Source organism: Enterobacter sp. JUb54 (assembly GCF_014298075.1).
Classification (GTDB): Bacteria; Pseudomonadota; Gammaproteobacteria; order Enterobacterales; family Enterobacteriaceae; genus Klebsiella; species Klebsiella lignicola.
This window is the reverse complement of the sequence record NZ_CP060418.1, coordinates 919,193-1,148,854: the sequence shown is the minus strand read 5'-3', so window position 1 is coordinate 1,148,854 and position 229,662 is coordinate 919,193. Positions and strand designations below refer to the sequence as shown.

229 protein-coding genes, 3 tRNA genes and 3 pseudogenes (2 of these 235 only partly in view) are annotated in these 229,662 nt (G+C 56.2%); 107 read left to right on the top strand and 128 right to left on the bottom strand.

Annotated features, from left to right (window positions below):
• Positions 1–74 carry the final stretch of a p-aminobenzoyl-glutamate transporter gene (abgT, locus tag HF679_RS05255; RefSeq protein ID WP_123754545.1) on the top strand. Its footprint begins 1,453 nt before the window's first position, so 74 of the gene's 1,527 nt are visible here — the last part of the coding sequence; its start codon lies off the left edge, out of view; the stop codon is at positions 72–74.
• Between the two features lie 230 nt (positions 75–304).
• Here the strand turns inward: abgT and HF679_RS05250 are convergent, their stop codons facing one another.
• Entirely contained in the window at positions 305–571 is a 267-nt protein-coding gene (locus HF679_RS05250; RefSeq protein WP_123754546.1) for a hypothetical protein, read from the bottom strand.
• Between the two features lie 136 nt (positions 572–707).
• On the opposite strand from HF679_RS05250, the gene ogt reads away from it, so the two are divergent.
• From ogt to uspE, 3 genes are all read left to right on the top strand, one after another.
• Complete coding sequence (gene ogt, locus HF679_RS05245; RefSeq protein ID WP_154143902.1) at positions 708–1,223, top strand: methylated-DNA--[protein]-cysteine S-methyltransferase; 516 nt, start codon at positions 708–710, stop codon at positions 1,221–1,223.
• Positions 1,224–1,418: 195 nt separating this feature from the next.
• A complete protein-coding gene (fnr, locus tag HF679_RS05240) occupies positions 1,419–2,171 on the top strand; it encodes a fumarate/nitrate reduction transcriptional regulator Fnr (RefSeq protein ID WP_004862555.1) in 753 nt (250 codons plus the stop codon).
• Between the two features lie 138 nt (positions 2,172–2,309).
• Positions 2,310–3,260: a universal stress protein UspE gene (gene uspE / locus HF679_RS05235; RefSeq protein WP_123754548.1), complete on the top strand. Its 951-nt coding sequence runs from the start codon at positions 2,310–2,312 to the stop codon at positions 3,258–3,260.
• 138 nt (positions 3,261–3,398) lie between these two features.
• Here uspE and HF679_RS05230 read toward each other — a convergent pair whose 3' ends face one another.
• From HF679_RS05230 to pntA, 3 genes are all read right to left on the bottom strand, one after another.
• The gene (locus HF679_RS05230; RefSeq protein ID WP_123754549.1) at positions 3,399–3,587 is read right to left on the bottom strand and encodes a YdiH family protein; all 189 of its coding nucleotides are present in this window, start codon (positions 3,585–3,587) and stop codon (positions 3,399–3,401) included.
• A gap of 148 nt (positions 3,588–3,735) precedes the next feature.
• Positions 3,736–5,124, bottom strand: coding sequence for a Re/Si-specific NAD(P)(+) transhydrogenase subunit beta (pntB, locus tag HF679_RS05225; protein ID WP_123754550.1), 1,389 nt, complete (start codon positions 5,122–5,124; stop codon positions 3,736–3,738).
• Positions 5,125–5,134: 10 nt separating this feature from the next.
• Positions 5,135–6,664, bottom strand: a complete 1,530-nt coding sequence (gene pntA, locus HF679_RS05220) for a Re/Si-specific NAD(P)(+) transhydrogenase subunit alpha (protein WP_123754551.1) — start codon at positions 6,662–6,664, stop codon at positions 5,135–5,137.
• 519 nt (positions 6,665–7,183) lie between these two features.
• Between pntA and ydgH the strand changes: the two genes are divergently transcribed.
• The 3 genes from ydgH to folM all read left to right on the top strand — a co-directional run bounded on the left by ydgH (position 7,184) and on the right by folM (position 10,457).
• On the top strand, positions 7,184–8,134 hold the full coding sequence (ydgH, locus tag HF679_RS05215; RefSeq protein WP_123754553.1) for a DUF1471 family protein YdgH: 951 nt from the start codon (positions 7,184–7,186) through the stop codon (positions 8,132–8,134).
• Between the two features lie 178 nt (positions 8,135–8,312).
• Positions 8,313–9,695 (top strand): amino acid permease, encoded by a 1,383-nt coding sequence (locus HF679_RS05210; RefSeq protein WP_123754554.1) that lies wholly within the window; start codon positions 8,313–8,315, stop codon positions 9,693–9,695.
• A gap of 36 nt (positions 9,696–9,731) precedes the next feature.
• Complete coding sequence (gene folM, locus HF679_RS05205; RefSeq protein ID WP_123754555.1) at positions 9,732–10,457, top strand: dihydromonapterin reductase; 726 nt, start codon at positions 9,732–9,734, stop codon at positions 10,455–10,457.
• Here folM and HF679_RS05200 read toward each other — a convergent pair.
• Positions 10,454–10,789 carry a GlpM family protein gene (locus tag HF679_RS05200; protein WP_123754556.1) on the bottom strand — a complete coding sequence of 112 codons (336 nt, stop codon included), beginning with the start codon at positions 10,787–10,789 and terminating at the stop codon, positions 10,454–10,456. The genes folM and HF679_RS05200 overlap by 4 nt on opposite strands.
• 173 nt (positions 10,790–10,962) lie before the next feature.
• On the opposite strand from HF679_RS05200, the gene rstA reads away from it, so the two are divergent.
• The 3 genes from rstA to tus all read left to right on the top strand — a co-directional run bounded on the left by rstA (position 10,963) and on the right by tus (position 14,045).
• Complete coding sequence (rstA, locus tag HF679_RS05195; RefSeq protein ID WP_123754557.1) at positions 10,963–11,679, top strand: two-component system response regulator RstA; 717 nt, start codon at positions 10,963–10,965, stop codon at positions 11,677–11,679.
• Between the two features lie 59 nt (positions 11,680–11,738).
• Positions 11,739–13,040, top strand: a complete 1,302-nt coding sequence (gene rstB / locus HF679_RS05190; protein ID WP_123754558.1) for a two-component system sensor histidine kinase RstB — start codon at positions 11,739–11,741, stop codon at positions 13,038–13,040.
• A 72-nt stretch (positions 13,041–13,112) separates the two neighbouring features.
• A complete protein-coding gene (tus, locus tag HF679_RS05185; RefSeq protein WP_123754559.1) occupies positions 13,113–14,045 on the top strand; it encodes a DNA replication terminus site-binding protein in 933 nt (310 codons plus the stop codon).
• On the opposite strand, the gene fumC is transcribed toward tus, so the two are convergent.
• Both fumC and fumA read right to left on the bottom strand, forming a co-directional pair.
• Positions 14,035–15,435 carry a class II fumarate hydratase gene (gene fumC / locus HF679_RS05180; protein ID WP_187042679.1) on the bottom strand — a complete coding sequence of 467 codons (1,401 nt, stop codon included), beginning with the start codon at positions 15,433–15,435 and terminating at the stop codon, positions 14,035–14,037. The two genes, tus and fumC, sit on opposite strands and share 11 nt — an antisense overlap.
• A gap of 144 nt (positions 15,436–15,579) precedes the next feature.
• Positions 15,580–17,226: a class I fumarate hydratase FumA gene (fumA, locus tag HF679_RS05175; protein ID WP_174509346.1), complete on the bottom strand. Its 1,647-nt coding sequence runs from the start codon at positions 17,224–17,226 to the stop codon at positions 15,580–15,582.
• 196 nt (positions 17,227–17,422) lie between these two features.
• Here fumA and manA point away from each other — a divergent pair, with 196 nt between their 5' ends.
• Both manA and HF679_RS05165 read left to right on the top strand, forming a co-directional pair.
• Positions 17,423–18,601, top strand: a complete 1,179-nt coding sequence (gene manA / locus HF679_RS05170; protein WP_154143906.1) for a mannose-6-phosphate isomerase — start codon at positions 17,423–17,425, stop codon at positions 18,599–18,601.
• A 98-nt stretch (positions 18,602–18,699) separates the two neighbouring features.
• On the top strand, positions 18,700–20,253 hold the full coding sequence (locus HF679_RS05165) for a YdgA family protein (RefSeq protein ID WP_187042678.1): 1,554 nt from the start codon (positions 18,700–18,702) through the stop codon (positions 20,251–20,253).
• Between the two features lie 26 nt (positions 20,254–20,279).
• On the opposite strand, the gene HF679_RS05160 is transcribed toward HF679_RS05165, so the two are convergent.
• Positions 20,280–21,308: a Mal regulon transcriptional regulator MalI gene (locus HF679_RS05160; protein ID WP_123755489.1), complete on the bottom strand. Its 1,029-nt coding sequence runs from the start codon at positions 21,306–21,308 to the stop codon at positions 20,280–20,282.
• 176 nt (positions 21,309–21,484) lie between these two features.
• Between HF679_RS05160 and malX the strand changes: the two genes are divergently transcribed.
• Together malX and HF679_RS05150 are read left to right on the top strand one after the other, a co-directional pair.
• Positions 21,485–23,077 carry a maltose/glucose-specific PTS transporter subunit IIBC gene (gene malX, locus HF679_RS05155; protein WP_123754564.1) on the top strand — a complete coding sequence of 531 codons (1,593 nt, stop codon included), beginning with the start codon at positions 21,485–21,487 and terminating at the stop codon, positions 23,075–23,077.
• A 49-nt stretch (positions 23,078–23,126) separates the two neighbouring features.
• On the top strand, positions 23,127–24,299 hold the full coding sequence (locus tag HF679_RS05150) for a MalY/PatB family protein (protein WP_154143908.1): 1,173 nt from the start codon (positions 23,127–23,129) through the stop codon (positions 24,297–24,299).
• A gap of 52 nt (positions 24,300–24,351) precedes the next feature.
• On the opposite strand, the gene HF679_RS05145 is transcribed toward HF679_RS05150, so the two are convergent.
• A complete protein-coding gene (locus HF679_RS05145; protein WP_123754566.1) occupies positions 24,352–25,380 on the bottom strand; it encodes a CorA family divalent cation transporter in 1,029 nt (342 codons plus the stop codon).
• Between the two features lie 395 nt (positions 25,381–25,775).
• On the opposite strand from HF679_RS05145, the gene yedE reads away from it, so the two are divergent.
• From yedE to add, 4 genes are all read left to right on the top strand, one after another.
• On the top strand, positions 25,776–26,987 hold the full coding sequence (gene yedE / locus HF679_RS05140; RefSeq protein WP_123754567.1) for a selenium metabolism membrane protein YedE/FdhT: 1,212 nt from the start codon (positions 25,776–25,778) through the stop codon (positions 26,985–26,987).
• Positions 26,984–27,217: a sulfurtransferase-like selenium metabolism protein YedF gene (yedF, locus tag HF679_RS05135; protein ID WP_123754568.1), complete on the top strand. Its 234-nt coding sequence runs from the start codon at positions 26,984–26,986 to the stop codon at positions 27,215–27,217. Before yedE ends, yedF begins: the two co-directional genes overlap by 4 nt.
• A gap of 355 nt (positions 27,218–27,572) precedes the next feature.
• Positions 27,573–29,093: a diguanylate cyclase DgcJ gene (gene dgcJ, locus HF679_RS05130; RefSeq protein ID WP_187042677.1), complete on the top strand. Its 1,521-nt coding sequence runs from the start codon at positions 27,573–27,575 to the stop codon at positions 29,091–29,093.
• Positions 29,094–29,279: 186 nt separating this feature from the next.
• A complete protein-coding gene (gene add / locus HF679_RS05125; protein ID WP_123754570.1) occupies positions 29,280–30,281 on the top strand; it encodes an adenosine deaminase in 1,002 nt (333 codons plus the stop codon).
• A gap of 28 nt (positions 30,282–30,309) precedes the next feature.
• Here add and HF679_RS05120 read toward each other — a convergent pair whose 3' ends face one another.
• Positions 30,310–31,350 carry an oxidoreductase gene (locus tag HF679_RS05120; RefSeq protein ID WP_123754571.1) on the bottom strand — a complete coding sequence of 347 codons (1,041 nt, stop codon included), beginning with the start codon at positions 31,348–31,350 and terminating at the stop codon, positions 30,310–30,312.
• A gap of 191 nt (positions 31,351–31,541) precedes the next feature.
• Between HF679_RS05120 and blr the strand changes: the two genes are divergently transcribed.
• The 13 genes from blr to gstA all read left to right on the top strand — a co-directional run bounded on the left by blr (position 31,542) and on the right by gstA (position 43,624).
• Positions 31,542–31,691, top strand: coding sequence for a division septum protein Blr (blr, locus tag HF679_RS05115; protein ID WP_123754572.1), 150 nt, complete (start codon positions 31,542–31,544; stop codon positions 31,689–31,691).
• Between the two features lie 125 nt (positions 31,692–31,816).
• Positions 31,817–33,187 (top strand): GH1 family beta-glucosidase, encoded by a 1,371-nt coding sequence (locus HF679_RS05110; RefSeq protein ID WP_187042676.1) that lies wholly within the window; start codon positions 31,817–31,819, stop codon positions 33,185–33,187.
• A 342-nt stretch (positions 33,188–33,529) separates the two neighbouring features.
• Positions 33,530–33,745, top strand: coding sequence for a transcription modulator YdgT (gene ydgT / locus HF679_RS05105; RefSeq protein ID WP_123754574.1), 216 nt, complete (start codon positions 33,530–33,532; stop codon positions 33,743–33,745).
• Positions 33,746–33,812: 67 nt separating this feature from the next.
• Positions 33,813–34,253 (top strand): DUF2569 domain-containing protein, encoded by a 441-nt coding sequence (locus HF679_RS05100; protein ID WP_123754575.1) that lies wholly within the window; start codon positions 33,813–33,815, stop codon positions 34,251–34,253.
• 79 nt (positions 34,254–34,332) lie between these two features.
• Positions 34,333–34,914, top strand: coding sequence for an electron transport complex subunit RsxA (gene rsxA / locus HF679_RS05095; protein WP_123754576.1), 582 nt, complete (start codon positions 34,333–34,335; stop codon positions 34,912–34,914).
• Position 34,915: 1 nt separating this feature from the next.
• Positions 34,916–35,494: an electron transport complex subunit RsxB gene (rsxB, locus tag HF679_RS05090; RefSeq protein WP_123754577.1), complete on the top strand. Its 579-nt coding sequence runs from the start codon at positions 34,916–34,918 to the stop codon at positions 35,492–35,494.
• The gene (gene rsxC, locus HF679_RS05085; protein WP_187042675.1) at positions 35,487–37,784 is read left to right on the top strand and encodes an electron transport complex subunit RsxC; all 2,298 of its coding nucleotides are present in this window, start codon (positions 35,487–35,489) and stop codon (positions 37,782–37,784) included. Before rsxB ends, rsxC begins: the two co-directional genes overlap by 8 nt.
• Positions 37,785–38,837, top strand: a complete 1,053-nt coding sequence (gene rsxD / locus HF679_RS05080; protein ID WP_187042674.1) for an electron transport complex subunit RsxD — start codon at positions 37,785–37,787, stop codon at positions 38,835–38,837.
• 9 nt (positions 38,838–38,846) lie between these two features.
• Positions 38,847–39,467 carry an electron transport complex subunit RsxG gene (rsxG, locus tag HF679_RS05075; protein WP_123754580.1) on the top strand — a complete coding sequence of 207 codons (621 nt, stop codon included), beginning with the start codon at positions 38,847–38,849 and terminating at the stop codon, positions 39,465–39,467.
• A 3-nt stretch (positions 39,468–39,470) separates the two neighbouring features.
• Positions 39,471–40,175 (top strand): electron transport complex subunit E, encoded by a 705-nt coding sequence (locus HF679_RS05070; RefSeq protein WP_154145294.1) that lies wholly within the window; start codon positions 39,471–39,473, stop codon positions 40,173–40,175.
• The gene (gene nth, locus HF679_RS05065) at positions 40,172–40,807 is read left to right on the top strand and encodes an endonuclease III (RefSeq protein WP_123754582.1); all 636 of its coding nucleotides are present in this window, start codon (positions 40,172–40,174) and stop codon (positions 40,805–40,807) included. The genes HF679_RS05070 and nth overlap by 4 nt, the downstream gene beginning before the upstream one ends.
• 600 nt (positions 40,808–41,407) lie before the next feature.
• The gene (dtpA, locus tag HF679_RS05060; protein WP_123754583.1) at positions 41,408–42,913 is read left to right on the top strand and encodes a dipeptide/tripeptide permease DtpA; all 1,506 of its coding nucleotides are present in this window, start codon (positions 41,408–41,410) and stop codon (positions 42,911–42,913) included.
• 105 nt (positions 42,914–43,018) lie between these two features.
• Positions 43,019–43,624, top strand: a complete 606-nt coding sequence (gene gstA / locus HF679_RS05055; protein ID WP_123754584.1) for a glutathione transferase GstA — start codon at positions 43,019–43,021, stop codon at positions 43,622–43,624.
• A gap of 44 nt (positions 43,625–43,668) precedes the next feature.
• Here gstA and pdxY read toward each other — a convergent pair whose 3' ends face one another.
• The 5 genes from pdxY to anmK all read right to left on the bottom strand — a co-directional run bounded on the left by pdxY (position 43,669) and on the right by anmK (position 48,358).
• Positions 43,669–44,529 carry a pyridoxal kinase PdxY gene (pdxY, locus tag HF679_RS05050; RefSeq protein ID WP_154145297.1) on the bottom strand — a complete coding sequence of 287 codons (861 nt, stop codon included), beginning with the start codon at positions 44,527–44,529 and terminating at the stop codon, positions 43,669–43,671.
• A gap of 61 nt (positions 44,530–44,590) precedes the next feature.
• Positions 44,591–45,865 carry a tyrosine--tRNA ligase gene (tyrS, locus tag HF679_RS05045; protein WP_123754586.1) on the bottom strand — a complete coding sequence of 425 codons (1,275 nt, stop codon included), beginning with the start codon at positions 45,863–45,865 and terminating at the stop codon, positions 44,591–44,593.
• A gap of 239 nt (positions 45,866–46,104) precedes the next feature.
• Complete coding sequence (gene pdxH / locus HF679_RS05040) at positions 46,105–46,761, bottom strand: pyridoxamine 5'-phosphate oxidase (RefSeq protein WP_123754587.1); 657 nt, start codon at positions 46,759–46,761, stop codon at positions 46,105–46,107.
• Between the two features lie 57 nt (positions 46,762–46,818).
• Positions 46,819–47,142 carry a C-type lysozyme inhibitor gene (mliC, locus tag HF679_RS05035; protein ID WP_123754588.1) on the bottom strand — a complete coding sequence of 108 codons (324 nt, stop codon included), beginning with the start codon at positions 47,140–47,142 and terminating at the stop codon, positions 46,819–46,821.
• Positions 47,143–47,233: 91 nt separating this feature from the next.
• Positions 47,234–48,358 carry an anhydro-N-acetylmuramic acid kinase gene (gene anmK, locus HF679_RS05030; protein ID WP_123754589.1) on the bottom strand — a complete coding sequence of 375 codons (1,125 nt, stop codon included), beginning with the start codon at positions 48,356–48,358 and terminating at the stop codon, positions 47,234–47,236.
• 262 nt (positions 48,359–48,620) lie between these two features.
• Here anmK and slyB point away from each other — a divergent pair, with 262 nt between their 5' ends.
• Complete coding sequence (gene slyB / locus HF679_RS05025; protein WP_004862684.1) at positions 48,621–49,088, top strand: outer membrane lipoprotein SlyB; 468 nt, start codon at positions 48,621–48,623, stop codon at positions 49,086–49,088.
• Positions 49,089–49,324: 236 nt separating this feature from the next.
• Entirely contained in the window at positions 49,325–50,677 is a 1,353-nt protein-coding gene (locus HF679_RS05020) for a GGDEF domain-containing protein (RefSeq protein ID WP_123754590.1), read from the top strand.
• A 38-nt stretch (positions 50,678–50,715) separates the two neighbouring features.
• On the opposite strand, the gene slyA is transcribed toward HF679_RS05020, so the two are convergent.
• Positions 50,716–51,156, bottom strand: a complete 441-nt coding sequence (gene slyA, locus HF679_RS05015) for a transcriptional regulator SlyA (RefSeq protein WP_123754591.1) — start codon at positions 51,154–51,156, stop codon at positions 50,716–50,718.
• Between the two features lie 172 nt (positions 51,157–51,328).
• Here slyA and HF679_RS05010 point away from each other — a divergent pair, with 172 nt between their 5' ends.
• The 3 genes from HF679_RS05010 to HF679_RS05000 are packed head-to-tail and all read left to right on the top strand — an operon-like array spanning position 51,329 to position 54,514.
• Entirely contained in the window at positions 51,329–51,565 is a 237-nt protein-coding gene (locus tag HF679_RS05010) for a DUF1656 domain-containing protein (protein ID WP_123754592.1), read from the top strand.
• 10 nt (positions 51,566–51,575) lie between these two features.
• On the top strand, positions 51,576–52,472 hold the full coding sequence (locus HF679_RS05005; RefSeq protein ID WP_123754593.1) for an HlyD family secretion protein: 897 nt from the start codon (positions 51,576–51,578) through the stop codon (positions 52,470–52,472).
• Entirely contained in the window at positions 52,472–54,514 is a 2,043-nt protein-coding gene (locus HF679_RS05000; RefSeq protein WP_123755490.1) for an FUSC family protein, read from the top strand. The genes HF679_RS05005 and HF679_RS05000 overlap by 1 nt, the downstream gene beginning before the upstream one ends.
• A 32-nt stretch (positions 54,515–54,546) precedes the next feature.
• Here the strand turns inward: HF679_RS05000 and HF679_RS04995 are convergent, their stop codons facing one another.
• The gene (locus HF679_RS04995; protein WP_123754594.1) at positions 54,547–55,443 is read right to left on the bottom strand and encodes an aldo/keto reductase family oxidoreductase; all 897 of its coding nucleotides are present in this window, start codon (positions 55,441–55,443) and stop codon (positions 54,547–54,549) included.
• Positions 55,444–55,491: 48 nt separating this feature from the next.
• Positions 55,492–55,734: a DUF1289 domain-containing protein gene (locus tag HF679_RS04990; RefSeq protein ID WP_174509365.1), complete on the bottom strand. Its 243-nt coding sequence runs from the start codon at positions 55,732–55,734 to the stop codon at positions 55,492–55,494.
• Positions 55,735–55,874: 140 nt separating this feature from the next.
• On the opposite strand from HF679_RS04990, the gene HF679_RS04985 reads away from it, so the two are divergent.
• From HF679_RS04985 to rnt, 4 genes are all read left to right on the top strand, one after another.
• A complete protein-coding gene (locus HF679_RS04985; protein ID WP_123754595.1) occupies positions 55,875–56,474 on the top strand; it encodes a TetR/AcrR family transcriptional regulator in 600 nt (199 codons plus the stop codon).
• Between the two features lie 53 nt (positions 56,475–56,527).
• Complete coding sequence (locus HF679_RS04980) at positions 56,528–57,625, top strand: alkene reductase (RefSeq protein WP_174509366.1); 1,098 nt, start codon at positions 56,528–56,530, stop codon at positions 57,623–57,625.
• Between the two features lie 226 nt (positions 57,626–57,851).
• Entirely contained in the window at positions 57,852–58,259 is a 408-nt protein-coding gene (gene gloA, locus HF679_RS04975; protein WP_123754597.1) for a lactoylglutathione lyase, read from the top strand.
• A 106-nt stretch (positions 58,260–58,365) separates the two neighbouring features.
• Entirely contained in the window at positions 58,366–59,013 is a 648-nt protein-coding gene (gene rnt, locus HF679_RS04970; RefSeq protein ID WP_123754598.1) for a ribonuclease T, read from the top strand.
• A gap of 51 nt (positions 59,014–59,064) precedes the next feature.
• On the opposite strand, the gene HF679_RS04965 is transcribed toward rnt, so the two are convergent.
• Complete coding sequence (locus tag HF679_RS04965; RefSeq protein ID WP_123754599.1) at positions 59,065–59,412, bottom strand: Grx4 family monothiol glutaredoxin; 348 nt, start codon at positions 59,410–59,412, stop codon at positions 59,065–59,067.
• 709 nt (positions 59,413–60,121) lie between these two features.
• On the opposite strand from HF679_RS04965, the gene HF679_RS04960 reads away from it, so the two are divergent.
• Positions 60,122–60,799, top strand: coding sequence for an SOS response-associated peptidase (locus tag HF679_RS04960; RefSeq protein ID WP_076946782.1), 678 nt, complete (start codon positions 60,122–60,124; stop codon positions 60,797–60,799).
• 51 nt (positions 60,800–60,850) lie between these two features.
• Here the strand turns inward: HF679_RS04960 and HF679_RS04955 are convergent, their stop codons facing one another.
• On the bottom strand, positions 60,851–61,561 hold the full coding sequence (locus HF679_RS04955; RefSeq protein WP_187042673.1) for a class I SAM-dependent methyltransferase: 711 nt from the start codon (positions 61,559–61,561) through the stop codon (positions 60,851–60,853).
• 89 nt (positions 61,562–61,650) lie between these two features.
• On the opposite strand from HF679_RS04955, the gene HF679_RS04950 reads away from it, so the two are divergent.
• Positions 61,651–62,424, top strand: a complete 774-nt coding sequence (locus tag HF679_RS04950) for an AraC family transcriptional regulator (protein WP_154145303.1) — start codon at positions 61,651–61,653, stop codon at positions 62,422–62,424.
• 138 nt (positions 62,425–62,562) lie between these two features.
• Here the strand turns inward: HF679_RS04950 and HF679_RS04945 are convergent, their stop codons facing one another.
• Positions 62,563–63,786 (bottom strand): MFS transporter, encoded by a 1,224-nt coding sequence (locus tag HF679_RS04945; protein ID WP_154145304.1) that lies wholly within the window; start codon positions 63,784–63,786, stop codon positions 62,563–62,565.
• Between the two features lie 233 nt (positions 63,787–64,019).
• Here HF679_RS04945 and HF679_RS04940 point away from each other — a divergent pair, with 233 nt between their 5' ends.
• Positions 64,020–65,180 (top strand): IS30 family transposase, encoded by a 1,161-nt coding sequence (locus HF679_RS04940; protein ID WP_187042672.1) that lies wholly within the window; start codon positions 64,020–64,022, stop codon positions 65,178–65,180.
• Positions 65,181–65,237: 57 nt separating this feature from the next.
• Here the strand turns inward: HF679_RS04940 and HF679_RS04935 are convergent, their stop codons facing one another.
• Both HF679_RS04935 and HF679_RS04930 read right to left on the bottom strand, forming a co-directional pair.
• Positions 65,238–66,503, bottom strand: coding sequence for a Y-family DNA polymerase (locus HF679_RS04935; protein WP_154145305.1), 1,266 nt, complete (start codon positions 66,501–66,503; stop codon positions 65,238–65,240).
• Positions 66,504–66,505: 2 nt separating this feature from the next.
• Positions 66,506–66,925, bottom strand: a complete 420-nt coding sequence (locus HF679_RS04930) for a translesion error-prone DNA polymerase V autoproteolytic subunit (protein ID WP_154145306.1) — start codon at positions 66,923–66,925, stop codon at positions 66,506–66,508.
• Between the two features lie 78 nt (positions 66,926–67,003).
• Between HF679_RS04930 and HF679_RS04925 the strand changes: the two genes are divergently transcribed.
• The 3 genes from HF679_RS04925 to HF679_RS04915 all read left to right on the top strand — a co-directional run bounded on the left by HF679_RS04925 (position 67,004) and on the right by HF679_RS04915 (position 68,321).
• A complete protein-coding gene (locus HF679_RS04925; RefSeq protein ID WP_154145307.1) occupies positions 67,004–67,246 on the top strand; it encodes a DinI family protein in 243 nt (80 codons plus the stop codon).
• On the top strand, positions 67,246–67,488 hold the full coding sequence (locus HF679_RS04920) for a hypothetical protein (RefSeq protein WP_154145308.1): 243 nt from the start codon (positions 67,246–67,248) through the stop codon (positions 67,486–67,488). The genes HF679_RS04925 and HF679_RS04920 overlap by 1 nt, the downstream gene beginning before the upstream one ends.
• Before the next feature lie 200 nt (positions 67,489–67,688).
• A complete protein-coding gene (locus tag HF679_RS04915; protein WP_154145309.1) occupies positions 67,689–68,321 on the top strand; it encodes a Vat family streptogramin A O-acetyltransferase in 633 nt (210 codons plus the stop codon).
• A gap of 151 nt (positions 68,322–68,472) precedes the next feature.
• Here HF679_RS04915 and HF679_RS04910 read toward each other — a convergent pair whose 3' ends face one another.
• Both HF679_RS04910 and HF679_RS04905 read right to left on the bottom strand, forming a co-directional pair.
• On the bottom strand, positions 68,473–69,021 hold the full coding sequence (locus tag HF679_RS04910; protein WP_056780964.1) for an AAA family ATPase: 549 nt from the start codon (positions 69,019–69,021) through the stop codon (positions 68,473–68,475).
• Positions 69,022–69,301: 280 nt separating this feature from the next.
• Complete coding sequence (locus HF679_RS04905; RefSeq protein WP_154145312.1) at positions 69,302–69,850, bottom strand: recombinase family protein; 549 nt, start codon at positions 69,848–69,850, stop codon at positions 69,302–69,304.
• A gap of 91 nt (positions 69,851–69,941) precedes the next feature.
• Between HF679_RS04905 and HF679_RS04900 the strand changes: the two genes are divergently transcribed.
• Positions 69,942–73,097 (top strand): SGNH/GDSL hydrolase family protein, encoded by a 3,156-nt coding sequence (locus tag HF679_RS04900; protein ID WP_261802979.1) that lies wholly within the window; start codon positions 69,942–69,944, stop codon positions 73,095–73,097.
• 37 nt (positions 73,098–73,134) lie between these two features.
• On the opposite strand, the gene HF679_RS04895 is transcribed toward HF679_RS04900, so the two are convergent.
• The 26 genes from HF679_RS04895 to HF679_RS04770 form a co-directional block, all read right to left on the bottom strand.
• The gene (locus HF679_RS04895) at positions 73,135–73,887 is read right to left on the bottom strand and encodes a hypothetical protein (protein ID WP_261802978.1); all 753 of its coding nucleotides are present in this window, start codon (positions 73,885–73,887) and stop codon (positions 73,135–73,137) included.
• A gap of 11 nt (positions 73,888–73,898) precedes the next feature.
• Positions 73,899–76,085 (bottom strand): hypothetical protein, encoded by a 2,187-nt coding sequence (locus HF679_RS04890; RefSeq protein ID WP_187042671.1) that lies wholly within the window; start codon positions 76,083–76,085, stop codon positions 73,899–73,901.
• Positions 76,086–76,161: 76 nt separating this feature from the next.
• The gene (locus HF679_RS04885; protein ID WP_187042670.1) at positions 76,162–79,221 is read right to left on the bottom strand and encodes a host specificity factor TipJ family phage tail protein; all 3,060 of its coding nucleotides are present in this window, start codon (positions 79,219–79,221) and stop codon (positions 76,162–76,164) included.
• Positions 79,218–79,598 (bottom strand): nitrite transporter, encoded by a 381-nt coding sequence (locus HF679_RS04880; protein ID WP_187042669.1) that lies wholly within the window; start codon positions 79,596–79,598, stop codon positions 79,218–79,220. The genes HF679_RS04885 and HF679_RS04880 overlap by 4 nt, the downstream gene beginning before the upstream one ends.
• 9 nt (positions 79,599–79,607) lie before the next feature.
• Positions 79,608–80,090, bottom strand: a complete 483-nt coding sequence (locus HF679_RS04875) for a DUF1833 family protein (protein WP_154145370.1) — start codon at positions 80,088–80,090, stop codon at positions 79,608–79,610.
• Entirely contained in the window at positions 80,077–80,550 is a 474-nt protein-coding gene (locus tag HF679_RS04870) for a hypothetical protein (protein WP_154145369.1), read from the bottom strand. The genes HF679_RS04875 and HF679_RS04870 overlap by 14 nt, the downstream gene beginning before the upstream one ends.
• A 1-nt stretch (position 80,551) precedes the next feature.
• Entirely contained in the window at positions 80,552–83,953 is a 3,402-nt protein-coding gene (locus HF679_RS04865; RefSeq protein WP_227550047.1) for a phage tail length tape measure family protein, read from the bottom strand.
• Between the two features lie 93 nt (positions 83,954–84,046).
• Positions 84,047–84,403, bottom strand: a complete 357-nt coding sequence (locus HF679_RS04860) for a hypothetical protein (protein WP_154145368.1) — start codon at positions 84,401–84,403, stop codon at positions 84,047–84,049.
• A gap of 85 nt (positions 84,404–84,488) precedes the next feature.
• Entirely contained in the window at positions 84,489–84,656 is a 168-nt protein-coding gene (locus HF679_RS04855; protein ID WP_227550046.1) for a hypothetical protein, read from the bottom strand.
• Between the two features lie 149 nt (positions 84,657–84,805).
• Positions 84,806–85,306, bottom strand: a complete 501-nt coding sequence (locus HF679_RS04850) for a hypothetical protein (protein WP_154145366.1) — start codon at positions 85,304–85,306, stop codon at positions 84,806–84,808.
• A 54-nt stretch (positions 85,307–85,360) separates the two neighbouring features.
• Positions 85,361–86,533: a phage tail tube protein gene (locus HF679_RS04845; protein WP_187042668.1), complete on the bottom strand. Its 1,173-nt coding sequence runs from the start codon at positions 86,531–86,533 to the stop codon at positions 85,361–85,363.
• 24 nt (positions 86,534–86,557) lie between these two features.
• Positions 86,558–86,950, bottom strand: coding sequence for a phage tail terminator-like protein (locus tag HF679_RS04840; protein WP_154145365.1), 393 nt, complete (start codon positions 86,948–86,950; stop codon positions 86,558–86,560).
• Positions 86,947–87,498 carry a hypothetical protein gene (locus HF679_RS04835; protein WP_154145364.1) on the bottom strand — a complete coding sequence of 184 codons (552 nt, stop codon included), beginning with the start codon at positions 87,496–87,498 and terminating at the stop codon, positions 86,947–86,949. Before HF679_RS04835 ends, HF679_RS04840 begins: the two co-directional genes overlap by 4 nt.
• 1 nt (position 87,499) lies before the next feature.
• Complete coding sequence (locus HF679_RS04830; protein ID WP_076946756.1) at positions 87,500–87,883, bottom strand: glutamate 5-kinase; 384 nt, start codon at positions 87,881–87,883, stop codon at positions 87,500–87,502.
• Positions 87,870–88,103, bottom strand: a complete 234-nt coding sequence (locus HF679_RS04825) for a hypothetical protein (RefSeq protein ID WP_076946755.1) — start codon at positions 88,101–88,103, stop codon at positions 87,870–87,872. Before HF679_RS04825 ends, HF679_RS04830 begins: the two co-directional genes overlap by 14 nt.
• A 1-nt stretch (position 88,104) precedes the next feature.
• A complete protein-coding gene (locus tag HF679_RS04820; RefSeq protein WP_154145363.1) occupies positions 88,105–88,515 on the bottom strand; it encodes a protein singed in 411 nt (136 codons plus the stop codon).
• 3 nt (positions 88,516–88,518) lie between these two features.
• Positions 88,519–88,731 carry a hypothetical protein gene (locus tag HF679_RS04815; protein ID WP_187042667.1) on the bottom strand — a complete coding sequence of 71 codons (213 nt, stop codon included), beginning with the start codon at positions 88,729–88,731 and terminating at the stop codon, positions 88,519–88,521.
• A 43-nt stretch (positions 88,732–88,774) separates the two neighbouring features.
• Positions 88,775–89,911: a P22 phage major capsid protein family protein gene (locus HF679_RS04810; RefSeq protein WP_132509900.1), complete on the bottom strand. Its 1,137-nt coding sequence runs from the start codon at positions 89,909–89,911 to the stop codon at positions 88,775–88,777.
• An 87-nt stretch (positions 89,912–89,998) separates the two neighbouring features.
• Entirely contained in the window at positions 89,999–90,763 is a 765-nt protein-coding gene (locus HF679_RS04805) for a DUF6651 domain-containing protein (protein WP_154145322.1), read from the bottom strand.
• Between the two features lie 118 nt (positions 90,764–90,881).
• Positions 90,882–91,121 (bottom strand): hypothetical protein, encoded by a 240-nt coding sequence (locus tag HF679_RS04800; protein ID WP_154145323.1) that lies wholly within the window; start codon positions 91,119–91,121, stop codon positions 90,882–90,884.
• 175 nt (positions 91,122–91,296) lie between these two features.
• Complete coding sequence (locus HF679_RS04795) at positions 91,297–92,409, bottom strand: phage minor head protein (protein ID WP_187042666.1); 1,113 nt, start codon at positions 92,407–92,409, stop codon at positions 91,297–91,299.
• Position 92,410: 1 nt separating this feature from the next.
• Positions 92,411–93,817 carry a DUF4055 domain-containing protein gene (locus HF679_RS04790; protein WP_143716470.1) on the bottom strand — a complete coding sequence of 469 codons (1,407 nt, stop codon included), beginning with the start codon at positions 93,815–93,817 and terminating at the stop codon, positions 92,411–92,413.
• A gap of 4 nt (positions 93,818–93,821) precedes the next feature.
• Positions 93,822–95,126 (bottom strand): terminase large subunit domain-containing protein, encoded by a 1,305-nt coding sequence (locus tag HF679_RS04785; protein ID WP_123552188.1) that lies wholly within the window; start codon positions 95,124–95,126, stop codon positions 93,822–93,824.
• A complete protein-coding gene (locus HF679_RS04780) occupies positions 95,104–96,108 on the bottom strand; it encodes a terminase small subunit (protein ID WP_135184457.1) in 1,005 nt (334 codons plus the stop codon). Before HF679_RS04780 ends, HF679_RS04785 begins: the two co-directional genes overlap by 23 nt.
• A gap of 77 nt (positions 96,109–96,185) precedes the next feature.
• Complete coding sequence (locus HF679_RS04775; RefSeq protein WP_076946746.1) at positions 96,186–96,422, bottom strand: DUF2560 family protein; 237 nt, start codon at positions 96,420–96,422, stop codon at positions 96,186–96,188.
• Positions 96,423–96,563: 141 nt separating this feature from the next.
• Positions 96,564–97,085 carry an anti-virulence regulator CigR family protein gene (locus HF679_RS04770; RefSeq protein ID WP_115192532.1) on the bottom strand — a complete coding sequence of 174 codons (522 nt, stop codon included), beginning with the start codon at positions 97,083–97,085 and terminating at the stop codon, positions 96,564–96,566.
• A gap of 632 nt (positions 97,086–97,717) precedes the next feature.
• Between HF679_RS04770 and HF679_RS25000 the strand changes: the two genes are divergently transcribed.
• On the top strand, positions 97,718–97,921 hold the full coding sequence (locus tag HF679_RS25000; protein ID WP_404680224.1) for a YnfU family zinc-binding protein: 204 nt from the start codon (positions 97,718–97,720) through the stop codon (positions 97,919–97,921).
• 150 nt (positions 97,922–98,071) lie between these two features.
• On the opposite strand, the gene HF679_RS04765 is transcribed toward HF679_RS25000, so the two are convergent.
• The 23 genes and pseudogenes from HF679_RS04765 to HF679_RS04665 form a co-directional block, all read right to left on the bottom strand.
• A complete protein-coding gene (locus HF679_RS04765; RefSeq protein WP_041145885.1) occupies positions 98,072–98,296 on the bottom strand; it encodes a hypothetical protein in 225 nt (74 codons plus the stop codon).
• A gap of 203 nt (positions 98,297–98,499) precedes the next feature.
• Positions 98,500–98,961: a lysis protein gene (locus HF679_RS04760; protein WP_143716468.1), complete on the bottom strand. Its 462-nt coding sequence runs from the start codon at positions 98,959–98,961 to the stop codon at positions 98,500–98,502.
• On the bottom strand, positions 98,958–99,260 hold the full coding sequence (locus tag HF679_RS04755; protein ID WP_143716466.1) for a hypothetical protein: 303 nt from the start codon (positions 99,258–99,260) through the stop codon (positions 98,958–98,960). Before HF679_RS04755 ends, HF679_RS04760 begins: the two co-directional genes overlap by 4 nt.
• On the bottom strand, positions 99,257–99,751 hold the full coding sequence (locus HF679_RS04750) for a lysozyme (RefSeq protein ID WP_187042665.1): 495 nt from the start codon (positions 99,749–99,751) through the stop codon (positions 99,257–99,259). Before HF679_RS04750 ends, HF679_RS04755 begins: the two co-directional genes overlap by 4 nt.
• The gene (locus tag HF679_RS04745) at positions 99,729–99,953 is read right to left on the bottom strand and encodes a class II holin family protein (protein ID WP_064367594.1); all 225 of its coding nucleotides are present in this window, start codon (positions 99,951–99,953) and stop codon (positions 99,729–99,731) included. Before HF679_RS04745 ends, HF679_RS04750 begins: the two co-directional genes overlap by 23 nt.
• 154 nt (positions 99,954–100,107) lie before the next feature.
• The gene (locus tag HF679_RS04740) at positions 100,108–100,344 is read right to left on the bottom strand and encodes a hypothetical protein (RefSeq protein ID WP_134935979.1); all 237 of its coding nucleotides are present in this window, start codon (positions 100,342–100,344) and stop codon (positions 100,108–100,110) included.
• Between the two features lie 281 nt (positions 100,345–100,625).
• Positions 100,626–101,447, bottom strand: coding sequence for an antitermination protein (locus HF679_RS04735; RefSeq protein WP_134935981.1), 822 nt, complete (start codon positions 101,445–101,447; stop codon positions 100,626–100,628).
• Complete coding sequence (locus HF679_RS24825) at positions 101,444–101,566, bottom strand: hypothetical protein (RefSeq protein WP_224262311.1); 123 nt, start codon at positions 101,564–101,566, stop codon at positions 101,444–101,446. Before HF679_RS24825 ends, HF679_RS04735 begins: the two co-directional genes overlap by 4 nt.
• Positions 101,563–101,922 carry a RusA family crossover junction endodeoxyribonuclease gene (locus tag HF679_RS04730; protein ID WP_134935983.1) on the bottom strand — a complete coding sequence of 120 codons (360 nt, stop codon included), beginning with the start codon at positions 101,920–101,922 and terminating at the stop codon, positions 101,563–101,565. The genes HF679_RS24825 and HF679_RS04730 overlap by 4 nt, the downstream gene beginning before the upstream one ends.
• Complete coding sequence (locus tag HF679_RS04725; protein ID WP_187042664.1) at positions 101,919–102,215, bottom strand: DUF1364 domain-containing protein; 297 nt, start codon at positions 102,213–102,215, stop codon at positions 101,919–101,921. Before HF679_RS04725 ends, HF679_RS04730 begins: the two co-directional genes overlap by 4 nt.
• A gap of 2 nt (positions 102,216–102,217) precedes the next feature.
• The gene (locus HF679_RS24820) at positions 102,218–102,424 is read right to left on the bottom strand and encodes a hypothetical protein (RefSeq protein WP_224262309.1); all 207 of its coding nucleotides are present in this window, start codon (positions 102,422–102,424) and stop codon (positions 102,218–102,220) included.
• On the bottom strand, positions 102,424–103,023 hold the full coding sequence (locus HF679_RS04720) for a DUF1367 family protein (protein ID WP_187042663.1): 600 nt from the start codon (positions 103,021–103,023) through the stop codon (positions 102,424–102,426). The genes HF679_RS24820 and HF679_RS04720 overlap by 1 nt, the downstream gene beginning before the upstream one ends.
• A 35-nt stretch (positions 103,024–103,058) precedes the next feature.
• A complete protein-coding gene (locus tag HF679_RS04715) occupies positions 103,059–103,307 on the bottom strand; it encodes a hypothetical protein (RefSeq protein WP_104897250.1) in 249 nt (82 codons plus the stop codon).
• 108 nt (positions 103,308–103,415) lie between these two features.
• Positions 103,416–103,649, bottom strand: a complete 234-nt coding sequence (locus HF679_RS04710) for a DinI family protein (RefSeq protein WP_104897251.1) — start codon at positions 103,647–103,649, stop codon at positions 103,416–103,418.
• A gap of 1,208 nt (positions 103,650–104,857) precedes the next feature.
• Positions 104,858–106,835, bottom strand: a pseudogene (locus tag HF679_RS04705) (DNA cytosine methyltransferase).
• On the bottom strand, positions 106,832–107,089 hold the full coding sequence (locus tag HF679_RS04700) for a hypothetical protein (protein WP_040198816.1): 258 nt from the start codon (positions 107,087–107,089) through the stop codon (positions 106,832–106,834). Before HF679_RS04700 ends, HF679_RS04705 begins: the two are co-directional and overlap by 4 nt.
• Before the next feature lie 8 nt (positions 107,090–107,097).
• Positions 107,098–107,349, bottom strand: coding sequence for a hypothetical protein (locus HF679_RS04695; protein WP_015958290.1), 252 nt, complete (start codon positions 107,347–107,349; stop codon positions 107,098–107,100).
• Positions 107,346–107,546 (bottom strand): hypothetical protein, encoded by a 201-nt coding sequence (locus HF679_RS04690; protein WP_015958289.1) that lies wholly within the window; start codon positions 107,544–107,546, stop codon positions 107,346–107,348. Before HF679_RS04690 ends, HF679_RS04695 begins: the two co-directional genes overlap by 4 nt.
• Positions 107,543–107,911: a DUF977 family protein gene (locus HF679_RS04685; protein WP_154145336.1), complete on the bottom strand. Its 369-nt coding sequence runs from the start codon at positions 107,909–107,911 to the stop codon at positions 107,543–107,545. Before HF679_RS04685 ends, HF679_RS04690 begins: the two co-directional genes overlap by 4 nt.
• On the bottom strand, positions 107,904–108,617 hold the full coding sequence (locus HF679_RS04680) for a replication protein P (protein WP_046852412.1): 714 nt from the start codon (positions 108,615–108,617) through the stop codon (positions 107,904–107,906). Before HF679_RS04680 ends, HF679_RS04685 begins: the two co-directional genes overlap by 8 nt.
• Positions 108,614–109,531 (bottom strand): replication protein, encoded by a 918-nt coding sequence (locus HF679_RS04675; RefSeq protein WP_046852411.1) that lies wholly within the window; start codon positions 109,529–109,531, stop codon positions 108,614–108,616. The genes HF679_RS04680 and HF679_RS04675 overlap by 4 nt, the downstream gene beginning before the upstream one ends.
• A gap of 344 nt (positions 109,532–109,875) precedes the next feature.
• Complete coding sequence (locus tag HF679_RS04670) at positions 109,876–110,412, bottom strand: toxin YdaT domain-containing protein (RefSeq protein ID WP_187042662.1); 537 nt, start codon at positions 110,410–110,412, stop codon at positions 109,876–109,878.
• A 2-nt stretch (positions 110,413–110,414) separates the two neighbouring features.
• Entirely contained in the window at positions 110,415–110,633 is a 219-nt protein-coding gene (locus tag HF679_RS04665) for a transcriptional regulator (RefSeq protein ID WP_041937615.1), read from the bottom strand.
• 13 nt (positions 110,634–110,646) lie between these two features.
• Here HF679_RS04665 and HF679_RS04660 point away from each other — a divergent pair, with 13 nt between their 5' ends.
• Both HF679_RS04660 and HF679_RS04655 read left to right on the top strand, forming a co-directional pair.
• Positions 110,647–111,114: a helix-turn-helix domain-containing protein gene (locus tag HF679_RS04660; protein ID WP_187042661.1), complete on the top strand. Its 468-nt coding sequence runs from the start codon at positions 110,647–110,649 to the stop codon at positions 111,112–111,114.
• A 173-nt stretch (positions 111,115–111,287) separates the two neighbouring features.
• Entirely contained in the window at positions 111,288–112,364 is a 1,077-nt protein-coding gene (locus HF679_RS04655; protein ID WP_187042660.1) for a ParA family protein, read from the top strand.
• Between the two features lie 74 nt (positions 112,365–112,438).
• Here the strand turns inward: HF679_RS04655 and fumD are convergent, their stop codons facing one another.
• Entirely contained in the window at positions 112,439–112,648 is a 210-nt protein-coding gene (fumD, locus tag HF679_RS04650; protein ID WP_150341207.1) for a fumarate hydratase FumD, read from the bottom strand.
• 376 nt (positions 112,649–113,024) lie between these two features.
• Here fumD and HF679_RS24815 point away from each other — a divergent pair.
• From HF679_RS24815 to sodB, 12 genes and pseudogenes are all read left to right on the top strand, one after another.
• Positions 113,025–113,138, top strand: a pseudogene (locus HF679_RS24815) (hypothetical protein); the annotation flags it as partial.
• Positions 113,135–113,326 (top strand): DUF1482 family protein, encoded by a 192-nt coding sequence (locus HF679_RS04645; protein ID WP_064360249.1) that lies wholly within the window; start codon positions 113,135–113,137, stop codon positions 113,324–113,326. The pseudogene HF679_RS24815 and the gene HF679_RS04645, both read left to right, overlap by 4 nt.
• Before the next feature lie 8 nt (positions 113,327–113,334).
• Positions 113,335–113,493: a YdaE family protein gene (locus HF679_RS24810; RefSeq protein ID WP_064360248.1), complete on the top strand. Its 159-nt coding sequence runs from the start codon at positions 113,335–113,337 to the stop codon at positions 113,491–113,493.
• A gap of 137 nt (positions 113,494–113,630) precedes the next feature.
• On the top strand, positions 113,631–116,567 hold the full coding sequence (locus tag HF679_RS04640; RefSeq protein WP_187042659.1) for a RecE family exodeoxyribonuclease: 2,937 nt from the start codon (positions 113,631–113,633) through the stop codon (positions 116,565–116,567).
• A 12-nt stretch (positions 116,568–116,579) separates the two neighbouring features.
• On the top strand, positions 116,580–117,668 hold the full coding sequence (locus HF679_RS04635; RefSeq protein ID WP_187042658.1) for a RecT family recombinase: 1,089 nt from the start codon (positions 116,580–116,582) through the stop codon (positions 117,666–117,668).
• 34 nt (positions 117,669–117,702) lie between these two features.
• On the top strand, positions 117,703–118,185 hold the full coding sequence (locus HF679_RS04630; protein ID WP_187042657.1) for a hypothetical protein: 483 nt from the start codon (positions 117,703–117,705) through the stop codon (positions 118,183–118,185).
• A complete protein-coding gene (locus HF679_RS04625) occupies positions 118,185–118,493 on the top strand; it encodes a hypothetical protein (RefSeq protein WP_187042656.1) in 309 nt (102 codons plus the stop codon). The genes HF679_RS04630 and HF679_RS04625 overlap by 1 nt, the downstream gene beginning before the upstream one ends.
• A 7-nt stretch (positions 118,494–118,500) precedes the next feature.
• Positions 118,501–118,740, top strand: a complete 240-nt coding sequence (locus HF679_RS04620; protein ID WP_187042655.1) for a DUF4060 family protein — start codon at positions 118,501–118,503, stop codon at positions 118,738–118,740.
• A 62-nt stretch (positions 118,741–118,802) separates the two neighbouring features.
• Entirely contained in the window at positions 118,803–119,024 is a 222-nt protein-coding gene (locus HF679_RS04615) for an excisionase (RefSeq protein WP_154145280.1), read from the top strand.
• Positions 119,002–120,069 carry a tyrosine-type recombinase/integrase gene (locus HF679_RS04610; protein ID WP_187042654.1) on the top strand — a complete coding sequence of 356 codons (1,068 nt, stop codon included), beginning with the start codon at positions 119,002–119,004 and terminating at the stop codon, positions 120,067–120,069. The genes HF679_RS04615 and HF679_RS04610 overlap by 23 nt, the downstream gene beginning before the upstream one ends.
• 187 nt (positions 120,070–120,256) lie before the next feature.
• Positions 120,257–121,138, top strand: a complete 882-nt coding sequence (locus HF679_RS04605) for a C40 family peptidase (protein ID WP_187042653.1) — start codon at positions 120,257–120,259, stop codon at positions 121,136–121,138.
• Positions 121,139–121,439: 301 nt separating this feature from the next.
• Positions 121,440–122,021, top strand: a complete 582-nt coding sequence (sodB, locus tag HF679_RS04600) for a superoxide dismutase [Fe] (protein ID WP_123754601.1) — start codon at positions 121,440–121,442, stop codon at positions 122,019–122,021.
• Between the two features lie 38 nt (positions 122,022–122,059).
• On the opposite strand, the gene HF679_RS04595 is transcribed toward sodB, so the two are convergent.
• Both HF679_RS04595 and HF679_RS04590 read right to left on the bottom strand, forming a co-directional pair.
• Positions 122,060–123,226, bottom strand: coding sequence for an MFS transporter (locus HF679_RS04595; protein WP_123754602.1), 1,167 nt, complete (start codon positions 123,224–123,226; stop codon positions 122,060–122,062).
• Positions 123,227–123,388: 162 nt separating this feature from the next.
• Positions 123,389–123,478 (bottom strand): YnhF family membrane protein, encoded by a 90-nt coding sequence (locus HF679_RS04590; protein WP_004862736.1) that lies wholly within the window; start codon positions 123,476–123,478, stop codon positions 123,389–123,391.
• A gap of 295 nt (positions 123,479–123,773) precedes the next feature.
• On the opposite strand from HF679_RS04590, the gene purR reads away from it, so the two are divergent.
• Positions 123,774–124,799, top strand: a complete 1,026-nt coding sequence (gene purR, locus HF679_RS04585; protein ID WP_123754604.1) for an HTH-type transcriptional repressor PurR — start codon at positions 123,774–123,776, stop codon at positions 124,797–124,799.
• Positions 124,800–124,817: 18 nt separating this feature from the next.
• Here the strand turns inward: purR and punR are convergent, their stop codons facing one another.
• Positions 124,818–125,729, bottom strand: coding sequence for a DNA-binding transcriptional activator PunR (punR, locus tag HF679_RS04580; RefSeq protein WP_123754605.1), 912 nt, complete (start codon positions 125,727–125,729; stop codon positions 124,818–124,820).
• 111 nt (positions 125,730–125,840) lie between these two features.
• Between punR and punC the strand changes: the two genes are divergently transcribed.
• Complete coding sequence (gene punC / locus HF679_RS04575; protein ID WP_154145281.1) at positions 125,841–127,025, top strand: purine nucleoside transporter PunC; 1,185 nt, start codon at positions 125,841–125,843, stop codon at positions 127,023–127,025.
• A 295-nt stretch (positions 127,026–127,320) separates the two neighbouring features.
• Positions 127,321–128,469 (top strand): cyclopropane fatty acyl phospholipid synthase, encoded by a 1,149-nt coding sequence (gene cfa, locus HF679_RS04570; protein WP_123754607.1) that lies wholly within the window; start codon positions 127,321–127,323, stop codon positions 128,467–128,469.
• A 109-nt stretch (positions 128,470–128,578) separates the two neighbouring features.
• Here cfa and HF679_RS04565 read toward each other — a convergent pair whose 3' ends face one another.
• Positions 128,579–129,214 (bottom strand): riboflavin synthase subunit alpha, encoded by a 636-nt coding sequence (locus HF679_RS04565; RefSeq protein ID WP_123754608.1) that lies wholly within the window; start codon positions 129,212–129,214, stop codon positions 128,579–128,581.
• Between the two features lie 228 nt (positions 129,215–129,442).
• Between HF679_RS04565 and mdtK the strand changes: the two genes are divergently transcribed.
• The 6 genes from mdtK to HF679_RS04535 all read left to right on the top strand — a co-directional run bounded on the left by mdtK (position 129,443) and on the right by HF679_RS04535 (position 132,724).
• Positions 129,443–130,816, top strand: a complete 1,374-nt coding sequence (mdtK, locus tag HF679_RS04560; protein WP_123754609.1) for an MdtK family multidrug efflux MATE transporter — start codon at positions 129,443–129,445, stop codon at positions 130,814–130,816.
• 194 nt (positions 130,817–131,010) lie between these two features.
• Complete coding sequence (gene asr, locus HF679_RS04555) at positions 131,011–131,376, top strand: acid resistance repetitive basic protein Asr (RefSeq protein ID WP_123754610.1); 366 nt, start codon at positions 131,011–131,013, stop codon at positions 131,374–131,376.
• Positions 131,377–131,759: 383 nt separating this feature from the next.
• Positions 131,760–131,836, top strand: a tRNA-Val gene (locus HF679_RS04550).
• Positions 131,837–131,840: 4 nt separating this feature from the next.
• A tRNA-Val gene (locus tag HF679_RS04545) sits at positions 131,841–131,917 on the top strand.
• A 4-nt stretch (positions 131,918–131,921) separates the two neighbouring features.
• A tRNA-Val gene (locus tag HF679_RS04540) sits at positions 131,922–131,998 on the top strand.
• Positions 131,999–132,157: 159 nt separating this feature from the next.
• Positions 132,158–132,724, top strand: a complete 567-nt coding sequence (locus HF679_RS04535; protein ID WP_123754611.1) for a DJ-1/PfpI family protein — start codon at positions 132,158–132,160, stop codon at positions 132,722–132,724.
• Between the two features lie 174 nt (positions 132,725–132,898).
• Here the strand turns inward: HF679_RS04535 and HF679_RS04530 are convergent, their stop codons facing one another.
• Together HF679_RS04530 and HF679_RS04525 are read right to left on the bottom strand one after the other, a co-directional pair.
• Complete coding sequence (locus HF679_RS04530) at positions 132,899–133,534, bottom strand: carbonic anhydrase (protein ID WP_123754612.1); 636 nt, start codon at positions 133,532–133,534, stop codon at positions 132,899–132,901.
• A gap of 196 nt (positions 133,535–133,730) precedes the next feature.
• Complete coding sequence (locus HF679_RS04525; protein WP_123754613.1) at positions 133,731–135,509, bottom strand: sigma-54 interaction domain-containing protein; 1,779 nt, start codon at positions 135,507–135,509, stop codon at positions 133,731–133,733.
• Positions 135,510–135,956: 447 nt separating this feature from the next.
• Here HF679_RS04525 and ygeW point away from each other — a divergent pair, with 447 nt between their 5' ends.
• From ygeW to arcC, 5 genes are all read left to right on the top strand, one after another.
• Positions 135,957–137,144, top strand: coding sequence for a knotted carbamoyltransferase YgeW (gene ygeW, locus HF679_RS04520; RefSeq protein WP_123754614.1), 1,188 nt, complete (start codon positions 135,957–135,959; stop codon positions 137,142–137,144).
• A gap of 61 nt (positions 137,145–137,205) precedes the next feature.
• On the top strand, positions 137,206–138,414 hold the full coding sequence (gene dpaL, locus HF679_RS04515) for a diaminopropionate ammonia-lyase (protein ID WP_123754615.1): 1,209 nt from the start codon (positions 137,206–137,208) through the stop codon (positions 138,412–138,414).
• Positions 138,415–138,466: 52 nt separating this feature from the next.
• Positions 138,467–139,678 (top strand): YgeY family selenium metabolism-linked hydrolase, encoded by a 1,212-nt coding sequence (locus HF679_RS04510; protein WP_123754616.1) that lies wholly within the window; start codon positions 138,467–138,469, stop codon positions 139,676–139,678.
• A gap of 50 nt (positions 139,679–139,728) precedes the next feature.
• On the top strand, positions 139,729–141,135 hold the full coding sequence (gene hydA / locus HF679_RS04505; RefSeq protein WP_123754617.1) for a dihydropyrimidinase: 1,407 nt from the start codon (positions 139,729–139,731) through the stop codon (positions 141,133–141,135).
• Positions 141,136–141,147: 12 nt separating this feature from the next.
• Positions 141,148–142,080: a carbamate kinase gene (arcC, locus tag HF679_RS04500; RefSeq protein WP_187042652.1), complete on the top strand. Its 933-nt coding sequence runs from the start codon at positions 141,148–141,150 to the stop codon at positions 142,078–142,080.
• Between the two features lie 70 nt (positions 142,081–142,150).
• On the opposite strand, the gene yqeB is transcribed toward arcC, so the two are convergent.
• Together yqeB and yqeC are read right to left on the bottom strand one after the other, a co-directional pair.
• On the bottom strand, positions 142,151–143,776 hold the full coding sequence (gene yqeB / locus HF679_RS04495; protein WP_123755492.1) for a selenium-dependent molybdenum cofactor biosynthesis protein YqeB: 1,626 nt from the start codon (positions 143,774–143,776) through the stop codon (positions 142,151–142,153).
• Between the two features lie 23 nt (positions 143,777–143,799).
• Positions 143,800–144,567 carry a selenium cofactor biosynthesis protein YqeC gene (yqeC, locus tag HF679_RS04490; protein ID WP_187042651.1) on the bottom strand — a complete coding sequence of 256 codons (768 nt, stop codon included), beginning with the start codon at positions 144,565–144,567 and terminating at the stop codon, positions 143,800–143,802.
• A gap of 34 nt (positions 144,568–144,601) precedes the next feature.
• Between yqeC and HF679_RS04485 the strand changes: the two genes are divergently transcribed.
• The 3 genes from HF679_RS04485 to ssnA all read left to right on the top strand — a co-directional run bounded on the left by HF679_RS04485 (position 144,602) and on the right by ssnA (position 149,903).
• Positions 144,602–145,183, top strand: a complete 582-nt coding sequence (locus tag HF679_RS04485; protein ID WP_187042650.1) for an NTP transferase domain-containing protein — start codon at positions 144,602–144,604, stop codon at positions 145,181–145,183.
• Positions 145,184–145,467: 284 nt separating this feature from the next.
• Positions 145,468–148,572, top strand: a complete 3,105-nt coding sequence (gene ygfK, locus HF679_RS04480) for a putative selenate reductase subunit YgfK (protein WP_187042649.1) — start codon at positions 145,468–145,470, stop codon at positions 148,570–148,572.
• Positions 148,569–149,903, top strand: coding sequence for a putative aminohydrolase SsnA (gene ssnA, locus HF679_RS04475; protein ID WP_187042648.1), 1,335 nt, complete (start codon positions 148,569–148,571; stop codon positions 149,901–149,903). The genes ygfK and ssnA overlap by 4 nt, the downstream gene beginning before the upstream one ends.
• Positions 149,904–149,972: 69 nt before the next feature.
• On the opposite strand, the gene HF679_RS04470 is transcribed toward ssnA, so the two are convergent.
• Entirely contained in the window at positions 149,973–150,449 is a 477-nt protein-coding gene (locus HF679_RS04470; protein WP_123754623.1) for a 4Fe-4S dicluster domain-containing protein, read from the bottom strand.
• The gene (gene ygfT / locus HF679_RS04465; protein WP_123754624.1) at positions 150,446–152,386 is read right to left on the bottom strand and encodes a formate-dependent uric acid utilization protein YgfT; all 1,941 of its coding nucleotides are present in this window, start codon (positions 152,384–152,386) and stop codon (positions 150,446–150,448) included. Before ygfT ends, HF679_RS04470 begins: the two co-directional genes overlap by 4 nt.
• Positions 152,387–152,804: 418 nt before the next feature.
• Between ygfT and HF679_RS04460 the strand changes: the two genes are divergently transcribed.
• The 3 genes from HF679_RS04460 (at position 152,805) to HF679_RS04450 (ending at position 157,668) form a co-directional block, all read left to right on the top strand.
• Positions 152,805–154,250, top strand: a complete 1,446-nt coding sequence (locus HF679_RS04460) for a nucleobase:cation symporter-2 family protein (RefSeq protein WP_123754625.1) — start codon at positions 152,805–152,807, stop codon at positions 154,248–154,250.
• A gap of 242 nt (positions 154,251–154,492) precedes the next feature.
• Positions 154,493–156,640 (top strand): formate dehydrogenase subunit alpha, encoded by a 2,148-nt coding sequence (gene fdhF, locus HF679_RS04455; RefSeq protein ID WP_123754626.1) that lies wholly within the window; start codon positions 154,493–154,495, stop codon positions 156,638–156,640.
• An 878-nt stretch (positions 156,641–157,518) separates the two neighbouring features.
• A complete protein-coding gene (locus tag HF679_RS04450) occupies positions 157,519–157,668 on the top strand; it encodes a hypothetical protein (RefSeq protein ID WP_187042647.1) in 150 nt (49 codons plus the stop codon).
• 106 nt (positions 157,669–157,774) lie between these two features.
• Here the strand turns inward: HF679_RS04450 and HF679_RS04445 are convergent, their stop codons facing one another.
• The 3 genes from HF679_RS04445 to HF679_RS04435 all read right to left on the bottom strand — a co-directional run bounded on the left by HF679_RS04445 (position 157,775) and on the right by HF679_RS04435 (position 162,569).
• On the bottom strand, positions 157,775–158,233 hold the full coding sequence (locus tag HF679_RS04445) for a (2Fe-2S)-binding protein (protein ID WP_123754627.1): 459 nt from the start codon (positions 158,231–158,233) through the stop codon (positions 157,775–157,777).
• 44 nt (positions 158,234–158,277) lie between these two features.
• Positions 158,278–161,493: a molybdopterin cofactor-binding domain-containing protein gene (locus tag HF679_RS04440; protein ID WP_154145126.1), complete on the bottom strand. Its 3,216-nt coding sequence runs from the start codon at positions 161,491–161,493 to the stop codon at positions 158,278–158,280.
• A gap of 305 nt (positions 161,494–161,798) precedes the next feature.
• A complete protein-coding gene (locus tag HF679_RS04435) occupies positions 161,799–162,569 on the bottom strand; it encodes a DeoR/GlpR family DNA-binding transcription regulator (RefSeq protein ID WP_174510005.1) in 771 nt (256 codons plus the stop codon).
• Positions 162,570–162,661: 92 nt separating this feature from the next.
• Between HF679_RS04435 and HF679_RS04430 the strand changes: the two genes are divergently transcribed.
• The gene (locus HF679_RS04430) at positions 162,662–163,045 is read left to right on the top strand and encodes a VOC family protein (protein ID WP_123754630.1); all 384 of its coding nucleotides are present in this window, start codon (positions 162,662–162,664) and stop codon (positions 163,043–163,045) included.
• Positions 163,046–163,105: 60 nt separating this feature from the next.
• On the opposite strand, the gene HF679_RS04425 is transcribed toward HF679_RS04430, so the two are convergent.
• Positions 163,106–164,014, bottom strand: a complete 909-nt coding sequence (locus HF679_RS04425; protein ID WP_123754631.1) for a DUF535 family protein — start codon at positions 164,012–164,014, stop codon at positions 163,106–163,108.
• A gap of 304 nt (positions 164,015–164,318) precedes the next feature.
• On the opposite strand from HF679_RS04425, the gene HF679_RS04420 reads away from it, so the two are divergent.
• Entirely contained in the window at positions 164,319–164,459 is a 141-nt protein-coding gene (locus tag HF679_RS04420) for a hypothetical protein (RefSeq protein WP_004102786.1), read from the top strand.
• 46 nt (positions 164,460–164,505) lie between these two features.
• Here HF679_RS04420 and HF679_RS04415 read toward each other — a convergent pair whose 3' ends face one another.
• Entirely contained in the window at positions 164,506–165,399 is an 894-nt protein-coding gene (locus HF679_RS04415) for a LysR family transcriptional regulator (RefSeq protein WP_187042646.1), read from the bottom strand.
• 142 nt (positions 165,400–165,541) lie between these two features.
• Between HF679_RS04415 and HF679_RS04410 the strand changes: the two genes are divergently transcribed.
• The 8 genes from HF679_RS04410 to cspF all read left to right on the top strand — a co-directional run bounded on the left by HF679_RS04410 (position 165,542) and on the right by cspF (position 172,026).
• Positions 165,542–166,249 carry a CoA transferase subunit A gene (locus HF679_RS04410; protein ID WP_123754633.1) on the top strand — a complete coding sequence of 236 codons (708 nt, stop codon included), beginning with the start codon at positions 165,542–165,544 and terminating at the stop codon, positions 166,247–166,249.
• A gap of 2 nt (positions 166,250–166,251) precedes the next feature.
• Positions 166,252–166,908 carry a CoA transferase subunit B gene (locus tag HF679_RS04405; RefSeq protein WP_123754634.1) on the top strand — a complete coding sequence of 219 codons (657 nt, stop codon included), beginning with the start codon at positions 166,252–166,254 and terminating at the stop codon, positions 166,906–166,908.
• Positions 166,909–166,917: 9 nt separating this feature from the next.
• The gene (locus HF679_RS04400; RefSeq protein WP_123754635.1) at positions 166,918–168,099 is read left to right on the top strand and encodes an acetyl-CoA C-acetyltransferase; all 1,182 of its coding nucleotides are present in this window, start codon (positions 166,918–166,920) and stop codon (positions 168,097–168,099) included.
• A gap of 11 nt (positions 168,100–168,110) precedes the next feature.
• Positions 168,111–169,034 carry a 3-hydroxyacyl-CoA dehydrogenase family protein gene (locus tag HF679_RS04395; RefSeq protein WP_123754636.1) on the top strand — a complete coding sequence of 308 codons (924 nt, stop codon included), beginning with the start codon at positions 168,111–168,113 and terminating at the stop codon, positions 169,032–169,034.
• 43 nt (positions 169,035–169,077) lie between these two features.
• Positions 169,078–170,472 carry a GntP family permease gene (locus tag HF679_RS04390; protein WP_217426891.1) on the top strand — a complete coding sequence of 465 codons (1,395 nt, stop codon included), beginning with the start codon at positions 169,078–169,080 and terminating at the stop codon, positions 170,470–170,472.
• A 36-nt stretch (positions 170,473–170,508) separates the two neighbouring features.
• Positions 170,509–171,279 (top strand): 3-hydroxybutyrate dehydrogenase, encoded by a 771-nt coding sequence (locus tag HF679_RS04385; protein ID WP_187043026.1) that lies wholly within the window; start codon positions 170,509–170,511, stop codon positions 171,277–171,279.
• Between the two features lie 125 nt (positions 171,280–171,404).
• Entirely contained in the window at positions 171,405–171,617 is a 213-nt protein-coding gene (locus HF679_RS24735; RefSeq protein WP_315970246.1) for a YnfU family zinc-binding protein, read from the top strand.
• Between the two features lie 196 nt (positions 171,618–171,813).
• A complete protein-coding gene (gene cspF, locus HF679_RS04380) occupies positions 171,814–172,026 on the top strand; it encodes a cold shock-like protein CspF (protein ID WP_123754639.1) in 213 nt (70 codons plus the stop codon).
• Between the two features lie 74 nt (positions 172,027–172,100).
• Here cspF and HF679_RS04375 read toward each other — a convergent pair whose 3' ends face one another.
• From HF679_RS04375 to HF679_RS04355, 5 genes are all read right to left on the bottom strand, one after another.
• Complete coding sequence (locus HF679_RS04375) at positions 172,101–173,171, bottom strand: ABC transporter ATP-binding protein (protein WP_187042645.1); 1,071 nt, start codon at positions 173,169–173,171, stop codon at positions 172,101–172,103.
• A complete protein-coding gene (locus HF679_RS04370; RefSeq protein ID WP_187042644.1) occupies positions 173,164–174,933 on the bottom strand; it encodes an ABC transporter permease in 1,770 nt (589 codons plus the stop codon). The genes HF679_RS04375 and HF679_RS04370 overlap by 8 nt, the downstream gene beginning before the upstream one ends.
• Before the next feature lie 95 nt (positions 174,934–175,028).
• Positions 175,029–176,117, bottom strand: a complete 1,089-nt coding sequence (locus tag HF679_RS04365; RefSeq protein ID WP_187042643.1) for an ABC transporter substrate-binding protein — start codon at positions 176,115–176,117, stop codon at positions 175,029–175,031.
• A 367-nt stretch (positions 176,118–176,484) separates the two neighbouring features.
• Positions 176,485–177,309, bottom strand: coding sequence for a phytanoyl-CoA dioxygenase family protein (locus tag HF679_RS04360; RefSeq protein WP_123754642.1), 825 nt, complete (start codon positions 177,307–177,309; stop codon positions 176,485–176,487).
• A 201-nt stretch (positions 177,310–177,510) separates the two neighbouring features.
• The gene (locus tag HF679_RS04355) at positions 177,511–178,425 is read right to left on the bottom strand and encodes a LysR substrate-binding domain-containing protein (protein WP_123754643.1); all 915 of its coding nucleotides are present in this window, start codon (positions 178,423–178,425) and stop codon (positions 177,511–177,513) included.
• 499 nt (positions 178,426–178,924) lie between these two features.
• Between HF679_RS04355 and HF679_RS04350 the strand changes: the two genes are divergently transcribed.
• Genes HF679_RS04350 through HF679_RS04335 form a run of 4 tightly spaced genes read left to right on the top strand, consistent with a single transcriptional unit; the run spans position 178,925 to position 182,914 of the window.
• Positions 178,925–180,445 carry an amino acid ABC transporter permease/ATP-binding protein gene (locus HF679_RS04350; protein ID WP_154145122.1) on the top strand — a complete coding sequence of 507 codons (1,521 nt, stop codon included), beginning with the start codon at positions 178,925–178,927 and terminating at the stop codon, positions 180,443–180,445.
• A 24-nt stretch (positions 180,446–180,469) separates the two neighbouring features.
• Positions 180,470–181,342, top strand: coding sequence for a phytanoyl-CoA dioxygenase family protein (locus tag HF679_RS04345; protein WP_123754645.1), 873 nt, complete (start codon positions 180,470–180,472; stop codon positions 181,340–181,342).
• 20 nt (positions 181,343–181,362) lie between these two features.
• On the top strand, positions 181,363–182,178 hold the full coding sequence (locus HF679_RS04340; RefSeq protein ID WP_123754646.1) for a transporter substrate-binding domain-containing protein: 816 nt from the start codon (positions 181,363–181,365) through the stop codon (positions 182,176–182,178).
• Between the two features lie 4 nt (positions 182,179–182,182).
• A complete protein-coding gene (locus tag HF679_RS04335; RefSeq protein WP_123754647.1) occupies positions 182,183–182,914 on the top strand; it encodes a class II aldolase and adducin N-terminal domain-containing protein in 732 nt (243 codons plus the stop codon).
• 44 nt (positions 182,915–182,958) lie between these two features.
• On the opposite strand, the gene HF679_RS04330 is transcribed toward HF679_RS04335, so the two are convergent.
• The 8 genes from HF679_RS04330 to nqrC all read right to left on the bottom strand — a co-directional run bounded on the left by HF679_RS04330 (position 182,959) and on the right by nqrC (position 191,567).
• On the bottom strand, positions 182,959–183,450 hold the full coding sequence (locus HF679_RS04330; protein WP_123754648.1) for a TlpA family protein disulfide reductase: 492 nt from the start codon (positions 183,448–183,450) through the stop codon (positions 182,959–182,961).
• Entirely contained in the window at positions 183,437–184,132 is a 696-nt protein-coding gene (locus HF679_RS04325) for an ABC transporter ATP-binding protein (RefSeq protein ID WP_123754649.1), read from the bottom strand. Before HF679_RS04325 ends, HF679_RS04330 begins: the two co-directional genes overlap by 14 nt.
• Before the next feature lie 4 nt (positions 184,133–184,136).
• Positions 184,137–185,267, bottom strand: coding sequence for an ABC transporter permease (locus tag HF679_RS04320; protein WP_123754650.1), 1,131 nt, complete (start codon positions 185,265–185,267; stop codon positions 184,137–184,139).
• Positions 185,257–186,540, bottom strand: coding sequence for an ABC transporter permease (locus HF679_RS04315; protein ID WP_187042642.1), 1,284 nt, complete (start codon positions 186,538–186,540; stop codon positions 185,257–185,259). The genes HF679_RS04320 and HF679_RS04315 overlap by 11 nt, the downstream gene beginning before the upstream one ends.
• Before the next feature lie 2 nt (positions 186,541–186,542).
• Positions 186,543–187,922, bottom strand: coding sequence for a Fe-S-containing protein (locus HF679_RS04310; RefSeq protein ID WP_123754652.1), 1,380 nt, complete (start codon positions 187,920–187,922; stop codon positions 186,543–186,545).
• A 236-nt stretch (positions 187,923–188,158) separates the two neighbouring features.
• Positions 188,159–188,686: an iron transporter gene (locus HF679_RS04305; RefSeq protein WP_123754653.1), complete on the bottom strand. Its 528-nt coding sequence runs from the start codon at positions 188,684–188,686 to the stop codon at positions 188,159–188,161.
• A 30-nt stretch (positions 188,687–188,716) separates the two neighbouring features.
• A complete protein-coding gene (locus tag HF679_RS04300) occupies positions 188,717–190,657 on the bottom strand; it encodes an FTR1 family protein (protein WP_187042641.1) in 1,941 nt (646 codons plus the stop codon).
• 151 nt (positions 190,658–190,808) lie between these two features.
• On the bottom strand, positions 190,809–191,567 hold the full coding sequence (nqrC, locus tag HF679_RS04295) for an NADH:ubiquinone reductase (Na(+)-transporting) subunit C (RefSeq protein ID WP_123754655.1): 759 nt from the start codon (positions 191,565–191,567) through the stop codon (positions 190,809–190,811).
• 362 nt (positions 191,568–191,929) lie between these two features.
• Between nqrC and HF679_RS04290 the strand changes: the two genes are divergently transcribed.
• Positions 191,930–192,889, top strand: a complete 960-nt coding sequence (locus HF679_RS04290) for a helix-turn-helix domain-containing protein (protein WP_123754656.1) — start codon at positions 191,930–191,932, stop codon at positions 192,887–192,889.
• Positions 192,890–192,917: 28 nt separating this feature from the next.
• Here HF679_RS04290 and HF679_RS04285 read toward each other — a convergent pair whose 3' ends face one another.
• Complete coding sequence (locus HF679_RS04285) at positions 192,918–193,037, bottom strand: small membrane protein (protein ID WP_148060390.1); 120 nt, start codon at positions 193,035–193,037, stop codon at positions 192,918–192,920.
• 235 nt (positions 193,038–193,272) lie between these two features.
• On the opposite strand from HF679_RS04285, the gene HF679_RS04280 reads away from it, so the two are divergent.
• Both HF679_RS04280 and fdhF (HF679_RS04275) read left to right on the top strand, forming a co-directional pair.
• Entirely contained in the window at positions 193,273–194,355 is a 1,083-nt protein-coding gene (locus tag HF679_RS04280) for a malate/lactate/ureidoglycolate dehydrogenase (RefSeq protein WP_187042640.1), read from the top strand.
• A 242-nt stretch (positions 194,356–194,597) separates the two neighbouring features.
• The gene (fdhF, locus tag HF679_RS04275) at positions 194,598–196,748 is read left to right on the top strand and encodes a formate dehydrogenase subunit alpha (protein WP_154145115.1); all 2,151 of its coding nucleotides are present in this window, start codon (positions 194,598–194,600) and stop codon (positions 196,746–196,748) included.
• A 65-nt stretch (positions 196,749–196,813) separates the two neighbouring features.
• On the opposite strand, the gene HF679_RS04270 is transcribed toward fdhF (HF679_RS04275), so the two are convergent.
• Both HF679_RS04270 and HF679_RS04265 read right to left on the bottom strand, forming a co-directional pair.
• Positions 196,814–197,971 carry a M20 aminoacylase family protein gene (locus tag HF679_RS04270; RefSeq protein ID WP_123754659.1) on the bottom strand — a complete coding sequence of 386 codons (1,158 nt, stop codon included), beginning with the start codon at positions 197,969–197,971 and terminating at the stop codon, positions 196,814–196,816.
• Positions 197,943–198,305: a hypothetical protein gene (locus tag HF679_RS04265; RefSeq protein ID WP_158613264.1), complete on the bottom strand. Its 363-nt coding sequence runs from the start codon at positions 198,303–198,305 to the stop codon at positions 197,943–197,945. Before HF679_RS04265 ends, HF679_RS04270 begins: the two co-directional genes overlap by 29 nt.
• On the opposite strand from HF679_RS04265, the gene HF679_RS04260 reads away from it, so the two are divergent.
• Positions 198,294–199,502: an MFS transporter gene (locus HF679_RS04260; protein ID WP_187042639.1), complete on the top strand. Its 1,209-nt coding sequence runs from the start codon at positions 198,294–198,296 to the stop codon at positions 199,500–199,502. The genes HF679_RS04265 and HF679_RS04260 overlap by 12 nt on opposite strands.
• Before the next feature lie 27 nt (positions 199,503–199,529).
• Here the strand turns inward: HF679_RS04260 and HF679_RS04255 are convergent, their stop codons facing one another.
• From HF679_RS04255 to HF679_RS04235, 5 genes are read right to left on the bottom strand one after another with little or no spacing between them, the layout of a single operon-like run.
• A complete protein-coding gene (locus HF679_RS04255) occupies positions 199,530–200,429 on the bottom strand; it encodes a MurR/RpiR family transcriptional regulator (protein ID WP_123754661.1) in 900 nt (299 codons plus the stop codon).
• Complete coding sequence (locus tag HF679_RS04250) at positions 200,426–201,379, bottom strand: iron-siderophore ABC transporter substrate-binding protein (protein ID WP_123754662.1); 954 nt, start codon at positions 201,377–201,379, stop codon at positions 200,426–200,428. The genes HF679_RS04255 and HF679_RS04250 overlap by 4 nt, the downstream gene beginning before the upstream one ends.
• Positions 201,380–201,394: 15 nt before the next feature.
• A complete protein-coding gene (locus HF679_RS04245) occupies positions 201,395–202,447 on the bottom strand; it encodes a FecCD family ABC transporter permease (protein WP_123754663.1) in 1,053 nt (350 codons plus the stop codon).
• Positions 202,444–203,466 carry a FecCD family ABC transporter permease gene (locus HF679_RS04240; protein ID WP_187042638.1) on the bottom strand — a complete coding sequence of 341 codons (1,023 nt, stop codon included), beginning with the start codon at positions 203,464–203,466 and terminating at the stop codon, positions 202,444–202,446. The genes HF679_RS04245 and HF679_RS04240 overlap by 4 nt, the downstream gene beginning before the upstream one ends.
• Positions 203,463–204,284 carry an ABC transporter ATP-binding protein gene (locus tag HF679_RS04235; protein ID WP_123754665.1) on the bottom strand — a complete coding sequence of 274 codons (822 nt, stop codon included), beginning with the start codon at positions 204,282–204,284 and terminating at the stop codon, positions 203,463–203,465. The genes HF679_RS04240 and HF679_RS04235 overlap by 4 nt, the downstream gene beginning before the upstream one ends.
• 424 nt (positions 204,285–204,708) lie before the next feature.
• On the opposite strand from HF679_RS04235, the gene HF679_RS04230 reads away from it, so the two are divergent.
• On the top strand, positions 204,709–206,871 hold the full coding sequence (locus HF679_RS04230; RefSeq protein ID WP_261802976.1) for a TonB-dependent siderophore receptor: 2,163 nt from the start codon (positions 204,709–204,711) through the stop codon (positions 206,869–206,871).
• Positions 206,872–206,953: 82 nt separating this feature from the next.
• On the opposite strand, the gene HF679_RS04225 is transcribed toward HF679_RS04230, so the two are convergent.
• The 7 genes and pseudogenes from HF679_RS04225 to HF679_RS04195 all read right to left on the bottom strand — a co-directional run bounded on the left by HF679_RS04225 (position 206,954) and on the right by HF679_RS04195 (position 214,015).
• The gene (locus HF679_RS04225; protein ID WP_123754666.1) at positions 206,954–207,742 is read right to left on the bottom strand and encodes an ABC transporter ATP-binding protein; all 789 of its coding nucleotides are present in this window, start codon (positions 207,740–207,742) and stop codon (positions 206,954–206,956) included.
• Complete coding sequence (locus tag HF679_RS04220; RefSeq protein WP_187042637.1) at positions 207,736–208,731, bottom strand: ABC transporter permease; 996 nt, start codon at positions 208,729–208,731, stop codon at positions 207,736–207,738. The genes HF679_RS04225 and HF679_RS04220 overlap by 7 nt, the downstream gene beginning before the upstream one ends.
• A complete protein-coding gene (locus HF679_RS04215) occupies positions 208,712–209,749 on the bottom strand; it encodes an ABC transporter substrate-binding protein (RefSeq protein ID WP_123754668.1) in 1,038 nt (345 codons plus the stop codon). The genes HF679_RS04220 and HF679_RS04215 overlap by 20 nt, the downstream gene beginning before the upstream one ends.
• Positions 209,746–210,720: an ABC transporter substrate-binding protein gene (locus tag HF679_RS04210; protein WP_187042636.1), complete on the bottom strand. Its 975-nt coding sequence runs from the start codon at positions 210,718–210,720 to the stop codon at positions 209,746–209,748. Before HF679_RS04210 ends, HF679_RS04215 begins: the two co-directional genes overlap by 4 nt.
• Before the next feature lie 11 nt (positions 210,721–210,731).
• Positions 210,732–211,895, bottom strand: coding sequence for an acyl-CoA dehydrogenase family protein (locus HF679_RS04205; RefSeq protein ID WP_123754670.1), 1,164 nt, complete (start codon positions 211,893–211,895; stop codon positions 210,732–210,734).
• Positions 211,888–212,977 (bottom strand): annotated as a pseudogene (locus HF679_RS04200) (LLM class flavin-dependent oxidoreductase); the annotation flags it as partial. The gene HF679_RS04205 and the pseudogene HF679_RS04200, both read right to left, overlap by 8 nt.
• Positions 212,978–213,121: 144 nt before the next feature.
• Entirely contained in the window at positions 213,122–214,015 is an 894-nt protein-coding gene (locus HF679_RS04195) for a LysR family transcriptional regulator (RefSeq protein WP_123754672.1), read from the bottom strand.
• A 107-nt stretch (positions 214,016–214,122) separates the two neighbouring features.
• Here HF679_RS04195 and HF679_RS04190 point away from each other — a divergent pair, with 107 nt between their 5' ends.
• Both HF679_RS04190 and HF679_RS04185 read left to right on the top strand, forming a co-directional pair.
• Complete coding sequence (locus HF679_RS04190; RefSeq protein ID WP_123754673.1) at positions 214,123–214,719, top strand: cysteine dioxygenase; 597 nt, start codon at positions 214,123–214,125, stop codon at positions 214,717–214,719.
• A gap of 1 nt (position 214,720) precedes the next feature.
• Entirely contained in the window at positions 214,721–216,301 is a 1,581-nt protein-coding gene (locus HF679_RS04185) for a rhodanese homology domain-containing protein (protein ID WP_123754674.1), read from the top strand.
• A 16-nt stretch (positions 216,302–216,317) separates the two neighbouring features.
• Here HF679_RS04185 and HF679_RS04180 read toward each other — a convergent pair whose 3' ends face one another.
• The 8 genes from HF679_RS04180 to HF679_RS04145 form a co-directional block, all read right to left on the bottom strand.
• Complete coding sequence (locus HF679_RS04180; RefSeq protein WP_187042635.1) at positions 216,318–217,043, bottom strand: polyphenol oxidase family protein; 726 nt, start codon at positions 217,041–217,043, stop codon at positions 216,318–216,320.
• Between the two features lie 114 nt (positions 217,044–217,157).
• Positions 217,158–218,354 (bottom strand): 3-(3-hydroxy-phenyl)propionate transporter MhpT, encoded by a 1,197-nt coding sequence (gene mhpT / locus HF679_RS04175; RefSeq protein WP_154145105.1) that lies wholly within the window; start codon positions 218,352–218,354, stop codon positions 217,158–217,160.
• A gap of 71 nt (positions 218,355–218,425) precedes the next feature.
• Positions 218,426–219,442, bottom strand: a complete 1,017-nt coding sequence (gene mhpE, locus HF679_RS04170; RefSeq protein ID WP_123754677.1) for a 4-hydroxy-2-oxovalerate aldolase — start codon at positions 219,440–219,442, stop codon at positions 218,426–218,428.
• Positions 219,439–220,389, bottom strand: a complete 951-nt coding sequence (mhpF, locus tag HF679_RS04165) for an acetaldehyde dehydrogenase (RefSeq protein ID WP_123754678.1) — start codon at positions 220,387–220,389, stop codon at positions 219,439–219,441. The genes mhpE and mhpF overlap by 4 nt, the downstream gene beginning before the upstream one ends.
• The gene (gene mhpD, locus HF679_RS04160) at positions 220,386–221,201 is read right to left on the bottom strand and encodes a 2-keto-4-pentenoate hydratase (RefSeq protein WP_123754679.1); all 816 of its coding nucleotides are present in this window, start codon (positions 221,199–221,201) and stop codon (positions 220,386–220,388) included. The genes mhpF and mhpD overlap by 4 nt, the downstream gene beginning before the upstream one ends.
• Before the next feature lie 9 nt (positions 221,202–221,210).
• Positions 221,211–222,077, bottom strand: coding sequence for a 2-hydroxy-6-oxonona-2,4-dienedioate hydrolase (gene mhpC, locus HF679_RS04155; protein WP_123754680.1), 867 nt, complete (start codon positions 222,075–222,077; stop codon positions 221,211–221,213).
• Positions 222,078–222,094: 17 nt separating this feature from the next.
• Positions 222,095–223,039, bottom strand: coding sequence for a 2,3-dihydroxyphenylpropionate/2,3-dihydroxicinnamic acid 1,2-dioxygenase (gene mhpB / locus HF679_RS04150; protein ID WP_123754681.1), 945 nt, complete (start codon positions 223,037–223,039; stop codon positions 222,095–222,097).
• A gap of 1 nt (position 223,040) precedes the next feature.
• Complete coding sequence (locus tag HF679_RS04145) at positions 223,041–224,705, bottom strand: bifunctional 3-(3-hydroxy-phenyl)propionate/3-hydroxycinnamic acid hydroxylase (protein WP_187042634.1); 1,665 nt, start codon at positions 224,703–224,705, stop codon at positions 223,041–223,043.
• Between the two features lie 190 nt (positions 224,706–224,895).
• Between HF679_RS04145 and HF679_RS04140 the strand changes: the two genes are divergently transcribed.
• From HF679_RS04140 to HF679_RS04125, 4 genes are all read left to right on the top strand, one after another.
• Complete coding sequence (locus HF679_RS04140) at positions 224,896–225,702, top strand: DNA-binding transcriptional regulator (protein ID WP_123755495.1); 807 nt, start codon at positions 224,896–224,898, stop codon at positions 225,700–225,702.
• Positions 225,703–225,801: 99 nt separating this feature from the next.
• On the top strand, positions 225,802–226,863 hold the full coding sequence (locus HF679_RS04135; RefSeq protein ID WP_154145102.1) for an ABC transporter substrate-binding protein: 1,062 nt from the start codon (positions 225,802–225,804) through the stop codon (positions 226,861–226,863).
• Positions 226,853–227,857, top strand: coding sequence for a FecCD family ABC transporter permease (locus HF679_RS04130; RefSeq protein WP_154145101.1), 1,005 nt, complete (start codon positions 226,853–226,855; stop codon positions 227,855–227,857). The genes HF679_RS04135 and HF679_RS04130 overlap by 11 nt, the downstream gene beginning before the upstream one ends.
• A complete protein-coding gene (locus HF679_RS04125) occupies positions 227,857–228,606 on the top strand; it encodes an ABC transporter ATP-binding protein (RefSeq protein WP_187042633.1) in 750 nt (249 codons plus the stop codon). Before HF679_RS04130 ends, HF679_RS04125 begins: the two co-directional genes overlap by 1 nt.
• On the opposite strand, the gene HF679_RS04120 is transcribed toward HF679_RS04125, so the two are convergent.
• Together HF679_RS04120 and HF679_RS04115 are read right to left on the bottom strand one after the other, a co-directional pair.
• Positions 228,590–229,330: a substrate-binding domain-containing protein gene (locus HF679_RS04120; protein ID WP_187042632.1), complete on the bottom strand. Its 741-nt coding sequence runs from the start codon at positions 229,328–229,330 to the stop codon at positions 228,590–228,592. The two genes, HF679_RS04125 and HF679_RS04120, sit on opposite strands and share 17 nt — an antisense overlap.
• Before the next feature lie 57 nt (positions 229,331–229,387).
• Positions 229,388–229,662 carry the 3' portion of a shikimate dehydrogenase family protein gene (locus HF679_RS04115; RefSeq protein ID WP_123754687.1) on the bottom strand. 562 nt of this gene lie beyond the right edge of the window, so only the last 275 of its 837 coding nucleotides appear in the window; its start codon lies off the right edge, out of view; its stop codon occupies positions 229,388–229,390.

Here is a 229,662-nt window from a genome sequence, read left to right as displayed (position 1 = left end):
GGCTGCTGATGCTGGTGGCGTGGTACTGGCTTGGTTTACCGATTGGTCCGGGCATTTACCCGCGTCTGCACTAACGGAAAGAACGAGGTGGCCAGCGTCTGGCCACCATCAGTATCAAAAATGCTTCTTCTTAAACTGCATCCCTTTCAGCGTCTTATAAACAGACTCGACCATCATAGAGGCAGCGTTAATCAACAACGCACTGATAATTAAGATTACAATCCCAGTCAGAATGTATTGCATATCGTTACCTTTTAGGTTGGCAAAAAAATGCCAACACCGGGGTGTTGGCAAAATAATTGACTCAAGGAATGCCTGTATATTTATTGGCGGCGCCGGGTGCCTCCCGGTGAATTAGCCCGTTCTCACTAATTCGCGTGCGTATGACAAACTGCAGAGAAAAATGAACAGGACGCTCCTCCGCACAGGGGAATTCGCCGCGAAGCAAAAGTAACAAAAACCCTTTGCCTACGCGCGGCGTAATTAATACAAAAATAAACATCACTGGCGTGAATATATGGTGCCAGTAATCGGTTTTCGAAGACGACTCAAGATTGAAAAATAGCGCCATTTTCTCCCCCAGGTACCGCCCTTCATCACCGTGCTGGTGATTCTCTTTCAGGAGTATAGTTGCCGGTAAAGACGACGTGATATCTTGTTGTGATACTACCGCGATTATTTCGCGGCACAGACGATAGGGAGAAACGATGCTGGTACTGCTTCAGGACAAAATTGATACCCCGCTGGGGCCATTATGGATTATCTGTGACGAGCAGTTCCGCCTGCGCGCCGTTGAATGGGAAGAGCATAGTGAGCGTATGGAGCAGCTGCTGGATCTGCACTATCGCGGCGAAGGCTACCAACGTGTTTCAACCCGTGACCCTGGTGGCTTAAGCCGTAAGCTCGACGCCTACTTTGTCGGCGACCTCGATGTCATTGCCACCTTACCCACGGCCACGGCGGGCACACCGTTTCAGCGTGAAGTCTGGCAAACCCTGCGCACCATCCCCTGCGGACACGTCATGCATTATGGTCAGCTGGCTGAAACATTAGGCCGCCCTGGTGCTGCCCGCGCGGTGGGTGCCGCCAATGGCTCCAATCCGATCAGTATCGTCGTGCCCTGTCATCGGGTGATTGGCCGTAACGGCACCATGACCGGTTATGCCGGTGGCGTGCAGCGTAAAGAGTGGTTATTGCGCCATGAAGGGTATTTGCTGCTTTAGCGCTCTGTGCCTTTTATCGGAATCATCAGGCAACTTTACAATCAATTTCGGGTAAACATATTGCCTATTATCAATAAGATAAAAGTAATATTGCATTTACCCTTTTAATATTACGTGTTTCACCGGTTCGAGGCTTACCTGCTCACCAAAAAGATGTTAAAATTGACCAATATCAATTAAGGCTTGAGCAGACTTATGATCCCAGAAAAGAGAATTATTCGACGCATTCAGTCTGGCGGTTGCGCAATCCATTGTCAGGATTGCAGCATTAGCCAGCTTTGCATCCCTTTTACTCTGAACGAGCACGAGCTTGATCAGCTGGATAATATCATCGAGCGTAAAAAGCCTATCCAGAAAGGACAGACCCTGTTCAAAGCTGGTGATGAGCTGAAATCTCTGTATGCGATCCGTTCTGGTACCATCAAGAGCTACACGATCACCGAACAAGGTGACGAACAGATTACCGGTTTCCATCTGGCGGGCGATTTAGTCGGTTTTGATGCTATCGGCACCGCGCTGCACCCGAGCTTTGCGCAAGCGCTGGAAACCTCAATGGTCTGCGAAATTCCTTTCGAAACGCTGGACGATCTTTCCGGAAAAATGCCGAACCTGCGTCAGCAGATGATGCGTCTGATGAGCGGCGAGATTAAGGGCGATCAGGATATGATTCTGCTGCTTTCCAAAAAGAATGCAGAAGAGCGCCTGGCGGCCTTTATCTACAATCTGTCCCGTCGTTTCGCGCAGCGCGGCTTCTCACCTCGTGAGTTCCGTCTGACGATGACCCGCGGCGATATCGGTAACTACCTGGGTCTGACGGTAGAGACCATCAGCCGCCTGCTGGGCCGTTTCCAGAAAAGCGGTATGCTGGCAGTAAAAGGCAAATACATCACCATCGAGAACAGCGACCTGCTTGCGCAACTCGCCGGCCAGGCCCGCAACGTCGCCTGACCCTTCGCTTTTCCCTTGCCAGATCGCTAATTTTTTCCTGATTTGTTGATCTGGCCAGGGTCATCCCCTGTTTCATTTCATCCATATAGGTTATCTTTTTAATTACAGACTGTGGTTACAGTTGTAAGGAGACCCTGTATGGCGAAGTATCAGAACATGCTGGTAGTAATCGACCCCAATCAGGACGACCAGCCTGCATTGCGGCGTGCGGTGTATCTACACCAACGGATTGGTGGACGCATCAAAGCCTTTTTGCCGATCTATGATTTTTCCTATGAGATGACCACGCTGCTATCGCCCGATGAGCGTACGGCGATGCGTCAGGGTGTCATCAGTCAACGTAGTGCCTGGATCAAAGAGCAGGCGCGGTTTTATATCGAGTCCGGTATTCCGATCGACATTAAAGTGGTGTGGCACAACCGACCCTTCGAAGCCATTATCCAGGAGATCCTCACCGACAAACACGATTTACTGCTGAAGATGGCGCACCAGCATGACAAGCTGGAGGCGGTGATTTTCACCCCTACCGACTGGCATCTGCTGCGCAAATGTCCCTGCCCGGTGTGGATGGTCAAAGACCAGCCGTGGCCGGAAGGCGGCAAAGCGCTGGTGGCGGTGAACCTTGCCAGTGAAGAGAACTATCACGACGCGTTAAACGAGAAGTTAGTCAAAGAAACGCTGGAGCTGGCGGACCAGGTCAACCATACCGAAGTCCATCTGGTCGGTGCCTATCCGGTCACTCCGATCAACATCGCTATTGAGCTTCCCGATTTTGACCCGAGTATCTACAACGACGCGATTCGCGGCCAGCATCTGCTGGCGATGAAAGCGCTGCGACAAAAATTTGGCATTGACGAAAACCGCACCCACGTAGAGAAAGGGCTACCTGAAGAGGTGATCCCTGACCTCTCTGAGCATCTGCAGGCGGGGATTGTCGTGCTGGGTACCGTCGGGCGTACCGGGATATCGGCGGCGTTTCTCGGCAATACCGCCGAGCAGGTAATCGACCATCTACGCTGCGATCTGCTGGTACTCAAGCCGGAACAATACAAAACCCCGGTTGAAATGGACGACGAAGACGACGATTAATATCGCCGCTGAATTACCGGCGTACGTCACTGTATCCCCTGCTCCGGCGGGGGATATTTTTTTCCGTCATCTCACCCTGCAGGCATAAAAAAAGGGCCTTCCGGCCCCGTTCATCGCGATACGACAGCCACGCTGCTGTTAATGAATACCTAAACGCCACGCGTGATCGATCTCTTCTTTCAGTTCAAGTGCGGAGAGAGACATCAGATCGGCAAATTCCAGCTCGAGTAGTTTGAATTTTTTCAGGTACTGCGCGGGGGTTAAAGCCGTTGGGTCACGACGCAGGAACTCGATGGCCATTTGTGCGGGGGTTAATTCGGTATCCATAATATCCTCAGTATGATGAAAAAACAGGCTTAGTATAGCACTCCGGGGTGATGGTTTTATGAGCAATTAATGGCCTTGCTGTATATATAAAAAAGCCGTCTCAGCAGAGACGGCTTCATAATTAAAGAGTATTTAGGACGATGATGGATTACAGCGCTTTGAGGATAGCGTCCACGCTGGCTTTCGCATCACCGAACAGCATATGGGTATTGTCTTTGAAGAACAGCGGGTTCTGTACACCAGCATAGCCGGTATTCATTGAACGCTTAAAGACCACCACATTCTGCGCTTTCCACACTTCCAGTACCGGCATACCGGCAATCGGGCTCTTCGGATCGTCCTGCGCCGCCGGGTTAACGGTGTCGTTCGCGCCGATAACCAGTACGGTGTCAGTGTCGGTGAAATCATCGTTGATCTCATCCATCTCCAGCACCACGTCGTACGGCACTTTCGCTTCCGCCAGCAGCACGTTCATATGTCCAGGTAAACGACCGGCAACCGGGTGAATACCAAAACGAACTTTAATGCCACGAGCGCGCAGTCGTTCGGTGATCTCAGCCACCGGATACTGCGCCTGCGCTACCGCCATGCCGTAGCCTGGGGTGATGATCACCGAGTGCGAGTTTTTCAGCATTTCAGCGGTGTCTTCAGCGCTGATTTCGCGGTGTTCACCCACTTCCTCATCGCTACCGGTTGAGGAACCATCGGTACCAAAACCACCGGCAATAACGCTGAAGAACGAACGGTTCATCGCCTTACACATGATGTAGGAGAGAATCGCCCCTGACGACCCCACCAGCGCACCGGTGACGATCAGCAGGTCGTTGCTCAGCATAAAGCCCGCCGCCGCCGCCGCCCAGCCAGAGTAGGAGTTCAGCATCGACACTACCACCGGCATATCTGCGCCACCGATGGAAGCCACCAGGTGCCAGCCAAAGGCCAGAGCGATAACGGTCATCACCAGCAGCGCCAGCACCTGAGTCGCGGTGCTGTCGGTGCGAACAAAGGCCACCAGCAGCAGGAAGGAAACCACCAGTGCCGCCAGGTTCAGCTTATGGCGATTCGGCAACATCAGCGGTTTAGAAGACATCTTGCCGCACAGCTTGCCAAACGCCACAATCGAACCGGTGAAGGTCACCGCACCGATGAAGATACCGAGGAACACTTCGGTCAGATGAATATTGACCAGAATCTGTTCCATGCCGGTTTCATGCTGCAGGTAGCTGTTAAAGCCCACCAGCACCGCCGCCAGACCAACGAAGCTGTGGAGAACCGCTACCAGCTCCGGCATCTCGGTCATTTCGACTTTCTTCGCCAGACGGATACCGATCGCGCCACCGATAACCATCGCCAGCAGGATCCACCCGACGTTGCTGCTGTCCGGCCCAAAAATAGTGGCGATCAGCGCAATGGCCATCCCGGCAACACCGAAGTAGTTACCCTGCTGAGATGACTCGTGTTTGGACAGCCCTGCCAGGCTAAAAATAAAGAGGATCGCGGCAACAATGTATGCAGCTGTAACTAATCCACCAGACATGTGTTACCCCTTATCCTTTGCGGAACATTTTCAGCATGCGCTGAGTAACGGTGAAACCACCAAAAATATTAATGCTGGCGATCAGCACCGCGATAAAACTCAGGAAGCTGACCCAGCCACCGTGGCCGATCTGCAACAATGCCCCGACAACAATAATCCCTGAAATGGCGTTCGTAACCGACATCAGCGGCGTATGCAGCGCATGGGAAACGTTCCACACCACGTAATAGCCAACCACGCAGGAGAGCGCAAACACGGTGAAGTGTCCGAGGAACTCTTTCGGGGCGACGTTAGCCAGCCAGCCGAACAGAATAATCGCCAGCGCCATCAGCGCGTATTTGCGCCACGGAGAAGCCGGCTTTTCTGGCTCTTTCGGCGCCTCGACGGTCTTCGCGGCAGCCTGCGGCTGAGCGGAAACCTGAATCGGCGGTGCCGGCCAGGTCACTTCGCCTTCACGCACAACGGTCACGCCACGAACGACGACGTCGTCAAAGTCGATGGTGATGTTGCCGTCTTTCTCTTTGCAGAGCAGTTTCAGCAGGTTGACCAGGTTGGTGCCGTACAGCTGGGAGGACTGCGTCGGCAGACGGCCCGGCAGGTCGGTGTAACCGATGATCTTCACGCCGTTGGCGGTGGTGACCACTTCGCCAGGGACGGTGTATTCACAGTTACCGCCATTCTGCGAGGCCAGGTCGACCACGACGCTACCGGCGGTCATGGAGTCGACCATTTCGCGGGTAATCAGCTTCGGCGCCGGTTTGCCTGGGATTAACGCGGTGGTGACGATAATGTCGACTTCTTTTGCCTGGGCGGCAAACAGCGCCATTTCCGCTTTGATAAAGGCTTCAGACATGACTTTGGCATAGCCATCGCCACTGCCGGCCTCTTCCTTAAAGTCCAGCTCGAGGAACTCGGCGCCCATACTCTGCACCTGTTCTTTCACTTCCGGACGGGTATCGAAGGCACGGACGATCGCCCCGAGGCTATTCGCCGCACCGATAGCTGCCAGTCCGGCCACGCCGGCGCCGATCACCATCACTTTGGCCGGCGGCACTTTGCCCGCGGCGGTGATCTGACCGGTAAAGAAACGACCAAATTCATGGGCCGCTTCCACAATCGCACGGTAGCCGGCGATGTTAGCCATTGAACTTAACGCATCCAGCGACTGGGCGCGCGAAATACGCGGCACCGAATCCATCGCCATGACGTTAATATTGCGCTCTGCCAGCTTCGCCATTAATTCAGGGTTTTGTGCTGGCCAGATAAAGCTCACCAGCGTCGTGCCTGGATTCAGCAACGCAATTTCATGTTCTTCAGGTGCATTCACCTTAAGAATAATGGGCGACTGCCAGACCTCGGCACCCGCCACCACTTCAGCCCCCGCCTGAATAAAGGCGTCGTCATCGAAACTTGCCAGCTGGCCCGCGCCGCTTTCAACAGCGACGGTAAACCCGAGTTTCAGTAGCTGCTCCACCGTTTTCGGCGTGGCGGCTACGCGGGTTTCATTGGCAAACCGTTCTTTTGGTACCCCGATACGCATAGTTTTCCCTTCCATCGGTTTTTGATGATGGTTTTCTTCTTCTCACCGATAAGGGGTCATGACAACAACGCCATGGCGACCTCATCGATAGATAAATGAAACAGTAACAAACTTTTTATAACCTACTGAAAATACCGATTGTGATCTACAGCGATAAAACAGAAATTTTGATTTTATTGGTAAAACTCACCGTGAACCGTGTCAGGCAGCAATATTTACCTTAATTTTATAGCCAGGCCTGATAATTCGCTTAACTGGAGCGTTTACACACCATTAACCGCCGACCTAAACAAGGAATTAACATTACATTAACTTATAAAAGTGGTATCGATTATCAATTTTGCTGGTCAAGCGGCTGTTTTTTCAACATATCACAATTTGTTATGTTTCTGTGACGCACCTTTCGGGCGGTCAACAAAAAATGACGCAGACAGTCGCTCCTTTTAAATGCAATAATCGAGCGTTATCAGTCAACAACAATACCAATACATGGTTTGCGCAAGGCAAAGGATTATTTTTATGAAGCTTAAGAACTCACTCCTGGCGTCTGCTCTTCTGGCTACGACGGCATTGTCAGCCCATGCAGCGACCGAGCTGACTCCGGAGCAGGCAGCGGCGTTAAAACCCTACGATCGGGTGGTGATCACAGGTCGTTTTACGGCGATTGGCGATGCAGTGAAAGCAATGTCCCGCAAAGCGGACAAAGAAGGCGCGGCCTCGTTTTATGTTGTCGACACTTCTGATTATGGCAACAGCGGTAACTGGCGCGTCACGGCCGATTTCTACAAAGACAACGCCCCGCAGGCCGATGCGCCTAAAAACCGCGTTATCAACGGCGTGATGGAGCTGCCGAAAGACCAGGCGGTTGAGCTGGAACCTTTCGATACCGTCACCGTGCAGGGCTTCTATCGCAGCCAGCCAGAAGTGAATGATGCGATCACCAAAGCGGCAAAAGCCAAGGGTGCAGCATCCTTCTTTATCGTCCGTCAGGTTGATGCCAACCAGGGCGGCAACCAGCGTATCACCGCCTATATCTATAAAGCCGACGCCAAAAAACGCGTGCTGCAGAGCCCGGATGCTATTCCGGCAGATTCTGAAGCCGGGCGTGCAGCGCTGGCTGAAGGCGGTAGCGCTGCGAAAAACGTTGAGATCCCGGGCGTTGCTACCACCGCAGCGGTCGGTGCGGGTACCGGTGTCGGTCGCTTCTTCGAAACCCAGTCGTCAAAAGGCGGACGTTACACTGTCACCCTGCCGGACGGTACTAAAGTCGAGGAAGTGAACAAGATCACCGCGGCGCAGATGGCGCCATTCGACAGCATTAAGTTCACCGGGAACTACGGCAACATGACCGAAATTTCCTACCAGACCGCGAAACGTGCCGCGAAGAAAGGTGCTAAGTACTACCACATCACCCGCCAGTGGCAGGAACGTGGTGGCAACATCACCATCAGCGCAGATCTGTATAAGTAATCGCATCTGTTCTGGCTAAAAAGGCGGCATCCTGCCGCCTTTTTGTTTTTTTTCACCCGTCACCATTGCATGCGCACAAGACACTCCGTAAAATCCCGCGCCTTAGCGCAATCCTCCATTTTTATGCGATTTCGCCAAATAAATATTCTTGATTCACTGCTGTCACCTCGGGAATACAATGGAAAAGAAACTGGGCCTCAGCGCCTTGACTGCCCTGGTACTGAGCTCCATGCTGGGCGCTGGCGTGTTCAGCCTGCCGCAAAATATGGCGGCCGTCGCCAGCCCCTCGGCCCTGCTCATCGGCTGGGCGATTACCGGCGTGGGCATTTTATTCCTCGCCTTCGCGATGCTGCTGCTGACCCGCATTCGCCCCGAGCTGGACGGCGGTATTTTCACCTATGCCCGCGAAGGTTTTGGTGAACTGATCGGTTTCTGTTCCGCGTGGGGATACTGGCTGTGTGCGGTGATCGCCAATGTCTCTTATCTGGTGATTGTCTTTGCCGCGCTCAGCTTCTTCACCGATACCCCTGACCACATCATTTTTGGTAACGGCAATACCTGGCAGGCGATCGTCGGCGCTTCGCTGCTGCTGTGGGTGGTGCACTTCCTGGTGCTGCGCGGCGTACAAACCGCGGCGGGAATTAACCTGATTGCCACGCTTGCCAAACTGATCCCGCTCGGTGCTTTTGTCGTTCTGGCTATCATGGCTTTTCGCCTCGAGACCTTTAAGCTTGATTTCAGCGGCGTGGCGCTTGGCGTACCGGTCTGGGAGCAGGTCAAAAACACCATGCTCATCACCCTGTGGGTGTTTATCGGCGTCGAGGGCGCGGTGGTGGTTTCCGCCCGAGCCCGCAACAAGCAGGATGTCGGCCGGGCTACGCTGCTGGCGGTGCTCTCCGCGCTGGCGGTATACCTGTTGGTCACGCTGCTGTCGCTGGGCGTGGTCGCCCGACCTGAACTGGCCGAAATGCGCAACCCGTCGATGGCCGGACTGATGGTGAAAATGATGGGCTCCTGGGGCGAAGTGGTGATTGCCGCCGGGCTGATTGTTTCCGTCTGCGGCGCCTACCTGAGCTGGACCATTATGGCCGCGGAAGTCCCGTGGCTGGCCGCCACGCATAAAGCGTTTCCAAGGATGTTTGCCCGGCAGAACAAAAATAATGCCCCGTCGTCATCCCTGTGGCTGACCAATATCAGCGTCCAGTTGTCGCTGGTGCTGATCTGGCTGACTAAGTCAGATTACAATACGCTGCTGACCATCGCCTCCGAGATGATTCTGGTCCCCTATTTCCTGGTTGGCGCCTTCCTGCTGAAGATTGCCGTACGCCCGGTACATAAGGTGGTGGGTGTCGGCGCCTGCATTTATGGCTTATGGTTATTATATGCATCCGGCCCTGTGCATTTATTATTGTCAGTGATACTTTACGCTCCGGGTCTTCTGGTTTTCCTGTACGCGCGCCGTACGCACCAGCACGATCGCATGCTTAAACGCCGTGAATTAGCCTTAATTGCTTTTTTACTGGTTGCCGCCGTACCGGCAACGTGGATGCTGGTGGGGTAAGCGGTTGCCCTGCCGCTTAACTCAATGGAGATACCCATGGATACCCGACAGCCTCGCCCGATATTAATTACCGGAGGGGGCCGCCGTATTGGCCTCGCACTGGCGCACCATTTTCTGAGTCAACAGCAGCCGGTTATCATCAGTTATCGCACCCACTATCCAGCCATTGACGCGCTGCGCGATGCCGGGGCCATTTGCCTCGCCGCCGATTTCAACAGCGACGACGCGATTATGACCTTCGCCGAAGCGGTGAAGCAGCATGCCGGCAACGGCCTGCGCGCCATTGTCCATAATGCCAGCGACTGGATGGCGGAAAAGCCGGGCGTCCCGTTGAGCACCGTACTGTCCAGCATGATGCAGATCCACGTCCATGTCCCCTATCTCCTGAACCATGCGCTGGAAGGCCTGCTCCGCGGTCACGGCCATGCCGCCAGCGATATTATTCATATCACGGACTATGTAGTGGAACGCGGCAGCGATAAACATATCGCCTATGCCGCCAGCAAGGCCGCGCTGGATAACATGACCCGCTCCTTTGCCCGCAAGCTGGCGCCGGAAATCAAAGTCAATGCGGTCGCCCCGTCGCTGATCATGTTTAATGAAGGCGATGATGCCGAATATCGTCGGCAGGCGCTGGATAAATCACTGATGAAAAGCGTGGCGGGCGAGCAGGAAATTATCGACCTGCTCGAATACCTGTTTGCCAGTCATTTCGTGACCGGGCGTTCTTTCGCCGTGGATGGCGGCAGACACCTGCGTTAGTGGAACCGGCTCCAGCCGAGAATCAGGAGCCAGGCGCACAGGCTCCAGCATCCCACAGCGCCCGCCAGCGCGTAAGGCAGGCGCATCATTGCGGTGAAGTACCACAGCGACAGCAAATAAATGAAATAGGGAATAATCGACCACATGCCAAAAACAATGGTCGTGCGCAGTGCTTCAATACCGCGCTCGCTGGCCACAATATAATGCGCGATCAGAGCAAAGGTCGGAAACAGCGGAATTAACCCGGCAATATAATAGTTTTTGGTTTTAGACAGCACCCCAATCAAAACCACCACCAGCGCCCCTAGCAACGCTTTTATCAACAACGCCATACCCAAAACCTTAACCTTTTAACAACAAGATGAAGCAGCATAGCGGAAGTAGACAGATACACAATATCCTTCGCGACAATAGGCCTGCAGGGTGACATCCATTTTTATAAAAGAGTAATGGCGGGTACTGTAGTGCCGGTGTATGTTAATTCTTTTTCTTGAATACCAATTATATGAATAAGATCGTTTTTGTTGAGGATGATCCGGAAGTGGGCGCGCTGATTGCGGCCTATCTCGGAAAGCACGATATGGACGTGGTTGTGGAACCACGCGGCGACCGGGCGGAAGCGGTCATCGCCGCGGAAAAACCCGACCTGGTGTTGCTGGACATCATGCTGCCCGGCAAAGATGGCATGACGCTGTGCCGCGATCTCCGCGGTCAGTGGCAGGGGCCAATTGTGCTGCTCACCTCGCTCGACAGCGATATGAACCATATCTTGTCCCTGGAAATGGGCGCCAGTGATTATATTCTGAAAACCACGCCGCCTGCCGTGCTGCTGGCCCGTCTGCGCCTGCATTTGCGCCAGCACGTCAGCGTGGCGGTGAATGCTACCCCGACGGCGCTCACCCAACATAAAACCATCACCTTCGGCTCGCTGCTGATCGACCCGGTCAATCGCCAGGTGCTCCTCGGCGGCGAGAGCGTCGCCCTGTCCACCGCCGATTTTGAGCTGCTGTGGGAGTTGGCAACCCACGCCGGGCAGATTATGGATCGCGATGCCCTGCTGAAAAACCTGCGCGGCGTGAGCTACGACGGAATGGACCGCAGCGTCGATGTGGCGATTTCTCGCCTGCGTAAGAAACTGCTCGATAGCGCAACGGAACCCTATCGCATCAAGACGGTGCGCAATAAAGGCTATCTGTTCGCCCCGCACGCCTGGGATAACTGACGGCTCAGCCACTAACATCAACACAGTAGCGTTCAGCGTGACTATTGCGGTGAGATTTTATGAAAAAGCTGTTTGTGCAGTTCTACCTTCTGCTGTTCGTCTGCTTCCTGGTGATGACGATGCTCGTGGGGCTGGTGTATAAATTCACCGCCGAACGCGCTGGCCGACAGTCGCTGGATGACCTGATGAAAAGTTCGCTGTATTTAATGCGCAGCGAACTGCGGGAGATCCCGCCGCGGGACTGGAGCAAAACGCTGAAAGAGCTGGACCTTAATCTGTCATTTGACCTGCATATCGAACCGCTGAGCAAATTTAAGCTCTCAGAAAACTCGATGCAACACCTGCGCGCCGGCGATATTGTCGCCCTTGATGACGAATACACCTTTATCCAGCGGATCCCACGCAGCCACTATGTTTTATCGGTGGGCCCGGTGCCTTATCTCTATTTTCTGCATGAAATGCGCCTGCTGGATGTGGCGTTGATGGCTTTCATCGCTATCTCCCTGGCCTTTCCGGTGTTTATCTGGATGCGCCCCCACTGGCAGGATATGTTGCGCCTCGAGACCGCCGCCCAGCGTTTCGGTGAAGGGCATTTTACCGAACGCATTCATTTTGACAGCATGTCCAGCTTCGAGCGGCTGGGGGTGGCCTTTAATCAGATGGCTGACAACATCAATGCGCTGATCGCCAGTAAGAAACAGCTGATTGACGGGATTGCGCATGAGTTACGCACCCCGCTGGTACGCCTGCGCTATCGCCTGGAGATGAGTGAAAACCTGACCGAGGCGGAATCGCAGGCGCTGAACCGTGATATCGGTCAGCTGGAAGCGTTAATTGAAGAGCTGCTGACCTACGCCCGGCTGGACCGACCGCAAAATGAGCTGAACCTGACTACGCCTGATTTCCCGGAGTGGATCGAAACCCACATCGATGAGATCCAGTTGGTCAACCCGCAGCGCGACGTGACGCTGCATAATATCGTCGCCGGCAGCTACGGCGCGCTGGATATGCGCCTGATGGCGCGCGTGCTGGATAACCTGGTGAACAACGCCCTGCGCTACAGCAGTCAGCGTATTCAGGTAAGCCTGACGCTGCAGGGCTCCCGGGCGACGCTGCAGGTGGAAGATGACGGGCCGGGTATCGCGCCCGAAGAGCGTGAGCGGGTGTTTGAGCCGTTTGTACGTCTCGACCCAAGCCGCGATCGCGCCACCGGCGGCTGCGGGCTGGGACTGGCGATCGTGCACAGTATCGCCCAGGCGATGTCCGGCGACGTCAGCTGCGACGCCAGTTCGCTCGGCGGCGCCCGTTTTAGTTTTAGCTGGCCCATCTACCACCAGTTGCCCGATTTAAGCGCTGCCTGACGGTTCTTGCACCGAAGCCGCGGCCTGCTATAGTTATAAATCAAATAGTATGTTGTAACTAAGGTGAATGTAATGGCTGACTATGACCTCGTTGAACGTCTGAGTGACACCTTTCGCCAACTGGAACGCGAACTACAACAGCTCCAGCAGCGCCTGCGCGACTGCCGTCTTCTGGCCGCCCGGGTCTTTGAGCTGCCCGCCGTCAGCAAAGAGACGGAACACCTGCCGCTGGAGACGATCCAGGTGGTTCAGCACCTCGGCCAAACCGCCCTCGAGATGAGCCTGCGCCATTACAGCCATCTGTTTATTCAGCAGCAATCGGAACGTCGGAGCAGCAAGGCCGCGGTGCGCCTGCCCGGCGCAATCTGCCTGCAGGTTGATGGTGAGCAACAGACGGTGCTGCAACAAAGTATCGTCCGTATCAACGCCCTGAAAGCAACGTTCGAAAAGATCGTCACCGTTGAATCCGGCCTGCCGGCCACCGCCCGCTTTGAGTGGGTTCACCGCCATCTGCCGGGGCTCATCACCCTCAGCGCCTACCGCACCCTGACGGTTTTAAACGATCCCAGCACCATTCGATTTGGTTGGGCCAATAAACACGTGATTAAAAATCTCACCCGCGACGACGTACTGATGCAGCTGGAAAAAAGCCTGCAATCACCGCGGGCGGTTCCGCCATGGACGCGCGAGCAGTGGCAAAGCAAGCTGGAGCGGGAGTATCAGGATATCGCCGCCCTGCCGCTGCGGGCGAAACTCAAGATTAAACGGCCGGTGAAAGTGCAGCCCATTGCCCGGGTGTGGTACGCGGATGCGCAAAAACAGGTGCAGCACGCCTGCCCTGGCCCGCTGATTGCGTTGATATCCGGCACGCGCGGGGTGAGCGTCCCGGATCTCGGAGAACTGCTGAATTATGACAGTGACAATGTGCAATACCGTTATAAACCCCAGGCACAGTCGCTGAAATTACTGATCCCACGACTGCACCTGTGGTTGGCTAACGAGTAGCCATGCTGCCGACCATATCCTGCGGGCGCACCCAGCTGTCGAATTCAGCTTCCGTCAGGTAGCCCAGCGCCAGCGCGGCGGCCTTCAGCGTGAGCCCCTCTTTATGGGCCTTTTTCGCGATTTCAGCCGCTTTGTCGTAGCCGATATGGGTATTCAGCGCGGTCACCAGCATCAGGGACTCGTTGAGCAGCTGGTTGATGCGCTCCCGGTTGGGTTCAATCCCGATGGCACAGTGCTCGTTGAAGCTCTCCATGCCGTCAGCCAGCAGCCTGACCGACTGCAGGAAATTATGGATAACCATCGGGCGATAGACGTTCAGCTCGAAGTTACCGGAAGCCCCGCCAATATTCACCGCCACATCGTTCCCCAGCACCTGACAGCAGAGCATCGTCAGCGCTTCACACTGCGTCGGGTTGACCTTGCCGGGCATAATCGACGAGCCGGGCTCATTTTCCGGAATCGCAATCTCACCGATGCCGCAGCGCGGGCCGGAGGCCAGCCAGCGCACATCGTTGGCGATTTTCATCAACGAGGCCGCCAGCCCTTTCAACGCGCCGTGGGCGTGCACCAGCGCATCGCAGGTGGCGAGGGCTTCAAACTTGTTCGGCGCGGTCACAAACGGCTGGCCGCTGAGGGCCGCCAGTTCTGCGGCAACGCGAACGGCATATTCCGGATGAGTGTTCAGCCCGGTCCCCACCGCCGTGCCTCCCAGCGCCAGCTCGCTGAGGTGCGGCAGGCTCAGCTCCAGATGACGGAGATTATGTTCCAGCATCGCCACCCAGCCGGAGAACTCCTGTCCGAGCGTCAGCGGTGTGGCGTCCTGCAGATGGGTGCGGCCGATTTTGACGATGTCGTTGAACGCGGTGGATTTATCGTTGAGGGTCTGGGTCAGCGTCCGTAGCTGAGGAATAAGCTTTTCACGCAGAGCGATAATTGCCGCTACGTGCATCGCGGTCGGGAAAACGTCGTTGGAGCTTTGGCTCTTATTCACGTCATCGTTTGGATGCACTTTACGCTCCATCCCCCGCACGCCGCCCAGCAGTTCGCTGGCGCGGTTTGCCAGCACCTCATTCATGTTCATGTTGCTCTGGGTACCGGAGCCGGTCTGCCAGATAGCCAACGGAAATTCATCCGGATGGCGCCCCGCCAGCACTTCATCGGCGGCGCTCATGATAGCTTCCGCTTTCTCCGCCCCCAGCAGGCCCAGATCCTGGTTAACCCGCGCCGCTGCCCGTTTGGTCAGCGCCAGCGCAAAGATCAGTTCGCCCGGCATTTTTTCCGTCGAGATGCGGAAATGTTCCAGCGAACGTTGGGTCTGCGCGCCCCAGAGTTTGTCGTCAGGCACGTCAATCGCGCCCATAGAGTCTTTTTCACTGCGATGCGTTGTCATTACTTTCTCCTTGAATACAAAGTCAGTCATTGTGACAAGGCTCACCTGCTTTAAAACCTACAGTATTGGTCAGATTTTTAATTATGGATTGGTGGTTCGTGCCGCTAAGCGACATAAAAAAACCGCCCCGAAGGGCGGCCAGGATTATTTCACACAGCGTGTGCATTGCGAGGTCTGAATCTGCTGGAAGAAGTCGTTACCTTTGTCATCCACCAGGATGAACGCCGGGAAGTCTTCCACTTCGATTTTCCAGATAGCTTCCATTCCCAGCTCCGGATAAGCCACGCACTCCAGGCTGCGAATGCTCTGCTGCGCCAGCACCGCCGCCGGGCCACCGATACTGCCGAGGTAGAAACCGCCATGCTGATGGCAGGCATCGGTCACCTGCTTGCTGCGGTTGCCTTTCGCCAGCATGATTTTACTGGCGCCGTGAGACTGCAGCAGGTCGACGTAGGAGTCCATTCGCCCTGCCGTGGTCGGACCGAGCGACCCGGAAGCATACCCGTCCGGTGTTTTAGCCGGACCGGCGTAGTAGATCGGGTGGTCTTTCACGTACTGCGGCAGCGTTTCGCCGTTATCCAGCAGCTCTTTCAGCTTGGCGTGGGCAATATCGCGCGCCACGATGATGGTGCCGCTCAGGGAGAGTCGCGTCGAGACCGGGTACTGCGACAGCAGCGCCAGGATTTCGCTCATCGGCTGGTTGAGGTTGACCTTCACCGCTTCGCCTTCACCGGCCTGGCGCAGCGCTTCCGGGATATACTTCCCAGGATTGCTTTCCAGTTTTTCCAGCCAGATACCATCGCGGTTGATCTTGCCTTTGATATTGCGGTCCGCAGAGCACGATACCCCCATCCCCACCGGGCAGGAGGCGCCGTGGCGCGGCAGACGCACCACGCGGATATCGTGAGCAAAGTATTTGCCACCAAACTGCGCGCCGAGGCCGAGGTTCTGCGCTTCCAGCAGCAGCTCCTGCTCCAGCTGCACGTCGCGGAAGGCCTGACCGTGCTCATTCCCTTCGGTCGGCAGGCCGTCGTAATAGTGGGTCGAGGCCAGCTTGACGGTTTTCAGAGTCGATTCCGCCGAGGTCCCGCCAATCACGAAGGCGATATGGTACGGCGGGCAGGCCGCAGTACCGAGGGTGCGCATCTTCTCAACCAGGTAGTTTTTCAGCTTCGCCGGGGTGATCAGCGCTTTGGTTTCCTGGTACAGATAGGTCTTGTTGGCAGAGCCGCCGCCTTTGGCGATGCACAGGAATTTGTACTCGTCGCCATCGGTGGCGTAGAGGTCGATCTGCGCCGGCAGGTTGGTGCCGGTATTGACCTCGTTATACATATCCAGCGGGGCATTCTGCGAATAGCGCAGGTTATCCTGGATATAGGTGTTATAGACCCCCTGCGCCAGCGCCGCTTCGTCACCGCCGCCGGTCCACACGCGCTGACCTTTTTTGCCGGTGATGATCGCCGTCCCGGTATCCTGGCAGGTCGGTAAAATACCTTTAGCCGCGATATCGGAGTTGCGCAGGAACTGCAGGGCGACGTATTTGTCGTTTTCGCTGGCTTCCGGGTCGCTAAGGATATCAGCAACCTGCTGCTGATGCGCCGGGCGTAACATAAAGGAGGCGTCGTGGAAGGCGTGTTGTGCCAGAAGGGTCAGTGCCTGGGGTTCTACCTTGAGGATTTCCTGGCCGGCGAACTCGGCGACAGAGACGTAATCACGACTGAGGAGATAATACTCGGTGTCATCCTTTTTGAGGGGAAAAGGATCCTGATAAACAAACGGTTTATTCGACATTGTGCTCTCACTTACTGCTTGGCTGATTATATTTCAGGCAGACACTCCATTTGCCTGTAGAAAAGCGAGTCGATCAATTTTACACAAATTTTTAACAAAAACTGAGACAAGGACGACTTTTTCTTTCAGCAGTTGCTTATCAGCAGTTTACTGGTTTAATAGAACGATTATCATCAAGTGGAAACAGGGATTGAGAATGCAAAAGCTCATTAACTCAGTGCAGAACTATGCCTGGGGAAGTCATACCGCCTTAACCGAACTGTACAGCATCGCGAATCCGGACAACCTGCCGATGGCGGAGCTGTGGATGGGCGCGCATCCGAAGAGCAGCTCAAAAATTGTCGATGCTAACGGCACCACGCGCTCGCTGCGTGAGGTCATTGACGGCGACAAGTCGGCGCTGCTCGGTGACAAGGTCGCACAGCGTTTCGGCGAGCTGCCGTTCCTGTTTAAAGTGCTGTGCGCCGCCCAGCCGCTGTCTATTCAGGTCCACCCGAACAAGCAGGCCTCCGAGATTGGCTTTGCTAAAGAGAATGCCGCCGGTATTCCACTTGATGCCGCAGAACGTAACTATAAAGATCCGAACCACAAGCCAGAGCTGGTCTTTGCGCTGACGCCGTTCCTGGCGATGAACGCCTTCCGTGAGTTTGCCGAGATTGCCGCCCTGCTCCAGCCGGTAGCCAACGCCCACCCGGCCATTGGCGAGTTCCTGAGCCATCCGGATGCGCAACATTTAAGCCAGCTGTTCGCCGGCCTGCTGAATATGCAGGGCGAAGAGAAAGCCCAGGCCCTGCGTATCCTGCAAACGGCGCTGGACAGCCAGCAAGGTGAACCGTGGCAGACCATCAAGCTTATCGCCGAGTTCTATCCGGACGACAGCGGCCTGTTCTCTCCTTTACTGCTCAATGTTGTCAAGCTGAACCCCGGTGACGCAATGTTCCTGTTCGCCGAAACCCCGCATGCGTATCTGCAAGGGGTGGCGCTGGAGGTCATGGCTAACTCCGATAACGTGCTGCGCGCAGGCCTGACGCCGAAATATATCGATATTCCGGAACTGGTCGCCAACGTGCAATTCGTGGCGAAGCCGGCGGGTGAACTACTGACTCAGCCGGTCAAACAGGCGACAGCGCTGGACTTCCCGATTCCGGTTGATGATTTCGCCTTCTCCCTGCATGACCTGTCAGCGCAGGCGGCCCCTCTTGCGCAGGAGAGCGCGGCGATCGTCTTCTGTGTGGAAGGCGAAGCGGTGTTGAGCAAAGGCGACCAGCGCCTGACCCTGAAACCTGGCGAGTCGGCATTTATTGCCTGCAACGAGTCGCCGGTAGAGGTCAGCGGCAGCGGCCGCGTGGCGCGCGTCTTCAATAAGCTCAAGTAAGTTACTGAACTTTTTAGCCGCGCTTGCTAGACTTTCCCACATCATGACAACATGACCAGGCGGCCCGACCCGCCTGGTTTTATTTATGGACAAATGCTATGAAGAAAACGCTGGTCGCAGCAGGAATTATCGTGGCTCTGGGTGTTATCTGGACAGGTGGCGCCTGGTACACAGGGAAACAGCTGGAAAATCATCTCGCCGAAGTCGTGAAACAGGCGAATGCACAGCTTCAGAACAGCGCCCCGGAAGCCGGCGTTGAACTCGCCTCGCAGAACTATCAGCGCGGCCTGTTCAGCAGCCGCCTGCAGCTGGTGGTGAAACCGATTGCCGGTAAAGAACACAGCTGGCTCGCCGCCGGGCAGAGCCTGGTCTTTGATGAAGTGGTCGATCACGGTCCCTTCCCGCTGGCCGCGCTGAAATCCGGTCAGCTGGCGCCCGCGATGGCCTCCGTTAACACCACTCTGGTGAATAACGACACCAGCAAAGCGTTGTTTGAGATTGCCAAAGGCGAAACCCCGTTCATTATCGATACCCGCATCGCCTACAGCGGCGATAGCCGCTCGGCTATTACGCTGAAACCACTGGACTATGACAAAGGCGATGAAAAAGTCACCTTCAGCGGCGGTCAGTTCCAGCTGAATGCCGATGCAGAAGGCAAAACCGTCAGCCTCACCGGCGACGCGAGCGGCGGCCAGATCAACGCGCTGAATGAGTACAATCAGAAGGTGCAGCTGAGCTTCAGCAACCTGAAGGCCGACGGTGCAACCGAAATGACCAGCTTCAACGAGCGCATCGGTAAGCAAAAAATCGCGCTGGAAAAGCTGTCGATCGGCGTTGAAGGGAAAGAGCTGGCCCTGCTGGAAGGCATGAACATTGACGGCCAGTCTTCACTGACCGACGATGGCAAAGGGATCAACAGCCAGCTGGATTACACCCTCAACAGCCTGAAACTGCAAAACCAGGATATCGGCAGCGGTAAACTGACCGTGAAGCTGGCAAACCTTGATGGCCAGGCCTGGCATCAGTTCAGCCAGCAGTACAACACCGAAGCCCAGGCGCTGATGGCCAATCCTGAGCTGACGCAGAACCCGGAGCTGTACCAGCAGGCGCTGACCGAGACCTTCTTTAAGGCGCTGCCGATCCTGCTGAAAGGCAACCCTTCCGTGACGATCGCCCCGCTGAGCTGGCGCAATGCCAAGGGCGAAAGCACCTTTAACATGTCAATCCTGCTGAAAGATCCTGCGCAAACCACCACCGAGCCGCAAACCCTGGCGGATGAAGTGGACCGCAGCGTGAAATCGCTCGATAGCAAACTGGTGATCCCGGTCGATATGGCAACCGCCTTTATGACCCAGATTGCCGGTCTTGAAGGCTATCAGCCGGCAGACGCCGCGAAGCTGGCTGACCAGCAGGTGAAAGGGATGGCGGCAATGGGCCAGATGTTCCGCATCACCGCCATGGAAGACAACGCGATTACCTCCAGCCTGCAGTACGCTGACGGACAGGTTACCCTGAACGGCCAGAAGATGCCGCTGGATGAGTTTGCCAGCATGTTTGGCTATGCGCTGCCGACAGCACCTGGCGGCGCGCCGCAGGACGCTCAGCCACAAGAGCTTGTGCCGCCGGTGACGCCGGCAGTCCCGCAGCAGTAATCCTCCGGATAGCCCCTGCTCAGGGGCTATTTTCGGGTGACCAGTCGCGGGGGCATAATCTGATTTCGCGTACCGAGTTGCCCGTTATCAATCCGCCGAAGAATGCTCTCCGCCAGGCTTTGCCCCATCTCTCTTGCCGGGGTTGTCACCCAGGTTAACGGCACATCATCCAGCGCGCTTTCGGGCACCTCAGCAAAGGCGGCCAGCGCCACCCGCTGTTCAAAATAGCTTTCGACGCTGTCCTCGCCGCTCTGCCGTCCGGCACGCATCAGACCAAACCACGCTCCGGTGGCAATCACGCTGTTGTAACACAGGACGGCGGTCAGGGTCGGATTCTGGCGCAGCAGGGTAATCATGGCTTCCGCCGCCAGTTTCTGGCTGGAGTCGCACTCCACCACCCATTCGCTATGAAACGGCAGGCCGTACTTCAGCAGGGTCGCGCAGTAGCCGCCCACCCGCTCCGCGCGGGTCAGTGAGGCGCTTTGCCCCCCTAGCCAGGCGATACGCTGATGACCGCGGCGAATCAGATGCTCGGTCACCAGTTGCGCCGCCTGCATATTATCCGGGCGGATAAGGTCGATATCATCGAGATAGCTGGCGCGAGAAGCGAACACCAGCGGCATCCCGACCTGCGCCGCACGATCGCGTAGTTCGCCGCCTTTATCGATCGCTCCGGCAATAATGACCCCATCGACCCCCTGCGAAATCAGAGTTTCAAAGCGCTGCAGCATTTTCTCGCCACGGTGGCCGCCCTGGGTCAGAAACACCATTTTCCCGTCGGACTCGAGGGCGTCCGTCAGCCCGGCGGTCAGTTCGGCGTAGAAGGGTTTTGACAGGTCGCTGACGATCAACCCAATCACCCCACTCTGTCCGCCGCGCAGCGAGGACGCCTGGCGGTTACGCACGAAGCCGAGTTGTTCAATCGCCTGATTGACGCGCTCGCCGGTGGCCGATGAAATTCGGCCTTTGCCGGTCAAAACCAGCGACACCGTGCTGACCGACACCCCGGCGGCTAGTGCGACGTCATTGATGGTGATCTTTTTTGCGATAGCCATATTCTGCAACCGTCTCCCTTCGGCGGTCGATAAAACGTTTTATCAATGGGTTATCTTTATAAACGTTATCATCGCTTGATTATGTGATTTTTATCGCACTAAAAAATGATAAAACGTTTTATCTTTCCGTCACGTTACACCTTACCCATAACTTAAAATAAACAGGATTCGTGTTAATGACGGCAAAAACGACACCAAAAATTACTTTGTGGGAGTTTTTCCAGCAGCTGGGAAAAACGTTTATGTTGCCCGTGGCCTTGCTTTCATTCTGCGGGATCATGCTGGGGATCGGCAGCTCCTTAAGCAGCCATGATGTGCTCACCCTGCTGCCGTGGCTCGATATTCCCCTGCTGCAGGCGGTGTTTATCTGGATGAGCAAAGTCGGCTCTTTCGCCTTTAGCTTCCTGCCGGTGATGTTCTGTATCGCCATCCCGCTGGGCCTGGCGCGCGAAAATAAAGGCGTCGCCGCCTTCGCCGGCTTTGTCGGCTACGCGGTGATGAATCTGGCGGTTAACTTCTGGCTCACCGCCAAAGGCATTCTGCCGACCACCGATGCCGCCGTGCTGAAAGCCAACAATATCCAGAATATTATCGGTATTCAGTCCATCGACACCGGGATCCTCGGCGCCGTGATCGCCGGGATCGTCGTCTGGATGCTGCACGAGCGTTTTCATAATATCCGCCTGCCGGATGCGCTGGCCTTCTTTGGCGGCACCCGTTTTGTGCCGATTATCACCACCGTGGTGCTGGGGCTGGTTGGCCTGGCGATCCCGCTGGTGTGGCCGGTGTTTGCCATGGGGATCAACGCCCTGGGCCATATGATTAACAGCGCCGGTGACTTCGGCCCAATGATCTTCGGTACCGGTGAACGCTTGCTGCTGCCGTTCGGCCTGCACCATATTCTGGTTGCGCTGATCCGCTTTACCGAGGCGGGCGGCACCATGGACGTCTGCGGTCATAGCGTCAGCGGCGCATTGACTATCTTCCAGGCGCAGCTGAGCTGCCCGGAAACCCACGGTTTCTCTGAAAGCGCGACTCGTTTCTTGTCGCAAGGTAAAATGCCGGCCTTCCTCGGCGGCCTGCCGGGTGCGGCACTGGCGATGTACCACTGCGCCCGTCCGGAGAATCGTCATAAGATCAAAGGTCTGCTGATTTCCGGGGTCATTGCCTGCGTGGTCGGCGGAACCACCGAGCCGCTGGAGTTCCTGTTCCTGTTCGTGGCCCCGGTGCTGTACGTTATTCACGCGCTGCTGACCGGCCTCGGCTTCACCATCATGGCGGTGCTCGGCGTCACCATCGGCAATACCGACGGTAACGTGATCGACTTCGTGGTGTTCGGTATTCTGCACGGCCTGTCGACCAAGTGGTATCTGGTGCCGGTAGTGGCGGCCATCTGGTTCGCGGTCTATTACGGCATCTTCCGTTTCGCCATCACCCGCTTTAACCTCAAAACGCCGGGTCGCGATATCGAAACCAATGCCGCCTTTGAGAAAGCCGTCTCCGGCGTGACCGGCAAGTCAGGTTACAACGTCCCGGCGATTCTGGCCGCCCTCGGCGGAGCAGATAACATCGTCTCTCTCGATAACTGCATTACCCGTCTGCGCCTGTCGGTGCATGATATGAGTAAAGTGGACAGTGCAGCGCTGAAAGCCAACCGCGCCATCGGCGTTGTGCAGCTAAACCAGCATAATTTGCAGGTCGTCATTGGCCCGCAGGTTCAGTCGGTGAAAGATGAAATGGCCGTACTGATGAATACCGTCCAGGCATAAATGCCAGCCCCCTCTGAGTCTGGAGGGGGCGTTGATTAAGGAAGTTCAGATGTTTGATTTTGCCACGCCTGTCGACCGCCACGGTACCTGGTGTACGCAATGGGATTACGTTGCCGACCGCTTCGGCGCAGCCGACCTGCTCCCCTTTACGATCTCCGATATGGATTTCGCCACCGCTCCCTGCATTCTTGACGCCGTCAGCAAACGCCTTGCTCACGGCGTCTTCGGCTATAGCCGCTGGAAAAACGATGAGTTTCTCGGCGCGGTGACCCACTGGTACGCCAGCCGCTTTCACTCCCCGATAGATCGCGACGCCATCGTATATGGCCCGTCGGTTATCTATATGGTGGCGGAGATGATTCGCCAGTGGTCCAGCCCAGGCGATGGCGTGGTGGTGCACACGCCCGCCTATGATGCCTTCTATAAAACCATTGAGGGCAATCAGCGTCAGGTCGCGCCGGTCCCGCTGACGCTGCAGGATAATCAGTGGCAGTGCGATATGGCCCTGCTCGAACAGACGCTGGCGCAACCGCGCAACACCGTGCTGCTGCTATGCAGCCCGCATAACCCCACCGGTAAAGTCTGGCAGCGCGAAGAGCTTGAGACGATGTCGCAGTTGTGCGAAAAACACGGGGTGAAGGTGATCAGCGATGAGATCCATATGGATATGGTCTGGGGCGAACACCGGCATACGCCGTGGTGCGACGTAGCTCGTGGCCCGTGGGCGCTGTTCACCTCCGGTTCCAAAAGCTTCAATATTCCGGCCTTTACCGGCGCTTACGGCCTGATCGACGATCCCCGCGCCCGCGAGCAGTATCTCACCGCCCTGAAGAGTCGCGACGGATTATCCTCGCCGTCGGTGCCGGCGCTGGTTGCCCATGTTGCCGCCTACCGGGAAGGAGCCCCGTGGCTGGATGCGCTGCGGGCCTACCTGCAGGACAATATGCGCTACATCGCCGGGGCGCTCAATCAGGCGTTCCCGCAGCTAAACTGGCAGCCGCCGCAGGCAACCTATCTTGCGTGGATCGATCTGCGCCCGCTGGGTATCGACGATCGCGCCCTGCAGAAAGTGCTGATCGAGGAACAAAAGGTGGCCATTATGCCGGGCTATACCTATGGCGAAGAGGGTGTCGGGTTCCTCCGTCTCAACGCCGGTTGCCCTCGCGAAAAGCTGGAGAAAGGCGTTAACGGGCTAATTGCCGCCCTGCGCGCGTTATCGTAGTCGCCCTGTCGCGCAGTTTCGGCTGCGCGACTGCTGTTTTCCCTGCCGTCCCCTATAAATCATCCCGCCGCCGGAAAGCCAGATACCCGGCCCCGAGGGTAAACACCCCGACAATCACCACCAGCAGAATAAAGCCGTGATGGTTACTCGAAAGCGGTATTCCGCCGACGTTCATGCCAAAAAAACCGGCCACGATATTGATGGGTAACGCCAGCACGGTGATCACCGTCAGGGTATACAGCGTGCGGTTGCTTTGCTCCATCTGCCGGGCGCTTATCTCCTCCTGCAGCAGGCTGATCCGCTCGGTCAGCCCGGAGAGATCGTTCAGCACCACGGTAAACTCCTCGGTGAACTGGCGGAACTCCTGCACCACGGCGCGATCGATCCACGCCGGCGGGCGGTTGAGCAGACGGAACATCGCCGCCGGTTCAGGTGCCAGCAGGCGCTGAAAGCGCAGCAGCATACGCCGCAGGCGCGCGAGGTCGGCCCGGTTGCGCTGCACATGGTTGCTGAGCAGGCGCTCTTCAATAGCATCGACGCGGCGACTGGCCTGCCTGACCACCTGCTCCAGCACCTCTTCCTGCTCTTCCAGCAAGAACGCCAGCAGCCCGGTTGACGCGTTCACCTTTAAGGTCGCCAGGCGCGGCAGCATCCATTCAATAAAACGCAGCGGTTTATAGCGGGCCGTCACCACCAGCGTCTGGCTGCAGTAAAGCCACAGGGTTGAGGTTTCCGCCGTCGCCTCTTTGGGGTGGAAAATGACATCGTTGAGCACGGCAAACAGGATCTCATCCTGACGTTCAATCCGCGTGGTATGGGAACCGTCGCGGATCTCTTCAAAGAAAAAGTCGTCAACGGGAAAATGACTGGTCAGCCATTTCTCAGCGGTGGCGTGATTGAGGTTCAGGTGGAGCCAGACAAAGTCATTCTCGCCGTCCAGTTGCTGATATCGGGCGCAGACCTCATGGGAGTTGATTTGCTGTGGAACCTGGCCTTCACGAAACAGGAACCCATGCACCAGTCCGGAGACTTCCAGATCAAAATCGGGTTTTAACATCTTTCCGGCGACATCTTGACTCATATATCCCTCAGGATTTCATCTGGCACTGTCAGAGCGAATAAAAGCATGTACACACCATCATCCAAGATGCGTCAGGCAGCAGAGGAACAAATCCCCAGCAGCATAGATAGCGATGTGACTGGGGTTGCTAAGTGCAGCCAACACAGAGGCAGCTTGAAGGATGACGGGTATATTTCGCCATTTTTCAGAGCCAGGCAAGGGTAATAATTTGTTCACAAAACGGACACCTGACTGACATCTCAGAGGCACCGGATGGCACATTAGCCCACCTGACGTCGTCACCGATACCGTTCCTCTTGATCCCGTCGAGCGTTTTAACGTCCTGAGCGGCGTATGATCGCCGTTCTTCAACCCCGTCCGGGGTGATTTACCTTCTGAGTTCAGAGGCATCTTTTATGACATGGCAACAATTCAAACAAGCCTACCTGGTGAAGTTCTGGGCGCCAGCGCCCGCGGTGATCGCCGCCGGTATTCTCTCCACCTACTATTTCGGCATTACCGGCACGTTCTGGGCCGTTACCGGTGAATTTACCCGTTGGGGCGGGCAATTACTGCAGCTTGTCGGCGTCCATACCGAACAGTGGGGCTATTACCAGCTGATCCACCTTGAAGGCACGCCGCTGACCCGCATCGACGGCATGATGATCCTCGGCATGTTCGGCGGCTGTTTTGCCGCCGCGCTATGGGCCAATAACGTCAAACTGCGCCTGCCGCGCAGCCGCATCCGCATTTTTCAGGCGGTGGCCGGCGGGATCATCGCCGGGTTTGGCGCGCGCCTGGCGATGGGCTGTAATCTCGCGGCCTTTTTTACCGGTATCCCTCAGTTTTCCCTGCACGCCTGGTTTTTTGCCATCGCCACGGCGATCGGTACCTGGTTTGGCGCCCGCTTTACCCTGCTGCCCATTTTCCGCATTCCGGTCAGGATGCAGAAAGTCAGCGCGGCGTCACCGTTAACGCAAAAACCCGCCCAGGCGCGACGCCGTTTCCGCGCCGGAATGCTGGTGTTCTTCGCGATGATCGCCTGGGGCCTGCTGACCGCCATCGACCGGCCAAAGCTGGGCCTCGCGATGCTGTTTGGCGTCGGGTTCGGTTTGCTGATTGAGCGCGCGCAGATCTGCTTTACCTCGGCGTTCCGCGATATGTGGATCACCGGGCGCACCTATATGGCGAAAGCGATCATCTTCGGAATGGCCGCCAGTGCGATTGGGATTTTCAGCTACGTCCAGTTGGGCATGGAGCCTAAAATCATGTGGGCTGGCCCTAATGCGGTTATCGGCGGCCTGCTGTTTGGGTTCGGCATCGTGTTGGCCGGCGGTTGCGAAACCGGCTGGATGTATCGCGCCGTTGAAGGCCAGGTCCACTACTGGTGGGTGGGGCTGGGCAACGTGATTGGCTCAACGATTCTGGCCTATTTCTGGGATGACCTGTCGCCTGCGCTGGCGACAAACTGGGATAAGGTCAACCTGCTGACCACCTTTGGTCCGTTCGGCGGCCTGCTGGTCACCTACCTGCTGCTGTTTATCGCCCTGATGCTGGTCATCGCCTGGGAGAAACACTTTTTCCGCCAGAAGTCGCTTGCTACCGTTAACGCTAAGGATGCCGCATGAAAAATATCGTGCCCGATTACCGCCTCGACATGGTGGGTGAACCCTGCCCCTATCCGGCCGTGGCAACCCTTGAGGCGATGCCTTCGCTCAAAAAGGGAGAGATACTGGAAGTGGTCAGCGACTGCCCGCAGTCGATCAACAACATTCCCCAGGATGCCCGGAACTACGGCTATACGGTTCTGGATATCCAGCAGGACGGGCCAACTATCCGTTATTTGATCCAAAAATAAGCCCTGACTCAGGCCGGGCCGGGCGCTGTCCGCAACCGGCCTGCCCCTCTCCGCCTCACAATCATGATATTCTGCAATAAAAGTAAAATACTGGTTTAATTAACTGGAAATATACATCATGGAAGCCTAAAATTTCACTCTCGGGATAATACACAGGCATTATCATTAGGAGTAATACTTCTATACTGATATTGACAACCGCCCGATACGCCTTAAGGATGAGGAACAGAAGCCACCATGCCGTATACTTTTCGCTCCGTTATTAACCTGTTGATGGGGGAAGTCATGCAGGGAAATGTCGCATTATCTGCCTTCCGGCGCCTGCTGAGCCACTTTAGCGGACAGGTCATCTAATATGGACCACACCACGGTTTCCCTGCGCTCTCGCTATATCAATATGCTCACCATCATTCTGACGACGGCGATATTCATTGGATTCATCATGCGTGAATATCGCGATCTGCAAAGATACATGGGCTATGTGGCGGAAAGCGGCGAGTCCGCGCTTTCCCATGCCGAATACATCAACCAGCATATGGCGCTGCAGCTCTCGAGGGCCTTTTCTACCGCCCCGTTAATGTCCGACGGGCAAAATGACAAAACCCGTGCGGTTTGCGAGGATCTCGAATCGGTAAACGGGGTTTCCGGCCTCAATCTGACCCACCAGACCTTCAAGGGGTTAAGCGGTACCTTACAAACCCGCAATCCCGATTGTCATATCTGGGGGCGCGACGTTTCCGCCCTCTCCATCATCCAGAGCGACTATAATCAGTCGGCGTCAAAATATGCTTTTTCTAATTACCGGGGGTATGTTTTTCATAACACCAAATATTATATCGATCTGGCCAATAACTATATTTACATTAACAAAATCATTGATACCAACCAGTATCGCTTTGATAACTGGTTAGTTCGCGATGATAACCTGATCGATATCACCCGCAGCGCCCATATTATTAATATCGACCCCAGCGCGCTCAATGATTTACTGCACGGCGAAAATATCACCTCACATATTTATCGCGATGGTTATACTAAGAAAAATATTATCAGCATGTTAACCCCGGTGTTTCAGAATGGCATGATCAAAGGGGTTATCGTGACCGATGTTAATATTGACGATCTTGCCACTTCGTTTTATACCGCTGACCGACCGGTGCTCTGGCGTTTTTTATCACTGTACGTCACCGACCGTTCCACCGGCGACGACATTTACTTCCATCACTCGACAATAAAAACCTTCAATATTATAAAACATAAAGAGAACCTGACTCCGTTCTATGTTTTAAATATTAAAATGGATTTGCTGTATTTTGCCCTCAATAACCTGTGGCTGGCGGTCCTTTACATCCTCAGTACCTGGCTGCTGTGCCGCTACACCAAAACACAAATGGCCCGCCACGCCATGCTGTCAAAAGATAACGTCACCGACACCCTGACCGGCCTGTACAACAGAAAAGTGCTCAACGATGCGCTGGACCGCAAGATAGGGACCGCACTCGGTAAAAACATCCCGGTAACCGTGGTATCCATTGACAGCGACGGTCTGAAAAAAATCAATGACACCCGCGGGCATGATGTGGGTGACAAGGTCATTCAGCTATTAGGCCAGGCCATCGAACAATCTATTCGTAAAAGTGATTACGGCATCCGCCTCGGTGGCGATGAGTTTATCCTGATCCTTATCGATACGCCGTACCTTAAAAGTCTGGAAATCATCGCCAGAATTAAGGCGCATTTAGAGCATACCGATACAGACAAACTGGTGGCGTTTTCACACGGCAATCATCAGATGGATCCCGACGATTCACTGGAAACGGCGATAAAAAAATCCGACAAGCTGCTGTATGTACAAAAAAGAGACAAGTACCGCTAAGATTCGCCAGCAAGAATTAGCAGGACGGCACAGGCGATGATGATATATATCATTATCGCCGCTAATCCCCATTTGCGCGCCGCTGTGAGCATCAAACGAATAGTCGCTGCCGATTCTTTGATACTTTTAAATGATTAAACAGATGTTGTATAATGATGTGCACTTTACCTAAAAATGAGTGCGACCATGATTGATTCGACTTTGCCATTAACCGACATTCATCGCCACCTTGACGGCAATATCCGTGCCCAAACTATTCTCGATCTTGGCCGCCAGTTCAATATCGCGCTTCCGGCAACCTCACTTGATACCCTGATCCCCCACGTCCAGGTCACCAGCAATGAACCTGACCTCGTGAGTTTCCTCGCTAAACTGGACTGGGGCGTAAAAGTCCTCGCCTCGCTGGAAGCCTGCCGCCGTGTGGCCTATGAAAACGTCGAAGATGCCGCGCGCAACGGCCTGCACTACGTTGAATTGCGTTTTTCCCCGCGCTACATGGCGATGACCCACCAGCTGCCGGTCGACGGCGTGGTCGAGGCGGTGATTGCCGGCGTCCGCGAAGGCTGCCGCGACTTTAACGTCGATGCCCGTCTGATCGGTATTCTGAGCCGCACCTTCGGCGAAGCGGCCTGCCAGCAAGAGCTGGACGCCCTGCTGGCCCATCGCGATGGCATTACCGCACTCGACCTGGCCGGGGATGAACTCGGTTTTCCCGGCGAGCGTTTCACCGATCACTTCACCCTCGCACGCGACGCCGGCTGGCGCATTACGGTCCACGCGGGTGAAGCTGCGGGTCCCGAGAGCATCTGGCAGGCCATTCGTGAGCTGGGCGCGGAACGTATCGGTCATGGTGTGAAAGCCGTTCAGGATCCGGCGCTGATGGACTACCTCGCCGAGAAACGCATTGGCATCGAGTCCTGCCTGACCTCCAACATTCAGACCAGCACCGTGGCGTCCCTGGCGCAGCATCCGCTGAAAACCTTCCTCGAGCACGACGTTTTGGCGTCGATCAATACCGACGATCCTGCGGTTCAGGGCATCGATATTATTCACGAATATACCGTCGCGGCGCCGGCTGCGGGCCTGAGCCGTGAGCAGATTCGCCAGGCGCAGATCAATGGTCTGGAACAGGCGTTTCTGAGCCCTCAGGAAAAAATCGCGCTGATTGAGCGTGTTAAAGTGGCTTGACCGATTGCCCGGCAGACCATCTGCCGGGCTAAATCAGCGACAATGTGGCGCGGTGTTTTGCCGATTCCAGCCCCAGCTCAATTAATTCCATTATCTGAATCGCCTGACTGGCGGGAACCGGATTCTCACCATTGCCGTTCAGCGCATCACGAATCGCCGCATAATAGGCCGGATAGTTGCCCGGTACAGTCAGCCAGCTCTCTTCATGGCGTTCTTCCCCCTCCGCGCGGGTCAAAATGCCGTCACGCATATCGTAGCCCCAATCCTCCTGGGGTAGACGTTCGCCGTTTTTCAACCGCGCTTCCTGCGGATCCAGGCCGTATTTCACATAGCTCGCCCGGGAACCGTGGACGATATAGCGTGCAGTTTCTGCTGCCGCCAGCAGCGTACCGTGCAATACCACGCGGCGCTGGGGATAGACCAGCGTCGCATGAAAATAGTCGGTCGCCTGCGCGCCAGGGCGCAGCTGTGCTAAATCAACGTGGATGCTGACCGGCAGACCAAACAGATTGACTACCTGATCGAGAAGATGCGGCCCAAGATCGTACCAGATCCCGCTGCCGGGGCCTCCCTGTTCACGCCAGCGCTGGCGAACCTGCGGGCGGTAGCGGTCAAAATGCGATTCGAAATAGCACACCTCGCCCAGCTGTCCTTCATTAATCAGCGACTTCACCGTCAAAAAGTCGCTGTCCCAGCGGCGGTTATGAAATACCGACAGCAGTCTGCCGTCGCTTTTAGCCATCGCCTCTAATGCCCGAGCTTGTGACAGTGTCACCGTAAACGGTTTATCGACGACAACATGCTTACCCGCCGCCAGCGCGGCCTGAGCCAGCGGGAAATGGCTATCGTTGGGGGTTGGGATCACGATCAGATCAAGATGAGGGTCGCTCAGTAAACTGGCGGCATCGGCGACGACGCGCAGCGCGGGCCAGTCGGCATGCACTTTCGTTGCATCACTGCTGGAGACCGCGGCCAGGGTCATTCCCGGCGTGCCGCTGATTAATGGCGCATGAAAGGTTTTACTGGCATACCCGTACCCTATGATACCGACCTGAATATTGTCACTCATCGTCTCACCCCCGTTCAGCGGTAGATTTCGCCCTGCCTGTTAACTATAAGATGCATTTTATTTATTAGCTTTCCTAATGTATTATCGCTGTTCATCTTTACGACAATCGTGACAATTCTTCCAGGTAGTTCTTGCGTTGCTGTCGTCGTTTAGTAACATTTAGCTCTGCTTTAACTTTTAATTTTAGAATTATGTCGAACGTTTTAAACAGAATTGTAGAACTTATCGGATGGGTTGTTTTCGGGGTTTCCGCCCTGCTTCTGGTTATCGCGCACCACATTGATAACTACCAGTCACCGCCTCCGGCTAATGTTGTGACCACCAACGTTCAGCCTCACTAGTGCGTCATCCCTGCTGACGGGAAACAGTGACCCACTTCGCAGTTGTGCAACCGGTTTCTGAAACCGGTTGCACAACTGCGAACACATTCATACACTCTCTTTATCATTTGATAAGGAGTTTTATCATGTCCGCATTTCCACAACAGTTCCTTTGGGGCGCTGCCACCGCAGCCTATCAGGTTGAAGGCGGTCACGACGCTGACGGCAAAGGCCCGTCAATCTGGGATATTTACGCCCATCAGCCGGGAGCGACGTTTGAAAACACCAACGGTGACGTCGCCGTGGATCACTACCACCGCTTTCGCGAAGACGTTGCGCTGATGGCGGAGATGGGCCTGCAAAGCTACCGCTTCTCTATCTCCTGGCCGCGCTTGCTCCCTCAGGGACGTGGCGAAATCAATGAAGCGGGGGTTCAGTTTTATAGCGATCTGATCGATGAGCTGCTGGCCCACAATATCGAACCCATGATCACCCTCTATCACTGGGATCTCCCGCAGGCGCTGCAGGATGAAGGGGGCTGGGAAGCACGCAGTACCGCCGAAGCATTCGCTGAGTATGCCCGCCTGTGTTACGCCCGCTACGGCTCCCGGGTAAAACTGTGGGCAACCTTTAACGAGACCATTGTCTTTATTGGACATGGTTATATTAATGGTTGCCATCCGCCGGCCGTTCGCGACCCGGCCCGCGCCATTCAGGCATGCCACCACGTGTTCATCGCCCACGCCCTGGCGGTAAAATCATTCCGTGAATCCGGTATTAACGGCGAGATTGGTTTCGTTAACGTGCTCCAGCCGCACACTCCGCTCACCGATAGCGAAGCCGATCGCCAGGCTACCGCCATGGCCGACGCAGTGCATACCCACTGGTTATATGACCCGGTATTAAAAGGCCACTATCCCGAGGAGCTGCTGCAACAGACCCAGGCGCTGTGGGGCGTGCCGCGCTTCGCGCCGGAGGATGACGCCCTGCTGCGTGAAAGCCGCTGCGACTTTATCGGGCTCAATTACTATCGCCGTGAAACCGTCTCGGCCGAGCCACAGGAAGGCCTGAGCGGCGGTGAACCTGGCGTGGATGGACTGTTTCATTTCGTGCGTAACCCGCAGAGCACCTATACCGAATGGGGCTGGGAGATCTGGCCGCAGGGGTTAACTGATGGGATTATGATGATTAAGGAACGCTACGGCGATATTCCGATTTATATCACCGAAAATGGTTTAGGGGCCAAAGACCCGATTATTGATGGCGAGATTGTCGATGATCCGCGCATTGACTATCTGAGCAGCCACATTACTGCGCTGGAAAAAGCCATCGAGGCCGGTGCCGACGTCCGCGGTTATTATCCGTGGTCCTTTATTGATCTGCTGAGCTGGCTTAACGGTTATCAAAAACAATATGGCTTTGTGTACGTTGACCATCAACAGAACCTTGCCCGCAAACGTAAGAAGAGCTTCTTTTGGTACCAAAACCTGATTGCCACCCGAGGCGAACAGCGTTAATCTTCCCCACCAGGCGCCGTCCGGCGCCTGTTCCGTCTCTGGAAAACTCTTAATTATCTTTTTGCTACCTCCGGAACGAAATCAGTTCTTGTTTTTCGTCATGGCAACCGAAATAATTCGGCGCAGCCCCATCAAGAAGGCTCGGTGGTTGGACGCTGATTTATTAAGCGCAGAAATTATTCGTCTTATTTATACCCAAAATAATTCGAATTGCTTGTCGGTGGCAAAGCTGTAAATCCCCAGAAGCTCACTCAGGTAAGTGACTGGAGTGCACGGATGCAGCCAGCACCCAGGCAACTTGAAAGATGAAAGGTATATTCCGATTATAAAATGGAAACGCAAATGACCGTTCAGGATTACTTATTAAAATTTCGAAAAATCAGTTCGCTTGAAAGCCTTGAAAAACTTTTTGACCACCTTAACTATTCCCTGACCGACACCGTGGAGATCGTCAATATGTATCGCGCCGCCGATCACCGCCGGGCGGAGCTGGTTTCTGGTGGGAAATTGTTCGACATCGGCCAGGTGCCGAAATCCGTTTGGCGTTACGTGCAATAAATCCTGTTCTCAACCATGCCAGTTGCTTATACTCCCGCCCTTCATTTCATCGAAACCGGGAGAAATAATGTCTTCTCAATCTGCTGAACGTATCGGCGGGTGGCTGCTGGCCCCACTGGCATGGCTACTGGTGGCATTGCTGAGCACGTCGTTGTCGCTGCTGATATTTGCTAACGCGCTGATGTCCTCCCGGACCTTTGCCCTGTTGTCGGAAATGAGCACAGGCCACCTCCTGCTGTGGGTCGGCTCGCTGCTGTTTGCCATCGGCATGTGGTACTACACCCTGTGGCTAACCTTTGCCTTTTTCAAACGACGGGCGCTGGTGCCGAAGCATTACATTATCTGGCTGCTGGTTTCTTTGCTGCTGGCGATAAAAGCGTTTGCCTTTTCACCGATCACCGATGCGATGGCCCTGCGCCAGCTGGTGTTCCCGCTGCTTGCCGCGGCGCTGTTGGTGCCTTACTTCAAACGTTCCAAACGGGTTAAGCGAACTTTCGTGAATTCGTAATACCCACACAGTTAACCTGTTGTCGCCGGTATCGATTTATTCGATAATAGGCGGCTTTTTCTGTTTTCAGGTCGAGTTGATGGCTGATTATTTACTGCTCTTTATTGGTACTGTCCTCGTTAACAACTTCGTTCTGGTGAAGTTTCTTGGATTATGCCCCTTTATGGGGGTCTCCAAAAAACTGGAAACCGCGATGGGGATGGGGCTGGCCACCACGTTTGTGATGACCCTGGCCTCCATCAGTGCCTGGTTGATTGATACCTGGATCCTGATCCCGCTCAATCTGATTTACCTGCGCACGCTGGCCTTTATTCTGGTCATCGCCGTGGTCGTGCAATTTACCGAAATGGTGGTTCGCAAAACCAGCCCGGCGCTGTATCGCCTGTTAGGCATTTTCCTGCCGCTGATTACCACCAACTGTGCGGTGCTCGGCGTGGCGCTGTTGAACATAAACCTCGGCCATAACTTCCTGCAGTCCGCACTGTACGGCTTTGCCGCCGCGGTCGGCTTCTCATTGGTCATGGTGTTGTTTGCGGCAATCCGCGAGCGACTGGTGGTGGCGGATGTCCCCGCACCGTTTCGTGGTAATGCGATTGCCCTGGTGACAGCGGGCCTGATGTCGCTGGCATTTATGGGCTTTAGTGGTTTGGTGAAGTTGTAATATGAGTGCTGTCTGGATAGCGGTGATCGCCATCAGCCTGCTGGGGCTGATTTTCGGCTTGATTCTGGGATACGCCTCCCGCCGCTTCAAAGTAGAAGATGACCCGGTGGTTGAAAAAGTCGATGAACTGCTCCCGCAAAGTCAGTGCGGTCAGTGCGGCTACCCGGGCTGCCGCCCCTATGCCGAAGCCGTCGGTACCCAGGGCGAGAAAATTAACCGTTGCGCCCCTGGCGGCGAAGCGGTGATGCTGAAAATCGCGGCCTTGTTAAACGTCGATCCGCAACCCATTGATGGCGATGAGCAGGCGCAGGAACCGGTGCGTATGCTGGCGATTATCGACGAGAACAACTGTATCGGCTGTACCAAATGCATCCAGGCCTGCCCTGTCGATGCGATCCTTGGCGCCACCCGCGCCATGCATACCGTGATGAGCGATCTGTGTACTGGCTGTAACCTCTGCGTCGCGCCGTGTCCGACGCAATGTATAGAAATGGTGCCGGTCGCGACGACCACTGAAACCTGGAAATGGGATCTTCACACTATTCCGGTACGCAATATTCCTGTGGAACAACATGTTTAAGTTATTCTCCGCATTCAGAAAAGACAAAATCTGGGATTTCAATGGCGGCATTCATCCGCCTGAAATGAAAAGCCAGTCTAACGCGACGCCACTGCGCCAGGTTCCCCTGCCACAGCAATTTGTCATCCCGCTTAAGCAGCACATTGGTGCCGAGGGTGAGCTGTGCGTAAAACCGGGCGATCGGGTATTGCGTGGCCAGCCGCTGACCCGCGGCTGGGGTCGAATGCTGCCGGTGCATGCGCCGACCTCCGGCGTGGTGAGCGCCATTGCCCCGCACTCAACTGCCCACCCCTCCGCGCTGGCTGAAATGAGCGTGATTATCGATGCCGATGGCGAAGACCGCTGGATCGAGCGCGACGGCTGGAGTGATTATCAGAATAAGAGCCGTGAAGCGCTGATTGAGCGCATCCATCAGTTCGGCGTTGCCGGTCTTGGCGGTGCAGGCTTCCCGACGGGTATCAAATTACGCGGCGGCGGCGACAATATTGAAACCTTGATTATTAACGCTGCCGAATGCGAGCCGTACATTACCGCCGACGATCGCCTGATGCAGGACTGCGCGGCACAAATTATTGACGGCATCCGCATCCTGGCCCACATATTACAGCCCCGTCAGGTCCTGATCGGCATTGAAGATAATAAACCGCAGGCCATTTCGATGCTGCGAGCCGTGTTATGCGACGCCCACGGCATTGAGCTGCGGGTCATTCCGACCAAATATCCGTCAGGCGGTGCCAAGCAGCTGACGCAGATCCTCACCGGCAAACAGGTTCCCCACGGCGGGCGCTCCTCCGACATCGGCATTTTGATGCAAAACGTCGGAACAGCCTACGCGGTGAAACGCGCGGTGATCGACGGCGAGCCGCTCACCGAACGTGTTGTCACCCTGACCGGCGAATCAGTTACCCGTCCTGGCAACGTCTGGGCGCGACTGGGTACGCCGGTGCGCCACCTGCTGGAAAATGCCGGTTTTTGCCCGAGCGCAGAGCAGATGGTAATCATGGGCGGCCCGTTGATGGGGTTCACCCTGCCGTGGCTGGACGTTCCGGTAGTGAAAATCACCAACTGTCTGCTGGCGCCCTCCGTCGATGAAATGGGCCAGGCCGAAGAAGAGAAAGGCTGCATTCGCTGTAGCGCCTGCGCCGACGCCTGCCCCGCTGACCTGCTGCCTCAGCAGCTTTACTGGTTCAGCAAAGGACAACAGCACGACAAGGCAACGAGCCATAACCTGGCCGACTGTATTGAGTGCGGCGCCTGCGCCTGGGTCTGTCCGAGTAATATTCCGCTGGTGCAATACTTCCGCCAGGAAAAAGCGGAGATTACCGCCATCCGTCAGGAAGAGAAACGCGCGGCGGAAGCCAAAGCCCGATTTGAAGCACGCCAGGCACGACTGGAGCGTGATAAAGCCGCACGCCAGGAACGACACAAGCAGTCCGCGGTACAGCCGGCAGCCAAAGATCAGGATGCCATTAACGCCGCGCTGGCCCGGGTACGCGACAAACAGCGCGATGCCGCGCAACCGATTATCATCCAGGCCGGCACAAAACCAGACAACAGTGACGCCATCGCTGCACGCGAGGCACGGAAAGCCGAGGCCCGCGCTCGCAAGGCCGAGCAGCAGAACGCACCGCAGGCTGACGCTCAACCGGTGACCGAAGCCGCCGTTGACCCGCGTAAATCCGCCGTCGAAGCGGCAATTGCCCGCGCTAAAGCCCGCAAGGCCGAGCAGCAAAACGCGCCGCAGGCTGACGCTCAACCGGTGGCTGAAACCGCCGTTGACCCGCGTAAATCCGCCGTCGAAGCGGCAATTGCCCGCGCTAAAGCCCGCAAGGCCGAACAGCAGAACGCGCCGCAGGCTGAGGCTCAACCGGTGACCGAAGCCGCCGTTGACCCGCGCAAAGCCGCGGTCGAAGCGGCAATTGCCCGCGCTAAAGCCCGCAAGGCCGAGCAGCAGAGCGCACCGCAGGCTGAAGCTCAGCCGGTGGCTGAAATCGCCGTTGACCCGCGCAAAGCCGCCGTCGAAGCAGCAATTGCCCGCGCTAAAGCCCGCAAGGCCGAACAGCAGAGCGCACCGCAGGCTGAAGCTCAGCCGGTGGCTGAAATCGCCGTTGACCCGCGCAAAGCCGCCGTCGAAGCCGCTATCGCCCGCGCTAAAGCCCGCAAGGCCGAACAGCAGCAAGAGCAACATCCGCCAGCCGCCAACGACGATCCGCGCAAAGCTGCGGTCGCCGAAGCAATCGCCCGTGTTCAGGCCAGGAAAACATCCAGGCAGGCAGTTAACGAGGAATAAATGGTTTTCAGAATCGCAAGCTCCCCTTATACCCATAACCAGCGTCAGACCTCACGGATAATGCTGCTGGTGTTGCTCGCGACCGTTCCCGGTCTGGTGGTCCAGACCTGGTTCTTTGGTTGGGGTACCGCTATACAGCTTATTCTGGCAGCCCTGACGGCCTGGGGGACGGAAGCCGGGATCCTCAAATTGCGCAAACAGAATATTGCCACCACCCTCGCCGATAACTCCGCGCTGCTGACCGGCTTGCTGTTAGCCATCAGTATTCCGCCGCTGGCCCCCTGGTGGATGGTGGTATTAGGCACCGCCTTTGCCATTATCATCGCCAAGCAGTTGTACGGCGGGCTGGGCCACAACCCGTTTAACCCGGCGATGATTGGTTACGTGGTCCTGCTGATTTCATTCCCGGTGCAGATGACCTCGTGGCTCCCGCCCCATGATATTGCCGCCACCATTCCGGGCTTCACCGACGCCCTGCAAGTGATCTTTACCGGCCATACCGCCAGCGGTGGCGACATCAATACCCTGCGAATGGGCATTGACGGGATAAGCCAGGCCACGCCGCTCGACACCTTTAAAACCTCGCTGCGTGCCGGACATGAAGTCAAAGAGATCATGCAGTACCCTATTTTCGGCGGAGTACTGGTGGGGCCGGGCTGGCAGTGGGTCAATCTCGCCTATCTGGCCGGCGGCCTGTTCCTGCTGTGGCAGAAAACCATCCGCTGGCATATTCCGCTCAGCTTCCTGCTCAGTTTGACCCTGTGCGCCACTCTCGGCTGGCTGTTTTCCCCGCAAAGCCTCGCCGCGCCGCAGATTCACCTGCTGTCTGGCGCCACCATGCTGGGGGCATTCTTTATTCTGACGGATCCGGTCACCGCCTCCACGACCAACCGTGGTCGCCTGATTTTCGGCGCCCTCGCCGGCCTGCTGGTGTGGCTGATCCGCAGTTTTGGTGGGTATCCGGACGGCGTGGCATTCGCCGTACTGCTGGCAAACATCACCGTTCCGTTGATTGATTACTACACGCGCCCGCGCGTTTATGGCCACCGCTGAGGATTGATGATGTTAAATAGCATGCGCAAACACGGGATCACGCTGGCGCTGTTTGCCGCCGGTACCACCGGGTTGACCGCAGCCATCAATGCGCTGACGAAATCGACCATTGATGAGCAGGCGGCCACGCAACAAAAAGCGTTATTCAATCAGGTTCTGCCTGCCGAGCGCTACACTAACGATCTGCTGCAAAGCTGTTTTCTGGTGGCGGAGCCGTCGCTCGGCAAAGGCCAGCATAAGATCTGGATTGCCAAAAACCAGGATGCTCCGGTCGGGGTCGTCATGGAAGCCACCGCGCCGGATGGTTACTCCGGCGCCATTCAGCTGCTGGTCGCGGCCGATTTTAAAGGTACTATCCTCGGCACCCGCGTGACCGAGCATCATGAGACCCCAGGCCTGGGGGATAAAATTGAGTTACGCCTGTCGGACTGGATCACCCACTTTGCTGGTAAAGTGATCCACGGCGCGAGCGACAGCCATTTTGCGGTCAAAAAAGACGGCGGCGATTTTGATCAGTTCACCGGCGCCACCATCACCCCACGTGCGGTGGTCAACGCCGTGAAGCGCGCCGGTTTGTATGCCCAGACGCTGCCGGCACAGATTCCCGAACTTACCCCCTGCGGAGAGTAGACCATGAGCGAAGTCAAAGAGGTCATTGTTCAGGGGTTGTGGAAAAACAACTCCGCCCTGGTGCAGCTGCTCGGCATGTGCCCCCTGCTCGCGGTGACGTCAACCGCCACCAATGCGCTCGGGCTGGGTCTGGCGACGACGCTGGTATTGACGCTGACCAACCTGGCTATCTCCAGCCTGCGCCGCTGGACACCGGCCGAGATCCGTATCCCCATTTACGTGATGATCATTGCCTCGGTGGTGAGCGTGGTGCAGATGCTGATTAACGCCTACGCCTTTGGCCTGTATCAGTCTCTGGGGATTTTTATCCCGCTGATCGTCACCAACTGTATCGTGGTCGGCCGGGCGGAAGCCTTTGCCGCCAAAAAAGGGCCAGCCCTGTCGGCGCTGGATGGTTTCTCCATTGGAATGGGGGCCACCTGCGCGATGTTTGTGCTGGGGTCGCTGCGCGAGATTATCGGCAACGGTACCCTGTTCGACGGGGCAGACAGCCTGCTGGGCAGTTGGGCTAAAGTGCTGCGCATTGAGGTGTTCCACACCGATACGCCGTTCCTGCTGGCGATGCTGCCACCGGGGGCGTTTATTGGTCTGGGAATGATGCTGGCGGTAAAATACCTTATTGATGAGCGCACTAAGCAGCGTAAAGCCAAAGCGGTTGCGGCAACACCTGCCGCGCCTGCGGATGCACACACGGAAAGTCTGGGATGAACAAGAGCAAGCGTCTGGAAATCCTCACCCGGCTGCGGGATAACGACCCGCACCCGACCACAGAACTCAATTTCACCAGCCCGTTTGAGCTCCTGATTGCGGTGCTGCTGTCCGCCCAGGCCACCGACGTCAGCGTGAACAAGGCCACGGCAAAGCTCTACCCGGTGGCGAACACTCCGGCGGCGATGCTGGAGCTGGGCGTCGATGGCGTCAAATCGTATATCAAGACCATCGGCCTGTTTAACAGCAAAGCGGAAAATGTCATTAAGACCTGCCGGATCCTGCTCGAACAGCATCATGGCGAGGTTCCTGAAGACAGAGCGGCGCTGGAAGCCCTTCCCGGCGTGGGCAGGAAAACCGCCAACGTGGTGCTGAACACCGCGTTTGGCTGGCCGACGATTGCGGTCGACACGCATATCTTCCGCGTTTGCAATCGGACACAATTTGCCCCCGGCAAGAACGTTGAACAGGTTGAGGAAAAACTGCTAAAGGTGGTTCCTGCCGAGTTTAAAGTCGACTGCCATCACTGGCTGATTCTGCACGGCCGCTATACCTGCATTGCCCGCAAACCGCGCTGTGGCTCCTGCCTGATCGAAGATTTATGCGAGTTTAAAGAGAAAGTCTATTCCTGAGCGCCAGTGCAGAATCATGACCATGAAATAATAGTGGTTCTGCGCTTAACGCCTCCGCCCTGCCTTTAACACCAATAATTATCTACTTTGCAGAAGAATTAACCGGCTATATAACGCACAGCCAGGTTAATCATTTTTTATGTAGCAAAAATTTCTATACATTTGTGATCCAGATCACCTTAGCAACCTGATGTTAAATTTTTGTTTCTTTGATGATAATGAAATCCAGCATTTGCAATACCAGAGCCGCAGTCGTCAGGACAATACCCCATCTATTTTTAGGATTATGGGCTATATCACTAGATTCAAGGCTTATCAGCAGAACATATCGCCGTTATCCAATGTTTTTCGTAAGACGACAGATAAAAATGTCACCAATACCTAAAAGATGAAATTTAACTCTGCATAACATTTAAATGACTGGCGTATTATAACGCCTGAGATATATGTAACAGAGTATTACAAACCCCTTGCCTGAATGGTCAGGATAGTGAACATTACTTCCCGTTTTCCCTCCAGAATAACTATAAAGGCGGCGGTCTTCTCAGATTGCGCCCCGAACACCCCCCGTTAATATGGGATGTAAAAAAAGAGGTATATGTGTCAACTGCAAACAATAAACCAGCAGAAAGCGTGAGTTTGAACGCTTTCAAACAACCGAAATCGTTCTATCTGATCTTCTCGATCGAATTATGGGAGCGTTTTGGTTATTACGGCCTGCAAGGGATCATGGCCGTTTACCTGGTAAAACAGCTGGGTATGTCAGAAGCGGATTCTATTACACTCTTCTCCTCCTTCAGTGCACTGGTTTATGGCCTTGTCGCTATCGGCGGCTGGCTGGGTGACAAAGTCCTCGGCACCAAACGTGTCATCATGCTCGGCACCATCGTGCTGGCAATTGGTTACGCGCTGGTCGCGTACTCCGGTCATGATGCTGCAATCGTGTATATGGGTATGGCGACTATCGCCGTCGGTAACGGCCTGTTTAAGGCTAACCCGTCCTCCCTGCTTTCGACCTGTTATGAGAAAGACGACCCGCGTCTCGATGGCGCATTTACGATGTACTATATGTCCATCAACATCGGTTCGTTCTTCTCGATGCTGGCTACTCCGTGGCTGGCGGCGAAGTTTGGCTGGAGCATCGCCTTCTCTCTGAGCTTCGTCGGGATGCTGATCACCCTCGTGAACTTTATGTTCTGCAAAAAATGGGTGAAAAACTACGGTTCTAAACCTGACTTTGCACCGGTTCACTACGGCAAACTGCTGGCAACCATCGTCGGTGTAGTCATCCTTGTGGTGATTGCTACCTGGCTGCTGCACAACCAGGGTATTGCCCGTATGGTGCTGGGCGTGGTTGCGCTGGGTATCGTGATTATCTTTGCTAAAGAAGCCATGGGCATGCAAGGCGCCGCACGACGTAAAATGATTGTGGCCTTTATTCTGATGCTCCAGGCGATCGTCTTCTTCGTGCTGTACAGCCAGATGCCGACCTCCCTGAACTTCTTCGCAATCCGTAACGTTGAGCACGCTATTCTGGGTATCAGCTTCCAGCCGGAGCAGTTCCAGGCGCTGAACCCGTTCTGGATTATGATCGGCAGCCCGATTCTGGCCGCTATCTATAACAAGATGGGCGACCGTCTGCCGATGCCGCACAAATTTGCTATCGGTATGGTGCTGTGCTCGCTGGCGTTCCTCGTGCTGCCGCTGGGCGCGAAATTCGCGACCGACGCCGGTATCGTCTCCGTTAACTGGCTGATTCTGAGCTACGCGCTGCAGAGTATCGGTGAGCTGATGATCTCTGGTCTCGGCCTGGCCATGGTGGCTCAGCTGGTTCCTCAGCGTCTGATGGGCTTCATCATGGGTAGCTGGTTCCTGACCACCGCTGGCGCGGCAATCATCGCCGGTAAAGTAGCAAACCTGATGGCGGTACCGGAAAACGTAACCGACCCGCTGCAGTCCCTGGCGGTCTATGGTCACGTGTTCCTGCAGATCGGTATCACGACCGCCGTTATCTCTGTGCTGATGTTTGCCTTCGCACCGAAGCTGAACCGCATGACTCAGGATGACGACACCGTCGCTAAAGCTCGCGATACGGCTACCGTCTAAGCGCTTCGGGAAAACCAATAAATTTAGGCCGCTAACGTTTTGTTAGCGGCTTTTTTTTTACCCCTGGGCTAACATACAGAAAACTGCAGCCACGAGGAGTTACTGATGAAACTGTTCTACAAACCCGGTGCGTGTTCCCTTGCCTCACATATCGCCCTGCGCGAAAGTGGACTGGATTTCACTTTGCAAGGCGTTGATCTGATGCATAAACGCCTGGAAAACGGTGATGATTATCTGCAGATCAACCCCAAAGGCCAGGTACCGGCGCTGCTGCTTGACGACGATATCCTGCTCACCGAAGGCGTTGCTATCATGCAGTACATTGCAGACCAGGTCCCGGACCGCCAGCTGCTGGCACCGGTTGGCTCCGTTGCCCGTTACCAGACGCTGGAGTGGCTCAACTACGTCGCAACCGAGCTGCACAAAGGCTTCACGCCGCTGTTTCGCCCGGACACCCCAGAAGACTACAAATCGACAGCACGTGCTCAGCTGGAGAAGAAGCTGCAGTATATTGATGGCTCGCTTGCCGATAAGCAGTGGCTGAACGGTCACCGTTTCACCATCGCCGACGGCTATCTGTTTACGGTGCTGCGCTGGGCGTATGCGCTGAAGTTAGATATGACAGGCTACCCGCATATTGCGGTCTGGATGCAGCACATGGCGGCGCGTCCATCGGTTGCCGCGGCACTGGCGGCAGAAGGGCTTCAGTAAGGCGAGAAGAACTGCCCGGCGCAATACCGGGCAGTTAACGAGGTTTACAGCGGTGTCGCGCTGAAGTGCTGCTCCGGCAGCGCAATACGATCCTGCGCGGCAACGACCTGCAGTTCATACTCCTGCATATTTTTGGTCGTCAGCATGATTTCATAGACCGCGGCGGTCACATGTTCCAGCGCTTCACGCAGCGTTGCCCCCTGCAGCAGCTTAACCAGCAGCAGTCCGCTGGTCACATCCCCCACGCCTACCGGCTGACGCAGGCCAAAATCCACCAGCGGGCGGCTGATATGCCATGCTTCGTCGTGCGTCACCAGCAGCATTTCAAAACGATCCATGCTGCGACCCGCGCGAGCGAGATGTTTCACTAACACCACCTGCGGCCCCTGGGCGATCAGTTCGCGTGCGGCGGCCACGGCTTGCGCAACGTTCGCTACCGGATGACCGCACAGGATCTCCAGTTCAATCAGGTTTGGCGCAATGATATCACTTGCCGGCAGCGCATGACGGACATGAAACTCCGCCACGCCAGGCGCCACGATACAGCCTTTCTCCGGATGACCCATCACCGGATCGCAGAAGTATTTCGCCGCCGGATTGGCCGCCTTCACCTGACGCACAATCCCGAGAATATGCTCGCCCTGTTCGGCAGAGCCCAGATAGCCGCTGAGGACCGCATCACAACGCTGCAGCTGATCAATATCCGCAATCCCCTGGACTATCTCGGTGAGATGCGCAGGCGGCATCACACACCCGGTCCATTTCCCGTACTGGGTATGATTGGAAAATTGTACGGTATTAAGGGGCCAGACGTTCGCGCCCAGGCGGCGCATCGGAAATTCTGCGGCACTATTGCCGGCGTGGCCAAACACAACGTGGGACTGGATGGCGAGGATGTTCTTCATCTTGGGTACCTGACAGCAAAAAATAAGGGGCGTGGTTTCCCACGCCCCTGCCTTTACGCAATTACTTCCAGCAGACCAGACAGTAATTTTTCTTACCGCGACGCAGTAAGGTATAGCGGCCAAACAGGCGGTCGCTATCGGTGAAGACATATTCCGGGTCGGACTGTTTTTCACCGTTGATGGTGACCGCATTGGAGGCGATGGTTTTACGCGCCTGGCCACGAGATGGCTGCAGCTCGGAATCCACCAGCGCCTGCATGAGATCGGCACCGCTGTCCATTTCAATCATCGGTACGCCATCCTGCGCCAGCTGTTCGAAGTCAGCTTCGCTCAGGTCGCTCAGGTTGCCGTTGAACAGGCTTTCAGTAATGCGTTTGGCGGCGATCAGGCCTTCTTCGCCATGCACCAGGCGGGTCACCAGCTCGGCCAGCACGTACTGGGCACGTGGTGCCTTACCGCTGTTCTTGTCTTCTTCTTCCAGGGCATTGATCTCAGCCATGTCCATAAAGGTGAAGAACTTGAGAAAGCGATAAACATCGGCATCCGCGGTGTTAATCCAGAACTGGTAGAATTTGTACGGGCTGGTTTTCTTCGGATCCAGCCAGACTGCGCCACCTTCCGTTTTACCGAACTTGGTACCATCTGCTTTGGTGATCAGCGGCACGGTCAGACCAAAGACCTGGTTCTGGTGCAGACGACGGGTCAAATCGATACCCGAAGTGATGTTGCCCCACTGGTCGGAACCGCCAATCTGCAGCGCCACGCCGTGCAGTTTGTTCAGGCACGCGAAGTCATAACCCTGCAACAGGTTATAGGAGAATTCGGTAAACGAGATGCCCTGATCGTCACGGTTCAGACGCTGCTTAACCGCTTCTTTGTTGATCATCTGGTTGACGGAGAAGTGTTTGCCGATATCACGCAGGAAGGTCAGCACGTTCATGCCGCCAAACCAGTCGTAGTTATTCGCGGCAATCGCGGCGTTATCACCGCAATCAAAGTCGAGGAACGGTGCGACCTGCTTACGGATTTTATCTACCCACTCCTGCACGGTATCTTCGGTGTTGAGTTTACGCTCGGCGGCTTTGAAGCTCGGGTCACCGATCAGACCGGTTGCGCCTCCCACCAATGCCACGGGTTTATGGCCTGCCTGCTGGAAGCGTTTCAGGCATAACAATGGAACAAGATGCCCCAAATGCAAGCTGTCAGCGGTAGGATCGAAGCCGCAATAGAGCGCGATCGGGCCTTGCGCCAGTCGCTCTGCTAACGCTTCCTCGTCCGTCACCTGGGCTACCAGCCCCCGCTCTTGCAATTGTTTAATCAAGTTACTGCTTGCCATCAAATTCTCCATGTATAAAACGACTGCACCTTTGCCGGTACACGACTTTTCGCCAGACGCGAAAAAAGACATCTCTTCTGCAAAATCATTCACGATACGCCAGGGCGACAAGCAGCGCAGGCCAGAAAATCACCGGATTAGCGGGTGCGGCCCACCACGACGCAGCATGAAAAATGAAGGCTATAGAATAAAGCGCCAGCCCATCGAGCACCAGCGCTTAACACAACAAATTTCCGGGATTACGGAGCCAGGCGGTCGATTTTCCACGCGTCATGGTCGCGCTGGTATAAAAAACGATCGTGCAGACGGTGTTCACCGCCCTGCCAGAACTCCATCTGATCGATAGAGATGCGGAATCCCCCCCAGAAGCTCGGCAACGGCACTTCGCCCTGCTGGAATTTCTGCTTCAGTTCGAGGAATTTGCTTTCAAGAATACCGCGGGCCGAAATGCGGCTTGATTGCTGGGAAACCCAGGCGCCGATCTGGCTGTCGCGCGGGCGACTGTGGAAATATTTCACCACTTCGAGGGTCGACAGGCGTTCGGCTTTGCCGACCACCATCACCTGACGCTCCAGCATATGCCACGGGAACAGCAGGCTGACATGCGGATTTTTTTCAATCTGGTGCGCTTTGCGGCTGCCGAGGTTGGTGTAGAACACCAACCCTTTTTCGTCATAGTGCTTAAGCAGCACGATTCGCTGCCAGGGTTGGCCGTTTTCATCAACGGTGGCGACAACCATTGCCGTTGGATCCGCCAGTCGGGCGTCACAGGCCTGGCGAAGCCAACGCTCAAACAATGCTAGCGGTTCAGCGGGAAGATCGTGGCGACGCAGGCCACCACGGGTGTACTCTCGGCGCAGATGCGCGATTTGCTGCAGATCATCGTTATCAGACATGGCACTGAAGAAAGTTGTCATCGGGTGGCGTCATTGTGCGCCCCCGGGACAGAAATCTCAACGTTTGGCCGTCTGCAGCTGGCAGTTGTCCAGCACGACATGATCGCGTTTGTAGATGGTGGCGCTGTCGCCTTTCGACCAGAACACATAAACACCATCGGTATAACGCGCGCCGGAGGCTGAAATACCCTGCTGCAGGTTCAGTTGCTGATTGTCATAAATGAAGCTGGCAACCTGACGCGTGTTGTTGATATGCACCGTCAGCGGTTTCTGATCGCACTGGTATTCCAGCGTATTAGTCTGCATCCGGTCCACAAACTGGTTGTAGTAGCTACAGCCTGCAAGCATAAAAGGGAGAACAACAATAAGGATTTTTTTCATTCGTTTGCCTTCGACTTTCCCGGTCCAGAGGGGCCTGTCGCCCCCCGTTAATTCAGCCAGTTTACCGGTTAATCCATAAGAGGGATTTCAGTTAACTCTGATTTTGCCGCGGGCCGGCAGGGAAAATGGCCCCGAGTATCGACGCCTCGGAGGCACCGGTGACCGACGGTAAATTGCCCGGCAGCCCGGACATGGTACGCCATGCCAGCCAGGCAAACGCCAGCGCTTCCATATCATCGCCGCTGATGCCCGCCGCGTCGGTAGTCGAGACCTCGGTTCCCGGCAGCAGCGCCGCCAGCCGAGCCATCAACAGCGGGTTACGCGCGCCGCCGCCGCATACCAGCAGGCGTTCACAGCCGCCGCTCAGCATGACCTGCTCGGCGATGGTCACCGCCGTTAACTCAACCAGGGTCGCCTGGACATCCTGGGCACGCAGCCCGGAGAAACGCGCCAGATGCTGTTCCAGCCAGCCATAGTTAAAATATTCGCGTCCGGTGCTTTTCGGCGCCGGCAGCGCAAACCACGGGTCGCTGAGCATATTCTGCAGCAGCGGCAGCAGGACTTTGCCTTCGCTGGCCCATTGCGCATCTTTATCGTACGGTTTCCCACATTGACGCCAGATCCAGGCATCCATCAGCATATTGCCCGGCCCCGTATCATACCCGCGCACCGGCACACCCGGCGCTAACAGTGACAGATTGGCAATCCCCCCGATATTGAGCACGATCCGCCGCTCGACCGGATGCGCCAGCAGCGCGTGGTGGAAAGCCGGTACCAGCGGCGCGCCCTGCCCGCCGAGGGCAATATCGCGGCGACGAAAATCGCCGACGACGGTCACGCCGGTCTTTGCCACAATCTGATTGTTATCGCCGATTTGCAGAGTGTGCGGCGCCTCGCCGGTAGGCTCATGCCACACCGTTTGCCCATGGCAGCCGATGGCAACGATATCCGCCGCCTGCAGTTTCTCCTGGCGCATCAGCGCCAGCACCGCATCGGCAAACAGCCGTCCCAGACGCGTATCCAGACGGCCAAACTGCGACAGCGTCAGCTGCTGTCCCTGGCAGATGGCGAGGATCTCTTCTTTTAAGGCAATGGGAATGGGGTATGACAGGCTCGCCTGCTGTGCCACCACGTTTTCATTGATTGCCGCCAGAACAACATCGATACCATCAAGGCTGGTACCGGACATGACGCCAATAAAGTGACCTGATTTCATACACCTTCCTCATTCCATGATTCGTTTACGCCACACTCAATCATAAAGCGCGGGGCATTGCTATGGCGTAATAATGTTTATTAACACTAAAACGACAAGGTTGCGCATAGCGTAAAGCACCTGTGTTTATGTTAGGTTGAGAAGCGTCTGATTATTATTTTTGCATACTCCATGCTGCAGGTATGCCCGTCGTCGATGAAATACCATATAATTGAGCGCATGGACGTTCAACAGAACACTATTTAGTGAAGGAGATTCATCAATGATTTTACGTGTTTTGGCTGTCTCGATGATTGGTTTATCACTTGCCGGCTGCGTCAGCAGCAGTGGCCTCTCCGGAGACGTTTACTCCGCATCAGAAGCCAAACAAGTGCAGAGCGTCACCTACGGGACCATCGTGCATACTCGCGCCGTACAGATTCAGAGCGGTGACGACAGCAATGCGATCGGTGCTATCGGTGGTGCGGTTCTTGGTGGTTTTCTGGGTAACACCATCGGTGGTGGTACCGGTCGTTCACTGGCAACTGCCGCGGGTGCCGTCGCAGGTGGCGTAGCAGGCCAGGGCGTGCAAGGCGCGATGAACAAAACCCAGGGTGTTGAGCTGGAAATCCGTAAAGATGACGGTAACACCATTCTGGTGGTTCAGAAACAGGGCACAACCCCGTTCTCCGTCGGTCAGCGTGTTGCCATTGCTGGCAGCGGCAGCCAGGTTACGGTGTCCCCACGTTAATCTTTTCAATAATGCGGCCTGTTCGGGTCGCATTACTTTTTCATACACCAGGTTAATCTCCGCACGGTCTCTTACTATTCAGGCACGACCTTCCCTCGCCGCCCTTCACTTTCTCATCCAACATTTGCGTTTGCTCAATATTCCGCTGTCACAGCTCTGTATATTATTAAGAAAATTCGCATTCCAAACATAATAAATCTGAGCCAGCAACCCAACCTATCACATGGATGTAACTAATGTTTATTGAGCGTCATCACTTAGTAAAAAGAACATTAATCTTTCTGGCTATCGGCATTATTGCCATTGGTCTGATACATTTGTTCTCCGAGTCATTAATTAGTCGTATGCCGACATTTAATCCACTGCTCTTTCCCGTACTGACGGTTTTTTTATTAATACTTCATGTGACCATTTCCTGTTTTATGGTCATGAAGTACTGGTGTAACCGCAAACGTCTGTACCTGATCGCGATTGCCTGCGCCTTTGCGGGCTCGTCACTGCTGATGTTCGGTACGCTAAGCAGCTATCCGGCGTGGTTCCTGTGTGACTCGGGGCTGCTAACCAACGCTAATGATGCGCTGATTTTTTACAGCTTCCGCAATATGATGATGATGGTGTTGTTCATTCTCAGCATCTCCTTATTCCACTTCCGTCATAGCGAGAAACTCACGCGCAAAGCGCACACCTTCATATTAATGTTTTGCCTCTTATTTACGGGGTTCATCTGTGTGTTATCGTGGATGTATTCAAGCCACAATTCATTACTTTATATCACACTAATTGACAATATCACCTTAACGCACTCAGCGCTGTGGCATAATATTCTGGGTTGTCTGATGGCGATCGGGTGGTTTATCACTCTGTTATTTCTGGTTTCTATTACCCAGCTTCGCAATGTATTTTGGTACAGCGGTGCTTTTTTCTGCAGCGCCTATATATTTACACTGGCTTTTCTTTTATTGACCAGCGGCAACACCGAATACGCCTGGTATTACGCCAGAATATTTGAAGTTATCAGTACCTTATTTATGTTTTTTATCCTGTTATGCGATGTATTCAGCCTGTACCGCAAATCCGAGCAGAAATATATGACCTCATATCAAAACTCGATTCGCGACTCGTTGACCCGACTGTACAACCGTAGCCATTTTTACGACACCCTGACCAGGCAGTTATCGACGGTGTCCACCTGTCAGCCGTTGTCGGTGATCGTCTGCGACCTCGACTTCTTCAAACGCATTAACGATAACTATGGCCACGTGCAGGGAGACAAAGTCATCCAGTACGCCGCCAGCGTCCTGCAGAAGAATGTCCGCACCCAGGACGCCGCCGCCCGTATCGGCGGGGAAGAATTTGCCCTGCTGCTGGTCGGCACCGGACCGCAAGATGCTCTGGCGGTGGCGGAACGCATTCGTCTGGCCGTCAACGAGAAACAAGAGGACCTGCCGGAGCAAATGACCATCAGCGCCGGCATTTTCACCGTTTATGATAGCGCCCTGAGTCCGGAAGAGTGCGTGAAGCGAGCCGATGCGGCCATGTATCAGGCCAAAAATAGCGGCAGAAATCGCGTGGTGGTGTGGGAGGAATAAGCAAAAAAGGGCCTTGAGAAATCAATGCCCTGAATAGATTAGTCTTTTGCCTGCAAATCGAGGATATTGTGTTCCAGTTTACGCACCAAATGGAGCAGCGTTTCCACCTCTTCTGGTGAAATGCCGGACAGAATTTCATCGCGTGTCTTACCGATCACCTCTTCCATTTCGTTGATCAGTGGTTCCGCTTTTTCCGTCAACCTGATGCGTTTCGCACGCCTGTCGTTGGCACAGGTCTGGCGAGAAATAAGGCCTTTCTCCTCCAGCTGATCCAGGGTGCGCACCAAAGAAGGTTGCTCAATACCAATCGCTTTCGCCAGTTGAATTTGCGACTGCTCAGGCGGCAGCTGATGAATATTGTGCAGCGTAACCCAGTGCGTCTGCGTTAACTCCAGAGGTTTCAGGCGATGGTCGATCAGCGCGCGCCAGACGCGGACTAAACGTGCCAGATCAGAACCTAGTGGCGATTCCAATTTCATCTCCTTATAATTAGCTTGCTAAGTTATTATACTGATTTTAGAATAGTTTGCAGTATTTAAATTAGCAAAACAAATGAATTACCTGATTCACCAACATCAAAACAATGATTTACACTGTGTAATAGTAGCATGCCCTGAACTTACTCCCTGCAATAGCAAAGGATTTTTGCTTGTGAAACTGAGTCTTAACACGTCAGGATTGTCGCTCCAGGACCTGATTTTTGGCGCGTCCATCTACTTTCCTCCCCTGTTTAAAGCCGTTCTGCTGGGATTTTTTGTCTGGCTGGTGATCCATCGTCAGCTGCGCGACTGGATGTATGCCGGTGATATCTGGCATCCCCTGCTAATGGACCTGTCCTTATTCGCGCTTTCCGTTTGTCTGGCTCTGGTTTTACTGACTGCCTGGTAATGTTCACGACATGAAAAAACTAAAATATCTCTCGACCCTGTTTGTTGCCGCCCTCGCCCTCATTGCCGCCTGGCTGGTGTGGAACTACTACACCCAGTCCCCCTGGACCCGGGATGGCAAAGTGCGCGCAGAGCAGGTCAGTATTACGCCCCAGGTTTCCGGCAGCATCCTTCAGCTTAACGTTCGCGATAATCAGCTCGTGAAAGCCGGCGACGTGCTGTTTCGCATCGATGATACCCCTTACCGCATCGCCCTCCTGAACGCCCAGGCGCAGCTCGCGAAGGCTCAGGCGGAGATGGCAAAAGCCAAAGCAGAACAGAGCAAAGCGGCGAACGATGCCCAGCGCCGCCGTCACCTGACGAAAGATGCGATTTCCGCCGAAGATCTGGAGAACGTCAATACCGCACTGAATACCGCCAATACTGGCCTTGAGGCGGCCAAAGCGGTCGTTGGCGTGGCGCAGGCCAGCCTGGAACACGCCCGCTGGCAGCTCGGTCAGACCGAGGTGAAATCCCCGGTCGACGGCTGGGTCACTAATCTGAGCACCCGGGTCGGGGACTATGCCGCCGTCGGTCATCCGGTCTTTGCCCTGGTCGACAGCCATTCGTTCTATGTCATCGGTTACTTTGAAGAGACCAAGCTGCGCCATATCCGCGCCGGCGATAGCGCGCAGATCGTCCTCTACAGCAGCAAACAGACGTTACAGGGTCACGTAGGCAGTATCGGCCGTGCCATCGTCGACCAAAGCGTCGAGGGGGGAAACAGCCTGGTGGCAAACATCAAGCCCAATATCCCGTGGGTGCGTCTGGCCCAACGCGTGCCGGTGCGCATCGAGTTTGATGCCCTGCCGCCAGAGACCACCTTGGTTTCCGGTACCACCTGCACCGTCTCGATTGGCGCGCCATGATGAAACTGCAGGCCCTGTTGTGGCGTGCGCTGCCGTGGGTTAAGGCCAGCCGGCCGCAGTGGCGATACGCGCTGCGCAACGGCATCGCCATGTGCCTGGCGCTGAGCATCGCCTACTGGCTGAACCTCGATGAGCCCTACTGGGCGATGACCTCCGCCGCCGTCGTCAGCTTCCCGACCGTCGGCGGGGTGATCAGCAAAAGCTTTGGCCGCATCGCCGGCAGCCTGCTCGGGGCCTGCGCCGCGCTGTTGCTCGCCGGGCATACCCTCAACGACCCGTGGCTGTTCCTGCTCAGCATCTCGGCGTGGATCGCCTTCTGTACCTGGGCCTGCGCGATGTATACCAACAACGTGGCCTATGCCTTCCAGCTCGCCGGCTATACCTGCGCGATAATCGCCTTCCCGGTGATTAACATTACCGATGCCAATGAGCTGTGGACCATCGCGCAGTCGCGAGTGTGCGAGGTTATCGTCGGGATCCTCTGCGGCGGGCTGATGATGATGATCATGCCCAGCACCTCCGACGGCACCACGCTGCTGACGGCGTTGAAAAACATGCACGCGCGCCTGCTTGAACACGCCAGTCTGCTGTGGGTGCCGGAAACCACCGATGCGATTCGTAGCGCCCACGAAAGCGTGATCGGGCAAATTCTGACCATGAACCTGCTGCGTATTCAGGCCTTCTGGAGCCACTACCGTTTTCGTCGGCAGAATCCGCTGCTCAATTATTTACTCCACCAGCAGCTGCGCCTCACCAGCGTCATCTCCAGCCTGCGCCGGATGTTGATCAACTGGCCGGCAGCCCCGGCAGAGACCCGCCAGGTGCTGGAGACGCTGCTCGTCGCTCTCGCCAGTCCGCAGGCCGATTTTTACAGCGTCGCGCGGATTATCGCCCCGCTGGCGCCTCCCGCCGGGGCCGACTACCGCCACCTCGCCGTGTGGAAGCGCCTGCGCTACTTTTGTCGTTTGTATCTCGACAGCAGCCGCTGGATCCGCCGGGTGGAAAATGCCTCGGCGATCGCCGAATTTAACGTCCCGTCCGCCCCGGCGTTAGCGCGCCATACCGATCAGGCTGAAGCGCTGTGGAACGGTATCAGGACCTTTTGTGCCCTGGTGGCGGTGGGCGCCTGGGGCATCAGCACCCAGTGGCAGGCCAGCGCCGCTGCGCTGACCCTGGCGGCTATCTGCTGCGTGCTTTACTCCGTCTCGCCATCGCCGTTCAAATCATTAACGTTACTGATGCGTACGCTGGTTTTGCTGTCGGTGTTCAGCTTTGCAGTGAAGTTCGGCCTGATGGTACAGATAACCGATCTGTGGCAGTTTTTGTTATTCCTGTTCCCGCTGCTAACCACCATGCAATTGCTCAAGCTGCAGATGCCCAGGCTGGCCGGTCTGTGGGGACAGCTGATTGTTTTTATGGGCTCGTTTATTTCGGTGACCAACCCGCCGGTGTATGACTTCGCCGCTTTCCTCAACGACAATCTCGGCAAAATCATCGGCGTCGGCTTTGCCTGGCTGGCGTTTGCGGTGATTAGCCCGGGTTCCGATGCGCGCAAGAGCCGGCGTCATATCAAAACGTTACGCCGTCACTTTGTCGATCAGCTAAGTCGTCACCCGCAGCACAGCGAGCATGAGTTTGAATCGCTGGTGTATCACCATATCAGCCAGTTAAGCCACAGCCAGGATGCCCTGGCCCGCCGCTGGCTGCTGCGCTGGGGAGTGGTGCTGCTCAACTGTTCGCATGTGGTCTGGCAGCTGCGAGAATGGGAAACCCGTTCGGATCCGCTGTCGCAGGTTCGTGATTTGTGTATTAGTCTGCTGCGCGATGTGATGAGCGAACGTGGCGTTCAGCAACGCCCGCTGGCCTCTACGCTGCGTGAGCTGCAGCATATTTGCGACACCCTGAGCCATCACCATCAACCGGCGGCGAAAGAGCTGGCAGCGGTGATCTGGCGGCTGTATTGCGCCCTGTCTCAGCTTGAGCAGGCGCCCGCTATCGGGACGATAACGGAAAGCGCGATGGTGGAGAACAAAACGCAGTGAACGCCTCCGCCGTCGCGGAGGCGGGATAACGCTTACGGGACGTCGTAACCTAACGCCGCTTTACGGATGCGGAACCACTGCTGGCGAGACATGTTCAGTTTCTCTGCCACCACCGCCGAGCGCACGCGCTCTATTTTTCCGGAGCCGATAATCGGCAGCGGCTGGGACGGCAGGCGCAGGATCCACGCATACACCACCTGTTCAATGCTCTCGGCGTTCAGCTCATGAGCGACCTGCGCCAGTTCATCGCGCAGCGGCTGGAAGCGCTCGTCATTGAACAGGCTGCCACCGCCAAGGCACGACCAGGCCATCGGCCGGATGCGCAGCTGCTGGAGCTGGTCCAGGGTGCCATCCAGCAACAGCGGCTGATGCACCGGAGAGATTTCCACCTGGTTAGTGGCCAGGGTAAACGGCAGGCGCGATTGCAGCAGGGTAAACTGCGCCGGCGTAAAGTTGGATACGCCGAAGTGACGGACTTTACCGCTGTGATGCAGCGCGAGGAAGGCTTCCGCCACCTCGTCCGCGTTCATCAACGGGTCCGGGCGGTGAATCAGCAGCAGATCCAGATGATCGGTCGCCAGATTACGCAGGGACTGTTCCGCGCTTAAAACGATGTGGTCACGGTCGGTAATATAGTGGCCGATGGTGTTTTCGGCGCGGGCTTTGGTGGCAATCCCGCACTTGCTGACAATCTCCATCCGGCTACGCAGGTGCGGTGCCAGCTTGAGGGCTTCACCAAACGCCGCTTCACACTGATAATCACCGTAAATATCCGCATGGTCGATGGTCGTAATGCCCAGATCCAGGTGCTGCTCGATAAAACTCACCAGCGCGCTGGGGGACATGTTCCAGTCCATCAACCGCCAGTAGCCCATAACAAAACGCGAGAATTCCGGCCCCTGTGGAGCCATAGCAATACGCTGAACCATAACGACATCCTCAACAAATAAGTGGGTTGAGTATACGCAATTTTGTCATTAAAACAGTGAGGGTTGCTGCGGTTCTTCCGCGGCCTGGGGTTTATTCGCGCGTAATTTGCGCAGCAATCGCTGGCGGCACAGGCGCAGGACATCCTGTTTTTGCACATCACTCATGGTTTGCCATTGAAAACGCTCCTCGCGACTGCGAAAGCAGCCCCGGCAAAAGCCGCGCTCATCTGACTGACAAATTCCCCGGCACGGACTTTGTACCGGGAAAAACTCCAGCTGCTCTGCCACCACACTGCCCCCGTCGCTGATCTGTATCGTTTATTGAAGACGTTTCAACCGGACTACGCAACTTTTGTTCTTCAGGCTCTGCGCCAGGCGGCACTTTACTTTTTTTCTTGCATTAGACCAATCGGTCTATTACAGTGAGCCCCATGAACAAACATAGCGAATGCGATACCCGCGAACACATCCTTGCCACCGGTGAACAGCTGTGCATGCACCGCGGTTTTACCGGCATGGGACTGAGCGAACTGTTAAAAATAGCAGAAGTGCCGAAAGGCTCTTTCTACCACTATTTTCGCTCAAAGGAAGCTTACGGCGTTGCGCTGCTGGAATATCACTACGCCGGCTATCTTCAGCGACTGGTGGAGCACTTTTCCCACGGCGAAGGCAACTATCGCGATCGTCTGCTGGCGTACTACCAGCACACCCTGACGCAGTTTTGCCAGCAGGGCATTATCAGCGGCTGTCTGACGGTGAAACTTTCCGCAGAAGTGTGCGACCTGTCTGAATCGATGCGTGAAGAAATGAACAAAGGCGCCAGCCAGATTATTCATCTGCTGGGTGACGCGCTGGAGCACGGACGCCAGGAAGGCAGCCTGCAGTTTAGTGGCGATGCATTCACCCTCTCCCAGGTGCTGTACTCCCTGTGGCTGGGTGCCAATTTGCAGGCCAAGATTACCCATAGTGCGATGCCTCTGGAAAGTGCCCTCGCCCATGCGAAACACATTATTGCTGCGCCTGACGTTTAACAGGCGTTTTTATTTACCGAATTTCTAGACGACCGGTCTACTCAGGAGTCATCATGTCCGAATCAAAACTGTTTTCACCCTTGAAAGTCGGTGCGGTAACCGTACCTAACCGCGTATTTATGGCTCCATTGACGCGTCTGCGCAGCATCGAGCCGGGCGATATCCCGACCCCGCTGATGGCAGAGTACTATCGTCAACGCGCCAGCTCCGGTCTGATTATCACCGAAGCCACGCAGATTTCGGCCCAGGCGAAAGGCTACGCCGGTGCACCGGGTCTGCACAGCCCGGAACAAATTGCCGCATGGCAGAAAATTACCGCTGGCGTTCACGCTGAAGAGGGGCATATCGCCGTTCAGCTGTGGCACACCGGCCGTATCTCCCACAACTCCCTGCAGCCTGGCGGCGAAGCGCCGGTAGCGCCTTCCGCTCTCAGCGCAGGCACCCGAACTTCCCTGCGCGATGAAAACGGCCATGCGATCCGCGTCGATACCTCAATGCCGCGCGCGCTGGAAACCGCTGAAATCCCGGGTATCGTTGACGATTTCCGCCAGGCGGTAGGTAACGCCCGCGACGCCGGCTTTGATCTTGTTGAACTGCACTCGGCCCACGGCTACCTGCTGCACCAGTTCCTCTCCCCGTCCTCCAACCACCGTACTGACCAGTATGGCGGCAGCGTCGAAAACCGCGCGCGCCTGGTGCTGGAAGTGGTTGATGCGGTCAGCAAAGAGTGGAGCGCCGATCGTATCGGCATCCGCGTCTCGCCGATTGGCAGTTTCCAGAATGTCGATAACGGTCCGAATGAAGAAGAAGATGCGCTGTATCTGATTGAAGAGCTGGCCAAACGCGGGATCGCCTACCTGCACATGTCCGAGCCGGACTGGGCCGGTGGTCAGCCGTATAGCGACGCGTTCCGTCAGAAAGTTCGCGCCCGTTTCCCAGGGGCGATTATCGGTGCCGGTGCCTACACCGTGGAAAAAGCCAACGATCTGATCGGCAAAGGGTTAATCGACGCGGTGGCCTTTGGTCGCGACTATATCGCCAACCCGGATCTGGTGGCTCGTTTGCAGCATAAAGCACCGCTGAACCCGCAGCGCCCGGAAAGCTTCTACGGCGGTGGCGCAGAAGGTTATACCGATTATCCGACGCTGTAATTTCCCGGATTAGCGCGGCGGTATCCCGCCACCATGTTCCCCTTTGCCCGCTCAGCGTGCGCATCGGGGCGCTAATCGGGATGAGATTGTCAGGGCCGCCTGAAATGGCGGCTTTTTTGCGTTATAGTGCCTCTGTGTTAGAAACGTCCTGGCCGTTTTCTGACACTATTCTGACCATCGTATATACGGCTTCTGTCTGGAGGCTGTAATAAAGGAGTATAAAATCATGCGCTTACTTCACACCATGCTGCGCGTTGGCGATCTGCAGCGTTCTATCGAGTTTTACACCAACGTGCTGGGCATGAAGCTGCTGCGCACCAGCGAAAACACCGAGTATAAATACTCGCTGGCCTTCGTCGGTTACGGTGAAGAAACCGATACCGCCGTCATCGAGCTGACCTACAACTGGGGCGTCGACAAGTATGACCTCGGTAACGCCTACGGCCATATCGCGCTGAGCGTAGAGAACGCAGCCGAGGCCTGTGAGCTGATTCGCCAGAACGGCGGCAACGTCACTCGCGAAGCCGGCCCGGTCAAAGGCGGCACGACGGTTATCGCTTTCGTTGAAGATCCTGATGGTTACAAAATCGAACTGATTGAAGAGAAAGACGCTGGCAAAGGTCTCGGTCACTAACCGGCTTCGGGCGCACCGGCGCCCGCTGTTTTCTCCCCCTTCCTGCTGCAAGGCACGGCAAAATTTGCCATAATGCGCGCTACTTTTTTCCAGTGAAGAGAATCTGATGTCCGAGAACGTTCAACTTAATGGTCTGTGCGACCGTTTTCGTGGTTTCTACCCCGTGGTTATTGATGTAGAAACCGCCGGATTTAATGCGAAAACCGATGCCCTGCTTGAGATCGCCGCCATTACCTTAAAAATGGATGAGCAAGGCTGGTTGATGCCGGACGAAACGTTGCATTTTCATGTTGAACCTTTCGAAGGCGCCAATCTTCAGCCTGAAGCGCTGGCCTTTAACGGCATCAATCCGAACGACCCCGAGCGCGGAGCAGTGAGCGAGTACGACGCCCTGCACGCCATTTTCAAAATGGTGCGTAAAGGGATTAAGGATAACGATTGTAATCGTGCCATCATGGTGGCGCACAACGCCACCTTCGATCTCACCTTTACGATGGCTGCCGCCGAACGCGCCGGGCTTAAACGTAATCCGTTTCACCCTTTTGTGACCTTTGATACCGCCGCGCTGAGCGGGCTGGCTCTGGGTCAGACGGTGTTGTCCAAAGCGTGTCTGGCCGCCGGAATGGCGTTTGATGGTAGCAAGGCGCACTCGGCGCTGTACGATACCGATCAGACCGCCCAGCTGTTTTGCGAAATCGTCAATCGCTGGAAACGCCTTGGCGGCTGGCCGTTGCCACTCGCCGAACAACAATAAAAGACAAAAAAAAGCGACTTCCACGGAAGTCGCTTTTTACTTTTCGCAGGTTTATTCTGCTTTCGGCGCTTCGCTGTTGTACTTAGCCGCCGTTTCTTTGATCAGCTGCTGCAGTTCGCCGCGCTGATACATTTCAATCACGATGTCGCAACCACCAACCAGCTCGCCATCCACCCACAGCTGCGGGAAGGTCGGCCAGTTCGCGTATTTCGGCATTTCCGCGCGAATATCCGGGTTCTGCAGGATATCAACGTAAGCAAAACGTTCGCCACATGCAGAGAGTGCCTGCACTGCCTGGGCGGAAAAACCGCAGCTTGGCAGTTTCGGGGACCCTTTCATGTACAGCAGGATCGGGTTTTCAGCGATTTGACGTTGGATTTTTTCTACAGTCGTGGTCATTGTCATGCTTCCTTAACTTCTATACGGCAGTAATTTTCATTGTAGCGTCCTGGACGCAGGACGGATAATAACATTTTTTTCACTCCCGACAGTTTATCTTCTGTGCCCAGAAGTTGCTTTAGAAATATCACTTTGGCACCGCAAATGCTGCACCACTGTACATTTTCCGTACAATGTGGTTAATGTCTGAGATAATTTTTTGCAATTGTTAATCAAACGACACTTTAGATACAAAAGTGAAAGAAAAACACACAATACATATATAGATCATAAAGTTATACGCAGGATAGATTAAAAAATACACTGCAATTCACTACATTAAACCACAAATCCAGTCACTATTTATCAATCACTTAAGATCCGTTTGTGACCTGCCTGCAGCCGCATTTTCCCTGCCGTGCCTCTTAGTTACGCCACAAAGCCATCAGCATCAAATCGGGTAGTCGTCCCGACGCAGATCGTTAACGGGAACAGTAACGACGCCGAACACCTCCACATCCTCACTCTCGATCGCTTCGCCGTCTCTGGTAATAAACGACTGACCCATTAACCGACCAAAATCCGTCATCCCGTCATGGGGTGTTAGGGGGCGGAGGTTAAAATCCTCTAGTCCCGACCAAAAATCCCTGAGAAACCTGCCTTTTAAGGCTGGTTTTTTTATGCATAATTTCTGTCTTCTATACTTTCATTTTGACTACTGGAGGTAACCATGTGCGGCCGATTTGCTCAATCACAAACCCGTGAAGAATACCTGGCTTATCTTGCAGAAGAGGCCGAGCGGGATATCGCCTTTGACCCCGAACCGATCGGTCGCTACAACGTGGCCCCCGGTACCAAAGTTCTTTTGCTGAGCGAACGCAATGAAGAGCTACACCTCGATCCGGTTCACTGGGGATACGCCCCCGGGTGGTGGGATAAACCTGCGCTCATCAATGCTCGTGTAGAAACTGCGGCAACCAGCCGAATGTTTAAGCCCCTCTGGCAGCATGGCCGGGCGATCTGTTTTGCGGATGGCTGGTTTGAGTGGAAGCGTGAAGGTGACAAGAAGCAACCCTATTTCATCCATCGCAAGGATGGTCAGCCGATTTTTATGGCGGCTATCGGCAGCGTTCCTTTCGAGCGCGGGGATGAAGCGGAAGGATTTTTGATTGTGACCGCTGCAGCCGATAAGGGTCTGGTCGATATCCACGACCGCCGGCCGCTCGTTCTGGTTCCTGAAGCCGCTCGCGAATGGATGAGACAGGATATCGGAGGTAAAGAAGCTGGGGAAATTGCCGCTGATGGAACTGTATCAGCTGACCATTTTATCTGGCATCCGGTATCTCGCGCTGTAGGTAACGTTAAGAATCAGGGGCCGGAATTGATCGAGGCTATCAAAAGCCTATAGTTTTGATAATGTCCGGAATGTGCCAGAAGCGGACATTGTCGCCTTTACCGGTCAGTAGAGGTTCCGTCTGGCCAACCATGCTCCCCAAAACAGACTGGAAAAAAAACGTATGGGCTCTTTAAAACCCGCACCCGTTAGCAATTCAAAGACAGCCTCTTCCGATTGTGGTGGTTCTGCCCCCTGTAAAATTTTGTTCATTTTGGCCTGAACCTCTTCGGCATCTGCACCGTTCATGCGCCAGCGATTTGCCCACCCAGCCATAAGTAAAGGTTGCGAAGCGTAAGCGCGGTAATTTCCTGCAACAATCAGGGGAGAACCAGGCTTAAGACGCATGGCTGTTTCAGCCAGAATTTCGTGCTTTGCCTTTTCACCGGGAAGGTGATGCAAGACACCTATCATGACAGCTGCGTCAAATAATGGGTCGGTATCTAAATCGGATACAGAACCAGAAACTATTTTCACCCGATCTGCAATTCCTGCCTCGTCAATATTCGTGCGTGCAAGTTCCAGCATTGGCTGGGAAGGATCGACGGCAACGAATGACCATAGTGGCTCCAGTGTCGCGGCAGCAATGATTTCTCCTGCCGTTCCTCCAGCTCCTACGACCAAAATATGTTCCGGTTTTCCTTCACCCAAAGAGGCAGAGAGCATACAGGCAGAAAGCTCATGGCACGCATCGTATCCGGCAAGGGCAATTCGGCTTTGTCGGGCATACTCCCCTGCACGGGAAGCGTCAAATTTAGCGGCGGAATTAAGTGTCATTCAGTCTCCGGTCAATTATCTAAGGTATGGGTAATCGATTCACTTAGAAGTATGATAAAAGATTAATAGTAATTACTTCTGGTAATGATATGACTCAAAGTCTGATTTCCATGCTAAATCATGACCGACTGACGGCCTTTCTGAAAGCCTTTCCGTTGGTTGCAATGCATTGTGATGTAGCAGAATGTGCAAATCTTTTAATCATCGACGTCGGTAGTTCAGGTGAGCCAACACATTTACTTTATCGTGCCCGCACATCCGGTAAATTACCTGCAGAGGTAAAGTTATGCGCTGCAGCCAGGATAGATTTTGGCGGTACCGATAATCCACTGGTCGGCGCATTACCAGACGAGATCTGCTTTTCAATGGCTGATATGCCGCAATTATTTGGGCTGTCCCAACTCCTCGTCACCGAGAGCGACACGGTCCGGTGTGGCGGAGGGACAGTTCGAGCTCATCTGTGTGGAATTGTTGTTGTGCTGGTCATCCGCCAGGCAATAGCTACTGGGACTGTTGATGGCGGACTGTTAGCGGGACTGGCGCACCCTAAACTTTATCTGAGTCTTGTTGCCATGCATGACAACCCAGAACAGAACTGGAAGATCTCCGACCTGTCAGCCATCACGGGACTGTCCAGAGCACAATATATTGAAGTCTTCAGAAAAATTGTGGGACAAACACCCGGCGTATATTTAACCAGCTGGCGCTTGTCCCTGGGCCGGGCCAAACTGCGAGAGGGGCATAGCGTAAAAACTGTCGCCTCTATGGTTGGTTTCGGAAGCGCCGCAGCATTTTCGCGTGCATTTACGCGTAAATTCGGCCACTCGCCTGGCACATGCAAATCTCAAAGAGAGCGAATTTAAGCAGCTATTTTGGGCAACTCTTTGCTGTAGCCGCCACTGGTCGTAACAGTGGGCAGCTTTGTGCCAGAAGCGGACATTATATTAGTGGGGAGAAACCTGCTCCCCACTTTTGTTGATGATGCTACGCACAACCCCGTGTTAATTTGTTCTGGGTGTCCTGTTTAACCAGAGCAAAACTCCGACGCCTCCCAGACTGAACAGAGAAATGCTGTACAGAGCAGTAAAAGCACCAAAATTCTGCGCTATCACACTGGTTATACCGGTAGAAATAGCCGCGGTCAGAACCTGTCCGCGCCATGCAAGTGCACTGGCTTTGGCGACCTGAGTTTCTGCGAAGTTCTTAAGTACGCCGAACGTACCTAAAGCAAAAACAATATTCGAACCCATGTGTGCACTGAAAATCATAATAAGCCCGGCGTACGGAAAGCCGGCGGACAAAGGTAATAAAAAATAACTACAGATGTATCCGCCCAGGCATAGCAACAACAGCCTGTTATTAGCGGAATAGCGCTGCAATTTACCAGCATTAAGTATTAGCGGGCCGCAGAGTTGTCCGAGGCTGCGCGCAAAAAGCAGCGGCAGTGCCAGCTCGGCTGACTCTTCTGGCCTTATTTCCTGTGCAAGAGCAGGTAAAAGCGCCATTGCGGGAGAACCCACAGCTGCTAGGGCAGGTAAAAGCATAACGCTTCGTTTTTGCAGGGGAGATAAACATCGCCAGAATAACTTATGCGTGTCAGGCACCGCTTTTTCAGGTTGCAGCTCCATCGCCTGAAAAACAGAGGCTGACATCAGAAGCAAAGCAGCAGAAGCGACAAAACTCACGGCATCAATGGCAAGGAGATTCAAAGGAGAAATCAGGTCGAACAGTAAAACGCCCAACCCGGTACCCAGCAAAACCTGTGAGGCAAAAATTATCGTTTCCATGGCGGTTGCTGCAGGTAGTTCGTCATGCGGTAATCCGCGTTTAAACAGCAGCGTTAGAGCTGGGTAACTCATGCCGCTGAATAGCGCTTCCGAACACTGCACCGCAAGCAGAGCCGGAACGTTATGATGTAGCAAACCATATAGCGGAAAAATAAGTGCAAGCAGGCCGAGCAGCTCTGTAAAAATCAGGATTCGGAGTGGTGAAACCTTCTTACACAGGGCTTCGCCCAGGATGCTCCCTATAAAACTGGGCAGCATTGACAGCATATAAACCATCGTCAGAGTCGCAGGAGAAGCCTGCCAGTGTAAAAGTTGTCCAAAAACAATTACCTGAGTAAGTCCATTACCAAGGGATGACAGGATATAGGCAAAACCAAGGAAGCGCAGCCAGTCATGACTACGCAGTGCGCGAAAAAGCGCAAGCAGCAAAGTATTCATGCGGAAAGATTCTCACCTTAAATAACAGAAGCCCACACAGCCCACAGGCAATGCGGAAAGCAAAAACTGTTAAAAGACAGAATCTTTACATTGGATAATTTACTTTCATGGAAGCAGATACGACATTGTATCACACAAAAAGCAGGCGGTATTCCCGAAGCCTGAGCGTCCGCTTCTCGCTGTGAGTTCAACGGGTCGTTGCAACGCTATCCTTAATCAAGGGGGACGTTGCCATGAAACGAAGAACGCGCATTAACTACACGCCAGAACAGAAAGCGATTATCTGGGACCGGTATAAGCAAGGTGATTCCCTGCATGATATCGCCAGAATGTTCGACAGATATCATTCTTCTATTATGCCCACTATCCACCAGACTGGTGGATATCGTCCCCCTGTCCGAAAGCGGCATCCGTTAGCTCTTTCACTTGATGAAAGAGAGGAAATATCCAGAGCGCTGGTAGAAAAAATCAGCATCAGAGCGATCGCAAACAAGCTATCGAGAGCACCTTCAACGATTAGCCGCGAGATCAAGAGGCACGGTGGTGCAAAACAATACCGTGCATCAAAAGCGGATACTGCTGCGTGGGAAAATGGTCTGAGACCAAAACCTTGCAAGCTAATTGAAAGACCCACACTGTGTAAAATCATCGCAGAGAAGATGCATCAGGACTGGTCGCCGGAACAAATCGCCGGTTGGCTGAAACGCTGTTATCCGGATAATCAGGGAATGCACGTGTCACATGAAACGATATATAAAACGCTTTTTATACAAACCCGGGGGGCATTAAAAAAAGAGCTGCAGCAATGCCTCAGAAGCGGAAGAGCGGTTCGTAGATCCCGAACGTCATCACTTAAAGGGAAAGGATTAGGGAAAATCCCGAATGCGATACCTATCAGCGAAAGGCCACCGGAAGCCGCAGACAGAGCCATACCTGGTCACTGGGAAGGTGATCTGATCCAGGGCTCGAAAAACTCCTATATCGTCACCCTCGTAGAACGGCATTCCCGCTTTGTTATGCTAACCAAAATCAGAGACAACAAGACCATAACGGTTATATCTGCGCTCATCAGACAAGCCCGGGAATTACCTGTTGAGCTTTATAAAACACTAACATGGGATCGGGGGGCTGAAATGACCAGCCACACCCGATTTACTGTAGCGACAGACATTCAGATTTATTTTTGTGATCCTCAATCTCCCTGGCAACGTGGCTCAAACGAAAATACGAACAGGTTGCTCAGACAATATTTTCCAAAGGGAACTGACTTATCGGTTCACAGCCAACAACGACTAAACAGTATTGCCAAGCAGCTCAACGAGAGGCCGAGAAAAACGCTAGACTATGAATCACCCGCAGAGCGGTTCAATCAATGTGTTGCGTCCATCAGTTGAACTCACAGCTCTAAGCGGACTGTAGTAGTAGCACAGCCACTAATGTTAATGGCTGAATCACCTGACTTGGAGCAGGTCACAGAACCTCGTAGTATAGCGCGGTGATAGCATTTCTCGCTTCATCTGCCAGGCGGTCTGGATACCCTGGCCGGCAAAGTACAAGGCTCCTCTCCCATTTTTCGCGTTGAGATGATCCAGGACCTCCATCAGTTTTTCGCTGTTTTGCCGCGGTGCATTATCGTCAAACAGATTTAGCTGAGCCACGCCCTGGCTGTAGAAATCCCCCAGCATCACTCCTGCTTTTTGATACCGGTAGCCTTCTTTCCAGGCAGCATCCAGACAACGTATCGCTGCTGCTATAATGTCCCGGCTGTCCTGGGTCGGTGTCAGCAACTTAACCGATGTGTTCTTGCCGTAATAGGGCTCATTCAGTGCAAATGGACTGGTTTTGACGAATGCGGAGATAAACCGGCAATACTGATGCTCACCGCGGAGTTTCTCCGCTGCGCGCGTTGCATAACTGCATATCGCCTGCCGCATCTCATGGTATTCAGTTATTCGCCCTCCGAACGACCGGCTACTGACGATTTCCTGTTTTACCGGCGCGAACTCCTCCAGACCAAGACAAGGCTCGCCGCGCAGCTCCCGCACGGTTCGCTCCAGCACCACATTGAAATGCTTCCGGATAAAACGAATATCGGTATCCGCCAGCTGAAGCACCGTTTTGATACCCATCGCTTCCAGTTTTTTACTGATACGGCGCCCAACACCCCAGACCTCATCAACCGGCAGAGCGGCCATCAATTTACGCTGTTTTTCGAAATTTGACAGGTCCACTACCCCACCGGTCTGCCGTTGCCACTTCTTCGCCGCGTGGTTTGCAAGCTTCGCCAGTGTTTTGGTTTGAGCAATCCCGACGCCAACTGTGAGATGTGTTCTGCTCAATACCGTCTCGCGAATCTCACGGCCAAACTCAGTGAGATCACAACAGTTACGGACTCCAGTCAGATCGCAAAATGCTTCATCGATGCTGTAAATTTCGCACCGTGGGGATAGTTCTTCGAGCGTTGTCATCACACGGTTCGACATATCTGCATAAAGTTCGTAGTTACTGCTGAAACAGATCACGCCATGCCGCCGAAATTGCTCCTTTTGTTTAAAGTACGGCTCCCCCATTTTCACAATGGCCTTTGCTTCAGCTGATCTCGCAATCACGCAACCGTCATTGTTCGACAGGACAACCACCGGCCGCCCTTTCAAATCGGGTCGAAATACCGTCTCGCAACTTGCATAAAAAGAGTTCACATCACAGAGTGCAAACATATTCAGCCTGCGGATTTTATGATGTAGGTGACGACGCCGAACACATCAAGCGTATCTTCACTACCGACTATAATCGGGGAATAGGCGCTGTTCATTGGGTTAAGCTGAACAGAAGGCCGGATCTGCAGCTTTTTGACAGTAAACTCACCGTCTACAGCTGCGATAACAATATCGCCGTGCTCCGCTTTACGCGAACTATCAACAACCAGAAGATCCCCCTCACTGATGCCGCCCTCGATCATGCTGTCTCCAGCTGCCTTAACGAAATACGTGGCGCTGGGATGGTTAATCAACAACTCGTTTAGATCAATTCGCTGTTCAACATAATCCTGCGCCGGGCTAGGAAATCCGCACTGTACCGGGTCGCTGAATAGCGGTATCAACAGGACCTCTCGGAGCTCAGTTGGTGTGTAAAACTTCATAACGCACTTCCTCGTGTTGACACTGTTCATACATACAGTATATATACTGTAAATATATCCAGTAAAGAGGAGTAAAAAATGTTTGTGGAACTGATTTATGACAAGAGAAACTTTGAGGGGCTGACCGGGGCAAGGGAGACTATTGCGGTTGAATTAACTAAGCGCATACACCGAATTTTTCCAGATGCCGATGTTCGCGTGAAGCCAATGATGACTTTGCCAGCGATCAATACTGATGCCAGTAAACACGAAAAGGAACAAATCAGTCGGGTTGTCCAGGAGATGTTTGAAGAGGCTGATATGTGGATGGTGGAGGAGTGATGGAAATTGCCAATGTAATTGTTTCAGGGTTACGTATCTATCTCCCCCCAGACAACATTTTACCCAAGCCATCAACTGATATGCTGACCTTTGCCGTTGTTAAGGATCCAGGCCTTATCTCTGACTACCTTTTGATGGTGCATAAGAATGGACGCTGGGAACTGGCCACGCCAAACTTTTATAAGGAGACTGAACAGGCCATTCTTGCAGCGGTCAAAATTGGAGACAAAATTTGGCAGTAGTTTATGAACAATATCTACATTTAGTGTATCTGCTCAGACTTGAACTGGCACATCTGTGGCACAGCCTAATCTGACAGGCAGCTCTGTGCCAGGAGCGGACGTTACTGGGGTTCTGAAAAGCACCTTTGTAATAGCCTGATTAGCTTGCCCCTTTATGTATGTTAATCTGAAGCCAATAAAACAATTATGTCGGAGAGCGTATGCAAGGTCCAGATCCACTAAATAAGCATCCAATGCTGGGGTTTCCTCAGGTTTGTTTCATCAAAAATACTGTGACGAATCCAAACATTATCATTGGCGATTTCACCTATTACGATGACCCAGAAGACTCTGAGAATTTTGAACGAAATGTTCTGTATCACTTCCCTTTCATCGGTGACAGACTGGTTATCGGTAAATTTTGCGCTATAGCAAAAGGTGTCCAATTCATTATGAACGGTGCGAACCACAAGTTATCAGGCTTCTCTACGTTTCCATTTTATATTTTCGGAAATGGATGGGAAAAGGCGATGCCAAAGCCTGAAGATTTGCCGTACAAAGGTGATACGATAATCGGAAATGATGTCTGGATAGGTTACAAAGCGCTGATCATGCCTGGCGTGAAGATCGGCAACGGCGCGATTATTTCCTCCCAGGCTGTTGTTACCACCGACGTGCCTGCTTATACCATTGTCGGTGGAAACCCTGCAAAAGTGATTAAATCACGATTTCCAGATGAAATCGTAATCGAACTGGAAAAATTAGCGTGGTGGGATTGGTCTGTAGAAAAGATAACTAAACACCTCCCGGCAATAATGTCTAATGACATTAATACGCTTCTTACAATCGAGTAATCTGAATTGGTACGGCCAGTCGACATCTCGTTTAAAGCAGCTACTGGATCGTCTCACTGGCCGTTCTGTGCCAGGAGTGGAAGTTCTATATTCACTAGAATATGGCAGGTTCAGGCATGGTGATTCATCATTAAGCGCTGTTACCGTTCTATCAGCGTAATATCCTGGAAAGGATGAAATCCACACGTTCCTCTACAGAAACGCATGGTAATTCAATCAACTGATAGTCATATATACGGTATGCTTTCACCATCGCGTGATATGTCGCGACGGCGACATCGAAAGATTGCTTGCGCTCTGTATCCTGTACATATATGTCACGCCAGGGTGGTGCAATAAATACGGTACGGTTATAACGAAATTTCGCAATGGCGTTATCCAGATGCCTCGGTATGGTAAGTTCTTCAAGGCTTAAATAACCCGCAACATCAGGAACTCCACGATCGAAGAAGCATGGTCGTGTTTGCCCTTCCGCTTCGTGCCACGAACGCATTTCCCAAGATAGCATGAGCTCTGCAAAAGCTGTTCGATTGGCCCACGGCAATGCATCACCCTCTATGTTAATCTGGTCCTGTATAACACCTCTTCCGGCTTCTTTTGAACACCAATACCCTCGTTTTATGATCGTATCAATTATCGTGCTTTTTCCTGACCCCGGGCCACCCGTCAGAATGAAACGATGTTGTAAAGCTGAAGACATTGAACCCTCCCAAACATTTATAGACGCGATAAAGCAGCAATATTGATGGCGTACTTTCCGCGCGTCGCCATATTACCTGTTGATGGCATGACTAACTACGTTTTATCCTGACTCGCATGTCCTCTTCTCGCTCAAAGCTGACTGTCAGATTTTTTTGTACTGTAAGAGAATCCTAGCTTGTTCAGAAGAAATGGCACCAGTAAAAAATCCCCGGCAGCATCTGCCAATGTAGCCATTGATCACCTACTGGCTCTTGCATACGGCCCGAGGGTGATCGGCCTTACCCTGCGGGAAAATACTTGTAAATTGTCTTCACACCCACCCCGATCACATCAGCCACCTGCTGCCGGGTAGCGCCGTTCTCAATCATACGACGGCCACTTTCAACAATTTCCGGTGTCATCACCCGACGGCGACCACCAATCCTCCCCTGCTCTCTCGCCGCAGCCAGTCCAGCTCGGGTGCGCTCCACGATCAATTCCCTTTCCATCTCCGCCAATGCGCTCATGACGTGGAAGAAGAAACGGCCTGCAGCTGTACTTGTATCAATGCTATCGGTGAGGCTCCGGAAATTAACTCCTCTCGCCTGCAGTTCCGATACCAATGTGATCAGATCGCGCACGCTGCGCCCCAGCCGATCCAGTTTCCACACCACCAGCACATCACCTGCTTTTAGCCGCCTCAGAGCGCGCTTTAATCCCGGCCTTCGGGAGTTCTTCCCGCTCGCCGTATCTTCGAAAATCAGCTCACATTCTGCACGAATCAGTGCGTTTTTCTGTAAATCGAGGTTCTGATCCCCGGTGGACACCCGTGCATAGCCAATCAGCATCATGTAACCCTTTGAAATAGCTGATTGTAAAAAGCCCAAGGCTTTCGCACAAACCCTCGTTTAGGCGAAGACTCTTTTTGGAGCAAAAAACATGGCCGAACTTAACCCGCCGCTGGGAACGACGACGCCGGAAATATTTTTAGATAACGTTAAGCGGGCCGACCGACTGGTGAACGGCCCGGCGGCCACCGTTCCCGATCGCGCCGGCGAGCCGCTCGATACCTGGCGCCAGATGATGGCGAAAAACGATGAAATCCGGCAGAACATCATTCCGCTCAATAAGCAGTACCAGACGCTGGCGGAAGCGCAAAATGATATCGCGAATATTCCTCCCGGCTCTACCACCTATTACCGCAGCCCGGATAATAGCGCGCTGGCTATTGAGATCATGAACGTTAGTGGGACGCTGCAACCTACCGGGCGCCGTATGACTTCACAGAAAGCCGTAGAGGGGATTATTCCCAGCCTGGTAGGGCCCGGCGTGAACCTGTTCAACAAGGGTGCGGTGATCTCCGGTTTCTATCTGTTTGAGGGGACGGGAATTCCTCGGGAAAATCCCGATTACTGTTATTCAGAAAAAATTATTGCCGTTGCTGGCGGTGCATATACCTCCAGAACAATGACCCGAGTGGTCAGCTTTTTTGACAGTAATGATAATTTTTTATCTGATTTGTCATCGGTTCTGGCGTTTACTGTTCCTGCCGGCACTGCATATTTCATTGTTTCCGTACCACTGGTAAATATTGATGCGTATCAGGTAACGTTCGGTGCAGGTGAAATGCCGTACAGGGCTTACCAGTCTGTATTGCGGAATGAAATCAAAGGCGCGCCAACAAATACGTATAAATCACTGGGGTTTGCTAACGGGAAAAATTTGTTTAACCCTGCCGAGGCTATGGCCGGAGTGCATCTTTCCAGTATCGGTACCATCCTGACAGATACCGATACCAGCATGACCGTATCAGGGTATATTTCCGTCGATCCAGCGGTGCCGCATTGTGTCGATCACCCGTGGAAAGCTACAGCATACTACGACGCTAAGGGCATGTTTATCAGCCGCCAGTATGATTCGTCCTATTCAACAAAACCTGTCAATCCGCTGGTAATACCGCCTACCGCCGCCTATATGCGGATAGAAATTCCTTCTGTCGTGTTGTCTGTCACCATGGTGGAAAGGAATAACAAGGCCACCGAATTTGAACCGTTTAAAACTAAGGCTCCTTCGGAATTTTCTGGGGTGCCGGTAGTCTTTTCTGACCCCGTAAAGGCTCTGACTGAAACAGACCTATACGGTCCCGGTACGAACCTGTTCAATAAGAACAAGGTGGTTGATGGTTATATCAACGAGTTCGGTGCATGGTTCCCGGTTCCGGCGGCCAGTGGGTCCATATACATCACGTCGGAATACATTAAAGTGTCGGCGGGTGATGTTCTAAGTTCAAGCCGGTCGATGCGTTTCATTAACTTCTACGACTCGGATAAAAAATATCTTTCGTCGGTGTCGGCGGTTAATGTTGTTACTGCCCCCACGTCTGCGGAATATGTGAGAGTGACTACACTCCTGTCAAACAAAGATGCGATGTTTATAGCCAAATCGCCAACACTGCCACCCGTTGAAGACTATGTGCATGTCATGCGTAAAGTGCTTCCTGACGGTTTTCAGATTCGTATTCCAGGCGATATCGTTAATGGCGATGAACTGGATATTAATTTTGTTTCACATGGTTTAATGGCGCTGGGGAAAAACATTTTTAACAAAGAAACGGTTCAGTCTGGGTATATCAATGAATCAGGCTCCGTTATTTCCCCCGATTCACGGTATGTGTATTCAGATTATATCCCACTCGACTACAACACTGCGTATGCGCTCGTAGTTGGTGCCCGATTTATTGCGTATTACAACGCCAGTAAAGCGTTCATCCGCGCTGACGCATCATCTGTGCAGACGCTGACATCGTTCGTTACTGATTCAACAATCGCATACGCACGGATCACTTTTGGAGCAGACCGATATAACGATGCACAGGTTGAGAAGGGGGCGACCGCAACCGTATTTGAGGAGTATGCGTACTACTATCTTTCGGAGATGCCCGACGGAACGCCGGTAAAAATGAAAGGCTCTGGTGAGGTAACGACAGAGACAATCCCGGATGTTTTTGGTATTGAGCGCCTCCGTGAAACGCATATGCGAATGACCAAAATGACGTTTGGTGATGCTGTGCGTCAGGTTACGGCAATGTTGGGCGACAGCTACACTAGGATGTCACCACGTTATGTGCTAAAAGTGGCGCAGTTGCTGTGGCGATATTTTAACAATACAGGTGCAGCTGCCACGGTTCCTCCGGTCGGGTTCGGATGGCGCTCATTTGGCTTTGACAATAATGGCGACAACACAGATGTAATGGGTACATCAGTCGTACAGTCCGGATTTACCTGTGCTTACAACACAGGGCATGGGCCGGATATTTCGTCTGTGACGGCGGCCGCCAGCGGTGCAACGATTTCATACAGCCAGAATTTTGCGCTGGGTTTTGACTCTTTCCTGTTCGCAGAGGGCGGTTCTGGAGTGATTCAGTACCAGGCTACGGGGGGCGAACCGGTCACAATTGACCTTTTGAGTTATCCGGCGGGGATGCAGATTTTGCCACTGGCGCTGCCGACAGTTGGTAGCGGTACGGTAACGTATACCGTCATCACCCCGCCGGTGACGCTGTACGGGGCGAACATCCTTAATCAAACCGCGTCGGGTGTATTAGTTCATAAAATGGGGGGTAGTGGTTCTCATACTAACCACTGGGTCAACGCGATGGATCAGAGATGGCTTGATGCGTTTGAGAGTCTGGGTGCCGATCTCGTGACGATAATGCTGGGAACTAACGACCAGGGCGCGCAACTGTCTGCCGGAACATTCCGTACCAATATTCTCACGATGATTGATCGTGTGCGTTCCGTGCGGCCGACTGCCGATATTTTACTGATTTGTCCGGCAGAGAATAACCGACCAACGGGTAATTCAATTCCTATGACAACCTATGCGGAGGTGATGTACAAAATTGCGCGGGATGACAGGGATGTGGCTTTTTTGAATCTGCAGGCGTCCTTCGGTTTAAACCATGCAGATTATTCCGCTGGCTCAGCCAGACCGTGGATGATAGGTGACGGGTTACATCCTGACCCGTCAACAGGAGGGTACGCTATTGCGGGGGCAATCGCTCGGGCCCTGAGCGTACCGGTATTTTTGAAATAGAAAATAGCGGCTATCGATGATGATAGCCGCAGCCAGGTCAGAAAGTTACAGAGGGGAATTTAGCTTGGACGCATCGCAGGAGATAAGCATGCACTGTGGCCTGTTCCTCCTCAGACAATACCCGATCAAACACCAGGTAGGCACCTATCCGGCTTGTAGCCGTAGTTGAGCCCCATAACCCCACGCCTCCCTTACCAACCCGGATATTTGCCGGCGCTCGCTCAAGAGGGCCGGTTAACATCGTACCCGTTACGATATTGTTCGTCCTGTCTGTCAGGGTGCTTTTTCCACCATCAAGAACCAGACTCAGCAGCATCGGTTTTTCTTTGTGAAACGTTGATACATCACCGTACGCCACACCGTAAATATCGGTCGAGGTATTGTGATACCCCTGAGACAAACGCATCACACCACTGGCTTCAATAAGTATGCTGACACCAGGGTGATTATTTGCACTCGTGCCGGTATAGCTTCCCATAACAATGCGCTGTGATGCGTCATTATTTGGATCGAAAAGCGCAAACCACGTTTGGGCCCCACTGTCAGGAATGCCGAGGTTCAGGTGTGCAACCGACGCGTTATTAGAGAATGAAACAAATGGCGTTCCATCAATAAACGATGGTGAGCCAACAGTGATGGGTAAATCTTCACCGGGCATTAAATTATTTCCGATCCCGGTATACGTAAATATTTCCGCCCGGCGAAGGGTCGTTGTATCAAATCCTGGCGAATAACCATCAGGCTCTGAAATGCTGGATTCAGTATTATTGGTGTAAAGCGTAATACCCATGATGATTTTCCTTATGCTGCAATCGTGGTAATGACCTGAGCCCAGGCCCAGTTATGAAGTGGGTACGGTTTCCCCACCAGTTCGGGGATATTCTCATCGGCGTACTGGCCGCTACCCGCGATATAAACGTAATTTTCCGTAGCCAGGAACGGATCGCTGTCTTTCAGGCAGCCATTACCGTTATGCACCGTCTTATCGGCATACCAGATTTTCACGGTACCGACGGCGGTACGGCTGAATGTCAGTTTCACTACCGTATCTGAGGCGATTTCAGCCGCGGCAATGGGAAGTGATCCGTTGTCATCGGTAGCACGATACCCCTTATCGGCGTAAGTGGTCGCTGTCCTGCCAACATAGGGCGTCCCCCACTGGAGGGGAGGATAAGGAACCGCATAAGAGAGCAAGCCAACATTCCCCTTAACTTCCGCGCTGACGCAATGTAACGGTTCCCAGCCTTCGCCCAGGACAAGCACACGGAATGCGACCTTTGCATCCTGCTGAGACCGCCACCGATACCCGTTGCTGGTTAAATGACCGCCTTTATCCGGCAACTGGTAGGTAGTACCGGATCCGTAAAAATTCCCGCCAGCCGTCACCAGGTCCAGTTGGGCCATCCCGATCGCAAGTTCGTTGGTATCGCTGGTATATCCCGCCCCGGTCTGGCTCATGAACACCGCAGGGGGATTTTGCCCCGCGCAAAAATCGGCCACCAGGTCATCGTAATATTTGAGGAATAACGACTTCCATCCCACACGGGTACCATCGCCGCCATATGCAGGGTTGTAGTTCCATTGCCCCTGATCGAACAGAATAGCGCCGATACCAAACGATTTACCCTGGCTGTCCGCAATCGCTTTAATTTTGGTCACAGCCTCACGAACGCGGTTATATAACTCAGGGCTGGCCCCTTTCGAAAGGGCTTCAATGGTCCTCCCGTTCACCCCGCAACTTGCCAGTACGAATGCGCGAGAGGGATCAGTTAGCAACGACATCTGCCGCAGGAACAACGCCCGAAGCATGTTAACTGTCGCCACTGCACCTTCACCTTCGTTAGGTGCGCCGGCAGGTAACGCAGAAATTTGCGCTGTAGTCAAAATCGTGGAGCCGTCAGAACTTTGTACAACAGCCTTTAGCGGCTTCAGTTCCGGCGTGCCGACGGGGGTGAAATTCGCGGCGGTCCTGCTGTTTGGCCGCGGGCTATCACCCAGCATCAGGTTACCCAGATTCTCGTAAACACTCGTGCTCAGCGCCGGGAACCCCTCCTGAGTCGATTCCAGAGACTGGCCCGAGCCCAGAATTAACGTAAGTGCAAACACAAGACGCTCGATATCTGTGTTATACCGGCTGCGGACCTTACTGTAATAGTTGAGGTTCTCGGCATTCAGAATATCGATCCTGTCCTGCTGCGACATTCCGCCCCCGCCACCGACCCAATTCCCGTATTTATCGACAACGGTTTTGGTTCTGCCAATGATATCGGCTGCCTTGATAAATTCAGGGCCAGAGATATCGATCCGGGCATTACCGCCGTCAAACACAATCCCTGAGTGGGACAGTTTCGCAGCATCAGTACCGAACGCCCCGGCAACTGTCGCACGCAGACTCCTCGGAGCAACAACGCCATTTTCATCAATGATCGTCAACCGTTGCCCAATAAAGTTTTGAAAGTAAAACCCAGCCTCCTCGGAGAATTTCAGATTGAACCCGGACAATTCAATTCCGTCAGGTTTTATGCGGGTGAATTTTGTCCCAAATTCCCCGGTAGTCAGCGCGTAAAACTGGCGCCAGCCAAGTAAATCGACAACTTTGAAAATCACGTCGCTGGCGTCACCCTTCTTAATTGTCTCATTCAGCGTTTTGATCTTCTCGTTGGCCTGGTATTCCGAAGAAACCCATTCTGTACCTGTCCAGAGATATTGCTCCCCGGCGCTGGTATCTACGGCCAGCACGTTGGCTTTATCCGGGGTGTAGGCCAGCAATTCATCACGCGAGCCAAACCCCAGGGCGCCGCCGTTTTCCTGGAAGTTATCGAGCGTATCCTCCATTTTTTGTTGCTGAAGTCGCCAGGAGTCCAGCGGCTCGCCGGCGCGATCGGGGACGGTGGCCGCCGGGCCGTTCACCAGTCGGTCGGCCCGCTTAACGTTATCTAAAAATATTTCCGGCGTCGTCGTTCCCAGCGGCGGGTTAAGTTCGGCCATGTTTTTTGCTCCAAAAAGAGTCTTCGCCTAAACGAGGGTTTAAGCGAATAAAGTTAATCGGGGGTTTTAGTGGGTGTTACGCGACGTTGCCGGGGTATGTGGCGTTGTCGTACTGATAGAAAATCTCGGAATATTGTCGGGCTGTTATCGAGCAGGTACCGTCTGACGGCGATCCTATTTCGTCAAAAATGGCATCGTAATAACTGCGTGTGGAGCTGCAGAAAATGAGCCGCGGTGGTTCGATACACGGATCATCCAGGATGATGTCATCAAAGCCCGCCTGCCAGGGAACGGAAAGTTCGTAATCCCCTACCCGCGTGGCCACCAGCAGCCCTGATGCGGATCCGTCCTGATAACGTAAAAGAGCCCGTGGATTTTCAAACGACCAGTCGAGCGGCTCTGTTACCGAAAACGTTGTCTGTCCGCTACCGGTGGACATATCGACGACAAGAGTGCTCACTGTGTTATTACCCGGAATATCATCGGTGAGCAGGATGCGATCGCCGAACTGATAAACGAGCGCTTCAAGCTCTGTACTGGTCGAGTGCCCAAGCCGCTGATGCAGATACTTCATCAGACGACGCATGCCAATTCGATATGCACGATCCGGGTCGAGAACGCCGTCAAGCGTATATTTCTCCACTTTTATCGGTGTCGGATTGTCTGGCATACGGCATTGCACCGTCTCCTCAGCCCAGGTCGTGCCGTTGATATAGGTCACATCAACACCGTCATAGTCATCGGCTGAAGGCGCCGTGAAGGATGTTTGCAACTCTTCCGTCATTTCATGAGGACTGATAATACCGGACCAGCTTTTAATCCCTTCCCGACCGACCGATGCCAGCCCGTCACTCAGCAGGAAATACGATTTCCCCGCATTGGTGATTTTCTGCAACATTTCGAGTGCCGAAATGCTGTCACCCGTAGCGTAGTCAAAATACTCGCTACCTGGCGACCAGTAGGTTGACTCCAGCATATCAATTGCCTCGGTATCCATGGCCAGCCCCAGAGAGCGACCTACGTGATACAGTGCGCCGGAGATGCTGCGCGCGGTGCCTGTTTCATAAATTCGTGTACCAACAACGCTCACCCGACGATCGGACTGCGCCGCCAGTTTTCCCCCTGTCTCGACCGTTGCTCCCATGAGGGTGACTCCGGCATAAGAGGACGGACGAGCCAACAATCTCCCGCGCAGCGCCTGCCAGTACATAGAATCACGGGCATTGTTACTGCCTTGCTCATTCTGGCGCCTCATACGGACCTCGACCAGCGCCGGAGTTGACAACGTAACCCGGTGCGTATAGCCCAGCGCATTCACGTTTTTCTCAGCATACGGGAAGGAGAGTGTTTGCCACCCTCCTCCGGTTCCGTATGCACGATATTGAACATCGATACCGGTGTGGCGAATACGTTTTTTGCCTTTACTGTCAAACCCGCAAAGCCCGCTGGGGAAAGAAACGTTCACTTCGAATGCGTCAACAACCTCATTTTCAGGACAAGCTAGGAATGGTCCCATCCAGGTATCGTTATCGTTGATACCGGTGGCCTGATAGTCGATCATCGTGCGCGGAGCAAATCCCAGCCAGGTGGGGTCGATAACGCCATCAATCAGGCGCTGAACGGTTGCAGTAGTACCGTCAGCATCCGCAATCCGGTATTCGCTCCCACGATGGGATAGTGACAGGCGCTGTGTTCCCTCCGGTATTCCGGAGAACGCCGCTCCGCTGGCGCTGCCATACGCCAGTGTGACACTAGCCGTAATTGCCGGGCTACCACCAGAGGATGCGGCGCCAGAAGTGAACACAGGACCACTACCAAAGACAGAAACCGGTAACGTTGATGATGCAATGCTTCCACCGAGCCATGGACTAGAAGCCTCTGCAATCAGCACAACACCGCCACCATCCTGCGCCAGTAATCCAGACCCTGTCAGGCCCTCGTTTATTACCGCCAGCAGGCCGGACATATTCACATAATCTGCAACGAGAGAAATTGTGTATACGAGTCCCTGCCAGGTGATCGTAAAGGTCTGGCCTGCGCCGGAGTAATCATACGTAGTGGGTGATGCACTGGCTCTCAGGCTGGCAGAATTCCCGCCGGTTCCCGGAACAGCATCCTGTTTTGCCGTGTACGTCGCTAGATTTAGCTCATACTCCGCACCGCCTATCTCCAGCGTCACCGGCATTCCCGGATACGGGATAATTTCATCCAGAGAATTGCTTGCCAGAACGCTGTAGCCTGAAGATGTTGAGACGAGAAAGTTCATTGGGGCAACGATCGTGACAATGGCACCTTCAACCCACGACTCAGGCAACGCGTTGCCGTCATCGTCATCATCATTGCCATCGTCCAGTCCGTTAAACGTCACCGATGCGCCCGAAACAGTCATGCTGTCGGCATTGATATCCGTGGAATCAGGCGATGTCTGAGCCATATCAAGGCCGCTGCCGCTGGATGTGCCGCCAACTTCAGTGGAGTTGAACCAGTTTTCACTACGGTGATCGCCAGACACATCCGCGCCTGGAGAGAAAATGTTATGGGCAAACCTGGCACCAAGAGAAGTTGCAGGTGTTGACCCTACGCGGATATCGCCCTTGGTAAACGCGATATTCCCAACACCCAGGCAAATCAACATCTCAACGACCATGCGGGTCGGGTCGTTTGGATCGAAGCGCGTTACTGGCTGCACCATGTAATCAGGGTAAATGCGATATCGTCCAAACAGTTCACGGATAGCATCCCCGAGTTTTGCCGTATTTGCCTTTGCCGGATTTAAATCGAGCCCAAGGCCATTGGCCGATGAATAACCGCCCCCCTTATCCAGAGTGGACATCATATAAATTGAGTAGGCAGCAGAGGCGACAGCAACTGCAACAGCAGCCCAGGCGGCTATTTCCAGCCCGGTACCATAGGGAACAGGATAAATTCTGACATCACTATCCGGATTTAGCAGGCATAGTGGCCATGCGTTCGAATGAACTGGTTTTCCGTTCACCTCAACAGCAATCGGATGCACTTTGGCTTTTGAATAGCCAGCTACGTTCTTCAACATCCAGTCGTGCAAAGTCATGGTGCCGTGTTCATGCCGTTCCAGTGGCTCACCCGGGAGCCGGGAGGGATAAATACGGATCGTCATTGCCAGAACTCCACTTTGATAAACCGTCGCTTAAAACGCCACACAGGCATAAATGTCACGTTTGAACCGGGATTGCATTCCGCGACCTGCAGCTGATTATCAAGCATCACCACGACTCCCACGTGTGTCACGGCAGATCCGGAATAGCAAGCCGCTCCAGCCCCCTCACAAGGCTCGCAGCGCTCGAGGCGTAGCATCAGCTTTCTCGCCTCGCGGTCGAGCCCTCCACCATCTTTTGTGACGCCGGCAAAGTCTGGCCATTCAGGCAGCCCGAGATCCCGCCGGATTTCATTCACGATGCCGAAACAGTCAAGTTCGGGGTGCACCCGGCCGCCCTTCAGCCAGATGACTGAACGGTATTTCTCAGGATTGAACATGGAAGAACCTCAATTCATGTAACGTAAACCGGGGAATTCATTCAGCGTGTAGCGAAAGCGAGGCCAGGCTGTGTCGAGTACATTCATGTAACCCGCAGTGATTTGCGCCTGTATGGCTGTCCATGAACCCGACTTAATCGCCAGGGTGTAAGGCACCGTCGCTGGCGCACTCAGGTCCGTTGAAATGTACTGGCGATATGTCAGCGAGGCGTTATCCAGATTACTGAGCGCGTTACGTATAGACGTACTCACTTCGCCATCGATATTACTTATAGCGAACTGCAAATCCTGGGTGCCGTCGCTATTTCTGGCTGGCAGGGCAATATCAATAGCGGAAGCTATGAACGTGATGGTGTCGCCGTTCTCGGTCGCCGTAGTAATATCCTCATAACCTTTGCAAAAATAGTAAACGGAATCACCAATACTGATTTGCAACGTTTCAATGATGACTTCCGAACCGTCGCTGGCATAAAGCCGATCAAGAATCGTCATGCTTAGGCCACTCTTTGTTAAGCGCAATATCAAGCAACGAACTACCGACAATCCACTCAGGGTAATTTCCCCAAGGCGCAGGCATAAGCGGCCGTTCCCACAGTTCCAGCGTGGCGGAATAACGCCAGTAGATTGGTGCTACCAGCACCGGACCTTGATAGATATCCGTAAAGCGGCATTTGTAGAACTTTACGCCTGCGGGGGTCTGTAACTTCATCATGAACCAGGCAGCACCATCGGAGAGAGCATCCCGGAACCATGATTCAAACGCCAGACCCTGAGCGTCAGTCTCCATAAACCAAGCAACGGTCGCCTGAGTCGGGGTTGATGTATACGCCCGACGCTGACGCGCGCGACCGGTAATCTTTTCGGTACGTTTCAGGGGGCTAACCGGCTGGAATCCATATCCATCCTTAAGTGGCATCGGTAGGTAGTCATGCGGGTAGAAGATGTCGGCCATATTATTCCTTATACCCCCTTACATAGCGGCTTTTCAGCGCTTTTCCAAATTCACCCTTTGGAGTAATCACCTCACCGGCCATTTCGGATTTGATTTGCTTTGATAGCTGCTTACTCATTAATCCGTTGTTTTGGTTAAGGGTCGATGTCAGTTGCTCAGGAGTGATTCCCTGCAGATTATTGTTCTGCACTATCGGGGCGTGAACAATCGTCTTCTGGCTACTGTTGACGTTCTGCACTCCGGTACCAAAACCAGAACGACCTAGCGTCGCATCCAGCGGCTGACCATTTCGCAACGCTTCAAGTTGAGTGACGCCGATCCTGTTCGTTGACGCCTGGTCAAAGACATACTCGCCTTTGTGGACAATGCCGGCTGGCTGATACTTCCCGCCGGGACCGGTATAGCCACCAGAAGCGAAGCCAACGCCTGCAGCGCTGGTTATGCTGGAGGTTATTGTGGACATCAGGGCAATAACCTGTGCAACAGCTGCAAGGTTAGCCGGGAAAGGTAATCCGGCCAGCGCTTGCCCCATTGCCATAGGAAGTTGCAGGGCAGCTTGTGCGATCGCAAACGCTTTCTGCGTTACGAATGCCGCCTTATACATTGCTGACTGCTCACCAAACATTGTCCCCATCGAATCAGTGATGCTTGAGAAGGAGTTTTGTGCGGATTGCATCTGCGCAACGTAGACTGCCGTGCTTAACGCTTCCTGGTTCTGCTGGCCCTGTTGCTGCAAGGTCAGTAACTGTTGCTGCTTCTGCTGCTCATTCAGGACGGTGCTCTGCGTTATCGCCTGCTGTTGCTGATTCAGCCAGTCTGCATAATCAATCTGGGCCTGTTTCAGCTTATCAATGACTTCGAGCTGCGGATCAATTTGCAGCCCTATCATGTTCAAGCCCTGACCAGACAGGTCGCTATTCGTCGCCCCCGAAGTGAGCGTTCCACCAGCCTTGTTCACACCTGATATAACGGAATCCGGAAGCACTGATTTGCTAATCAGATCACTGGCTTGCTGTCCTGCGGCTTCAGGGGACAGTCTTTTGAGATCAACCATCTTTTGCAGGATTTCGAGGCGCTTTTGCAGCGTCTCATTTTGCCGCAGCTCCTTCGGCGCAATTTGCTCCTGCATCTTCCGATAATCGTCCAACGTCTTAACAGAGTTTTGCAGTGCCTCCTGCTGCTTGTAGGCCTGCAGGATTTCATCAGAACGGGAAAGGAGTGACTTCTGGTCAGCTGTGAGCTGTGTTTTAGACTTGAGGTCAGCGATCTGTTGCTCGAACTTAACCCGAGCCTGTGTTGCGCTGTTCAGCTTATCGCTCGCGTCCAACTGAGACTGCATAGCGGCAGTCTGCTGATTGATTTGATCAAGTAACCGAGTAGCTGCGTCCTCGGTAAAGGCTTTACCCTTTGGCGTTTTGGGTGATTTCGGGTCTTTATACAGCTCGTTAATACGAGAAACATTTTTTGCATATTGCTCTGCAGTAATTGAGCCAGCCTTCAGGAACTCGCTCTGCTGTTTGAGCTTCTCGTTGCGTATATCAGCATTCGACAGGAGTTGCTGGTTAACCCGATCCGCCTCCTGCTGAGTTTTAATGCGTTTTTGTTCTGCTTTGTCGTGGTCTGATAATATTCCATTTAGTGTATCTTCAGCTGTGATTTGCGACTGAATGGCGTCCCTTTGCTTAAGCATTTCAGGAAGGTTGCTGAATCGAGCATTAACCCCATTCCAGAACCCACCTTCAGCCTGGCCTTTCTGCGCTTCAGCGATATTTTCGTTTAAGGTGGCTAACTTATCGGCGAGAGTTTGCTCACGCCCGACATTAAGCATCGCATCCCAGGCGCCTTTCGCAGTTTTACCCAGAGAGTCCCACGCACTTTCAAGAAGGCCCAGATTCTGATGAATATCATTCGCACGTTGCTGCATGGTGTTGGCGTAGGCATCAGTAGCCACGCGGGCAGCATCCTGCTGATTCCCCTCATCCTGCAGTGCTTTGATCTGGTTATAGGTTGCCAGCGTCAGAAAGTGATACTGGTCATTAAGTTTGGTAATGGCTGCGACGGGGTCGGCGGCGATATCGTTAAAATCACCAACCAGCTTATCCGTAGCAATGCCCGTTGCCTCGCTGGTCTTAACGATAGCGGTTGTCACGCGCTCCAGAGAGTCGCCAGCGACTTTACCGGATGATACCAACTGATTCAGTGTTGAAGCGGCTGCGCCTGTTGTGGAGTTGGCTGCTACTGATACACGGGAGGCCATATCGGCCAGTTGACCGGAGGTTTTCCCCGCCAGGTTTCCTATCATGGTCAGTGACTTATAAAACTCATCCTGTTCTTGGGAGCCTTTGTAATAAGCCAGCCCCAAAACACCGACAGCCGCAGCAGCCAAAGTGAAGGGGTTGATCAGCCCAGTGACGTAGCCGCCAACACCTTTAATCGCCGGTCCAATGCCGCCGAACATGTCCTTTAATTGGCCTCCCTGCTGCATCAACACCGTGAACGGCGATTGACCGGTGGAAAGACCGACAACGATATCAGTCATCTGAGCGGGGATCATGCCCATTGCCCAGGCTGTCTGCTTTGCAGACATACCGGTTTTGCTAAGTTGGGACTGCGTTTTCTCCAACGCATCACGGGACTCCGAGAGTTTGCTGTTCAGACGATCATATGCCAGCGGTGACAGCATCCCAGTCGCTTTAGCGCCGTCCAACTGCCGCTGTTGTTCGTTCAGCCGGCGAAAAGCTTCTCCAACGGGGTCAATCTGCGCCTCAAGCCGACGCAATGCGGCAACCTGCTCGTCGTGGGCCTTTGCTGCCTCGCGTTCTGCTTGAGCAGTTCCAGTGACCTCCCGGAGTGTCTCCTGCAGTTTTTTGCTGTAGGCATCATATTGCGAAGCGTTAATGTTCCCCGACTCAAAGGCTTTATTCAGTTCACTTTGCTGTTGATCCAGATTACGCAACGCAGATGACAGTGGGTCAATTTTATCCAGCATCCTCTGAAATGCCTGCGCCTGTGCTTCCTGCTGCGCGGTTGCTAATTCACCTGCCTTTTTCGCTTCCCGTTGAGCCTGAGCGACACCGCTCAATTCCTCGGTAGTGTCGTTCAACATCTTAGACAGTGAGCGAAATTCATCCTCGTCAATCAGCCCCTTATCAAAGTATTTTTTTAGCTCACTGAATCGACGACCAACAGTATTTATTGCCGCGCCGACAGGATCGATGGCAGATCGCAATTTATTGAGTGCTTCTTTTTCTTCATCGGTAGCTTTAGTTACCTTGAATATACTGCTTACAGCCTTGTCACCAGACTGGGTCATTTTATCAAGAGCAACCGTTAAGCTATCGGCCTGCTTCTCTGCCCCGGAGCTATCGAGAATAATTGCGAGACGGGATGTTTGTTCTGTCATTTACCTTTCTCCGGGCAATAAAAAACCCCGCTAAGGCGAGGTTTGATTTTTGAGGGCCAGAAAGAAAAAACCACCCGAAGGTGGCTAGATGTATCAACTCGCGTTTTCACAACCCGGCATGCTACGGTCGATGATTAGGTTACCCTCGACACGCAGACCAATCTTACCGAACAGGAAGGCGTGATTTAGTTGAGTAACAACAACGTCAGACAGACCAACGGCACAGCGATCTTTTTCAATCGCACGGTCAGCAGCGGTTTTAACGTTTGGAATCCCTGTAGGGAAGATGATAACCGGGTAGCTATCTTCTGCTGTTACGCGCTTCCCTTTATAGAACTTGCCACCATTCAGGTTATAGTTTTTTGTGCTCGCTACAGTTAAGTCTGCCACGCGAACCGTACATCCCGTCAACAAAAGCGCACCCAATGCTACTGCCAATATTTTTTTCATTCCATGTTTCCTTTGATTGCAATCGGAAACATCCTATCACACATGGAATTGAGGGCAAAAAAGCACCATCACCAATATTGGTAAGTCATTTTTTGTTGCTATTTCGCTTCTGCTCTGCTGCCCACTCAGCCCTCCAGGCGTCATCCAGCGCCAGTATCGCAGCGTCAAATTCGATACGGTCAATCAGGATGTAACGCGAGGACAGGTAGCGGTCTATATCGCTCAGGGACAACGGGAGCGGAACACCAGCCATTCCGGCATACTGCCTGCCGCGCGATATCATGGCGTAAGCGTTGAGGATCTCCCCCGTTACAGCATCAATGGTCGGTTCTGGGATTGACGGAAGGTTTAGCCTCTCCCGTCGCCACTTTGATTTTTCGCCCTGCTCGCCGCCGAACTCTTTCAGCCATTGCTGCGCTTCGAGGGCTTTTTTACGGTTTCCTGAGTCTGCTGCTCTTTACCCTGAGCAATATTTGCAGCCTCGGCCAGTATCCGCCAGTACAGTTCAGGGTGCTGCTTCAGCATGACAATCCCAATTTCTGGTGAGTAGTTGATAGCGACTTCGGCGCCATCTACCAACTGGCCAACACCTTCCCAGTCTTTCAGCAGAAACCGGGCGACGTTGTCGATCAGCAAGTCATCAACAGAGTCGATATCGCCCACGCTGGCAAGGTTAAAATCCTTTGTCCCTACCTGGTAACCTGCATCCATCTTGTCGATGTGGCGACGCACCAAAGCGTTGCGAGAGCGATATTCCGGACTCTCACTGCTGGCCACCAGCAGGCGAAGTTTGAACAGCGATTCTTCTTCTGGGGTAAATTTCTTCTTGCTGCCTTCTGGCTTCTTGAAAGGGAAAAACCAGCGTTCGCCGTTCAGGTCAATTTGGGTGGAGATTATCAGCATAAAGGCTCCATAAAAAGCCCGAACCGCGATGTGCTACGGGACGGGTCAGGGAAATTAAGGGGCAGTGACGGTAATTGCAGAGGTTGCGGTAAAGGTCCGCACTTTGCCGGTAATGGTCGCGGTACCAGCAGCATTGCGCGTGACCTGCGCCGTTTTCTGCCCGGTTGAAGTCACGGTGGCAATCGCCGGATCCGAAGACGTCCATTCAACTGTGTCGCTGGAGTCCGCTGGAGTTAACGTGGCAGTCAGGTTAACAGTTGAGCCAATCGCACCAGATGATGTGAGTGGAGCTACGCTGATGGCCGTAGCGGCTACTTTCGGCGCTCGCGTTATCGTGGGCGGAGTATTGGCTGCCGTGATATCGAGTTGAACCTGGACAATGTCAGTGCTGCCGGCATCTGGCCAGTCACCGGAAATCTGCACTTCCGGAAAGTCGAAGGTATAAGCACCTTCAGCATTCTCCAGCGTGAAGCTAAACGGCACCGTTTCGCCGGTAAACGTTTTCTTATAAAGATCCCACGCAGCTTTTGACCACGAAAGAGTAACCTGCCCGGAGGGCGTAAAAGTCGTTTGTATGTTGGCGCCGGCGAACGCCGAACCAGTGCCGACGCAGCGCTGCACCTGCATGTTGTTGTTGAACTGGATATTGAAGGTATCGACGCAGAAGCCGGTACCGCCATCAACACCATTCAGCCTAATATTTGTGACTTCCTTGAATGAATATCGCAGCGCGCCGGCGGTATCCACTGGCGTGGTGAAATAGCTGGTGTCATCCCCTTTCGTTTCCCAGTCCAGACCGGCAAACGTGATGGTCGAGGTAATGTCCCCGTCGCCCGGGATTTCCATCTGAAAAGTACCGACCTGGCAGCCGCGGGCAATCTGAGCGATCCCCACGTCGCCGGCATAGGTAGCCACTGAAAAAGTGATGCGCCCGTTGCCCATAGTCAGCACGTTGTTTATCCATTCAGCGCCGAAGCAGCTGGCAAGGAAATCATCGTGCTGATTCCAGCGAAACCTCGTGCCGACATCGCCGCCGACATCTACCGTACCGCGGGACACGCCCTGCGCCATGCGGTCGCCGCCGATTTCGTCGTTATCATTGGTGTTCTGCGTTGGTTTCACACCAAACGAGGTGCGACGTAGCAGACTCCATGAGCCCGCAGTAGGCGTGATGCCGGGGGTTGTCTCGCGAATTACCGCGGATACTACTTTTGCACCTGAGCTCACAGGAGCCTCCTGTTTTTTTGTGCGCTACAGAGCGCGATAAGGGATTTGAAGATTTAGCTGTGACCAGCCATCGGTTTCACCGGCGGGCACAGCTGAGACGGCGAAATAACTCAGCTTTCCGTCGTCCTGAAACTCGAAAAGCTCGGTTAATTTGTCCGCCGTCTGGGTAGTCAGAAGCGTGCCTGAACCTACCGGGACGAAGAGCTGGATAATGAGTACGCCGGTCCTGTGAACGACTGGACCCGCCCCGATTTCGGTTGCACCTGCCTGCCCTGATATGTTGGCGAGACGGGCCCAGATGCTGCGACCGCTGGGGTCGAATACCGGGCCATTGGGGTAATCCACCGCATCAGAAGCAATAGCGGTCTGCGCCGCCATTCGGGAAATGACAGCATTTCTGATTTCTGTGAGGGTCATTTGTAGGCCTGAATCACACCATTAAACGAGACGGCATAGACACCAGTAGGCGCCTGTGTTGAGTGACCATTCTCCAGAGGCACGGAGTACGGGAGGTTTGACTGGATATAAATCACCGAGTAGGCCGGCGCCTGGTCGATAATGTTTTTGCCGTTGAGAAACGTCATCGTTCCTCGCGGGTCAGGTTCGGCTGGTACCGAATAATCAGGCGCGCCAATACTCACGAAATGTGACGCCCTGAAGGTGCCAGCGCGGTAACCGGCGGGACGTTTAATATCCATCCCGTCATTAACCTGCACTTTTTTTCTTAGACGTCCGGTTTTGGTCAGGTTCGCAGGGTCGGCATAGAGGGACTCATTCCACTCTCCTACCGCTTTGTTGTACTGAACGGCGGTGGCATTAATGGCCCACAACTCAGGATTTCCTACCGGCGACCGCTGAACGATTTCATTCAGCAGCTGAATAGCGATAGTTCGCTGGCGAAGCTTGATATCCTCGGCCACCAGCCCGGCAAACGTCGCCGGGTCGATACTCCAGCCCTTAGCCATATCACGCCCTCCGCAGTTGAATGGAGTACGCAGCCGCGGCGGAATCGGCAGCGGCCGTTATAACTTCATAGCGCTGTAGCGCCTTGGTAATCGGGTCCGGTGCCATGATGAAATGCCCGACTGCCGGCTTATCGTTCACCTCGTTAACCAGGGCGGTTAATTTAAGGTCACCGTGAAGAATGTTAACGCCATCGATACGGCGGAGTTTGTACCGCGCCAGAACACCGCGCCCTGAATAGGCCACCACCGTTTCGCTACCGGTTTCCGTTACCGGATCCCATGCACCGCGAACGGTGTAACTGCCGGTGAACGCCTTAACCGCATCCTGCAGGTCGGTATCGAATGCTGCGGCGACTTCTCCCTGCAACTCATCACGTATACCCATCGCATTCACCACCGCTATGACGGAATTTAACGATCACAGAACCGCGAAGCCTACGGGTATAGATTTCACCATTTCGTTTAGCTCGCAATGGATGAGGTGCAAACTCAACAACCCCCTTTACCAAGTTCGCGTAAACGACATAATTGATCGGGTTTCCATTCACAAACACATCGCGAGGGCCGAGCCCATCACCGGCATAATGCACATCAGGATTTTGCATATCATCCCCTTACCAGCCGCACCTGAGACTGACTAACGCCATAGGGCTTTAGCATTGCAAGCGCCAGCTGCAGATCAGAATCAAGCAATGCCGAGCTATTGGTGGCGAGCTCGGCAAAGGACTTTGAAACAGAGACATCGTCGGCATCCACCGTCTTACTCAGCAACACACCAGAATCGGTTTTCTGCTGATAAAGGCCACCATTCGAGGCCGCTAGCGCTGCGTAGGCGCCAGCCTGCTTCACATCGTCAGGAATGATGGTTTCGTGAGTTGCCTTATCGCATGGCAGTTTAAGGTTGAGGCCATTCATCCAGGTATTAGCCATCAGCACAGATTTGGCTTTTTTGCTTTCATCCGTCCAGGTGGCGCCCAGAATCAGATTGACGCCTTCAACGGTGATGAATGTAATCATGCATCACTCCGTTTCTTTCCAGCCGTGTGCCTTCCAGTTTTCCACTTCGTCAGGATGAACGTTTGCGGTGGTCGGCGCGCCGGGGAATGCTATGAAATCGGTAACCATCACCACCAGCTGCGGTGCCTGCGGTGCAGGAGTATTGGTATCAACCTGCGCGGTCGCAAGCTTTTCTGCTGCGCGTTCTGCGCGCTGTTCTTTGGTTAATCCAGCCATAATTACCCCAGAAAAAAGAAAAGGGGCCGAAGCCCCATAATTGTTAACCAAGCAGCAAAACAGAATGCTCAGTTTTCACTGCCGCAACGCCCCAGGACAGACCAACTTCGTAACGCACCTGGCGGTACTGACGGTAGAGCGCAACCTGGTAAGTGATACCGGATACCGGGTCCGTAACGTTCATTACGTCATCAGCAGTATCCCCGCCCTGCGGCATCGCCGGGGTACGAGCCGCCAGCAGGAACGCATTGCGGTCAAACGCCATATTTGCGGTGTAGGAACCACCAGCAGTAATAGCGGCATTATCGGCCAGGGCCTGACGTAATCCCGGAGCTGCCAGGGTGATGGTCGTGGCGGTCGCGGCAGCAACCAGGTATTTGTTGCTGTCGCCGGCAAACGTCACGATGTCACCGGCGCCAAAAGCACCAGTCCCGGTATCAATCGCAATCAGGATTTCGCCTTCAGCTTTTGCACCATTCACCAGATACCCGGCAGCCTGAGATGCAGCACGTTTCTTAACATGGGCAGATTCGTGGATGTTGAAACCTTCCAGACGCCCCACGATACCTTCACGCAGCAGCGCATCAGTGCCGGACTCGTTCACCTTGAACAGGACAGACTGTTTACCGCGGAGGTTAGCGATAGCCGATGAGCCGAGGACCATTTGCAGATCCGTAGTCGGGGAGCCGTTATCGGACAAGACCTGGCGCGCGTTTGCCGCATCAGACAAATCACCGGCGACCCCGAACGGAGCTGTACCGGCCGTACCGACAGCACGGGAGGAAGCGAAGTACAGAGCTGCAAGATCCGCGTCCATCTCATTTGCCAGCGCACGGAACGCCTGCTTGAACTGATCCGCCAGGATGGTGTTGTATGAACCCGCAGGCCCCAGAGCCAGTTGTTCCTCACCATTCCATTTGACCGGAGCCATTTTGGATTTAGTGATTTTGACATCAACGGTGCCGATCGTCTGGTCGCCGTCATTAGGCGCCGTGGCTCCCGGCGTAATATCGACAGTAGTTGCCGCTGGCGCAACAGGAGCGGTTACTGTCTGGTCTTTCGCCGCCGCATCAGCTTTGGCATTGCGCGATACGGCCGGGATAAAACCAACCTGCTCGCGAGATACGGTATCCAGAGCCGTAAAGATAGTCGGGATCAACCCGGTAAGCGTGTTAGCCATGTGCATGGTTTCCTTGGAGATTAAGATTTAGGGCTGTTGAGCTATCCAGCTCTGGCACCAGCCGCCATCCGGCGACTGGCAAAAGAATTAATCGACGACGGTAATACCGCCTTTGAGGGTCGATTGCTGCTCCACCGGGCTCAGACTGGAGAACGCATCGCGTTTCATCGTTTTCTGCCCGAGTGCATGTTGAGACTGGCGAGAGCCACCACCCTGATTCCCGCTGGACTTCAGGATGTGGTCTTTCTGCGGGTACTGCTCTACCAGGAATTCCAGCGCCTCATCAAAGGCCGCCAACTCACCCGGCTTAGAGCGGGAATAAATTTTGTTGCCTGTACCGTCGTAGGCAACGACTTTGCCATCTTCGACTTTGAACGATTGACCAAAGCGGGCCTGGAGCATGTCGGACGGAATTGCCACTTTATCTGCGATGAATTTCGAGCCAGAGAACCGACCGCCGATCATTTCCTGATAGAGCTGGCCTTCAAGGGTAGTCGCGCGCTGAGTGGCTTCATCGAGCTGAGTCTGGAACGATGCGGTGATATCAGCTTTCACCTGGTCAACAGCGCCCGCTTCGATCAGCTTTTTCTGGTCGATTTTAGTCATCATGTCGAGCGCTTCGAGAGCCTTAGTTGGGTCACCGATTTTGGCAAATTTAGACAGGTTGGCTTCAGCAGCCTCTTTGGCTTCACGATGAGATTTTGCCTCACCATTCAGGGCTGAAATTTTCCCCACCGCCTGGACGGCATCAAAACCGACCTCCTGGCCGTCGTCGTGGACATAGACGGGCAGGCCGCTCGCGTCAATTTCTGCATACTGCTTGCCGTTTACTTCTGCTGTCTTCAGTTTCATGTTGGTACCTTTTCATGGTCATCCGACCGTTGCACCGCTCACCATCCGGATTGCGGCAATAAAAAAAGGCCGCCCGGAGGCAGCCTGTGGTGAATTTCAGATATTAAAAAAGGCCGCCTTAGCGACCTTGATAGTGATATTCGTAGTGATGCAGTTTTCCGTCTATTACTATCTTTTCGAGCGTATATACCAGGATACCCTGTTCGAGATCATAGGCATCAAAACCATTGTCAAACATTGGGGATGCATCAGAAACAGGCTGAGGGAATTGAACTCGTTCGAATGGTACACCGTAGTCATCGGTGTGAGCGGGCACGGACTCACCATCTCTTGGCCCGCCCCTTAAAAAAATCTTCATGCTTAATAGCCCCCTGAATGAGACAGAATAAGTGTGGCGGCCGGTGCTGCCACGGCAAACGATAAAACGTTCGGCAGGGATTCACCGAAGTGAATCTGGTTTCCGGCTTGCCCGTTTCTCACGGGACGCTTTGGCGCGCAGGTCAGCATCCTACATTCACCACGAATTTACCCTATCACATTCTGGCATCTTTAAACGCTTGTGTGTCACGGTTACGTAGCTGGTCAAGCGTCAACCATTCGCCTTTGTCGCTGTAAAACTCATCAGGAGTCATGCCGCCATCACGAATCAGCCTGGCGCGCGTCACGCCAACAATCTGGGACTGCCGCGTGAATGATTGTCGCGAGAACCAGCCCTGATAATCGGTATCCGCAGGCACCTGACCATCCATGCTGGCGCGGGAGCTATCTGATATTTGACCTACGGCAATACCGAGCTCGTCCGCCGATTTAAGGATGTACGTTTCGACGCTGCGACAGCAAAAGTGAATTTTCCCCGGCCCCTGCAGGTAGGGGATTTTGTGGCCGATGGGTTTATCATCCAGGGTGTATTTGAGGCGGTCACGAATCCGGCAATCTTTTGATGTCCGGTTATCCAAAGTGGATAGCCACTGCTTGCCCTTCAGAATGTCGTCGTTCGCCGTCGCAAAACTCTGGCGCGCAGTTGCCGCCAGATGCCCTACAGCTGTTTTAGCAATACTGCCGGCGTTTGACCGGCTCATTTGCAGCGCGCCGTCCTGGTAGCCGCGGTTAGCATGGCCGCGAACCTTACGCGCAATCTGTTCCGTTGTATCGCCCAGCAGGAAACCCTGCCGCACGGTATTAGTGATGCGCGTCATGCGGTCGGCTTCAAGGCTGCCGGCCCACTCGCTCAGTAACCGCCCCTGAAAAGGCCGGGCCATTGCCGCGGCATAAACAGCGTCCGGGGAAATGCCCACCAGCGGATGAAACGCCAGCACATCATCAGGGATCGCAAACTGGAAGAGACTTAGCTGAAATCCTGCCTCATGATGCGCCAGCTCCTGCAACTCGCCAGCGAGGCTTTCGCTCATCGACTGCACCACATCATGATTTAGTGCCCTGACGCTGACCAGCAGAGATTCGAGCCTCGACACCGTGAAACTTTCAGCATCGAGAGTATCCATCGCCACCAGCAGCCGGGCCGTCAGTTCTGCGTCGCTGTCATTCAGGAGTTTTATCATCCTGTTCGCGACGCCAGTACTGTACTGACTCACCAAAATCGCGTGAGCCAGGCTTTCGTCACTGAGTTTTTCATTCGCCGTTGCCATCTCAACCACCTGGATTATTCGGGCCGCCGGCCAGCGTCACCTGCTGGTTCCTCAGTTCGTCGATCACCTCTTCCGGTTTCGCGTCCGGGTCGATGAATTTCAGCGCCTGAAGCACGCGAACCGCATCAATCTGGCGAATATCTCCACCCTGCCGAAGTGACTGAACCGCCGTCGCGGCCGCAGAGTCGAATGTCTGTGCCGAAACATCCAGCTCGGTACGCACATCAACATTACCGCCTTCTTTTTCGTCCAGCCATTCCGCCATGATCTGCAGAATGTTATCGAGCGCGTCTTCCAGTGAGCTTGCCATCGTATAAAGAGGTGAATTCTCCTGCATGTGCTCTTCATGCGTCTGGTCATCAGATTTGGTTGAGGTGTTTTCTGCGCGCAGCAACTTTGCCCCGGCCTGACGCATCTGGTTTTCCAGGTCTTCCAGTGAGATTTTCCCGGCGCCGATGGCTGCGCCGGTATGCTCAACATACTCAAGGCCCTGCCGCTCGCGATCGTCGAAACGGGTCGCAGTAGAAGATCCGATGGTTAACGCTTCTCCGTCAGCCAAACCGTAAGCCACCAGCAGCGGAACACGCGCGACGTGCAGGATGTTGTCTTGCTCGCTCTGGCTCTGCCAGTGCTTGATGTTCAGCAATGCCAGGTTTAGCAGCGGTGGAGAGCCGCGCATAAATCCTGTCCGTTTCGTGTAGAGCGTCACCAGGGGAATATCATCACGGCTGGTTTCCCACTCGTCGTGAAGTTGCCACTGACTTTCGCCGTTATCCCCCTTGTTACGGCGATAAATTTCGACTTTGCGGGGCATGATATGGCGAATTTGCTCCACCTTTGTCTGCCCGTAATCTTCGCCATCGACAACGATCACCTCTTTAATACGCAGGTCGGTCAGCACCACCTTCCCTTTGGCAACTTTCGACTTCCAGCCAATGACCTGCCGGGGGTTAAGCATCGTGGCGTATGGGCGGGAGCCTGCTGCTTTTTCGTCGGCCTTTGTTTTTACTGCCTCCGGGTCAACCTTCGGGAAATCCACCAGCGCATGCACCAGACCATACTGGAATCCGATACTGAAAAATTGCTGTGCCCAGACATCGATCCGGTTTCCTTCCATATCAATATCAGGCGCCAACTCCTGTATTGTTTCAGGCGTGTCTTCACTCAGAACCGTGGGCTCAGCAAATACCCGCCCAATATTCTGTTTAATGGCTTCTTCATAGGCAGGGAGCAAGGTTGCAACCGCTAATCGTTCTTTGTAGCTGTCAGGGTCTTCGTTAGGCCACTTAGGGAGATACGTCGTACCCTGGCGACGCATTTCGAGCGTGCCGCCCATCAACGCATCGTTGATATCCCACGCCTCTATCATGTCGTTGTAATCGAGATTGGGTGTTGAAATATCTGGCATGGTATTACATCCGCAGTTTAGTGACTTTGCCGGTTGGTTTGACGATCGGGAACTGTTTCACGATGAAGTAGCCGCCGGCATCGTTGGGGTGATCGTTATCGGCTTTTTTATCTGGCTCGCCGTTTTCACCCCATACCTGCTGCTCAAGCGATTCCGTATAGACCGGACACCGCTTCACATTTACTTTGTAGCGACGCTCGCCTTTGCCGTTACAGAACATGGCATTCATCGAATTGATACGGTCTTTTACCGGCGGGTTTGAATTGTTCACGATCACGTTGAAACCAGCCTGCTTAAGCTGGGCGATATCCGTAGTGCTGGCATGAGCTGATTTTCGGGAATCGCCAGAAGCGTCTGGGTAAATGTAGATTTCCCGCACCTTTCGATAGTCATGGCCGTCATACAGCCAGAACCGCTCTTTGATGATGCGAATGATGTCCGGGGTGTCGTAAGCCTTGATGATTTCCGTTACGGCACAGGGAAGCCCGAGGCGGAGAACGTGAACAATGCCGGCCATTTTCCCCACGTTAAAATCCATACCGATATAAAGCGGCTCGCCGGGCTGCTCTTCTTCTTTGCAGTTATTCAACTTGCGGTCGAACTGGTGGTAAATCGTCCCGCTGGTCAGGTTGGTAAACTGGCCGCGCAGGTACGCTTTAATCAACTCAGGCGGATAACTCGCCAGAAGAGAAGGAATATAGTCATCTGGCAGGTTTTTTTCGTTATCGAATGTTGAAGCCTGCACCAGGCCATACAGAGTTGCGAGTTCCGGGTCTTCGCGGATCGCTTTGACGAACTGTTGATAGACGAACTTAAATCCTTCAGGCGTCGTGGTGACATCTATCCCGTTCCGTAATCCGGCTATGTTATAGCGCATACGGGCAATGATTTTCCGCCAGGCTAACTCTGCCTTTTTGGCGGGCATCACGTCCAGTTCATCAATCAGCGCATTACCGATTTTAAAACCAACGATGGTGTGCGGCTTCTCCATTGAACGGCAGATTGTCGTTCCGCGATACTGACGCCCAGCGTAGAAATGAACCTCTTTATTACCTTCGTTGATTTTGACATTCAGGCCCCAGTCAAAGGCCACCTCTTCAACCGTGGGATAAAATATGTCGCGGATCTGGGGATACGTTGGTGCAAAATAGCCCTGGTTGATTTTAGGGTGCTCCCACATCCCCCTACATATGGAACTGCATCCCACCCAGGTTTTCCCGCTACCGAACCCACTGACAAATGCTCTGAATTTTCTCTGCATCGCGAGAAAGCGGGCCTGAGGGATGTTAAGCGTCGGTGCTATCGCCATCCTCTTCCCTCACTCTTGCATCCACGACGTTGATATTGATCGCTACCGGCGTTGGTTCGTCATCTTCAGGATCAGCTGCGAGCTCTTTCCGTAATTTTTCGACCTCCAGCTGTCGGCGCTCGATTTCAATCTGCTGCAGGCGCTGAGCAAATTCACTGTCAGCCAGGCCGAGGCGTTTCATCACAGCCTCGTACATTCGTTCACGGCTGATGGCGGTTATCTCTACGCCATTTTTCCCGAGCTTCACGCCGGAATAGGCAAGCGCAGCATCCGGTGCCAGTTTGCGCGTGTCAGCGAAGAACGGCTGGCCGATGCCGTCGCCATTGCAACGGGGGCATTCAGGATTGGGCGCGCTGGTGTGGTCATAGCCGTAACCACCAATGTCGAGAGGCTCGCGTCTTTTGCGCTCAAGCGCTTCGAGTCGCTTCTCTTCATACTCGACCGCATCACGCCATTGATACTGGTGACCGAAGCCCCAGCAGTAACGACAACTTCCGCGGCGATATTGTGAAAGCTGATTGGCATCGAAGGTGGCAAGCTGCCACATCTGTTCGAGCACTTCATCCGCGCTGCCGAGCGTGCGCACAATGGACGCTTTCTGCTGCTGCGCAATGGCCTGCGCAACTGAAGGTTTCTGAAGCAGCTGATAACCAATTTGTTCAGCAGTCTTCTTACTGTACCCAGCACGAATGGCGGCCTGCGTGGCGTTGTTGTCCTTCAGGTATTCCGCGACAAATAAACGCTGTTGAGCGGTGAGACCATCATCATCCGCCAGCTCTTCTGCGCACTTTTCCTTTTGCGCAGTGCGCAATTTCTTCTGCGCTGGTTTTTGCGCAGTTTGCGCAGAAGGTTTTTTGATATATCGACGGGCGGTAGCGTAGTTCAGTCCCTGCGCTTCACACCAATCCTTCGGTGATACGCCGGTTGCGGCATGATCGGACAGGAACCGTTGCTGAAGCTCGCCCCAGTCCGGTTTTGCCATGGTCTTTTCCTGTAGTTGAAGCCATTAAAAAAGCCAACAGCTATCTGATGGCCTTTGTAATGAGTTCCTTAACTGGATTACTCGGTGCCAGTATCAAACAGGGCCAGCGCTTCCGTCGCTTCCTGAATCGCCTTGATGGTCTTAGCTACCACTTCCGATTCGGTTACAACCCGGTTGTACTGTTGGATGAAAATCTGATACTTCAGCTGACTGTCCTGTACGAATGCAATCGCCTTAGCAGCGGCTGCTGTGTCGTAGTTCAGGACGGAAAGCAGATTAAGGCGAATTTGTTCTTCTGCGGTGATTTCTGCCATTTCTTACCTCTGTGCGATGTGGGGAGCATTACCGAAGTCACTATTCGTAGTACCTTCTGTAATGCCATTAAAAAAGCCACCCGGAGGTGGCCTTTGTGATGACATTAAATAGCCCTACAGGGCGCGTCTATCATAGATATTTTAGTCAAAAACACCGTTGATTACTGAAGTAACGATAGCCGTACTTAATGCGACTAATACCAAATCATCACCAACTGCTCGCCATTCATAACCAGGATAATATGGCAGGTCGTTGATCATCGATGCTGGAAGCGTTTTCTTTGCAATCCCCGGAGGTAACGGCTTGCCACGCACTAAGTTCTTAGCAATCCCCGGCGGCAAAGCCTGATAACCAACCAACCCGTAGTTCACCGCCAAAGAACGTGCTCGAGAGAAGCTGATGTCTGAGTCTACATGGTCTGGCTTACCGTAATTTTTACGATTTCCATGTTCATCACCTGACTTACCGTTCCCCTGAGCTTTGTCCCCGTGGTCTCCGCTATTCCCGTGGTTGCCACTATTGCCATGATTGCCACCGCCGCCGCTGTTACCATGCCCACCTCCGCCATTACCATTACCTGGGTTTGCGTAAACAGGAGCAGCAAGCACAGCAAGTGAAATAACCGCCGCCAGTGCAGTTTTGAGAGTGCGACGTTTAGACATGATAATTGTTCCTTTAGGTTAACTTGACGCCTTAAACATAAGACAAAGCAATACCCTTAACAATCTCATGTTTTCTTATTTTTGGAATGGCTCCTGTATGGCCAATAAAAAGCCGCATCAGCGACCTTGGTCTTTGTTTATTTATTCGAAACCTTACTGGCTCAGTCACGTATAGAACCAGCCCAATACACCAATAGCCATTGCAAGCACTATGAAAATAATTGAAGTTTTACGCATTAACACACCGTAAAAAGCTAAAGACATTGCGATACACAAAGTTATCAACACTGGCCACATGCTGAGTAGAAGTAAGAAATATGCCTCGATATCACTGTGAATAGTCATTTTTTTGCGAAAATCCGTAAATTTGACCTTCCATGGTCCTAAACTTCATCGCATGAGATCATGTGACGGCCCCTGATGTTGTTTGGACATTATCACAGTCACTCAGTGAAAACCGTTAAAAATCCGTTGGATGGTTTACTTACAATTGAGCTGGTGCAGCGTTTCGGTAATAGCTTTTTCCTAACGAAATTAGCTTTAGTCATTTGTTGCCATATCCCTCGCACAAAAAGCAAGTAACCACAGGGCTAGGGAGGTTATAAAGTGAGCTATCCCCTGTCCTATAGTGTATGGTTAGCAATCACTCACTAAGGACAAACGCCATGTCGACGCTCAAAGACAAGATACGTACACTCAGACCTTTAAAAAGCACCTGCCCTCACTGTTCTCGCCAGTCAACATACACCCTATCGAGAATAAAAAATGATGTAACGTTAATCTGTCCCTACTGCGGAAACATTTTCCTTCCCTCTGAAAGTAAACCTATTAAGTAACTGATTAACTGTTCTCCTGAAGCTTGATCGGCACTTAGGCTTCAGTTCAGGTAAACGAAACTACTGTCCACTTTCAAGATTTAAACCGGCACTCTCTATACGGTGTGGAGAACATTATCGAGCCAACTCGCAAGGTGGCTCTGTAATGCCCTACTCAGCCGGGATGATATCGATGAAATACTCTTTACCCTGCTCAAACTGTTCTGCCGCTGCGGGGTTAGAGATGACCATTTGAAGTTGACCGCTGGGGGTATACTTCGACCAGGTTTCGTTCTCCGTGCTGCCAGTCGTTACCGCGATAAGGTGGACGACAGCAGTAGAATTATCCGGCGATTTATTGATGCTGTTACATTGAAATTTTGCACGTACGGTCATTGGAACTCCTCGGTTAGTAAAAAGCCCCGCTATTGCGAGGCAATTCTTGTAGCGGCTCTTATCTCAGCGCAGCCCCTTACTGCGTGCTGGATACTCAGTTGAGTGGGCCAGCGTAGAGATATATGGACTGGCTGCTAGCCAGTCCGGCCTCTCCGGTAGTTGACAGAGCCATATCGACAGGAGAATGAAGAGTAGAAGCATGGTCACCTCAGGCACTGCGTGCGGATGTATTCCTGCAGGTAGCTCACTTGCCCTGTGATGGTGGCGATTCCGGCTCGGAGACTCCAATAATCCCGCTCAGCGGAGTCAGTAAGTCGGGGGCCGGCAGCATCGCCCAAGCCGCCGGCTGCGGTCGCTCCGTTCGCGGGACATTTTGCGTTGAGTTGCAACCTGCGCTGGCCAGAATCGACATCCCTACGCAAATCGCTAATGGTGTTTTGCGCATCGGCTAGTTCCTTCGTGTATTTGGCATCCAGCGCAGCGACATCGCGCTGACGGGTCTGCATGTCGGTGATGGTGGCGTTAGCCAAGCTGAGTTTTTCAGTGGCTTTATCGCGCTGCTCTTTGAACTGGGTAGCGTTGTCGTGGTAGTAATTAGCCAACCACCCAAAGCTGACTATCAAGCAGATAACCACTGCGCTGATAATGGCGGTTAGGCGGTTCATCGCTCATCCCCTACGGATTGCTGTACTTTGCCTACGAGTTGCGTATGCGCCCCAACCTCTGAAATGCCAATGCCGCTTATGCCGATGTATTCCTTCCCAGTTTGCTTGTCCTGAATGAGGTATACGCCGCGCCAGTTGTCGTAAGCCAGGGTGTCCCTGAACTCTGACATTTTGGTTACCTTGATGCGGTCTGCATCAGAAGAGAGCTGAGAAGATACAGCCATCGTTGATTTTGCTGGCTCAGGGCCGCTGTCGCAGGCCGACAGAAGAAATATTGCTATCAGTAATACCGCTCTCATTTCTGCCCCCAGAGACATACTTCGCGCTCAATCTCGCGCCTTGAGATAAGGCCTTTCCACTGCTTCCCGCCAGCGTATGTCCAGCGTTGCAATTCTTTGCACGCGCCTGGCACGTCTCCAGTATTCAGTTTCTTCAGCAGCGTGGAACTGGCGAATGCGCCAGAGCCAACGTTGTAGGTGAATGAGTAAAGCCCCGCCCGGGTGGTGTCGGGGATTTTTACCTTAATTAGCGGATCAATGGCCGTTGCCACCTTGCGCAGATCTGAATGCAGCAGGGCATCACATTCTTTGTCGGTGTACCGATGCCCGCGGCGAATATCGGCGCCAGTGTGACCATCGCATACAGTCCATACATCAACGACGTCCTGATATGCGTAATAGCGGCGCCCTTCCAGGCCATCAGCATTACCCAACATCACAGAAGCGATAGCGATAGCACCGGAACCGCCAGCTATTGCGCCAATCAGTTTATTCCTGAGCGTCGGATTCATCTCGACTCCTGTTGCGCCGGTTGTCTTCGCGGATTTTGAAATACAGATTCGTCAGGTATGTCAGGACGGCAATGATAATGCCCACCAGTACACCGATAGCGTTCCACTGCTCGGGGCTGTAAGCATTTAACATGCCGTTTAAGATGCTCCCGGCTGAAGCGCCATAGGCTGCACCAGTGGTTATTTTTTCCATGCGATGCATACTCTCACCTCGCGTTGTTTGCGGGTGCTATGTGTGTTTGAAAGGGTCAGGCTTCACTGGCTGGATTAACAACAACACGCGTCGAGGATGATTCCCGTGAGCCTGAAAATAAAAAAGGCCACCGGATGGTGACCTTTAGTGTTCCTGAGCATGGCTATTCTGATTTTAACTTTTCATATGATTCATTCATTTTTTGAACTGCACCGAGCATGCCTGAATCGTTACGCATCACCCATCGATAGCCGTATTGGCTGACAGGATTCATTGACTGGTATGTCACTGCGACTTGAAATAAAGAAACGCCATTACTCAATTGCGATTTAGCTGTGTAAACGCCATAGAGAAATAAAACGACAACAATTGTGATAATCCCTAAAATGATTTTTTTCATTCAGTCCACCATCCATAAATTCGCTTGGATTTTATTTCAGGTTCAGCATCAGTTCCAGTAAAAAAGCCCCGCACGATGGCGTGGCTTATTGGTTTTTATTGTTGCTATACGACGATGCGAGAGGGGCGCTGATGCAATACATCTCGCGAATACCCCTGTCGTATCGCCGGAAAACAAAAAGCCCCGGCGTTTGCCGAGGCTCTTAAATTTCTTCTTCAACGGTGAACATACAATGCCCATCGTTAGAACAAATTAACACGAATTCGGGAAAAGTAAATATCTCAGCGCGTTATTTGTTTGAGTTGTGCCTCTGCCCAGGCCTCCTCTATATCGAATTTAGTGATCAGTACGTCGAAAAACGGCTTAACCGACTTCTTCCAGGTATCTATGGTGATGGCATCAGTTATCTGGCAAATGGCACTGTGCACAGCAGTAGAGAGGATTCGCTCATACCCGCGACCGCCGCAGCGTTTGCAGTTACCCATGACAGGTACGCCCTGCTTCTCCGTCTCGTCCTGGTTCACTACCCGGCCCCGGCCGTGGCAGTCGTTACAGGCGGCACTGACGGTCCCTTTTCCATGGCACTTTTGGCAGAGCACCCTAACCTGCTCCCGGACCGACTTCACCTCCTCCCAGTATGATGGGTAGATCCCCTTCGTAACTTTAACCCACTTCGGCGGTTTACCGTCCGGATACGTTACTTTGTTGGTGAATACCACTGCGTCGGTGAATCCAGATCCATTGCAGCAGTCGCAGTTTTTTTTACTGGAAGCACTGCGAGAGTAATCCTCAAAGGCGTACTCTGCGAGAATCCGGATAATCTGGGGTTTTAATATTGGCGAGAGCTTGCGCAACGCTGCAACTTTATCGCATTTTGTAAGCGCGTACTCAGCCAATAGTCCGATAGCCCGATCCCGGTCATTATTGCTTATGCCCATCTTGCCCAGGAAAGCGCTATACCCCATCGCAGCACGTTCCTGCGTCATACCCATTGCCGCCATGATGTCGGTACCGGTCAGTGAATCAGAGGCGGTGGCACGCGGAGAATCGCTAATCAGCGTGGATTTTGCGAAGTGGTATTTCACTGTGTTTTCAAGATTCACGCTGCGGCCCTCTTTGGCTGTTTGGTTTTGGTCTGGTTCTGGTTGTGCTTTGCTACTGGCGGCATACTGGCGCGCTTAACGCTTTCTTCCTGGTATCTGACAATCTCTTCTTTGGTCATGCCGCGCACTCCTCAATGATGATTTGCCCCTTCTCTCCCCATATTTTGGTGATGCGGCAATCCCAGATGTGCGAATCATCATCATAGAGAGCATCCATCAGGGCTTTCAGCATGTTGTCGCAGTCAGGCTTTGACTGATGTGGTTGACCAGCGTGCTGGTCCTTCTTTTTCTGGCTCCAGCTTTGCGGCATGGGCAAAACGAACGTAACGTGGGCACCGGACACCGGGAGGTGAATTTTTCGCAGACGGGCTTCATCGCAAAACGCCCGGTAACGCATAACTGCCGGGCGCTGTTTCCACTTATCTGCTCGTGTCATTCGGGGCTTGCCCATGGGGGTGATATCGTAGATTTTCATGATTTAACGAGCCCCTCTTTCCGCCATATTTCCAGAGTGCGCATTACTCCCTCCGCGTGCATCAGGCGCAATTCATCATGGGTGTAATCGGTGATTTTCTTTCTACCGTCGATCAGGTCGTGGCAGTTGCTGCAGGCGATCGCCGCCTGGGTGTCATCGGGTTTGCAGCCAATACCGCACGTACCCGCCAGGCGGTAATGCGCCAGCACGCTGGTTTCCGGGTTGCCGTTACAGTAACCAGGGATCCGCACTGTGCATTCGCGGCCTCGGGCCTCTTTGCGAAAGTTAGCCATGCTCACCCCCACATCCTGTTGCGCCAGCGGGAATCCGGCCGCGGCGGGTTTTTGTCCTCCACCAGCTGCGCGCTGACGGTCCATGTCATAAAGTCAGGGTTTAAGCTTCGTTCGACCTTTACGCCCCGCTGACGATATCTCGCTACCAATTCTTCGGCCTGCTGCGTTGTGCAGTCGTTATGGTGAAACCACGAATATTTCATCGGCATCACCCCGCGAAGCTCAGAAGCTGGTTTGCGGCGTTCTCGACTTCCATCTGGCTGCCAAAAGAACGGGATAGGATCCAGCGCCAGAGAACATCGAGCGATGCTTTGTATAATTCCTGGAATTCGCATTCATCCATGCTGGAAAATGAAATGCTGCGGGGGTGTTTTTTCAGCGTGCCGTCCGGCAACTGGATGACGTCATAGTGGCCAGCTTCGACAATGACCCACGCCCGGTAAGCGTCAAAGGACTTGCAGATACTGATGCTGCAGGCGCGTTTCTCCGCTATCCGGTCGAGATATTGCTCGGCAGCGTCGAGCAACGCTGATTCATTGCCGCCATACGCTGCCAGGTATTTTGCATACCCGGTCACCAGTCGGCGTTCATTGGACGAGATCGCCCCGCCGGTAGGCTCCCAGTATTCAAATCCGAGATTGAGTAAAGCAAAGAAGCGGCGGTGAAACGCCGGATTTCGGACAAGCTTATATTCGGCTTCCAGGACGGCACCGAGCTTGCATTTTGACTGCAGAAAATCACTGGTCTCCTGCGTGGCAGGGATCAGTATGCCTTGAGACTGTTTTATTAGGTGTAATTGCTGCGCCATCGTTATCTCCGGTGGCGCAGTAGGTTAACGGTTGTTCAGGCCGTTGATTTCATATTATCAGAAGGTGGCAAAACTCGATAGCCAAGTCGTTGAGCAAACTTCATAAATCCATTCAGCGTAAAAATCTCTTCATCTGGCAATAATGGGCGCATCGAAATTATGCCATTAACCCTGTAAACCAGATGCCTTCCTTCGGCCGGGAAGCTACAAATAATGGCACCGTCTGATCTCCTAACAACGTCGTACCAGGAATGATCAGCAGGAACCTCAATACCATCACTCACATTACCCCCTGAGCGACATACAGACGCAAAAATTAAGTCCGGCGACAGCATCAAAGGGACACGCTTACTGCGATACTTTGCAAAATGCCAGCCACCAAAAAAGGTGAATTAGTAAAACCAGTCGTCAGCGCTTTCCCACGTCTCCTGGAGGATCTCTTCGATAGTTTCTTTATCGCCGGCCATGCCACCGAACACACTGAGCCCATCAGCCCCTGTACGGCGGATCGTCAATTTGCAGTTGTCATATTTTTGATTTAATCGTCGCAGCAACTCAGCCTCTAAAGCAGGCTCAGCTCCATCAGGCAATTTTTTCTTACGGTCGATCGTGATTTCAACTTTCATAGCTACCCCGCCACAATACTGTATAAATAAACAGTACACTTAACTCATTCAATGAGCAACATCTTAAAGGCACAAACTGTTTCTTTTTTGTCAGCAATGGGAAGTCAAAAAAACCATAGAAGTTTGAATCGACGCTATTTTTTTCGTTTATGAAGATCATCCCGACCACATCTAGAACAAAGAATGCTCATACAAGATTACTCTTAACCGATTGAGGGGTTACTCATACCTGCAATGAGATTATGGAGGGAAAAAACTAGATATGAGCACTGACTGGGGGATGCGTGAAATTGTTAGTTAAATGTTGCGAGCGACAACAAAAGTCACAAACCGTCAGCAGTAATTTATATGGTGTCGACTCAATGATTCCGCGGCATCAAGCCGCGTAATTTTTACAACCGTTGAAGAAATCAGCATTAGATCAGATTTACATTTTTATTTTCCAGTTTATTGACATCTTCGCCAGGCCTTATGCGACAAGGGCCCGGCGATTATTCCGCCTCCGCACCCTCAACTTAACGTCAAAATCAACTCTTGTACTCAAAAGAATCATCACTAAAATATTCACTATATAGCGTTATTTTTTTTTACAACCACTGCATATAGTAGTTATCCACAGAGTTATTACTAATGCTTCCCTGTGGAAAAAAAATGAAAAAGCCCGGCTGATTAGACCGGGCTCTTCAAGCGGGAACGGAGAATGGCCCTCTGAACCCGAGCCAAATGTATCTGGCGACTTGAGTTAGCTTAAACAAATGCACTGCATTCTTCAAGTTACTCAGGAGATGTCATGCATAAGCGGTGATGTTACATATTGATTTTAAAAACGAAATTTTTATCCGGGTTTTTGGTGATTCGAAATCCCCACCCAAACAAAAAATCGTGCCGAATGTATCTGGCGACTACGGATACAGCAACTGCGAAGGAAAGCCTGAGGGTGTTTGCAGCGAGGTTCGAGAAAACTAAGTGAGCCCCAAAAAATGGTTAACTTACTTTTCAAGATCGTACCTCCGATGGTCGTAATTATTAGAGCGATCATCGAGTACGTAAACCAGCGCCCATAAGCCTGGTTTTAATCAAAAGCCCGTGTAAACGGGCTTTTTTACCAAATTGAACTGTACCTGCCGAAATTGGATTTTTTCCTTGAACTCTCTTTACGGACCATTATCCTTCTGCTTTTAGCATCAAAATTTCTGCTAATTCTTAACTTATGCGGCTTTCCCCTGCTGACACATTTCTGGCAAATTAGCCCTAACTAGCGCCTCGGCAAACGGCGGTGGGACAGCATTGCCGCAGCGTGCCACCTGCTTATCTTTAGCGTATTTCTCGCCGCGGTAGTCCTGGTCGATGATGTACCACTCCGGGAAACCTTGGGCACGATACAGCTCACTCGGCTGCAGCATGCGCATGCCAATATCAACGATGCGGAATGTGGTGCCATCAATATTCACCAAGCCGGTACTATCCGGTCCGCAATACTCTTTCAGGAACGCCAGTACCTGCTGGGCGCGCACTTCATCGTATTCCTCGACCGCTAGTGTCGTTTTAACCTCCCCCACGTGCTGGCCGCCGGCTGTGATGGTCGGCATCGGTTCGTCAGCGCGCTGGCCGTCACGGCAGGTTCCACGCAACTTAACCAGGTGAGAAGCGACCACTGCATGATGGTCCACCGTCGTCACTGAATGCACTGGTTCATCCAGCCCCACCCCCGGCCCGGTGTAATTGCCGCCATAGTGCTTAGCCAGGAACGCACCGACTACGGCATGTTTCCCGCCACCAGCCACAACGGTACCCAGCGGCTTATCCAGTCCTGGCACGCGAGGTGCCTGGCCGGGCCGTTCTCCGTATCCTATTTGAATGAGCGTCGGCACAACCAACTGCGATTTACCACCGCCGCCCGCGGTGATTGTTGCGCTAGGCTCATCTGCCCGGTGTCCTATGCTGGCTCCGAACTGCCGGGCGATAACCGGAGCGACGACACAGGCGCGCGACTCTTTCAGGATGGTGTGTGCAGGTTTATCAAGAGGGCGGGGGTTTAGCCTGATACTCACTGCCTCCATTGCCAGCCAGGAACGGTGCTAAAGCAGCTTCGACAATACCCAGGGCATGCCCATTACCGCCCGGGCGTTTTGACGTGCCGGCGGTCACCGTCGGTACCGGCTCGGTGACTGGCTGCCCGGTGGCGCCGGTGCGGAATTTTGTCAGGTGCTGCACCGCTACCCCAAAGCCGTGGGTTTTGGTAATCGTCTGCAGCGGATCCGCCAGCGACTGCCCCCTGAAACAGTCATATTTTCCTTTGGTCGTGGTGTGGTTGCACTTCACGATGAACGGCGAAGCGCTGTCGATAACGAACCGCTGTATGCCGCGGGCAATACGTTTGAGCGTGTTCTCTGCCAACGGCTTTTTACGGTCGAATATGCTCGGCGCGGGGATAGACCAGTCGATGCATTCCGCAGCTGTACGCCACGGCGCCAGTTTGCCAGCCAGCACCGCTGGTGATTTCGGATCCCCGTGGGTGGCTTCCGGCCACACTATCGGCTGCCCGTCTCGGCGCATAACCATGAAGAAGCGTTTTCGTATTGTCGGTGCGCCGTAGTCACAGGCGCGTAGTTCGCGATACTCAACTGTGTACCCCAGGCCTTTTACCAGCCGGGCGGCATCCTCACTATCAAGCGAAATATTCAGAAAATCGCAGCACTCCACCAGCGCCGGATGGTCTGCAGGAATTCCGGTAGTCAGCATGCCGACAAATGCCTGGAATGTTTCCCCGACGCGTTCCGGGTCTGGCCGCATCTCAGCCGCCAGCAGCGGCCCCCACGTTTTAAACTCTTCGACGTTTTCCAGCATCATCACACGTGGATCTACATCAAGCCCCCAGCGAAGTGTTACCCACGCCAGCCCGCGAATTGCCTTTTCAACTGGTTTAGCCCCTTTCGCTTTCGAAAAGTGGCGGCAGTCTGGCGAAAACCAGGCCAGTCCGACGCGGCGGCCGGCAGTCGCAACCTTAGGGCGAACCTCATACACAGATTCGCAATAATGCAACGTATCCGGGTGGTTCGTAGTGTGCATGGCTACCGCGTTGGGATCGTGGTTTATCGCAATATCCACGCTGCGGCCTATCGCCAACTCAATCCCCGTTGAGGCGCCACCGCCACCAGCAAAGTTATCAACGATGATTTCTCTCACGCGTATTTCCCCATGGCGCAGGCCAACGAACGAGCCGCGGCGATAATTGACGATACCGGCATTTTCTCCAACCACATACGGTTGATATGATGATGCAGTCGGCGTTGGTGATGCGCCGGCAATTCACCGGCGTTTTCGACTTCAGAGAAAACCATCGTTACTTCAGCGGGCCATACAGTTTCTGGTACATCCACCAGCAGCAGCTGCTCCAGCTCTAGAATGCGTTTGCAGGCATACTGCAGCGATGGTTCCATTTCCTTGTTCATGCCTGCGCTCCTTCCAAAGCAACCGCAATAGCTTCAAAAAAACCATCACGGGTATGATTTGTCATCGCTGGTACGAATGCAGCCATCAACAGCTCCTGATCGCAGTTTTCGTCTTCAGAGAGCATCGCTATTTTTTTATCCAGACGATTCTTTGCGTCCTGCAGCTGCTCGTTCTTACTGGCGCGTTGGATGTAGTCCGCAATGATTGCGATCGCTTTGTTCGTCAACTTCACTGTGACTTCACTCATAATTTGCTCCCGATTTTCTCAATCGTTTCCAGCAAAAGCCGACGGCGCGTATTCTCGGCAAAGTGCCGGCGCCCGGTATCTTTGTGGTAAAACTCGTTTTTTCCCACCACCCACATACTTTCCGTCGCGTGCAGCTTTTTACGTTTCGGTCCGTCTTTGGTAATCACAATACCGATATGAGTTTTCTCGATAGTCATAAGGCCTCCCCGCGCGCAGTTGTCGGCCTACTTGCGCAGATAGCTTCCTGCACATCCAGAACACGCTGAAATACAGGACTGCCCAGCAGGCTGTAGTTCATACCAACAGCCGTTTTTGGCACTAGGCCAAACCGCTTCATGTCAAAATCGATGATTGCGCGCTGATCGCGGAATAAGCCCAGCCGACCGTGGCGAACTACTTCGCCGGTAGCTTCCGCATCGAGGAAGTATTTCTGGACAGTGCTACGGCACAAACCCAGTTTTCTCATTGCGTCGTTGGCTGTCAGACGCCCCTGATGTCTGGTGATCCTAATAACCGCACGGACGTACTCCCGGCGCTCTGCAACTGACAAAGCTCTAGCCATGGTTGCGCCCTCTTCCCAAACCAAATTTCGCGCGAATTTCCGCAATTTTATTAAGCCCCTGCTCATTGGTTAGCGGTTTCCCACCGAGTAAGGGGATCCGCTTCACTGGTTCCGGAATAACCTCACCTGCGTTCAGACGGCGTACCATGCGGGAGAGTTCATCCGAAGCTTTCCGACGCAACTCAGCATCACTGAGCGAATTTGCTCGCATGTCGGTATACAACCCAGTGACCATCCAGTAATGCGCGTTGTTTTCCCACGGGTAAGATTCTGCGTCGGGATACTGGCCTCGAGTTCGGCAATAGCGATAAACCATTTCCACCAGTTGGCCGACATCGGGTAGCCCTGCCGCGATGGCTTGCTCAGAACGGCACCATGCGACGAACTGTCCAGGCGACGGCATGAAGGGTTTTTCCTGTTTGCGGGCTACACGCATCCCGGCGTTGATTTGCTCGACCGTGGTGATCCCGTTTTCTTTGAACGCAAGGAGCCACTGCCGACGCATTTCGTTGAAGTCTTCCGGGGATTTACTGGCTAGTGCAGGGAACACCGCGAGCAACTGCCGAAACAGTTCGTTGAATACCTCAGCCGTTTTTGTCGCCTGATGTGCAAAGCTCTGCGCATCCTGCTGTTCTGGCATTCCGGCGGCGATGCGTTGGAAGTTCTTCCGATCGAAGTTATGCATACTTTCAGCGATAGATTTCATTCGAGTACCCCATCGATCCAGTCGGTATTGTCCAGCGCACTGGCACCGGATTTGGCTTTTGATGGACCTGGTCTACGAAGACGTTTGGTCGCGAGCTGATCCCACTTCTTGCGAAGGCTTGATGGGCTGAGGATATTTTCCTTCCAGAATTCGTCTTCGTTGGCCCATTTGAACAACTCGCAGATTTCGTAGTGACTGCGATTGTCCTGCAGGCGCATCAGGCGGATGGTGTTTGCCCACTCAACCCAGTTAGGTTCTGACAGGGAGGCGTTGACAGTGGTGACCTTGTCGAAAATCCAGCGAGCGGCCTTCAGGTCGTCAGCAGTTCCCCATGACTTTCCAGCGGGGGTGTAAATTCCGCCCGCAGCTTCAGGATGGCGAGAGAGAAATTTTTGAGTTTTCTCGTTTCGGGATTCTTCAGAATTCCGAGACGAAGATCTTTTAATATTGTTTTTGTTATAGTCTTGGGTGTCTACCGTTTCCGGGAAGGTTTTTTCCGATTCCGGGAAGGAAATTCCCGTTTTCGGGAAGAGTTTTCCCGTTTTCGGTTTGTCCAAAATCCAGGCAGATAGCTCAGTATTTATCCCGACAGTTTTCATCACTCCATGCTTGTGACTGAAGATTATTTCTCGCGCTGCGAGGAGTTTAATTGCGTCGGAAACGTGCGAGTCACTCAGCCCTGTTAACTCAGAAATCACTGTATTTGTTACACGGTCACTTTTTTTGTTCCAGCCGTAGGTAAGCCAGATCACCGCCTCGAGGCACTGCCACTCACGGCCGGACATGCGAAGACGCGGCTTGAGTTTTTGTATCTCATTGGCGATTCTGGTGTAGCCATTGGACAGGTCGGCCATGCGACCTCCCGTTAGTTCGGTATTGATTGGAAAATTGATAACTTCAGCGGTATTTGACATACTTAATCCCGTGAATTGCCCACATTGATTCACTCGAAGACCGGCTGTGTTCGAGCACAACGGTCTTCACCCTTTCAGAACAACCCTGCCTGATTACTTCCCTTTCGCACCGCGCGCTTGGCTTCGCGACGTTCAGCTGTTCTGGTTTGTTTCTCCGCCCATAACTTTGCGTATCGCATAACATCGTCAAACATCCCCCCTTTACGACTTGCCTGTGACATACGCTTGTACATATCGACCGCCTGGTATGCCCCCCCTGAGCCAATGCCTGCGTGAATCCCTGCCGAAGCAGTTCTTCGCGGACGTTCTTCTCAATGAATTCGATATGGTTCATGGCTACCCTCTTACATCGCACCGAGCATCGAGGTCACAATGGCCATCAGTGGCGCCGTCAACTCCGGATCAATCCGGAACATCTCAACAATTCCCTCACTGAGTTCTTTCAGTTTTTGATGGCGCGGAGCTCCCATAGCAACAGCCACCTTTGCTTCGCTGGTTTCTTTCTCCAGTCGAGCCAGTCGGGACATAAAATTGTCTTCGGGTAAAAGTCGGTGACGGTATTCCAGAGGAAGAACGGCCATGATTGCGGGCGTCAGTTGGCGTGTATACTCGCGGTACTTTTCCGATTCGGCCGGGTTATCCAGATAGCGAAAGAGTTTCTGACGAGCACGGCTGAGGTCTTCAGGAAAATCGATGCCCTCGCCGCCCTGCTGGCGCCATTCTTCGATGATGTATGCGGAGACAACATCCTGTCCTGCAACCGATGCCCAGGCACGAACGGCAGAGCGAATGTTGTCATGCTCAGCCACTCTCGGCTGATTTCGCTTTATCAGAGCGCCGGCGTTGAATCCGGTATTTTGTTGGAAGGAAAGTGTTTGCATAGTTAGCCTTCCTGTTTTGGCAGACCGTCGGTCGGGTTTGGGTAGAGATCTGGGCGCAGTTCGTGCGGCGTGACGCCGGTTGCTTTGTAAATTTGAATAACACGAGAGGACGGAACGCCGTTCTTTCGCCACAAAGACACGGCCATTTTGGTTACTCCGATAGCCAAACCTAGCGCACTCGCAGAACCAGATTGTTGAATAGCGTTTTCAATACCAGTCATAGGACCTCCTTAGATGCGCAAAGTAAAGCATCAATTTACCATGCAGTCAACTTATGCATGCCTATCTAGGAGTAAAGCAATTATTTACAATGAATCCATGAGCGAAAAAAATCCGACAGAAGGCCTGATAGCCAGGCTGACAGCGTTAAATGCTAAAGGAATCTCCAAAACAGAGATGTCCCGAATTGCTGGTGTCAGTAAGCAGGCAGTTTCAGGCTGGTTCAAAACAGGCCGTATCAGCAAAGAGTCTGCACTCGCAATTGCCGATGCAGTCGGCGTTTCTGTGCCTTGGTTATTGGGCGAAGATGTTGGTGAGAAAGACGGTCTTAAACCTGACGAACAGCGCCTGCTTGAGCTTTATCGTCAGTTGCCGGAAGAAGAGCAGCAGAACATGTTGCGGATCGTATCTCTGCGACTGAAGGAGCTCGACGAACTGTACGCGAAGTACATGGGGCGAAGGATTAAGGGTGATAGCGAGTAAAACGCAGCAGTTGTACAGGATGTATGGGTAAGCGTCTGGCATCTGGGTGAATTGGTGATTATTTTTGGTAGGAAATCATCATCGTGATTGTTAACGAAGTTTTGTAAAAAATGATTGCCAGCAATTTTTTAGGTCGATTTTTTCCTTACACACAGTAAACTTAAGGTAAAATTATGATGTCGGAACTGGCGGAAGTTGCGAACGATATGGTTGATACAAATAAGAAATATTTGATTTGGAACAACAAAGGTGGTGTTGGAAAAACATTTCTAACCTACAACCTTGCTGTTGAGTATGCAATCGCTCACCCTGATGAAGATGTGATCGTTATTGATGCTTGCCCTCAATCGAATGTTTCCGAAATTATTTTGGGCGGAAATGGTGTTGGTGAAGAAAACCTAAACCAGCTTCGGGACAGGAACACTACTATTGCCGGATATATTAAAGAGCGTTTTAGTACCTCTCCGCTTTCTCGTATGGGTAATGAGTCTTCATATTTTGTAAAAGCTGATTCTGTAAACCCCAAAATGCCAAAAAATCTTTATCTTTTGCCTGGTGATGTGGACTTAGATATTTGTTCTAGGCTTATCGCACATATAGGCTCCTCTCCTGTTAAAGAAGCCTGGAAAAAAAGTCGTTCACTTTTAATAGACCTTATAGCTTCATTTGAGGCTGATAAAACCATTTCTGAAAGGCCAAAAACATTTTTCATCGATTGCAACCCTAGCTTTGCTAGTTATACAGAACTTGGAGTTGTCGCATCAAATAGAGTAATTATTCCCTGTACAGCTGACGCTGCTTCAATCCGGGGAATCAAAAACTTAGTTAAATTGATTTATGGGGTTTCTATTGATAGCACTGAACAAGACGAAATGTTCCTTGATTTTAACAAGGAAGCTAAGCAAAGCAAAATAGATTTTCCTAAGCTGCATCTTTTCGTTCAAAACCGATCTCGCACCAACGAAAGTGACGCAGCAAAAGCATTCAAGTCACACGCTGAAGAAATAAAAAGAATCACATCAGAATTATTAAAAACACATCCTCATTTATTTACTGAGGAAAATGTTGATGACCGCGTAAAGCACGTAAAAGATGGTAATACACTTGCTGCAATTATTAATCATGAAGGCTGCCCTTTGAGTGGTCTACAGCACAAAAGTTACACTATTTATGGCATGGCAACACAAGCAAACAAAGCCCAAATTGATGCCTTAGAGGCCGATGTAAACGGTGTCGTCGCCTGCATTTAGTTTGATATTACAACCGGTACTGTACCTTTTTATACAACCTCCCCACCCGGCCGCCGAGCCGGGTTTTTATTGCCCTACTCTTCCAGCAGCTTCACCGCCAGTTCCATCACCTGAATCTGATCCAAATCCCACTTATCAACCCCCTTTGATATCTCCGTTCTTATCACGTCAGCTATGGCTACCCGCTTGGTTTCGTGACCTTCGGCGATCATGGCAAACACAACATCCCCAACGATACGGCACATCTCCTGATAGCGCAGTTGTGCGGCTTCTTCGTAGTCCATATCAGTCACCCTATTTGATGTTTTTGTGAGCATACCACATGCATAAAATGCCGACTAAGGCCATGAATATCGCCGATAGGTACAGCATTGCTTTACAAATTAACTCACCTATACTTGACTTAATGGTAAAGCAATGTTTTACTTACCCCATAGCAACAAACCACCCAGGCAGAACGCCCACGAAGTAGCGGCCCGGCGCAAACGAAGACCGGGATGAGGTGGATTTATCAACGCGCAGTAGGTTCAAACGTTCCGCTGGCCACGTAATGGCTGAGGTTGAAATGAGTAAGAAAGGCATCAGAGCCATGATCATTTCGGCATTTATCGGGCTCTTAATCTGGACTGCGCTTATCTGCGCACTGTGGGAGTTTTTTTAATGATTGATTTCGCACGAAAACCCGCTCGTCAACAGGCCGTCAGACTGGGCCCAGTGACCGCGTTCATCCGCCGGATGTGCTATCTGCTCGCACAAAAAGGCGACCCGTCATGAGTTCGCTGTTCGCCCTGGTACTTTCTATCGGCATGACTGTTGGTGGTACGCAGGAAGTTTTACTAGGTGTTTACGACAGCGAGCAGGCCTGCAAGAACGCAGCGTCCGAGCAGGACGTAAAAGGTGAGTGTTACCCACTTAAAGGACTGCTGAACGAGCACCCTGCCGGATTTACGGCGCAGATGTAGGAGGAGTAATGCAGAAGAGATGTGCGTACTGCCGCAAACCGATTGAGGAAGGCCAGGAAGTAAAAATGACCATCCTGATCATTCACGGCACGCAGTTGGCACCACGGGAAAGAACGTATTGCTCGAAACGTTGTGGTGAATACGACGCCATGGCCAACGAGGCATAACGTAAAACCCGCCGAAGCGGGCTGTACGTCCGGTGACACCGACCAAAGTTCCACCGGAAATTACCCAAAACCAAAGAACACCCTATGGGCGCTACCAATGGCCCGTGGATTCTAACATCCAAAATCGAGGCTACGACATGGAATTTTTTAATCTGATAAAGGCCACGCAAAAATCAGGCAAGCCTGACGGCGTTATCTGGCGCACCACGAAATCTGAATCCCGCGCGAACCTGCAGCTCGACGTCGATCTGGAAGATGCTGGTATCGAAACCGGCCGCGGTCATGACTATATGAAGCCAATCCGCACCGATTTCCCAGTGTTTAACGACCTGCCGGCTGAGGGTGTGCTTGATTTCGAATGGTGTACACGTTACGAACTCGCCGACGACGGTCGCACCTGGCAGCTAAAAGCAGGCGCCGTTCCGGCCGACGCATTTCACCAGGAGGAAACGACGTCTGTCGATGAGACCACCATCGTGGATGGTATTGATACGACAACCGGTGAAGTTGTTGGCATTCAGTCCGGCGCTGACAATGCCGATATCACTGAAGACGACGATCAAAACACCCACTATCCGGTGGCGCAACTCCGTCGCCCGCAGCGTGTTATCTCGCAATTCATCAGTGATGCAATAACTCACCACGTCACCCAGGAGCAGCGGACCCAAATCAGCTCACTGGAAATGGACACTGACAACAACTACATCCAAAACCTGCTGCTGGCGGTAGAAAACTGCGAAGAGGTCAAGGGTTACGATACCAAAGACCTTTGGCGCTATACCGATGCCATTCGTAAGGTTTTCAGTCAGGAGAAGCGCCACGAACTCGCTTTGGTTCTCCGCTTCACCAGAATCTGGGCGGCGACTGATTATATTGACCGTGGGCTGCTGGTCAAAGAGTGGCAAAAGGGAAACCGCATGTCGCAGATTCAGCGCACTGATACAGGAACCAACGCTGGCGGTGGCAATAAATCAGATCGCAACCCGGACTACATGCACACACTGGATACGCTGGATGTTGAAATTGCGGCGGCCCTCCTGCCAATGGATTTCGATATCTATAACATCCCTCTTCCCGTACACCGTCGTGCTAAAGACGTCGCTGCCAAAAAAGAAAGCCCATGGAAAGAGTGGTCAGCAGCGCTGCGCAAAATGCCAGGGATACTTGATTACTCACGCGCAGCTATTTTCGCACTGATCCGCGATGCCAATGACAGCGTGCACCACTTTCCTGTCAGTCTTCAGACGTATATCAACGCGAATCTGACGGAATCTCAACACGACAAACCGAAGGCTGAAACCGTAAGTGCTGCGTGTTACTCGTCGGAAAGTAACGCCACTGATGATGTTGGTCGCCAGCTCGCTGCTGATCGTGGTGAATATGTTGAAGGTATCAGCGACCCCAGAGATCCCAAATGGGTACGTGAGGACCTGACAAAAACACAACAACCGCAAGTTGCCAACCTTGGCGCCGGCGTGTTCTCCATTGAAGGTCTTATGGCCTCTACTGCCACAACGAGCACTAATGAAGAGGCCACCAGCAATGTGCAGATGGAAACGACTGTCGAGGTCGAAGGCGAAAATGATAACCCGGTATCAACAGGCGAAAGTGCTGATGCAGATGCTCCGAAAACAGATGCCGTAGACGCACGAAAAATCATGACTGAGCGTTGCCCTGAACTGGCCGCTGCCGTTTTGAAAGACCAGGAGCTCGCGAGCACTGCCGGAGAATCTGTCGAAGAAGTTAACGCAGAAACCGAACAGGTATCCGCAGCGCCAGCATGGCCGGAATATTTCGAGCCAGGACGTTATGAAGGCGTGCCAAATGAGGTTTATCACGCGGCGAACGGCACCAGCTCCACGATGGTTAAAGATGCGCGTGTATCGCTGATGTACTTCGAAGCACGCCACGTTTCAAAAACCATCCAGAAGGTGCGCTCCCCGGTACTGGATATGGGTAACCTGGTGCATGCACTGGCACTGCAGCCTGATGACATGGATAAAGAGTTCAGTGTCGAACCTGAGATCCCGGAAGGTGCATTCACCACCACAGCAACGATCCGCTCTTTTATCGATGAGTACAACGCCGCCCTACCGGCGCTGTTGAGCGCTGACGATATCAAAACATTGCTGGAAGCTCACAACGCCACCCTACCGCAGCCAGTTCCTTTGGGTGATGACGTTACCCAAACAGGTGAAAACTACATGGCCCTGCCTGCTGAATTTCAGCGCGTAGAAGAAGGCCAGAAAGTCACCGCAGCAAAAATGAAGGCCTGCATCAAAGAGTACAACGCCACTCTTCCAGCTCAGGTTAAAACCAGCGGCAGCCGCGATGCTCTGTTGGAACAACTGGCAATTATTAACCCTGACCTCGTCGCGCAGGAAGCCCAGAAGCCACAACCACTGAAAGTCTCGGGTACCAAAGCAGATCTGATGCAGTCCGTTAAGTCGGTAAATCCGGACGCAGTATTCGCCGACGAGCTCCTGGATGCCTGGCGCGATAACCCCGAAGGAAAGGTGCTGGTTACCCGTCAGCAATTGGCTACGGCGTTAGCCATTCAGAAAGCCCTTCTTAATCACCCGACGGCCGGCAAGTTGCTGACGCACCCGAGCCGAGCCGTCGAGGTGAGCTATTTCGGTATTGATGAGGAAACCGGGCTGGAAATTCGTGTGCGCCCTGACCTTGAGATCGACATGGGCGGCCCGCGTATCGGTGCCGACCTTAAAACCATAAGCATGTGGAACATCAAGCAGGAAGGCCTACGCGCGAAGTTGCACAGGGAAATCATTGAACGGGATTACCACCTGAGCGCGGCTATGTACTGCGAAACCGCAGCGCTGGATCAGTTCTTCTGGATTTTCGTCAACAAAGACGAGAACTACCACTGGATCGCCATCATCGAGGCATCGGCCGAATTGCTGGAGCTGGGGATGCTCGAATACCGCAAAGCGATGCGCGCCATCGCGAACGGTTTCGACACTGGAGAATGGCCGGCGCCGATCACCGAAGACTACGCCGAAGAACTCAATGATTTTGATGTGCGCCGTCTCGAAGTGCTGCGCGTACAGGCATAAGGGGGAATAACTATGTCCAATTTAGTGGCCACAACTGACAACCAGACTCAGAGAATCGACAACGTTTCTATCCTGACGAACGCCGACTTATTCAACCGTCTGCTCAAAATTTCCGAGGTAATGGCTAACAGTGGAAACTTCGTTCCCGAACATTACCGCGGGAAACCTGACGCGTGTATGGCCGTAGTTATGCAGGCGGCACGCTGGAACATGGATCCGTTCGCAGTTGCGCAGAAAACATTCATTGTGGGTAATTCCGGTGTGCTTGGTTATGAAGCTCAGTTGGTTAATGCGGTGATCAATACCATGGCACCCACAAAAGACCGTATTCACTTTGAATGGTTTGGCTCGTGGGAAAACATCGTTGGCCGCTTCGTTAAAAAAACGAGCAGCAAGGGCAATGATTATATTGTTCCTGGTTGGGATTTGGGAGATGAAGCTGGTGTGGGCGTACGCGCCTGGGCAACACTCAAAGGAGAATCAGAACCTCGCGAACTGGTGCTGATGCTTTCGCAGGCGCAGGTCCGCAATTCAACACTGTGGGCAAGTGACCCTCGCCAACAACTGGCCTATCTTGCCGTCAAGCGCTGGGCGCGGCTGTACTGCCCAGATGTGATCCTCGGCGTCTATACCGCTGACGAGATTGACGAGCGCGAAGAAAAGGTTATTAACCCGGCTCAGACAGAAAAAATCACACTGAATGAGATAACAGGTTCCGTAGACACCCCCACCAGCGTGCCAAGGCCTGCATCAAACGTTGACTCTGTTGCAGACGAACTACGCGACCGGATTGATGCGGCTAGCTCAGTCGATCAGGCCAAGGCAATTCGCGCAGATATCGAATCACAGAAGGCCTTGCTGGGTACTGCCCTGTTCACTGAACTGAAAAATAAGGCAGTGAAGCGCTATTACCTCGTCGATGCTCGCAACAAGGTAGAAGCCGCGATCAACTCCATTCCCAACCCCGGCGAACCGGATGCCGAAGAGCTGTTTGCTAAGGCGGAAGGCACTCTAGCCGCTTCTAAACGCCATCTTGGTGACGAACTGCATGACCAGTTCCGCATCACCCTGGACGACATGAAACCGGAATACGTGAGCTAAGGGAGGCGGGAGGGTCCGCCCTCCCGGTAACGAGATGACGAAAATTACTGATGGTAAAAAATACTGCTACCGCTACGACGATGGCCACGATGGAGAAGGCCGCCCGGTCGTAACTCTTTGGAAACGGGTCATCGTTCGTGAGACGGAGAAAACCTTCTGGCACTGCGAAGATATGCCGTACATGACCTCTGAGCAGCTTATTCAGTATCGCACTGGTGGCCGGAAAGAGAATCAAAAATATCACATAAAACGCTGCCTGAAGGGTGCCGATCGCTCACGTTATCATTACACCAGGGAAGAGGCCTTACGCGCTTTCGTGTACCGGAAAATGTATCAACTTGAGAAGGTCCAGCTTACGGCAGAAACAGTTCAAATGTGCCTGTCGGGGTTGCGTGAAGCGGGGATGATTGTTGGTGGATATCGATGCACGGTTGAAAAACTGCCTGAAGATACCGGTTTTGTAGCGGCCACAGCACCAGGCCCGATAGCGTCAACTTATAGCTGGGGGGAATACTAATGAGCCTCAAACATCGATTACCTGAGCTCGAGGCCAGCATTGACCCTGCCGCTTTGCGCGCAGCAGCTGATGAGTATTCCGATCTGCTGCTGACTCTGTGTCTTTGCATGAAGATGGCCGGTCCCACCCGGGCGAATGTACGCGCCTGCGGCACTGAACTGAAAAAGCGCCTGACTACCTGGCATAGCCAGAAAGAACTCAACGCCATTCTTTCCAGTTGGGATCCGGTTGGTTACGTGCTCGGGCTCCGCCGGGAAGCGAACGATAACGCTCGCGCTGCCGGAGACCCCGTTGACGTCTTTGTGTGAGGTGAGCATGCGACTAATAAACCGAAGCAAACAATCTCCGCTCGGGCGCCAGGCATGCGATGCAGCACTGGCCAAGCATGTTGAACTCTACGGCGCCCACGGGCGCCAGAAGACGAAACGGACTTATACGGTCGTCGTCCAAGGTTCGAAAATTACGGTAGAGGTCGTGAACCGGCGCTGCAGTTATGTAGCCACGGCCATGAACTGCGCCCGGCGGCTCCGCCATTTACCCGGTCAGGTTTCCTGATATCGAATTATCAATTTATTAAGCCGGCCAGGTATACATTACTGGCCGGTAATGAGGTGAATATGGCCCTTATTACTTTAAAAGAATGGAACCAACGGCAGCCGCGGCCACGCAGCCTTGAGACTGTTCGTCGCTGGGTTAGAGAAAGCAAAATTTATCCAGCCCCAAAGAAAGACGGAGTGGAATACCTGTTTCAGGAAACTGCCGTTAAGGTTGATTCAGCTCAATCATCAACCTGTGGCCTTTTACGGAGAATGACTAGTGGGAAGAAGAAGAAATCATGAGAGGCGTGATCTGCCTCCTAACCTCTATGTCAGGAATGAAGGCTATTACAGTTATCGTGACCCACGTAACGGAAAAGAGTACGGACTAGGCAGGAACAGGCGACTTGCAGTCAGCGAGGCGATACAGGCGAATATTGAATTGCTCGGGGATGCTGGCCACATTCCCCTCAGCGCTCGAATTAACCAGGTCGATTCCGTTACCTTTCATACATGGCTAGACCGATACGAAAAGATCATCGCCGCCAGGGGGCTGAAGCAAAAGACACTTACCGACTACGCCAGCAAACTAAGGTCAATAAAGGAACGAATGCAGGATATCCCGATCGCGGAAATCACCACAAAGCAGATAGCTATGATCCTCAATGATTATGCAGCTGAAGGAAAGAACGCAATGGCAAAACTGATCAGGTCGACGCTGAGCGATATCTTTAGGGAGGCTATAGCGGAAGGTCATATTACGGTTAACCCAGTGACAGCAACAAGAGCAGCCAAATTTGAGGTAAAACGCACCCGATTGATGCTGGACGAATACCGGGCAATTTACCAGGCAGCAGAGCCGCTTTCTCCGTGGGTAAATCTGGCGATGGATCTTGCTGTGCTTACCGGGCAGCGCATCAGTGATTTATGCGCAATGAGCTGGGAGGATGTGCGGGAGGGGTATCTTTACGTAGAGCAGAAAAAAACCGGGGCCAAACTAGCGATACCTTTAGCATTGAGGCTTGAAGAGTTGGATGTGTCTCTCGAAGTAATTCTGGCGAAATGCCGCAATCTGTCCGGCGGGAAAAACATTATTTCATCGACTGCAGGTAAGGCACTATCTCCCGCAACAGTATCGGGTAATTTCAGGAAAGCGCGCGAGCTGTCCGGGCTTAGTTTCTCTGGCGAACCGCCGAGCTTTCATGAGCTACGAAGTCTGTCAGCACGATTGTACGATAAACAGGCTGGAGAGGACTTTGCGCAGCATCTTCTGGGGCATAAGTCGGGTGTCATGACAGCAAAATATCGCGATGACAGGGGAAGGGAGTGGGATAAGATCGAAATATAGTTATGAGTTTGTTTTGAATGATTTTGAATTGACCAATTTAACCAATTGATTCTAATGAAGAAAATTATATATGCACTTTAGATACAAAAGAGTATTAACTATCCCGGTTTTTATGCTTTAGAATCGTTGAGTTTTGTCATTCACCGTCAGGTATGTATATATCTGTCATTAATCAGGGGATTGCTCAGTGGCGCGGCTAAACAAAATCGCGATTTCGCTCTGTGCATTACTGTTTACATCGATCTCATTTACACCACTGGCGCATGCTTCAGGGCATACGCACAGCTCTGCTACGCCAAAAGCGCACCCGGCCAAAGGCACTACCGAACGTAAGAAAAAAGCCAGCAGTCAAAAATCCAGGTCCACTACCAAAACCACCAGCAAGCAAACCGCCACCACGTCCCGCAGCAGACACCCTACCCGTACCACCAGCGCCAGCCAAACGGCATTAACCCGCCAGGCCGCCGGTAGCAGCAAAAAATGCGTCCTGCGTAAAGGGTATAAAAAGCAGTGTGCTAAATCGCTGACGTCGAGCGCAGAGCCGGCACCGGTCATGGCCAGCCTGCAGACTAAATGTGTGGTGCGTAAAGGCTACAAAAAACGCTGTAAACCGGTGACTGAAGCGCAGCCGCTGACGCTGGCGGACGCCCACAAGGCCCGGGTCCAGAAAGCGCAAAGTACCGCCATGTCGAAGCTGATGGACCAGATTGGCAAACCGTATCGCTGGGGTGGCACCTCTCCGCGCACCGGTTTCGATTGCAGCGGCCTGGTCTACTACGCCTATAAAGATCTGGTGAAAATTCGCATTCCACGTACCGCCAATGAGATGTACCACCTGCGCGACGCCCGTCCGGTTGACCGCGGCGAGCTGCAAAGCGGCGATCTGGTCTTCTTCCGTACCCGTGGGCGTGGCACCGCCGACCACGTTGGCGTTTATGTCGGCAACGGCAAATTTATCCAGTCACCGCGTACCGGTCGCGATATTCAGATAACCTCATTAAGCGAGGATTACTGGATCCGTCACTACGTGGGCGCGCGTCGGGTCATGACCCCGAAAACCATTCGCTAACCGCCTGCCGCATCAGCGGCAGGCTGCCGGTTACGCGCAATGTGCAGCGCATTTTCCCCTCTCCAGCCGCGTTTATCTGCTCTCTTTTCCCTCGTGACGTGTCACGCTTTCTTCTATAGCGTTTGTTAAATATACCCTTTATTAATGCAAGGCTTTTAACTCTCTCCGGCAAGTGTTAGCATCCTGATCACAATAAAAACCTGTGGTATTCGCTACGGCAATCCACAGTACATGCTGTATCCGGATGGTCATACATCCTTTAAATGTGAGAAGAAATCAAGAAGTTATAAGGAGAGTAACAATGTCGTTTGAATTACCTGCATTACCGTATGCAAAAGACGCCCTGGCGCCGCACATTTCCGCTGAAACCCTGGAATACCACTACGGCAAACATCACCAGGCCTATGTCACTAACCTTAATAATCTGATCAAAGGCACCGGGTTTGAGGGTAAATCGTTAGAAGAGATCGTCCGCACTTCCGAAGGTGGCATCTTCAACAACGCCGCTCAGGTCTGGAACCACACCTTCTACTGGAACTGCCTTGCACCGAATGCTGGCGGTGAACCGGAAGGCGCTCTGGCGGCAGCCATCAACAGCGCTTTCGGCAGCTTTGCTGATTTTAAAGCTAAGTTTACCGATGCTGCAGCGAAAAACTTTGGTGCCGGTTGGACCTGGCTGGTCAAGAATGCCGATGGCAGCCTGAGCATTGTCTCCACCAGCAACGCTGGCACGCCGCTGACTGGCGACGCCACCCCGCTGCTGACGGTGGATGTCTGGGAACATGCCTATTACATCGACTACCGTAACGCCCGCCCTGAGTATCTGGCGCACTTCTGGGCGCTGGTAAACTGGAAGTTTGTTGCTGAAAGACTGGCGGCATAAAAGATATTGCAGAAGGGGTAACCCTTCTGCAAATAGCATCACTGTCCGACGAGCGCCTCTTCCGGCTGCGAACGGCTACCCACCACCACCAGTAGCAGAGCCAGGCCGGCGATGATCGCCCCCATCACCGGAACAAACGCGTAACCCAGACCACCCGAGATCACCGCCCCACCGGCAGCAGCCCCCAGCGCATTCCCCAGATTAAACGCCCCGATGTTGACCGACGAAGAGAGACCCGGCGCTTCATGCGCAACGCGCATCACCCGCATCTGCAACGGCGGCACCACCGCAAAGGTCGCGGCACCCCAGACCACCATACTGACAGCGGCCCCCAGCTGCGTCTGCGCCAGTAACGGAATCGCCAGCATAATCACCATCAACAGCAGCAGAAAGCCCTTCAGCGTCCCGGAGACGGAGCGGTCGGCGAATTTACCGCCCAGGTAGTTGCCCAGCGAGAAGCCCACGCCAATCAACACCAGCATCGCGGTGACAAACAGCGGCGAAGCATGGGTGATGGTATGAAGCACAGGAGAAATGTAGGTATAGAGGGTGAACATGGCTCCCGCCCCAAGCACCGTGGTCAACAGGGCGGAAAGCACCTGCGGGCGCACCAGCACCGACAGCTCCTGTTTAACATTCGGACGCTCGCCGGCACTGCCTTTAGGCAGAGAGAACCACAGGCTGACCATCGCCACCACGCCCAGCCCTGCGGTAGCGAGGAACGACATCCGCCAACCGATAGTCTCGCCAAGCCAGGTCGCCGCTGGCACGCCGCCGATATTGGCGATCGTCAGCCCCATAAACATGGTGGCAACCGCGCTGGCCTGTTTGTCTTTCGGGACGACGCTGGCGGCCACTACCGAACCGAGACCAAAGAAAGCGCCATGGTTAAGGCTGGTGATAATGCGTGAAATCAGCAGCGTGGTGTAATCCGGTGCCATGGAAGAGAGAACGTTGCCGAGGGTGAAGATCGCCATCAGGAAAATCAGCGCGTTTCTTCGCGCGCGATGAGAAAGCAGCAGCGTCATCAGCGGCGCACCAACCATCACACCGATCGCATAGGCGCTGATCAGCATTCCCGCAGCCGGAATAGACACGTCGACGCCTTTGGCAATGACCGGCAGTAATCCCATCGGGGAAAACTCCGTCGTACCAATACCAAATGCGCCTATCGCCAGCGCGAGCAGGGGAAAGTTGATTTTCATTACATGACTCCAGCAGACCGTCATCGGCGACGGTATCTCATCAGAAGTCAAAAGCATGACATCAATCACAGAAAAACAAAAGTAAACGAAATGGCAAAAGATTTTTGCGAAAATGATAATAATGGCGGGAACGGGGGGAAAGTGACCTCTCCCCCGGGAAAATTAGTGCAGAACTGCGGTCAGCCCGGCGGCAACGATTAGACCTAGAACAATAATCGTTGTTGTCAGCGAAAATTTTAAATCTGTATCCATCAATTTTTCCCCCTGTTTTTCCCACACGAAAAGTGAGCTTGCTCATTTTTGCACAATATCGCATAAAAATCTTCCAGGATTTAGGGTGATACACATTTTTGCTCTTCCCCTTTGCCGCAAGATCGGACAAAATCCCACGCTAATTTGAAAGCGTATCGGCCATTGACCCCTTCCTGTCGTTCTGTGTCGTTTTCCCGACGTGATGCAATGTTGAACATTGTATTCAGGGTGTGTTTAGGCAAACGTTTACGTACCGATTATCAGACGTTCAGGTCAAGGTCTGGAGTGAGAAGTAATGGCAACTATTAAAGATGTAGCGAAGCGCGCAAACGTTTCCACTACAACAGTATCACATGTTATTAACAAAACCCGTTTCGTTGCGGAAGAGACGCGCAATGCGGTCTGGGCCGCCATTAAAGAACTGCACTACTCACCGAGTGCCGTCGCGCGCAGCCTGAAGGTTAATCACACCAAATCTATTGGTCTGCTGGCGACCAGCAGCGAAGCGGCCTATTTTGCTGAAATTATCGAAGCCGTTGAAAAAAGCTGCTTCCAGAAAGGCTATACCCTGATTCTGGGTAATGCGTGGAACGATCTCGAAAAGCAGCAGGCCTACCTGTCAATGATGGCGCAAAAGCGCGTCGACGGCCTGCTGGTCATGTGCTCCGAATATCCGGAATCGGTGCTGAGCATGCTGGAAGAGTACCGCCATATTCCAATGGTGGTGATGGACTGGGGCGAGGCCAAGGCCGACTTTACCGATTCAGTCATCGATAACGCCTTTGAAGGCGGCTATATGGCCGGTCGTTATCTGGTGGAACGCGGCCATCGCGAAATTGGCGTGATCCCCGGCCCGCTGGAACGTAACACCGGTGCCGGACGTCTGGCAGGCTTTATGAAAGCCATGGAAGAAGCGCAGATTTCCGTACCGGACAACTGGATTGAACAGGGTGACTTCGAACCGGAGTCCGGTTATCGCGCGATGCAGCATATCCTGAACCAGCACCACCGCCCGACGGCAGTCTTCTGCGGCGGCGACATTATGGCGATGGGCGCTATTTGCGCAGCGGATGAAATGGGGCTGCGCGTGCCGCAGGACATTTCGCTGATCGGCTATGACAATGTGCGCAACGCCCGCTATTTCAGTCCGGCGCTGACCACGATTCATCAGCCGAAAGACTCTCTCGGCGAAGCCGCGTTTAATATGCTGATGGACCGTATCGTCAACAAGCGTGAGGAGTCCCAGTCTATCGAGGTTCACCCGCGCCTGGTCGAACGTCGTTCCGTCGTTGACGGTCCGTTTGTCGATTACCGCCGCTAGTCCCCTGCCCGGCGCCGGTTAGTCCGGCGCCCGCAACCATTCCCGGTTTAACGTTTCACTATCACCAAGATAATCCAGCATCCACAGCAGCGCGGGCGATGCATCGCTCTGTTGCCAGGTCAGGCAGCACGCCGCATCCGGAAACGGGTTTTCTAGTTCAAGGGCAACCCATTCTCCCCGGTCGATCCACGGACGGGCAAAGTGCGTCGGTACCATCCCCACGCAAAGCCCGGCAGACAGGCAGGTGGCAGAGGATTCCCAGTCGGGCACCACCACGCGCTTTTGGTTATCCAGCAGCCAGGTCGTGCGTTTTGGTAAAGACCGGGAAGTATCCTCTCTGACCAATGAGGGCCAGTTGCGCAACTCGTCATCGCTTAGCGGACTGGTCATCTGCGCCAGCGGATGATGGCTGGCCACCACGCAGTGCCAGTTCAGCATACCCATATCGCGAAAGGCGTAGCGCCCCCCGACCGGAATCGAACGCGTCGCCCCAATCGCCAGCTCCACGCGGCCATCCGCCAGCGCATCCCAGACACCGTTGAACACTTCCTGAAAGACAATCAGCTCAACGTCCGAAAAGTGACGATAAAAATCGACAATCATCTGGCGCATCCGCGCCGGTTTGACGATGTCATCGACAGCAATCGACAACTGGCCGCGCCAGCCATTGGCTATCTGCTGGCACTGCTGGCGGGTGATCTGCATTTTTTTGATAACAGAGCGCCCCTCCTGTAAAAACCAGACCCCGGCCGGGGTTAATTCGACATCCCGATGGCGACGTTCAAACAGCGGAACTGCCAGCCACTCTTCCAGCTGACGAACGGTGTAGCTGATGGCGGAAGGGACGCGATGGAGCTCCTGCGCTGCCGCGCTAAAGCTGCCGTTGCGGGCGACAGCATCAACAACTTCCAGTGAGTATTCAGACCACATATTCTGCCTACAAAAATTTTGAATGCATGTAGCAAATATTAGCGTTTCACAAGCCAGAATGCACTCCCTACACTCTGCGGCATTATACCGGCATCAGCAGAAGAGAATGTTATGCAACAACCTGGGAAAGGATTTTTAGTTTGGCTGGCGGGACTCAGCGTGCTGGGTTTCCTGGCCACCGACATGTACCTACCGGCCTTCGCGGCGATTCAACACGACCTCAACACCTCCGCGGCCTCGGTCAGCGCCAGCCTGAGCCTGTTCCTCGCCGGTTTCGCCATCGGACAGCTGTTCTGGGGCCCGCTCTCTGACCGTTACGGGCGTAAACCGATTCTGCTGAGCGGCCTGGCGATCTTCGCCATCAGCTGTCTGGGAATGCTGTGGGTCCGCGACGCGACGCTGATGCTGGTCCTGCGCTTTATTCAGGCCATCGGCGTCTGTGCGGCTGCGGTCACCTGGCAGGCGATGGTGACGGACTATTATCCGGCGCAGAAAACAAACCGCATTTTTGCCACCATCATGCCGCTGGTCGGTTTATCCCCGGCGCTGGCGCCGCTGCTCGGCAGCTGGCTGCTCAACCATCTGGAATGGCAGGCGATTTTTGCCACCCTTTTCGTCATCGCCCTGCTGCTGATGGTCCCGGCCCTGCGCCTGAAGCCGGTGCACAAACCGGCCGGCGATGCGCAGAAGAAACTGACCTTCCTGACGCTGCTGCGTTCTCGTGAATACAGCGGTAACGTGCTGATCTACGCCGCCTGCTCTGCCAGCTTCTTCGCCTGGCTGACCGGCTCGCCGTTTATTCTGCATGATATGGGTTATGGTCCGACGGCTATCGGGCTGAGCTACGTGCCGCAAACCATCGCCTTCCTGATTGGCGGTTATGGCTGCCGTGCGGCGCTGCAAAAATGGCAGGGTCAACAGCTGCTGCCGTGGCTGCTGGTGGTGTTCGCCGTCAGCGTCGCCGCCACCTGGATGGTCGGGCGTCTTGAAAATGCCTCAATCGTCGGCGTGATGATTCCGTTCTGCGTGATGGCGATTGTGAACGGCGGGATTTACCCGATCGTTGTTGCCCAGGCGCTGAAGCCATTCCCGCAGGCTACCGGGCGCGCCGCGGCGTTGCAGAACACTCTGCAGCTCGGGCTGTGCTTCCTGACCAGTCTGTTGGTCTCCGCGCTGATCGCCACGCCGCTGCTGACCACCACCAGCGTGATGCTGGTTTCTATTGTGCTGGCCGGGATTGGCTACGTTATGCAGCGCCAGAGCGCCTGCCTGACGGTCGGCTCATCGCACGCCTGATCGGTTATAAGCATGCTAAGGCCCAGTAATTAGCATGCTAAGAGGTTTTTATTGAAAGCCGGATTTCAGCAGCCTATACTGGATCCGGCATCACATAAATAGACCTTTTATTGTATTTAACGGGGGCAGGATGCGTCCCGTTTCACCATGGATGGCCTTTCGGCAAGGGTTATCGCCCTTCCTCTGTTCTACGTCGGATAGCAGCTTCACGGATATTCCGTGAGATTTCTCACAAAGCCAAAAAAGCGTCTACGCTGTTTTAAGGTTCTGATCACTTGGGCGTGATGGAGAAGCTATGAGTTCATCGTGTATAGAAGAAGTAAGCGTACCAAACGACGACTGGTACCGAATTGTAGCCGAGTTACTCGGCCGCGCGGGCATTGAGATTAATGGCTCCGCTCCCTCCGATTTGCAGATTAAAAACCCGCTTTTCTTTAAACGCGTTTTGCAAGAAGGTTCACTCGGACTCGGTGAGAGTTATATGGACGGCTGGTGGGATTGCGAGCGGCTGGATATATTCTTCCACCGTGTGCTGCGCGCCGGGCTGGAAAATCAGCTCCCGCACCATCTTAAAGATACGCTACGTATTGCCGGCGCTCGCCTGTTTAATCTGCAAAGTAAAAAGCGCTCCTGGATTGTCGGGAAAGAACATTACGATCTTGGTAATGACCTTTTCAGCCGGATGCTCGATCCGTTCATGCAATATTCCTGCGCCTACTGGAAAGACGCCCAATCGCTGGAAGAAGCCCAGCAGGCAAAACTCGATCTTATCTGCCGCAAGCTGCAGCTGGAGCCGGGAATGCGGGTGCTGGACATCGGTTGCGGCTGGGGTGGGCTGGCCTATTACATGGCGAAGCATTATCAGGTCAGCGTAGTTGGCGTGACTATTTCGGCCGAACAACAAAAAATGGCCCAGCAGCGTTGCGAGGGACTGGACGTCACCATTTTGCTCCAGGATTATCGCGACCTGGAGGACAGCTTTGACCGGATTGTCTCCGTCGGTATGTTTGAACACGTCGGCCCGAAAAATTACGCCACCTATTTTAATGTGGTTGACCGTAATCTGAATGCCGATGGTCGCTTCTTATTACACACTATCGGTTCGAAAAAAACCGACCACAGCGTTGACCCATGGATCAATAAATATATCTTCCCGAACGGCTGTCTGCCGTCGGTTCGGCAGATTGCCCAGGCCAGCGAATCGCACTTCGTGATGGAAGACTGGCATAATATGGGGGCCGACTACGATACGACGCTGATGGCGTGGTGTGAGCGTTTCCTGGCGACCTGGCCGGATATTGCAGATAACTACTCAGAACGATTTAAACGTATGTTCAGTTATTATCTGAACGCTTGCGCCGGGGCTTTTCGCGCGCGCGATATTCAGCTATGGCAGGTGGTCTTTTCACGCGGGGTCGAAAACGGCCTGCGGGTGGCTCGTTAAATCATCCCCCGTTACGACGGGGGATATGCTTTTACTACGTATGCTCTAATACCCAAAATAATTCGAGTTGCTTGTAGCCGGCAAAGCAACTTGAAGGATTATGGGAGTATTACTCTTCAGCGGCGTTCTGCGCCGCATCTTTCGCCGCCAGTACGCGTTCTACGGTATCCACCACCGCCTGCGTTTGCGGGTCGATTTCGATATTCACCCGGTCACCCAGTTTTTTTACCCCAAGGGTAGTGCGCGTGAGCGTTTCCGGAATCAGATGCACGCAAAAACGGGTCGGCGTGACCTCTCCCACCGTCAGGCTAATGCCGTCTACCCCGACATAACCTTTATAGAGAATATATTTCATCAGCGCCGGGTCCTGAACCTTAAACCAGATCTGACGGTTATTCTCGGAGGTTAAAATCTTAACGATGTCGGCGGTCGTCATAATATGCCCCGACATCAGATGGCCGCCAATCTCATCACTAAAACGCGCGGCGCGCTCAACGTTGACATTATCACCCTCTTTTACCGCCCCGAGGTTGGTAATGCGCAGCGTCTCTTTCATCAGATCAAAACTGACACGCGGACCGTCAATTTCGGTCACCGTCAGGCAGCAACCGTTGTGCGCCACTGATGCGCCGGTCTCGAGGCCTTCGAGCATATGCTCAGGTAATTCCACGACATGAGTGCGAAAATTAGGTTTTTCATCGATGGACACCACTTTTGCGGTCCCCTGCACAATGCCAGTAAACATGCTTTGCTCCTGTAGACTTTGGTGACGGTATCATTACCGTTATATCTGCCTGGAACAATAACAGGTGCTAAAACAGGTTGCCAGCGCCCTTCGTGCCCTACCATTTTTTCACTGGCTTAATAGCGTATCCTCGCTACAATAGACTGGAAAACCCCTCTGCTCTTTCTTCTTGCTGCCATTTAAGGCCGCTTTTCAGTTTCAAAATAACAACAATATAAAGGTGTTCACGTGCAGAAGTATTTTATTGAAGCGCGTCAGTTATTAGCACTGGCTATTCCTGTGATCATTGCGCAGGTCGCTCAGACAGCAATGGGCTTTGTCGATACCGTGATGGCGGGTGGCTATAGCGCCACCGATATGGCGGCGGTAGCCATCGGGACATCCATCTGGCTTCCCGCTATTCTTTTCGGCCACGGGCTGCTGCTGGCGCTGACGCCGGTGGTCGCGCAGATGAATGGCTCCGGGCGTCGCGACCGAATTGCACACCAGGTGCGTCAAGGGTTCTGGCTGGCGGGGTTCGTCTCGCTGCTGGTCATGGTGGTGCTGTGGAACGCCGGGTACATTATTAGCTCGATGCACAATATCGACCCGGCCCTCGCCGACAAAGCCGTTGGCTACCTGCGCGCTCTGCTGTGGGGCGCTCCCGGCTACCTCTTTTTCCAGGTTGCGCGTAACCAGTGCGAAGGCCTCGCGAAAACCAAACCGGGGATGGTCATGGGATTTATCGGCCTGCTGGTCAATATTCCCGTTAACTATATTTTTATCTACGGTCATTTTGGCATGCCGGAGCTCGGCGGCGTTGGCTGCGGCGTGGCGACGGCTGCCGTGTACTGGGTGATGTTCATTTGCATGATTACCTGGGTGCGCCGCGCCCGTTCAATGCGTGACATTCGCAATCAAACCGGATTCAGCAAACCGGACTTCAGCGTCCTGACGCGCCTGGTGCAATTAGGTCTGCCTATCGCACTGGCGCTGTTCTTCGAGGTGACGCTGTTTGCGGTAGTCGCATTGCTGGTCTCTCCGCTGGGTATTGTCGATGTTGCCGGCCACCAGATTGCCCTCAACTTTAGCTCGCTGATGTTCGTACTGCCGTTGTCGCTGTCGGCGGCGGTCACTATCAGGGTTGGTTTCCGCCTTGGGCAAGGCTCAACGCCGGACGCTCAGGTCTCTGCCAGAACCGGGGTCGGCGTGGGGGTTTGCATGGCCGTAATCACCGCGATTTTCACCGTCGTCATGCGCGAGCAGATTGCCCTGCTGTATAACGACAATCCGGAGGTTGTTACCCTGGCGTCTCATCTGATGCTGCTGGCGGCTATCTATCAGCTCTCGGACTCCGTGCAGGTTATCGGCAGCGGGATCCTGCGTGGCTACAAAGACACGCGGTCGATCTTCTTTATTACCTTCACCGCCTACTGGGTACTCGGCTTGCCAAGCGGCTATCTGCTGGCCTTAACCGATATCGTTGTTCCGCGGATGGGACCGGCGGGTTTCTGGTGCGGATTTATCATCGGATTAACCTCCGCGGCAATTCTGATGATGCTGCGTATGCGCTTCCTGCAGCGCCAGCCGGCAAACATCATATTGCAGCGCGCGGCGCGCTAACGGCTTAAGGCACCTCGTTCCGGGGTGCCTTTTTTGTTCTCCGCGACGCGGACAGCTCCCACCGATATCCCCGTTGTACATTCGGTTACGTGCCGATACCAAACACTCACTGAAGCCACCGGACCAGAAGCCTATAGTGCTTTCAACAGCCCCGCAGTGGGGTTCACTGAAGAAACCAATTCGAGGATATCAGAATGAAAAAAGTATTAGCTCTGGTCGTTGCCGCTGCTATGGGTCTGTCTTCTGCTGCTTTCGCTGCTGACGCAGTAAGCACCACTCAGGCTCCGGCTGCTGCTCACAGCACCACTGCCAAAACTACCCATCACAAAAAACACCACAAAGCGGCGGCTAAACCGGCTACCGAGCAGAAAGCTCAGGCTGCCAAGAAACACAAAAAAGCCGAAGCCAAACCTGCAGTAGCGCAGAAAGCCCAGGCCGCTAAGAAACACCACAAAGCGGCGACCAAACCTGCGGTAGCCCAGAAAGCGCAGGCGGCTAAAAAGCACCACAAAACCACCAAGCATCAGGCCGCTAAACCCGCTGCACAGCCTGCTGCATAATTCTTCCGGTCAGTCTGTTTCATGCTAAACCGGCGCTATTTCAGCGCCGGTTTTATTTCAGGAGGTCACTATGCTGCGGCGCTATCGTTTTGAGCTCATTCTGATCCTGCTAATTCTGTGCGCACTTTTCGCCCTTCGCTTAATGTTCAAATAGCTACCCTCTTTTTTCTCCTGCTCTGCCGCTACCGGCGGTGCCCTGTCGCCCTGACGATGTAAGCAAAAAACAGCCAACAGGCAACGTATTCTCCTTTATCATCAGTAAAATATAAGCAATATGGGTAAAACTTCCGCAATCGCGTGCGTTCTGAAAGAAAAGTGACGTTTGCCTCTTGCCACAACCCCTCCCGATCGCTAATATGCGTCCCCGTTGTCACCACAACATTGCGTTCATAGCTCAGTTGGTTAGAGCACCACCTTGACATGGTGGGGGTCGTTGGTTCGAGTCCAATTGAACGCACCATAATGCGTTTATAGCTCAGTTGGTTAGAGCACCACCTTGACATGGTGGGGGTCGTTGGTTCGAGTCCAATTAAACGCACCATAATGCGTCCGTAGCTCAGTTGGTTAGAGCACCACCTTGACATGGTGGGGGTCGGTGGTTCGAGTCCACTCGGACGCACCATTCTTTCTTGCCCAGACTTTCGTTTGTCCGCAAGTGAATCGTGTGTTTTCGCATTCTCCTCTTTTCTCTCCCTGATAATTTCTTCCCGTTTAGCAGTTCGCATTCCCCCCATCGCTGGGCTATACCTTAGGCATCTTGATCCCTACAGGAGCGATAATAATGAGCAAAAAGATTCTGATGCTGGTTGGCGATTATGCCGAAGATTACGAAACCATGGTGCCGTTTCAGGCATTACAGATGATTGGTCACCAGGTCGATGCGGTTTGCCCAGACAAAGCCAAAGGCGATTACATCATCACCGCCATTCATGACTTCGACGGCGCCCAGACCTACAGTGAAAAACCGGGCCACCGTTTTACCCTCAATGCCGATTTCAGCGCCGTCAACGAGCAGGATTATGATGCCCTGCTGATCCCAGGCGGCAGAGCGCCGGAATATCTGCGCCTCAATGACGAGGTCATCAAGCTGGTGCAGGCCTTTGACCGGGCGCGCAAACCGATCGCCGCCGTTTGTCATGGTCCACAGCTGCTGGCCGCCGCCGGCATCCTGAAAGATCGCACCTGTAGCGCCTACCCGGCCTGTGCGCCGGAAGTCCGCCTCAGCGGTGGGCATTATGCCGATATCGGCATAGACCAGGCCTACGTTGACGACAATCTGGTTACCGCCCCCGCCTGGCCCGCGCATCCGCAATGGCTGGCAAAATTTGCCGAAGTACTGCAGCGTTAAGCGCGGCACGCGGTACGAATCCAGCGATAATCCCGGGCCGTCCGCCTACGGTCGGCCTGCTTTGTATTGCCATGTCCGGCAATAAGTCAGGTTGGTATGGTATGAAGTACTAAGAGAGGTCTGGCTGAAGGGAGCTGATACACTTACAGGGCTTCCCTGCCCTGAGAAGACGCGTTATTCGAAGTAGACTTCTGGATTCTCTGACAACGACACGAAGTTTTTGGTGTTCTTATCCAGCGCGCTAATATCGCCGCTTTCGATATCGTAGACCCATCCGTGCAGACGCAGCCCTTTATCACGCAGGCCAACCGCAACAGACGGGTGAGTTTTGATATTGTTCAGCTGGGCGATCACGTTTTCCCGCACCATCGCATTCACTTTATCGATTTCGCTGTTCCAGGTGCCCTTTTCCACCACCGCTTTCGCGGCATCGGCGTAGCGCAACCAGTGGGACACCGCCGGCATCGGCTCAAGGCACTGACAGGTCGCGACCGCGGTCATCGCACCACAGTTAGAGTGGCCACAAATCACGATATCGGTCACGCCCAGCGCAACAACCGCATACTCAATAGTGGCTGACACGCCACCCGGCTCCGGCCCGAAAGAGGGAACGATGTTACCTGCGTTGCGAATAACAAAGAGCTGTCCTGGCTCCTGCTGAGTAACCAGTTCCGGGACAAGGCGGCTGTCGGAACAGGAGATGAACAGCGCTTTGGGATTCTGGCTGGAGGCCAGGCTACGGAAGAGCTCTTTACGTTGCGGAAAGATCTCTTTCTGGAAGTTGAGGAAGCCCTCAATGATATGTTGCATAGCAGTGTCTCTTTTCTCGGTATGAATTATGGTATGACAAAGATCACAGTTCTTCAGTGTATCACCGACGGGGAGAATAGGAATCGTTATTCAAATGGAATCTTTTTGTAACAATGCCGATCTCTGGATAATACACACTGGCGTCCGGGGCATCACTCCCCCGAACCCGCCATCAGCCATCAGCCATCAGCCAAAGTCATACGCCCAGCAACTCATACTTTTTAATTTTGCGATACAGCGTCGCCACACCAATCCCCAGCTCATCCGCCGCCTGCTTCTTATTGCTGTAGCGCGTCAGGGCGTCACGAATCATCTGCTTTTCCATCGCCTCCAGCGCCGTCACGCCCTCCTCTTCTTTGCTCTCGGCCAGCGCCTCAACCGGGCTGGCAGCCCTTCCTGCGACTTTCGCGCTGTTACTCACATTCGGCGGAAGCAGCGACGTGTCGATGACCTCTCCGGACGGCACCACGTTCACCAGGTACTCCATCAGGTTGCTCAGCTCGCGGATGTTTCCCGGCCAGCGGTAGCTTTTAAACAAGGCGGTCACCTCCGGCGAAATACCGGGGTAGACTAACTCCAGGCGCCGGGTGTGCAGCTGCAGGAAATGGTGCACCAACAGTTCGATATCCTCCTGACGCTCGCGCAGTGGCGGCAGCCGCAGGGGAATAACATTGAGCCGATAGTAGAGATCCTCCCGGAATTTCCCTTCGCCGATAAACTGCTCGAGGTTCTGGTTGGTCGCGGAAATAATGCGGATATCGACCGGCACCGGATGGCTGGCGCCAACCGGCTGGATCTCGCGCGATTCGATGGCTCGCAGCAGCTTGGCCTGCAGCGTCAGCGGCATATCGCCAATCTCATCCAGAAATAGCGTGCCGTGATTCGCGGCCTGAATCAGCCCGGTTTTACCGTTGGCGGAGGCCCCGGTAAAGGCACCTTTAACGTAGCCAAACAGCTCGCTTTCCAGCAGCTGCTCGGGAATAGCGGCACAGTTAATCGCGATAAACGGTTTTGCCTGCCGGTCGCTCAGTTGATGAATAGCGCGGGCTACCACCTCTTTGCCCGTCCCGCTTTCGCCGGCAATCATCACGCTGGAGGGGCCGCGGGCAACGCGGCTAATCAGCTTTTTCAACTGCCGCATCGGGCGGCATTCACCGATCAGTTGCTCGATCTGCGGCTCATCCGGCGCCACACTAAAATCGGCCGTGGCGTGAGATTGATGGAAGGCCATTAAGAACAGCCATTGGTCCTGAATAGCATGCAGCTGGCCGATAATAATTTCTTTTTTATCATCGAAAGAGATGACGTGCTGCATATGGCCACGCACAAAATTATGTTCAAAGGTTAATGGCCGGAAATGAATGGCTTTGCCAATCATATTGCCCTGCGTGACGCCAAGGATCTTTAATGCCGCCTGATTGGCGAATTTAATCCGCTGGTCAAGACTCACCACCAGCACGCCCTGATCCATATTATCGATCATTGTCAGAAATATTTTTTGAATATTATCGCTGTTGCCCTGATCTTCCAGCAGTCGTGAGACAAATATAGATGAGACATGGCGAACATAATCAGAGAACTCGTGGATGTTATCTTTTATACGTTCCTGCTGCTCCCGAGTGAGGGCAATCAGGCTAATAACACCGACGCACTGCCCCTGATAAATCACCGGCGTTCCCAGAAAGGCCTTTTCTTTACACTGCTCTTTATTCTTACAGTCTTTACACAGCGGGTCAAAACGCGAATGGGTGACTACCTTCTCTTTTTTTGTTTCAATAATGTAACGTAATAGTCGCGAATCTTCGTTGAGGATGCGCCCAAGAGATTTTCCGTAAGCACCTGTCCCGGCAACGCGGCACAAGACATTGTCCACAATCTCCACTTCAAGCTGGAGAACGCTGGAGAGCATACGGGCAAACCGTTGAATAACAGGCTGAATGTTCATCAAAACGGATAAGGTGTTAGAGGAAATCATAATAAACCCTTACGCTCACTAACCGATTAATTTATTTTATTCTTTCTCTACCGATACTACTCCTGGGTTGAAACTATTTGATGCAGATAAATCACCCTTTTCCATTTTTGACTGAAAATATGGAATTGATATCACACTTTTATATCAATATGAGAATCCGCAGCTATTTTTTATCAATTTGACGTGAGTCGTCGCCATTTCGCCCACCGTAAATCATCTGCACCAAATACAAACCCCGGCCAGCAGGCAAAATGAAAATGAATCTTATTTGACTCTGACCTAGTATATGACCTGTTTTCGTGATCCTAATCGCATATATACGCCCACCCGCATGACCCTGCGCTTTCTTTAGCAGGAACTGGCACAGTTATTGTTAGTGAATATACAGCGCTGGCCGTCGACCGCTCAGCAATCATTACGCTCGTCATTCACTACCAGGATCGCAAAATGAAAACTGTTAACGAACTGATTAAGGATATCAATAAGCTCAACTCTAACCTTCATGACAAAGACTTCCTGCTGACGTGGGAACAGTCTCCGGACGAACTGCGACAGGTACTGGATGTCGCCGATGCATTAAAAACCCTAAGGGCCGAAAATATTGCCACTCAGGCCTTTACCAGCGGTCTGGGTATTTCCGTGTTTCGCGATAATTCGACCCGCACGCGCTTTTCTTATGCCTCGGCGCTCAACCTGCTAGGCCTGGCGCAGCAGGACCTCGACGAAGGTAAATCGCAGATTGCCCACGGTGAAACCGTGCGCGAAACCGCCAACATGATCTCCTTCTGTGCCGATGTCATCGGCATCCGCGACGACATGTATCTCGGCGCCGGCAACGCCTATATGCGTGAGGTCGGCGATGCGCTGGATGACGGCTTCCAGCAAGGTGTGCTGCCGCAGCGCCCGGCGCTGATCAACCTGCAGTGTGATATCGACCACCCGACCCAGGCGATGGCTGACCTTGCCTGGCTGCGCGAGCATTTTGGCTCGCTGGAAAACCTGAAGGGCAAGAAAATCGCCATGACCTGGGCCTACTCCCCCAGCTACGGCAAACCGCTTTCAGTCCCGCAGGGGATTATCGGCCTGATGACCCGCTTTGGGATGGACGTCACCCTGGCGCATCCTGAAGGCTATGACCTGATCCCCGATGTTATCGAAGTCGCCAGAAACAATGCCGAAGCCTCCGGCGGCAGCTTCCGTCAGGTCACCGATATGGCGGAAGCGTTCCGTGACGCCGACATCGTCTATCCCAAATCCTGGGCTCCTTACAAGGTCATGGAGAAACGCACCGAACTGCTGCGCGCCAGCGACCATGAAGGGCTGAAAGCCCTGGAACAAGCCTGTCTGGCACAGAACGCCAACCACAAAGACTGGCACTGTACCGAAGAGATGATGACGCTCACCCGCGGTGGCGACGCATTGTATATGCACTGCCTGCCTGCCGATATCACCGGCGTCTCCTGTGAAGAAGGGGAAGTGACCGAGGCCGTTTTCGAAAAATACCGTATCGCCACCTACAAAGAAGCCAGCTGGAAGCCTTACATCATCGCCGCCATGATTCTGTGCCGCAAATACGCCAGACCCGGCCAGCTGCTCCAGCAACTGCTCACCGAAGCACAAAAACGCGTCAAGTAACCGACCAGGCTGGCCCGCGGGCCAGCATAACCGCCTCCGCAATGCAGGATAAGGACAGTGTATGTCTGCTTTCTCTCTGAAAATGGATATTGCCGATAACCGCTTTTTCACCGGCGAAACATCGCCGTTGTTTTCGCGCCAGCAGGCGCAACAGGCACGTCATTTTCATCAAAAAATCGCCGGTTACCAACCGACGCCGCTGTATTCGCTGAAATCGCTGGCGACCCTGTTCGGCGTAAAAACGATTCTGGTCAAAGATGAATCACAGCGCTTTGGTCTTAACGCCTTCAAAATGCTGGGCGGCGCCTACGCCATCGCGCAGCTGCTCTGTGAAAAATACCATCTCGATATTGCCGATTTCTCTTTTGAAACCTTCCGCTCCGGCATGAAAGACAAGATGACCTTCGCCACCACCACCGACGGTAACCACGGTCGCGGGGTCGCGTGGGCGGCGCAGCAACTGGGGCAGAATGCGGTGATTTATATGCCGAAAGGGTCTGCTCAGGAGCGGGTTGACGCCATCCTGCGCCTTGGCGCCGAGTGCATCGTTACCGAAATGAACTATGACGATACCGTCCGCTTCACTATGCAGACCGCGCAGAAAAACGGCTGGGAAGTGGTGCAGGACACTGCCTGGGAAGGCTACAGCAAAATCCCGACCTGGATTATGCAGGGTTACGCCACCCTCGCCGATGAAGCAGTCGAGCAAATGTCGGCGATGGGAATAGCCCGCCCGACTCACGTATTCCTGCAGGCCGGGGTCGGCGCGATGGCCGGCGGGGTACTGGGATATCTGGTGGATACTTTTGGCGCCCGCCAGCTTCATTCGGTGATCGTCGAGCCAGAACGGGCGGACTGCCTGTATCGCTCTGGGGTCAAAGGCCACATCGTTAACGTTGGCGGCAGCATGGCGACGATTATGGCCGGCCTCGCCTGCGGTGAGCCCAACCCGCTGGGCTGGGAGGTGCTACGAAACTGCGCCACCCAGTTTATCTCCTGTCAGGACGCGGTCGCCGCCCTTGGGATGCGCGTCCTCGGCAACCCCACCGGCGATGACCCACGGGTAATTTCTGGCGAGTCCGGCGCCGTCGGTCTGGGCATTCTCTCCGCCATTCATTTCCATCCGCAGCGCGATGCGCTGATGAACAAACTGGGCCTCGACCGCGACTCGGTGGTGTTAACCATCAGCACCGAAGGCGACACCGACGTGACGCACTACCGCGAGATCGTCTGGGAAGGTAAATATCCGGCGGCGCCCGCCCCTCTCTGAACCCTATGACTTCATCCCGCGATGCGGGAAACACGAACTGGAGACCTGATTCATGGCTAAGCAAATTCCCTTTAAACTGATTGTTGAAAAAGCGAACCACTACCAGCAGGACATGACGCGTTTTCTGCGCGATATGGTGGCGATCCCCAGCGAAAGCTGCGACGAGAAGCGCGTTGTCCACCGCATTAAAGAAGAGATGGAGAAGGTCGGCTTCGACAAAGTCACCATCGACCCGATGGGCAACGTGCTCGGCTACATCGGCCACGGCCCGCGACTGGTGGCGATGGATGCGCACATCGATACCGTCGGCATCGGCAACATCAACAACTGGAACTTCGATCCCTATGAGGGCATGGAAACCGATGAGCTGATCGGCGGTCGCGGGACCTCTGACCAGGAAGGCGGAATGGCCTCGATGGTCTATGCCGGCAAAATCATCAAAGACCTTGGTCTGGAAGACGACTATACCCTGCTGGTTACCGGCACCGTTCAGGAAGAGGACTGCGACGGTCTGTGCTGGCAGTACATCATCGAGCAGAGCGGTATTCGCCCGGAGTTTGTCGTCAGCACCGAACCGACGGACTGCCAAATCTATCGCGGCCAGCGCGGGCGCATGGAGATTCGCGTCGATGTCCAGGGCATCAGCTGCCATGGTTCCGCGCCGGAGCGCGGCGATAACGCCATTTTCAAAATGGGGCCGATTCTCAACGAACTGCAGGAGTTGTCTCAGCGTCTCGGTGATGATGAGTTTCTCGGCAAAGGCACCCTGACGGTGTCTGAAATCTTCTTCACCTCCCCCAGCCGCTGCGCCGTCGCCGACAGCTGCGCGGTCTCCATTGACCGCCGCCTCACCTGGGGTGAAACCTGGGAAGGGGCGCTGGATGAGATTCGCGCCCTGCCTGCGGTGCAACAGGCCGGAGCGGAGGTGTCGATGTACCACTACGAGCGCCCGTCATGGACCGGTCTGGTCTACCCGACCGAATGCTACTTCCCGACCTGGAAAGTGGAAGAGAACCACTTCACCGTCCGCGCCCTGAGCAACGCCTACGAGGGGCTGTTTGGCAAAGCACCGGTGGTCGACAAATGGACCTTCTCCACCAACGGCGTCTCAATCATGGGCCGCCACGGCATTCCGGTGATCGGTTTCGGGCCGGGTAAAGAGCCGGAAGCCCACGCGCCGAATGAAAAAACCTGGAAATCGCACCTCGTGACCTGCGCTGCAATGTATGCCGCCATCCCGCTGAGCTGGCTGGCAACTGAATAATCTTGTCTGCATCTCCTCCCGTCGCCTGGCGACGGGGGTCTGGAGGCTTTATGCGCGTACTGATTAAAAACGGCACCATCGTTAACGCCGACGGTCAGACACAGCAGGATTTGCTTATCGAAAACGGTCGGGTCAGCCGCATCGCCCACCAGATAACCCCTGACCAGCCCTGCGATACCATCGATGCCGAAGGGTGCTACGTGATGCCCGGCGGCATCGACGTTCACACTCACTTTAATATTGATACCGGACTCGCCCGCAGCTGTGATGATTTTTTTACCGGCACCCGCGCCGCCGCGTGTGGCGGTACAACAACCATCATCGACCATATGGGCTTCGGCCCGGCCGGTTGTCGGCTACATCACCAGTTGGAGGCCTATCACGGTTACGCCGCCTACAAAGCGGTGATCGACTACAGCTTTCATGGCGTTATCCAGCATATTAACCACGCCATCCTCGATGAAATTCCGATGATGGTCGAGGCGGGGATCAGCAGCTTTAAGATCTACCTGACCTACCAGTACAAACTCAATGATGATGAAGTCCTGCAGGCGCTGCGCCATCTGCATCGCGCCGGTGCCTTAACGACCGTGCACCCGGAAAATGATGCCGCCATCGCCCAAAAACGCGCCGAGTTTCTCGCCGCCGGGAAAACCGCGCCGCGCTATCACGCGTTAAGTCGACCGCTGGAGTGCGAAGCCGAAGCCATTGCCCGGATGATCAATCTGGCGCAGCTGGCGGGTGATGCGCCGCTGTACATCGTCCATCTCTCCAACGGCCTGGGGCTGGATTATTTACGCCTGGCCCAGGCCCGCCGCCAGCCGGTTTGGGTCGAAACCTGCCCGCAATACCTGCTGCTCGACGACCGTTGCTACGAGCGGGAAGACGCCCTGCAGTATCTTCTGAGCCCGCCGCTGCGCAACGCCAGCCACAATGATGCCCTGTGGTGCGGCATCAGCGATGGCGCCATTGACGTGGTCGCCACCGACCACTGCGCCTTCTCGATGGCCCAGCGCCAGCAGCTTTCCGGCGGCGATTTCAGCCGCTGTCCGAACGGCCTGCCGGGAGTGGAAAACCGCCTGCTGCTGCTGTTCTCACACGGGGTGATGACCGGGCGTATCACGCCGGAGCGCTTCGTGGCGCTGACCAGCGCGACCCCCGCCAGGCTGTTTGGCCTGTGGCCGCAAAAAGGCCAGCTTGCGCCCGGCGCCGATGGCGATGTGGTGATCATCGACCCACGGCGGACCACCACCATTCACCACGAGATGCTCCACGACAACGCCGACTACTCGCCCTGGGAGGGGTTTATCTGCCAGGGCGCGATCCGCCAGACCCTGTCTCGCGGCAGAGTGATCTTTGATAACGGCCATTTTACCGGCACCGCAGGCCAGGGCCGTTTTTTGCGTCGCAGTCCCTTCTCCACCGCTCAGGCCCCCGTCAACGGGCACGCATCGTAAAGTGAGGAATCCATGAGTAAGAAAATTGTTCTCGCCCTCGGCGGCAATGCCTTAGGCGACGATCTGGCCGGGCAAATGCAGGCCGTCAGGCAAACCGCGCAGGCCATCGTTGACCTGATTGCCCAGGGGCATCAGGTGGTTGTCACCCACGGCAACGGCCCCCAGGTCGGGATGATCAATCTCGTCTTCGAAGCCGCGGCGAAAACCGAAGCCCACACCCCGATGCTGCCGATGTCGGTCTGCGTTGCCCTGAGCCAGGGGTACATTGGTTACGATTTACAAAATGCCCTGCGCGAAGCGCTGCTCTGCCGCGGCCTGTCGGTACCGGTCGCCACCCTGATTACCCAGGTCGAAGTCAGCGCTGACGATCCTGCTTTTCAGCATCCGACCAAACCCATCGGCTCCTTCTTCAGCAAAGAGGAAGCAGACCGCCTGAGTGAACAGGGGTATACCCTGAAAGAGGATGCCGGACGCGGCTACCGGCGGGTTGTGGCATCGCCCCAGCCGGTGGATATCGTCGAGAAGGAGACGGTGAAAACGCTGATGGAGGCCGGCCACGTGGTGATTACCGTCGGCGGCGGCGGCATCCCGGTGATTCGCGAAGGCCAGCATCTGCGTGGTGCCAGCGCGGTCATTGATAAAGACTGGGCCAGCGCCCGGCTGGCGGCGATGATTGACGCCGACATGCTGATTATCCTTACCGCAGTGGAGAAAGTGGCGATCAATTTTGGCAAACCGGAGCAACAGTGGCTGGATACCCTCTCGCTCAGCGATGCCGAACGCTTTATTCAGGAGGGCCAGTTCGCTAAAGGCTCGATGCTGCCGAAGGTGGAGGCCGCCGTGTCCTTTGCTCGCTCCCGCCCGGGGCGCAAAGCCTTAATTACGGTGCTGAGCAAAGCCCAGGAGGGCATCGAAGGGAAAACCGGCACGGTGATCATGAGTTAACGCTGTCCGCCTGATAGCAACAGACCCGGCACATCGCCGGGCCTGTTGCTATGCCACGTACTCACAGGTATCAGGCTACCGTCAGTACCACCTCTTTTGCTTTCACTCCCCGGTGCATCAGCGTCATCAGCGCTTCCAGCACCCCGCCGCCGATTGCCCTGGCTTTGTCCGATACGCTGGTATAGTCAGCTTCGGCGCCGCGCGGGTCGATATCGCCGATTTTAAAACCGCTGTTGACCACCAGCCCGTCGTTCAGTAGCCCGCGCACCATACCGCCCAGCGGTGCCGGAATATCGTGATTACCAACGGTCGCGATGATCTCGCCCTCTTTGACGATATCCCCCAACTGTACTCTGCCATTCATAACCCCCGCCGCCGGGGCGCGGATCACCCGCCGGGAGGTGTGGCCCTGGATATTGCCCGGGATCCCGGTATTTTCCTGGGCACAGCCCTGATAAATCACCTGCCCCAGCCAGTGCCCACGGTTGGTTTCTACCACCGCGTGACAGGCTTTGCCGACGCAAAATCCGGGGCCAAGGGCAATGACCACCGGAGCCATCCCGCTGTGGGTGCCGGTGTTCTCTTTTGCCAGAATCGCATCGACCACGCTGGCGGGTTTGAGCTCGGCCAGTGAATCACAGAGAGGGTCAACCAGCAGCGGGATCGCGCCACTTTCAACGATGCTCAGCGCCTCTGATACCGATGAGACGCGCCGCGCCATCACCCCTTCAACGGTCATCTCGCCCTCAAATATCGCCTGGGCAAAGGCCACGCTGCGGCGGATCACCGTCGGTTTTTCCACCTCCAGCATCACCACCTTAAACCCGGCATGCCACAGGCGCAGCGCGACGCCGGTGGCGATATCGCCAGCGCCGCGGATCACCACCAGCGAATGTCGTGAAGGATGCGCAGCCGCCATCATCAGCCCTCCCGGGGCATGATTTTTGACCTGCAGGATCTCGGCCAGGACGCTGATAGCAATCTCATTGGGCGTCTCGGCGCCAATGTTATAGCCCACCGGCGCATGCAGGCGCGCGATCTGTGATTCCGCCACGCCGTTTTCCCGCAGCTGGCGTAAGAAAACCTGCACCTTGCGGCGGCTGGCCAGCAGACCAAGCCAGGCCAGCGGCTGCGTAATCAGGCGGTCCAGCGCTTCACGGTCTTTATTGTTGGTGGCAATAAGCACGAAATTGTCCGGGCGGATCGCCAGTTTCTCGACGGCGGCGCTGAACGATTCGGCATGTATCAGTTGTGTGGCAGGAGGGAAGTATTCCGGGTTAAGGCTCTCCCGGTAGATATCTGTGACGACGATATCAAACCCCAACAGCGCGGCGCTCTGCGCCACGGCGCGGTTGACGTGTCCGGCGCCGATCAGCACCAGCCGCGGGCGCAGACCGTGGACGCTAATATAGACCGACATAGCGCCCCCGCAGTCAGAGCCGACGGCATCGTTACCGCTGCGCGTCATCCGGCCATGAAACATGCGCGAAGCCTTTTCCCGCAGCGCCGCCAGCGCCTCATCGATCACCTTTCGCTCGACCATGCCGCCGCCGATCGTCCCCACGATAGTACCGTCCTCGCAGACCAGCATCTGGGCCGAGTGCCGTGGCGTCGAGCCCCGGCTGTCGACGATCTGGGCCAGGGCGAACGGCCGGTTTTGTGCTTCGAATTTTGCAGCTTCAGAGAAAATATTCATAACGACCTCAATGGCTATCCCTTTCATCCCGGCACGGGTCTCACTCGTCTGCGCCTGATTGCCGGTCGCTCCTGTACGGCGCCGGCCCAGATGGCATCCACATCGCCCTGCTGAAGCAGGTCGTCGACGGGCAAATTCTCATTTTGAGAAAGCTGATTCAGCAGCCAGATCCGGCGAGCCTGTCGCGGCGCGCCTTTAAAAGCCCCCTGGGGATGTTGAATCAGACGATGCAACATCGGCCAGTCCAGCCTCGCGCCTGCTTCAGCCCCGGTGATACGGGAAAAAAGAGGCCAGCGATGAACGCTGTCTGGCCCGATGTACTGCCCGAGCAACCCGGCGCCCGTCACGGCAATGACGCAGCGACAGGATAACGGGATGCAAGGTTCGTGCTGATCTGGCGCTTTGAGTGCAAAACCGTGAGCGCCGTCAGCTTCGACCAGCACCACGTCGACCTTTGCCTGGGCCAACAGCGCATCCAGTTGTGCTGGGGTAAAGCCTTTCACTTTTCCCGCCTGCGGCAGCCAGCGGGAGAAACAGGCCTGCAGCGGACGTTGCCACACCGCATCCGGCAGCTTTCCCGGATCGCGACAGAACATCACCGGCATCCGCTGCGGCAGATACATCTGGGTGGTGGTGGTTAGCAGCACCCGCCGTCCGGCCCGACAAAACAGTTCAGCCAGCCACAATAACGTGCTGGTTTTACCTCCGGCGCCCACCGCAGCAATAAGCAACGGACGGGCAAACGCATCTGAATCACAAAACAGATCGGCAACGTGCGGTATATTTTCCATTCTTCAGCTGCAACTCCATTATATAAAGAGGCCTATGAAGCACATCGACTGTATTATTACTGCCGCAGGATTATCCACCCGGATGGGGCAATGGAAATTGATGTTACCCTGGCAGAATGGAACGATTCTTGATGCAAGTATTAAAAACGCCCTGCAGTTCTGTTCGCGTATTATTCTGGTCACCGGTTTTCAGGCCGAACAGCTCGCGGCACGCTACGCCGACGACCCGCGAATAACGCTGGTGTATAATGCCGATTATGCGCAGGGATTGTTCTCATCGGTGCGCTGCGGAGCCCTTGCCGTGAATAGCGAATACTGTTTTATCACCCATGGCGATCTGCCTTGTCTCACCCCGCGGGTATTTCGCACCCTCTGGCCTTTACGCCATCAGGGCGCAATCCTGCCGGTTTATCAGGGTACGCCGGGCCATCCAATTCTTATTGCACGAGAGATATTGCTACAGCGCCTGGCCTGCGCCACCGGGACTTCCGTTCGCCAGGCGTTACTGGGCGGCCCGCACCGCCAGCTGGCCCTCGATTATCCCGAGATTATTTTTGATGTTGATACCCCTGCCGACTTTACTCGCCTGCATCAATATAACGCGACGTCGCAATGACCCACAGTCGCCCATGTTCGCTACGGCAAAATTATCATTGTGATAGCCTCACGATAATTTTGAGAAATAAATAAAACCCCGCTCGGTGAGTGATTTTAATTCGCATTTCCGTCATGTGATGCATTTCATAAACCACGATTAATATCCGATCCCTCTCACAATTTCATACCATGTCCTGTTCATTATTTAATAACTGGTGTGATTGTTGCTCCTTCTCTCTTAATTCATCAGCGCGTTTGCCCTGCGGGCCATGCGCATTCACCGATTCATCTAAGGAGAGGGTTATGGGAGATATTATGCGTCCGGTTCCATTTGAGGAATTATTGACGCGCATCTTTGATGAATACCACCAGCATCGTTCCATATTTGGTATTCCCGAACAGCAGTTTTACTCACCGGCCCGCCAGCAGCGGATCACCGTGTTCGGCGAACCGTGCGCGACCCCGGTCGGGCCTGCCGCCGGGCCGCATACCCAACTGGCGCAAAATATTATTACCTCCTGGCTCACCGGCGGGCGGTTTATCGAACTGAAAACCGTGCAAATCCTTGACCGGCTGGAGCTGGAAAAGCCCTGTATCGACGCCGAAGATGAATGTTTCAACACCGAATGGTCGACCGAATTTACCCTGCAGAAGGCCAGCGACGAGTATCTGAAAGCCTGGTTTATCCTGCATCTGCTGGAAGAGATCCTGCCTCTGACGCCGATGGAGGCGGGGAAATCGTTTATTTTCAATATGAGCGTCGGCTACAACCTCGACGGCATCAAGCAGCCGCCGATGCAGCAGTTTATCCACACCATGCTCAACGCCACCAGCCAGCCGGAGTTTGCCCGCTATCGCGAAATCCTCGACCGCTGGCTGCATGACGACGCGTTCCTGGTTCGCCACCAGCTCGACGATATCCGCCCACGACTGGCGACGCTGGCGCAGCGCATCCCCGCCACCCTGGTGCAGGGCGTCACGCTCTCGACCATGCACGGCTGCCCGCCCGACGAGATTGAAGCCATCTGCCGCTATATGCTGGAAGAGAAAAACCTCAACACCTTCGTCAAGCTCAACCCGACGCTGCTGGGCTATTCGCGGGTGCGTGAAATACTCGATACCTGCGGCTTTGGCTATATTGGCCTCAACGAGGCGTCGTTCGAGCACGATCTGAAAATCGACCGGGCGCTGGAGATGCTGGCGCGCCTGATGCAGCTGGCAAAAGCGCGCGACCTCGGCTTCGGCGTAAAACTGACCAATACCCTCGGGACCGTCAACAACAAAGGCGCGCTGCCCGGAGACGAAATGTACATGTCCGGACGAGCGCTGTTCCCGCTCTCCATTAACGTCGCCGCCCTGCTCTCCCGGGCGTTCGACGGCAAACTGCCCATCTCCTACTCCGGTGGTGCCAGCCAGCTGAACATTCGCGAGATCTTCGAAACCGGGATCCACCCGATTACCATGGCGACGGATCTGCTCAAACCCGGCGGCTATTTGCGGCTTAGCGAATGCATGCGCGAACTGGAGCAGTCCGATGGCTGGCACATGAAACAGGTCGATGTGCAACGGCTGAACGCCCTGGCGGAAAAAGCCGTCACCATGGACTACACCCAGAAACAGTGGAAACCCGATGAGCGCATTGATGTCGGGGAAGCGCTGCCGCTGACCGACTGTTACGTTGCCCCCTGCGTGACCGCCTGCGCCATCAAACAGGATATCCCGGAATATATCCGCCTGATGGGAGAACGTCGCTATGCCGAGGCGCTGGATCTGATTTATCAGCGTAACGCGCTGCCGGCGATTACCGGCCATATCTGCGACCACCAGTGCCAGAACAATTGCACCCGCCTGGATTACGACAGCGCGCTTAACATTCGCGAGCTGAAAAAAATTGCCCTGGAAAAAGGTTGGGACGACTACCAACGCCGCTGGCATAAACCGGCGGGTTCCGGCAGCCGCCATCCGGTGGCCGTCATTGGTGCCGGACCGGCGGGGCTGGCTGCTGGCTATTTCCTCGCCCGTGCCGGCCATCTGGTTACGCTGTTTGAGCGTGAGGCCAACGCCGGCGGCGTGGTGCGCAATATCATCCCGCAGTTTCGTATACCAGCCGAACTCATTGAGCAGGACATCGATTTTGTCGTCCGTCACGGCGTCGATATTGTCTACGGCTGCGACCCGCATCTGAGCGTTGAACAGCTGCAGCAAAAAGGGTTCCAGTACGTGCTGGTCGCCACCGGGACCGATAAAAACAGCGGCGTGACGCTGCGCGGCGATAACCCCAACGTACGCAAATCGCTGCAGTTTCTACGGGAATATAACCGCGGCGATAACCTGAAGCTGGGGAAACATGTCGCCATTATTGGCGCGGGGAATACGGCGATGGATTGCGCCCGCGCGACCCTGCGCGTGCCTGGCGTCGAGCAGGCGACGATCGTCTACCGCCGTTCACAACAGGAGATGCCGGCCTGGCGCGAAGAGTTTGAAGAAGCCCAGCACGATGGCGTGGCGTTCCGTTTCCTCAACAACCCGGAACGATACGACGCCGACGGGACGCTGACGTTGCGCGTGATGACCCTCGGCGAGCCGGACGAAAAAGGACGCCGCCGCCCCGTAGATACCCCTGAAACCTGCACGTTGCAGGTGGACACGCTGATCACCGCCATCGGCGAGCAGCAGGACAGCGACGCGCTGGCGGCGATGGGCATTCCGCTCGATGAACACGGCTGGCCGGAAGTGGCCGCCGACGGCGAAACCCGCAAGCCCAACGTTTTCCTGATCGGCGACGTGCAGCGCGGCCCCTCGTCCATCGTCTCGGCCATCGGCAATGCCCGGCGGGCCACGGACGCCATTCTGGCGCGCGAAAATATCCTCAGTCACCATGGTAATAAGCACTGGAATAACGTCGACCCGGCGGAGATCTATCGCCGCAAAGGCGCCATTGCGGTTGCCGAGGTCAGCCCGGACGACCGCGAGGCGTTCGTTACGCAAGAAGCGGCCCGCTGCCTGGAGTGTAACTACGTCTGCAGTAAATGCGTGGATGTCTGTCCTAACCGCGCCAACGTCTCCATCGCGGTACCGGGCTTTAAGAACCGTTATCAGACCCTGCACCTTGACGCTTTCTGCAATGAATGCGGCAACTGCGCGCAGTTCTGTCCGTGGCAGGGTAAACCCTATAAAGACAAAATCACCGTCTTTAGCCTCGCCGAGGATTTCACTCACAGCAGCAACCCCGGTTTTCTGATTGATGCACGCCAGGTGCACATCCGCCAGAACCAGCAAACCTGGCTGCTGACTATCGATGACAGCAGCCAGTTTGATGAGGTTCCCTCACCGCTGTCCGACATGTGCCGCATCATCAGCCATGTTCATCGCCACCACCGTTACCTGCTAGGAGCCGTCGAAGTATGAACATTCTGATACTGAAAAACGCCACCGTCGCGCAACTGCACCCGGCGAGCGTACAAGACAATGTCGATATTGTTATCGACAACGATACCATCCTCGAGGTAGGCCCTGACCTGAGCCAGCGCTATCCGCAGGCCACCGTCAAAGCGATGCAGGGTCGGCTGGTGATGCCGGGCAACGTCTGCTCACACAACCATTTTTATTCCGGGTTATCGCGCGGTATTCAGGCCACTATCCCACCGTGCCCGGATTTTATCTCAACGCTCAAAAACCTGTGGTGGCGACTGGACCGCACGCTGGATGAAGAGTCGCTGTACTACAGCGGCGTCATCTGCGCGCTGGAGGCGATCCGCAGCGGCTGCACCGCGGTTATCGACCATCATGCTTCGCCTGGCTATATTGCCGGGTCGCTAAGCCAGCTACGGCGCGCTTTTTTGCAGGTGGGGCTGCGCGGGATGACCTGCTTTGAGACCACCGATCGTAACAGCGGCGCCAAAGAGCTGCAGGCCGGCGTAGAGGAAAATATCCGCTTTGCGCGGGAAATCGACAGCGCACGGGAACAGGGCAGCACGCCCTATCTGGTCGAAGCGCATATCGGCGCTCACGCGCCGTTCACGGTGCCGGATGAGGGCCTGGTAATGCTGGCCGAAGCCCTGAAAGCCACCGGGCGCGGGCTTCATATTCACGCGGCGGAAGATCGCTATGATGTCTCCCATAGTCACCATCATTACGCCAAAGACCTGCTGGTGCGGCTGGCTGAGTTCGACCTGCTCGACCACAAAACCCTGGTTGCCCATGGGCTCTATTTATCCGATCGCGACATTGAATTGCTGAATGCCCGGGACGGTTTTCTGGTGCATAACGCCCGCTCCAACATGAACAATCACGTCGGCTATAACCAACGGCTGGCGGCGTTCCGTAACCTGGCGCTCGGCACCGACGGCATCGGCTCGGATATGTTCGAGGAGCTCAAGTTTGCCTTCTTCAAACACCGCGACGCCGGCGGACCGCTGTGGCCGGACAGCTTTGCCCGCGCGTTGAGTAACGGCAATGAACTGCTCAGCCGCAACTTTAACGCCCGGTTTGGCCGGATTGCCGCGGGGTACAAAGCCGATTTAACCTTCTACGATTACCTCTCCCCGACGCCGTTTGTGGCGGAGAATATTGCCGGCCACCTCGCCTTCGGGATGGGAAGCAGCCACGTGCATAGCGTGATGGTCAACGGGGTGATGGTGTACGAAGACCGGCAGTTTACCTTTGACTGTGAGCCGATTTTTGCCGAAGCCCGCAAAGCGGCGGCGAAAATGTGGCAGCGGATGGACGCCCTGGCCTGAGGCGGCTCCGGTTTTCCAACAACCGTAGTGAATATCATGCTGGTCACCCGAGGTGGCCAGCATGTTTTTTTACAGCGTTAACAGGCTGGCGGTGGCAACGTTACGCTGCTTTTGTAACGCCGCCAGCGTCTCTTCGGTCATCACGCTAAGCGCCGCGGTCGGGCAAACATCCATACAGGCTGGCCCGCGCTCGCGCCCCTCGCACAAATCGCATTTGACGATCGCCGGTGGATGTTCGGCGGCGGTCACAACGGTGATAGCGCCAAAGGGGCAGGCCACCACGCAGCCCTGACACCCGATACAGCGCCCGGCATCCGCCTCTACCCGCAAGTTCCCCATCGTAAGCGCCCCGACTGGACAGGCGGTCACGCAAGGGGCGTTTTCACACTGATGGCACATCACCGGCACGCTGAGGGTATCGAGACGCATCACCTTCAGACGCGGATGAAACGCCGCGCCTTCGGCCATATGCGCCAACGCGCAGGCGACCTCACAGGTGCGACAGCCAATGCACGACTGCGGACTGGCAACGATAAAATGCGTCATACCTCCTCCTTGTGCCTGAACAGCGCCAGCATGTCGTTGGCCGCCTGACGCCCGGCCACCATCGCCGTCACCACCAGGTCAGCGCCGTGCACCGCATCCCCACCGGCAAAAATCTTGTCATTAGCGGTCTGCGTAACGCCGCGCCCTTTGCCGCCGGTGCAGATCTGCCCCCAGCGGTCGAGCTGAACGCCCTGCCCGCGCAGCCACGGCATCTCGTGCGCCTGGAAACCAAACGCCATCACCAGCACATCCGCCGGCAGTTCAAATTCGGATCCCGGCACCGGCTGCGGTCGACGGCGTCCATCGGCTCCCGCCTCGCCCATTGCGGTACGGATCATCCCGACCGCGCTGACCTGACCTTTGCGGTTACGCAGGATGTACTGCGGCTGAACGTTAAACTGGAACTCGACCCCTTCTTCGCGGGCGTTCACCACCTCTTTTTTCGACCCCGGCATGCTGAGCTCGTCGCGGCGATAGGCGCAGGTTACGCTGGTCGCCCCACGGCGGATCGCAGTACGCAGGCAGTCCATTGCCGTGTCGCCGCCCCCCAGCACCACCACCCGTTTACCTTTAATCTCGGTTAACGGGTACTCCGGGCTCTCTTCAATCCCCATCACCTCACGGGTGCTGGCAATCAAAAACGGCAGCGCCTGAATCACCCCCGGCGCGTCTTCACCTTCCAGACCAGCCGCCATCAGGCCGTAGGTCCCGACGCCCAGAAACACCGCGTCATATCCCGCCACCAGGTCGCTAAAGGCGACATCGCGCCCCACTTCGTGATTGAGATGGAAGGTAATCCCCATCTCGCTGAAGATCGTCCTTCGGGCCTGCAGCACGCTTTTGTCCAGCTTGAAGGGCGGGATACCGAAGGTCAGCAGGCCGCCGATTTCCGGATGCTTGTCGAAAACCTCCACCTGTACGCCCGCGCGGGCGAGGATATCCGCGCACCCCAGGCCAGCCGGGCCAGCACCGACCACCGCCACCCGCTCTTTTCGCGCAGTGATATTACCGACGCCGGGCCGCCAGCCCATCGCCAGCGCGCTATCGGTGATATAGCGCTCAAGATTACCGATAGCAACCGCCCCGCTGCCCTTTTTCAGGGTGCAGGCCCCCTCACACAGGCGATCCTGCGGGCACACCCGACCGCAAATTTCCGGCAGGGAACTGCTTTGATGACACAGCTCCGCTGCCGCCACCACATCGCCCTCCTGAACCAGACGAATAAAGTCCGGGATGTGGTTATGCAGCGGACAGGTCCAGTTGCACCAGGCTTTCTGTGCGCAGTAGAGGCAGCGCTCGCTCTCATATTGCGCCTTGTCGGCGTCCAGCCCGTGGTAAATCTCGGCGAAGTGGGCCTTACGCGTCTCGGCGTCGACTTTTTTCGCGCCGACGCGCGGCACCTTATTCAGCAAGGCTTCACGTCGTTCCTGTTGCCGAGGCGCAGGCGCCTGCCCCTGAGCCGCACGAATTTGCCGTTCACGGCGCAGCCGCTCGATAGCGGCATCATCCATCAGCGTCAGCGCCTGCGTCGGGCAAGCAGCGACACAGGACGGCTGACCAGAGGGATGTTCACTACAGAGATCGCACTTCTGCGCCAGCAGCGGCTGCTCATCCCCGGCGGCGGCCATCTCGATGGCGCCAAAAGGACAGGCAATCACGCAGTTTTTACAGCCAATACAATCCGCCTGCTTAAGCTGAATGCTGTTATTCGCCCGATACAGTGCCTGCGTCGGACACGAGGTGACGCAGGGGGCGTCGTTACAGTGGTGACAGGTGGTGGCGCTGCTCTGCTTATGGTGGAAGACAACGTGGATACGCGGAAGAAAGTCACGACGCTGTGTCGGCCAGGCATCCTGGTGATGCCCCGTCACACAAGCTATCTCACAAACATGGCAACCAATGCAGCGGGCGGCATCGGCGACAATAAATCGATTCATGTGCGTCCCTTTTATTATTCTGAATAAGTACAAGGGTCACGATGCAATAATCAGGCGCTTTTTACGCCCCGCTGACTGACAGATTGATTTTTGCGAACCGCCTCAAAGAAACAAGCCCCCGCTCTCCGGCCGGACCGACACCCGCCCACGGCACGCTGAATCATCTTGCGATTCAGAATGATTTGATTCCTATCATAATGAGACGTCTCAGCGTCTCGCCCGCCGCAAGACCCCGCACGACCATCACACAAACGCTACGTTCTGTGACCATCGACGCATTTCAGCAACGTTCTAGCGCACTTGCCAAAAACTGGCACTCCCTAAGCATATTCACAGCAGGTCTTTGTCATTGTTATTTATCCCTCTTCCCGACCCCGCCTCTTAGAGAGGCTCGTCGGATAATAAGGAGTAAAACAGTATGAGCGCCATTGATTCTCAGCCACCATCGGTCTCTGGCAGCCCCCACACAACAGATGAGGTGGATCGTGTCTTGTCTCCGGGGAAGCTGGTTGTTTTGGGTTTGCAGCACGTTCTGGTTATGTATGCCGGCGCCGTCGCCGTGCCTTTGATGATCGGGGACAGGCTGGGGTTAAGTAAGGAGACGGTCGCGCTCCTGATTAGCTCCGACCTGTTCTGCTGCGGCGTGGTCACGCTGCTGCAATGTATCGGTATCGGCCGCTTTATGGGGATTCGTCTGCCGGTCATTATGTCGGTGACCTTTGCCGCCGTGACGCCGATGCTGGCGATCGGTATGCATCCCGATATTGGCCTGTTGGGGATTTTCGGGGCGACAATCGGCGCCGGGATCATTACCACCCTGCTGGCACCGCTTATCGGGCGGCTGATGCCGCTGTTTCCCCCGCTGGTTACCGGGGTCGTTATCACCTCTATCGGCCTGAGCATAATGCAGGTCGGGATCGACTGGGCCGCCGGCGGTAAAGGCAACCCCGATTACGGTAATCCGGTCTATCTGTGCATCTCCTTCGCCGTGCTGCTGTTTATCCTGCTGGTCACCCGCTTTGCTAAAGGGTTTATGTCGAACGTCGCCGTGCTGCTGGGGATCGTGTTCGGCTTTTTTCTGTCGATGATGATGAATGAAGTGAACCTGACCGGCCTGAATGATGCCAGTTGGTTTGCGATAGTCACGCCGATGGCGCTGGGGACGCCGGTCTTCGACCCGATCTCAATTATCACCATGACCGCGGTGGTGATCATCGTGTTTATCGAGTCGATGGGGATGTTTCTGGCGCTCGGGGAAATTGTCGGTCGCAAACTCACGCCGCAGGATATCGTGCGTGGGCTGCGTGTTGATGGTATCGGCACGCTGTTTGGTGGACTGTTCAATAGCTTCCCGCATACTTCATTTTCCCAGAACGTCGGTCTGGTCAGCGTGACTCGCGTCCACAGCCGCTGGGTTTGCGTCGCATCGGGAGCCATTCTGATCATGTTCGGGATGGTGCCAAAAATGGCGGTACTGGTAGCCTCTATCCCGCAGTTTGTGCTGGGCGGCGCGGGGCTGGTAATGTTCGGCATGGTGCTGGCAACCGGCATCCGTATCCTGGCGCGCATCAACTATTCAACCAACCGCTACAACCTGTATATCGTTGCCATCAGCCTTGGCGTGGGGCTGACGCCAACCCTGTCGCACGATTTTTTCTCAAAATTCCCGGAAGTGCTGCAGCCGTTGCTGCACAGCGGCATCATGCTGGCCACATTCAGCGCGGTGACGCTCAACCTGTTCTTCAACGGTTACAACAAACATACCGGCCTGATCCCCGACAGCCAGGCCGCGAAACGTCAGCCACGCACCATGCGCATGTGGCTACTGATGCGCAAAGTTAAAGAACACCAGAACGAAGAGTAACCCTCGCTGCCGTGGCGCCGGAGCAGGTTCTGGCGCCACTCCCTTTTTCCGCGCAGGTTCTGCGCCACTTCAGGAGCCATTGCCATGCTATTACGCGTTGCTTGTGCTGCCAGCGTTATTGCCCTGCTGAGTCTGCCTGTGGTCCAGCACGCCATTTATCTTTGCCTCGATAGCCGCTTTAATTTTTGGCTTTTTTTCAACCACTGAGCCTGCGTTTCGCTCTGACGAGGATAATTATCATAATGAAAAACGTGATGACCGTATGCCCCTACTGCGCCGCCGGCTGTAAGATCAGGCTGGTGACCGAAGCGGGGAACATTCTCCGTGCTGAAGCCGCCATGGGGAAAAATAACCAGGGAACCCTGTGCCTGAAAGGCTACTATGGCTGGGACTTTATTAACGATACCCAGATCCTCACCCCGCGTCTGAAAACCCCGATGATCCGCCGTCAGCGTGGCGGCAAACTGGAATCCGTCTCCTGGGACGAGGCCCTCGACTACGTCGCCACCCGCCTCAGCGAGATTAAAGCCAAGTACGGCCCGGATGCTATCCAGACCACCGGCTCATCCCGCGGGACCGGCAATGAAACCAACTATGTGATGCAAAAATTCGCACGCGCCGTTATTGGTACCAATAACGTCGACTGTTGCGCGCGCGTCTGACACGGCCCTTCGGTTGCAGGTCTGCACCAGTCGGTCGGTAATGGCGCCATGAGTAATGCCATCACAGAGATTGATAACACCGATCTCGTGTTTATCTTCGGGTACAACCCGGCAGATTCACACCCCATCGTGGCGAATCACGTGATTAACGCCAAACGCAATGGGGCGAAAATTATCGTCTGCGATCCGCGCAAAATTGAAACCGCGCGCATTGCCGATATGCACATCGCGTTGAAAAACGGCTCGAACATCGCGCTGCTCAACGCCATCGGGCATGTCATCATCGAGGAAGATCTCTACGATAAATCCTTCGTGGCCAGCCGTTCCGAGGGCTTCGAGGAGTATCGTAAAATCGTCGAAGGCTACACGCCGGAGTCGGTGGAAGCGATCACCGGCGTCAGCGCGCAGCAAATCCGCGAATGCGCCCGGATGTACGCCAGCGCCAAATCCGCCGCGATCCTGTGGGGCATGGGCGTCACCCAGTTCTATCAGGGAGTGGAAACCGTCCGCTCGCTGACCAGCCTGGCGATCATGACCGGCAACCTCGGTAAACCGAGCGTCGGCGTCAACCCGGTGCGCGGGCAGAACAACGTCCAGGGTGCCTGCGATATGGGCGCGCTGCCGGATACCTATCCGGGCTACCAGTATGTGAAGTTCCCGGAAAACCGCGAGAAGTTCGCCAGAGCCTGGGGCGTCGACAGCCTGCCGGAACATACCGGCTACCGCATCAGCGAGCTGCCGCACCGTGCGGCACATGGCGAAGTGCGGGCGGCGTACATCATGGGGGAAGATCCGCTCCAGACCGACGCCGAGCTGTCCGCCGTGCGTAAAGCCTTTGAAGAGCTGGAGCTGGTTATCGTCCAGGACATCTTTATGACCAAAACCGCGTCGGCGGCGGATGTGATTTTACCGTCAACGTCGTGGGGCGAGCATGAAGGCGTCTATACCGCCGCCGACCGTGGCTTCCAGCGCTTCTTTAAAGCGGTAGAGCCGAAGTGGGACCTGAAAACCGACTGGCAGATCATCAGTGAAATCGCCACCCGGATGGGCTACCCGATGCACTACAACAATACCCAGGAGATCTGGGACGAGTTGCGGCATCTGTGCCCGAACTTTTACGGTGCCACCTACGAGAAAATGGGCGAGCTGGGCTACATCATGTGGCCGTGTCGCGACGAGTCCGATGCCGATCAGGGGACCTCTTATCTGTTTAAAGAGACCTTCTCCACGCCGAACGGCCTGGCGCAGTTCTATACCTGCGACTGGGTTGCGCCGATTGACAAGCTGACCGACGAGTACCCGATGGTGCTCTCCACGGTGCGTGAAGTGGGCCACTATTCGTGTCGTTCGATGACCGGCAACTGTGCGGCGCTGGCCGCGCTGGCGGATGAACCGGGCTATGCGCAAATCAACACCGCCGACGCCGCGCGTCTGGGGATTGAAGATGAAGCGCTGGTGTGGGTCAATTCGCGCAAAGGGCGGATCATCACCCGTGCCCAGGTCAGCGACCGGCCGAATAAAGGGGCGGTCTATATGACCTACCAGTGGTGGATTGGCGCCTGTAACGAGCTGGTGACCGAGAACCTGAGCCCGATAACCAAGACGCCGGAGTACAAGTACTGCGCCGTGAACGTTGAGCGCATCGCCGATCAACGCGCCGCCGAGCAGTATGTGATTGACGAGTACAGCAAGCTGAAAGCCCGCCTGCACGAAAGCGCGATGGGTTAATAACGCCGCCTCCCCGGAGGCGGTGCTGCGCACCTGTCCGGGCTACCAGACTGCACACCCGTAGCCCGGGCAAGGCGCATCTGCGCCGCCCCCGGGAACATCGCCGAACTGTCCGTGACTGACGAGCACGACAAGCCGGAAGCCCGCCTGAGCGAAAGCGCAATGGGTTAACCAGGCTGCCTCCCCGGAGGCGGTGCTGCGCACCTGTCCGGGCTACCAGACTGCACGACCCGTAGCCCGGGCAAGGCGCATCTGCGCCGCCCCCGGGAACATCGCCGGGCTGTCGGTGACTGACGAGCACGACAAGCTGAAAGCCCGCCTGCGCGAAAGCGCAATGGATTAATCACGTCGCTTCCCCGGAGGCGGTGCTGCGCACCTGTCCGGGCTACCAAACGCACAGCCGGTAGCCCGGGCAAGGCACGTCAGTGTCGCCCCCGGGAATATCGCCGAACTGTCGGTGACTGACGAGCACAACAAGCTGGAAGCCCGCCTGCTCGAAAGCGCCATGGGTTAATCACGTCGCCTTCCCGGAGGCGGTGCTGCGCACCTGTCCGGGCTACCAGACTGCACACCCGTAGCCCGGGCAAGGCGCATCTGCGCCGCCCCCGGGAATATCGCCGAACTGTCGGTGACTGACGAGCACAACAAGCTGGAAGCCCGCCTGCTCGAAAGCGCCATGGGTTAATCACGTCGCCTTCCCGGAGGCGGTGCTGCGCACCTGTCCGGGCTACCAGACTGCACACCCGTAGCCCGGGCAAGGCGCATCTGCGCCGCCCCCGGGAATATCGCCGAACTGTCGGTGACTGACGAGCACAACAAGCTGGAAGCCCGCCTGCTCGAAAGCGCCATGGGTTAATCACGTCGCCTTCCCGGAGGCGGTGCTGCGCACCTGTCCGGGCTACCAGACTACACGACCCGTAGCCCGGGCAAGGCGCATCTGCGCCGCCCCCGGGAACATCGCCGGGCTGTCGGTGACTGACGAGTACAGCAAGCCGGAAGCCCGCCAGCATGAAAGCGCGATGGGTTAACCACGCCGCCTCCCCGGAGGCGGTGCTGCGCACCTGTCTGGGCTACCAGACTGCACGACCCGTAGCCCGGGCAAGGCGCATCTGCGCCGCCCCCGGGGTTGTACGGCTACGACTTTAAGGCATGGTGGATTGAATCCAGGATCGGTTGATAGCCGGTGCAGCGGCAGATATTGCCTTCCAGCACATCCTTGAGCTGCTCATCCGTCGGGTTGGGCTCGGCGGTCAACAGCGCGGTGGTGCTCACCAGCACGCCTGGCGTACAAAAACCGCACTGCACGCCCCCTTTTTCGACAAACGCCTGCTGAAGCTTTTGCGTCAGCGGGTTATCGTTCAGCCCTTCGAGGGTCGTTATCTCCGCCCCGTCACACTGCCCCGCCAGAACCATACAGGAACAGACGGCATTGCCATCCATCAATACCGTACAGGCCCCGCACTCCCCGATGGAGCAACCCTCTTTGGTGGCGGTCAAATGCAGGGTATCCCGCACCAAATCCAGCAGCCGCATGCGGCCCTCAACCTTTGCCTTCACCAGCTTGCCATTCACCTTTACGTTAATTGTGCTCATTGCTCAGTCCTGTACAGGGCGACGCCGCGCCCCGGTTGTAATAATTATTTCCCATGGGCCAGTTGCGCCTGCGCCATCATGTCGCGGAACATGCTGATAAAGACCGGCTGTTTGTAGGCGGCAGACCAGCGCTTGCCGATGGCGGCGTAGATCAGCTTATCCAGCACCTCGCAGGCGCTCTCCACGGTGTCACTATTCAGCACATGGCCCGTCAGACAGCGTTCAACATCCAGCAACCGCTGCGGCTTGCTAAACAATGCGCCATCCACCAGCCGGCAGTAGCTGACGGTCCCGTCGCTATCGAACTCCATCAGCGCGCTCAGGCTCTGGCGGGTGATATTCAGCGCGTTGCGGCGCCCCAGCTGATGATAAAAACCGGCGGCGTGCGGCCTGGCCGGCGGCGGCAGGATCACCTTGGTCAGCAGTTCATCCGCCTGACGCTGGGTTTTGTAGCCGGAGAGCACAAACTCACTCAGCGCCATCCGCCGCACGCCGTGCAGCGAACGCAGTTCGATACTGGCATCGTAGAGAATGGCCGGCGGGAGCGAATCACCGCAGGGCGCGGCGTTGACGATATTGCCGCCGATAGTGGCACGGTTGCGGATCTGGTGCGAACCCACCGTATGACAGGCCTGCACCAGCAGCGGATAGCGTTCACGCAGCAGCGGATGCTCGGTAATACGATTGAATGCCATCGCGGCGCCAATCATCACCTCATGGGTGTGTGGATCTTCCGTTATCCCGATCAGTTCCGGCAGGCGGGAAATATCCACCAGCTTCATCGGCCGGGTTTGCAACCGTCCCTGCACAATGACATCCGTCCCCCCCGCAATCGCCGTCACCCCCTCCTGGGCCAGCAGCGTAAGCGCCTGTTCCAGACTTTGTGGACGAACCACCTCTACGTCGGTCAAACGCAGCACCTGTTTTTTATTATCTGCCTCGATCATCAGTTCACTCTGGCGCGCCGGTTTCTTCAGGTTATAGCCGAGGATCACCTGCTCCAGCGTCAACGGCAGCTTATTGAACCGCGTCCCCAGGGCAAAACTGACCGCGTTGTTGATCGCCGCAGCGGCCAGTTCGGTGGCCGGCTCGCCGATCCCCTTCGCCCCCATTGGCCCGGCAATATCCGGGTTCTCAACGCCAATCACCGTCATGCGCGGAATATCTTTGATGGTGGGCAACAGGTAGCTGTCGAAGTTTTCTGACTTCACCTGGCCGTGCTCGATATTGAAATCTTCCAGCAGCGCATAGCCAAACCCCTGAGCGATACCGCCGCACACCTGCCCTTCGAAACCTACCGGGTTGAGGATCCGCCCGACGTCATGCGCGGCGGTTACGTGTAGCAGGTCGGTTTTCCCGGTGCTGGTGTTCACCCGAACTTCCGCCACCTGGCACCCATAAACCCAGGTGAAATAAGGGCTGCCGCAGCCTTTTTCTTCGTCCCAGTGGATCGGCGGCGGCACAAACCAGCCGTATTCGGTCAGGCTGACGCTGGCCCACTTGGTTTTGTTCACCGCAGTTTTGAAATCCATCTGCTGGCGAGGATCATGTTTGTTGATAATCAGGCCGTCCTGCCACAGGGTGTCGGCAAGCTCCTCGGTACCGATGGTGTCGCCCACCACGCTGAGAATACGCTGCTTGATCTTCTCTGCAGCATCAAGAATCGCCCCGCCGCCGACCATGGTTCCTCGCGTAGCCGCCGTTGAACCACCGTCGCCAATCACCGAGGTTGGCGGCTCGCTGAAGTGGATCTCCGCAAGGTCAATACCAAAGGCTTGCGCGGCAATCAGCGACATAGTGGTCTGCAGCCCCTGGCCGTTTTCCGACACCGAGGTCGCGATATTGACGCTGCCGTCTTCGTTAACCTGAATCAACGCCGTTGAGGTATCGACCCCTTCCGCCCCGATGGAGCAGCCGCGATAGCTGAGCGCCAGACCAATACCGTAGCGCCAGACGCCGCCCTGCTGGTTCAGCAGATGATAGCGCTGGCGTTTGGCCATAAACTCCGCCGAGCTGCTGGCTTTTTTCAGCACCTCGATCGCCGACACGGTGTGTTTATCAAAAACCTGCCCGGTGATTGAAGTGTCGCCCTGGCGCAGCGCGTTGATTTCCCGTAGCGTCACCGGCGACATGTTGAGGTAATCCGCAATCTCATCCATCAGCGATTCATGGGCATACACCACCTGCGGTGAGCCAAAGCCGCGCATCGCCGAGGTGTAGCTGTTATTGGTGTAGACCGCTTTCACATCGATGTGAACATTGGGGATACGATACGGCCCCGCGGCCTGCACTGAAGAGCGCCAGGTGACAAATGGCGAAGAGGCGGCATAGCCACCGCTGTCCGCCAGAATGGTGACTTTCATCGCCACAATATGTCCCGCCTCGTTGAGGCCCACCTTGTACTTCATTTTGTAAGGGTGACGCTTACAGCTTTCGATGATTGACTGCTCGCGGGTGTAGGTAAATTTCACCGGTCTCCCGGTTAAGCGGGTAAGCAACGCCGAGCGACAGGCCAGATGGTCAATCACATCATCTTTACCGCCAAAAGAGCCGCCCATCACCGCACGCTTAATGTTAATCATGCTTTGCGGGCAGCCCATAAATTTCGCGACGAAACCGCGTACCCGATGCGGGTTTTGAATCGAGCCCGAGATAATCAGGCTGCCGTCGGTCGGGTCTAACCAACTGAGAACCACTTCCGGTTCGATGTAGGCGTGCTCCTGAAAACCGACTTCATACTCGCGTTCCAGTACGTGGCGGGCTTCGGCAAACCCCTTGTCGATATCCCCTTTGAGGGTGTGATGATGCGCGGCGATGTTGTCGCTGCGTTCGGGGTGTATCCGACGGGCGTCCGGCGCCAGCGCCTGTTCGATATCGGTGAGCGGCGTATAGGGCGTATAGCGGACGCGAATTTTGTCGGCGGCTTCACAGGCGGCTTCATAGGTCGTTGCGGCCACAACGGCGATGACGTCACCGTGAAAGACCACCTCATCTTTGATGATCGGCAGGTAGTCTTTCACAATTACGCCCACCACCGACTCCCCGGGAATATCCTGCCAGGTGGCGATCTTCACGACGCCGTCAACCGCCAGCGCCTCGTCTAAATCGAGCTGTTCAATTTTGCCCGCCGGGATATCCGCATAGCGGCAAACCCCAAAGAGCATGCCCGGCAGGGTGATATCATCGCCATAAATGGCCGTTCCTTTGACTTTCGCCTGACCATCCACACGCCCTGGCGACGCTGAACGTAAAGCACACATAGCATTCCCCTTATTATTGACCGTTGTTGGCAAACCCGGCGCTGGCCTGGTTCGCCACGGGTAAAGCCTCATCGGGGACTACTAAATCCAATATCTGTGCCAGAGTTATGCGGGCAGGAAGTTAGCGCTGCTTTTTGTGACTGCAAACGCAAAAAGCGGCGGCAGCAGGGAAAAATAGTGAGGATTGGCGCGTCGCCGGGCCGGAAGATGGCGGGCAAGCGGCGAAATTATCAAAGTGATAAAGGGGAATTTCTCAATTTAATAAAGGTCGCCTGCGCGACTGTCGGCGACCTAAGACCGGGGAGTCAGACGGTATAGATACGGATATCGTGCTCACGGAAGGCATCGCGGTACTGCCGGCTGACGTTCTCCTCCACCACCAGCACATCGATCCCGCTGCTTTCGGTCACCACAAACCGGGCCACCGCCGGGATTTTATCGGAGGTCAGGCCGACGATTATCTCGCTGCACTGTTTAATCACCGCTTTTTTGAACTCACAATCGGCGTAGTCAAACCCGGTCAGGCCCGACTCCGGCGCCATCGCACAGCCGCCGATAAACCCCTGGTCAAACAGCACGCCCTGCAGCTGGGCCACCGCCGAGGCGCCGACGCAACCGCCCGAGGCCCGCTGCACCTGCCCGCCAAGCATCACCACGTCATAGCGCGGCTTTTTCAGCAGCACCGCGGCGATTTCCGGGGAGTTAGTTACCACCGTCAGCGCCAGCTCTGCCGGCAACGCTTCGGCCATCGCCAGATTGGTGGTGCCGGTATCGATAAAAATACAGCCGCCGGGTTTCACCAGTCTTGCGCATTTCTGCGCGATCCTGAGTTTTGTTGCCGTATTTTTGTCTTTGCGATCGCTGTAGTCGCCGGCTTCCGGCAGGTTCATAACCGCACCGCCGTAGACCTTTTTGCAAAAGCCATCTTTGCTCAGTTCATGCAGATCCCGGCGAATAGTGTGCTCTGAGACGTTTAAGCGGGTTGCCAACTCCGCACATACCACCCGCCCGTTCTCCTGAAGGATCTGACAAATAAGCGCTTGTCGCTGCTGAGGGAAAGCTGCATAATCGAGCACACAAACTCCTTTATTAACCTTAATCGAGCAATAAAGAGCATGATCATGCATTGGCCCTTGCTCTGTCAACCCGTCTTCTCAGGAGAGCTACCATGAAAGTCGCCCACATCGCCTTATGGACCCACCAGCTTGAGCAGCAGGCCCGTTTCTGGACCGGGTTCTTTAACGGCCAGATTAACGAGAAATATTGCAGCCAGACCAACCCCGGCTTTGAGTCTTACTTTGTGAAGATCGGCGACGACATCGCCATTGAACTGATGAGTAAACCAGGATTACAGCCGGGCGCGACGGATAATAACCACACCGGCTGGGTACATCTGGCCATTTCGGTCGGCGGCGCGCAGCAGGTTGATGCGCTGGCGGCACAGGCGCAGGCCGAGGGCATTCTGGTCTCCCCTCCACGCACTACCGGAGATGGCTATTACGAAGCGGTCATCAAAGACCCGGATGGAAACCTGATTGAGATTGTGGCGTGATTTAGTGGAAGATACCGGGCCGACAGCCCCCTGCTGGCCCGGTAATCTGTTAACGGCAGGTTAACTGGTGGGCTGATACCCGCCGATCTGCCGCAGGGTGGTCAGCATCTCCAGCTGCGCCAGCTCTTTCAAACCCTCGCGTTTGATAAACTGGCTGCGGTGCTTACTTTTCACCTCGGCGATATTTTTCCTGACCTCCTGCGCCGGTAATTTATACCAACCGCGACGATGTTTTTCCCCGCCGACTTCCAGCCACAGTGCCGCATAGCTGGTTTTTACCTGCTCGCTTTTCACGTGGAAATCGGAATCGACCGCATACAGCGCATTAATATCGCTATGCTGTAAAAAACCATACAGCAAAGAGATAATTAAATTTTTCGGCCGGGTACCATGCAATGCTTTGGTCAATAGCTTGATCTCTTCAGAGGAAATATCCTTCCCGCCCTGAATACCACCAATATAAGCCCGACCATCTGCCGTACAGGAAAAACAGATACTGTAGAGACGTTGTTCGCCCTGCAGCATTAACAGCATCAGCTCGCCCTCTTCCTGAAAAGGCGATGCCAGAAGATTTACCGTGATCTGCGCGCCGTCTTTTAGCGGGATCTCCGCCAGCGTCAGGCCAAATTCGCGGACGTTATACAGCTTCGCCAGCGCCGCCTTGCTGAAGGTTTTCTCCATAAAAATCAAAGAACCGTGGGCAATTTCCAGCTTGCTTCTTTTGGACAGGGTTTTATTGAGATAGGCTTTGAACGGCTTATCCTGAAAACTCACCAGTCCTTCGGTGGCAGCGGTTAAACGAGCGCAGGCATATTGTTCACACAACGCCTGGTATTCTTTATATTTCCCTCCTGGCAGCGATATTTCTCTGCATTTACGTAAGACCTTTTTATATTCGAGTTTAATGTGACAGATTAACTTATTATTTTTTCGCCATTCTTTGATGGCAACTATTGTTGTTTGAGTCATTATTGAAGAACCATAGAATCAACCATAATCGCGGGCATAATATCATAACCAGCTCAAGTCAACGGTGAATCACCAACTCGTTGTCGTTTCATTTAATATGTAGCGAAGCAATCTTTTCTGCGCTGTATAATTAAACCCAGTCCCTCGTCAATACTTATTAGTGAGGATCTCAGCGCGCGAGTGACCGGACAATCGGGGCCGCGCATTATCGCTGTGTGCGGTAGGCGCTGGCGCAGGGTTCATCCCCTCCGGGTTTTGCTCTATAATCTGTCGACAGTCAAAACAGAAGCAAAGTAGGTAACTCATGGAAATTGATCTCGACAACCTGGTATTCAGCGGTCTGGAAGAAGCGCAAGAGCGTAATGCCGAACGCCTCGAAGACGCCGACAAAAAAGCCCAGGCGATTGTTGCCGATGATGATTGCGGCGACGCCTGCAAAATCTGATTTCTGAACCGGCGCGCTGCGCCGGTTTTTTTTGACCTCAGCCGACTCAGCCCGGCGAAAACGCCCCTTTCAGCGTCTCCAGCAGCGCCTGCGCCGCTTTTGACAGCTGCATATGCCCGGCGTGAATCACCCCAACGCACTTCTCGATCTGCGGATTGTCGAGCGGCAGACACACCGCTCCCAGCGCCTGCATCTGTGACTGACATAATGCCGGAACGGCACTGCCGCCGAGGCCGCTGGCCACCATTCTGCCCACCGTTACCAGTTGGTGACTTTCCAGCGCCACATCCAGCTTACGCCCGCTGCGCGCCAGCTCCTCTTCCAGCATCAGGCGAACCGCAGAAGGCCGCTGCAGGGTAATAAAATCGAGGCTCAGCAGCTCGCGCCAGCAGAGACGATGCTTGCTGGCGAGCGGCGAGGTTTTCGGCACGATGGCGATAAACCGGTCAACCCCGAGCGGGGTAAACAGTAAATTATTGGTCGGCGCCGGTTCGAAGGCGATCCCCATCTCCACCCGCCCCTCGCGGACCATCTCAATCACCTGTTCGTTAATCACATCATGCACCGTCACGTTGATACCGGCATAGCGGTCGCGGAAGGTTTTCAACACCTCAGGCAGCACGTTGGCCGCAAAGGAGGGCATCGCCGCCACCGAGATTTTGCCACGCTGCAACGTAAAGCTCTGGCGCATCGCCTCCTCGGCATTGTCCCAGTCTGCCAGCAGCTGGCGGGCCATCGGTAAGAAGATCTCCCCCTCCTGGGTCAAGGTCACTTTGCGGGTGCTGCGCTGCAGTAAAGCCCCGCCGAGTACCTCCTCCAGCCCCTTGATGGTCAAACTCAGCGCCGGCTGCGAAAGATTCAGTCGCTCGCTGGCATGGGCGAAATTCAGAGTGTGAGCTACCGCTAAAAACGCGCGTAACTGTTTGACACTCATTCTCATTTTTCATCCTGTTAACTGATTGAAAAAATTTAGTTAACAATAAATTAATAAGAAAACCAAATGAGTGGGTCACAAATTCAAAATTATCAAATCAGTCCGCGCCCCCAATGATAGCCCCATCGCAAGCCAGCAGAGGTGAATCATGGCAGGACTGGATAAGCGCGTCGCCAGCTACGCAGCGGCGCTGGAAGGGTTAACGGATGGAATGACGGTGCTGGCCGGCGGTTTTGGCCTGTGCGGTATCCCGGAAAATTTGATTGCCGAAGTACAGCGCCGGAACGTGCAGGGGCTGACGGTGGTCTCCAACAACTGCGGCGTCGACGGTTTTGGCCTCGGCATCCTGCTGGAGAGCCGCCAGGTACGCAAGGTTGTCGCCTCCTACGTTGGCGAAAACGCCCTGTTTGAACAGCAGGCGCTCAGCGGCGAACTGCAGGTCGAGCTTACGCCGCAAGGTACGCTGGCGGAGAAAATCCGCGCCGGCGGCGCGGGGATCCCCGGTTTTTATACCGCCACCGGCTACGGCACGCCGGTGGCTGAGGGCAAAGAAGTCCGCGAGTTTGCCGGCAAACACTACATCCTTGAAGAGGCGATTACCGGTGATTTCGCGCTGGTCAAAGGCTGGAAAGCCGACTGGTACGGCAACGTTATCTATCGCCATACGGCACAAAACTTTAACCCGCTGATGGCCACCGCCGGTCGGATTACGGTGGTCGAGGTTGAAGAGATCGTGCCTCCCGGTGAACTCACCCCTTCCGCGATACACACCCCCGGCATCTATGTCGACCGGCTGATTGTCGGTCAGTTCGAAAAGCGTATTGAGCAGCGCACGCTGCGCACAGGGAGCCGCTAATCATGCTGACTCGCGAACAAATGGCCATGCGCGTCGCCAGAGAGCTGCGCGATGGCGACTACGTCAACCTCGGCATCGGGATCCCGACGCTGGTAGCCAACTATATTCCGGCGGGCATAGACGTGATGCTGCAGTCCGAAAATGGTCTGCTCGGCATGGGCGGCTTTCCCGATGAAGCGCAACTCGACGCGGACATGATCAACGCCGGGAAACAGACGGTGACCGCCCGCACCGGCGCGGCGATTTTCGACTCCGCGCACTCCTTCGCCATGATCCGTGGCGGCCATGTTGACCTGACCGTCCTCGGGGCCTTCGAAGTCGACGTGGCGGGCAATATCGCCTCGTGGATGATCCCCGGAAAAATGGTGAAAGGCATGGGCGGCGCGATGGATCTGGTGGCCGGCGCGCAGAACATCATCGTGGTGATGACCCACGCCTCGAAAAGCGGCGAATCGAAACTGCTGGCGCAATGCACCCTGCCGCTCACCGGCGTCGGCTGCATCCGCCGGGTGCTGACCGACCTCGCCCTGCTGGAGATACGCGACGGCGCTTTCGTGCTGCGCGAATACGCCCCCGGCGTCTCTCCCGACGAGATTGCCAGCAAAACGGCCGGCCGGCTGATCGTGCCGGACGACGTCTGCGAAATGCGTTTTAACTGAGGAAACCTAATGAACGAAGTCGTGATAGTCGGCGCCGTCCGCACGCCCATAGGCAGTTTTCGCGGTGTCTTCTCAACCCTTTCCGCCGTTGATCTGGGCGCCGAGGTGGTCCGTAGCCTGCTGGCCCGCTGCGCGTTACCGGCCGAGGAAGTCGATGAACTGATTTTCGGCCAGGTCCTGACCGCCGGCTGCGGGCAAAACCCGGCGCGTCAGACGGCATTACGCGCCGGTCTGCCGGTCAGCTGTCCGGCGGTCACGGTCAATCTGGTGTGCGGTTCCGGTCTGAAGGCGGTACAGCAGGCGGTGCAGGCGATCCGCAGCGGCGACGCGCAGGTGGTGATCGCCGGCGGCCAGGAGAGCATGAGCAATGCACCCTATCTGATTGACGGCGCCCGGGCGGGGCTGCGGGTAGGCCATAGCAGCATGCAGGACAGCATGATTCAGGACGGACTGTGGGATGCCTTCAATGACTACCACATGGGGATGACGGCGGAGAATCTGGCCGACCGCTATTCCATCGACCGCCAGCAGCAGGATGCCTTTGCCGCCCATTCCCAGCAGAAAGCGGCGGCGGCAACCGAAGCGGGCCGCTTTGACGACGAGATCGTTCCGGTCACCGTCAAACAGGGTAAACAGCCGCCGCAGACCATTAGCCGCGATGAGCAGCCGCGCCCGGACACCACTCCGGCGCAGCTGGCGCAGCTCCGCCCGGCATTTCGCCAGCACACCGGTTCCGTCACCGCCGGCAACGCCTCGTCATTAAACGATGGCGCGGCGGCGGTGCTCCTGATGAGCGCCGATAAGGCCCGTGAGCTCGGGCTACCGGTGCTGGGCCGCATCGTCAGCGCCGCCGTGGCGGGGGTCGATCCGGCGGTGATGGGCATTGGGCCGGTCAGCGCCTGCGAGATGGCGCTGGCACGGGCCGGCTGGCAACTGGATGAGGTGGAGCTGATTGAGGCCAATGAAGCCTTTGCCGTTCAGGCGCTGGCGGTGGGCCAGTCCCTCGGCTGGGAGAGCAGCAAGGTCAACGTCAACGGCGGCGCTATTGCCCTGGGCCATCCTATCGGCGCCTCCGGCTGCCGGATCCTCGTCACCCTGCTGCATGAAATGCAGCGTCGCCGCGCCAGTAAAGGGCTTGCCACACTGTGCGTCGGCGGCGGTCAGGGTATCGCCATGACGATTGCACGTTAACAGGAGTCATTATGTATAAACCAACGCTGGCGGTACTGGGTGCCGGTCTCATGGGGATCGGCATCGCCTGCCACTTTGCACGCCACGGCCATCGGGTACGGCTTTACGACACCGACCCGGCACGCCTTGCCGAAGTCCCCGCCGTGGCCGCGGCCATTCTGCATGAACTGCACGACAGCGGACAGTTCGACATCGCCGCGCAACCCGCGGTGCTGGCGCGGCTGATCGGCACCCGCCATCTCGGCGAGCTGGCGGAGTGCACGCTGTTGATCGAAGCGATCCCCGAACGGCTGCCGCTGAAGCATGCCTTGTACGCACAGCTGGAAACGTTGATCGCCGCTGACGCCATCATCGCCAGCAACACCAGCGGCCTGCCGCCGGACCGTCTCGCCGAAGGCATGACTCATCCGGATCGCCTGCTGATCGCCCACTTCTGGCATCCGCCGCACTTTATTCCGCTCGTGGAAGTGGTGCCCGGGAGCGCCACCCGGGCGGAACTGCCGACGTTGGTCAGCGACTTTTTCACCACCACCGCTCTCGAAGCCGTGGTGCTCAACCGCGCGGCGCCGGGCTTTGTCGGCAACCGCCTGCAGTTTGCCCTGCTGCGTGAGGCGCTGCATATCGTCCACAGCGGCATCGCCTCGCCGGAGGTAGTTGACCGGGTTATGCGGGCCTCTCTCGGCCGCCGTTACGCAATGGTCGGCCCGCTGGAAGCGGCAGATATGACCGGGCTGGCGACGGTCCAGGATATCTGTCAACACCTGCTGCCGGAGCTGGCGAGCGGGACACAAATGATGGATCTGGTGGCGGAGAAGGTCGCCCGGGGCGATACCGGCGCCCGCAGCGGGCAAGGCTTTTACCGCTGGGATAACGCCCGGACGGCCCGCATCCAGTCTCGCCGGGAACACCTGCTGCGCTATGCCCTGAAACCGTAACTTCGCGAACTGTACCCAACAATAACAATGAGAGTGAGGTGTCGTGATGAGTGTTTTGATTGCCCTGGCCGCGCTGGCATTACTGATGCTGGCAGCCTATCGCGGATACAGCGTTATCCTGTTTGCCCCTATCGCCGCCCTCGGCGCGGTGCTGCTCACCGACCCCGGCGCGGTTGGCCCGACCTTTACCGGCCTGTTTATGGAAAAGATGGTCGGCTTCGTCAAACTGTACTTCCCGGTGTTCCTGCTGGGGGCGGTGTTCGGCAAGCTGATTGAGCTGTCGGGTTTCTCGCGCTCCATCGTCGCCGCGGCGATTCGCATTCTCGGCCGCCGCCACGCCATTCCGGTGATCGTACTGGTCTGCGCCCTGCTGACCTACGGCGGCGTCTCGCTGTTTGTGGTGGCCTTTGCGGTGTACCCGTTTGCCGCCGAGCTGTTCCGCCAGAGCGGCATTCCCAAACGGCTGATCCCGGCCACCGTGGCGCTGGGGGCCTTCTCCTTCACCATGGATGCCCTGCCGGGTACCCCGCAGATCCAGAACATTATCCCCACCAGCTTCTTCGGCACCAACGCCTGGGCCGCCCCCTGGCTCGGGCTTATCGGTTCGCTGTTTATCATCACCTTTGGCCTGTTGTGGCTGGAGCGTCAGCGTCGCAAGGCGCAGGCTAAAGGCGAAGGTTACGGCACGGATCTGCAAAATGAGCCGGATACGCCGGATAACATCAACCTGCCCCATCCGCTGATTGCCATTGCCCCTCTGCTGTTGGTTGGGGTGCTGAACCTGCTGTTTACCCGCTGGATCCCGCAGTGGTACGGCACCAGCCACGAGCTGGTTCTGCCGGGGCTGGCGAAACCCATCGTGACGGAAGTGGGCAAAATCACGGCGATCTGGGCCGTGGAAGCGGCGCTGATTTCTGGCATCCTGATGGTGCTGGTGTTCGGTTTTCGCAACATTCGCGGCCGTCTGGCGGAAGGCAGCCGGACCGCCGTCAGCGGGGCGATCCTCGCGGCGATGAACACTGCATCGGAGTATGGTTTTGGTGCGGTAATCGCCGCCCTGCCGGGGTTTCTGGTGTTGTCCAAAGCGCTCACCGCCATTCCCAACCCGCTGCTCAATGAAGCGATCAGCGTAACGGTGCTGGCGGGGATCACCGGTTCCGCCTCCGGCGGGATGAGCATCGCGCTGGCGGCGATGTCGGAGACCTTTATCGCCGCAGCCCACGCCGCCGATATTCCGCTGGAGGTGCTGCACCGCGTGGCGTCGATGGCCAGCGGCGGAATGGACACGCTGCCGCATAACGGCGCGGTGATCACGCTGCTGGCGATCACCGGCCTCAGCCATCGTCAGGCCTACGGCGGTATTTTTGCCATCACCCTGATTAAAAGTCTGGCGGTGCTGTTTGTTATCGCCGTCTTCTATTTAACCGGTATTGTCTGACGGGCACGGTTTAACCGAATCACTAAGGAAAATATGATGAATCTGAACGGAAAAGTGGCGCTGGTCACCGGCTCAACGAGCGGCATCGGTTTAGGGATCGCCACCGTGCTGGCCAAAGCCGGCGCGCAGCTGGTCCTTAACGGCTTTGGCGACAGCGCCGCCGCGCGGGCGGCGGTGGCTCAGGTCGGAAAAACGCCGGGCTACCACGATGCCGACTTGCGCGATGTACAGCAGATTGAAGCCATGATGGCCTACGCTAACGCCGAGTTTGGCGGCGTCGATATCGTGGTCAATAACGCCGGGATCCAACATGTCTCGCCGGTGGAGAGTTTCGCCGTCGAGAAATGGAACGATATTATTGCGATCAATCTCTCCAGCGTCTTCCACACCAGCCGCCTGGCGCTGCCCGGCATGCGGGCGCGTAACTGGGGGCGCATTATCAATATTGCTTCGGTGCACGGGCTGGTGGCCTCGAAGGATAAGTCGGCCTACGTCGCCGCCAAGCACGGCGTCGTAGGACTGACCAAAACCCTGGCGCTGGAAACCGCCAGAACCGGCGTGACCTGTAACGCAATTTGCCCCGGCTGGGTATTAACGCCGCTGGTGCAGCAGCAGATAGACAAGCGCATCAGCGAAGGCGCGGAACCCGAGCAGGCCCGTGAACAGCTGCTGGCGGAAAAACAGCCGTCCGGTGAGTTTGTCACCCCGGAACAGTTAGGGGAGCTGGCGCTGTTTCTCTGCAGTGACGGTGCCGCACAGGTACGCGGCGCGGCGTGGAACATGGACGGCGGTTGGGTCGCGCAATAAACCATCGTGGTCGCTCAGGAGGGGGCATCTGGCACCTTCTGAGCGATAAACTGCGGCTACCCTCGCAGACCCGGCCATGGCTTATTTTTGCCGATACACAATCATTCCGAGCTATTCATTCGATAATGATGTATGGTTTCAGGCCATTAAATCAGGAAGGAAATCATATGTCAGATCGAAAAGATAACAAAACCCGCCGTAATTACCTTGTAAAATGCACTTGCCCACATTGCTCAAAAGATTCCGAACACAGCTTCAGCCGAGTACAAAAAGGCTCCCAGCTCATCTGCCCTTACTGCCACAAACTCTTCCAGAACACAGCGAAAACCGCTGCTTAATTGTCAGATACCAGACGCTGATTGTTCCACGAAATCCAATTTTGATTAGAGTTATCTGATCACCTTGAATGCCTGGTGCAATCGGTTGTTACTTTTGTGGACAAATAGAAACCTGCGTCGGTGAAAAATAAAACAGATAGCTTTATCGTTTATTTAATGTATAATATGCCGGTATTTATTTTCACAAGGATTTTATTTGTTCCAAAAAATGACAGGCATTGTCAAAGCGTTTGATAATAAAACCGGCAAAGGCCTTATAATTCCCTCCGATGGTCGTAAAGACGTTCAGGTCCATATTTCAGCATTATCCCCAGGCGAATCAGAAATAATAACTCCAGGTATTCGCGTTGAATTTCGTCGAGTGAACGGCTTGCGCGGCCCTACGGCAGCCAACGTCTATCTTTCATAATCTGCTCCCTGCCTTGACATCGCGCGCGGGTGACGGCATCAACGATTGCCGCCGCCCGGGAAACCGCACCGGCGCTATGATTTGGGGAAAATCCACAGGTCATGGGCCGGGAAAGACAGGTGGCAATGTTGCGCATCGCGAAGCGCGTTGCCGTAGGCGCGAATCGCAAAATCGTCCCCTTGAGTGCGGAACAGATATTCCCAGCGGTCCCCCAGGTACATGCTGGTTAATAGCGGTAGCTCCAGCATATTGTCCTGCGGCGTGGAGCCCAGCTGCAGACGCTCGACGCGGATCACCGCCGTCGCCTCCTGCCCGACGCTGACCCGGTCGCCCGCCATCCCCCACAGCGCCCAGCTCGCCCCCTCGATCCGCGCCCGCCCGTCAACCAGCGCGGTTATCTTCCCGTGCAGGCGGTTGTTGCTACCCATAAATTCGGCGGCGAACAGCGTGGCCGGCGTGCTGTACATCTCCTGCGGCGTCCCCTGTTGCTCAATCACGCCATTATTCAGCAGCAGGATGCGGTCAGAAATCGCCATCGCTTCGTTCTGATCGTGGGTGACCATCAGCGCCGATAGTCCCAGCGTGATAATCAGCTCGCGCAAAAACACCCTGGCCTCTTCGCGCAGTTTGGCATCAAGGTTTGACAGCGGTTCATCAAGCAAGATGACCGGCGGGTTGTAGACCAGCGCCCGGCCAATAGCGACGCGCTGCTGCTGCCCGCCCGACAGTTGATGCGGGTGTCGTGCGCCAAGGTGCCCCAGTCCTAACTGATCGAGCACCGCCTGCACCCGTTGCTTAATTTCACCAGCAGCCACCTTACGCAGCCGCAACGGGTAAGCGACATTTTCAAACACCGTTTTGTGTGGCCACAAGGCGTAGGACTGAAACACCAGCCCAAGGTTGCGCTCCTCCGCCGGGATCTCGCTGCGCGGATTGCCGCCATAAACCTGATATTTGCCGATGGTAATCCGCCCGCCGGAGGGTTTCTCCAGCCCGGCAACAGCGCGCAGCAAAGTGGTTTTCCCGCTGCCGGATGGCCCCAGCAACGACACCACTTCTCCGCGTTTCAGATCCATCGACACCCCTTTCAACACCGGGTTGTCGCCATAGGTCAGATGCAGGTTTTCTACCGATAATTCAATCATGTAATTTCACTCCAAACCGCAGGGCGATCCCCAGTCCAACCACCACCAGCAGAATATTGATAAACGAGAGCGCGGCGACAATATCGATAGCCCCGGCCGCCCAGAGCGAAACCAGCATCGAACCGATGGTCTCTGTGCCCGGCGATAGCAGATAGACGCCGGTGGAATACTCGCGCTCAAAAATCAGGAACATCAGCAGCCAGGAGCCAATCAATCCGTAGCGCGACAGCGGCACCGTGACGTGGCGGGTAACCTGGCCACGCGACGCGCCGGTGCTGCGGGCGGCCTCTTCAAGCTCCGGCGCGACCTGTAGCAGGGTGGAAGAGATCAGACGCAGGCCGTAGGCCATCCACACCACGGTGTAGGCCAGCCAGACGCTGAAGATGGTATTGCGCAGCGCACGGAGCTGGACAATCAGGTGTTCGCGCAGCCAGTCGGCCACCGGCAGCACCGACAGCCAGCCATTCTTAAGCGACTGATCCAGCCACATCGGCAGGAATAAGAACACCCACAAAAACGCCAGCCCCGCCAGCAGGCCCGGCACCGCCCGTGGAACCAGCACGCTGTAGTCGAGAAAACGTGTGACATTATCCGCTTTGCGGTGCATTGCAATACCGACAAACAGGTAGCACACCACCGCCAGCGCCCCGCCAAACACCCCGATCGCCATCGAGTTGACAATGGCCCGCAGCAGATTCGGCTGTTGCCAGATATTGTGGAAGGTGGTCAGCGAGAGCTGGTCCCAAATCGACACCCCGATGCCCCAGTTGGAGATAAACGCCCGCAGCGCCACCCCCAGCAGCGGCACGCCAATCGTCACCGTCAGCCACAAGACCACCACCGCACCGGCAACCCAGCGCCATTTCCCCAGCGGCAGCGCCCGCGCCTGCGAGGCTTTGCCTTTCATGGTGACGAAGCGATTGGCGGTGCGCATCAGGCGGCGCTGCAGCATCACCAGCGGAATGGTGATGCAGATAAGTACCACCGCCACCGCCGCCATCAAGTGATAGGACGGCGTGCCGAGTTTATTGGTCAGCTTATAGAGGTAGGTAGCCAGTACCATATTGCCTTCCGGGTCACCTAACACCAGCATCAGGCCGAACACTTCAAGACCGAGGAAAAACAACAGCACGCAGGCGTACAGAATTGACGGGCGCACCATGGGCAGGCTCACCGACGTCATAATCTGCAGCGGCGATGCCCCGACGGTGCGCGCCGCTTCCTCGACGTCCGAGCCGACGCTACGCAATGCCGAAGAGATATACAGATAGGCATGTGGGACGTGAGTCAGCCCGGCAATCACCACGATGCTGAACATCGAGTAGATGTTCCACGGCACAAATCCCAGCAGCTGCCCGGCCCATTGCGAGAGAAAGCCCACCGGCCCCACCGCCACCACATAGCCAAAGGCCAGCACCATCGGCGAGACAAACACCGGGACCAGGATCAGCGGCTCAATAAACCGCCGACCGGGTAAGTCGGTACGCACCATCAAAAATGCGAGGATCCCTCCGAGCGGGATAGCAATCGCCACCAGGCCAAACGCCAGAATAAAACCAGACTTCAGCGCGAGATAAAAATCGGGATCGCTAAAAATAAACGCGAAGGCTTCCAGACTGATTTCTTTCGAGCGGGCAAAAAAAGGTGCCGACAGAAAACTTTGCACCACGATAAATAACAGCGGGACATAAATCACTAATGCGGTAATGAGGACGACGATGCCGCGCGGCAGTCCCTGCAACTTTCTGCCTGATACATTCATATACCATCCCTTTAAGCCGGTGCACTGCATAACCAGACGGGCAAAGCGCAGGCACGAAAAAGGCTGCATGGCAAATCACACAGCCTGCCAGGACATTATTTTGCGGCGGCGCTACGCCATTGTTTGATAAATTCCAGACGGCTTTTCGGTTCCAGATATTCCAGCAATGATTCATCGACCGGAATCGGTTTCAGCGCATTACCCAGCATTTTGGTCATCCCGTCGATATCATTTTCCCCGTCAATATCGTTGCGAATCGAAGGAATATCGGCCTGATTAGCCAGAATGCTTTGCCCTTGTTTCGACAGCACATAATCGAACCACAATTTGGCGGCATTAGGATGTTTGGCCTCCTGAGAAATAAAAGAGACCCGCGATAACACCAGCACATAATCTTTCGGATACGAAATACCTAATGACGGGTCCGTTTTGGCCCGCGCTTCGGCATAGGAGCCGAGAATGTTATAGCCCAGCAGGTTTTCCCCCGAGGAGACCCTTTCCATCATCGTGCCGGTGGAAGACTGCACGGTCAGGCCGCCTTTCGCCATCCCGGCCAGATCGCCGAAATAATTAGCGTCCGCTTTGCTGTCCTGCACCGCCAGCATGAAGCCCAGCCCGGACTTTTCGATATCGTAAGTGGTGACTTTGCCTTTGAACTTATCGGCCTGAGCGGCGACCAGCTTCGCCAGCGCGGTATGTGAATCCGGGACCTCATTTTGCGGGATCAGGCGCTTGTTATAGATAAAGACCACCGGCTCGTAGGTGGTTCCGTAGGCTTTTTGTTGCCACACCGCCCACTTCGGCAGCTTGTCCAGCTCCTGCGAGGCGTAAGGCACGGCATACTCGGTCGCCAGCTTCAGCGCCGTGTCCATCGAGGAGCTCCAGACCACATCACCGCTGCCGCCACCGGCGGCCAGTTCGCTGATAAAGCGGTTATAAAGCTCGGTGCTGTTCATATCGTTATATTCCACTCTTACCCCGGGGTACTGGGTCTCAAACCCGTTTATTAACGGCCCCGAGGCTTTAATATCCGTCGTGGAATAGATAACCACTTTGCCCTCTTCCAGCGCGGCATTAATCACTTTTTGATAATCTGCCGGGTAACCATGAGGTAATGCTGCCAGAACAGAACAGGAGAAGACTGCTGTCAGTGAAACCACTAAGCCGCTCATTTTCCTATGCATAGATCCAACCCTTTATTATCATTTAATTAACGTAAAATTAACTTATAGCGCTCATGCTGAGGGTTGCAATGGCAGGGTTTGTTTTTTTCCGGCTTTTGTGACGCTGGCGGAATTAAATATCAGACAGCCGCATTGGCAGACGTTCGCGGCACTGCAGGAAGGGGACAAATATTAAGACAACATTAAGCAGGCAAACGCGCTATCTCATAAAATAAATGGAAATCAAATAACGCTAATCAATGAACATTATTAACTGCGTAATAGGTTAAGCACCATAAATACGGTTGAGAAAAAATCTATTGTGCAACTTAAATGGCATTATCGCTGTAAAACAGGGTTCGACGGTGTGTCGAACCCATCGCACTGGTTACGCGACAGCGCGCGGCCAGACCTGCGGAAACAGCGGTGAGACCAGCGCCTCGCCATCTTGCAGGGTCAGTTCCGGGAACGGCGGTGAAGTCACCCCGCCGCGATCGACAAAAGTAGCGTCATCGCCGACCCAACGGGCGGAGAACACCCGCCGCGCGCGCTGGGTATGATTGCCGCTGGCACCGTGCACCGTGCGGTAATGGAAGGCCACCGCATCTCCCGGTTCCAGCGCCCAGCTGACAATATCGTAGTCATCCTGATGCCCATCGATATCCGGCAGCTCTTTGAACCGGCCATGGCTATACAGCTTAGAGCCGTTAAAACGCGTCGGGCTAAACTCATCTCCCCAGAGGTGGGAGCCGCGAATGCAGCGCAGCGAAATCGCCTCTGCCACCGGGTCCAGCGGGATCCAGAAACTGACGTTCTGCTGCCCTTCCACGCAGTAATAAGGCTGATCGTGATGCCACGGCGTGACGGTGCTGCCGCCGGGCTGCTTCACCAGGGTGTGCTCATGGAAGAATTTAGCGGTTTTCGACTGCATCAGCGCGGCGGCAATTTCGGCCGCCGGCGACTGGCGGACAAAATCTTCAAAGTCGGGGATCCGCGACCAGTTACAATAATCCTGGAAAAACGGTGCCGAGCCATCTTTCGGCACCACCGTTCGCGCATGGCCATATTCGCTGGGATTGGCCATCAGTTCCGCCACGCCATTGGCCAGGCTCTCAATCCACGGCGTAAATACGCCTTTCAGCAACACCACCCCGTCGCGCTGATAGCTGTCGACGGTCTGCGGACTGATGTGCGGAGCACGCTGATTTTGCATAACTAACCACCCTCTGTTGATAAATGATGTGAATGCAAACAGGCCTGGCGCGCCGGGTATTCCGCCGCCAGGGTTCGTTTTCAGGTTATTTAATCAACAGCCGCGGGTAAATTATTATAAAACGAGTCGCTAAATAGAAATTTGTGAGCCTGAGTGACGCGACTATTAGCGACCGCCCGGTCGTGTCCGCAGGTGCTTTATTTACTGGTAAGCCGGCGTTAATTCGATGCTGCGGCAATAATCCATAAATAGCTGTGTGGGTCGGGTCGGTTCATTATTCGCGAGGTGCGCCATAATTAAGGTCGACGCCGGCATTTCATCTTCAATATCCAGCTGCACCAGCCGTTCTCCGTCGTAGGTCATATCGCACAACGGCCGGGTCACTAATACCGAAAATCCTAATCCCTGGCCCACCATGCAGCGCACCATTTCTATTGACGGCGAACTGTATGCCACTTCCGGGTGATAGCCCTTCTCTTTAAAGATGGTGATGAAATAGTTTTTGCTCGGCACCGCATCCAGCAGAATCATCGGCTCATGGCTGAGCTCTTGCAGGGTGACGCGACTTTTCTGCGCCAGCGGATGGCTGGCAGGCAGCAGCGCATACGGTTTATGCGGCGCGTTGAGCATCTCCTTATTAACCGAATGCCCCAGCTCCAGATCGTACACCAGCGCCAGGTCGAAACGTCCGCGATGCAGGCCATGCATTAACTCATGCTGCTCGCCGTCATACAGCTGTAGAGTGATATCGGGATACATTTTTTTAAACCCGGCCACCAGTTTCGGCATATACAGCGGCGCGACGGATTCAAAACAGCCCACGGAAATGGTCCCGGAAACCAGTTCCTTATCGGCGCGGGAATTTTGCTCGAACTCGTACGAAAGCCGCAGCAGCTCTTTCGCCTTCTCATAAAAGCGCCGTCCGCAAGAGGTTAAGGAAACCCCTTGCGCATGGTGGCGAATAAACAGCTGCTGCTCGAAGGTGCTTTCAAGGTTTTTAATCGCAATGGAGATCGACGGCTGGGCAATATGCAGCTGCCGTGACGCTTCCGCGATGCTTTCGGTCTCTACAACGGTAACAAAGTATTTAAGTTGTTTGAGCGTGAATCGCGTCATAGCCTCACCCTTTATGAAATATTGTCCCGCACGGGAATGGCATAGTTTCTTAATAAGCAAGTAGCAAGCATCATGCCACTTCACGGCTTTGCGCTTATTTCCCCGCCTGTGCGGCCGGCTATTTTCATCCGGGGCTGACAGAAACTCCGCCCGTTATTGAAAAATATATTCTATTGCACCAACATGAATCACCCTGCACCAAAATAATCATTATTGCGCCCTAAAATTGCGCAAATAACGCTGTTAAGGCCAGTTACGTTGACGACTATTTGTAATTGTTTTTTTAATGTTTAGTTCTTGTTTCACAGTCATTGCTTTAAATTTATTGATATTAATTTGCCTATATAGTTTTTTTAAACTTAAAGACCAAAAATTTACTAATTGCCTCGCAGCGAAGAGTGCCAGCATAGTGTTATTGCACGATAACACCTGGCGATGCCCCATTTTTGATCAGCGGTATCCCATTTATCTCCGTTAATTATGGCGAGTGAAATAGCCCATGACGTTTAACTGGAACTACATGTTCAGTCTGCTTAATGATGCAGATTTTTGGCAGGCCACCTGGACCGTCATTAAATTAAGTCTGCTGACCTGGGGTTGCAGTATTGTGCTGGGCTTTGTACTCGCCCTGGCCAAGCAGTCGCCGCGCAAACTGTTTAATGTCCCCGCCCGGCTGTACATCTGGCTGTTTCGCAGCCTGCCGCTGCTGGTCCTGCTGATCTTCGTCTACAACCTGCCCCAGGCGGCGCCGTCAACGGCGATAGTGCTCAACGACCCGTTCTGGGCCGGCCTGCTGGCGATGGTGCTGAGTGAAGCCGCCTACGTCGCCGAGATCCATCGCGGCGGGCTGCTGTCGATTCCCAAAGGTCAGGGCGAAGCCGCCAGGGCGCTGGGGTTACGCTATGCCGGCACCCAGTGGCGGGTGATTATTCCCCAGGCGCTGCGCGTCGCCCTGCCGGCGCTGGCAAACGAATACATTGCCGTCGTCAAGCTCAGCTCGCTGGTTTCGGTTATCTCCCTGACCGAGATTTTGATGGTCGGTCAGCGACTTTATTCGCAGAACTTCCTGGTCATGGAAACCATGGCGGCCGTGGCGTTCTACTACGTGCTGATTGTCACCGTCTTTGACTTCTTACTCAAACGCCTGGAAAGCTACCTCGACGTCACCCGCCGCAAGGTCACGCGCCCGGTCGACAGCGAAATGCAGCAACTGGCCACCCAGGCCCGGCCGGTGATGACCCGCAGCACCGTCGATAACGCCCATCCGGCGCTGCAGGCTTCAAAACTGCACAAAGCCTATAACAATGTCGAAGTCCTCGGCGCCGTCAGCCTGCAGGTCCAGCCTGGCGAAGTGGTCTCGGTGATCGGTCCTTCCGGATCCGGGAAAACCACCCTGATCCGCCTGCTCAACGGCCTCGAGCAGATCGACAACGGCGAGATTCAGATTAACGGCCAGCCGTTTATTCACCTCGAACGTCAGGGGGTGCAGAAGCCACGCTTTATGGAAAATGCCCAGTATCGTCTCAACATCGGCATGGTGTTCCAGAGTTTTAATCTGTTCCCGCACCTGACGGTGCTCGGCAACCTGCTGCTGGCGCCGCGCTACCACCGGCTGGCCTCCGAGGCCGAGCTCAAGCAGCACGCCTGCGAGTTGCTGCATAAGGTCGGCATGCTGGAGCACGCGTGGAAGTATCCGCACCAGCTCTCCGGCGGCCAGCAGCAGCGTGTGGCCATTGCCCGCGCCCTGATGATGCGCCCGCAAATCATGCTGTTCGATGAGCCCACCTCGGCGCTGGACCCGGAAAAGGTCAATGAGGTGCTCCAGGTCATCGAATCGCTGGCCCATGAAGGCATCACCATGGTGATCGTGACCCATGAGATGAACTTCGCCTTCAAAGTCTCTGACCGGATTGTGTTTATGGAAAAAGGACGCGTGGTTTGCGATGACACGCCGCAGGCGATGCGCGACGGCAACCACCCGCGCGTGGATGCGTTCCTCAAAGATGTCTCCCTGGCTTAACTCTCCGTTTGTGAAGGAAAAATTATGATCGCGCAGTGGCAAATCGAACAGTTTCATCAGCAAGGCTTTCTGGTCGTCGAGGGGGTGCTCTCACCCGACGAAGTCAGCGCATTACAGCAGGATTTTGACGGCTGGGTCGCAGAAAGCCGCCAGCACACCGAGGTCTGGGGCGCGACTCTGGATGGCCGCCCGCGCTTTGACCTCGAAGGGGATCATCGCGCCGACCACCCGTCGCTGCGGCGGGTGAGTTCGCCGACCGAGATTTCTGCCGCCTTTGAACATGCGGCGCTACAGTCGCGAATGGCGACGATTGCCGCCCAGCTGATCGGCGGCAGCGGCACCCGGTTTCATCACAGTAAAATCAACTCGAAGCTGCCGTTTACCGCCACCCAGGTGAAATGGCACCAGGATTTTCTGTTCACGCCGCACAGCAACGACGACATCATCACCGCCCTGCTGATGGTCAGCGAGGTCACGCCAGAAAACGGCCCGCTCAACGTGGTGCCGGGCAGTCATAAAGGGCCGCTGTGGTCCCACTGGCAGGCGGGACGTTTCACCGGTTCGGTGGACGATGACGTGGTGGCCGAACACTGCCAGCAACCGCAGGCCTGCTTTGGCCCGTCAGGCTCAGTCTGCTTTATGCATACCCGCCTGCTTCACGCTTCAAGCCCCAATGAAACCGACCTGCCGCGCACTCTGTTTATCAGCGTGTATGCCGCCGAAGACGCTCTGCCGTTCGGTGAAAACCCGCTGCCAAGCACCCACGCCGGGCAGCTGGTCGCCGGTGAGGAGAGCGGCATGGTGCGCAGCGCCGCTAACCAGCTTCGTCTGCCGCAGAAACCGCGCGGCGCCTCATTCTTTGTGCAGCAGGCCGGCCACGATCTTGCCAGCATGTAATGTCATCCCTGGAGGTTTTTATGAAAAAATTGAATGCTCTGCTCCTGTGTACCGCTGGCGCCCTGACCTCGTTCAGCACCTTCGCCTTTCAGCAGCCGGGGAAGATTACCGCCGGTTCGGATATGACCTTTTATCCGTATGAATATATGGAAAACAACAAGCCAGCCGGGTTTGATATTGAGTTCCTCGCCGGCCTCGCCAAAACCATCGGCCGCGAGGCGGTCAATACCGATACCCGTTTTCCGAACCTGATCCCCGGTCTGCAGGGCGGGCGCTTTGATATCACCAATTCGTCGATGTACATCACCGCCGAACGCCTGAAGGTCATCGACATGGTGCCGTACCTGAAAAGCGGAGAATCGATTCTGGCGCTCAAAGGGGCCAGCTATCAGCCGAAAACCCCGGAAGAGTTCTGCGGCCATAAAATCGGCTCAATGGGCGCCACCTCCTGGCTGGCGCAGCTGCAAAAGCTGTCGGCGGACTATTGCGTGAAGAAAGGCCTCAAGCCGATCGTCTTAAGTGAGTACAGCACCGACCCGCAAACCACCCAGGCGCTGCTGTCGCGGGCGGTGGAGGCGCAGATCACCGATGCGGCGGTTGCCCGCGGGGTTGTCGAAAAACTGGGGGACCGGATTGTTATCTCATCCGACACCTTAATTTACCCGGTGCTCAACGGCTTTGGCGTCAAAAAAGGCAACAGCGAGGTCAAAACTGCGCTTGAGGAAGGGCTGAAAAAATTCAGCGCCACGCCGGAGTACGCGGCGCTGTTGAAAAAATATAACTTCCAGCCGCCAACCGAAGAAGACCTGAAAACCCTGATGCCGAAAGCGGAGTAACCCGATGACCTACTCTTACGAAGAACAGACGCGCATTGACCTGGCGGCGACGTTTCGCATTATCGCCCATCTCGGCATGCATGAGGCGGTGGCTAACCACTTTAGCGCCGCCCTCTCGCCGGACGGCAAGAAGTTCCTGCTGAATCCGAAGTGGAAACACTTCTCGCGGATCCGCGCCAGCGACCTGCTGCTGCTGGATGCCGATGATGAAGCGACCGCCCGCCGCCCGGACGTCGACGCCACCGCGTGGGCAATCCACGGCCAGATTCATCAGCGGCTGCCGGAGGTCCGCGTGGTGCTGCACCTGCACCCGGTCTACACCACCAGCGTCGCCTGTCTGGCAAACCCGCAGATCCTGCCGGTCGAACAGAACAGCGCGCGCTATTTCAATCGCGTGGCGGTGGATACGCTGTACGGCGGGATGGCGGATACCGTCGCCGAGGGGGCGCGGCTGGCGGGACTGCTGGCGGATAAGCGCCGCCTGCTGATGGGCAACCACGGCGTGCTGGTCACCGGCAGCGATATCGGGGAGGCGTTTGACGACATCTGGACCCTGGAGCGGGCCTGTCAGATTCTGGTGACCGCGTGGTCAACCGGCCAGCCGTTGAAGATATTGTCTGATGAAGTGGCGGAGAAAACCGCCCAGGACTGGGAGAAAATCGCCGATTTTTCCCGTCAGCACTTTGCCGAAATGAAGCAGATGATGATCGATGCCGATCCCTCCGTGCTGGACTGACGAGCGCAACGGAACCTCCCGGGCTGCCGCCCGGGACACCCGCGTTACGGCTGCGCCAGGCGGGCGAACACCTCCTGTAGTTCATCGGGCTTGCGCCATCCCTGGTGCAGATCCCGTACCTGCCCGTCGCCGTCAATAACAACAGAGGTCGGCGTGCCGATCACCTGATAGCGCTCCTGGGTCATCCTGAGCTGGTCACGCAGGACCGGAAAGCTGATGCCATGTTTTGCCAGCAGCGGCGCGATATCCACCTGTTCCGGGTCGGTATTGATCCCCACCACCACCACTTTATCAGGCCAACGCTGGCTGAGCGCCTGCAGCGTGTCCATTTCCGCCAGGCAGCCGCCGCAGCTGGCGGACCAGAAATTGAGATACACCGCTTTACCCTGCCAGCGTTGAAGCGTGGCGGGGTTCCCCTGTAGATCAAAGGCCGCCAGTGCCGGGGCCGGCTCGCCGCGCGCCAGCTTCTCCTCTTTGCAACCGGCGGGCAGCAGCAGTATCAGCAGCAACAGCACAATACTTTTAGGCAGACGCATGGGTATTGACCTCCTCGCCAAGATATTTGCCGTGTTGCAGACGCACGATGCGGTCGGCGAATTTCCCCAGCGCCGGGTTATGGGTCACCATCACGATGGTACGCCCCTGGCGATGCAGGTCGGTGAGCAGGTCCAGCACCCGCTGCTCGTTTTCTTCATCAAGGTTGCCGGTAGGTTCATCGGCAAAAATCACCGGCGGCTCATTTACCAACGCCCGGGCAATGCAGACGCGCTGCTGCTCGCCGCCGGAGAGCTGGCTGGGTAAATGGGTCATACGATGCTCAAGGCCCACCTGCGCCAGCACCGCCCGGGCCGCCGCTTCGTCGACGACGCTGTGGTAGTGCTGTGCCAGCATGATGTTTTCCAGCGCCGTCAGAAACGGGATCAGGTGGAACTGCTGAAACACCAGGCCAATCTTCTGCGCCCGAAAGCGCCGTCTCCCCTCTTCGTCCAGTGCCGCGGCGTCGGTGCCGTCGAGGATCACCTGGCCTTCACTGGCGGTATCCAGGCAGGTCAGGATGTTCATTAGGGTGGTTTTTCCGGAGCCGGAGGCTCCCATAATCGCGACAAATTCGCCGCGCGCGATGCGCAAATTGATGTCATCCAGGGCGGTGACATCGCCGAATCGCTTAAACAGATGACGGGTTTCAATCGCCATCTGGCATAAAGGCGTGACGGTCATGGCGTTACTCTCCTTTCAATACTTTCGCCGGTTCAACGCTCACCGCGCGGCGCACCGGAACAATGGCCGCCAGCAGGGCAACCAGCAAAGACAGCACCAGGGTTATCGGCAGCACCGGCAGGCGCAGCGAAATGGTGGCGTTAAAGACCGTCAGCCCCAGCAACTGGGCCAGCAGATAGCCCAGCACCCAGCCGCACACCACCGCCGCGAGGGTGATGATGCTGGTTTCCAGCAGCATCTGGCGCACAATGTCGCCGTTGCTGGCTCCCAGCGCTTTTTGCAGCGCAAACTCGCGGGCGCGCTCGCCGACAATGGCCATCAGAGTGGTATTGACGCACAACGACGACAGGGCAAGGATCACCAGCGAAACCAGCCCCATCAGCCCTTTGATTTTATCCAGCACCTGCCCTTCGGAGGCCGAAACCTTGCGCACCGGGCGGATCTCAAGGTCGGGATAACGCTGCTGTAGCTGGCGGGCATAGTCTTCAACCTGGCCCAGGTCGTTACTGACGCTCAGCAGCCCCTGGCTGATGATCCCAGGCTTGTTCAGCCACGCCTGGGCCACGTCGAGGCTGACAATCAGCATATTATCGGTGGCGTCGCCGGCTTCAACGATCCCTTTGACCAGCAGCGTTTTGCGCCGTTGGTGATCCACCAGCGTCACGCTATCGCCCACCTTGAGCGCCAGCCGCTGGGCCAGCTTGACGCCGACCATCGCATGACGATCGTCAAAGCTGACGCCAATCCAGTTGCCGCTGACCTGCCAGTAAGGCACCAGCCGTTGCAAAGATTCAAACCAGACCCCTACCATCACCACCTTTTCCAGCTCGGTGCGCGCGGTGCCGTACAGCCAGGGACTGGCGCCGTGAATCAACCCTGTTGGCGCGTCGTCGAGAATCGCCTGCAGCGCCGGCTGCGGCATCCGCGACCCGTGTCCCGGCCCGATATAAAAGTTCGCGCCGAAGGTCCGCAGCTCTTCACTCATTTTGCTGTTGATATCGAACCACACCGCAGAGAGCGCAGTGACGATAGTGGCGCCAACCGCCAGAGCGGTGAACACCACGGCAACGCGCTGCAAACGCAGACGCAACGCTCGCCATACCAGTAACCACAGCATGTCGCGCTTAGCGGCCATACAGCACCTCCACAGGATAAAGCCGCGCAATGCGGCGCGCCGGGAACCAGGTGCCGATAAGCGCAATCAGCACCGCGATCGCCAGCACGCACGGCACCACCACCCAGGCAAAATTCAGCGGGGTCGCAAAGAGCATCAGCCCAATCATCTTCGCCAGCCCCCAGCCCGCCACACAGCCCAGAGCGCCGCCCAGCAGGCCGCTCAGCGTCGCCTCAAGGTAAAACAGCAGCAGAATTTGCCACTGCCGGGCGCCAAGGGCCTTCATCAGGCCAATCTCTTTGCCACGCTCCATCATGGTACTGGTCATCAGCGAGGCGATGCCCATTGCCGCGGCGGCCAGCGCCGCCAGGGTCACCACCGCCATCAGCAACTGAATCTTGTCGATCACCACCCCTTCTGATGCAGCCACCTGCCACACCGGGCGCACTTCCGCCCCGGAAATGGCTTCCTCCAGCTGATGGGCAATCGACGAGACGTAGGCCGTGCAGTACCACAGGTCATACTCTTCGGCATTCAGCGCTTCGAGGTTTTCCCGCGCCCGGCGCGACAGTTCGTTCTCCGGCACCGTCAGCGCCGAGACGCGAATCGCCTGCACTTTTCCCGGCAGGCCCAGCAGCTGCTGGACCACGCTCAGCGGCATGACCAGTTGATTATCTTCGTCGCCGCCGCTGGAGAGCACGCCGCTGACCACCACCTCCACGCTGCTGTCCGCCACCTGGAGCCGCAGCCGCTTGCCGGGTTGCCAGCCGTAATGGCGCGCCAGCGCCTGGCCGACTAAGGTCTGCGGCTGCTGACCGACCGGCTCCTGCGGCCACTCGCCGGTCACCTGCCAGAACGGGCTGACCGTACGCTGCCCGGTCTGATACCCCTCTTCATCGGGTATCGCTACCGGCTGGCTGAAGAAGGTCCCGAGCACGCGGATATCATTGCCGTCGACGCGCACCTCGCCGCTGAGCATCGGCGCGAAGCCGACAATATTGTTGCGCCAGAAGATATCTTTGATGTTCGGCAGCTCCGACTGCTCGAGAAAATCGTCGCTGGCCAGCGGGTTACTTTGCTCGCTGAACAACGCCGGAAGCGCCGCCTGCCCCGCCGGTTCAATCAGGATATTGGCGCCGTAGGATTTCAGCTCGCGCGACATTTTGTCGCCGATATCAATAGAGACCGCCAGCAGCGCCGAGATCAGGCTGGCGGCCAGAAACACGGTTAACACCGCCAGCCCTTTGCGCCGCAGATTTCTCCCCCATGACTGGTAGATCATTCGTCCCAGCATCGCTATTCCTCCTGCGCCGCATCGCCAGCAAAGGTTTCCGGCGCGTTGCGGAAACGGTCATAGTTGGCCTGCGAGGCGAAGAACCAGGTTCGGCCCGCGTAGCTGTATTTATACTCCGCCGCGGTATTGGTCAGGGAGCTCCCGTCCACCGGGTCGGTCACCTTGATGGTCAGCACGGTCGAGAAGTAGTTAGCCCCGACGGCCAGCGCCTTGCCGGGGATCGTCAGCTCCCGCTCATCGTTGCGCCAGTCGTCAATCGGCACCGGGTTGCAGCCGCCGGGTTTGCCGATCGACGGAATAAAGATATGCACCCCGCAGGCGACGCAGATCACCTGATTGCCCTCCATGACGTACCCCTGATCGCCGCACAGCAGGCAGGCGTCAAACACCACGCCGAAGCGCAGCTTGTCGGGATAGCGGTTAATGATAAAGAAACGGACCGCCTTGCCATCGTCGGCGACCCAGACAAAACGGTGCAGCTTGCCGTCGCGAACCTGCGCCAGCGGAATATGCACCAGACCATCGGCGGCAACGGTCACCGGCTGGGCTTCCGACAGTCTCGGCGGCTGCGAGGCCACCAGATCCCACCACAGCTGGCCGCCGCTAATCAGCACAACGCAGCAGAGGGTGGTCAGCCACAGCCGCATGGCGCCGCGCCGATCCGCCTGCGCCAGCCGACGAGCAACCGGCGCATCCGCCGCCTTTACCGCGCGGGAAAAACGCCTGAGCGCCGGGAGCCAGCACAGGCACAGCAGCGCGAGGATGGCAGCAGCCGCCCAGTTATAGCCGGCAGCGTTGTTGGTGACTTTGGCGACAAAACTGAGCAGCGGTTTGAGCAGCGGGACTATCTGCAGCTTCATCAACAGCAGCAGCAGGTTGCCGGACAACGGCAGCCACAGCAGCACCATCAGTACGATTGCCAGCGGCCAGTAGGCCCAGCGCATCCGCCGCAGCAGCATGGCGCACAGGGCCGCCGCCAGACACAGCAGCGCAAACGCCAGCACCAGCGCGCTCAGGTTCAACAACAGATCGGTATTCAGCACGTGGGTGGAGGTTAACCCGCCAAGGTTAGGATCCTGCGCCCAGTGACGCGCGGCGCCAAAGACGAGGAGCCACTGCCACAGGTAGCGCAGACGCGGCGTGGCCCACCAGAAGCTGAGTAAAAACAGCAGCGACAGCAGGATCTCCCCCGCCACCAGCATCAGCTGTAGCGTCTGGCTGCCGCGAATAAACTGCCCGGCCAGCAGGCCTGCGGCCAGCGCGCTCAGCAGGATCCAGACGAGGGGACGCAGTGATGGCGCATCGCCCCGTCCCCACAGCAGCGAGGAGAGCAACGCGATACAGAAAAAGAGCTGGAGCGTGGTGACGAAAAAGTAACTCATGACTTCGACCCGGTACGGCGGAATGCTTTAGTCCGCATCAAGCAACACTCCGCAGGACGACCCGAAGGCCATCCTGCGCGACGAAGGCGTAGAGCCTGTTCCAGTAGGCGTAGATTGATGCAGCCAGTTTGGCCACGGACAGCGCGGAACCACCGGAGCGTACACGCAGTACGTGAGGATGGTGAGCACGGTCCAGGGCCAAAATGGCAAATAAAATAGCCTAACGGGCCAGGCTCTTAGTTCAGGCCGACGTATTTGAACTCATAGCTGACATCAAACGGTTTCCACCAGCGACCGACCCCGGTCTCGCTGTCGGTATGACGATGCATCCCGGCTTTTGACGGCGGTTCAATGTGGTAGGTCACTTTATAGTTGCCGACGCCCATCATTTTGATATTCGCGCCATAGTGCGGGCCGTCGCTGGCCACCATCGGCATAAAGGTCCCTTCCTGTTTTTCACCGGTGTCACTATTGACCAGGGTATAGGCGATGGTCAGATAGGGGATCCATTCGCCGGCGCCAAAACCATTTTTGCCCCCTTCAACCGCATGAATATCGGCCTCCAGATGGATATCCGATTTGGCGGCCGGCAGCCCCATGCCGCGCGGCTCCATATCAATTGGCTGCAGGTAGACGGCGGCGATCTCCATCTCATTCATGGTGACCGGTTCACCGGCGGGATACTCTTTAAAGGCCAGTGCCGCCGGGGCGGTAAATACGGCAGCCATGGTGGCGCTGATAATCAACGTGTTCTTAAAAGTCATCTGACACATCCTCTCGTCGTTAAAGGGCAATTATGATTTTTTTATACTCACTGTCGGCGCCTCGTTGCGGCGGCGCATAATGACCAGTGCCGCCGCGGCAGCAACCAGCAAAATAAGTTGTGGTAACAAGGTTTCCAGATAGGGATAGATGCCGAGCCAGCTGATTTCCGGCACTCCGCTGATTAAGGTCGGCTGGAACAGTTTGCCCTCCACCAGTTCGAGGACGCCTTTACCGGCGAAGACAAACGCCATCAGGTACATCAGGCCGCCGGTAAAGATGAAGAAGGGTTTCAGCGGCAGACGGACCACCGAGTAACGCATCACGATCCACGCCACCAGCAGCACCACGCAGCCAATGACGAACCCGCCGCCGATAGCCAGATGGCCGGAGACGCCCTGGGCATCGCCAAGCAGGGCAAAGTAAAACAGCACGGTCTCCGCCCCTTCGCGGTAGACCGCCAGGAAGCTGGTCAGCCACAGCCCGACCAGCGAGCCACGGGAAAGCGAGTGGCTCAGTTTGCCCTCCAGCCAGGCTTTCCAGTGGCGGGCTTCGACTTTCGACAGCAGCCAGTAGCTCATGGAGAACAGCATCACCACCGCGATCAGCATGGTGAACCCTTCCAGCAGCTCGCGACTGGCGCCAGAGTTGGTAAACAGCAGCTGGAACAGCACCGCCGTCGCTACGCTGGCGATCAGCGCCACCAGCACCGACTGGCGAATTAACGGCAGCTTGTCGTGATGATCGTTTTTCACCAGCCAGGCGACGATGGCCGCCACAATCAACAGCGCTTCCAGCCCTTCGCGGACAATAATCATCAGGCTGTAGAGCAGCAGGCTCCACTGGGTTGCCTCGCCCTCACCCAACATGGTCACCACCTGTTGCAGGTCGGCGTCCAGCGCCGCGGCTTCCGCCGCCAGTTTTCCCTGCGGCTGGCCGGCCTTCATCAGGCTCACCATGCGGGTGAAATGGGCTTCGAGGGCAGTTTTAAACGTCGCATCGCGGGAGCCGATTTTGTTCTCCATCCCGGAGGCTTCGAAGCGGTCGAAATAGGTATCCTGAATATCCAGAATCGCCTGCTGGGCCTCTCCGCGCTGATAGCGCGCCAGCGCCGCTTCGACGCTGCGGTGGATCTCCGCCGCCACCGTGGCCCAGTTGGTCCCCGCGGTGCTGTCGGCCTCCGGCGCGGCGCCGTTATCTGCCGTCGGAGCGTTCACCGGCTGGTCGTCGCGGGTCGTTGGCAGGCCCGGCAGGAGGTCTTCCAGATCTTGCAGCAGCGTGGTGACCTGGTAGGCCACATCGTTGAGGTGATCCGCTTGTGACGTCAGCGCAATCAGGGCGGTAAACTGCTGATTAATGGCCGCCGCCGCTTTTGCCGAACGGTTTTGCCGCACCGACATTTCCATCTCGGAATTTTTAAAGCCCTGATAGTGCGCCTGCTGCACCTGCTGGCTGGCGAGGCTGACGTTGCCCGCCTGATAGGCGCTCATCGCCTGCGCCAGCAAATCGTCAATCACCCGGAAACTGTTCTGCCAGTGCAGCGCGATATCATCGCGCGACAACGCAGTATGCTGTTCTTCCGCCACCAGCCGATGGCCGCCGTCCAGCACCGGCTCCACTTCACGCAGCGCCCGTTTCAGCTCGTCAACCCGCGCCTGAACCGCCGCCAGCGGTTTGCCATCGGCGATCATCCGCCGAATCTCGCCGAAGCTGCTCTCCATCTCGTAGCTTTTGCGTGCTGAAAAATTGATGCGAATAGGGCCTTCGAGATTTTCAAACACCTCGAAATAGGCCGCCTGCACTTCCCGACGCGCCTCGTTGGTTTTTTGCTGCTGGTAGAGTTCGACGGTGCTATCAAGCCGCTGTTCGATATCGTCGATGAGGGGGGCATAGCGGGTCTGCGCCATCGCCTGCGCACTGATAAGCAGGAGACTAAACAGCGTGAACAGCAGAAAAGCGCGAGGGGCGGCCATGGTGCATCCCGATAAAAATAATGATAATCGTTATCATTGTTATTTTTACCAGGACACACATGACCCAGATCATAAAAATGTCAATCAGTGACAATTTGTGTCAAATAATGCAAAGAGCCACCGCTGCAGCGGTGAATGAATCCGCTGGCGCTCAGCGCGCTAATAGCGTCGGGTCGTGCTGGAGATGACGCAGGAAATTACCGTAGCCCTGGCTGCTCATCCAGAAATTAATACTCTTCTCGACCCCGGTGGAGGTTAAGGTCGCGCCGCTGATGCCATCCACAGTGTAGGCATCATGTTCGCCGGGCTGGTTCTGCACCACCTGCAACGCCGGTTTTCCCTGTTCATCACGGAGTTTTTTCCCCACCCACTGCCGGCGCCATTGCGGGTCTTCCACCCTCGCCCCCAACAGCGGCGTCTCATTTTGCTGGTAATAGATCAGGTCGTTGACCGTGCGGCCATCGGTATCAAGGGCCACCAGCGCATACATCATCGATTTGGCGCCCTTACCATGAACCGGCAAGATAATCTGTTGAATATGCTGGTTATTGTCGCGCACCAGATAGATCCCGACCTGCGCGCAACGCTGGCGGATTTGTGCTGGATCGCGCGCTGGCGGCAGGTCGATACAGCGTGACGCCCCGCTCTGCTGGCCGACGGGAAGCAGTTCGCCGCTATCCAGATCCAGCTGGCGGCTGACAATGTGCGCCTGGTACAACGCGCGCTGCGTTTGCGCATCCTGCTGTCCGCTGCCCAGCAGCCCGGCGACGTTCAGCACCGCGGTTTCGGTCTGCTGGTTGACCGGGCTGGCGTCATTGTCTTTCAATAGCAAAAAATAAACAGCAACGATGGCGAAACATAAAACACAAATAATCATCAAGGATAAAACAATAATTTTACTTTTACGCATGCGCTGATGAATCCCGTCGGTAGATAAGCATCATTGTCTAATGGGTCAGGCGCTTAGCTTGCGATGGTTTTTGTCTCTTTGTCCAGCCTGTTTTTTCGCTCACCTCCGCTGATAATATATTTCCCTGCCCTGCCTGCGGCATATTTTTATTTAATCCGACGCACCGCTAACGGCCAAATTAATATATAAACGACCGTGCCATTATTATTGTTAATCACCATCAACTTTTTGCAGCCATGATTCTGCTCGCGCTGGCGAATTGTAAAAAATCGCCCGGACGCTGGCTTGTGATAGGATTAATCTTATAATGTCAGCACGCTAGCGAGCCACCTGCTACCGTCACCCCGGGATAAGAGACAAACATGTCCAGACCTTCGACGCTGTACGTTCCACATGTGTTAAGCGCGGCCGATATTGCACCGGAAGAGCGCTATCAACGGATATCGCAAAATCTTAACTGCTACGGTATTAAGGTGGTGAATAACCGCCGTCCGGAAGCGATAATTGCCAACCATAAAACTATCTCCGGGGTTTCTGGCGATTTTTGTAGTGCGATGGGCTCTAAAAACGAGACGATCTTCGATCCGCATCAGGTAGATTCATCGTCGATTTATATTTCGTTATTGCTCCAGGGCAAACAGGTGATCAGCGGCAGAACCCCCGCCACCCGCGGCCAGGTGGATGCCGGGATGCTGGTTGTTCACCAGCGCAGCGATTATTACCATTATCAGTGTGACGATGTTAAACAGCTATATATCATTCCGCACAGCGATAAAATCAAAACATTATTCAGCGGTAAACTGTCCAGCCCGATAGTTTCACTGGAAAACCACCCTTTAGCCCAGTTTTTAAAATCACATATGTTATTGCTGGATGCGCAATCGGATCGTTTATCTCAGCCAGAAACGGCGGTGATTGTCGACGGCCTGCACCATATTGCGCTGCGGGTTTTGGCCGATGTCGCCGAAGAAAGCGGGCTGCGTTCAACCGGGAAATTAAGCCACCTCGTCGACAGCGCGCGCGCGTTTATCGCCCTTAACTACCACCAGCACCAGCTGTCACCTGACCTGATTTGCCAGGCGCTGCGCTGCTCCAGGGCCAGCCTCGACCGGGCGTTCCACGAACAAGGTACGTCGGTGATGGTGGCAATCAAAGAGATTCGGCTGGAAGCGGCCCGCCAGCTGCTGGAAAAGGATCGTCAGCTGGCGGTTGAACAAGTCTCCTGGCGCTGCGGCTTCACCAGTCACCCGTTATTCAGCAAAAGCTTTCGCGAAAAATATCATGCGTCGCCAAAAGCCTGGCGCGACAACCATTACCAATAAGCGGGCGAGTGAGCCGCAGATTACTATTTTAGCGATGGCGAAACGATTTAAACTGCGTGGCTTTGCGTTCTTTGATATAGCTCAGTAAGCAATAGACCGAGATCCCCAGCAGCGCGATGGCAACGATAATTAACAGCAGGGTGCTGATATTCATTTTGATATTCTCTTTATCAATTATTCTTACATTTTTATCATAATGATTCTGCCCTCCGCGAACAGCACCCCGGGCCTCAATCCTGTTGTTTGCCCCTCATCGCGCATACGCGCGCAAACGTTGATCTTCTCCCTGTGCTGTAGCAGCATGGCTGAGCAAACACAGAGCCTACTGAGTCAGGCTTTTAACAAAAAAAACAACACCATCAGCTAACTACAGGAGCGTATCAGTGCCAACCGGATATCGTATTCAGGCTACCGATCTGCATCAGTTCGTTACCACGCTGTTCACTCAACTGGGCAGTACCTCTGACGAGGCCGCTCTCGTCGCCGACCATCTGGTGGCGGCCAATCTTGCCGGGCATGATTCACACGGCGTCGGGATGATCCCGAGCTACGTGCGTTCCCACGCCGAGGGCCACCTGCAGCTTAACCAGCACGCCAGCGTCATGAAGGACGCCGGTGCGGTGGTGACCCTCGACGGCAACGCCGGCTTTGGTCAGGTGGTCGCCCACGAGGCGATGCAGACGGGGATTGAAAAGGCCCGGCAGCACGGCATGGCGGCGATCGCCCTGCGCAATGCGCACCATATCGGGCGCATCGGCTACTGGGCCGAACAGTGCGCGGCGGCAGGGTTTATCTCCATCCACTTTGTCAGCGTCGTGGGTGACCCGATGGTCGCGCCGTTTCGTGGCAAAGACAGCCGCTTTGGCACCAACCCGCTGTGCGTCGTGTTCCCGCGCAAAGGCCAGCCTCCGCTGCTGCTCGACTACGCCACCAGCGCCATTGCCTTCGGCAAAACCCGCGTCGCCTGGCACAAAGGCGAAGCCGTGGCGCCGGGTTCACTGATTGACGCCCACGGAGAGCCGACCACCGACCCGGCGGTAATGCAGACCTCGCCGTTAGGCGCCCTGCTCACCTTCGCCCAGCATAAAGGCTACGCCCTGGCGACGCTGTGCGAGATCCTCGGCGGCGCCGTTTCCGGTGGCAAAACGACCCATCAGTCGAGCCTGCAGACCTGCGTCGACGCCATTTTCAACTGCATGACCACCATTATTCTCAATCCGGAAACCTTCGACGCACCGGATATGCAGGACGAAACCGAGGCCTTTATCAACTGGTGTAAGCAGTCACCTCACGACCAGCAGACCCCGATTCTGGTGCCGGGAGAGTGGGAAGAAGCCAATCGTCAGTCCCGCCTGGCGCAGGGGATCCCGCTGGATGCTGGGAGCTGGCAGGCCATCTGCGAAGCGGCCCGCGAAGCCGGTATGGCCCCCGAGACCCTGGCGCAGTTCCAGCAGAAAATGGTCTGATCCCACCGCAGAGCGCCCTTCCCGGGCGTTCTGCGACGTCATCGTCATTAGTGACGACATCATGACGCCTGCCGCCCCCTTCATTAAAATAATCATATATATCAATACATTAAATATTGGCATAACTTCTGCATAACGCTTCGGCCTTCTGCCAGCATCGCGGCGCAAGGATTCCATGACGATGGCGGGCCGGGCCCGGCCTGACCATTGATCTTCATTCACTGTTAACAGGTCTGTTACTGATGAAAAAAGTCACAAGCGTTTGCCCTTATTGCGGGGCGGGTTGCAAACTCAAGCTGGTTGTCGATAACAATAAAATTATCCGCGCGGAAGCGGCCGATGGGGTCACCAACCAGAATCAGCTGTGCCTCAAGGGATACTACGGCTGGGATTTTCTCAACGATACCCAGCTCCTGACGCCACGCCTCAAGCAGCCGATGATTCGCTACCACAAAGGCGGCAAATTAACCCCGGTCAGCTGGGAAGAGGCCATTCGCTACACCGCCAACAAGCTGCGGGAGATCAAAGCGCAGCACGGCCCGCGCGCCATTATGACCACCGGATCGTCCCGTGGTACCGGCAATGAAACCAACTATGTGATGCAAAAATTCGCCCGGGCGGTGTTGAACACCAATAACGTCGACTGCTGCGCCCGCGTCTGTCACGGCCCTTCGGTGGCAGGCTTGCAGGTGGCCCTCGGCAACGGGGCGATGAGTAACTCCATCAGCGATATCGAACACTCCAAATGTCTGCTGGTCTTTGGCTATAACTGTGCAGACTCCCATCCTATCGTCGCCCGCCGGGTGATTAAAGCCCGTGAAAACGGCGCGAAGATCATCGTCTGCGACCCGCGGCGCATCGAAACCGCCCGCATCGCCGACCGCCACCTGCAGCTTAATAACGGCAGCAATATGGCGCTGGTGAATGCCTTCGGCCACGTCCTGCTGGAAGAAGATCTCTACAACCATGACTACGTTGACCGCTTTACCGAAGGGCTGGAAGCTTACCGCGACGCGGTACAAGCCTACTCGCCTGAAGCGGTCGAAGCGGTCACCGGCGTACCGGCTCAGGAGGTGCGGCAGGCGGTGAGAATGTTTGCCGCCGCGCCGTCAGCCACCATTATGTGGGGCATGGGCGTCACCCAGTTCGGCCAGGCGGTGGACGTGGTCAAAGGGCTGGCCAGCCTGGCGCTGCTGACCGGCAACCTCGGGCGCGAACACGTTGGCGTCGGGCCGGTGCGTGGGCAAAACAACGTTCAGGGCGCCTGCGATATGGGGGTGCTGCCGAACCTGTTCCCAGGCTATCAGGAGGTCACCGACCCCGCCGTGCGGGCGAAATTCGCCAGCGCCTGGGGCATAGACCCGGCTCTCATGGATGACCAGGTGGGCACCCGCATCACCGAAGTGCCTCATAAAGCCATGGCGGGAGAGATCAAAGCCTACTACATCATGGGGGAAGATCCGCTGCAGACCGAGGCCGATCTGGGGCTGGTGCGTAAAGGTATCGAGGCGCTGGATTTTGTGGTGGTGCAGGATATCTTCATGACCAAAACCGCAGAGATCGCCGACGTCCTGCTGCCGGCGACCTCGTGGGGCGAACACGGCGGCGTCTTCACCTGCGCCGACCGCGGTTTTCAGCGTTTCGAGAAGGCGATCCCGGCACCGGCCAACGTCAAACGCGACTGGGAGATCATCAGCCTGCTGGCCACCGAGATGGGCTATCCGATGCATTACGATAACAACCAGCAAATCTGGGACGAAATGCGCGAACTCTGCCCGCTGTTCTACGGCGTCACCTACGAGAAAATGGGCGATATGAACCACGTTCAGTGGCCGTGTCCGACGCTCGACCACCCCGGCACGCCGTGGCTGTATAAAGAGAACCGTTTCGATACTCCGACCGGCAAAGGCCAGCTGTTTGCCGCCCCGTGGCGGGCGCCGGCAGAGACGCCGGATGCCGGCTATCCGCTGGTGCTCTGCACCGTGCGCGAAGTGGGCCACTACTCCTGCCGTTCCATGACCGGCAACTGCGCGGCGTTGCAATCCCTTGCCGATGAACCCGGTCGGGTGCAGATCAGCCGCGCCGACGCCGAACAGCTGGGGATCGCCGACCGCCAGCTGGTGTGGGTCAGCTCGCGACGCGGGAAAGTGATCACCCGCGCCGACATCAGCGACCGCATCAATCGCGGCGCCGTCTATATGACCTATCAATGGTGGGTCGGCGCCTGTAATGAACTGACCCAGGACAACCTGGACCCGATCTCGAAAACGCCGGAAACCAAGTATTGCGCGGTGAAAATCGACGCCATCGAGGACCAGCAGTGGGCCGAGCAGTACGCCTGGCGCGCCTACAGCGACATGAAGGCCCGTCTGAAGGCGGCGGTCAGCGCCTGACGGTACGGCTGACGTAAAAAAGGGAGAGGCCTCGCCTCTCCCTGTTCACTCTGCCGCCGCACGTTTCAGCCAGCCGGCAGCAGCGACTCCACCAGGGTCGTCCACATCGCCACGCCAGGGGCTATCAGATCGTCGTTAAAATCGTAGCCGGCATTGTGTAGCGGCTTTGACGGTATGTCGCCATCGGTGCCAATCCAGAAATAAGCGCCCGGACAGGCTTCCAGCATGCAGGCAAAATCTTCTGACGCCATCGACGGGTTAATCTGCCCGTTTACCGCCGCTTCACCCAGCGCGGCTATCGCCACCTCACGCACTTTCTGCGCCTCGGCCGGATGGTTCCTGGTCACCGGATAGCCAGGATACCAGGCAATTTCTCCCTGCACGTCAGAAACCTGCGGCTGGGTCGCGACGTAGTGCGCGATCAGCCCTTTCACCCGGGCGCGAACCTGGTTGCTCAGGCAGCGGAACGTCCCGCGCAGCACGACCTTATCCGGCAGCACGTTAATCGCTTCGCCGCCGTTAATTTGGGTAATGCTGACCACCGCCGACTCCTGCGGCGACAGGCGGCGTGACGGGATGGTCTGCAGCGCCATAATCAGCTGCGCCGCGGCGACGATCGGGTCGGCACCGCTTTCCGGCATCGCCGCGTGACAGCTTTTGCCGGTGAGGGTGATTTCAAAGGCGTCCAGCGAGGCCATCATCGCCCCTTCGTTGACCGCCACGTGGCCTAACGGCAGACCCGGCCAGTTGTGCAGCGCGTAGATAGCGTCCATCGGGAAGCGTTCAAACAGCCCCTCTTCGACCATTTTGCGCGCGCCGCCGAGATTCTCCTCCGCCGGCTGGAAGACAAAATGCACCGTGCCGCGAAAACGGCGGGTCTGCGCCAGATGCGACGCCGTCGCCAGCAGCATGGCGGTATGGCCGTCATGCCCGCAGGCATGCATCACGCCAGGATTGCGCGATTTATAGCTGAGATCGCCGGATTCGGTAATCGGTAACGCGTCCATATCGGCCCGTAGTCCGATAACCGGCCCCGGACCGTTCTCCAGGGTGGCGACCACGCCGGTCCCCGCCAGCCCGGTATGCACCTGCAGGCCAAAAGAGGTCAGTAATTCAGCGACACGGCGCGCGGTGTTCTGTTCCTGATAGCCAAGCTCCGGGCAGGCATGAAATTCACGTCGCCAGCGAATGGCCTCAGCGATCGATGATGGCGATACTGCCATGTCTTGCTCCTTTCCTGCACAGCTTCAACGCTGAACGCATAGCTGAACGAATAGCCGATCGAAAAATACTGCGGGCCTCGATTGTTATGCCCGCCAGCACGCCTCCGCCCCCGCGGAGTGCCCTATTGGTTATATCCTTTCGCCAGCGCGCTGACAACACTCCCTGCAGGGACAGCCCCGCTGTTTTACCGGCGGCTGGCGCTGGCGTATCAATAATAGTAGTCATTTCAACGGTGACATCCGCCATACGATTAATTAATATGCAGAGCTGTCGGCAATTCGCCGGATTATCCACCTGTTGACTTCCGTTATCGGGAATAAAATGTTTAACCAAGACCAGAATCGCCTTGCCCCCACGCTGGCGATGATCATGGCCGCGTCATTAGTGGGATTTATCACCGGTTATACGGTGCCGTTAATCAGCCTCGAGCTGGCCCAGCAACAGACAGACACCGTCTACGTCGGCCTGCTGGCCGCGCTGCCGCCTGCGGGCATGATGCTCTCGTCGTTCCTCTCCCCTGCGTTGTGCCGTCGTTTTGAGATGGGCCACCTGCTGAGCGCCAGCCTGATCCTGTTGGCGCTGGCGACGATAGCCTCCTGCCTGACGGTGGATCTGATGCAGCTGCTGCTGCCGCGTTTCCTGACCGGTATTGCGTCCGGGGTGATTATCGTCCTCGGCGAAAGCTGGATCACCGGCGGCGCGGCGGGCAAAAACCGCGCGACGCTGACCGGCATTTATGCCTCAGCCTTCACCGGCTGCCAGCTGGCGGGGCCGCTGCTGATCTCCGCCGGTAGCGAATATCAAATCTGGGTGCTGGTGGCGGTCGTCGTCCTCACCGCCGCCTGCCTGCTGATGCTGCGCCATCTGCCAACCGGCAGCCGCGAAACCCTGTCAGAGCGCGCCAGCTGGCTGAGCCTCGGCGCCTTCTTACCGGTGCTGGCCTCCGGGGTATTCTGCTTTGCCTTCTTTGACGCCAGCATCCTGGCGCTGCTGCCGCTGTACGGCATGGATAAAGGGCTGAACGAAGCGATGGCGGTGCTGCTGGTGACCATCGTCTTAACCGGCGATGCGCTGTTCCAGGCACCGCTTGGCTGGGTGGCCGACCGCTTCGGCATCCGTCGGGTGCACCTCAGCTGCGCCGCGGTGTTCTGCCTCTCCCTGCTGGCGCTGCCGTTCCTGCTGGTATCGCCCGTTCAGCTGATTGTCGGCTGCCTGGTGCTCGGCGCCGCGGCGGGGGCGCTGTATACCCTCTCGCTGGTGCGGGCCGGGAAAACCTTCAACGGGCAAAAGCTGATCATGATAAATGCGCTGCTGGGATTCTTCTGGTCGGCGGGCAGCGTGGCCGGGCCGGTCATCAGCAGTCTGGTGATCAGCGTATCGGGCTATGACGGGTTACTGATCACCCTGCTGGCCAGCGGCGGGCTGTTCCTGCTGATTCAGTGTCTGGGGAAAACGGAGCAGACCCTGCTGGCGGCGGCCGATGAGGATAGCGATGACGACGATGATGATGCGCAGCCGGCTACCGCGTAATCACCGGCGGCCAGGTGGGTTCTCCGCTTAGCCGCGCTTGCCGCCGGACTTGCCGATCGCCTTGTGCAATTCGTTAATGCGCTTCATCGACTTGATGGTTCGCTGCGGCGAGGTGGTCGCAACCGACAGCACCAGCATCTCAAGACACACCAGCACCGTACCGTGCAGCGGCACCCGGCCATTATCGCCGCCGCGCGGGACGTCAATCACCACCTGCGCCTCCTGGCTAAAGCGCGAGTCCACCGCCTGAGTCAGCAGAATCGTCGGGATCCCCAGCCGTCGGGCCTCCCGCAGCGCGGTCATCCCTTCACGATGCGGCGATTTTTGCCCCATCATAATCATCACGTCCCCGCGTTGCAGATTGATCAGCTGCTCGGCCAGGCTGAATCCGGTCCGGTTCATCACGTAGGAGGGTAAACCGATGCGGCTGAACAGTCGGCCGGTATACTCCGCCAGAATCCCCGAGGCCCCGATGCCGAAAATCGCCACCTGCCGCGCCTCGCTGAGCAGCGCCACCGCCTGGGCGACGGCGGCCCGGTTGGCGGGACGGGACAGCACTTCGCAGGCGCGCTGATGCCCCTCAAGCACAAAATCGATGCTCGAATTGACGTCGCTTGAGAGAGCGTTGACCGTAGAGAGCATTTTCTCCGACGAGGTGACCGAGGGGCCAAACCAGCGCTCCATGGTCTGCTTCAGTTCGCGCAGACCGGCAAACCCCAGCGCCTGAATCGCCCGCACCACCGTGGCGTCCGAGGTGTGGGTCGCGGCGGCAATCTCCATCGCCGTGCGCTCCAGCACCACTTCGCGATTTTCGTTGATATAGCTGACCACCGCCAGCAGACGCGGCGACAGCTGATGCGCCCGGGCGCGGAAACGGTCGCCAAACAGGTCGACCCGCCCTTTCTCTTTCTTCACCGCGGTTTTCATTTCAGCCCCGCCGGCAAAGGCCGCCCGGCAATATGCGATTGCACCTGCGCCACCATCAGGCTCAGGGCGGCAAAGGAGTTAGAGATCACCTCTTCGCGCGGCAGCAGGATATAGCGCCCGGTACGACAGGCGCGCATAAAGTCGCACCAGCCGGGCATCACCGCCTCCATCGCCTGTAGCTCGTCCTGCGGTTTTCCGCCGGTGTCCGAGCGCCAGGTGGCAAAAACAAAGTCCGCATCCAGTTCCGGCAGCTGTTCGGCGCTGACGTCAATGCGCTGGCCGTCGGGGATCTTGTCGATCAGCGGCGGGAAACGGAAGCCGGCATCGCGCAGCACCCGTCCCAGGGCATGATATGAGTGGTGCACGGTCACTTTGCCGTTGTTGGCCTGAATTACCGACACGCTGATATGTTGGGTGTCGACCATCGCTTTAAGCTGGGCGATCTGCGCCTGGTAGCGCCGTTCGAGGATCGCCAGCCGCGCTTCGCTGCCGGTGAGCTGCGCCAGCTTGCTGTAAATCCGCGGCGCGCTGCCCTGCAGGTGGTCAATGCTGACCGTCGGGGCAATCTTCTGCAACTGCTCGACGGAGACGTGACGACTCGGTTCGGTGATGATCAGATCCGGCTTTGCCGCCGCCACCGCTTCAAGGTCGATATCCGCCGTGCCGATAAACTGAATCGCGCTGTTATCGAAATCGATGCCGGTCAGTTGGGCGCTGGAGCGCAGAAAATGGCTGCCGTCCGGACGAGTTCGTCCGTGGCTGGCCACCGGCGGCACCCCAAGCTCAATCAGCGGGATTGTGATATCGAGGTCGTGCATTGAGACAATGCGCTGCGGATGCAGCGGTACCGTCACCGCCCGACCGAGATCGTCGGTAAATATTTGAGTCTGACCTTCGGCGGCACCAGCAGCAGCGCCCACCACCAACAGCAAAGAGATCAACCAACGCATAGCAACCCTTCAACGTTACAGGGCGTCACGACGACGCCACAGCAGCAAGATAAAAAATGGACACCCGACCAGGGCGATAACGATCCCGGCCGGAATTTGCAATGGCGCAAAGGCCAGACGGCCGATGGTGTCGGTCAGCAGCACCAGCAGCGCACCGATCAACGCGCTGCCGCACAGCAGCGCCACCTGGCCACCGCGCAGCACAAAGCGCGCCATATGCGGCGCCATCAGGCCGACAAACCCCAGACTGCCGACGCAGGAGACGCTGGCGGAGGTCAGCAGCACCGGCGCGAAAAAACGCAGCAGGGTCAGGCTCTGCAGCCGCACTCCCAGCCCGACGGCGGTGCGATCCCCAAGCAGCGCCACGTCTGCCGCCCTGGCGGTGAGTAGCAAAATCAGCGCGCCCGGAAGCGCCCAGATGAGGGCCACCGCCAGCAGCGGCCAGGTTGCGGCATGCAGGCTTCCGGCCAGCCAGATCATGGCGGTCTGCACATCGCGGACATCGGCGGTCGTCATGAAGATGCCCACCGCCGACGCCAGCGTCCAGGAGACGCCGATACCGATCAAAATAAAGCGCGGACGGGCGCAGTCGCGGGCCAGCGCCAGCACCAGCAGCGCCACCAGCAGCCCGCCAAGGATCCCCGCCAGCGGTCGCCAGACCAGCCCCAGCGCCGGGAAAAACAGAATCAGCGCCAGCACCACCACGCTGGCCCCCTCTTTGACGCCAATCAGCCCCGGGTCGGCCAGGCCGTTGCGGGTAATACTCTGCATCGCCGCGCCCGCCAGGCCGAGCATCGCCCCACAGAGCAGCGCCATCAGCAGCCGGGGCAGGCGGATATCAAACAGGATAAAGCGTGGCTGCTCCGCCAGATCCTGCGGGGCAAACAACGCGCGGGCCAGCGTGCCCGTCGGCAGCGGGAAGCTGCCGCGCGCCAGGCCAAAGCACGCCAGAAGCAGGATCGCGACAATCAACACGCCGGCGATTTTCAGCGCCGCCGGGCGGATGAGCAGCTGGCAGGACCCGACCCGCAGCGGGCGAAAACCGGCGTGAGCGGCTACGTTTTTCATTTAAAAAATCTCGCGGCAATAAAGATAAATACCGGAGCGCCCACCAGCGCGGTCATCGCCCCGGTGGCCAGCTCCTGCGGTGCGACGAGGGTGCGCGCGGCAATGTCGGCCACTACCAGCACCAGCGCCCCGACGGGGGCCGCCAGCGGCAACGCCAGACGCAGATCCTCGCTGATCAGCCGGCGAACAATATGCGGGACCACGAGGCCGACAAAGCCGATCGGCCCGGCTACCGCCACCGCCGAGCCGCACAGCAGAGCAATCGCCGCCAGGCCAAGCAGCCGGGTCTGGGCGATCTTGACCCCCAGCCCCAGCGCCACATTATCGCCCAGCGCCAGGATATTCAGCCGTGGCGCGATAAACAACGCCAGCAGCGCCCCCGCCAGCGCCGGCACCGCCGCCGAACGCAGGATGGCGCCGTTCAGCCCGGCCAGATCGCCCGCCAGCCACGTGCGCATTGCCAGCAGCGTCTGCTCATCGAGGATCAGGATGGCCGCGGTCACCGCAGAAGCAAAGGCCGAGAGCGCCACCCCGCACAGGGTGATGCGCAGCGGCGTCGTCCCGCCGCGCCCGGAGGTCGCCAGCAGCATCACCCCGCCGAACAGCAACGCCCCACCACAGGCGGCAATCAGCGGACGCTCCCACGCCAGCCCGCCCAGCCCCAACGCCGAGGTGCCCACCACCGCCAACGACGCGCCGGCGTTCAGCCCGAGAATATGCGGTTCTCCCAGCGGGTTACGAATCACCGTCTGCAGCAACAGCCCGGCCACGCCGAGCACCGCCCCGGTGAGCAGCGCCGCCAGCAGGCGGACCAGCCGCAGATCGACGATGATCCGGTGGTCAAAATTGCGCGGATCGTAATGGGTCAGCGCCTGCAGGATCGTCTGCGGCGCAATCCAGCGCGCCCCAAGCCCCAGATGGATCACCGACGCCCCGGCCAGCAGCAGCATCAGCAGGACCAACGCCAGCAGCGGGCGCGACTGACGACGGCGCGGCAGCACCAGCGCGGCGGCACTCATTGCCCCGCCCCCTGCGGCGAGCGGAATGGCATGAAGAAAGGTTTACCGGTTTGCGGGTTCAGGGACATCTGGACCTCAACGTCAAACACGGTTTTGATCAGCGCCGGGGTACAGCGTTCATCTTCCCCCACTACGCCGGCGATCCGCCCCTGCTTGAGGAACACCAGCAGGTCGGCGTAGTTGACCGCGAAGTTCAGGTCGTGCAGCACCGTGACCACCGTACGCCCGTGCTCACGGGTCAGGGTTTGCAGAAGTTCGAGGATATCGACCTGGTAGCGCAGATCGAGCCAGGTGGTGGGTTCGTCGAGCAGAATGGTCGCCGTTTGCTGGGCCAGCGCCATGGCTATCCAGCAGCGCTGTCGCTGGCCGCCGGAGAGGCTGTCTACCGGCAGACGGGCAAATTCCGTGGTGCCGGTGAGCGCCATCGCCTCTTCCACCGCCTGTTGGTCGGCATCCGACCACTGGCGCATAAACCCCTGCCAGGGATAGCGCCCGCGCGAAACCAGTTCAAACACCGTCAGCCCTTCCGGGGTCAGCGGCGACTGCGGCAGAATGCCTAACTGGCGTGAAACCGCCCGGGTCGGCATCTCGTGAATGGACTGCCCGTCCAGACGAACGCTGCCGCCAAGCGGCTTCAGCATACGGGCGATGGTCGACAGCAGCGTGGATTTACCCGAGCCGTTGGCCCCGGCCAGCACCGTCATTTTACCGTGAGGGATCGTCAGATGAATATCGTCGACAATCAGGGTCTGGCCATATCCGGCCGACAGGGCATCCAGTACGATCCCCTGCTCTGCAGGCATCACCCGCTGTGGCATAACTCACTCCTGCGCCGCAACGGCGTGGCATCGCGCCCGCACGTTCGCACTCAAACAAAAATAAATCTCATTCTCTTTTGATCATGCGGCGGATGAATGTAGTAGTCAATACCCCAACGCTTCAGGCAGCGCCCGTCATCACTACGGAATACACCTCAACAACAACAATCTATTTATTCGTTTATAAACAATATATTAATCGAATTACATGACGCCGTTAACGGGCAAAACGGCCGCGGTGGCGGGCTGATGATTTTTTATCTTACATAACATTTACTACTACATTCCCGCATGGTTGAATGATTCTCAATTACATGCCTGAGCGCAAATTACCGCGAATAACGGGCAGATAATATTGTTAAGGGCAATGATTTAATTGGCTTTTCTGTCCGCAAAGGACAGATGCGTTCGCGAGAAACAGATAATGACTCAATCAACGATCCCTTTCACTACGCTGAAAGGGCGCGCGCTTTTTTCACTGATATTTTTAGGTTCCTTTGCCTCACCGGGATTAGTTGCAGCAGAAAACAGCAGCACCAGCGATAAAACCACCGCCGATGAAACCATCACCGTGGTGGCCGACAAGTCGCAGCAGCCGGCGACCAACGGCTATCAGCCGGTGACCAGTTCAACGGCGACGCTGACGTCGATGCCGCTAATGGATATTCCGCAGGTCGTGAATACCGTTAGCGACAAAGTGCTGGAAGACCAGCACGCGACCACCCTCGACGAGGCGTTGTATAACGTCGCCAACGTCGTTCAGACCAACACGCTGGGCGGCACCCAGGATGCCTTTACCCGCCGTGGTTTTGGCGCCAACCGCGACGGTTCGATCATGACCAACGGCCTGCGTACCGTCCTGCCGCGCAGCTTTACCGCCGCCACCGAGCGCGTCGAAGTGCTGAAAGGCCCGGCGTCGACGCTGTACGGTATTCTCGATCCCGGCGGATTAATTAACGTGGTGACGAAACGCCCGGAGCGCACCTTCGGCGGCTCTATCTCCGCGACCTCCACTAGCTTCGGCGGCGGAACCGGCCAGTTTGACGTCACCGGCCCTATCGAAGGGACCCGGCTGGCCTATCGCATCATCGGCGAATATCAACATGAAGATTACTGGCGCAACTTCGGCAAAGAGAAAAGCAGTTTTATCGCCCCTTCTCTGACCTGGTTTGGCGACAACGCGACGGTGAACGTCTCTTACTCGCACCGCGATTACAATACGCCGTTCGATCGCGGGACCATCTTCGATCTCAATACCGGCCATGCGGTGAACGTCGATCGCAAAACCCGTTTTGAAGAACCGTTTAACATCACCGATGGCTATTCCGACCTGGCGCAGCTGAATGCCGAATACCGTCTGAACGACGCCTGGACCGCCCGCTTTGACTACAGCTACAGCCAGGATCACTACAACGATAACCAGGCCCGGGTCACGGCCTACGATTCAGCGACCGGCGATCTGACCCGCCGCGTCGATGCGACCCACGGTTCGACGCAGAAAATGCACTCTACCCGGGCCGATCTGCAGGGCAACGTGGTGGTTGGCGGCTTTTATAACGAAGTACTCACCGGCGTCGCCTATGAGTATTACGATCTGCTGCGTACCGACATGATTCGCTGCAAAAACGTTAAAGGGTTCAATATCTACAACCCGGTGTACGGTACGGTCGGCACCTGTAACACCGTGTCGGCGTCCGATAGCGATCAGACCATCCAGCAGGAGAGTTACGCCGCCTACGTTCAGGACGCGCTGTATCTGACCGATAACTGGATTGCCGTCGCCGGGGTCCGCTATCAGTACTACACCCAGTATGCGGGTAAAGGTCGGCCGTTTAACGTCAACACCGACAGCCGCGATCAGAAATGGACGCCGAAGTTTGGCCTGGTCTATAAGCTGACGCCAAACGTGTCGCTGTTCGGCAACGTGGCCCAGTCGTTTATGCCGCAGTCGTCGATCGCCAGCTACATCGGCAACCTGCCGCCGGAAGAGTCCACATCCTATGAAGTCGGCGCGAAGTTTGACCTGTTAGACGGCATTACCGCCAATATCGCGCTGTTTGATATCCATAAACGCAACGTGATGTACACCGAAAGCGTCGGCGATGAGACTGTTGCCAAGACCGCAGGCAAAGTGCGTTCCCGTGGGGTTGAGGTGGATCTGGCCGGCGCGATCACCGACAACCTGAACGTTATCGCCAGCTACGGCTACACCGACGCCAAGGTGCTTGACGATCCGGACTACGCCGGCAAACCGCTGCCTAATGTGCCAAAACACACCGGTTCGCTGTTCCTGAGCTACGGCCTCCATAACGTCTACGACAGCAACACCCTGACCGTCGGCGGCGGCGGTCGCGCGGTGAGCAAGCGCTCGGGCACCAACGGCGCGGATTATTATCTGCAGGGCTACGCGGTGGCCGATGTCTTTGCCGCCTATAAGATGAAGCTACAGTACCCGGTCACCCTGCAGGTGAACGTGAAGAACCTGTTTGATAAGACCTACTACACCTCCTCCATCGCCACCAACAACCTGGGCAACCAGATCGGCGATCCGCGCGAAGTGCAGTTCACGGTGAAAATGGACTTCTGAGTCCGTCACCCTGTCCCGGACAGCGCCGCTGTGGATAATAAACGGCGGCCTGTCCGGGCCGTTTTTCCCCGCCCGCCTGACGCTACCAGTCCTCTTCCTGTCCAAGAATACGCAAAATATTCTGCCGGTATTCCAGCAGCTGCGGGTTATCGCGATGGCGTGGAAACGCCAGCGGCAACGTGAATTCCGCAATGATTCGCCCCGGTCGCGGCGACATCACCAGCACCCGTTCGCACAGCAGCAGCGCCTCTTCGATGTCGTGGGTCACCAGCAGGCTGGTGTATCCCTGCTGCTGCCACAGGCCAATCAGCTCGCGCTGCATGCTGATGCGGGTCAGCGAATCCAGCTTGCCGAGTGGCTCATCCAGCAGCAGCAGACGAGGCTCATTGAGCAGCGCCCGTGCCAGCGCGGCGCGCTGGGCCATGCCGCCGGAGAGCTGTCGCGGCCACGCCTCGCTGAAGCTCTGCAAGCCGATACGGGCAATCAGCGCATCGGCCTGGGCTTCCCAGCCCTTCTTGCCCTGGGCCTGCGGCCCGAGCAGCACGTTTTGCCGCACCGTCAGCCACGGGTAGAGCGTCGGGTCCTGAAACACCAGAATCCGCTCCGGCCCCGGTCCCGGCATCGGGGCGTTATCGATGCGGATCTGCCCCTCCTGCAACGGCTCCAGCCCCGCCAGCAGCCGCAGTAGCGTGGATTTCCCGCAGCCCGAAGGCCCGAGCAGCGCCACGCTCTCCCCGGCACGCAGCTGCAGGCTGATATTTTGCAGCACCGGTACCGGCTCTTTGCCGAGCGTAAAAGCATGCTGCAGATGATGGATCTCAACCGCCGCCCCTGATGCTGCCGCGGTCCGGGTCTGTGCCAGCGCTACCATTTCATTCCTCCTCGCTGCCATATCAGCAGTCGGTCGCGCACCAGAAAGAGGCCGCTAATCAGGCCAGAACATAGCAAGGCCATCACCAGCAGCGCGGCGTACATATTGGGATAGGCGGCCCAGCCCTGGGCCCACTGCAGATAGAAGCCGATCCCCGCTTTCACCCCCACCATTTCGGCGACGATCAGCACCGAAAACGATGCCCCTAGCCCCATAAACAGCCCAACGAAGACGTTCGGCAACGCCGCGGGGATCGCCACCCGCAGGATCAGAAAGCGCTGGCTGGCCCCCAGCGTCCGCGCCACGTCATACCAGGCTTTATCGATGCTCACCACTCCGGACCAGGTCAGTACGGTGACCGGAAACCAGGTGCTGAGGGCAATCAGAAACACGCTGGCGCCAAAGCTTGAGGGGAAGATAAACAGGCACAGCGGCAGCAGCGCGGTGGAGGGAACCGGCCCCAACAGGCGCAGCACCGGATGCAGCCAGTAGCCAATCCGCTGGGACCAGCCGATCGCCAGCCCGCTGATAAAACCGCAGGTGGTGCCGAGCAGCACCCCAAGGCTCAGCAGTCCCAGCGAGTGCAGCAGGCTCTCCAGCAGACGCGGCCAGTCATCCACCAGCACGCCAATCAGCGCCTGCGGCGGGGCAAAAAACGGCACCGGCAGAATCGTCGTTTTGGCGGTCAGCCACTCCCACAGGACAAACAGCAGCGGCAGCAGCGCCAGCCATTTACCGGCATGCAGCAGACGAGCGCCCCGCTGGCGCCAGTAGCGGTAGCTCAGCGCCAGCACCAGCAACCCGCCGGCGAGGCTGAACTGCATCAGCGCCCAGGTCTCGCTGTAGGGCCAGCGCCGCCCGGCATCCGGCCAGGCGAGGGTAAAGCCGCCTGCCGCCAGCCACAGCGCGGCGGCTAACCACCCTTCAGCCCACTGAGGATAACGCGCCCCGGCCAGCGGCAGCCGCCGTTCAGGCGAATACGTTGGCATAGATACTCTCCGCAAACTGATGAGGATCGGTCCCCGGTTTGATCACCTGCACCCGTTGCAGGTCGGTGACGTACTGGGTCAACTCGTTGACAAAGGCCTCCCCGACCGCGTGATGTCCATGGCCCTGGCCGTGAATAATGCCCGAGACTTCGGCTTCATCGGTATTTAAGGCATGGGCCATAAACGACTGGGCCACGCTTTCCGGATGGGCCGCCGCGTAGCTGTGCGCTTCGAGGATCGCCTGAGTCAGCGCCGCAGCCACCGGCCGGTGGTCGCGGGCCAGCGCCCCGCTCACCCCCAGCACACAGCAGCTGAGATTGGCGTAATCGCCGTTCATGTTGCTGGCGATCAGCTGATATTTGCCGCTTTGCAGCAGGCGGTAGCTGAACGGTTCGCTACCGCTGATGGCGGCGATCTCCTGTTTATCCAGCGCAATGCTGAGCAGGTCCGCCGGATAGACTTTCCACTGCACGTCGCTAATCGGGTCTATGCCGTGGCGCTTAAGCAAAATGGCGAAAAAGTTTTTGTCCGGCCCGGCCATATCGGTGACGCCAATGGTCTGACCCTTCAGGCTCGCGAGGCCGCCGAACGGCGAGTTTTTGGCGGTCAGCAGATTCAGGCAGCCGCCGTGGGTGCCGGCGGTCAGCTTGACGTCAAACCCTTGCTCCAGCGCCTTCAGCCAGCGCAACGCCATCCCGACCCCGGCATCGGCTTTACCGGTGGCAATCGCCTCCAGCAGCACGTCGGTCGAGTTGCCAAAGTTGACGAATTCCACGTCCAGATTGTATTTGCTGAAGAACTTCTGCTGTTCGGCAACCGCCACCGGGGCAAGACACACCGCACTCTTGTTGATCGCCAGCTTCAGCTTGTAGGGCTGGGCCAGGCGCAACGCGAGATTTTCACCGCTGTCGGCCATCGCCGCCATATCATGCGCCCACAGCGGTAACGCTGCCGCGGCCAGCGCGGTGCCGCCGGTCAGTTGTAAAAAACGACGGCGGGAAAGAAGGTGCTGGCTCATGGTGTGGCCTCCTGGGCGGCGGGAGCGTCCGGCAGCGTAAACGTCAGGTCAAAGGTCGGGGTGACGTCGAGCGTCGTGCGGATCAGGCCATTGGCCTGGTAAAAATCGGCGGTCGACTGCTGCTGTTCCACGGTGCGGGAGTCCAGACGCTGCCACTGCGACTGACGGTTGGCAAACTGCGCCCGGGCAATTTCCGGCGGGAAACGAATGATCTCCCCGAGCGTTTTGCCATAGCTGTCGAGGTTGGCGTAAGCCCAGCGTTCCGCCCCGGCCAGACGGGTCAGATAATCCTGCAGCGCCGCCCGCTTCGCCGGGTCCTTTAGGCTCTCGTCGGTGGCCGCCAGGAAGGTATTGCCCGGCAGCAGCCCTTTGCCGCTGACCAGGAACTGCCCCTCGCCGGTTTTCACCAGTTGGGTGGTATAGGGCTCCCAGGTCGCCCAGGCGTCCACCGACCCGTTAAGGAGCGCCACCTTGGCATCCACCGGACCGAGGAAGACCCACTGCACGTCCTTCGGCGAAATCCCGGCCTGCTGCAACGCTTTCAACGCCACAAAGTGGCCAATCGACCCTTTGCCGGTGGCAATGCGCTTGCCTTTTAACGCCGCGGCGTCCTTCAGCGGGCTGCCGGGAGATACCAGCACGGCGGTGCCCGCCGGGTTGCTTTTATCTACGGCAATGGCTTTTACCGGCGCCCCGTTGGCGAGGGCGAACAGCAGCGGCGCATCGCCAATAATCCCGGCATCCACCGCGCCGGCATTGAGGGCTTCCGCCAGCGGCGCGGCGGCCGGGAACTCGGCCCATTTGATGTCATAGTTAAGGTTTTGCAGCGCATTGGCTGCTTCAAGCTGCGAGCGCATGCCGCCTTTCTGGTCGGCGATGCGCAAGGTGACGCGTTCCTGCGCCGCCGCGTAGCCGCTGAGCGCCAGCAGCATCAACGCCCCGGCGATGCGGGTGAGAGTGGGTGTGGCCATAGACATTATCCTTATAAGTGAAAAGCGTGTTGACCTGCCGCCAGCCATGCGCTGTCGTTCTGCGGCGTATGCACCCGTGCGCACAGCACGTTGCGATAGTGACGTTCCAGAGGGTGTTGCCGACTCAGGCCATGATTGCCGGTCAGTTCCAGCGCCAGCGCGACCGCCTGAATGGCGTTTTCAGTGATGGTGACCTTCGCCAGACCGGCCTCGCTGGTGGTGAATGCCAGCCCGGCCGCTTGCTGAAGCAGGCAGCGGTTGGTCAGCAGCCCGCTCTCTATCTGGCCGACTTTTTCCTGCACTCTCGGCAGCGTGGCGAGCGGTTTACCGAGATTGGCCGGCGTGCGCGAACGCAGCCAGCCCAGCAGCCAGTCGCGCGCCGCGTGGGCCACGCTGTCATAGATGGCCGCCAGTAAGGCGGTCTGACGATTGGCAAACCGCCGGACGCTTTCGGCATCCGTGGCGGGGGGGGCGCTTAGCGGCCAGATATCCACCGCATGGTCCCGGGGGATCACCACATCGTTGAGCACCACTTCATGGCTGCCGGTGGCGCGCATGCCGGCGTGGTCCCAGCTTTTGATAATAGTGACACCGTCACTATTTTTCGGTACCAGCCAGGTGCCCACCAGCGGCTCGGCATCGTCGCTGCGCGCCCAGATAGCCAGCCAGCTCAGCCCTTCGATGCCGGTGGTATACAGTTTGTGTCCGTTCAACCGCCAGCCGTCGGCGGTGCGTTCGGCAACGGTCTGCGGCAGTCCGCCGCGTGCCGGCGAGCCCAGTTCCGGCTCCACCCGCAGGCTGTTGATAAGCCCTCCCTGTTCCACCGCATCGCGATAGACCTGCCGGCGCAGCGGTTCCGCCCAGCCGTCGTTTTCCGCCAGCCGCAGATGGTGGATATACTGCATGCAGACAATCAACGCGGTCGCCGGTTCGCCCCACGCGATGGCGGCGATCGCCTGCTGCAGACGCGGTAAATCAGCGCCCGCCCCGCCATACTGCACCGGCGTCGCGAGGCTCAGAAAACCGGCCTGCTGCAGCTGTGCCAGCGGCCCTGCGGGAAAGTCGCCGCTGTGATCAAGGGCCGCCGCCTGCTCCGCTATCTGCTGGCGAATGGTGGTCAGCTGCTGCGCCCAGTCGCCCGTCGGCTGGGCTGACGATAGGCCTGCAAGGGTCACGATGCGCGCTCCTGCAGGGCACGCTGCGCAGCTTTCTCCCGGGTAATCGGCAGTAACGCTTTGCCATATTGCTGGGCATCATTGAGAGGGTCGAAACCGCGGATCAGGAAGTTGCGGACCCCGAGGTCGTAGTACTCCAGCAGCGCATCGGCGACCTGCTCCGGGGTGCCGACCAGCGCCGTCGAGTTATGCCCGCCGCCGACCAGTTTCGCGATCCCGGTCCACAGCCGCGTATCCACGACATTGCCCTGGGCTGCGGTGGCCCGCAGACGTTGCGCCCCCACGCTGTCAGGTTTGGCTTTAAAGCCGTTGCCCGCCTGCGCCGCCTGCTGGGTGGCGACGTGCAAAATGTGTTCGGCCTTCTCCCAGGCCTCGGCTTCGGTATCGGCGACGATCGGTCGGAAAGAGACGCTGAAATCAATCTCGCGCTGGTGGCTGGCCGCTTCGGCCCGCACCCGACGGATTGTCTCTTCCGTTTGCGCTAACGACTCGCCCCACAGGGCAAAGACGTTGGCGTGCTTACCGGCGACCCGCAGCGCGGCTTCGGAGGAACCGCCAAAATAGATGGGAATATGCGGTTTTTGCAGCGGGCGGATCGCCGACCACGCCTGCTGCGCCTGATAATAGTCGTTGGCGATATCCACGGGCTGCTCGGCGGTCCAGATTTGACGCACCGTCTCGAGGAAGGCATCCGTCCGGGCGTAGCGCTGGTCATGATCGAGATAGTCGCCGTCCCGGCGCTGTTCGGCATCGTTGCCGCCGCTGATGATATGCACCGCCAGGCGCCCGCCAAGCAGGTGTTCGAGGGTGGCAAATTTACGGGCGGCGACTGTCGGCGAGACAAACCCCGGACGGTGGGCCAGCAGGTAGCCAATCTTCTGCGTCGACAGGCCCGCCAGCGCGGTCACCAGGAAGCCGTCTGGTTGATCGGACCAATGGCCGACCAGCAGACGATCGAACCCGGCGGCTTCGTGAGTTTGCGCAAAGCGCACGATATAATCGCGGTCAAAGATGGGGCCGACCGGGGCGATGGTTTCGGATGAGAGGCGATGACCAATCATGCCGAGAAACTGAATGCTCATAACTGAACTCCTGGTGTCGGGATAACGGTTGGCCGCAGCGGCGGCACCTGTCGTTACCCTATACACCGGCATTCAATGAGCAAAATGCATTTTTATCATATCTTAATATGCAAAATAGGCATTTAACTACTTTCCTGCATATTTTCAGTCAGATAGCTGTAGCTGCTGCGCCACTTTTCCGGCAAAAAAAGTGAAGGGCTGCTGCAGATTGACCAGGTTGTGCGCGTTGACCTGCCACAGCGACACCGCCGGCTGAAAATCTTCCAGCGTCAACACCACCACCTCCTCGCGCCACGGGCTGGCTGCCAGCGCCGCCCGCGGCACCAGACCGAGTCCCTGCCCCTGGGCAACCAGGCCAATTTGCAGCCGGGCGCCCGCGGTTTCGACATTCAGCTGCAGCCGCAGCCCCTGAGCCTGCAGTTCGCGGATCAGCCCCGCCCGCAGCCCGCAGCCATCGGGGTTGAGCACCCAGCCCTGAGCCGCACAATCCCGCAGCTCCGTCGCCCGCAGGCGCAGGCTTTTCGCGGCAATCACCACGATATCCAGCGGGCACAGCAGTCGCCCGCTGTAGCCGTCGGCAAACGTCTGCTGCGCCGGGCCCATCGCCAGCATACCGTCGAGCTCGACGCTCTCCAGCCGCTTTTGCAGCAGCCCGCTCCAGCCGCAGGTGACCTGGGGTTGCAGCTGTGGAAACTGCTGACGTAGCGCCAGCAGCGCCGGCTGGAGCGCGATCTCCGCCACGCTCTGCGGCACCCCAAGGCGCAAGATACCGTGCGGCTCCGCCTCCGGGTCGAGCAATCCGTACAGTTTTTTGGTCTCTCGCTTGATGCTCAGGCACTGCTCGTAGACCCGATGGCCGGTGGCGGTCAGCGTCAGCGGCCGGGTCTGGCGCTCCAGCAAGGTGACATCCAGCGTCTGCTCCAGACGCTGCAGCCGACGGGTGATGGCCGACTGGGTGATCCCCAGATAGTCCGCCGCCTGATTGAGGGAGGAAAACTGGACCGTTGCCAGCAGTGCGTCAATGTCGTCGATGCGCATAGAATCCTTAATGTGATTTTTGCATATTAATATATGCGTAAATTGCATTTAAATAATATTAACGCCTTTGTTAGCGTAATGACCAGTCCCTCTGACAGGAACCGCTCATGACCGCACCACGACTGGAAAAATTACGTCATTTTATTCAAGAGGTTGATGCTCTGCATCGCGAGTTCAGCCTCCCCTCGCCGCTGCTCGACGCGGTAGCGCAGCGTCTGGCGCTGCTGGTAAAACACGACGACTGGCTACCGGAAGAGTACAGCCTGCCGCATCCTCATCACTATCAACAATACCTGCTGTACGCCGATGCCGGGCAACGCTTTTCGATCGTCAGTTTTGTCTGGGGACCGGGGCAGTCAACGCCGATTCACGATCACCGGGTGTGGGGCGCCATCGGCATGCTGCGCGGCGCCGAGGAAAACCAACGCTATCGCCTGGATGACGCGGGGCTGCCGGTGGTGGACGGGATTGCCGCGCGCCTCTCCCCCGGCGAAGTCGAAAAAGTCTCTGCCGAGGACGGGGATATTCACCGGGTCAGCAATGCCCTTGCCGACGGGGTGTCCATCAGCATCCATGTCTACGGCGGCAATATCGGCGCCGTGAAACGGGCCGTGTACACCCCGGAAGGCCTCGTCAAACCGTTTATCTCTGGTTACTCCAATCGCCACCTTCCCAATCTTTGGGATTTTTCGAAGGATAATTAATATGCCCGTTTATCTGTATCGCCAGGCCGCGGAAGTGCGCCAGGCCCTGCTCGACCACCGTGAAGTGGCGTTGATTGATGTGCGTGAAGAGGCCGATTTCGCCGACGCGCACCCGCTGTTCGCCGCCAACCTGCCGCTGAGCAAGCTGGAACTGGAGATCCACCGTCGGGTGCCGCGCCTGACTACCCCGATCACCGTTTACGATAACGGCGAAGGTCTTGCTGCAACGGCGTACCAACGCCTGCGTGAGTGGGGGTATCAGGACGTGGCGTTACTGGAGGGCGGCCTGAGCGGCTGGCAGCGCAGCGGCGGCGAGCTGTTCCAGGATGTGAACTCCGCCAGTAAAGCCTTCGGCGAACTGGTAGAGAGCAGGCGCCATACCCCTTCGCTCACCGCCGAGGCGCTGAACGCGTTGATCGATGCCCGGGAGCCGCTGTTAATCGTTGATGCCCGGCGCTTCGATGAGTATCACACCATGAGCATTCCCGGCAGCATCAGCGTTCCGGGGGGCGAGCTGGCGCTGCGCATTGAGGGTCTGGTGAACTCAGCCCAGACGCCGATCGTGGTCAACTGCGCGGGCCGGACCCGCAGCATTATCGGCGCCCAGTCGTTAATCAACGCCGGCCTGCGCAACCCGGTCTACGCCCTGCGTAACGGCACCATCGGCTGGACCCTGGCCGGGCTGCCCCTCGAACACGACCAGCAGCGCCGCTATGCCAACGAAACGCTGGCCTCAAGCGCCCGCCTGCAGCAGGCTAACCAGCTGGCGCAACGCGCCGGTGTGACCTTCATCGATCTCCCGACGCTCCAGCGCTGGCAGCAGCAGCCGGATCGCACCACCTACCTGTTCGACGTTCGCAGCCCCCAGGAGTATGCCGATGGTCATCTGCCGGGCAGCCTCAGCGCCCCTGGCGGCCAGCTGGTACAGGAGACCGATCACCACGCCAGCGTTCGCGGGGCGCGGATTGTGCTACTGGATGATGACGGCGTGCGCGCCGCGATGAGCGCCTCGTGGCTGGCGCAGATGGGTTGGGAAACCGCGGTTCTGCATGGCCTGACCGCCGCCCACTTTAGCGAACGCGGCGTGCCGGCCGCCAGCGTGCCGCCGGCGCCGCAGGCGGATGAGATCGACGACGAGCAGCTGGCGGCGCAGCTGCTGACGCCGGGCACGGTGGTGCTCGACTTCACCACCAGCGCCAACTACGTGGCGCGGCATATCCCGGGGGCTTACTGGCTGGTACGGTCGCAGCTGAAACAGGCGCTGGAGACCATCCCGCCCGCCAGTCGCTACGTGCTGACCTGCGGCAGCAGCCTGCTGGCACGTTACGCCGTCACCGAGGTAGCGGCGTTGACCGGCAAACCGGTGCAGGTGCTGCGCGGCGGAACCAGCGCGTGGATTGCCGCCGGACGCCCGCTGGAACAGGGTGAAAGCGGCCTCGCCACCCCGCGTCGCGACCGCTATCGTCGGCCCTATGAAGGCACGGATAACCCCCGCGAAGCGATGGTGGCCTATCTGGAGTGGGAGTATGGCCTCGTCGACCAGCTGGCACGCGATGGCACCCACGGGTTTACGGTGATCTAAGCCAGCATCCGGGGCATCAGGCGTCGCGCATAATCCACGAGTACTGGAAGGTTTTCTGGGCCGGGAAGTGGGTGCGACGCCGGAACGATCCCAGGGATTGCGGCGTGCAGTAGGTGCAGCTCCCCAGCCATTCGACGTTGCGCTCGGGCACGCCGGCGTGGTCGAGCAGTAGCTGGCCGAACGCCCGCAGATCGAACCACTGATTATCCGGCCCCGTGCCGCGGGCTTGCGCAGCGCCAATGGCGTGCTCATCCCGCGGCGCAAACAGCCGCTCCCGGTGCCGGCTGGCCAGTTCGCCAGCCGGCGTTGCCAGAAGCTGCGGATAAAAATCCGGAGTCACTTCATAGCAGCAGGCCTGAATATGCGGCCCGATCGCTACCACCACCTCTTCCGGCGCCACGCCCTGTTGCGCAAAGCAGGCAAGGCTATTGGCGATAATGCCGTTTGCCGCACCGCGCCAGCCGGCGTGGACGCTACAGACGAAGCGCCCGTCGCGGGAGGCCATCAGCATCGGCAGGCAGTCCGCCGTCACCACCCCGACCTTTTGCCCACCGCATTCGGTGAAGACCGCATCGGCGTGCGGACGTTCCGCCAACGGCGCCTGGTAGTGATGCACCACATTGCCATGCACCAGCTTCACCGGCGCCATCTCGTGATAGGGAAAGGCGGCGGTTTCATGGACGTCGAGGAAGGCATAGCGGATGCCGGGAATATCGCTCAGTAAACGGGAGTGAAAGGACATGGCGGCAGAGAGTATCGATGGAGGATGATTTACCCTAGGTCAAAGTCTGCCGCAACGCAAGATGCAAACCAGGTAATGCCGGCCCGCCAGCAGGTGCCGGGCCGGGTAGATGGTTCAGGCGAGCGACTGACGCCGTTGGCGGTTCATCAGCCAGAATACCGCCACACCAGCCAGCAGGATCCCCGGCGCGGAGGCGGCCATCACCCCCACGGTGCCGGTCCCCAGGGCCAGCATTTTGCCGGCCAGCAGCGGGCCGCTCATCGCCCCAAGCCGCCCGACCGCCACCGCGGTGCCGACGCCGGTGGCGCGAATTTCAGTGCGATAGAACAGGGGCGCCAGGGCATACAGCACGCTTTGTCCCCCGGTGGCAAACAGCCCGGCAACAAAACCGGAGATCAACATCGCGGTCAGGGTGGATGCGCTGCCGAGCGCCAGCAACGACGCCAGCATGCCGCTGTAGATAAGCAACGACATCAGTAGCGGGCTGAGCTTGTCCATCAACGCCCCCAGCAGCAAGGTGCCGAAGGCCGCCCCCAGCTGCAGCACAAACATCACGCCAGCCGCCTGGCTGCCGCTGAACCCCTGCTCAACCAGCAACATCGGCAGCCAGTTGATCAGCATGTAGACCACCAGCAAGGTGAAGAAATAGCACAGCCACAGCAGCAAGGTCGCGGAAGCGTTGCCGGGTGCCAGCAGCGTGCGCAGCGGTGCCGGTTGCGCGCCGGTGTGAAAAACGGCGGATTCCGGCAGCCAGCGCACCAGCATCGGCACCAGCAGCAGCGGCACCACGCCGCCGACCCAAAATACCGTCTGCCAGGCCGACGCCAGCCCCGAGAAGCCCAGCGCCGCCGCCAGCGCGGCGCCAATCGGTACGCCGCAGTACATCAGGCTCACGGCGGTACCGCGAAAACGCGGCCCGGCGGCTTCTGAGGTTAAGGCGATGAGATTTGGCAGCGCTGCCCCCAGCCCTACGCCGGTCATCAGGCGGGCCAGCAACAGCGTCGGGAAGCTCCACGCCAGCGCGGTGGCGATTGAAAACAGGCCAAACAGCATCACCGAGACAATCAGCACCCGCTTGCGGCCATGGCGGTCGGCGAGCATCCCGCCCACCAGCGCGCCGGGCAGCAGGCCGAGGATCCCGGCGCTGAAAATCCAGCCCATCTGCATTTTATCCAGCGAGAACGCCTGGGCCATGCCGACGGCGGCAATCCCGGCGGCCTGCAAATCCAGCCCCTCCATCAGAGCAACCATAAAACAAAGCCCGATGGTTAACACCAGGCGTGAAGCCGATCCAGAGGTCGTTGTGGTCATAAGAGTACCTGTGCGATAGGAGTAACAGAGCAGGTGAATGGCGGCTGATACGTTGCCAGCCGCCTGTTGTTTTATTTCGCGCGGTTCAGCAGATCCAACGCCACATCGACGATCATATCCTCCTGACCGCCCACCATCCGGCGCTTGCCCAGCTCAACGAGAATATCTACCGCGCTGAGGCCGTAACGCGCCGCGGCCACTTCGCTATGGCGCAGGAAACTGGAGTAGACGCCGGCATAACCCAGCGCCAGGGTTTCGCGATCGACCCGCACCGGGCGATCCTGCAGCGGGCGCACCAGCTCATCGGCGGCGTTCATCAGGGCGTACAGATCGGTGCCGTGATCCCAGCCGAGCTTGTCCGCTGCGGCAATAAAGACCTCCAGCGGCGCGTTCCCGGCGCCGGCCCCCATCCCGGCGAGGCTGGCGTCGATACGATCGCAGCCCTCTTCCACAGCGGCCAGCGAGTTCGCCACCCCGAGGCTCAGGTTATGGTGCGCGTGGATCCCGGTCAGGGTTTCCGGCTTCAGCTCCGCCTTCAGGGCGCGGAAGCGATCGCGAATGTCGTTCATGTTCATCGCCCCGCCGGAATCAACGACGTAGATGCAGGTGGCGCCGTAGGACTCCATCTTTTTCGCCTGCTGCGCCAGCTGTTCCGCGCTGGTCATGTGGCTCATCATCAAAAAGCCGACGGTATCCATGCCCAGCTCGCGGGCAAAGGCGATGTGCTGCGCGGAAACATCGGCTTCCGTACAGTGGGTCGCGACGCGTACCACCCGCGCCCCCGCCTGATAGGCCTGTTTCAGGTCGTGCAGGGTGCCGATCCCCGGCAGCAGCAGCGTGGCGATTTTGGCCTGCGACACCGATTCCGCCGCCGCCTCAATCCATTCGATATCGCTGTGGGCGCCGAAGCCGTAGTTAAAGCTCGACCCTTGCAGGCCATCGCCGTGGGCCACTTCGATAGAATCGACGCCGGCCTGATCCAGCGCACGAGCAATCTGGCGTACGTTATCCAACGAATACTGATGACGGATGGCGTGCATCCCGTCGCGTAAGGTCACGTCCGAGATATAAAGTTTCTTACCGTTCATGCGTTGTCTCCCGCCGCGTCGTTCATTGACTGGGCCATTTTCTCCGCCGTTGCCAGCGCCGCCGAGGTCATAATATCGAGGTTACCGGCGTAGGATGGCAGGTAGTGGGCGGCCCCTTCGACCTCCAGATAGACCGAGGTTTTCAAGCCCGAGAAGCGGCCGATGCCCGGCAGGTTGACCGGGTTATCTTGCGCAATCACCTCAAACTGCACCCGTTGCTTCAGGCGGTAGCCCGGCACGTAGGCCTGTACCGCTGCCGCCATGTCGTTGATCGACGCTTCGATCGCGTCCTGCGATGCCGCCTCGCTAAGGACATACACCGTGTCGCGCATCATCAGCGGCGGCTCTGCCGGGTTGAGGACGATAATCGCCTTGCCCTTCGCCGCCCCGCCGACTTGTTCAATCGCCTGGGAGGTGGTTTCGGTAAATTCGTCGATGTTGGCGCGGGTGCCCGGCCCCGCCGATTTACTGGCGATGGAGGCGATAATTTCCGCGTAGTGAACCTTCGCCACCCGTGAGACAGCCGCCACCATCGGGATAGTGGCCTGCCCGCCGCAGGTCACCATATTGACGTTGTGCTGGTCGAGGTTATCCGCCAGGTTAACCACCGGCACGCAGTACGGGCCGATTGCCGCCGGAGTCAGGTCGATGCAGCGGATCCCTGGTTTCGCCTCGCGCAGCGCGGCGTCGTTTTTGATGTGCGCGCCGGCACTGGTGGCATCAAAGACAAAATCGATATCGGCGAATTCCGCCATCTGCATTAACCCGCCCACGCCTTCGTGGGTCGTCGCGACGCCCATCCGGCGGGCCCGCGCCAGGCCATCAGATTGCGGGTCGATACCGACCATCACCGCCATCTCGAGGTGCTGCCCGTGACGCAGGATCTTAATCATCAGGTCGGTACCGATATTGCCGGAGCCGACGACCGCCACTTTACGTTTACTCATGCCACCTCTCCTTTATCTACCGCGTCGGTCGCCACAAAAGTGGCGGCAACCGAACCAATACCTGCAATGTGCGCCTCGAAGCGATCGCCTTCGTTAATCGCCACCATCGGCCCCAGCGCCCCGGTCAGCACGATATCGCCGGCGCGCAGCGGCTCCCCAAGAGTGGCCATTTTGCGTGCCAGCCACACCGCGGCATTCAGCGGATGGCCGAGGCATTCACTGCCGAGTCCGCGCGAGACCTCTTCCTGATTACGGGTCAGGCTCATGGTGCAGTTTTTCAGATCCAGCCCCGCCGGATGCCGGGCCGGACCGCCGAGGACATACACGCCGCAGGAGGCGTTATCCGCCACGGTATCGACAAAGCCTATCGACCAGTCGCGGATCCGGCTGCCGACCACTTCCAGCGCCGGAAGCACCCACTCAATGGCGGCATACAGCTCATCGAAGGTGGTATCGACGTGGGGCAAATCCTGTTTCAGCACCAGCGCAATTTCCGCTTCCACCTTCGGCTGGAGCACCCGGGAAAACGGCACCAGGGCGTTATCGCCATAACACATATCGGCAAACAGCGTGCCGAAGTCGGGCTGATCGACCCCCAGCTGCTGCTGCACTTTCGGGTGGGTCAGGCCCACTTTGCGCCCGACGATCCGCCGCCCGTGGGCGACGTGGTGCTCGACGTTGAGGCGCTGGATAGCGTAGGCAGCGTCGGCGTTATCCACGCCAATCAGCTCGCGCAGCGGCTCAATGGCCTGGCCGTGAGTCTCGGCATCGCGCAGTCGTTGCGCCAGTTGTTCGAGAGAAAATGTGCTCATTGCGGCTCCTTATTGGCGCGCCAGGAAATCCAGCACCAGCTGGTTGAAACTGTCGGCGTGTTCCCACTGCGCCCAGTGGCCGCAGTCGCGATAGATATGCAGTTCGGCACCGTTGATCCCGGAGAGCAGACGCAGGGCGGCATCCATCGGGACGAAGCGATCGTTGCGCCCCCAGACGATCAGGGTCTGAGCGGCGATCTCGCCCAGCCGTGGGCCAAAGTCCGGGAACTGCTTCGGGTTAGCCTCAAGGCTTTTCACAAAGCTTTCGAGGTGATCCCGGCGCGACAGCATGTTGTTCAGCCGCGCTTCAAACAGCGCTTCGGTCAGATCGCGGGTGTCGAAGACGAAGATGTTCATCATGCGCTTCAGGTTTTCGATGGTCGGTTCACGATACAGCGCATTCAGGAGCTTGATCCCTTCGGTCGGCATCGGCGTGAACAGGCTCATGCCGCCGGTTCCGCCGCCCATCAGCACCAGTTTGCCGACGCGCTCCGGCCAGCTCAGGGTGAAGGCCACCGCGCTGTGCCCGCCCATCGAGTTCCCCAGCAGATGGACCTTGTCGATCCCTAACTGATCGACAACCTGCTTGAGGATCCGCGCGTTGAGGTCAGAGCGGGAACCGGTGTTGACGATAGTGTCGCTTTTCCCCCAGCCGGGGCAGTCCAGCAGCAGCACGCGGTAGCCTGCGGCCACCAGCGGGTCGATATTGCGGCTAAAGTTAGCCCAGCCGGTGGCGCCCGGTCCTGAACCGTGCAGCAGCACGACGGTTTCAGCGCCGTGGCCACAGTCGTTAAGGTGAACGCGCAGCGTACTTCCGCCTTCTTCGACGGTCAGAAAACGGCTGGTTGCGGCTTCGGTCTGCGGTTGATAAGTCATATTTCTCTCCTGATGATTCAGTTCCGGGGGGTGGCGCTCAGTGAGCCAAATCCGGCAATCCATTCCGGTATCGGCCGGTAGTAGCGCCCTTCGCAGCGCCAGTCGCCAAACGCGGACAGCGCCGCAAAGGCCGCCACCCAGGTTTTAATTTCGTGGGTTGATTTGCCGGCCATCGCCGACAGTTCGTCATTGCTGACGGCGTCCAGCTCCGTCAGCCGTCCCTGCTCCAGCAGGCTCATAAAGCGGTTGTCCCAGATCGGGTTCAGCGGATAGAGCGAGTTCTGATCGTCAACGAACTGCTTCGCGGCGCTGATCACCCGATGCTGGCGCCGTTCACGCTCTTCCGGCGGCAGCTGCCTGCCGCTGCCGAGCAGGCGATCGCGCATATGGGCATCGGCCTTCGCCAGCTCCGGCACCGGCGGCTGGTGCGACAGACCGCCGGATCCCAGAATCAGCACCCGTTTGTTGAGGGTGGTGAGGAACTGCCCCATCGCCTCGCCCATCATGCGGGTGCGCTGGAATCCCGGCAGCGGCGTGGCAACGCCGTTAATAAACACCGGTAGCACCGGCACGTTATCGAGTCCGCCGAGCAGGAACTCCAGCGGCTGTGCGAAGCCGTGATCCACCTGCATGCAGTAGGAGACTGCGAGGTCGATGCCGCTTTTCATCACTGAATGCGCGCAGGCTTCCGCCAGCGCCGCCGGCACCGGTAAGGTCCCGCTGGCGCTGGAGAAATCGCCGATCGATGTTGCACCAACCCCTAAGCAAAACGGCGGCATCACATCGTAGAAAAAACCGTTGTAGTGGTCGGGGGCAAACAGCACCACCAGTTCAGGGTTGAACGCGGCGATCCGCGCCCGGGCCGCGGCGATCACGCCGTTCACTTCGTCGAGTACCGCCGGTTCCGGGTCAACATAGCCCACCAGCGGGGTGTGAGAGAGACAGTGCAAATAGGCATTCATATCAGGCCACCTTGTTGATAGCAGCGGCGTCACCGACCGGCGCCAGACTCATTTTGCTTGCCAGACGGTCCAGCATTCCGCCGAGGGTTTGCGGGATAGCCACCGTCGCCACGAAACGGTCAGGCCGCACCACCGCGATGGCGGTGTCGTATTCAGCAAACCAGCTTTTCAGGCGGTTTTGCGTGTCGCCGACGCGCAGCACTCCGGCGAAATTATCCTGCTGGCGGTGAATCTGGACCTCCGGCACCACCTGGATAAAGCGCACCCCGACCGCATTCCACTGGGCGATCTGCTCGCGATTCAGCCCCCATTGCGGGTTACAGCCCCAGGCGATAATCGCGAAACGGGCGCCGAGGACCTCATCCAGCAAGGTGACCGTGCCGTCTTCCAGCGTCACTTTTGGCTGGATGAACATTTTCCCCACCGGCGAGGTCTGGCTTGCGCCTTCCGTCAGCAGCGCCCCGTCGCGGTACTGCGGCATCGGCTTAAAGCGCATTTCAAGGAAGTAACGCTTCACCGGCGGAACGTAATTCAGCAGCCAGGTGATCCCATCGCGCAGGGTGCCGTGCCAGCGTTTTGGCGGCGCCAGCACGTTGCCGGCGGTGACCGAGAGGTCAATCATCGCTTTGGCATGGTCGCGTCGCTCCTGCTGATAGCTGTCGAGTAAGCCGCTCCCCGCCTTGCCGTTGACCACCAGCGCCAGTTTCCAGGCGAGGTTAAAGGCATCGCGCATCCCGCTGTTGTAGCCCTGCCCCTGCCACACCGGCATGATGTGCGCGGCATCGCCCGCCAGCAGGATACGGTCCACCCGGAAGCGTTCGGCGATACGGGCGTTATGGGTGTAGACGCGCTGGCGGATCAGTTCGACGTTGTCCGGGTCCGGCAGCACTTTGCTCAGCAAGTTGCGCATATTCTGCGGTTCGCTCAACTGTGCTTCGGTTTCGCCCGGCATCACCATAAATTCGAAGCGGCGCACGCCGTGCGGCAACGCCGCCGAAACATACGGGCGTACCGGGTCGCAGCACAGATAGACGTGCGGCGTCGCCAGCGGATCGTTGGCAATATCAATGACGATCCACTGGTTGTGAGCGGTTTTGCCTTCAAAGGGGATATTTAAGCTGCGGCGAATCAGGCTTCCGCCGCCGTCGCAGGCCACCAGCCAGTCGGCCTGAACCGTTTCGCGCTCGCCTTCCGGCCCTTTCAGATTTAGGGTCACCGCCTGCGCCGACTGGCTGAAGGCTTCGACTTCGCGGGAAAACAGGCAGCGCACGTGGGGAAAGCGTTGCAGCCCTTCGTACATCATCGCATCGACCTGCGGCTGAATAAAGGCGTTACGTCGTGGCCAGCCAAACTCGTCGGTCATCGGCTGGATATCGGCGAAGCAGCGGCCTTTCGGCGTCAGAAAACGCATCGCGTGCCACGGGGTAGTATGCGGCAGCACGTTCTCCACCAGCCCGATGCCCTGCATCGCCCGCAGCGATTCGTCATCAATACCGATGGCGCGTGGGTAATCAATCAGCTTATCGAGCTTTTCGACTACCAACACGCTGACCCCCATCTGGCCAAGGTAGTTGGCCATCATCAGGCCGACCGGACCCGCGCCGGCGATGACCACCTGGGCGGTGTGCTGTACAGCAGGTTGAATATCCGGATTTGATGTTGTCATTTCAGAACCTCACGACTCAGACAAAGTGCCGTCGCGTCGGAAACCGGGCGCCGCACAATTTGTTAATCAGATGTGAATGTATTTTTATAGTGAGGCCAGTATAGGCAGGGGGTATTGCGCTACAATCAAAACATCGCCTGATGTGCACCAGGTGCACAACGTTGTTTATCTGGATATTTATCGAGGGAATATGCGAGAGAATAGCGCAGCAGATTACAAAACGGTGCGCGGTTTAACCCGCGGGTTATTGTTATTAAATTTGTTAAATAAATTCGACGGAGGGGCCACGGTCGGCACCCTGGCGGAGTTTAGCGGCCTGCATCGCACCACCGTCAGACGATTGCTGGAGACGCTGCAGGAGGAGGGTTATGTCCGCCGCAGCCGCTCGGATGACAGCTTCCGTTTAACCATCAAAATCCGTCAGTTGAGTGAGGGATTTCGTGACGAGCATTGGATTTCTGCCCTCGCAACGCCCCTGCTGGGCGAGCTACTGCGGGAAGTATTGTGGCCAACGGACATCACCACGCTGGACGTCGATGCGATGGTGGTACGCGAAACCACCCACCGTTTTAGCCGCCTCTCCTTTCACCGGGCGATGGTCGGGCGCCGCCTGCCGTTGCTGCTGACCGCCTCGGGATTAACCTGGCTGGCCTTCGCGCCGGAGCACGAACGTCAGGCGATGATCGAGCTGCTCGCGGCCCGCCCGGAAGTGGAATACCAGCTGGCGCGGGAGCCAGCCAGGCTAGCCGCGATCCTCGAACGAACGCGCCTCAACGGTTACGGCGAGAACTTCCGCGGCTGGCAACAGGAGGAGAAAATCGCCTCCATCGCCGTGCCGATCCGCCTCCAGCAACGGGTGATTGGTTGCCTGAACCTGGTGTATATGGCCAAAGCGATGACCATCGAGCAGGCCGCGCAGAAATATCTCGCCCCGCTGCAAAACGTCGCCAACCAGATTGAGGCGCGGATGGCCGAAGAAGAAGTTTTTTACGAGTAAAGTTGTTCTGAACGGCTATATCGGTCGCTAAAAAATTGCTTCCTGCATCGCTATATATTCTAATACACAGCGATTCTTCTTACGCAACCGAGCCTTCTCATGCCAACTCTCTCCCGTCTGTTACCAGGGCTGACGCTGATCGGCGCCTGCCTGTTTGCCAGCCATGCCTTTGCTGAACGTACCGTCACCGACCAACTCGGCCGTGAAGTGACCATTCCGGACCATGTGACCCGCGTGGTGGTGCTCCAGCACCAGACCCTGAACCTGCTGGTGCAGCTCAACGCCGCCGACGATATCGTCGGGGTGATGAACAGCTGGAAAAAACAGCTCGGCCCGGCATTCGCCCGCTTTATGCCGGGTATCGAACAGCTGCCGATGCCCGGGGACTTAACCCAGGTCAATATCGAAAGCCTGATGGCGCTGCACCCGCAGGTGGTGTTTGTCGCCAACTATGCCCCGCCGGCGATGATTCAGCAGATTCAGAACGCCGGGATCCCGGTGGTGGCGGTGTCATTGCGCCAGGATGCCGCGGGCGAAAAAAACAAGATGAACCCGTCGATGGCCGATGAAGAGCAGGCCTATAACCAAGGGCTGACGCAGGGCATCCGCCTGATTGGCGAGGTGGTCGAGCGCCAGAGCCAGGCGCAGGCGCTGATTGACTACACCTTCGCGGCCCGCAAAGCGGCCAACGCTCCGGTGGCCGATATTCCTGACGACCAGCGGGTCCGCGTGTATATGGCCAACCCGGACCTCAATACCTATGGTTCGGGCAAGTATACCGGGCTGATGATGAAACACGCCGGGGCCTTAAACGTCGCGGCGGCAACGGTCAAAGGGGCGCGCCAGGTCTCGCTGGAACAGGTATTGCAGTGGAATCCGCAGGTGATCTTTGTGCAGGACCGTTACCCGCAGGTGGTGACGCAGATCGTCAACGATCCGCAGTGGCAAGGCATTGATGCGGTGAAAAACCACCGCGTGTGGCTGATGCCGGAGTATGCCAAAGCCTGGGGCTATCCGATGCCGGAAGCGCTGGCGCTCGGTGAACTGTGGATGGCGAAAAAACTCTATCCTTCCCGCTATCAGGGAGTCGATGTTGACGCCCGCGCCGCAGATTACTACCAGCGGTTTTATCGCGTGAAATGGACGCCCGATGCGCAGTAATCGTCATTCGGCCCTGCTACAGAGCGGGCTGGCGCTGACGACCCTGGTGATTGCTCTCGCTTCGCTCTGCGTCGGCCAGTATCACCTGAGCCCCGCCGCGGTGATAACCCAGCTGACGCAGGCGCCGCCCGGGGACGGAATTGCCGGGCAGATCGTCTGGTCGGTACGCCTGCCCCGGGTGGTGATGGCGCTGCTGGCCGGTGGCGCATTGGGGCTGTGCGGGGCGACGCTGCAGGGCGTGTTCCAGAACCCGCTGGTCGACCCGCATATTATCGGCGTCACCTCCGGCTCGGCGTTTGGCGGCACCCTGGCGATTCTACTGGGGCTGGACACTCTGCTGATGATGGCCTCCACCTTTGGTTTTGGCCTGCTGGCGCTGATGCTGGTGTATCTGATTGCCGCGCTACAAGGACGGGAAAATACGCTGGTGTTGATCCTCTCCGGGATCGTCCTCAGCGGCTTTTTCGCCGCCCTCGTCAGCCTGATGCAGTATCTGGCCGACAGCGAAGAGACGCTGCCCAATATCGTCTTCTGGCTGCTGGGCAGCTTCGCCACCGCCAACTGGCACAAAGTGGCGATGATGGCACCGCCGATCCTGATTACCGCGGCGATCCTGCTGGCGCTGCGCTGGCGGATTAATCTGCTGGCGCTGGATGAGAAAGACGCCCGCGGTCTCGGCGTGCCGGTGACCGCGCTGCGCCGTGGCGTGCTGGTGTGCTGCGCCGTGCTGGTTGCCGCGCAGGTGGCGGTGAGCGGCAGTATTGCGTGGGTCGGGCTGGTGATCCCCCATCTGGCACGACTGCTGGTAGGTGCCGACCACCGTCGACTGCTGCCGACCGCTTTCTGTCTCGGGGGCGGCTTTATGATCGTGGTGGATGACCTGGCGCGCTCGCTGACCCAGGCGGAGGTCCCGGTGGGCATCATTACCGCCCTGCTCGGCGCCCCGCTGTTTACCTGGCTGCTGGTGCAGTCCCGCCGCCGGAGTGCCGCCTGATGACGCCCTCTCTTAGCCTGTCGGCCCTGCAGTTTGGTCATCGTAAGCCATTGTTTACCCCGCTCAGCCTGCAGTGCCAGCACGGTGATATCTGGGCGATACTCGGCGCCAACGGACGCGGCAAAAGCACGCTGCTCGACACCCTGACCGGGGTACTGCCGCCGCTGGCGGGCAGCTTCCAGCAACAGGGCGGCGTGGCGATCGTCCCGCAGTCGTTCCGTCCGGCCTTTAGCTGGCAGGTCGCCGATGTGGTGCTGATGGGTCGCGCCCGCCAGGTCAATCTGTTCGCCCAGCCCGGCGACGACGATCGTAGGCGAGTCCACGAGGCGCTGAGCCAGTTGGGGATTGCCTCTCTGGCAACCAGCGCCTTTCGTTCGCTCTCCGGCGGCCAGCAGCAGATGGCGCTCATTGCCCGGGCGCTGGTGGGCGACAGCCAGAATATCCTGCTGGATGAGCCCTGCTCGGCGCTGGACCTCTCCAATCAACAGGTGGTGCTGCAGCTGATCAGCGACCTGGCCTATCGCCAGTCGCGCACGGTGCTGTTCACCACCCACGATCCAACCCATGCCCTGCAGGTCGCCAGCCATACTTTGCTGCTGTTGCCGGACGGCGAGTGGCTAGCCGGGCGCTCTGAGGCGGTGCTCAGCGAGCGCCACCTGCAGCGCGCCTACGGGTTACCGGTGCATAAAATCGAGCGCCCCGATTCCGGGGGCCCGCTGCTGGCACCGCAGTTTACGATTCGCCGTTAGCGGGTAAAAAGCCGGCGCTGCGCAGGAACTGCTGGCCGTCGGCGCCGAGGATAAAGCGGCATAACTGCTGCGCCCCGGCGCTCGGCTGGGTCATCGTCAGCAGGTATTCCGCCTGTACATTCCAGGGGGCGGGGATCGCCACCGTGCGCAGGTCGTCTCTGGCCGTCATCTGGCGGGCGTAATGGGCATAGCCGATAAACAGGTCGGCTAAATCTTCACCGATCAGCCAGCCACCGGCGGTCTCCCTCGGCGGCACGTTGAGCGAGGTTCTGCCCCCTACCAACTGCTGAGCGCGGGCCATCAGCGCGCGCCCGACGCCGGGGAAGTCGGCCTCAATGCGGGTAAACAGTTGCCAGGTATAGTCGCCGGAAGGGTCGCAGCCTGGCGTCGAGGTTGCCAGCCTCAGCTGCGGGTTGCTGAGCAGCCCCAGCCAGTCGGCCTCGTCAGTCGATGCCTGGCGTCGGGCGGTCAGCATCAACTGATTGCGGGCAAAGGGATGACACTCCCCCGCCAGCCCGGCCTGCTGCAGCGCCAGAGGGTGTTGGCTGTTGGCGGAGGCAAACACCGAACAGCGTTCGCCGGATTCAATGCGCTCGCGGAGCAGGCCTGCAGGACCAAAACGGGCCTCGACCTGAATACCGGTTTGCTGATGGAAACGTGCCAGCAGCGGGATAAATGCCCCTTTCAGGCTCCCCGCAGCCAGCAACACGACGGAAGATGTCATAAGACGCTCGCTGAATACCCGGAAACAAAACGCTATGTTACCCGGGCGCTATGCGATTCAGTAGTCAATTTGCGCCAGTTCGCGCAACTGTTCCGGCGTCGCCACCGGCAGATGGAAGAAACGCAGGTAGGCAGGGATCATTTCGAACAGCATATCGGTACCGCGCTGGATCGGGCAGCCTCGGGCCTGGGCGGCCTGCAGCAGCGGCGTGTACTCCTGGGTCATCACCACTTCGCCCACCCAGGTGCCGGGGGTCAGCCGCTGCGGATCCACGGGCAGCGGATCGCTGGCCTTCATGCCCAACGGCGTGGCGTTGACCACCAGGTCATGGC

Coding starts and splice junctions, on each gene's coding strand:
- HF679_RS05250 (WP_123754546.1), bottom strand. CDS start 571: ATGGCGCTATTTTTCAATCTTGAGTCGTCTTCGAAAACCGATTACTGG.
- HF679_RS05120 (WP_123754571.1), bottom strand. CDS start 31,350: ATGAGTGACAATATTCAGGTCGGTATCATAGGGTACGGGTATGCCAGT.
- HF679_RS04900 (WP_261802979.1), top strand. CDS start 69,942: ATGGCCGAACTTAACCCGCCGCTGGGAACGACGACGCCGGAAATATTT.
- HF679_RS04235 (WP_123754665.1), bottom strand. CDS start 204,284: ATGCCACAGCGGGTGATGCCTGCAGAGCAGGGGATCGTACTGGATGCC.
- HF679_RS04810 (WP_132509900.1), bottom strand. CDS start 89,911: ATGGCTAACACGCTTACCGGGTTGATCCCGACTATCTTTACGGCTCTG.
- slyA (WP_123754591.1), bottom strand. CDS start 51,156: ATGAAATTGGAATCGCCACTAGGTTCTGATCTGGCACGTTTAGTCCGC.
- HF679_RS04530 (WP_123754612.1), bottom strand. CDS start 133,534: ATGCAACATATCATTGAGGGCTTCCTCAACTTCCAGAAAGAGATCTTT.
- HF679_RS04370 (WP_187042644.1), bottom strand. CDS start 174,933: ATGAATGTATCAGGCAGAAAGTTGCAGGGACTGCCGCGCGGCATCGTC.
- HF679_RS04405 (WP_123754634.1), top strand. CDS start 166,252: ATGCTGACTCGCGAACAAATGGCCATGCGCGTCGCCAGAGAGCTGCGC.
- HF679_RS04995 (WP_123754594.1), bottom strand. CDS start 55,443: ATGGTTCAGCGTATTGCTATGGCTCCACAGGGGCCGGAATTCTCGCGT.
- punC (WP_154145281.1), top strand. CDS start 125,841: ATGCAACAACCTGGGAAAGGATTTTTAGTTTGGCTGGCGGGACTCAGC.
- folM (WP_123754555.1), top strand. CDS start 9,732: ATGGATACCCGACAGCCTCGCCCGATATTAATTACCGGAGGGGGCCGC.
- HF679_RS04485 (WP_187042650.1), top strand. CDS start 144,602: ATGAAGCACATCGACTGTATTATTACTGCCGCAGGATTATCCACCCGG.
- HF679_RS04875 (WP_154145370.1), bottom strand. CDS start 80,090: ATGACGATTCTTGATCGGCTTTATGCCAGCGACGGTTCGGAAGTCATC.
- HF679_RS05150 (WP_154143908.1), top strand. CDS start 23,127: ATGTTTGATTTTGCCACGCCTGTCGACCGCCACGGTACCTGGTGTACG.
- yqeB (WP_123755492.1), bottom strand. CDS start 143,776: ATGAATATTTTCTCTGAAGCTGCAAAATTCGAAGCACAAAACCGGCCG.
- HF679_RS05070 (WP_154145294.1), top strand. CDS start 39,471: ATGAGCGAAGTCAAAGAGGTCATTGTTCAGGGGTTGTGGAAAAACAAC.
- HF679_RS04565 (WP_123754608.1), bottom strand. CDS start 129,214: ATGTTTACTGGCATTGTGCAGGGGACCGCAAAAGTGGTGTCCATCGAT.
- yedF (WP_123754568.1), top strand. CDS start 26,984: ATGAAAAATATCGTGCCCGATTACCGCCTCGACATGGTGGGTGAACCC.
- mliC (WP_123754588.1), bottom strand. CDS start 47,142: ATGAAAAAAATCCTTATTGTTGTTCTCCCTTTTATGCTTGCAGGCTGT.
- HF679_RS04360 (WP_123754642.1), bottom strand. CDS start 177,309: ATGCAAAATCAGCGTGCTCCGCACATCAGTCCGCAGACCGTCGACAGC.
- HF679_RS04410 (WP_123754633.1), top strand. CDS start 165,542: ATGGCAGGACTGGATAAGCGCGTCGCCAGCTACGCAGCGGCGCTGGAA.
- mhpD (WP_123754679.1), bottom strand. CDS start 221,201: ATGAGCACATTTTCTCTCGAACAACTGGCGCAACGACTGCGCGATGCC.
- HF679_RS04685 (WP_154145336.1), bottom strand. CDS start 107,911: ATGGCTAGAGCTTTGTCAGTTGCAGAGCGCCGGGAGTACGTCCGTGCG.
- HF679_RS04350 (WP_154145122.1), top strand. CDS start 178,925: ATGACGTTTAACTGGAACTACATGTTCAGTCTGCTTAATGATGCAGAT.
- HF679_RS04740 (WP_134935979.1), bottom strand. CDS start 100,344: ATGAAAAAAATCATTTTAGGGATTATCACAATTGTTGTCGTTTTATTT.
- HF679_RS04620 (WP_187042655.1), top strand. CDS start 118,501: ATGCGACTAATAAACCGAAGCAAACAATCTCCGCTCGGGCGCCAGGCA.
- HF679_RS04135 (WP_154145102.1), top strand. CDS start 225,802: ATGCCAACTCTCTCCCGTCTGTTACCAGGGCTGACGCTGATCGGCGCC.
- HF679_RS04595 (WP_123754602.1), bottom strand. CDS start 123,226: ATGAAAATCAACTTTCCCCTGCTCGCGCTGGCGATAGGCGCATTTGGT.
- HF679_RS04130 (WP_154145101.1), top strand. CDS start 226,853: ATGCGCAGTAATCGTCATTCGGCCCTGCTACAGAGCGGGCTGGCGCTG.
- HF679_RS04815 (WP_187042667.1), bottom strand. CDS start 88,731: ATGGCTGGATTAACCAAAGAACAGCGCGCAGAACGCGCAGCAGAAAAG.
- HF679_RS05000 (WP_123755490.1), top strand. CDS start 52,472: ATGAAACTGCAGGCCCTGTTGTGGCGTGCGCTGCCGTGGGTTAAGGCC.
- HF679_RS04645 (WP_064360249.1), top strand. CDS start 113,135: ATGAGTTCGCTGTTCGCCCTGGTACTTTCTATCGGCATGACTGTTGGT.
- HF679_RS04765 (WP_041145885.1), bottom strand. CDS start 98,296: ATGACCGTACGTGCAAAATTTCAATGTAACAGCATCAATAAATCGCCG.
- HF679_RS04590 (WP_004862736.1), bottom strand. CDS start 123,478: ATGGATACAGATTTAAAATTTTCGCTGACAACAACGATTATTGTTCTA.
- HF679_RS04745 (WP_064367594.1), bottom strand. CDS start 99,953: ATGCATCGCATGGAAAAAATAACCACTGGTGCAGCCTATGGCGCTTCA.
- HF679_RS04615 (WP_154145280.1), top strand. CDS start 118,803: ATGGCCCTTATTACTTTAAAAGAATGGAACCAACGGCAGCCGCGGCCA.
- HF679_RS04675 (WP_046852411.1), bottom strand. CDS start 109,531: ATGTCAAATACCGCTGAAGTTATCAATTTTCCAATCAATACCGAACTA.
- asr (WP_123754610.1), top strand. CDS start 131,011: ATGAAAAAAGTATTAGCTCTGGTCGTTGCCGCTGCTATGGGTCTGTCT.
- pntA (WP_123754551.1), bottom strand. CDS start 6,664: ATGCGTATCGGGGTACCAAAAGAACGGTTTGCCAATGAAACCCGCGTA.
- HF679_RS04345 (WP_123754645.1), top strand. CDS start 180,470: ATGATCGCGCAGTGGCAAATCGAACAGTTTCATCAGCAAGGCTTTCTG.
- HF679_RS04535 (WP_123754611.1), top strand. CDS start 132,158: ATGAGCAAAAAGATTCTGATGCTGGTTGGCGATTATGCCGAAGATTAC.
- HF679_RS05230 (WP_123754549.1), bottom strand. CDS start 3,587: ATGGATACCGAATTAACCCCCGCACAAATGGCCATCGAGTTCCTGCGT.
- HF679_RS04850 (WP_154145366.1), bottom strand. CDS start 85,306: ATGCTGATAATCTCCACCCAAATTGACCTGAACGGCGAACGCTGGTTT.
- HF679_RS04915 (WP_154145309.1), top strand. CDS start 67,689: ATGCAAGGTCCAGATCCACTAAATAAGCATCCAATGCTGGGGTTTCCT.
- HF679_RS04920 (WP_154145308.1), top strand. CDS start 67,246: ATGGAAATTGCCAATGTAATTGTTTCAGGGTTACGTATCTATCTCCCC.
- HF679_RS04935 (WP_154145305.1), bottom strand. CDS start 66,503: ATGTTTGCACTCTGTGATGTGAACTCTTTTTATGCAAGTTGCGAGACG.
- HF679_RS24810 (WP_064360248.1), top strand. CDS start 113,335: ATGCAGAAGAGATGTGCGTACTGCCGCAAACCGATTGAGGAAGGCCAG.
- HF679_RS04830 (WP_076946756.1), bottom strand. CDS start 87,883: ATGGGTATACGTGATGAGTTGCAGGGAGAAGTCGCCGCAGCATTCGAT.
- HF679_RS04365 (WP_187042643.1), bottom strand. CDS start 176,117: ATGCATAGGAAAATGAGCGGCTTAGTGGTTTCACTGACAGCAGTCTTC.
- HF679_RS04310 (WP_123754652.1), bottom strand. CDS start 187,922: ATGAGTTACTTTTTCGTCACCACGCTCCAGCTCTTTTTCTGTATCGCG.
- HF679_RS04790 (WP_143716470.1), bottom strand. CDS start 93,817: ATGCCAGATATTTCAACACCCAATCTCGATTACAACGACATGATAGAG.
- HF679_RS04925 (WP_154145307.1), top strand. CDS start 67,004: ATGTTTGTGGAACTGATTTATGACAAGAGAAACTTTGAGGGGCTGACC.
- rsxC (WP_187042675.1), top strand. CDS start 35,487: ATGTTTAAGTTATTCTCCGCATTCAGAAAAGACAAAATCTGGGATTTC.
- HF679_RS04945 (WP_154145304.1), bottom strand. CDS start 63,786: ATGAATACTTTGCTGCTTGCGCTTTTTCGCGCACTGCGTAGTCATGAC.
- rsxG (WP_123754580.1), top strand. CDS start 38,847: ATGTTAAATAGCATGCGCAAACACGGGATCACGCTGGCGCTGTTTGCC.
- pdxH (WP_123754587.1), bottom strand. CDS start 46,761: ATGTCTGATAACGATGATCTGCAGCAAATCGCGCATCTGCGCCGAGAG.
- ogt (WP_154143902.1), top strand. CDS start 708: ATGCTGGTACTGCTTCAGGACAAAATTGATACCCCGCTGGGGCCATTA.
- purR (WP_123754604.1), top strand. CDS start 123,774: ATGGCAACTATTAAAGATGTAGCGAAGCGCGCAAACGTTTCCACTACA.
- HF679_RS04770 (WP_115192532.1), bottom strand. CDS start 97,085: ATGTCTAAACGTCGCACTCTCAAAACTGCACTGGCGGCGGTTATTTCA.
- add (WP_123754570.1), top strand. CDS start 29,280: ATGATTGATTCGACTTTGCCATTAACCGACATTCATCGCCACCTTGAC.
- HF679_RS05020 (WP_123754590.1), top strand. CDS start 49,325: ATGTTTATTGAGCGTCATCACTTAGTAAAAAGAACATTAATCTTTCTG.
- HF679_RS04195 (WP_123754672.1), bottom strand. CDS start 214,015: ATGCGCATCGACGACATTGACGCACTGCTGGCAACGGTCCAGTTTTCC.
- HF679_RS04630 (WP_187042657.1), top strand. CDS start 117,703: ATGACGAAAATTACTGATGGTAAAAAATACTGCTACCGCTACGACGAT.
- HF679_RS04215 (WP_123754668.1), bottom strand. CDS start 209,749: ATGAGCCAGCACCTTCTTTCCCGCCGTCGTTTTTTACAACTGACCGGC.
- HF679_RS04355 (WP_123754643.1), bottom strand. CDS start 178,425: ATGACGCGATTCACGCTCAAACAACTTAAATACTTTGTTACCGTTGTA.
- ydgT (WP_123754574.1), top strand. CDS start 33,530: ATGACCGTTCAGGATTACTTATTAAAATTTCGAAAAATCAGTTCGCTT.
- HF679_RS04230 (WP_261802976.1), top strand. CDS start 204,709: ATGACTCAATCAACGATCCCTTTCACTACGCTGAAAGGGCGCGCGCTT.
- HF679_RS04330 (WP_123754648.1), bottom strand. CDS start 183,450: ATGCGTCTGCCTAAAAGTATTGTGCTGTTGCTGCTGATACTGCTGCTG.
- HF679_RS04950 (WP_154145303.1), top strand. CDS start 61,651: ATGACTCAAAGTCTGATTTCCATGCTAAATCATGACCGACTGACGGCC.
- HF679_RS04445 (WP_123754627.1), bottom strand. CDS start 158,233: ATGAGCACAATTAACGTAAAGGTGAATGGCAAGCTGGTGAAGGCAAAG.
- HF679_RS04210 (WP_187042636.1), bottom strand. CDS start 210,720: ATGGCCACACCCACTCTCACCCGCATCGCCGGGGCGTTGATGCTGCTG.
- HF679_RS04245 (WP_123754663.1), bottom strand. CDS start 202,447: ATGAAAAACGTAGCCGCTCACGCCGGTTTTCGCCCGCTGCGGGTCGGG.
- HF679_RS04255 (WP_123754661.1), bottom strand. CDS start 200,429: ATGAAAACCGCGGTGAAGAAAGAGAAAGGGCGGGTCGACCTGTTTGGC.
- rsxA (WP_123754576.1), top strand. CDS start 34,333: ATGGCTGATTATTTACTGCTCTTTATTGGTACTGTCCTCGTTAACAAC.
- fumD (WP_150341207.1), bottom strand. CDS start 112,648: ATGGACTACGAAGAAGCCGCACAACTGCGCTATCAGGAGATGTGCCGT.
- HF679_RS04415 (WP_187042646.1), bottom strand. CDS start 165,399: ATGAGAATGAGTGTCAAACAGTTACGCGCGTTTTTAGCGGTAGCTCAC.
- malX (WP_123754564.1), top strand. CDS start 21,485: ATGACGGCAAAAACGACACCAAAAATTACTTTGTGGGAGTTTTTCCAG.
- HF679_RS04655 (WP_187042660.1), top strand. CDS start 111,288: ATGATGTCGGAACTGGCGGAAGTTGCGAACGATATGGTTGATACAAAT.
- HF679_RS04625 (WP_187042656.1), top strand. CDS start 118,185: ATGAGCCTCAAACATCGATTACCTGAGCTCGAGGCCAGCATTGACCCT.
- yqeC (WP_187042651.1), bottom strand. CDS start 144,567: ATGGAAAATATACCGCACGTTGCCGATCTGTTTTGTGATTCAGATGCG.
- HF679_RS04185 (WP_123754674.1), top strand. CDS start 214,721: ATGCCCGTTTATCTGTATCGCCAGGCCGCGGAAGTGCGCCAGGCCCTG.
- HF679_RS04960 (WP_076946782.1), top strand. CDS start 60,122: ATGTGCGGCCGATTTGCTCAATCACAAACCCGTGAAGAATACCTGGCT.
- fumC (WP_187042679.1), bottom strand. CDS start 15,435: ATGACAACGCATCGCAGTGAAAAAGACTCTATGGGCGCGATTGACGTG.
- HF679_RS04340 (WP_123754646.1), top strand. CDS start 181,363: ATGAAAAAATTGAATGCTCTGCTCCTGTGTACCGCTGGCGCCCTGACC.
- HF679_RS04905 (WP_154145312.1), bottom strand. CDS start 69,850: ATGCTGATTGGCTATGCACGGGTGTCCACCGGGGATCAGAACCTCGAT.
- HF679_RS04870 (WP_154145369.1), bottom strand. CDS start 80,550: ATGGCCGACATCTTCTACCCGCATGACTACCTACCGATGCCACTTAAG.
- HF679_RS04680 (WP_046852412.1), bottom strand. CDS start 108,617: ATGAAATCTATCGCTGAAAGTATGCATAACTTCGATCGGAAGAACTTC.
- HF679_RS04885 (WP_187042670.1), bottom strand. CDS start 79,221: ATGACGATCCGTATTTATCCCTCCCGGCTCCCGGGTGAGCCACTGGAA.
- mhpB (WP_123754681.1), bottom strand. CDS start 223,039: ATGAATGCCTATTTGCACTGTCTCTCTCACACCCCGCTGGTGGGCTAT.
- sodB (WP_123754601.1), top strand. CDS start 121,440: ATGTCGTTTGAATTACCTGCATTACCGTATGCAAAAGACGCCCTGGCG.
- HF679_RS05110 (WP_187042676.1), top strand. CDS start 31,817: ATGTCCGCATTTCCACAACAGTTCCTTTGGGGCGCTGCCACCGCAGCC.
- HF679_RS04880 (WP_187042669.1), bottom strand. CDS start 79,598: ATGTTCAATCCTGAGAAATACCGTTCAGTCATCTGGCTGAAGGGCGGC.
- rstA (WP_123754557.1), top strand. CDS start 10,963: ATGAATAAGATCGTTTTTGTTGAGGATGATCCGGAAGTGGGCGCGCTG.
- HF679_RS05200 (WP_123754556.1), bottom strand. CDS start 10,789: ATGGCGTTGTTGATAAAAGCGTTGCTAGGGGCGCTGGTGGTGGTTTTG.
- HF679_RS04860 (WP_154145368.1), bottom strand. CDS start 84,403: ATGAAAAAAATATTGGCAGTAGCATTGGGTGCGCTTTTGTTGACGGGA.
- HF679_RS04760 (WP_143716468.1), bottom strand. CDS start 98,961: ATGAACCGCCTAACCGCCATTATCAGCGCAGTGGTTATCTGCTTGATA.
- HF679_RS04400 (WP_123754635.1), top strand. CDS start 166,918: ATGAACGAAGTCGTGATAGTCGGCGCCGTCCGCACGCCCATAGGCAGT.
- HF679_RS04180 (WP_187042635.1), bottom strand. CDS start 217,043: ATGTCCTTTCACTCCCGTTTACTGAGCGATATTCCCGGCATCCGCTAT.
- ydgH (WP_123754553.1), top strand. CDS start 7,184: ATGAAGCTTAAGAACTCACTCCTGGCGTCTGCTCTTCTGGCTACGACG.
- HF679_RS04225 (WP_123754666.1), bottom strand. CDS start 207,742: ATGGTAGCGCTGGCACAGACCCGGACCGCGGCAGCATCAGGGGCGGCG.
- yedE (WP_123754567.1), top strand. CDS start 25,776: ATGACATGGCAACAATTCAAACAAGCCTACCTGGTGAAGTTCTGGGCG.
- HF679_RS05165 (WP_187042678.1), top strand. CDS start 18,700: ATGAAGAAAACGCTGGTCGCAGCAGGAATTATCGTGGCTCTGGGTGTT.
- HF679_RS04375 (WP_187042645.1), bottom strand. CDS start 173,171: ATGATTGAATTATCGGTAGAAAACCTGCATCTGACCTATGGCGACAAC.
- HF679_RS04305 (WP_123754653.1), bottom strand. CDS start 188,686: ATGACTTTTAAGAACACGTTGATTATCAGCGCCACCATGGCTGCCGTA.
- rstB (WP_123754558.1), top strand. CDS start 11,739: ATGAAAAAGCTGTTTGTGCAGTTCTACCTTCTGCTGTTCGTCTGCTTC.
- HF679_RS04665 (WP_041937615.1), bottom strand. CDS start 110,633: ATGACTGGTATTGAAAACGCTATTCAACAATCTGGTTCTGCGAGTGCG.
- HF679_RS04755 (WP_143716466.1), bottom strand. CDS start 99,260: ATGAGAGCGGTATTACTGATAGCAATATTTCTTCTGTCGGCCTGCGAC.
- HF679_RS04720 (WP_187042663.1), bottom strand. CDS start 103,023: ATGGCGCAGCAATTACACCTAATAAAACAGTCTCAAGGCATACTGATC.
- HF679_RS04730 (WP_134935983.1), bottom strand. CDS start 101,922: ATGAAAATCTACGATATCACCCCCATGGGCAAGCCCCGAATGACACGA.
- HF679_RS04805 (WP_154145322.1), bottom strand. CDS start 90,763: ATGAAACTGAAGACAGCAGAAGTAAACGGCAAGCAGTATGCAGAAATT.
- uspE (WP_123754548.1), top strand. CDS start 2,310: ATGGCGAAGTATCAGAACATGCTGGTAGTAATCGACCCCAATCAGGAC.
- gstA (WP_123754584.1), top strand. CDS start 43,019: ATGAAACTGTTCTACAAACCCGGTGCGTGTTCCCTTGCCTCACATATC.
- dgcJ (WP_187042677.1), top strand. CDS start 27,573: ATGGACCACACCACGGTTTCCCTGCGCTCTCGCTATATCAATATGCTC.
- dpaL (WP_123754615.1), top strand. CDS start 137,206: ATGTCTGCTTTCTCTCTGAAAATGGATATTGCCGATAACCGCTTTTTC.
- HF679_RS04690 (WP_015958289.1), bottom strand. CDS start 107,546: ATGACTATCGAGAAAACTCATATCGGTATTGTGATTACCAAAGACGGA.
- ygfT (WP_123754624.1), bottom strand. CDS start 152,386: ATGAATCGATTTATTGTCGCCGATGCCGCCCGCTGCATTGGTTGCCAT.
- fnr (WP_004862555.1), top strand. CDS start 1,419: ATGATCCCAGAAAAGAGAATTATTCGACGCATTCAGTCTGGCGGTTGC.
- HF679_RS04825 (WP_076946755.1), bottom strand. CDS start 88,103: ATGCAAAATCCTGATGTGCATTATGCCGGTGATGGGCTCGGCCCTCGC.
- HF679_RS04670 (WP_187042662.1), bottom strand. CDS start 110,412: ATGCAAACACTTTCCTTCCAACAAAATACCGGATTCAACGCCGGCGCT.
- mhpT (WP_154145105.1), bottom strand. CDS start 218,354: ATGACCACAACGACCTCTGGATCGGCTTCACGCCTGGTGTTAACCATC.
- HF679_RS04315 (WP_187042642.1), bottom strand. CDS start 186,540: ATGCTGGGACGAATGATCTACCAGTCATGGGGGAGAAATCTGCGGCGC.
- HF679_RS04325 (WP_123754649.1), bottom strand. CDS start 184,132: ATGACCGTCACGCCTTTATGCCAGATGGCGATTGAAACCCGTCATCTG.
- nqrC (WP_123754655.1), bottom strand. CDS start 191,567: ATGCGTAAAAGTAAAATTATTGTTTTATCCTTGATGATTATTTGTGTT.
- HF679_RS04835 (WP_154145364.1), bottom strand. CDS start 87,498: ATGGCTAAGGGCTGGAGTATCGACCCGGCGACGTTTGCCGGGCTGGTG.
- HF679_RS04780 (WP_135184457.1), bottom strand. CDS start 96,108: ATGGCAAAACCGGACTGGGGCGAGCTTCAGCAACGGTTCCTGTCCGAT.
- HF679_RS04270 (WP_123754659.1), bottom strand. CDS start 197,971: ATGGCAGTATCGCCATCATCGATCGCTGAGGCCATTCGCTGGCGACGT.
- HF679_RS04750 (WP_187042665.1), bottom strand. CDS start 99,751: ATGAATCCGACGCTCAGGAATAAACTGATTGGCGCAATAGCTGGCGGT.
- fdhF (WP_154145115.1), top strand. CDS start 194,598: ATGAAAAAAGTCACAAGCGTTTGCCCTTATTGCGGGGCGGGTTGCAAA.
- HF679_RS04710 (WP_104897251.1), bottom strand. CDS start 103,649: ATGAAAGTTGAAATCACGATCGACCGTAAGAAAAAATTGCCTGATGGA.
- HF679_RS04395 (WP_123754636.1), top strand. CDS start 168,111: ATGTATAAACCAACGCTGGCGGTACTGGGTGCCGGTCTCATGGGGATC.
- mhpC (WP_123754680.1), bottom strand. CDS start 222,077: ATGACTTATCAACCGCAGACCGAAGCCGCAACCAGCCGTTTTCTGACC.
- HF679_RS04965 (WP_123754599.1), bottom strand. CDS start 59,412: ATGACCACGACTGTAGAAAAAATCCAACGTCAAATCGCTGAAAACCCG.
- tus (WP_123754559.1), top strand. CDS start 13,113: ATGGCTGACTATGACCTCGTTGAACGTCTGAGTGACACCTTTCGCCAA.
- ygfK (WP_187042649.1), top strand. CDS start 145,468: ATGGGAGATATTATGCGTCCGGTTCCATTTGAGGAATTATTGACGCGC.
- HF679_RS04460 (WP_123754625.1), top strand. CDS start 152,805: ATGAGCGCCATTGATTCTCAGCCACCATCGGTCTCTGGCAGCCCCCAC.
- HF679_RS04290 (WP_123754656.1), top strand. CDS start 191,930: ATGTCCAGACCTTCGACGCTGTACGTTCCACATGTGTTAAGCGCGGCC.
- HF679_RS04335 (WP_123754647.1), top strand. CDS start 182,183: ATGACCTACTCTTACGAAGAACAGACGCGCATTGACCTGGCGGCGACG.
- cfa (WP_123754607.1), top strand. CDS start 127,321: ATGAGTTCATCGTGTATAGAAGAAGTAAGCGTACCAAACGACGACTGG.
- HF679_RS04260 (WP_187042639.1), top strand. CDS start 198,294: ATGTTTAACCAAGACCAGAATCGCCTTGCCCCCACGCTGGCGATGATC.
- HF679_RS04840 (WP_154145365.1), bottom strand. CDS start 86,950: ATGACCCTCACAGAAATCAGAAATGCTGTCATTTCCCGAATGGCGGCG.
- HF679_RS04795 (WP_187042666.1), bottom strand. CDS start 92,409: ATGGCAACGGCGAATGAAAAACTCAGTGACGAAAGCCTGGCTCACGCG.
- HF679_RS04865 (WP_227550047.1), bottom strand. CDS start 83,953: ATGACAGAACAAACATCCCGTCTCGCAATTATTCTCGATAGCTCCGGG.
- HF679_RS04240 (WP_187042638.1), bottom strand. CDS start 203,466: ATGAGTGCCGCCGCGCTGGTGCTGCCGCGCCGTCGTCAGTCGCGCCCG.
- HF679_RS04695 (WP_015958290.1), bottom strand. CDS start 107,349: ATGAGTGAAGTCACAGTGAAGTTGACGAACAAAGCGATCGCAATCATT.
- fumA (WP_174509346.1), bottom strand. CDS start 17,226: ATGTCGAATAAACCGTTTGTTTATCAGGATCCTTTTCCCCTCAAAAAG.
- HF679_RS24825 (WP_224262311.1), bottom strand. CDS start 101,566: ATGACCAAAGAAGAGATTGTCAGATACCAGGAAGAAAGCGTTAAGCGC.
- blr (WP_123754572.1), top strand. CDS start 31,542: ATGTCGAACGTTTTAAACAGAATTGTAGAACTTATCGGATGGGTTGTT.
- anmK (WP_123754589.1), bottom strand. CDS start 48,358: ATGAAATCAGGTCACTTTATTGGCGTCATGTCCGGTACCAGCCTTGAT.
- HF679_RS04120 (WP_187042632.1), bottom strand. CDS start 229,330: ATGACATCTTCCGTCGTGTTGCTGGCTGCGGGGAGCCTGAAAGGGGCA.
- HF679_RS05160 (WP_123755489.1), bottom strand. CDS start 21,308: ATGGCTATCGCAAAAAAGATCACCATCAATGACGTCGCACTAGCCGCC.
- HF679_RS05210 (WP_123754554.1), top strand. CDS start 8,313: ATGGAAAAGAAACTGGGCCTCAGCGCCTTGACTGCCCTGGTACTGAGC.
- HF679_RS04470 (WP_123754623.1), bottom strand. CDS start 150,449: ATGACGCATTTTATCGTTGCCAGTCCGCAGTCGTGCATTGGCTGTCGC.
- HF679_RS04940 (WP_187042672.1), top strand. CDS start 64,020: ATGAAACGAAGAACGCGCATTAACTACACGCCAGAACAGAAAGCGATT.
- HF679_RS04250 (WP_123754662.1), bottom strand. CDS start 201,379: ATGCGTTGGTTGATCTCTTTGCTGTTGGTGGTGGGCGCTGCTGCTGGT.
- HF679_RS04800 (WP_154145323.1), bottom strand. CDS start 91,121: ATGAAGATTTTTTTAAGGGGCGGGCCAAGAGATGGTGAGTCCGTGCCC.
- HF679_RS04420 (WP_004102786.1), top strand. CDS start 164,319: ATGGAAATTGATCTCGACAACCTGGTATTCAGCGGTCTGGAAGAAGCG.
- HF679_RS25000 (WP_404680224.1), top strand. CDS start 97,718: ATGGTTAGCAATCACTCACTAAGGACAAACGCCATGTCGACGCTCAAA.
- HF679_RS04660 (WP_187042661.1), top strand. CDS start 110,647: ATGCGCAAAGTAAAGCATCAATTTACCATGCAGTCAACTTATGCATGC.
- gloA (WP_123754597.1), top strand. CDS start 57,852: ATGCGCTTACTTCACACCATGCTGCGCGTTGGCGATCTGCAGCGTTCT.
- mhpE (WP_123754677.1), bottom strand. CDS start 219,442: ATGAACGGTAAGAAACTTTATATCTCGGACGTGACCTTACGCGACGGG.
- HF679_RS24820 (WP_224262309.1), bottom strand. CDS start 102,424: ATGCCGATGAAATATTCGTGGTTTCACCATAACGACTGCACAACGCAG.
- HF679_RS04425 (WP_123754631.1), bottom strand. CDS start 164,014: ATGACTCAAACAACAATAGTTGCCATCAAAGAATGGCGAAAAAATAAT.
- HF679_RS05005 (WP_123754593.1), top strand. CDS start 51,576: ATGAAAAAACTAAAATATCTCTCGACCCTGTTTGTTGCCGCCCTCGCC.
- HF679_RS04300 (WP_187042641.1), bottom strand. CDS start 190,657: ATGGCCGCCCCTCGCGCTTTTCTGCTGTTCACGCTGTTTAGTCTCCTG.
- HF679_RS04525 (WP_123754613.1), bottom strand. CDS start 135,509: ATGATTTCCTCTAACACCTTATCCGTTTTGATGAACATTCAGCCTGTT.
- HF679_RS04125 (WP_187042633.1), top strand. CDS start 227,857: ATGACGCCCTCTCTTAGCCTGTCGGCCCTGCAGTTTGGTCATCGTAAG.
- rsxD (WP_187042674.1), top strand. CDS start 37,785: ATGGTTTTCAGAATCGCAAGCTCCCCTTATACCCATAACCAGCGTCAG.
- slyB (WP_004862684.1), top strand. CDS start 48,621: ATGATTTTACGTGTTTTGGCTGTCTCGATGATTGGTTTATCACTTGCC.
- HF679_RS04895 (WP_261802978.1), bottom strand. CDS start 73,887: ATGGGTATTACGCTTTACACCAATAATACTGAATCCAGCATTTCAGAG.
- tyrS (WP_123754586.1), bottom strand. CDS start 45,865: ATGGCAAGCAGTAACTTGATTAAACAATTGCAAGAGCGGGGGCTGGTA.
- HF679_RS04955 (WP_187042673.1), bottom strand. CDS start 61,561: ATGACACTTAATTCCGCCGCTAAATTTGACGCTTCCCGTGCAGGGGAG.
- HF679_RS04640 (WP_187042659.1), top strand. CDS start 113,631: ATGGAATTTTTTAATCTGATAAAGGCCACGCAAAAATCAGGCAAGCCT.
- ygeW (WP_123754614.1), top strand. CDS start 135,957: ATGAAAACTGTTAACGAACTGATTAAGGATATCAATAAGCTCAACTCT.
- mhpF (WP_123754678.1), bottom strand. CDS start 220,389: ATGAGTAAACGTAAAGTGGCGGTCGTCGGCTCCGGCAATATCGGTACC.
- HF679_RS04140 (WP_123755495.1), top strand. CDS start 224,896: ATGCGAGAGAATAGCGCAGCAGATTACAAAACGGTGCGCGGTTTAACC.
- HF679_RS04430 (WP_123754630.1), top strand. CDS start 162,662: ATGAAAGTCGCCCACATCGCCTTATGGACCCACCAGCTTGAGCAGCAG.
- HF679_RS04820 (WP_154145363.1), bottom strand. CDS start 88,515: ATGATTACATTCATCACCGTTGAAGGCGTCAATCTGATTCTGGGCGCC.
- HF679_RS04930 (WP_154145306.1), bottom strand. CDS start 66,925: ATGAAGTTTTACACACCAACTGAGCTCCGAGAGGTCCTGTTGATACCG.
- HF679_RS04320 (WP_123754650.1), bottom strand. CDS start 185,267: ATGGCCGCTAAGCGCGACATGCTGTGGTTACTGGTATGGCGAGCGTTG.
- HF679_RS04190 (WP_123754673.1), top strand. CDS start 214,123: ATGACCGCACCACGACTGGAAAAATTACGTCATTTTATTCAAGAGGTT.
- HF679_RS04890 (WP_187042671.1), bottom strand. CDS start 76,085: ATGGCCGAACTTAACCCGCCGCTGGGAACGACGACGCCGGAAATATTT.
- HF679_RS24735 (WP_315970246.1), top strand. CDS start 171,405: ATGATGTATGGTTTCAGGCCATTAAATCAGGAAGGAAATCATATGTCA.
- HF679_RS04440 (WP_154145126.1), bottom strand. CDS start 161,493: ATGTGTGCTTTACGTTCAGCGTCGCCAGGGCGTGTGGATGGTCAGGCG.
- pdxY (WP_154145297.1), bottom strand. CDS start 44,529: ATGAAGAACATCCTCGCCATCCAGTCCCACGTTGTGTTTGGCCACGCC.
- punR (WP_123754605.1), bottom strand. CDS start 125,729: ATGTGGTCTGAATACTCACTGGAAGTTGTTGATGCTGTCGCCCGCAAC.
- HF679_RS04220 (WP_187042637.1), bottom strand. CDS start 208,731: ATGCCAACGTATTCGCCTGAACGGCGGCTGCCGCTGGCCGGGGCGCGT.
- HF679_RS05145 (WP_123754566.1), bottom strand. CDS start 25,380: ATGAGTCAAGATGTCGCCGGAAAGATGTTAAAACCCGATTTTGATCTG.
- HF679_RS04775 (WP_076946746.1), bottom strand. CDS start 96,422: ATGGCAGAAATCACCGCAGAAGAACAAATTCGCCTTAATCTGCTTTCC.
- HF679_RS04700 (WP_040198816.1), bottom strand. CDS start 107,089: ATGGAACCATCGCTGCAGTATGCCTGCAAACGCATTCTAGAGCTGGAG.
- HF679_RS04855 (WP_227550046.1), bottom strand. CDS start 84,656: ATGGCTGGTGTTCCGCTCCCGTTGTCCCTGAGCGATATAGACCGCTAC.
- HF679_RS04725 (WP_187042664.1), bottom strand. CDS start 102,215: ATGGCTAACTTTCGCAAAGAGGCCCGAGGCCGCGAATGCACAGTGCGG.
- HF679_RS04910 (WP_056780964.1), bottom strand. CDS start 69,021: ATGTCTTCAGCTTTACAACATCGTTTCATTCTGACGGGTGGCCCGGGG.
- hydA (WP_123754617.1), top strand. CDS start 139,729: ATGCGCGTACTGATTAAAAACGGCACCATCGTTAACGCCGACGGTCAG.
- rsxB (WP_123754577.1), top strand. CDS start 34,916: ATGAGTGCTGTCTGGATAGCGGTGATCGCCATCAGCCTGCTGGGGCTG.
- HF679_RS04510 (WP_123754616.1), top strand. CDS start 138,467: ATGGCTAAGCAAATTCCCTTTAAACTGATTGTTGAAAAAGCGAACCAC.
- HF679_RS04785 (WP_123552188.1), bottom strand. CDS start 95,126: ATGGCGATAGCACCGACGCTTAACATCCCTCAGGCCCGCTTTCTCGCG.
- HF679_RS04385 (WP_187043026.1), top strand. CDS start 170,509: ATGAATCTGAACGGAAAAGTGGCGCTGGTCACCGGCTCAACGAGCGGC.
- rnt (WP_123754598.1), top strand. CDS start 58,366: ATGTCCGAGAACGTTCAACTTAATGGTCTGTGCGACCGTTTTCGTGGT.
- ssnA (WP_187042648.1), top strand. CDS start 148,569: ATGAACATTCTGATACTGAAAAACGCCACCGTCGCGCAACTGCACCCG.
- HF679_RS04145 (WP_187042634.1), bottom strand. CDS start 224,705: ATGACAACATCAAATCCGGATATTCAACCTGCTGTACAGCACACCGCC.
- manA (WP_154143906.1), top strand. CDS start 17,423: ATGCAAAAGCTCATTAACTCAGTGCAGAACTATGCCTGGGGAAGTCAT.
- arcC (WP_187042652.1), top strand. CDS start 141,148: ATGAGTAAGAAAATTGTTCTCGCCCTCGGCGGCAATGCCTTAGGCGAC.
- HF679_RS04985 (WP_123754595.1), top strand. CDS start 55,875: ATGAACAAACATAGCGAATGCGATACCCGCGAACACATCCTTGCCACC.
- pntB (WP_123754550.1), bottom strand. CDS start 5,124: ATGTCTGGTGGATTAGTTACAGCTGCATACATTGTTGCCGCGATCCTC.
- nth (WP_123754582.1), top strand. CDS start 40,172: ATGAACAAGAGCAAGCGTCTGGAAATCCTCACCCGGCTGCGGGATAAC.
- HF679_RS04635 (WP_187042658.1), top strand. CDS start 116,580: ATGTCCAATTTAGTGGCCACAACTGACAACCAGACTCAGAGAATCGAC.
- HF679_RS05100 (WP_123754575.1), top strand. CDS start 33,813: ATGTCTTCTCAATCTGCTGAACGTATCGGCGGGTGGCTGCTGGCCCCA.
- HF679_RS04980 (WP_174509366.1), top strand. CDS start 56,528: ATGTCCGAATCAAAACTGTTTTCACCCTTGAAAGTCGGTGCGGTAACC.